The organism is Micromonospora sp. WMMC250, assembly GCF_027460215.1.
GTDB lineage: Bacteria > Actinomycetota > Actinomycetes > Mycobacteriales > Micromonosporaceae > Micromonospora > Micromonospora taraxaci.
Genome location: NZ_JAPZBJ010000002.1, coordinates 862528 through 1088346, shown reverse-complemented (window position 1 = coordinate 1088346; position 225819 = coordinate 862528). Strand labels below are relative to the sequence as shown.

Below are 225819 nucleotides of genomic sequence, written 5' to 3'. Positions count from 1 at the left end.
CCGCGATCTGAGCGGTCGGCAACTCAACTCGCGCGGAACGGGAGGTGCGGCATGGACGTGATCGACTACAGCGTGCCGGTGGAGGAACTGGTGTCGGCGGTGAAGGACGCGGTGAGGCAGGCCGGCATCTCCACTGTCGACGAGGGCCGGGACCTGCGCGTCGGCACGGTTCAGCTGATCTTGAGCGCGGTCGTCACCACGAAGCTCGGGGGTGGCGTGGACTTCCGGGTCCCGGTCATCGGCTGGAAGGTCAAGGTGGGTGGCAGCCGCTCCCGGCAGAAGACCCACACGATCGACATCACGCTCGTCGCCGAGGATCTCCAGGATCGGCACGAGCTACGCCACGGCTCTGTCGAGGCGACCCTCGTGGACGCGATCACCACGATCCGCGCGGTGGTCGCCGCCGCCGGCGGGGGTGACGACCCGCTGGTACTGAAGACCGGCACCGTGGAACTCGTCTTCGGCATCACCGACCAGGGCACGATCTCGGTCGGCGCGGAGGGTGAGTTGACCGACGAGGTCACCAACACCCTCCGGATCGAGCTGCTCGGGGCTTCCGCCGGGTAGCTCAGGCCGGCACCAGGACGGCCTCGCGCAGCAGTCGACGGGTGAGCGTGACCCGGTCGGCGTCGTCGGGCAGGCCGGGCAGGTCACCGACCCGGGTGGCCACTCCGCCGAGCAGGGCGCGGGCCGCCGGCTCGCACTCGGCGGGCAGGGTGATCGTCCTGTCGAACAGCCGCAACGCCACGGTGTCCGACCCGTGCGGCACCAACTGCCACCGCAGGCCCGGCCGCACCGTGACCCGGGTGTCCGCGTCCAGAGTGGCGAGCGCGTCGGCCTGGGCGAGTGGGCGGATCGGCGCCGGGCGGGAGGCCGGCCAGGCACGCTGTCGCAGCCGTGCGGTGACCGCGCCGGGGTCGGCGCGCAGCAGCCAGTCCCGCAGCGCCTCCACCGTCTCGGTCAGCTCCGGCTCGATGGCATCCGGGTCGGCGACGTCGGTGCCGAACGGCAGACTGGCCCGCAGCCGCTGGTCCTCGGAGGCCAGCGCGAGCAGCTCCTCCACCAACGCGTAGCGGGTGAGCGCGCGGATGCCCACGGTCAGGTGCAGCGAGCTGGCCTCCTGGGCCTGCGCGCTGTGCAGCCACCCCCGGGGCAGGTAGAGGGCGTCTCCGGGGGCGAGCACCACGTCCAGCGCGGCGGGCCCCTGCGCGGTGGCGCCGACCTCGTCGGCGCGTCCGCCCCAGGGCTGCTTCTCCAGCGGGTCGGGCAGCACCGGCGGGTGGATCCGCCAGTGTTTGCGACCGTCGACCTGGAGGACGAACACGTCGTGGGTGTCGTAGTGGGTGGCGAACCCCTGACTGCCCGCCGGAGTGAGGTAGGCGTTGACCTGGAGCGGCTGGTTGAGCGCGAGGCCCAGGTCGCGGGCGAAGTCGACGAGCGGCGGCCAGATCCGGTGCAGACCCTGCAATACCAGGGTGGCGCCGGAGGCGTACTGCTCCAGGACCCGCTCGTCGAGCACCTGGTCGCCGATCTCGGCACCCGCGCCGCCGCCGCCGGTCCAGCGCGCGGCCGCGACCAGCTGGCCGTCCTTGGCGACGCGCAGGAACGGGGTACGCAGACCGCGCCGGCTCAGCAGCTCGTCGGCGTCGGCGGGGCTGAGCAGGTCGGTGAAGCCGGCCGGGTCGGGCAACTCGGCGGCGCGGGACAGCAGCGGTGTGTGTCCCCAGTGTGCGGCGGCGAACTTGGCCGGTTCGACCGACACGCAGCGGGCCAGCGCCGCGGCGGCCCCGGCAGACGGAACCGCCGGACGGCCGTGGCCGTCCGGCGGGTCGAGGTGCGTCATGGTGTACGCCTACCGGGCGCTGCCGTCAGCGCCGCCGTCCTGTTGGCCCGGAGTCGCGCCGCCGTCGGCGGGGCCCTCCGCGCCACCGTCGGCGCCGCCGTCCTGCTGGCCCGGGGTGGCACCACCGTCGGCGGGGCCCTCCGCGCTGCCGTCCGCGCCACCGTCGTGCTGGCCCGGGGTGGCACCACCGTCGGCGGGGCCCTCCGCGCTGCCGTCCGCGCCACCGTCGTGCTGACCCGCGGTGGCACCACCGTCGGCCGGGCCCTCCGCGCCGCCGCCGCCCATGGTCTGCATGTCGTCATCGTTGAGTGCCATCGGTGCTCCCTCGGGTGTGCCGCCCCGCCATCCGCCGGGGTCCGTCGTACTGCGGGTGGTACCCCACGCGCGATCTTCTCTAACCCTCACCGTAGACGCCGAACCGGGGCGACACGGGCAGTTCGCGGGCGGCGGCGGAGAGTGCCAGGATGAGGCGGTGATCCTGGTGGGCACGTCCGGCTGGCAGTACCGCGACTGGCGGGGTCGTTTCTACCCGCAACGGCTACCGCAGCGGCTCTGGCTGGAGCACTTCGCTGCCGGCTTCGCCACTGTCGAGGTCAACAACGCCTTCTACCGGCTGCCGGAGCGGGACACGTTCGCGGCCTGGCGGGAACGGACGCCCGCGGACTTCTGCGTGGCGGTGAAGATGAGCCGCTACCTCACCCACATCAAACGACTGCGCGACCCGGCCGAGCCGGTGGCCCGGTTCCTCGGCCGAGCGACAGCCCTCGGTGACCGGCTCGGCCCGGTGCTGGTGCAACTGCCACCGAACCTGCGGGCGGACGTCGACGCGCTCGACGCCACCCTGCGGCTGTTTCCGGCGGAGGTCCGGGTCGCTGTCGAACCCCGCCACCCCTCCTGGTGGACCGACGCCACCCGGGCGGTGCTGGAACGGCGTCGGGCGGCATTGGTGTGGGCCGACCGGCTGGGACGCCCGGTCGCGCCCCGCTGGCGCACCACCGATTTCGGATACCTGCGGCTGCACGAGGGGCGGGCGCGGCCCTGGCCGCACTACGGTCGCGCCGCGCTCCGGTCCTGGGTGGGTCGGCTGACCGACGCCTTCGGCGCGGACGAGCCGGCGTACGTCTACTTCAACAACGATCCGGGCGGCGCGGCGGTCGTCGATGCCGTCGCGTTCGCCGCGCTGGCCCGCCGGGCCGGGCACCCGGTGTCGCGGGTGCCGTCTCCCGCGGCGGCTGCCGACGACGACTGAGCCCGCCCGACGGTCGTCGGGCGGGCTCGGGGACAGCACGCTGTCACGGCATCAGCAGGGCGAGGTCCTTGGGCATCGTTTCCTTCACGTCCTGCCATTCGCCCTGGGTGACGTGTCGCCGCAGGGTGTCGAGCACCACCTGCGTCACCCGCTCCGGGCCGCCCTCCGCGTCGTACGGGAAGCCCTGCCGGACCTCGTAGAGGAAGTCGTCCCGGTTGAGCTTGATCGGCACGTCGGACGGCACCCAACCGTCGAAGTAGATGCCCCGCACCAGGACCGGCAACTGCTGGGCGAACTCGACGCTCTCGTCGACCGGCAACCGGTCGCGCAGCAGGTGCAGCACCGTGCGCAGGGCGGCGTACGACTGGTTGCGCCGATCCTTCGGCCAGCCGTAGGCGTCCTCGATGTCCTTCAGAATGAGGTTCGTCTTGTCCAGCGAGGACTCGAACGCGGAGAGCATCTGGTCAGCCATCGGTCGACCCCCGTTCCGAGGTGTCCCACCGTCGGTCGTCGGCGCGCCGTGGCGGCCCCACCGGGCCGCGGCGGGCCCGCACCGGGCTGCCCTGCGGTGCGCGCCGGGTGTTGTCGGCAGTGCCGACCACGTGCAGGACGGCACCGCGCCGCCGATCCGTCACCACTCGAACCGTCATCCCCGTCACCTCCGTGTCGTCTGCGGCGTCGACCACCCTCGGGCGGTCGAGCCCACCGCGTCCAGACTGCCGGTGCGCCGGGTGAGCCGCCCTCACCCCGTTCGGGTGAGGTCAGGTCGCGTCGAGGAGCCCGGCGAGGGTCGTGGCGTTGGTCTGCGCGTAGTCGCGGTAGCAGTTGTTCATGAGGACGTGGGTCTGACCGGCCTCGTCGGCCAGCTCGCGCAGCTTCGGCGCCCAGTCGGCCAATTCCCGCTTGGAGTAGTGGTAGCCGAACTTCTCGTGGATGTCCTTGCTGGTCCACTTGTCGCTGTGGCCGTGGAAACGCATGACAGCGAGGTCCGCGGTGGCGGCCAGCACCGGCGGCAGCGACGAGCGGTGGCCCTGCGGCATGTCCACGCAGACGTACGGCAGCTGGTGCTCGCGCAGGAAGGTCAGGGTCTCGTCGGCGTTGTCGCCGTCGAACCAGGAGGCGTGCCGGAACTCGTAGACCGGTCGCAGCGGCGCGCAGCGCTTCGCCACCTCCAGCAGGTACTGCTTGTTGGCCCGCTTGATGGTGAACCAGGGCGGGAACTGGAACAGCAACGCGCCCAGTTTGCCCGCCTCGACGAGGGGGTCCAGCGCGGACAGGAAGCGCGTCCAGACCTCCTCGTACGACTGCGCGGGCAGGTCGTCGGGGTAGACGTTCTTCTTGTCGGTCTCCGGACGCAGGTCCTTGTAGAGGGCGCTGACCTTGGTGGGGTGCCCGGTCAGCAGGCTGAACGCCTTGACGTTGAAGGTGAAGCCGGCCGGGGTGCGGTCGGCCCACAGCCGCGCGGTCGCCTCGGCGGGCGGCGAGTAGTAGGTGGCATCCACTTCGACCAGCGGGAACTGCCGCGCGTAGTAGGCCAGCCGCTTCTCCGGGTTGTCAGCGGTCTGCGGATACCAGCCCGAGTCCAGGAGTGTGCGGTCGGTCCAGGACGCGGTGCCCACCAGGATGTCACCCATGGCTCAAGTCCATCGCGTCGCGGACCGACCGGCAACCGCTGGCGTCGCTCAGGCCGCCCGCCGTTCGCGGGTCTGCTTGCAGGTCACACACGTGGTGGCGGAGGGGAAGATCTCCAGCCGCTCGACCGGGATGGCCGCGGAGCAGCCCTCGCACCAGCCGTAGGTGCCCTCGGCGAGCCGGCCGAGCGCGTGCTCGTACTGCGCGCGGCGGTCCAGGATGGTGCGCAGCAGGGACTGCGCGGTGTCCCGCTCGGCCGTCTTGGTGCCGCTGTCGGCCTGGTCGTCGCCGGCGGTGTCGCCGACCTCCACCAGCCGCAGCACCTGGCTCTGGAGCACGGCCTGGTCGTACTCGGCGGTCAGCTCGTCGTACCGTGCCTGGAGTGAGTTCCGGATCTGGTCGATCTCCTTCTGGGAACGGTTCGTGTCGACCGTGTCGTGGACGAGCATCGCTGCCTGCCTTTCCTAAGCCTGTGGCTCACGGTGAACCGGGTGCCGGCGGCGTGGAGCCCCGGTCACGGTCGCATTCGGTACGCGGGCGATCACCCGCGCTCTGTGAGCCGGGCGAGTACCCGCCGGATCGGCGGGGCAAACCGACGATTTCTCGCGGTTGTCAGGCGTCGCCGGCGGGCTCCACGAGCGCGGGGTGGCGGGGGTCGTCGACGCGTACCACCACGTCGGCGAAGCTCGCTGGGACGACCTCCTCGGCGTACCTGTCGAACGCCGGCAGAGCCCACGCCTGGGCGGGTTCGGTGCGTCGTCGCAGCGCCGCCGGGGACACCTCCAGGTGGACGGTGACGTCGAACGGCAGCCCGCCACCGAGCAGCAGGGGACCGCTGACCAGGACGACGCCGCCGGGTGGCAGGTCGACGTAGCGGGCCCGGCTGGCCCGGTCGGTGTCGGCGTCCCAGAGCGACGGGAGCACCCGGCCGGTGCCACCCGGGCCGGCGGGGTCGAGGACCTCCCGACGCAGTCCGGCCTCGTCGACCCATGCCTCGTAGAAGGAGTCCGGGTTGGTGCGGCCCAGTTCGAAGCGCAGCGACGCGGGGCGGAGGAAGTCGCCGGCCCGGACGTGCAGCACCGGAACGCCCTGGGCGCGCAGCGGGTCGACGAGGGCGGCGGCCAGCTCGTCCGGACCGGCGGCGGAGGGGCCGTCGATCGCCACCCGCAGCCGGGCTGGTCCGGGGTCGGCGGTGGCGGCGCCTGCCGCGGCGTCGACCAGCCGGCCGGTCAGCTCGGTGACGAGCAGGTCGGGCGAGATCGGGCGGATGCGCACCGGACCATCCTGCCCCGCGTCGGGCAGGTCGGTGCGGCGGGTCAGCCGGTGCGGTCGATGGTGACCCGGGCGTCGTCGGCCAGCCGGTAGCCAACCCCGTAGACGGTGGTGACCAGGGGCACGTCCACACCGACCTTGCCGCGCAGTCGACGCACGTGCACGTCGACGGTACGCACGCCGGCGTGCTCGTAGCCCCAGACGGCGTTGAGCAGTTGCAGTCGGGTGAACACGCGGCGCGGATGGGCGACCAGGTGCAGCAGCAGGTCGAACTCCAGCCGGGTCAGTGGCAGCGGCTCGTCGTCGCGCAGCACCGAGCGGGACGAGGCGAGAATGTGCAGGGCCGGGATCGTCGGGCTGATCGCCCGAGTCGGCGACCGGTTGGCGGGCGTCTGCTCGGGGCGGCGTTCCGCCGGCACGGACCCGATGATCACGCCCTCGCCGCGTTCGAGCATCTCCCGGGCGGCCTCCAGCAGCCGACGCGCCGCCGGGGTCAGCGACTCCTCGCAGGCCAGCGGGATGGACAGCGTCACGGTGAGCACTGGCGTCGCGGTGTTCGCCGGGCGACGCTGACCGCCGGGCGGTCGACCGGGCACCGCGGGTTGCGACGTGTGCCATCCGGCGCGCGACGAGGCAGGGCTGACCGACATGGTCCTCCTTGGGCTGGTCCGGGTATCTCCCCACGGCCCGGGACGCCGCTTCATCGATGCTTCCCGGCACCCGGGCGAGGGTCAAGAGGCGGCTGCGTTGCATGAATGTGACAATTGACGAACACATCGGAGCCGGGTGCTCGCTCTGCGTACGAGCTTGATGATTACAGCAGAGTCGCCGAGATGCCCCGATACGGGGGTCCCCGCCCGGTTCACCGAGGTGGTCAGAGGCCGCCTGACCAGGGCCTACCGGGTGTGGTCCACGCTGATCCGGGCTTCGTCGGCGAGACGGTAGCCGACCCCGTAGACGGTGGTCACCACCTCCGACCCGGCGAGCTTGGCGCGCAGCCGGCGGACGTGCACGTCGACGGTCCGCGCCACCGCGTGCTCGTACCCCCAGACACTGGACAGCAGTTGCAGGCGGGTGAAGACCCGGCGTGGCCGCTCGGCCAGGAACAGCAGCAGCTCGTACTCGATGCGGGTCAGCGGGATGACCTGGTCGCCCTGGCGGACCATTCGCGAGCCGGCCAGGATGCGGACGTGTGGCGCGTCGGCGGACGGCTCGCCGACGGGGATCGGCGCCGGGCGCGGCCCGGGCGCGCGGTCCTCGACGGTACGCAGCTGACCCTCCCCCGACTCGGCCAGCTCGCCGAGGAGCTGGACCAACCGGGCCAGCCGTGGGTTCAGCGGCCCGGGGACGAGGTCGAGGGTGATGGTGAGGGTCGGGGCGGTGCGCGGACGGGGCGGGCGCGTCCCCGGGTGGCGACGCGTGGGGATGGCGACGACGGACATGATGCCTCCTCAAGTGGCGGTACGCCCGCCACGCCTGGTGCGGCGTGACGGTCAGCGGCGCGCCCACCCGGTGTTCACGGGCGACGCGAGTGCAGAGGTGTGCAGCGGGGTGGGGCCGAGAGCGGGCAGACCGGCGATCCGCCACGCGGCGAACCCACCGATCACGTCGGTGGCCCGGTGCAGGCCGACGTCCTGAAGGGCGGCGGCGGCCAGCGACGACGTGTAGCCCTCCTGGCAGAGGATCATCACCGGTACGTCGTAGTCGACGGCCTGGGGCAGTCGGGCCGCACAGCGGGGGTCGAAGCGCCACTCCAGAACGTTGCGCTCGACAGTGAGCGAGCCGGGCACCACGCCGTGCGCGGCCCGCTGCGCGGCGGGTCGGATGTCGACCAGCAGAGCGCCGGCCCGGTACGCCAGGTGCGCCCGTTCCGGGTCGAGCCGGTCCAGCCGGGCCCGCGCGGCGGCCAGGATCTCGTCGATGCCGCGGGAGCCCGCGGGCGGCACGGGTGCCGGACAGTACTCGGCGGTTACCTGCATTGTCGGTTCCTTCCGGTGACAGGGGGTTGGTCGTGACTCGCCGGACTCACCAGGACGTGCCGGCCTCGGCGACCTCGGCGATCCGCAGCCGGCCGTCCACGAGGTCGTAGCGGGTCATGCGCAGCAACGCGGGCCGGTAGACGTGCACGCTGACCGCCGGATCGGGGCCGTGGTTGGTCACCCGGTGCACGTGTCGGGGTCCGAAGTGGCGACCGCCGCCGGCGGTCAGCAGCCGCGGGCGTAGCCGACCGCCGCTGACGGTCTCCTCGGTGAGCACGCCGCTGACGACCCGGAACGCCCCGGAGGAGCCGCCGTGGTCGTGCAGGTCGGTGCCCTGCCCGGGCAGCCAGCTCAGGGCCCACACCTCGTGCTCGGCGCTGACGGCGAGGCGGGCGTACCAGCGTTCGGCGGGGTCGAAGCGCAGCGCGACCGGCCAGCCAGCCGGTTCGGCCCACCGGGCGGCGACGGTGAGCAGGTCGGACTCCGGACGGTGGTGCGTCATGGCGGTTCCTCGCGGGTCGTTCGGCGGGGTGCCCTCGTACTCTAGACGGCAAAGCCTATAGGTTTAGTAGGTAATTCCACACACTGGGACACCCGTCGGCTCCCCTGTCGGTCAGCGCACCACCGGCGGGTCCACCCGGTAGCCGGGCAACGAGGGCCAGCGCACCGTCAGCACCACCGACGCGCGCTCGGCGAACCAGGAGTGGTCCACCCCCCGGGCCCACACCACGTAGTCGCCGGGCACCGCCAGTCGTACCGTGCGGTCCGGCAACTCCACCCGGAAACAACCCTCGACGAGCACGAGCAGGGTCGTACGCCGCTCCCCCGTCGCCCACCGCGACCGCGCCTGACCGGGCGGGTGCACGCCCCACTTCACCTCGACGTCGGTGCTGTGCCGGATCTCCCCCGGCGGCACGAAGTGCCCGAGCAGCCAGCCGGCGTCGGTGGCACCGTCGACACCCGCGTTGCCCACGTACACCGTCTCAGCCATCGGACCCTCCCCCAGCTCGCCGGCCGAGCAACCTATCAGGACAGGCCGTAGCCTGAAGGGGTGACCGACGACCTCGACGCCGAGACGCTGGCGTTCGCCCACCGGATGTTCGACCTGGCCCGCGCCGGCTCCACCGAGGAGCTGGCCGCGCAGCTCGACGCCGGCCTGCCGGTCAACCTCACCAACGACAAGGGCGACACGCTGCTGATCCTGGCCGCGTACCACTCTCACCCGGACACCGTGGCCGCCCTGCTCACCCGCGGCGCCGACCACACCCGGGCCAACGACCGGGGCCAGACGGCGCTGGCCGCGGCGGTCTTCCGCAGCAGCACGGACGCCGTCCGCGCGCTCCTCGCCGCCGGAGCCGACCCCGCCCACGGCAACCCGTCCGCGATGGAGACCGCGCAGTTCTTCGACCTGCCGGAGATGACGGAGCTGCTGCGCGCCGGCTGACACCGAGCCCGACCGGCCGGTATACAGGGTCGGTGGAAGATCCTCTGCCCGAGCAGATGCGGGCCGCCGGCACGGCGCTGCTGGCCGCGCTCGACCCCGCCGCCCGCGCCGACGCCGTGCATCCGTTCGACGACGAGTCCGCCCGACGCTGGCTGGAGTACCGGCCCCGACCCCGACCGGGCGTCAGCCTCGCCGCGATGGACGTCGCCGGCCGCAAGGCCGCCCACCGGCTGCTGGCCACCGCGCTCAGCGCTTCGGCGTACGCGCAGGCGATGGCGATCATCGCGCTGGAGGAGGTGCTGGACCGCGCCGAGGACTGGCAGCGCGGCCGGCACAGCGCCGACTACTGGGTGGCCGTCTTCGGCGACCCGGCGCGCGACGACCGCTGGGCGTGGCGGTTCGAGGGGCACCACCTGTCGGTGACCATGACGGTGGTCGACGGTCAGGTCTCCCCCGCCCCGATCTTCTTCGGCGCCAACCCGGCGGCGGTCCGCTACGCCGGCCGTCCGGTCTCCCGCCCCCTCGGCGTCGAGGAGGACCTCGCCCTGGCGCTGCTCGACGCGCTGGGCCCCGCCGAACGGGCCGCCGCGGTCATCGCCGACGACGCGCCGGCGGACATCATCAGCGCCACCCGGGGCCAGGTCGACGCACCGCTGGAGCCACTCGGCGTACCGGCGGACCGGATGGGCCCGACCGGCCGGGCGCTGCTCCACCAGGTGGTCGCGCTCTACCTGGACCGGCTGCCGCCCGAGCTGGCGACCCGGGAGGCGGCCCGACTGGAGGCCGGCCCGCTGCACTTCGCCTGGGCCGGCCCCACCCGCGCCGGGCAGCGGCACTACTACCGGGTGCAGGGCGACGACCTGCTGATCGAGTACGACAACACCAGCCCGGACGGCAACCACGCGCACACCGTGCTGCGCCGTCCCGCCAGCGACTTCGGTGCCGACATCCTGGCCGGTCACCACCGAACCCACCACTAGCCGCCCCTCGCCGACGCCCTGGCCTGCCCTGCGCTCGCCCGCCCCGCCCCGCGCTCGCCGCGCCCTGAGCCGCCCTGGCGGTGATGATCGACTCCACATCGGCGATGTGGTGGCATCCTGCGGTCCAGACACCCCCACCTCGCCGAGATGGAGTCGATCAATCCACCCCGGTGGGCCTGGAGCCGGTCAGTGGCGGGTGGCCTCGATGAGGAAGCGCTCGGCGTGGGCCACGAAGGGGCCTTCGTCGACGATGCGGCCGTGCAGCTCACGCAGCCGGTCGCGGTAGCGGTCGACAGTGAAGCCGGGCACCGTCCAGATCACCTTGCGCAGGAACCAGACCACCGCGCCGATGTCGAAGAACTCCGCCCGCAGGGTCGCCCGGCGCAGGTCGACCACCCGCAGGCCAGCTGCCTCGGCGGCAGCTGCCGCGTGGTCGGGGTGCCGCGTGGCCGGCGGCGGCAGCGGACCGAGGATCGCCTCGCTCAACTCCCGCATGGTGCCCGCCCCGATCTGCTGGGACAGGAACGTCCCGCCCGGTCGCAGCACCCGCGCCGTCTGCTCCCAGTCGGTGCGTACCGGATGCCGGCTGACCACCAGGTCGAAGGCGGCGTCGCGGAAGGGCAGCGGCCCGTCCGGGTCGACGGCCACCACCGTCGCGCCCACTCTTCGCAGGGTCCGTCGGGCGACCACGACGTTGGGCGGCCAGCCCTCGGTGGCCGTCAGGAGCTTCGGTGGCCGTGGCACCTCGGCGAGCACCTCACCACCGCCGGTGTCCACGTCCAGTGCGGCGGTGGCGCGCGCCATCCGATCGGCGACCATGCGGGTGTACCCCCATGGTGGACGCTCCTCGGTGGCCCGCCCGGCCAGCCAGTCGAAGCCCCACCCGTCGACGGGGGCGGCAGCGGCCTCCGCGATCAGTTCCTCGGCGTCACGCTCGGCATCCATGGCGGCCAGCCTCGTGGTCGGTCACCCCGCAGACAACCCATTTGCGCTTCGCCGGCCGGTCTGTCGCGTCGGGACGGACGCGTCGCAGAGCCGCCGCTGGTCGATGCCCCTGGGCGGCGGCAGCTCTCAGCCGAGGCTGAGCTGGTGTTCCTCGAGGGCGGCTTGGAGGATGCCGAGCGCCTTGTCGCCCATGCCGTGCAGTCTGGCCAGGTCAGCTCGGGGGACGTCCGCGAGCTGACGCAATGTGGTGTAGCCGGCGCCGTGCAGGGCGCGGGTCGCGGGTGCACCGATCGTGGGAAGCGCGTCCAGGGCTGAGGTCATCCGTGATGGTAGACCGGCCAACCGCACCGGTGGCGTCCCGTTCACGCGCGCCGCCGAACCGGGCCGACGCCTGGCCGTGCGACAACCGGTAGCCGGGCCGGGTCAGCGGCTGGGCCACGGGCGACGGATCTCGCCCGTGGAGCCGGCGAGGGCCTCCAGACCGCCGGCCTCGGCCCGACCGCCGTCGAACTGGCGCATCAACCGCGCGCCCAGGTGCACACCGACCCCACCGATCGCCAGCGCGACGAGCTCGGTGGCCAGGATCGCGGCTGACGCCCCTCGTTGCGGGGACTGCGACCGGACCAGGCAGGTGAGCAGGAACATGCCGGCCATCGCGGCGTTCACCAGGTTGAAGGCGACGGCGGTACGGCGGGTGCGGTCCATCGGTGCGTCCCACAGGTCGACCATGCCCGCCACCGCGGTCAGCGCAGCGGCCACGAGGGCGGCGACACCCGTCCAGTAGCCCACCTCGCCCAGGAACGCCGGCCCACCGACGACGTCGGTGAGGTCGAAGACGGTGGCGCTGACGAACAGCCCGAGCGGGAACGTCACCAGCATCGGTTGGATCGGATGCCCCTGCACTCGCAGTCGGCTCTGCATCGGTCCTCCCCCGGGTCGGCGCACCTCACCTGACCAGAGTGCTACCCGAGCCCGCTCGCGGCGAAACGATCCCGCCCGACTCGCCGCTGACCGGACGAACGGACACCACAAGCCCTGATCAACTCGCGTTTCAGGAAACCGTGCCGTCGCCACGCCTCGGATGCCGCGCCGTCAGGGAACCCGAGTCGATCACGGAGGCGCAGCGGGAGCCGGGTGGGTGTCAGGCGTCGCGGGGACGGGAGACCGTGTGGACCAGCCGCTCGGCCACCTCGCGCAGCGGGATGTCCAACGACGTCGCGGCGGTACGCAGTACGTCGAGGGCCTCGGCCGGTGGGCACCCGCGCTGGGTCATGATCACGCCGACGGCCTGGCCCACCACCCCTTCGTGGAGCAGCGCGGCGTCCCGTTCACCGGCGACGGTGAGTTGCCGCTTGCGGTCGCGTACGGCGGCCAGCAGCAGCCCGGCGTGCTCGGCGAGCAGCATCGCGGTCAACTGGTGTTGCGGGGTCAGCAGGTCCGGCGAGGCGGCGTAGAGGTTGATCGCGCCGATCACCTGGTCGTCGATGTCCACCGGCGCGGAGATCACCCCGCGTACGCCGAGGTCACGGGCGCGCGCCGTCCAGCCCGGCCAGCGGGGCTCGGCGGTCAGGTCGGCGGCGAGGATCATCTCGCGGCGTTGGATGGCGCTCATCGCCGGCGAGTCCGGGCCGTGTCGCAGGTCGTCCAGCCCGGCCAGACGGTCGTCGGAGGCGGCCACGCCGGCCGGTTCGCCGGCGCGCAGGGCGGTGAAGCCGCACCAGCGCACTCCGGCCACGGCGTCCCGGGTGACCCGGACCAGCGCCAGCAGCGCCTCGTCGAAATCGGTCAGGGCGATCAGGCCTGCGGTCAGTTCCCGCAACAGCGCGGCGGTCTCCAGGACGCCGAGGGTCTGCACCACCGGCTCCCTCGTATCGATGTTCACCGCTTCGCAGCCTCCGTGCACGTCCGTGCCTGCCCGCCGGGCATCGTCACCTGTGTCATCGTCTGCTCTCTCCCGACTTGACCGACCAGCCCTACTACCCTCGCAAACCCTTGTCGAAACGACGCAAATCGGGGCCTCTCAGCACGCACGGTCGCGCGGCGAGAGGCCCCGGATGCCTACGTCAGCGGGAGGTGCCGCTGAGCCGCCGCCCGATCGACGCGATCAGCCGGTCCAGCTCGGAGCCGAACGGGTTGTCGTGCACCAGGTACGTCCAGGTGGCGGTGGGCCGGACCAGGGTGCCGTCGTCGGGCTGCCAATCCTCATCGAATTCGGTCTCGTTGAAGGTGGCGATGGTGCGGGCCTCGATCTCCGGGATCAGGTCGTTGAACGCCGGCACCGCGGCGCGGTGGAACTCGTCCAGCGGGTCGAGCCGGCCCAGCGCCCGCAGGTGTACGCCCTCGCGGACCTCGGACAGCTCGGCCAGGTGGTCGGCCCAGAGCCGGTCCAGGTGGTAGAGCGCGATCGACCGGGCGGCCCGGGCGAGCAGGTCCTCGTCCATCTCGCCGGCCTTCTCGGGCTCCTTCTCCAGGAGCATCACCGCGGCCACGTCGCTGGTCAGCAGCCGTTCCCGGCGGGCGGCGAGGGCCTTGCGCTGCTGCTCGATGACCACGCTGTAGCGCCAGGTGTTGCGGTGGATCTCGTGGTTGACGCCCTCGGCGACCCGCTGGGCGTGCTCCACCGCGTAGTCCACCTGCTCGTCGGTCACCAGGCCGTCGGCGTTCATCCGCGGCGACGCCGGCACCGAGTCGGCGGCGTGCCGGACGACCAGGTCGTCCTCCAGGCTGACGAAGAAGACGGAGCCGCCCGGGTCGCCCTGCCGGCCGGCCCGACCGCGCAGCTGGTCGTCGACCCGGCGGCTGTCGTGCCGGCCGCTGCCGATCACGTAGAGCCCGCCCAGTTCGGCGACCCGCTCCTGGTCGCTCTGGTCGCTGCCGCCGAGCCGGATGTCGACGCCCCGGCCGGCCATCTGGGTGGAGACTGTCACCGCGCCGAACGCGCCGGCCTCGGCGATGATCGCCGCTTCCTCGTCGTCGTTCTTCGCGTTCAGCACGACGCAGGGCACCCCGGCGGCGTTAAGGCCGGCGGCCAGCCCTTCGGACTCCTTGACGTCGAGGGTGCCGACCAGCACCGGCCGCCCCTTGGCGTGCGCGCGCTGGATCTCGTCGATCAGGGCGTCGTCCTTCTCGGCCCGGGTGGCGTAGATGCGGTCCGGCTCGTCCTCGCGGATGCAGGGGGTGTTCGGCGGGATCACCGCGACCTCGAGGTTGAAGAACTCCCGCAGCTGGTCGCCGACGTGCACCGCGGTGGCGGTCATCCCGCAGACCTTCGGGTAGAGCGCGATGTACGCCTGCATGGCGATGGTGCCCAGCACCTCGCCCTCGGCGGTGGCGTCCAGGCCCTCCTTGGCCTCGACAGCGGCCTGGAGGCCGTCCGGCCAGCGGCGGCGCTGGGCCACCCGGCCGCGCATCTCGTCGACCAGCTCGACGGTGCCGTCGCGGACGATGTAGTCCACGTCACGGTGCAGCAGGGCGTGCGCGTGCAGCGCAACGTTGACCGCGGAGAGCTGCTCGACGTGCTCCTCGTCGTACAGGTCGATGCCGAGTTTGGCCTCGATGGCGGCCAGGCCGGCGGAGGTGAAGGCAACGCTGCGGCCGTCCTCCGCGACCGTGTAGTGCTTGCCCTTGCGCAGGCCACGCACCTGGGCGGCGGCGGCGTGCACCGGGTCCTGCTCGCCCGGCACCGCGCCGGCCAGGACCATCGGCACCCGCGCCTCGTCGATCATGATCGAGTCGGCCTCGTCGACGATCGCGGTGGACAGCGCCGGCTGCACCCGGTCCTCCACGTCGGTGACCAACTGGTCGCGCAGGTAGTCGAACCCGGCCTCGCTGACCGAGACGTAGGTGACGTCGCAGGCGTACGCGTCGCGTCGCTCCTGCGGGGTGGACGCCTCGTTGACCCAGCCGACGGTGAGGCCGAGCAGGGTGTAGACCGGCTCCATCCACTGGGCGTCGCGGCGGGCCAGGTAGTCGTTGATGGTGAGCACGTGCACCGGGCCGTTGCCGAGCCGGACGTGCCCGTACGCGGCGATCGTGGCGGTGAGTGTCTTGCCCTCACCGGTGGCCATCTCGGCGACCTTGCCGGAGAGCAGCGACATCGCGCCGAGCAGCTGCACGTCGTACGGCCGCTGGTCGAGGCCCCGGCGGGCGGCCTCGCGGCCGACGGCGCAGATCTCCTCGTAGCCGGTGGCGGCGCCGGCGGCCTCGGTCAGCTCGGCGTCGTCGAGCGCGGCGAGCTCGTCCGCGCGTGCCTCGATAGCGGGCAGCAGTTTCTCCAGCGGAGCAAGATCCACGGTCGAGCCGGGGCGCTGGAGGAACCGCCGGAACTTGCTCTTGAACCGTTGCGACACACCCATGAGCGGCAACGGTACGCGATTCGGGGCGGTATGCGCGGCCCGGCCGCCGACAAGTTGGCGGATCAGACGGGCTCAGCCGACCAGTAGCTGGTGGGCGGCCAGCTCACGGTAGAGCGGGTCGGTCGCGGTCAGCTCGGCGTGGGTGCCGACGGCGACCACCCGACCGCCGTCGAGGACCACGATCTGGTCGGCGTCGACCACGGTGGCGAGCCGGTGCGCCACGATCAACAGCGTCCGGCGGACGGCCACCGCGTCGATGGCCCGGCGCAGCGCGGCCTCGTTGCGCGAGTCGAGGTTGCTGGTGGGCTCGTCGAGCAGCAGCACCGGCGGGCCGGCGAGCAGGGCACGGGCGATGGCCAACCGCTGCCGCTCACCACCGGAGAGCAGCACCCCACCCTCCCCCACCTGGACGTCCAGCCCTTCGGAGGTGCGGTGCGCCAGGTGCGCGAGGTTGACCTCGTCGAGAACCTCGCGAAGCCGGTCGTCGGTGGCGTCCGGCGTGGTGATCAGCAGGTTCTCCCGCAGCGTCCCGGCGAGCACGGGGGCTTCCTGCTCGACGTAGCCCAGCCGGGCCCGCAGCGCGTCGCGGGGCAGATCCCGAACGTCGGTGCCGTCGAGTCGGACCGCGCCGGCGCTCACCTCGTAGAAGCGTTCGACCAGCGCGAGCAGTGTCGACTTGCCGGCGCCGGAGGGGCCGACCAGCGCGGTACGGGTGCCGGTGGGCACCGTGAAGCTGACCTCGTGCAGCACCGGCTCGCCGCCCGGGTAGCCGAACCCCACCCGGTCGAACTCGATCATCGGTGCGGGCCGCCGCGGGCTGGTCGTCGCGACGGCGGGCGCCGGCCGGTCCGCCGCGCCCTCCGCGGGCACGGCGAGGATCTCCTCGATCCGCTGGAGGGCGCCCAGACCGGACTGCAACTGGGTGTACGCCCGCAGCACCTGACCCAGCGGCAGCGCCAGCAGGAACAGGTACATGACGAAGGCGACCAGGTCGCCGACGGAGATCGCCTCGGCGGCGACCCGCGCCCCGCCGATGCCGAGCACCAGCAGGAACGCGCCCTGCACGGTGATCGAGCCGATCGGGCCGACCACCGACTGCACCCGGGCCACCCGCAGCCCGGCCGTGTACGCCTCCCGCGCGCTGCCGGTGACGGTCTGCGTCTCCCGGGCCTCGGCGCGGCTGGCCCGGATGGTCCGGGCCGCCGAGATGGCCCGCTCCACCGCCGAGGTCATCTCCCCGATCCGCTCCTGGGCGGCACGGGCCAACGCCCGCACCCGGCGGACGAAGGTCAGCGCGAAGCCGAGCCCGAGCGCCACGCCGAGCAGTGTGATGCCGAAGAGCAGCGGGTCGAGCAGCACCATGGCGGTGCCGGCGCCGACCACCGTCACCGCCCCGGTGACCGTCTCGAACAGCCCGGAGGTGACGACCGCGCGCAGGAGTGTGGTGTCCGAGCCGACCCTCGACAGCAGGTCGCCGGTGCGTCGGCTGTCGTACTCGGCGATGGGTAGCCGCAGCAGGTGAGCGGCGAGCCGGCGGCGGGTGCCCAGCACCAACCCTTCGGCGGTGCGTTGCAGCAGGTAGTCGCGCAAACCACCGATCGCGGCGCCGAGCACGACGAGGACCACGAGGAGCGTCACCAGCGCGGAGACCGGGTGGGCGTCGCCGATCCGGTCGAGCACCGACCGGGTGAGCAGCGGCTGCGCCAGCGACGCCGCTGCGCCGAGCAGCGACAGCACACCCACCACGACCAGGGTGCCGCGGTGCTCACGCAGGTACGGCAGCAGCGCGGCCAGGCCGACCGGCCGGTCCTTCGAGGTGCTGACCGGCCGGTCCTTCGGGGTGCTCATGCCGGGAACGGTAGTCCGCCGCGTCACCCACCCGGGCGGGGTCCGGGCCGACAAGGGTCTCCGGGGGGTCTGGCACCCGCCCGGGGTGCGCTCAGGCGGACAGCACCACCTGGAGTTCCTGTCGTCGACGGTCGGCCAGGTCGGTGAGCAGTGTGGGTGCCTCGTCGAACGGCACCACCGCGGAGACGAGGTGCTTGCGGACCGTGTCCCCGTACGCGCGGAGCAGGTCGACGGTCTCGGCGGAGAGCCGTTCACGGTCCCAGGTGGGGGCGAGCCCGCGTGGCACCCGGCCGATCTGCGCGCAGCGCAGCGAGAGGCCGTTGTGGTGGAACTCCTCGCCGAGCCGGACGGCGTCCGCGCCGTCCTGGTAGAAGGCCAGGTCGATCACGGTGCCCTGGGGGCGCAGCAGCCGCAGGGCGAGCTGCAACGCCCAGGCCTGCCCGCGGCACTGGAACACCACGTCGGCGCCCCGGTCCCCGGCGGTGTGCGCCCAGCGGGTCTTGAGCACGACCGCCGGGTCGTCCGCCTCCGGGTCGAGGGTGTCCAGGCCGAGCGCCTCGGCGGCGTGGCGGCGGTGCGGGGTGGGGTCGAGCACCACCACCGAGGCGGCGCCGTGGCGCTTGGCGAACAGCGCCGTCAGCAGCGCCACCACACCGGCGCCGACCACGGCGACGCGCCGGCCGCGTACCCCGTCACCGAGCGTGCGGACGTCGGCGCCGTGCAGGTCGGCGGCCGCGTGCAGGAGGCCGTTGGCGCAGATCGGGCCCATGTGCGCGACGTAGACGCCGAGCAGCGGGTCCAGGTCCTCGGGCAGGGGCACGAACCGTTCGGCGACCGGGTCGGCCAGCCAGCCGGTCCGGTGCCCGTAGGTCATGGCGCCGACAGTGCCCACCGCGACGGCGGGCGTCTCGCTCTCCACCACGCGACCGACCTGCATGTAGCCCAGCCGGGTCACCGGGTACGGGGTGCTCGCCGCGCCCGGCTGGAACAGGCCCAGGTCGGCGTTCCAGGTGACGTTCAGGTAGGGGTTCGTGCCCTTGACGTAGCTCAGCTCGGTGCCGGCGGAGACGCCACTGAAGAGCGTCTCTACCCGGAACGTGCCGGGACGCAGCGGGGCGGCGTCCTGCTCGACCAGCTCGACCCGGCCGGGACCGGTGACCACCACGACCCGGTCACGCATCGACTGTCACCCCCGTGCGCAGCGCCGCCGGGGCGGTCGGGGTGGCGAGTCGTACGGTCGTGCCGGTGCGGGCCGAGTCGGCCACCGCGAGGGCCAGTCGCTGGGTCGCGAGGGCCTCGGCGTACGGGACGCGCACGTCGTCGCCGACGCCCCGGACGGCGTCGACGAAGGTGCGGTCCACCGCCACCCGGGCGGCCTCCGGGTCGGCGGGCACGTGTCGTTCGCCGTCGGCGTCGCGGATCGACAGGCCGTCCTCGGCGAGGGCCAGAGCCAGCCCGTCGGCGAGGATCTCCAGCCCGGCGCGGTGCTTCCAGCCGAGCACACAGGCCGCGCTGAGGGTGCCGACCGCCCCGTCGGCGAAGCGCAGCACGGCCGTCGTCACCGAGTCGATGTCGGCGCCGTCGACCGGCGGCGGGGTGCCGTTGCCGTACGCGGTGACCTCGGTCACCTCGCCGGCCAGCACCCGGACCAGGTCCAGCACGTGGGCGGCCTGCTCGACCACCGGGCCGCCGGAACGGTCCCGCCGCGACCACCAGGCCACCGGGGGCACCTTGTCCAGCCAGGTGCCGCTGACCATCCTGACGGGACGGTCAGCGAGCAGGTCGCGGGCCTGGTCGAGCACGGTCAGGTACCGCCAGTGGTGGCCGACGGCGGTGCGCAACCCCCGGCGCGCGACCAGGTCGGCGATCCGTTCGGCGGTGCCCAGGTCGACCGCTACGGGTTTCTCCACGAACATCGGCACCCCGGCCTCGACCAGCGCCTCCTCGGCGGGGCCGTGCGCGAACGGGGGCACGCAGACGTACACCGCGTCGGGGTTGGTGGCCAGCAGCTCGGCGATGTCGGCGCAGACCCGCGTGCCGTGCCGTGTGGCCAGCGCGGACGCCGCCTCCGGCGCGACGTCGGTGACCCCGACCAGTTCGACGTCGTCGAAGCCGGACAGCACGCGCGCGTGACGTTGTGCCACCCCGCCGGCTCCGACCAGACCCACCCGGCACTGACGCATTCGTCACCCCTTCGAAGGACTTTCATGTGCGATGGGAGCAGTCCCCCGGGGTGTGCGCAATCAAACGTTCATGCCCCGGGAACGCACTGGCGTCACCTCTGTGATCAAGCTGTTGCCAAGGAAGCGGTTAACGCGTGGCAGGGAATGGGAACAACCAATTTCGGTTTTCCACGCACGAATGGAGGGGTGCCCGTGCGGGATGCGACATCGAGCGTTTCACCGGTGGTGGAGGCGTGGGCCACGTACCGGACGACGACGACGGCCGACTGGCCGACGCGTCGGCTGATGCGGGCCAAGGGCGAGACCCGGGTCAGCGTGGTGCTGCCGGCGCGCAACGAGGAGGCCACCGTCGGCGCGATCGTGTCGACCATCCGAGAGCACCTGATGGATCGGGTCGCCCTGGTCGACGAGCTGATCGTGGTGGATTCGCGCTCGACCGACCGCACGGCGCAGGTGGCTCGGGCCGCCGGCGCGGAGGTGGTCAGTCAGGACGCGATGACCCGGGGGCTGCCCCGGCTCACCGGCAAGGGCGACGCCCTGTGGGCCGGACTGGCCGCCGCCGAGGGGGACGTGGTGGCGTTCATCGACGCCGACCTGCGGGAGTTCCGGCCGCACTTCGTGACCGGGCTGCTCGGTCCGCTGCTGACCGACTCCTCGGTGGACTTCGTGAAGGGGTTCTACCACCGGCCGTTGGTCGGCGCCGCCAGCGTCGAACAGGACGGTGGAGGCCGGGTGACCGAGCTGATGGCCCGGCCGCTGCTCAACCTGTTCTGGCCCGAGTTGGCCGGTTTCGTGCAGCCCCTCGCGGGTGAGTACGCGGGCCGCCGGGACGTGTTGGCCCGGGTGCCGTTCGTGTCCGGGTACGGCGTGGAGACGGCCATGATGATCGACCTGCTCGACCTGGTCGGCCTGGACGCGATGGCGCAGGTCGACCTCGGCGAGCGCAAGCACCGGCACCAGGACACGGCGGCGCTGGGCCGGATGTCCGCGCAGATCATGCTGACCGCCTGGTCCCGGTTGCAGCGGCGCGGCTGGGCGACCCCCGGGTTGACGCCGGAGTCGTTGCTGACCCAGTTCCGTCGCGGCGGCTCGGACACCCTGCCCAACCTGGACCGCGAGATCGTGGTCACCGACGTGTCCATCGAGGAACGCCCACCACTGGCCGAGTTGCGCCACCGGGTGCCACGCCGACGGGTCGCCGCCGCGTGAACGCGAGGAGTGAGCCGGTCCTGCGAGCCCCGCAGTCGCGAACCAACTACTCAGTGAACGCGAGAGAGGGACGAGCCGGATGAGCCTCACCGTGCTGATGAACGCCGGGCCGTGGCTGTCCGTGCCACCGCCCGGCTACGGCGGCATCGAGAACGTGATCGCCACGCTCGTGCCGGAGCTGCGCCGACTCGGCGTACGGGTGGTGCTCGCCTCGGTGGGCAGCAGCACCCTTCCGGTCGACGAGCGGGTGTCGGTGTTCGCCGACGGGCAGTTCGCGTCGTTGCAGCGGCCGTACAACCAGGTTTGTGGTGTCGCCCAGGCGCACCTGGCCGGCGTGGTCCGCGAGCTGCACTCCCGCGATGACATCGACCTGGTGCACGACCACGTGGAGGCGGTCGGTCTGGCCACGCTCGCCGCGATGGGACCGGCCGGCCCGCCGACCCTGCACACCCTGCACTGGGACCTGGCCAAGCACCCGGCGCTCTACGGCAGCCTGGACGGCGGCGACCGGGTCCGGGTCAACGGGGTCTCCGCGTCGCAGCTGGCCCGGGCACCGCTGGCGCTGCGGGAACACTCGGTGGGGCACGTGCACCTGTCCACCCCGCTCGCCGTCGACGCCGACCGTCGACCCCGACCGGAGAAGGGCGAGCACCTGCTCATCCTGGGCCGGATCAACCCGGGCAAGGGTCAGGACGTGGGTGCCCGACTGGCCCACCGGGTCGGGTTTCCGCTGGTGCTGGCCGGTCCCGTGGGTCCGTACCACCGACCGGCCGATCTGGCCGCGGCCGGCGACGAGGCCCGGCAGAACCCGGACGTGCGGTTCTTCCTCGACGAGGTGGCCCCGCACGTCGACGGTGACCTGGTTCGCTGGGTGGGCACGGTGGCCGGCCAGGAGCGCGACGACCTGCTCGCCAGCGCCCGAGCGTCGTTGTTCCCGCTGCGGTGGGAGGAGCCCGGCGGCACGGCGGTGGTCGAGTCGCTCGCCCTGGGTACGCCGGTGGTGGCGACCTCCCGGGGCTGTCTTCCGGAGTTGATCGAGCACGGCCGCACCGGGCTGCTCACCGCCGAGGAGGAGGAGTTGGGCGATCTCGTGCTCGCTGGCGACCTGCTCGACCCGGACGAGTGCCGGCGGGTGGCCGCGCAGCGGTTCACCCCGGCGGTGATGGCCCAACGCTACGTGGAGCTGTACGAGCGGGTCCGCGACCTGTCCCGCGCGCCGAGGCTGCTGCCGGCCTGACGGTCGGCGGCGTTTGCCGACGGCGGCAACGGGTAGCCGGCAGCGCTCGTACCCGCCGTCGCAGCGAGGAGCCGGGGAATGGTCGGACCGATGGCCCACTCCCGGGCCCGACCCAACCCGGCCGACGGCAAGGCGCCGGTCCGGCGTGCCGCGTCGACGGTGGGGGTGCTGTTCCTGCTGATCGGCGTCCTCGGCTTCGTACCCGGGATCACCAGTGGGACGCACGACCTGCGCTTCGCCGGCCACGGCTCGGGCGCGTACCTGTTCGGGGTCTTCCAGGTGTCGGTGCTGCACAACCTCGTGCACCTGGCGTTCGGGGTGGCGGGGCTGCTGCTGGCACGGACGGTCGCCGGGGCCCGGACGTACCTGATCGGCGGCGGTGCCGTCTATCTGGTGCTCTGGCTCTACGGTCTGGCGGTGGACCGCGACACCGGGGCGAACGTGCTGCCGGTGAACGACGCCGACGGTTGGCTTCACCTGGGCCTCGGCGTCGGCATGATCGCGTTGGGCGTCCTGACCGGCCGACCCCGCCCGTGACCTGCGTCATCGCGGCCGGTCAGCGGCCCCGCTCCGCCGGTGGTCCGGTTTGACGGCGGGCGGCCACGGGTAGTGGGGAGCTCCCGACCCAGCAGCGAATCGAGGGCACCGATGTCGAGCCGGATCACCTGCGAGGTGCGCACCACGGCACCGGTGGCGGTCGTCCGACTCGCTGGTGCGCTGCATCTCGGCACCATGCGCTCGGTGCACCGGGCGCTCAGCGACGCGCTCGTCGACCAGCCGGAGGCGCTGGTGGTCGACATGGCCGAGGTGAGCGTGGAGGACCGCCTCGCGCTGTCCGTCTTCGCCGCTACCGCGCGCCGCGCCGAGGAGTGGCCGGCTGTGCCGGTGGTGCTCTGCGCCCCGTCGCCGGTCGCCGCGCGCTGGCTGGCCGAGTCGACCACCTGCCGCGTGGTCCCGGTGACCGCGGACTGCGCGGAGGCCACCCGGGTGGCGAGCGCCACGCTGCGGATGCGGGCCCGGTTGGAGCCGGTGGCCGAGGCGTGCCGGCGGGCGCGGGAGCTGGTCACCGACGCGTGCGCCCGGTGGAACCTGCCCGAGGCGGCCGGACCGGCCGCGTTGGTGCTCAGCGAGCTGGTCGGCAACGTGGTACGCCACGCCGGCACCCCGATGCAGGTGACGGTGACCCTGCGCCGACCGTACCTGCACCTGGCGGTGGTGGACGGCAGCTGCGCGCAAGCCCAGCCGGGCGGGACGGACCTGCACGCCGAGGGTGGCCGGGGGCTGATGCTGGTCCGGGAACTGGCCCAGCGTTGGGGCAGCGTGCCGGCCGGTCAGGGCAAGGCTGTCTGGGCGATGCTGCCGGCAACCTGAGTGTTCGGGTGCTTGCGCCCGGTACCAGCGATCTGACCGAATTTACCGCTCTGGCCTGGTTACATGGTGCAAGGGTCGGGTAGGCACGCCCGTCCTTTCTGCCGTCACGACGGGGTGAGCAGCCATGCCCAAGCGGGTAACCACGGAACCCGGTCGCGACCGCGGCCCGGCGATCCTGGCACCGGCCCGGTTCGGGGGGTTCCCGGGAGCGGTACGAGCACCGATCCCCGGCAACTCGTTGATCAAGTTCCTGGCCACGACCGACCACAAACAGATCGGCCTGCTGTACCTGCTGACCTCCTTCGGGTTCTTCGTGGTAGCCGGGTTGCAGGCGATGGTGATGCGCGCGGAGCTGGCCCGACCGGGGATGCAGTTCCTCTCCTCCGAGCAGTACAACCAGCTGTTCACCTCGCACGGCGCGGTGATGCTGCTGCTGTTCGCCACACCTGCGGCGTTCGGGTTCGCCAACTTCATCGTCCCGATCCAGATCGGCGCGCCGGACGTGTCGTTCCCCCGTCTCAACGCGCTCGCCTACTGGCTGTACCTGTTCGGCGGGCTCATGGTCATCGGCGGGTTCATCACCCCGGGGGGTTCGGCGGACTTCGGCTGGACCGCGTACAGCCCGCTCAGCGATGTGGACCACAGCCCCGGCGTGGGCGCGAACATGTGGGTGCTCGGCCTGGTCGTCTCCGGCCTGGGCACCATCCTCGGCGCGGTCAACCTGATCACCACGATCCTCACCCTGCGCGCACCCGGGATGACCATGTTCCGGATGCCGATCTTCACCTGGAACATGCTGTTCACCAGCGTTCTGGTGATTCTCGTCTTCCCGCTGCTGGCCGCCGCGCTGCTGGCGCTGTCGGCCGACCGGTTGCTCAACGCCCACGTGTACGACCCGGCGACCGGCGGGCCGATGCTCTGGCAACACCTGTTCTGGTTCTTCGGCCACCCCGAGGTGTACATCATCGCGTTGCCGTTCTTCGGCATCATCACCGAGATCATCCCGGTCTTCGCCCGCAAGCCGCTCTTCGGCTACACCGGGATCGTGCTGGCCACCGTCGCGATCACCGTGCTGTCCATGACGGTGTGGGCGCACCACATGTTCGCCACCGGCCAGGTGCTGCTGCCGTTCTTCAGCATCCTCAGCTATCTGATCGCGGTGCCGACCGGCGTGAAGTTCTTCAACTGGATCGGCACCATGTGGAAAGGCCAGCTCACCTTCGAGACGCCGATGCTGTTCGCCATCGGCTTCCTGGTCACCTTCCTGCTCGGCGGCCTCACCGGGGTTCTGCTGGCCAGCCCGCCGGCCGACTGGCACACCCACGACAGCTACTTCGTGGTGGCGCACTTCCACTACGTGGTGTTCGGCACCGTGGTCTTCGCCCTGTTCGGCGGCTACTACTTCTGGTGGCCGAAGATGACCGGGCGACTGCTCGACGAGCGACTCGGCAAGGCGCACTTCTGGACGATGTTCATCGGCTTCCACGGCACCTTCCTGGTGCACCACTGGCTGGGCAGCGAGGGCATGCCGCGCCGCTACGCCGACTACCTGCCCACCGACGGCTTCACCACGCTGAACACGATCTCCAGCATCTTCGCCTTCATCCTCGGACTGTCCACCCTGTTCTTCATCTACAACGCCTGGAAGTCCTGGCGGTACGGGGCGGTGGTGACCGTGGACGACCCGTGGGGCTTCGGCAACTCGTTGGAGTGGGCCACCAGTTGCCCTCCCCCGCTGCGTAACTTCGACCGGATGCCGCGGATCCGGTCCGAGCGTCCCGCGTTCGACCTGAAGTACGGCCCGCTCGTCGCCGACCTGGGCCGGGATCTCCCCCAGCGCACCACGAAGCCGCCGCAGCAGTTCGCCGAGGAGTTGCGGTTGGAGCACCACGCCCCGGAGTCGCCGGCCGCCGAGGGCGCGCACGGCGCCCGCGAGGCCGCCGAGTTCCAGCCGGCGCCGCGCTCCGGCGCGCGGCCCGTGGACGTGCCGGAACCCGAGGGGATACGGCGTCCGAGCTTTGAGCAGAGCGACGCGCCCGAGGACAGCGAGGACGCGCCCAAGCCGCACGAGCGCTGGCGTCACCCGCACGGTGACGACAACCCCGAGAAGCGCTGATCGGCGTACGCCGAGAGGGCCGACACCCGGCGGGTGTCGGCCCTCGTCGTCCGTGTTTCCGACCGCGGCGCTCCGGTCGAGGGTTGACCGGCTCGATCCCTGCGGCGGCTCAGTCCCGGGCGGGGGCCAGGCCGGCGGCGGTGAGCGAGCGGCGTACCGCGGGCTGGACCCGGGTGAGCCGCAGCGGCACCCCGGTCCGCTCCGCCGCGTCCCGTCCGGCCATCAGGGCGGCGATCCCACCGGCATCGAACCCACCCGCGCCGACCAGGTCGACGACCACCTCGCTGGGCTGGCCGGTGACGGCCTCCAGCATGGCCCGGCGCAGTTGGTCCGCGCCGTCGCGGTCGATCTCGCCGCCGACCTCGACCACCACCCGGTCGCCGTTCTGCTTGACCGAGATCCGGGTCTTGCCCGGGTCGGGTTCGGCCGCGCCGTTCTGCCAGGGCGGCGGCGCGTCGGCGAGCATCGCCTGACGCAGCCAGGTGAGCGCTCGCGACAGCAACCGGGACACGTGCATCTGCGAGATACCGAACCGGGCGGCGATCTCCGCCTGGGTCTGGTTGCCGTAGAACCGCATGGCCAGGATGCGCCGCTCCCGCCAGGGCAGTCGGTGCAGCAGACCGCTGACAGTGACCCGGTCGTCGACCGACTCCAGCGCGTTGTCCGATTCGCCGACCAGGTCACCGAACTCCGCCGAGCTCTCCCCGCCCACCGGGGCGTTGAGCGAGGCCGGGCTGTAGCCGGCCGCCGACTCCAGCGCGGCGAGGATCTCCTCCTCCGGGGTCTCCAGTCGGGCCGACAGTTCGGCCACCGACGGGGCCCGGGACAGCTCGCTGGTCAGCGCGGCCGTCGCCTGTCCCACCTCGAGGATCAGGTCCCGCAGCCGGCGGGGCACGTGCACGCCCCAGGTGCGGTCCCGGAAATGCCGTTTGATCTCGCCCACGATGGTGATCGCGGCGTACGCGGTGAAGGACCCTCGTTCCGGGTCATACCGGTCGACGGCGTTGACCAGCCCCAGCCGGGCCACCTGCTCCAGGTCCTCCAGGGGCTCCCCACGACCCCGGTACCGGCGGGCCAGCCGCCCGGCGAAGGGCAACGCGAAGCGCACCAGGTCGTCGCGGGCCTCCCCTCGACGCTCCGGCGGCAGCCCTTCGATCCGGGCCGCGTACGCCAGTGCCGCCGCGTCGAGGTCCTCCAGACCCCGATCGGTGGGTGGTGGTGTGGTCGTGGTCGTACTCGTCTGTCCGAACATCCGCGCCTCCCTCAGGAAGGTCCCCCGCCCGGATCGGGAAACCGGTCGTGCGCGTGGTCGAGCCACGCACCGGGCCGGAAAAGTGGGTCAGTGACTGGGATGCCAGCGGGCGACAACGCGTCCACGCAGCGCAATCAGGCCGTCGCAGCCAGCGATGTTCCCGCTCCGTAGGTACTCAATCACGGGACCCCGGGTTCGCGAGGATGTTTCGGCGTGCTCCGTCTCAGGAGACCAACAACCCCTGGTGGCCGCCGCTGTCGCTGAGCACGGCGAGGGCCTCGTCGGCCCGCAGCGGGGGCGGGACGGGGAGGTCGTACGGCTGGGCACGCAGGACCTCGGTGGCCCGACGGGTGGGCACGGACGTCACCGGGTAGCCGCGCGCGGTGGTCCGGTCCAACGCCCGGCGCCGCTGCCCGAACCCGGCCACGGCCAGCCACTGCGGCAGGCCGGCCAGGGCGGGTGAACGCATCCCGGGAGGTTCGGGCAGCACGTCCACCGAGCTGAACGCCTCGCTGCCGGCCAGCCACCACTCGGCCTCGTCGACGTTGCGGCGGGTGGCGTTCTCGCACCAGTACGGCACCAGCCCCGCCCGCATCACCTGCCACGGGTCGAGCAGACGCCCGCACTCCACCACCAACCGGTTTCCGGTCTTCCCGGCGGAGCGCAGCCACCGCCGGTACAGGTCGGCGACGGCGGCGCTCAGCACCGCCGGGCGGGGCACCAGCATCCAGCGCAGTGGGTGCTGGTGCCGCGTCGACCAGTCCCGCGCGGCCAGCTCGAAGCCCTCGTCGACGCCGTGCTCGGCGGTACCGGACGAAACGGTCACCTCCGGCGGCGCCCACCGGGTCGCGTCGCCGCCGACCGAGCGCAGCACCTGCCGCAGCGCGTGGCTGTCCGGGTGGAAGTCCACCGGGTCGAGCCCGCTGGCCGGGCAGCCGACCTGGAAGCTGTGCCCCGGACCGATTTCCCGGACCGGCCAGGTTCGCGCGTCGCGGACCAGCAGCACGGGGGCGCCGGGGAGTAGCCGGTCGGCCAGGAACCGCGTGTACGCGGCCGGCAGCGCCCTCCACGAGGCGGCCAGCGCGACGGTGGCCCCGGTCAGCGGGCCCCGGCTGGCCGGGCAGTGCACCTGCCGCAGGTGCAGGTCGGCGTTGCCGGCGAGCAGCCGGGTGGCCAGTGCCGCACCGTGGTCCAGTGCGTCCGCCGGGCGGTCCACCGCGCCGTCGGACCAGTGCACGGTCATCTCGAAGCTGGCCGGCAGCCAGGGCACGCCGAGAGCCACCGCCAGGTGCGCCAGGCCACCGTGCGGAGAGCCGATCAGCACCCCGGGGTAGCGCTGGCGGGGGTACTGGTCGACGAACCAGCGCGCGACCCGGGCCGCGTCCACCTCGTCGACCTGGGCGACGGTGAGCGCGACCCGTCCGGCGGCCCGGGTGACCGCGGCTCGGCGTACCGGTTCCGGAGCCCCGGGAAAGCGCGACGTGGGCCCGGTGTGCCCGAGGTCGGCGCAGTCCGCTCCGCGCAGCGCGCGGGCGGTGGCGGCGACCAGCACCCGGGCCGCGCTGCCCGCGGCCACGACCCGGTCCCCGGCCAGACCGGCGCCATCGGCCGTGAGCCCCTTGTGCACCTTGTGCACCGGCCCCACCTTGCCTCGTTCGCTCACCACGCGGCCCGGCTTCCCGTCCCGATGGGGTTCAAACGGGGCATCACCCACCCGGCGGCACATTCCGCTGGTCAGAGGGGTGCGCCGGTCATCAATGGCGTTCGGTCGCTCGGGTTTCGGTGAGGCCAGGGCGGGCACTTCCGGGTCCATGGGCACCGACGACACCAGCGAGCCAGCCGCCGCCACGATCACCCCGTACGAGGACGGACCGTTGCTGGTCCGGGGTGACTTCGCGTTGGTCACCCCGGACGGCGAGCGGATCGACGCGCGCCGGGGCACTGTGGCCCTGTGCCGGTGCGGCAAGTCGGCGCTCAAGCCGTTCTGCGACGGCACCCACAAGGCGATCCGGTTCCGGGCGGGCACCACCCGAGAAGGCTGACGACCCGACGACGCCCCATCACGCTCCGCAAGCGCACTCCGGCAACCCCGACCGGCACGCCGCCACCCTCTTCTCTGCGCCCGCCCTGTTCAGCGCAGGCTCGCCGCCAGGACCCATCCCCCACCCTCGCCGCCTTTGCTCTGCACCCACCCAGGCACCAGGCACGGTCCGTAACCGTCGCCTCGGTGGGTGCAGAGCAAAGGACGAAGCAAGGGCCCTCCATGTGAGGGCGGCGGCGATACCCCCATCGGCTTACAAGCTCGGACAGCACGCGGCAGCCACGGCCAGCGCGCGGCACCACGGACAGCACGCGGCAGCCACGGCCAGCGCGCGGCACCACGGACAGCGCGCGGCACCACGGACAGCGGGCCGGTCAGACGAGCGCGGTGGGGGCCGGCGGGGCGACCACGGCCGGTGAGGCCACCGGGGTCGACGCGACGAGGGGGACGGTCGGCGGCAGGGCCGGCGGAGCAGGTGGCCGCAGGGAGCTGCGACCGGCAGCCCAACTGTCCAGCAGGTGCGCGGCGAACAACCGGTCCAGCGCGAGCCCGGCCGCCGCGCCGAACAGCACGTCGGGGGCGAGGGCCGGCTCCACGGCGACCAGGCCACCGCACATGTCGTGGGCGGCGATCTGCTCGTGCACCGCGTCGGCCTCGACGTGCTCGTCGTAGAAGCGGGTGGCCACCTCGTCGAAGCCCAGCCGGCGCAGCCCGTTGCCGTAGCGACGGTTCGGCAACGAGGAGGTCATCTCGAACGCGGCAAGGTGCCCCAGCAGCGCGCCGCGCAGTCGCCGGTGCAGCCCGAACAGCGACATCAGGTTGTTGGTCGCCAGGGTCACCGCCGGTACGGCGTCCAGGTGGGCGGCGTACCCGACGTCCAATCCCAGCCGGTCCAGGGTGCGCCGGAACAGCTCGGCGTGCATCCGGTCCAGCCGGCCGTTGCCGTACTCGTCGGTCTGGATCTCCACGAGCGCGGCCTTGGCCGGCCCGCCCAGTCGGGGCAGCGCCCAACTGTGCGGGTCCGCCTCGCGCAGGTGGTACAGCGACCGGTGAACGACGAACTCGCGGAACTGGGCGAGGTCGGCGCGTCGCTGGAGGTTGGCGGCCAGCGACGGTCCGTCGTCGGCCGCGACCACCTCGGCCAGGCCGGCGGCCACCCCGGCGGCGGGCACCACCGGCGTGCCGACCAGCTGGCGCAGCGCCGCCTCGAAGAGCCGTTCGCAGTGGACGCGCAGGGCGAGCAGGGTCGGCTGCCACTCCCACGACTCGTCGACCCCGGACCAGCCCCGGTAGTGCAGCTCGTAGCAGAGGAACAGGGTCAGCTGAAGGTCCTCGTCGGTGATCGGGTCCGCCGGGTCGAGGTCGATGCCGAGACCGGTCGGCAAATCGTGCGGCGGACGCCGCAGGGCCTCGACCACCGCCGCGGAGAGCGGGCCGCGCGGCCGCGGAAGGGTCGCGGGACCGTAGCGGCGGTCAGCGGGCTCGGACATGGAACCTCCAGCGTCGTCGGGCCGCTTCTGATGCCCTGGCCAGGAGCGACTAAACGAAGTCCTCGGCGTTCGCGGTGACCTCCACCTGCTCCCGGACCTTCCGGGCGGGAGCGCCGTCGGCGTACAGACCCCGCAGGTCGGCGAACGCCGGCTCCGGCGGCGCCAACGACACCGCCGGGTCGACGACCGCTTCCAGTACGCAGGGACGGTCCGCCGCGAGGGCCTCGTCCCACGCGGCGCCGACCAGCTCCGGCCGGTCCACCCGCACCCCGTGCAGCCCGAGCAGTCGGGCCCAACCGGCGTATGGGACGTCGGGGCGGCGGCGGGTCGGGTCGGACGACGGCGCCAGCCCACCGCCCATGCCGCTCTGGTCCCGGTTGTTGAGCACCAGCACCACCAGGCGAGGGTCCCGCCACTGCTGCCAGTGGTGGGAGACGGTGATCAGCTCGGCGAGCCCGTTGAGCTGCATCGCCCCGTCGCCGACCAGCGCGACGACCGGTTGGTCGGGGGCGGCGAGCTTGGCGGCCACCGCGTACGGCAGGGCGCAGCCCATCGAGCCGAGCGTGCCGCACAGTTGGGCGTTCACCCCCGGTGGCAGGGTGAGGTGTCGGGCGTACCAGTAGAGGACCGAGCCGACGTCGACGGCGACGGCGCCGGTGCCCGGCATCCGGGCGGACAGCTCCTGGAGGACGAGTTGCGGGTTGACCGGGTCGGCGGGCGCGGCGACCCGCTCGGCGGCGACGTCACGCCACCGGTCCACCGAGGCCTCCACTGTGGTGCGCCACCGCTGCTCGGGTTGGCCGCGCAGTCGGGTCAGCAGCGCCCGCAGGGTTTCGGCGGCGTCACCGACGAGCGGGACGTCGGCCGGGTAGCGCGCGCCGATCCGACGACCGTCGATGTCGATCTGCACGGTGCGGGCCTGTTCCGGCATCGGGAAGTAGTCGGTCCACGGGTCGTTGGTGCCGACCATCAGCAGCGTGTCGCAGCCGCCCATCAGTTCGGCCGCTGCCGGGGTGCCGACCTCGCCGAGGACACCGGTGTGGAACGGCAGCCGCTCGTCGAGCACCGGCTTGCCCAGCAGTGAGGTGGCCACGCCGGCGCCGAGCCGGTCGGCCACCTCGATGATCTCGGGGGCCGCGTCGCGGCCGCCCTGGCCGACCAGGATCGCCACTCGCTGGCCGCCGCTGAGCAGTTGGGCGGCGGCGTCGAGGTCCACGTCGTGCGGCAGCACCCGGGCCAGCGGCTCACCCGGGGTCGCCGAGACCACCCCGACGGCGGACGGCTGCAGGTCGGGCACCACGGCCTCCTGTAACTGCCGAGGCAGCACCACACAGGTCGGGCTGCGGGTCGCCGCCGCCGTACGGAACGCCTGGTCCAGCAGCGCCGCCACGTCCTGCGGGCTGCGGCCGTACCGGACGAACTGGTTGCACACGTCCCCGAAGAGCCGGCTCAACCCGATCTCCTGGTGCGCGCCGCCGAGTGGCCCCGAAATGTCCTCCCCGACGATCGCGACCACCGGTTTGCTGTCCAGCTTGGCGTCGTAGAGACCGTTGAGCAGTTGGACGGCGCTGGGCCCCTGCGTGGCGAGGCAGACCCCGATGCCGCCGGTGAACTTGGCGTGCCCGGTGGCCATGAACGAGGCAGTCTCCTCGTGTCGCGCCGGAATGAACGCCGGTTCGCCGCCGGTGCTCTCCAACGCCTCGACCAACGGGGCGATCGCCGCCCCCGGGTAGCCGAAGGCGCGGGGTACCCGCCAGGCCAGGAGCCGTTCCACCACCACATCCGCGACGCGGCGCTCAGCCATTGCCGCGCCCCGGTGTGCTGGGGTCGACGTAGCGCAGCACCGCGCCGACACCGTCGGTCAGCTCGGGCGCCTCGTCCGGGCCGAGCACGGTCAGCGCCGCGTCGGTGCCGACGAGCGCCCGGACCAGCGCCGCGTCGGCGCGTACCCGTTGCGGGTCGTCCACCGACATGGCGGCGAGCTGGCCCGGGTCGACGGCGATCTCGGTGGGTTCCGCGCCGATCCACAGCTCGCCGTTGGCCGACGGGTCGTCCACGATGATCATCGTGTCCACCTGGTTGCGTTGCAGGGCCGAGACGACCGCGTCGAGGCCGCCGCCGACGTCCTCCTGCACACCGAACTTGTCCAGCGTCGCGGCGATCCGCTGGTCGGCGACCTCCGCGATGGTCTGCACGGTCAGGTCGTCCAGCAGCGTCTGGTCGGCGCCGCCGGCCCGGGATCCGGCGTCGGTACGGACCACGAGGTCCTGCCAACGCTCCGGCATCTGCGCGGCGATCATGCCGGTGGCACGGACGTCACCGGCGACGACCACGACGTCCGCGCCGACCCGGTCGGCCAGGTCCGCGGTCGCGGCGGTGACGTCGCCGGCGTTCTGGTGCCAGGCCTCCATGGCCGCCCGCTGATAGCGCGACTGGGACCAGCCGCCCGGCTTCGTCCGCCGTAGCGGGAACTCGTCCCGACCGGCGACGTGCGCCCGCCGGGGAACCCCGCCGGCGCTGACCGCCATGGCGTCGGCGCCCATCCGGTCGGCGATCACCCGCACCCAGGCCACCTGTTCGCCGCGCTGGGCGAGCAGCGGCATGACGTGTGGCAGCGGCGCGAAACTGGCCAGGTCGCGCACTGGCGGCGCGGACAGGTACTCGGAGAGCACCACCCGACCGTGACTGGCGAAGACCGCGAGGCCGTAGTCCCCGACCATCGGGTCGTGCCCACGGATCACCCGGTCCAGCGCGGCGATGCTCGCCTCGTCGGCACCCTGGTCGGTGAGTTGACTCTGCAAGGCGCGCCAGCGCAGGTCCAACGCGGGATGGGCGTCCTCCGTGTCAGCGGAGGCGTCCAGGTACACCGAGCACCACGGCCCGGGACGGTCGTAGAGCGGGCGCAGGAAGGACAGCTGCATGCTCGACCCCTTTCCAGCTCGGCCCCCCGCTTACCCCTGTCGCCCGGGATGTCACCTCGCTGCCGTGAGCCCGTGACCAGGTTTCATTCACGTCGTTCAACCGAGGACGTCGATACGATCTGTGAACACAAGCGGACTCTCGGTGGTGGAAATGGACAGCGGACTCGATACCCGACGCATCGTGCACCCGACGGAGCGAATCGTCACGGGGCGGCTGATCCGCCTGATGGACGGCTACACCCGCGAGGTACGCATCGGGCAGCCGGTGCTGGTGGCGGTGCTGGCGGCGGCGGCGATCGCCAGCCTGCCCGCCCTGCTGCTGCGCTCGCTCTTCTCGTTCGGCGGTGGCGGCGCCCGTCGCCGCTGGAAGCAGCTGAAGCAGGGCCCGGAATATCTGGTCACCCCGGTGCGACTGCGCAACACCGCCGGTCAGCTCTGCGAGGTGGAGCTGCACGGTCACCTGCCGCAGAGCGCGTTACACCCGGCGGACCAGGTGCAACTCACGCTGCGTCCGCAACGGGACCCGGAGCTGCCGCCCCGGATCGAGCGGATCGTCAACCTCACCACCGGGCAACTGCTGACCCCGCGTACCGCGACGCTCTGGTCGCACCTCGGGCCGCCGTTGCTGTTGCAGGCGTTCCTGGGTGGGCTGTTGCTGGCCGGCGTCGTGGCCTGTTCCGCGCTGACCTGACCGTCTAGGGCCCGGATCAGACCTGACGGATCAGTCCGGTCAGCCGACCGGCGCGGGTTCGCGGGCGGGCTGGCGGTCGACGCCGAGCATGCCCCGGCGGCGGGCCCAGCGCTCGAAGATCAGAGTGGCGAACGGCGGGACCGCACTGGCGAGGGCCACCGCCGTGGCCAGGAGACTCCACCGGTGCAGCCGGGCCACGGCGAGCACCAGCAGGACGTACGCGACGAACAGGCCGCCGTGGATCGGCCCGAAGATCTTGACGCCCAGCTCGTTCTCCGGCGGGCCGTACTTGACCAGCATGCCGACCAGCAGAGCCAGCCAGGAGCAGGCCTCGGCGATCGCCGCCGCGACGAACAACCCGGTCACCTTCTCGCGCATCCGCACGCCACCACCTCTCGGAGCCGCAATGCTATCGGGGCGTGCTGACTGGGCTAGCAAGGCGTGCTGCTGGGTAGGAGAAGACCATCGGGTCTTCCCCCGCCCGCCGATGACGTGCGAGGTTAGGGGTGGCCAGCGGTGACAGGGTGGTGACCATGGGCGAGGACGTCGGCGTACGAACCTTCAGTCGAGAAGATCGGGCCCGCTATCGCGACAAGGTCCGCCGCTGTCTGGACGTCTTCGCGGAGATGCTGCGCGAGTCGCGCTTCGACGTCGACCGGCCGATGACCGGCGTGGAGATCGAGCTGAACCTCGTCGACGAGTCGTCGAACCCGGCGATGCGCAACGCCGACGTGTTGGCGGCCATCGCCGACCCGAGCTTCCAGACCGAGCTGGGCCAGTTCAACGTGGAGATCAACGTGCCGCCGCGCCGGCTGACCGGCGCCGGCACCGCCGACTTCGAGGAGTACGTGCGGGCCAGCCTCAACGCCGCCGAGGTGAAGGCGCGGACGATCGGCGCGCACATGGTCATGATCGGCATCCTGCCGACGTTGCGCCCCGAGCACCTGACCGCCGAGACGCTCTCGGCCAACCCTCGTTACAAGCTGCTCAACGAGCAGATCTTCGCGGCTCGTGGCGAGGATCTGCCGATCGCCATCAGCGGCGTGGAACGGTTGGCGGTCACCGCCGACACGATCACCCCGGAGGCGGCCTGCACCAGCACCCAGTTCCACCTTCAGGTCAGCCCGCCCCAGTTCGCCGACTACTGGAACGCCGCCCAGGCGGTCGCCGGCATCCAGGTCGCGGTCGGCGCGAACTCGCCGCTGTTCTTCGGCCGGGAGCTGTGGCGCGAGACCCGCATCCCGCTGTTCCAGCAGGCCACCGACACCCGGTCGGAAGAGATCAAAGCCCAGGGGGTACGCCCCAGAGTCTGGTTCGGTGAACGCTGGATCACCAGCGTGTTCGACCTGTTCGAGGAGAACGTGCGGTATTTCCCGGCGTTGTTGCCGGTCTGCGACCCGGAGGATCCGGCGCAGGCCCTGGCGGCGGGTGAGGTGCCCAACCTCAACGAGTTGCGCCTGCACAACGGCACCGTCTACCGGTGGAACCGCCCGGTGTACGACGTGTCGCGCGGCCGGCCGCACCTGCGGGTGGAGAACCGGGTGCTGCCGGCGGGCCCGACGGTGTTGGACACCATCGCCAACGGCGCGTTCTACTTCGGTCTGGTCCGGGCCCTGGCCGAGTCGGACCGACCACTGTGGTCGCAGATGTCGTTCAGCGCCGCCGAGGAGAACTTCACCAACTGCGCCCGGCACGGCATCGACGCGCAGGTGTTCTGGCCCGGCCTCGGTTACCTTCCGGTGAGCGAGCTGGTGCTGCGCCGGTTGCTGCCGCTGGCGCATCACGGGCTGGACCGGTGGGGGCTCGACCCGGCGGAGCGTGACCGGCTGCTCGGCATCGTCGAGCAGCGCTGCCTGACCGGCCGCAACGGCGCGAGCTGGCAGGTGGAGACGCTGCACCGCCTGGAGTCCGCCGACCACCTGGACCGGCCGGAGGCGTTGCGTGAGGTGGTCCGTCACTACGTGGACCTGATGCACAGCAACCGCCCGGTACACGAGTGGCCTATCCCGTGATCCGGTGACACCTTCGGCGCCAACCCGGCCAGGGTGCGGGTCGATCAGTCATCGGCCTCCGTGGAGGGTCCCCGATCCGCCACATCCCGGGGCCCGACCTCGATCGCCGGGTGGGCGGGGCCGCCGTGGCGCCGCACGGCCCTCTGCTCGGTCACGACCATCACGATGGCCACGAGGGCGAGGGCAATCACCATGACGAGGGCAGGCAACAGCGTGGCCAGCGGCGCCATCAGGAGACAGGTACCACCAGCCCCCATCCGTCGCCAGGCGATCTTCCGGTGGATGCGCCAGTAGGCGTAGGCGAAGGTGAACAGGAACAGCGCGCAGCCGCCGAAGAGGAGCATCGCCTCACGGGGAGCCAGCGGCTCCAACGGTGCGGGGACCATGTCGGCCAGTCCGACGGCGATGGTGATGATCCCGAAGCTGAACAACAGGTGGCTGTACACAAGGATGGCGCGGCGCAACCCCGGCTGGTCCGGGGTCTCCTCCAAGGCCCGCCGGAAGTCGGACAGGCCGTAGCCGAAGTAGGCGAACCACAGGACGCTGACGAGGGCGTAGGCGGCCGTGATGGCGGCCAGTCGGGCAACGGTCAGTGGGGCGTCGACGGCCACCGCACCGACCTGGATCACCGACTCGCCGAACACCAGGATGATCAGTAGGCCGTAGCGATGGGTGTAGTGCGCCGGTTGCGCTCGGCCCTGGGCGACGACCCGGTTCGCCAACCAGGGGCTCAGCAGGTCGACGCCGGCGGCGGCGGCCCAGAGGACGAGCCGGCTGTTGCCTTCGTTGAGCGCACCCGCCACGAGCAGCGGTCCGGTGATGACGAAGGAGCTGTAGGGGCCGACGAGGACGGCTCGCCCGAACGGGACACCGCGTAGGGCCAGCCCGGCCAGCAGCACTCGGCCGGCGAGGTAGGCGGTGACGAACAGCGCGCCGTTGTGGTGGTACGCCTCCGGGATCGTCAGGGCCATCAGCAGACCGCTGAGCCCCAGCGTGAGGATGCCGGCGCGGTCCACGATCGAGTTGACGTCGCGCTGGTTGGTGTAGAGCGTGACGCCTCCCCAGGCCCAGTAGACCGGGACGAAGAGGATGAACGTACGGCCGACGCCGGCCCACGTGTGGTCCTCGTGCAGCAATTGGGAGAACTGGGTGAGGGCAAACACGAAGGCGAGGTCGAAGAACAGCTCCTCCCAGGTCACCCCCTTGCCCTTCGGCGCGGCCGGCATCGGCGACCGTCACCCGCCGGGTGCGGGGCGGCCAGGTGAGAGCCAGGCTGCCGGCCCCGCGAGCTTCGTCACTGGCCTGCCTCCGACCGTCCCCAACGCCTCGACAAGGCGAGGTTAGCCGCGGCGCTGGTGCTGGGGAGGCGGAATGCGGGGAGGCGGTGCGCCAGCACTGCCCGACGGCCCGGTAGGCCTCGACAGCCGCGGGCCCCCGGAAATCGATGCTTGTCGTACTGTGGTGCACCAGCGGACATCGACGTCGATGAGGGGACCGTCTGTGCACACACCCGGAATCAATCACGCCTCAGCGCCGTCATCCGCGGACCGCGCCCTCTCCCGGCGGCATCTGCTGGGTGTCGGGGCGGCGGCTGCCGGCGGCGCGTTGCTGGTCGGCACGGCCACGGCGGCGCAGGCCGCGCCGGGCGGTCCCAAGCGGGTGCTGCGCGCGCCGGTGCTGGTTCCCGGTGACCGGGTGCGAGTCGTCTCGCCCGGCCGGACCCCCGATCCGACGCTGATGGGTCGCGGCATCGAAATCCTGCGCAGTTGGGGCTTGGAGGTCGAGCTGGGCGAGCATGTCTACGCGAGGTACGGCTACCTGGCCGGCACCGACGCGCAGCGGCTGGCCGACCTGAACGCCGCGCTCAACGACCCGGGTGTACGAGCGGTCTTCGCCGCCCGGGGCGGTTACGGCACCCAACGCATCGTGGACCAGATCGACGTCGCCGGTCTACGCCGGGATCCTCGGGTGGTCGTCGGCTTCAGCGACATCACCAGCGTCCAGGGCAAGCTCTGGCGCGAGGCCGGCCTCGTCACCTTCTACGGCCCGATGGTCAACTGGAACGACGCCCGCACCGGCCCCGAGTCGGCGGAGGCGTTGCGCCGGGCGGTGATGACCACCGCACCCGTCACGATCACCAGGGACCCGGCCGAGACGGCCGCCCCCGTGCTGGTGCCGGGTCGAGCGTCAGGCCCCTTGCTGGGCGGCTGTCTGACGTTGCTGTCCACCTCGTTCGGCGCCGGGGACGTCCCGACGTTCGACGGCGCGATCCTGTTCTTCGAGGACGTGGACGAGGCGCCGTACAGCATCGACCGGATGCTGACCGAGTTGCGCCGGCTGGGTGCGCTGTCCCGGGTCGCCGGGGTCGCCGTCGGTCAGATCACCAACAGCGTCGGCGGTGCGGGCGAGTGGGACGCGGCGTCGGTGCTCAAGGACCGCCTCTACGACCTGGGTGTGCCGGTCCTGGGCGGGCTGCGGCTGGGGCACGGCAACGGGCAGCTCACCGTGCCGCTCGGCGCGCGGGCCACGATCGACGCCGAGGCGGGGACCCTGACCGTGGAGGCCGGGGTCCGCGCCCGCTGACGGCGTGGCCCGCGTGACCGCGCGGGTCGCGACGCCTCGGTGCTCAGCCGCGCGGGGTGGGCACGCCGAAGAGATCGGTGATGCCGCCGGGCAGTTGGGCGAGCAGGTCGTTGCGCTCGTCGTCGTTGAGTGCCTCGGCGACGGTACGAAGCACCGCCTGGGCGTGTTCGCGTACCTGGTCCGCGTTCTGGACCTGTTCGCGGTCACCGACGTGCTTCAGGAAGTCGCCGACGTCCCACCGGCGGCCCTGCGGGTTGCGGGTGACGGACCCGTTGAGCCGCTCCGGCAGTTGCGCCGCCAGGTTGTCGGCCTCCTGGCCGGCGAGCCGTTCCCCGAGCACCGACAGGACGGCCTGCACGGACCGGACAGCCTCGTTCTCCCCGAGACCGGCGCGCTGCCGGACCGTGGCGATCATCTGCTCGTACTCCATGACGCGCTCCCTCCCCTCGAACGCCGACCGGCCGGCCAGCGGGCGAAAAGGGCGAGTTCCCCGGGGCCCGGGGCACAAACGGGGTCCCCAACGACCCGGACGCTGCGTCACATAACGGGTGGGGCCTGGGCGAGCGCCGCGGGCGGCGGGTCGTCGCGCAGTCGGCTGTAGAGGTAGCCGTCGCGCCACTGACCGGCCCGGAACTCGCAGGCCCGGATGACGCCTTCGAGCTGGAAGCCGGCCTTTTCCAGCGACCGCTGCTCGGCCACGTTCTCCGGGTGGGTGCCGGCCTGGATGCGCTGGGCCGGGCTGTGCTGGAAGAGGTAGTCGCAGAGAAGCGCCTGCGCCCGCCAGCCGATGCCCCGACCCCGCCACTGTGGCAGCAGGACGATGCCGATCTCCCAGTACGACGCCCGCCCGGCGTACCGCCCGGCGGTGTAGCTGACGATGCCGACGGCGGCCCGTTCCTGTTCGACCTCCACGACGAGCCGTCCGTCGTCCTCGCCGAGGTAGCCGTCCGCGGCGAACCGCCTGGCCGGCGCGCCGGCGTCGCGGAAGCCGGCCCAGTCCAGGCCAATCAGGCCCGGCTCGCTGCAGAACCGCCGGAACATCCCCAGGTCGGCCTCGGTAACCGGCCGCAGCCCGACGGTGGGGTCGACCGAGACCGGCAACGCCATGCCACCACTGTCCATGGCGACACGCTAGCCGCCGCGCAGCGGAGGACTCGCCCGGAGTGCGCGGCGGGCTGGGCGACCGACGGTGGTGGTCGGCCCCGCCGGCTGGCCGCCCGGTCAGACCTTGAGCAGCACCTTCGTGCAGTCGTCCTGCTTCTTCTGGAAGATCTTGTAGCCCTTCGGGGCGTCGCGCAGCGGCATCCGGTGGCTGACGATGAAGCTCGGGTCGATCTCGCCGCGCTGGATGCGTTCCAGTAGCGGCCGGGTGTAGCGCTGGACGTGGCACTGACCGGTCCGCATGATCAGGGACCGGTTCATGAACGCGCCCATCGGGAACTTGTCGACGAAACCGCCGTACGCGCCGACGACCGACACCACCCCGCCCGAGCGGCAGGCCAGGATCGCCTGACGCAGGGCGAAGGGCCGTTCCGTCTCGACGCGCGCGGCCTGCTTCGCCCGGTCGTACGCGTACATCGCGGCGTTGCCGTGGTGTCCTTCCAGACCGACGGCGTCGATGCACGCGTCGGGCCCCCGACCGGCGGTCATCTCGTTGAGGGTGTCCAACACGTCGGACTCCTCGTAGTTGATGGTTTCGGCGTCGATGTGCTCCTCGGCCAGCCGCAGCCGGTACGGGTAGCGGTCGATGATGATCACCCGCTCCGCGCCGAGCAGCCGGGCGCTGGCCGCGGCGAACAGCCCGACCGGTCCGGCGCCCCAGACCGCGACGACCTGACCGGGTTTGATGTCGCACATCTCGGCGCCCATGTAACCGGTCGGGAACACGTCGGCGAGCATGACCGCCTGGTCGTCGGTGACCTCGTCGGGCACCTTGAGCGGGCCGACGTCGGCGAACGGCACCCGGGCGTACTCGGCCTGACCGCCGGCGTAGCCGCCGAGCAGGTGGGAGTAGCCGAAGATACCGGCGGGCGAATGCCCCATGATCTTCTCGGCGATGCCGGCGTTGGGGTTGGAGTTCTCGCACACCGAGTAGAGGCCGCGCTGACAGGACGAGCAGTGCCCGCAGGCGATCGGGAAGGGCACCACCACCCGGTCGCCCGGCTTGAGGTTGCGGACCTGCGGGCCCACCTCGACCACCTCGCCCATGAACTCGTGACCGAGGATGTCGCCCTTTCTCATGGCGGGGATGTAGCCGTGGTAGAGGTGCAGGTCGGAGCCGCAGATCGCGGTGGTGGTGATCCGCACTATCGCGTCCCGGGCGTTCATGATCGTGGGGTCGGGTACGTCGATCACCTTGACGCTGTCGGTGCCCATCCAGGCGGTGGCCTTCATTCTCGGTCCCTCTCGAAAGCGTGGGCGGATCAACGGCGGGACGCCGCGCGGCGGATCAGCGGCGGGACGCCGGCAGCGGCTGGGCGGGGCGCTGTGCGGCCTGTTGGCGTACGGAGATGCCGTTGGGGCTGCTCTCGGAGCGCACCACCTCGCCGGTCTCCAGCACCTGCTTGAACCGGCGCAGGTCGTCACGGACCTGCTGCTCGGGTTCCTCGCCGAAGAGCTTCGCCACCATTCGGCCGAGCGCTCCGGCGGGTGGCGCGTAGCGCAGCTCGACCCGGACCTCGGTGCCCCGGTCACCGGGCGCGGGCACGAATCGCACCCGACCGGCGTTGGGCACGCCGGTACCCGGCAACGATCGCCAGGTGATCGACTTGTTCGGCTGGTCGTCGATGATCTCGGCGTCCCACTCGACGTGTCGACCGGCCGGGCCTCGAGCGACCCAGTGCGAGCGGCGCAGGTCGTCGGCGCGTACCGACTCGAGGTGCGCCATGAACCGGGGCAGGTTCTCCACGTCGCGCCAGAACCGGTACGCCTCGGCGGGCGAGCGGTTGACCGTCACGGCGATCTCCATCCGGATCACCCGGGCGCGAGCCCGGCGGGCCCGGCCGATGCGCACGGCGGAGAGCACGTCGACGGCGGTGATGCCGGCGACCGCGACTGTGGTCAGCGCGACCCGGCGGCGACGCTCGCCGTACCGGGCGGCGAGGGCACGCCCGAGCACCGTCAGGTCCATGGCGTCGCCGGCCACCCGGCTCCACGCCCAGCCGGCGGGGCGACGGCCGCTGATCAGGCCGGCGGCGCTGCCCAGCTCGCGCAGGCCGATCGCCGGGAGCACGGCCCGCGCGGCCGGAGAGTCGTCCACCCCGGTCAGTCGCGCGAGCGGGCCGGGCGCGACCAGGGCGCCCACGCCCAGGGCCAGGCTCAGCAGGCCGAGCGCGCTCGGCAGCGTCGCCGGCACCGGCCCGTCCAACTCCGGCAGGAGCACAGTCTCGACACGGCTCATGTCCGTTTCCTCCGGTGCACGTCACCACCGGTCCGCCGCGGAGCGCGGTGGACCTGCCCCGTGACGCTATGCGGTACTCGCTACCCGTGCGCCCGATTCGGGCACAAGGCCCCGTGCGCACGGTCCCGCACAGATTGCCGACCTTCCAACCGTCGGCATGGTGACATTGACCGATTTGGATCAGCTACGGACCGTTAGCGTCGGCTCACCCCGTCACACCGTCGGAAGGAACCACGCCCATGAGCCGAGCACTCCTGCGCCACCTGACCGCCACCGCCGCCGTCGCACTGCTCGTCCTGGAGGCCGCCGCGCCGGCTGCCGCCCGTACCCCCGGGTCTGGATCGCCCGCCCCCGGCCAGGTCCGCACTGTGGTGCGTGACGCGGCCACCGGCGCGCCGGTCCCCCGGGCCTGCGCCGCGCTCGTCCCGGTGGACGCCGCCACCCTCGCCGCGGTCACCATCGGAGAGGACCAACTCGGCCGGTACGGGGGCTGCTCCGACGAGCAGGGTGTCCTGGTGACCGGCGACGTGGCCCCGGGAAGGTACCGACTTCTGGTGCGCCCCTACGACGCGACGGTCCACGGCGTGCAGTGGGTGGGCCGACACGGCGGGACCGGTCAGCGCGAACGGGCGCAGGTGGTCCACGTCCGGGCCGGCGCGGTGACCATCGCCCCGGCCGTCCGGCTCGACCCGCCGGGCACCGTCGTCGGCGTGGTGACCGATGCCGCGAGCGGCGCACCGGTTCCCTACGCGTTGGTGATGGTGGTGCCGTACGTGCCGCACCCGAAGTACGGCGACCACGGTCCCATGACCGACGAGGACGGCCGTTACACGATCACCGGCCTCGGGCCGTACCAGTGGCCGGTGCAGTTCGCCGCGAACGGGTTCGCGACCGTGTGGTCCGGTGGGGTGGGCACCCGGGAGCAGGCGCGGACGGTGCGGGTCCGCGCCCAGCAGACGGCGACCCTGGACCAGGCGCTGCCGGCCGGGACACCGCTGGGCGGGGCGGTACGTGTCGACGAACTGGCCACCTACGCGCAGGTGCTCGCGTTCGACGCGGTGACCGGCGACCTGGCCGGCGTGGCGGACGTGGGCGACAGTTACGCCCTGCGCCTGCTCCCCGGTCAACGGGTCAAACTGCGCTGCGACTGTTCGTACGCCCAGCCGGTGTGGCACCGCGACGCCGCCGGCTTCGACGCCGCGACAGCGGTGCGGGTCCGTCGTGCGCCGAGCGTCGTGGACTTCGACCTGGGGTGAACCGGCGGCCTACAGCACCCACCGGATCACGGTGACCAGACCGAGCACGGTCAGTGCCACCAGGACCACGCCGACCACCGCGGCGACCAGGCAGCCCAGCTCGTCGATCCACGAGCTGGGCTCGCCCGGTCGCGGCCCGACGTTCGGCTAAAATGATCAGCGGTGTGCCGGGAAGACTGGTCGGCGGTTCCGTCAGCGACCCCTCCGGAGGCTCCCGATGACCCCGCCGCCTGCCCCCCACGAGCCGCAGCTCCTTTCGCGCGGCAGTTGGCCCGAGGTACGCCGGATCGGCGACATCCTCCGCACCGAGACGGTCGGTGGGGTGCTGCTGCTGGTTGCCGCGCTGCTCGCGCTGGCCTGGGCGAACTCGCCCTGGTCCGGGGCGTACCAGTCACTGGGTGACCTGACGATCGGTCCCGAGGCGCTGCACCTGGATCTCACCCTGGGTCAGTGGGCCGCCGACGGCCTCCTGGCGATCTTCTTCTTCGTCGCCGGGCTGGAGCTCAAGCGTGAGTTCGTCGCCGGTGACCTGCGGGAGCCGCGACGCGCCGTCCTACCCGTCGCCGCCGCAGTCGGCGGAATGGCGGTGCCAGCGCTGATCTACGTCGGGTTCAACCTGTGGTCGGGCGACGGGGCGTTGACGGGTTGGGCGATCCCCACCGCCACCGACATCGCGTTCGCCCTCGCCGTACTGGGGGTGATCAACACCAACCTGCCGGCGGCGATGCGGACATTCCTGCTGACCCTCGCGGTGGTGGACGACCTGCTGGCGATCGTGATCATCGCGGTGTTCTACACGAGCTCCCTGCACTTCGGCCCGCTGCTGCTCGCGCTGATTCCGTTGGTCCTGTTCGGGTTGCTGGTGCAGCGGCGGGTCCGGTCGTGGTGGCTGCTGCTGCCACTGGCCGTGACGACCTGGGCACTCGTGCACGCCTCGGGCGTGCACGCCACCGTCGCCGGGGTCCTGCTCGCCTTCACGGTGCCGGTGATCCGCCGTACGCCCGGGCCGGGCCGAGGCCTGGCGGAGCATTTCGAGCACCGGATCCGGCCACTGTCCGCCGGCGTGGCGGTGCCGGTGTTCGCGTTCTTCGCCGCCGGAGTGTCGATCGCCGGCGCGAGCGGCCTCGGCGCGACGCTCACCGACTCGGTCACTCTCGGCATCACGGTCGGTCTGGTGGCGGGCAAGGCGGCCGGGGTTCTCGGCGCCACCTGGCTCGTGCAGCGGTTCACGCGGGCCCGGCTCGCGGAAGGGCTCGCCTGGTGGGACATCGTCGGGTTGTCCCTGCTGGCCGGGATCGGCTTCACCGTGTCCCTGCTGATCGGCGAGCTGGCGTTCGGTGCCGGCACCGAACGGGACGACCACTCCAAGATCGGCGTGCTGCTCGGGTCGCTGGTGTCGGCGCTGCTGGCCACCATCGTCCTGCGGGCCCGCAACCGCCACTACGAGGGCGTGTGCGCCGTGGAGGAGCGCGACACCGACGCCGACGGCGTACCGGACGTCTACGAGGGTTCGGCGAACAAGCCCGGGCCTGCCTGATCCGGAGTCATGGGACGGAAACTTCCCGCCCGGGTGACCGAGGAGTACGCTCAGTTCCGGTGTGCCGGGAAGTCTGGTCGGCGTCGTATTCGTCGTCGACCCAGGGGGTTTCCCGTGGCTGTTCCCGCGATCCGCACCGCCGGTCTGACCAAACGCTACGGTCCGGTGTGCGCACTGGACGCACTCGACCTGACGGTGCCGGCCGGTGAGGTCTTCGGCTTCCTCGGGCCGAACGGCGCCGGTAAGTCCACCACGATCCGAATGCTGCTCGGGTTGGCTCGGCCCACCTCCGGACGGGCATGGATCTTCGACGCCGACGCGGCCGACGTGGCGACGGCACACCGCTCGATCGCGTACGTCCCCGCCGATGTCACGCTCTGGCCGGCGCTGACCGGCGCCGAGGCGTTGGAGTTGTTGGGTCGGCTCGGCCCGGGCGTGGACCGCGTCTACCGCGACGAGCTGGTGAACCGGTTCGCGTTGGACCTGTCCAAGCCGGGTCGGGCGTACTCGACCGGGAACCGGCAGAAGGTCGCGCTGGTGGCGGCGTTCGCCACCCGCGCGCCGCTGCTCGTGCTCGACGAGCCGACCAGCGGATTGGACCCGCTGATGGAACGGGAGTTCCAGGTCGCCGTCGCGCAGGCCCGCGAACGCGGGCAGACGGTGTTCCTGAGCTCCCATCAGCTGGCCGAGGTGGAGGCGGTGTGCGACCAGGTGGCGATCCTGCGCGGGGGCCACCTCGTCGAGGTCGCCGGGGTCGCTGAACTGCGGCGGCTGCACCGCAGCCAGGTGGAGGTGAGCTTCGCCGACGTCGCGCCGGACCTGAGTGGGGTGGCCGGCGTCGAGACGGTGGAGCAGGTCGGTCCCGCCCGGCTGCGCTTCACCCTCACCGGCCCGCCAGCACCGGCATTGCGAGCACTGTCCGCAGTGGAGGTGACCGCGCTGCGGATTCACGAGCCGACCCTGGAGGAAATCTTCCTCGACTACTACCAGCAGCCGTCCCGGTGACCGCCATCGTCACCCGCCCGGAGCGGGTCCCGACGGTTCCGTCCGCCCGCGTCATCGGTTCGACAGTGACCCGACTGGCCCTGCGGCAGGTACGCCGGGGTGCGCTGATCGTCGTCGCGCTGGTCGCCGGGATGTCCGCGATGGTGGCGGCCACCTACGCCAGTACCGTCGGTGACGCGCTGGACGCCGCCGCGCTGGCCGCCCTGGCCGAGAACCCCGCAATCCGCACCCTGTTCGGTCAGCCGGTCGCCCTCGACGACGCGGGTGGGTTCACGGTGTGGCGCACCGGCACGGTCCTGTCGGTCCTCGTCGGGACGTGGGGGTTGCTGGCGGCGACCCGGGTCACCCGGGGCGAGGAGGACGCCGGCCGGTGGGCCCTCGTGGCCGCTGGCCGACTCCCGGTCACCGCGATCGTGGCCCGGCATGTCGCCGTCCTGACCGGCGCGGTGCTGACGGCGGGCGTCGCGGCGGGCGCCGCCCTGCTCGCCGTCGGCACGTCACCGGACGGTGCCGTGCTGCACGGCGTCGGCCTGGCCCTGGTCGGGGTGCACTTCGTCGCCGCCGGCGCACTGCTGGCGCAGGTCTTCGCGTCCCGTGCCGCGGCCAGTGGTGCCGCGACGGCACTGCTCGGCGGTGGCCTGCTGCTCCGGATGGTCGGCGATGGCGTCGACGCGCTCGGCTGGCTGCGCTGGCTGTCACCGTTCGGGTTGGTCGCGCTGTCGCAGCCGTACGCGGCGAACCGGGTCCTGCCGTTGGTCGTGCTGGCAGCGTTCGCCCTCATTCTGCTCGTCGCGGCCGTGTTGGCCGCTCGGCCACGAGATCTCGGCGGCGGCTGGCTGGCCACCTCGGCGGGCCGTGGACCCCGTCTGGGCCTACTCGGCTCGGTGAGCGGCTTCGCCGCCCGTCGGCTGGCGCGTCCGCTCGCCGGCTGGGCGGCCGGGGTGGCTGCCTATTACCTGCTCATCGGCGTGCTCACGATGTCGATGACCGAATTCCTGGCGGAGAACGCCCGCTTCGCGGATCTTGCCGCGCAGGCCGGTTTCGTCGGGCTGGGTTCGGTCGACGGGTACGTAGCCGCGATGGTGACGCTTCTCGCGATCCCGGCAGGCGTCTTCGCCGCGGTCCGGTTGGCCACCTTCGCCGCGGACGAGGCCGCCGGCCGGCTCACCTTGTTACATGCCCAGCCGTTGACGCGTACCCGCTTGCTGCTGGCCGAACTGGTCGTCACCGGATGTGGCACGACGGCGCTGCTCGTCGCGGCCGGCCTTGCCACCTGGGCCGGAGCGTCGACCGTCGACGCGCCCCTCGGGCTCCTCCCCGCTCTGGCCGGCACGCTGAACGTGCTGCCCGTCGCCCTGCTGAGCCTCGGCGCGGCGACGTTCGCAGTGGGCTGGCTGCCACGCGCGGCAGCTCTCGTCGGCGCTCTGCCGGCGGCGGGCGGGTTCCTGTTACAGGTCGTCGCCGACAGCACCGGCGCACCGGGTTGGGTCGGCCAGCTGTCCCCGTTCGCGCACCTCGCCCCGGTCCCTGATGCGGCACCCGGCTGGACCGCCGGCGCCCTCATGGTGATCATCGCGGGTGCGCTCGCCGCGCTGGGACTGTTCGGCTACCAGCGGCGCGACCTCCAGGGATAGATCCGGCACCGGCCGACATATTCTGACCGACCACCGGAACCTTCTTCCCGGCCCGTTGGTGGGAGTGGTGGAGAGGGGAGGTGACGGTGTCCGACGGCGATCTGATCTCCGAGCTGTACGCCAGTTGTTTCCGGCGCCTGGTGGTCCAGCTGTACGCGGTGACCGGTGACCTCAGCGAGGCGCAGGAGGCGGTCCAGGAGGCGTTCCTGCTCGCGATCAGCTCGAGCGGGCACCGAACCCGACCACGTCCTCGTCACCACGGACGCGACCTCCTGGAGCCGCTTCGCACTGAAACCCTGACCCGAGGAGTTAACAGCTGCCCACACCGGGTAGGCACCCGGGCTTTGCCAGCGGCCGGGGAGGTGGGATGACGGCGACCAGCGCCTTTTTCGACCGGTTGACAGTCGCCGGCCAGGACCCGCGTTTCAGCAAGGTGTGTGGGAGCGTGCGCTTCGACATCCGGGACGGGGACCGCCTCGACCAGTGGCTCCTCGACATCGACCACGGCCGGATGCGGGTCACGAGGAGCGGCGCGCCGGCCACCACCGTGATCATGGTTTCGGCGCAGGTCGCGGACGCGATGGCCCGTGGCGAGGTGAACGGGCTGGCGGCGATCACCCGGGGCGAGATCCTGGTCGACGGTGACCTCGGCCTGGCATTGCGGATCGGGCGCCTGTTCCCGCGGGAGCCGGAGCCGCCGGAGCACGCCACCCGAAACGACGGCCCGGACGGCGGCCGGTGACCGATGCAGGACATCCAGGGCACGGTGGCGTGCATCGACGGGAACACCTTCATGGTGTCCGACGCCAGTGGGGACGTGGAGTCCTCCCCCGCCGCTCCGGTCGGGCTGTTCGCCGCCGACACCCGCTTCCTGTCCCGCTGGATGCTCTTCGTCAACGGCGAGTGCATGACCGCGCTGTCGGTGGACGACAGCCAGTACTACGAGGTCACGTTCTTCGTGGTGCCGGGGGCGGCGGTGGACTACGTGCAGGCCGACCTGTCCGCCATCCGGCGCAGACGGATCGGCCCGGACCTCACGGAGTCGTTGACGATCTTCAACTACGGCGAGCGGGAGATGGAACTCGACATCCGCCTGGAGGTGGCCGCCGACTTCGCCGACATCTTCGAGATCAAGTTCGACGTCAGCGACAAGGCCGGCACGTACTACACCGAGGTCGGGCCGAACGATCTGCGCCTGGGATACCGGCGGTCCACATACCACCGTGAGGTGGTGGTCACCGCCACCGAACCCGCCGAGTACGACAGCGACGGCCTCCGGTTCACGGTCCAGCTCGGCCCCGGAGAGCAGTGGTCGACGCGTCTGCAGGCGGCGATGCGGGCGCTGCGCCCGGACGGGGTCGACCTGCGCTCGGCCCTGCGGGCGCAGCGCCCGGACGAGACCACCCTGCCGGCCAGTCTGCGGGCCTGGGTCGCGGCGGCCCCGACGTTGGACACCGACAGCGTCGCGCTCCAACAGGTGTACACCCGCAGCCTGGTGGACCTGGCCGCGCTGCGCTTCGCTCCGCTGTCGTTGGGCGGCGCGACAGTGCCGGCGGCCGGGCTGCCCTGGTTCATGACCCTGTTCGGCCGTGACAGCCTGCTGACCTGCTTGCAGACCCTGGCCGTGACACCGTCGCTGGCCCCGCCGACGCTGCGGATCCTGGCGTCGCTTCAGGGCGCCCGGCGCGACGACGTGCTGGAGGAGGATCCGGGCCGGATCCTGCACGAGCTGCGCTACGGGGAGTCGGCGGCGTTCGAGGAGCAGCCGCACTCCCCCTACTACGGCACCGTGGACGCGTCGCCGCTGTTCGTGGTGCTGCTCGACGAGTACGAGCGGTGGAGCGGCGACACCGCTCTGGCGCTGGAGCTGGAGCAGGAGGCTCGCGCCGCCCTGAACTGGATCGACAGCTACGCGGACCTGACCTCCACCGGCTACATCTGGTACGAGCGGCGCAACCGTGCCACCGGCCTGGACAACCAGTGCTGGAAGGACTCCTGGGACAGCATCTCCTACGCCGACGGGCGGCTGCCGGGCTTCCCGAGGGCCACCTGCGAAACCCAGGGGTACGCCTACGACGCCAAGATCCGGGGTGCGCGGCTGGCGCGTACCGTCTGGGGCGACCCGGCCTTCGCCGATCGGCTGGAGCAGGAGGCGGCGGCCCTGTACGACCGCTTCAACCGGGACTTCTGGATGGAGGACCGCGGCTTCTACGCCCTCGCGCTGGATCATGACGGCACTCCCGTCGACAGTCTGTCCTCCAACATCGGGCATCTCCTGTGGAGCGGCATCGTGCCGCCGGAGAGGGCACCGAGGATCGTCGAGCACCTGATGGGCCCTGCGCTCTTCTCCGGTTGGGGGGTGCGGACCTTCGCCGAGGGGCAGCGCCGGTACAACCCGCTCGGCTACCACAACGGCACGGTCTGGCCGTTCGACAACTCGTTCATCGCCTGGGGTCTGCGCCGGTACGGCTTCACCAGCGAGGCGGGGCGCATCGCCGAGAGCATCCTCTCCGCGGCCACCTACTTCCAGGGGCGGCTGCCCGAGGCGTTCGGCGGGTTCGACCGCGCCACCACCCGGTACCCGGTCCGGTACCCCACCGCCGGCAGCCCCCAGGCGTGGTCCAGCGGGGCGTGCATGCTGCTCATCCGCACCATGCTCGGCCTCAACCCGCACGAGGACCACCTGGCCGTGGACCCCGCGCTGCCGCACGCCTTCGGTCGGATGGCGCTGCTGGACATCCCCGGCCGTTGGGGCAAGGCCGACGCCTTCGCCCGCCACCGCCCCGATCATCCCCCGTCGTAGCGACGACAGCGGGCCGGCGCCGTCCGTCAGCCGTCGCCGTCGCGCAGCCCGAGGACGTACGTCGCCGTCATGGCGACGACCCGGTCCTGGTCCCGGGTCAGCTCGGCGAGGGCGCGGGAGGCGGCCGGACCGGGGATGTCCGCGAGCGCCTGGGTCAGCCGCCGACGCGCCGACTGTCGCACCGACTCGTGCGCGAGGCGGTCGACGAGCGTGCTCGTGATCCGCTCCGCCAGCGCGCTGTCGCTCGCCAACGCGCTCAACGCGTCGGCGGCGTCGACGTCGTGGGCCTCCTGCACGACCATGTCGACGAGTGTCGCAACGGCGTCGGGCACGCCCCGCGCGCCGAGCGCCAGAGCCGCGTGCTGGCGGACCACGATGTCGGCGTGGGTGAGGGCGTCGCGCAGCAGGTCGGTCGCCGCGCCGTCCGGGATCTCGACGACCGTCTCGACGGCCCGTCTGCGTACCGGTGCGTCCGGCGACCGGAGCCCTTCCGCCAGCAGGGCCAGCCCGCTGTCGCCGGACTGCGCCAGCGCCCAGCGCAGGGCACCGGCGACGTTCGGGTCGGTCTCGCCGAGCACCGCCTCGACCAGGGCCTCCACCGGAACCTTCTCCGCCGAGTGCAGGGCGGCACGCTGACGCCGACCGGCGCTCTCCGAACCCAACCCGCGCAGTAGGGCGACAGTCTCCAGGACGTCCGCCCAGTCGGCCGGGTCCGCCGCACCGATCCGGCGCAGCCGGTTCAACAACTCCATCTCGCCCGCGATGCGGTCCAGCGTCTGGCGGATCAGGTCGTCGACGAGGGCCGAGGGAGCGAACCCGGGGTCGTCGAGCGCCCGGCGGACGTCGCGCAGCGACAGCCCCAACGTCCGCAGGCTCTCGACCTGGAAGATCAGCCGGATGTCCGCGGCGGTGTACTCGCGGTAGCCGGTGCTGGTCCGACCTGTCGGTCGGACCAGCCCGAGCGAGTCGTAGTGCCGGAGCATGCGCGCGCTCACCCCGGACCGCCGTGCCACCTCGCCGATCAGCACCCGGTCACCCGCTCGCCGCCGCCGGGCCGAGCGCCACCACACGGATGGCCTCGTCGGTCGCGTACTCGAAACCGGCGTCCGGGTCCTCCCACAGCCGCTGGGTGGCGGTCGCGTGCGCGCGTACCCGAGGGTCGGGATCGGCCGCCGCGGCCCGCAGGATCGGGGTGATCACCTCGCCGAGCGCGATCAGCGCTCGGCTCAAGCTCAACCGTGTCTCCCGGTTGCCCCGCCCCAACTGCGTCGACAGCACTGCGGCCAACTCGGCCGTCGCACCGTCGGGCACCACTGCGACCGCCGCCCGCCAGGCGCTGCGGGCCACCTCGTCGTCGGCGTCGGTGAGCAGCGCCGGCGTGATCGCCGGCCACGCCCTCCGGTCACCGATCTTGGACAGCGTGTGCAGCGCCTGGCTGCGGGCCTGCGCGCGCTCCGAGCCGAGTTCGCCGAGCAGCCTGGGGACTGTCTGCGCCGCCGGGTGGCGGGTCAGGGCCCAGCTGAGCATTTCGCGTACGGAGAAGTCGGGCTCGACCGCGCACCGCGCGACGAGCGGGTCGACGCCTCGTGGGTCCGGGGTCGTGCCGACGGCCAGGGCCGCGCGCAGCCGCACCGACGCGTCGGTGTGTTTCAGCCCCTGGAGAGCCCTCGTGGTGTTCGTGTCCTGTTGCGGACCGGTCATCGAACTCACCTCCTCGAACCCCAGTGCAGACCTTGTCACTGTGTCAAGGTCAAGCGACCCTCGCCTGCGCCTTTCCGCAGTGCGGGGCCGATACGGCGTGCCACACTCCGAGGTGTCCTCGATGGCCTGCACGTCCGGCTGCGGGCGGGCGGGTCGCCGCCCAGGTGCGGAAGGGGCGAGGATGCCACCAACCTGGCTGCTGGCCCTGTCCTGGGCCGCGCTCGCGGCGGGGTTCGTCAGCTTCGCGATCGTGGTCGCCGACACCTACCTGCGCGGGCACCGTCAGCCGGTGCGGGTCATGGAGATCGTCTGGCCGGTGACCGTCCTCTACATCGGCCCGGCGGCCGTCCGGCTCTACTGGAACTGGGGCAGGGCCGAGGTCCTCGCCCGACGACGGCACGGCGACCAGGTCCGCCGGCCCCGGCGTGGACTCGTCGTCACGCAGGTGTCCCGTTGCGGCACGCACTGTGCGCTGGGCTTCGTCGTCGCCGAGGTGGCCCTGTTCACCCTCAGGGTCGACCCGGCCCAGGAGACGCTGTGGGTCGACTACGTCGGCGACTACCTGGCGGCCGTGACGATCGCTGTCCTCTTCCGGTACGTCGGGGGACCCGGTCGCGGAGTCACCAAGATCTGGCGTGCCCTGTCAAGCGTGGTGACTGTCGAGCTGGTGACCATCACCGCGTTCGAGCTGGCGCTGTTCGCGTGGTTGACGCTCGCGCACCACGTCGTCTTCCCCGAACCGCCGCTGCGACCGGACAGCCCGGTCTTCTGGTTCGCCGGCCAGCTGGGGCTGATCGCCGGCTTCGTCGCGGCGTGGCCGGTCGCCTCCTGGCAGCTCGACCGGGGTGCCGGTCGAGCGCAGTAGCCGGCCGGTCAGCGCGGCAGCCGGGTCCGGCGGTAGTAGGACCATCCGGCCAGTGGCAACGCGACAGTCCAGGCCAGCAGCAGCGGAAGACCGACCAGCACGCCCGTCGGGGTGAAGATGTCCGCGGAACTGGTGTCCGACAGGTCGGCCGCGAACTGCCACGGCAGGGTCACCGAGTAGCCGATCATCAGGGCGGATCCCAGCACCGTCGGCGTGAGGGGAAGCCACCGGGGCACCCGGTGTCCCCGTAGCCACGGCACCCACCGGGGGAAGGTCACCCCCCAGTCGCTGATGAGACCGAGCGCCAGGACTCCGCCGAGCCCGGCGAGGACGCACAGCAGGCTCAGGTAGAACGCGCCGGCCGGCAGGCCCAGGAAACCGTCGACCGGGTGGTCACCGACGCCCGGCCCGCGACCGTGGTACCACTCCTCGAACGGCTCGGGATTGGCGAACAGCGGGATGCCGAGGATCCACGGGATGTGCAACGGGATGAACCCCAGCACGGGGGCGATCCACGCCACGTGACCCGCTCGACGCGCCCAGGGCGGCGGTGGTGGCGTACACGGGTCCTCGACTGTCCCGGTCGGCGCTGGTGGTGTTCGGGTCACTGTGATCACTCCGTCTCGGTGGTGAACGTCGGCGGAGACGACGTTGCCGCAACGGCAGGACGAGCGGATCCCCGCGCCGAGGGATCCGCCTCCCCGGGACCGGGGACCTCAGCCCGGCCGAGGGCGTGGGACCACTGTGATCTATCGATCACCGCGCATTCCACCCTTGTGGACGGCGGCCTGGTAGGAAGGAGCGAGTTGGCCTCACCTCAAGGGAGTTGACCGTGGCGCGTTCGCACCTGACCCGCCGTTCGCTGCTGACCGCCGGTGGCGCCGCCGCCGCCGTCGCGCTCGGCGCCGCCGCCGCCAGCCCGTCGGCAGCCGCTGCCACGCCGGCCGAGAACCCGGTCGACACTCCGGCCGAGGCGCTGCGTCGACTGCGGGCCGGAAACCGGCGCTTCACCTCCGGGCACGGCCGGCACCCGCACCAGGGTCTGGCGGACCTGCACCGTCTCGCCGCCGGGCAACACCCGTTCGCCGTCACCGTCGGCTGCGCGGACTCCCGGGTGGCCCCCGAGGTCCTCTTCGACCAGGGACTGGGCGACCTGTTCGACAACCGGGTGGCCGGCAACATCGTCGACGACCTGCTGTTGGGCAGCATCGAGTTCGCCGTGGAGGAGTTCGGCAGCCTGCTGATCGTCGTCCTCGGCCACGAGCGCTGCGGCGCGATCACCGCCACCATCGACGCCATCCACAGCGGCGGCACCGCGCCCGGGCACATCGGCACGATCGTGGACGCCCTGCGCCCGGTCGTCGAGCCGGTCCTCGACCAGCCCGGAGACCCGGTGGAGAACGGGGTCCGCGCCAACATCGTCGCGCAGGTGGCGGCGCTCAACGCCCGCAGCTCGATCATCTCGGAGAAGGTGCACCAGGGCGCGTTGCGCGTCGTGGGTGCCCGCTACGACCTGGACAACGGGCGGGTTTCGCTGGTGGCCTGACGAGGGCCGCCGACTAGGGTTCAGTCATGGTCGATCGGCGCCAGGTGTTGCACTTCCGCGTCCACGCCCAGCAGCTCGCCCGGGTCGCGGGCACGCTCGCCGACACCGCCGTGCTGGACATCGGGGTGCAGAACACCGGTCCGGACGGTGCCCGGTGGGCGTTGGCGGTGCGCGGGGTCGACGTGACCGCGTTGTCCGACACGGAGGTGGTCCTGCTGTGGACCGTGCGGGGCGCCCCACACCTCTACCGTCGGGCCGACGTCGGCACGGTGGCGGCCGCTGTCGCACCCTTCACCGACGCCGACGCGGGCAAGCGCATCTACGACGCGTCCCGACCCCTGAAAGCCGCTGGCATCGGCAACCTCGCGGCCCTCGACGAGGTGGCCGCCCGCATGCGGGCCGTCGTCACCAGGCCGACGGTCAAGGGGGACGTGTCCGGCCGCCTGGCCACGATGCTGCCCGAGCCGTACCTGCGGTCCTGCCGGCCGTGCGGCGCCACCCACCTCTACGAGATGCCGTTCCGGCTCGCCGCCGTGCGGGCCGGACTGGAACTCCAGCTCGACACGTCACCTCCGATCCTGCGGCGCATCGCCGGCTTCCGGAGAGCACCCGCTCCGGGCGACCGTTTCGACCTCATCCGCGCATACCTTCGCCTGCTCGGCCCGGCCACCCCGAAACACGTGGCCGACTATCTCGACGCCCCGGTCAAGGACGTGAAGGCGCTCTGGCCCAGGGACATGGTCGAGGTGACGGTCGACGGTGAGGTGCGCTCACTGCTGGCCGCCGACGTACCGGCGCTGGAGTCGGCCGACGGCACGGGCACCCGCCTCCTCGGCCCGTACGACCTGTTCCTGCAGGCGAAGGACCGGGCGACACTGGTGCCGGACGCCGCCCACGCCAAGGAGCTGTGGCCCGTGCTGGGTCGCCCCGGCGCCGTCCTGGTCGACGCTGAGCTGGTGGGCACCTGGCGCCCGCGCACGTCCGGCAGGATGCTCACGGTCACCGTGCATCCCTGGCAGCGGCTGTCGGGCGCGACGCGCGACGCCATCACCACCCAGGCCGCACACCTCGCCGCGCACCGGGCCGTCTCCCTGGCCGGCGTCGACTTCGGCGGCTAGCGCCGGGCTGCACTCACTCCACCGTCCAGGCGATGGCGGGAGGCGGCACCCGGGCACAGAGCGGCCAGCCGGCGGCGTCGGTCAGCCCGACCCGGCCGACGAGCACCCCGCCGCCCTCGTGTGCGGCGCGCAGCAGCTCGGTCGGGACGTCGGTGAACATCAGCTTCGCTCGTCGGAACATCGCAAAGTCGTCCTCGGTCACCGCGCCCCAGCTGAGGTACAGAAATCGTGCGCCGGGGCGGCCGTGCACCCACGGGCCGCCGACGTCGAGCATCCCGTCGACCTCGCGGCTGGACACCTCGAGGTGCCAGGTGGCGTCGGGGGCGTCGGCCGGCACCAGATCGACCACCTCGGCCTTGCGTTGGACGCCGACGTGCACGTTGCCCCGCCGCAGCGCGTCGGCCTCCGCACCGGTACGGCGACCGGGCAGGTCGGTGCCGTCGATCCGGATCCGCATGCTGGCGATTCTCGTTCCTCGACCGGTGCGGGCGCGCCGGTCGGTGGTGGCGGTGTCGGCCTGACGAGGCCGGCCGAGGTGCGCGGCGGTCGGGCGGGTCACCGCACCGCCCGAGCGGGCACAAAGTAAAAGGCAAGGAGATAACTCTCCCTGCCACTTCTAACGTATATCGCACCTGGGGGCTTGCGGCAAGACCCCGGTCCTGGCGCAGAATCTGCGGCCGGACCAGCATCAGGACGCAACGGGGGGCACGACGTGGGTGTGTTGTCGATGGACGAGGGCCGCAGCGACCTCGCACCGCTGGTGGATCTCCGGGAGGTTGACGAGACGCAGGTGGCGGTCGTCGGTGGCAAGGCCGCGCACCTGGGCGTGCTGTCGCGCATCGACGGGGTCCACGTGCCGGCCGGGTTCTGCGTGACGACGACCGCCTTCCGGCGGGTCATGGCGCAGACCCCGTCGGTCGACGAGCTGCTCGACCAGCTCGCACGCCTCGGCCCGGACGACCGGGAGGCGGTCGGCGCGCTCAGCGCGGAGATCCGCCGGAGCATCGAGGAGACCCCGATCCCGGGCGACCTGGCGGCCGCGATCACCGGCACGCTCGCGGGGTTCGGCGAGGAGGCGGCCTACGCCGTCCGGTCCAGCGCGACGGCGGAGGACTCCCCCACGGCCTCCTTCGCCGGCCAGCAGGACACCTACCTGAACGTGGTGGGGCCGGAGGAGATCCTGCGGCACGTCAGCCGGTGCTGGGCGTCGCTGTTCACCGAGCGGGCCGTCGTCTACCGGCTGCGCAACGGTGTCGACCACCGTGCGGTGCAGATGGCTGTCGTCGTACAGCAGATGGTTCTTCCGGACGCGGCCGGCGTCCTGTTCACCGCCGACCCGGTCTCGGGCGACCGGAGGGTCGCGACGGTGGACGCCAGCTTCGGCCTCGGCGAGGCACTGGTGTCCGGCCTGGTGAACCCGGACGTCTTCACGGTGCGCGACGGTGAGGTCGTCACCAGGGCGGTGGCCGCCAAACAGCGTGCCGTCGTCGCCGTGTCGGGCGGCGGTACGCGGGAGGTGGCGATCGACCCGCAGCGGCAGGAGCAGCCGGCGTTGACCGAGGCGCAGGTCGTGCGGCTGGTGCGGCTCGGGCGACGGGTCGAGGCCCACTTCGGCCGTCCGCAGGACATCGAATGGTGCCTGGTCGACGACGGCTTCCTGATCGTGCAGAGCCGGCCGATCACCACGCTGTTCCCCGTACCCCCGGCCGGTGACCAGGAGAACCACGTCTACCTCTCGGTCGGTCACCAGCAGATGATGACCGACGCCATGAGGCCGCTGGGCCTGTCCATGTGGCAGTTGACGGCCATGGCGCCGATGCTGGAGGCGGGCGGCCGGTTGTTCGTCGACGCCATCCGGCTGCTGGCCTCGCCGGGCCGGGCCGGGTTCCTGGAGATGGTCGGGAAGTCCGACCCGCTGATGAGGGACGCGTTGCAGACGCTCCTCGACCGTCCGGGCTTCGTTCCGACGACGCCCCTGGGCGAGGGTGGTCCCGCCAGGCTGCCGACCGGCGGCGCGTCGATCGAAACCGACCCGGCCATCGTGACCGAGCTGATCGAGCGCAACGAGGCGTCCCTCGCCGCCCTGCGGCGGGACATCGCGACGGTGCGCGGTACGGCGCTGTTCGACTTCCTGCTGGAGGCCTTCGAGGAACACAAGCGGATCCTCGCCGAGCCGCTGAACATGCAGGCGATCATGGCCGGCATGGAGGCCACCTGGTGGCTCAACGACCGGCTGTACGAGTGGCTGGACGAAAAGAACGCCGCGGACACCCTCACCCTGTCCGCCCCCGGCAACATCACCTCGGAGATGGGCCTGGCGTTGCTGGACGTCGCCGACCAGATCCGTCCGCATCCGGAGGTGGTGGCGTTCCTGCGCGGCGTCGAGGACGACGGCTTCCTCGACGAGCTGCCGAAACTCCCGGGCGGGGCCACCGCGCGCGACGCGATCGAGGCGTACCTCGACCGGTACGGCATGCGCTGCGTCGGGGAGATCGACATCACCAGGCCACGGTGGAGCGAACGCCCCAGCACACTCGTGCCGGTGATCCTCGACAACGTCCGGCTCTTCGAGCCGGGTGCCGCCAGGAGGCGCTTCGAGCAGGGGCAGCAGCAGGCGCGTGAGAAGGCGCAGGAGGTGCTGACGCGCCTGCGGGCGCTGCCGGACGGGGAGCGGAAGGCCGACGAGACCGAGCGGATGATCGACCGGGTGCGGACCTTCGTCGGCTATCGGGAGTACCCGAAGTACGGCATCGTCAGCCGCTACTTCGTCTACAAGCAGGCCCTGCTCGACGAGGCCGAACGCCTCGTGCGGGCCGGCGTCCTCACCGAGCGGGAGGATGTCTTCTACCTCACGTTCCAGGAGTTCCACGAGGTCGTGCGCTCGCACCAGTTGGACGACGACCTGATCCGGCAGCGCCGTGACGCCTTCCGGTCGTACCAGGCGCTGACGCCTCCCCGGGTGATGACCTCGGACGGCGAGGTCCTCACCGGGGCCTACCGCCGTGACGACGTGCCGGCCGGCGCTCTGATCGGTGTGCCGGTGTCAGCCGGGACTGTCGAAGGACGCGCCCGCGTCATCCTGGACATGGCCCAGGCCGATCTCGAAGCGGGTGACATCCTCGTGACGGCGCACACGGACCCCAGCTGGACGCCCCTGTTCGTCGGCATCGCCGGCCTGGTGACGGAGGTCGGCGGATTGATGACGCACGGCGCGGTGATCGCCCGGGAGTACGGCCTGCCGGCTGTCGTCAGCGTCCTCGACGCCACCCGGCTGATCCGCGACGGGCAGCGGATCCGCGTGCACGGCAGCGACGGGTACGTCGAGATCCTGCCCTGACCGACGGATGCCGCCACCGGTCAGGAGGCGACCGGGGTTCGTCGTCGGGACCGCGCGCCACGCGGCGGCTCACCGAGCTTCTCCTCGCCCCGTTCACGCACCGCCCAGGCAGGCCAGCACCGGGGCGGATTCGTGCGCTACCGTCAGCGGGTGATTCCGGTGGAGGCCGTCGCGGCGTCGTACGCCCGGTGGGCCACGCCCGCTCTGCCGCTGTACGGCAACGATCACGAACGGTCCGACTTCGCTCCCTGACCTGTGCTGGCAGTTGCCCGCTGGTCTCTTGATTCCTTCCATCGCATCGGGAGCGATGTCTCGTGTCCTCAACCGGTATCCGGGTAGTCCTCCGTGCCCCGCAGGTGCCCTGGGTTCTGCTCGCCGCCCAGGTGGGTCGGCTGCCGTCGGCCTCCGGGCCGCTCGCCCTCCTGCTGTTCGCGCGGGAGTCGTTCAGCCTGGTCGCGGCCGGCCTGCTCGTCGCCGCGTACACCGCCGGGATGGCGGTGGGTACGCCGCTGCTCGCCCGGGCGGTGGACCGCTGGCGTCAGCCGCCCGTGCTGTGCCTGTCGGCGGTCCTGTCCGGCGTCGGGTTCGGCTTCGTGGCCACCGGCGTGTTCGGTGCGACCGGCGCCGCTGTCGGTGCCGCCGTCGCCGGGCTCGGCACTCCCCCGCTGGAGGCGTGTCTGCGCTCGCTGTGGCCGGACCTGCTACCTCCGACGGCGGTGCCGGCCGCGTACGCGTTGGACGTCGCCGTACAGGAAGTGATCTTCGTGGTGGGCCCGCTGAGCACGCTGCTCGCGGTGGCGCTCGGGGGGCCGGTCGCGGGGTTGGGCGTGGCCGCGCTGCTGCAACTCGCCGGGACCATCGCGTTCGTGCGGGCTCCCGCCGTCCGCGCCTGGCGCGGTGTTCCGGCGGCGCGGCACTGGGCCGGCCCGCTGCGGGTGCATCGGCTCACGGTGCTGCTGGTGGGGGTGGCCGGCGGGGGGACGGCGGTCGGGGGCATCGCGGTGGCGGTCACCGCTTACGCGGAAGCAGCCGGAAACCGGCACCTGGCCGGCTGGTTGCTCGCCGCCCAGGCAACCGGCGCCCTGGTCGGCGGCCTCTTCTACACCCGGGCACGGCCCGGTGGGGCGCGACGTCTGCCGCTGCTCACCGCCGGACTGACCGTCGGCTTCGTGCCGCTGCTGCTGACCCCGCCACCGGCCCTGATGGCGGTGTTGCTGGCGATCAGCGGCCTCGCCCTACCGCCGGCGCTGACCGCCATCTTCCTCAAGGTGGACGAGCTGGCGGTGCCCGGCACCGTCGCCGAGGCGTTCGCCTGGGTCGCCACCGCGTTCACCGTCGGCAGCGCCGCCGGCTCGGCGCTCACCGGTCTGGTGGTGGCGAACGGCGTCCGCCACGGCCTGGCGCTCGCCCCCGTCGCGGCATTGCTCAGCACCCTCATCATGGTTGCCGTCGCCCGAAAAGCCGACCGCCCCGAATTCGCTGCCGCCGAACGCAACGGATGAGCGGAATGGTTCGACGCTCGCACATTACCGTTTTTGGCGGTCGACAGAATCACACTGGATTGCATCCGTCGGCCTGCCACTCGCCAGTGGCGCCGGCAAGCACATGTCCAGCTTATGGCCTTGCCAAGCGGTCCGAAGCGGCAGCGCGCTTAAAGAAGATCTAAGGAACGGGCACCCGAAAAACTGTTATTCGCCGCCGGCAGGCCGGCCACCTGGGCACATCCAGAATGGGCTCCTTAATTCTTCGCCCACGAGTTGATGCGAATCCCCAGCCCGCCCATAATTCTTCTCGACATCAGCTGTGCCGTCGACCCAAAGGAAGAATTGGTAATGCGGACTCCCCCCGCGCATGTCGCACCGCCGGACCGGGCGCGCAAGCGCCGTCGTATCACCCGCCTCACGCTGGCCGGCGCGGTCGCCGCCGCGTTGACCGCGAGCGGCATCTACATCGCCGGCGCCCAGGCCGAGGAGGTCTCCGTCCCGGGCCGGGTCCAGGCGGAGGCCTTCGCGGCGCAGTCCGGCGCGCAGACCGAGAGCACCGGCGACGCCGACGGCGGCCGCAACGTCGGCTGGCTGGCCAACGGCGACTGGCTGCGGTACGACGGCGTGTCGATCACCGGCGCCGACCTGACCGCCCGGGTGTCCTCGCACAACTCCGCCGGCGGCACCGTCGAACTGCGCCTCGGCGCGCAGGACGGCACGGTGCTGGCCAGTTTCCCGATCGCCCAGACCGGCGGTTGGCAGAAGTGGACGACAGTCGCCGCGAAGGCGTCGAGCGTGCCCGCCGGCCCGCAGACCGTCTTCGCCGTGCTGAAGAGCACCTCGACGTCGGACTTCGTCAACCTGAACTGGTTCACGTTCGGCCCGGCGGTCGGCGCGTCGCCCAGCGCCTCGACCACGCCGAGCACGCCGTCGAGCGCCTCGGCCACCCCGAGCGCCACCCCGTCGTCGTCCGCCTCCACGTCGGTGCCGCCGAGCGCGCCGGCCGGCGGCTGGGTGCCCGTCGACCAGGCCCGGTGGGACAGGGAACTGGCCGCGTTCAACGCGATCACACCGAAGGCGGTGACGCCGGGCACCACCCGGGTCCCCGAGTTCCACACCGACTGCGAGGTCGCCAACTCCGCGCCGGACGACCCGATCGTCGTGCCCGGCCTGCCCGGCGCCTCCCACATGCACACGTTCTTCGGCACGAAGATCGACGCCTTCACCACGACGGACAAGCTGCTCTCCGAGACGACCAACTGCAACGCCCCGGGTGACAACAGCGCCTACTGGGTCCCGGAGCTGCGCAAGGACGGCAAGGCCGTGCCGATCAAGAGCTTCCGCGTCTACTACGGCTCACGGGTCAAGGACCCGTCGACCGTCAAGCCGTTCCCGCCGGGCCTGCGGGTCGTCGAGGGTGACGCGAAGAGGCAGGTGGACACCCCGAAGAACGCCGGTAGCAACCAGTTCTGGTGTGCTGGCAGCGCCGAGATCGGCCGCAGCGCCGACGGCAACTGGCCGGTCTGCGCCCCCGGCGGCAACCTGATCTTCCAGCTCGTGTTCAAGGACTGCTGGGACGGCAAGAACATCGACTCGCCCGACCACAAGTCACACATGGGCGACCCGGTGAACGGGGTCTGCACCGGCAAGTACCCGGTGGCCGTGCCGGATCTGTCCTTCATGGTGAACTACCAGTCGCTGGGCGGTGACGGTCTCAGCCTCTCCTCCGGCAAGCCGTCGTCCATGCACGGTGACTTCATGAACGCCTGGGAGCCTGCCCGCCTCGGCGCTCTGGTGAAGTCCTGCCTCAACCAGAACGCCAAGTGCGGCACCGAGGTGACCTTCGCCGGCGGCTGACCGACCCTGGACAGAGACGGCCCTCGCACTCCGGTGCGGGGGCCGTCTGTCTGTGGGAGGGGGTCCTAGAGTGGCCGGTGTGTGGATCAAGAGCGGTGCCGTGACGACCACGCTGACCCTGCTGGCGACCCTCGCCGTCGGCTGCACGTCAGCCACTTCCCCGCCGATCCCCACCAACGCCGACCTGACGAGAGCCTGGTGCGGCTCCTCCGGCGACCGCATCGACCTGCGCCAGGACGGGTCGTCGCGGGTCGAGCCGATGTCCGACACCTATCTCTCGCACCTCCTTCGCGACCTCCGCCACACGTGGACCGACCAGTTCATCTGGCGTACCTACTTCGACGGTCGCAAGCCCACGTCCACCGACGGCACGTGGCTGCTCAGCGAACACGAGAACGAAGGCGACCGGAAAGCTGACGCTCGTTGGTGGGTGCGGCTCGACTTCGGGGAACGCGCGTCCACGGATCGGCACGAGGAGGAGGCCCCCGATCCGTACGAGTTCGGCGACGCGTTGCTCGTCAGCCACGACGGCAACGGCTTCGAACTGTTCGCCCTCGACGGGCGGCCCGACGAAGACTGGTCGAGCCGGTTCACGCCCTGCGCCGACTGATCGGCGGACACCACCGTCCGGGCGAGTCGACGACATGTCCACGCTCCGGCACCGGTCTAGTCTCTGGGTCGAGACAACGACCTCGTGAGGAGTAGTGCATGGGCCTCGTCCACATCGAGCTGTTCGCGACTCTCGACCTCGTCGGGCAGGCGCCCGGTGGTCCCGAGGAGGACCCGGCGGGGTTCCCGTTCGGCGGCTGGCAGGCGCCGCTGCTGGACGAGGTCGCCGGAGCGCAGGTCGCGGCCGCGTACGAGGGCACCGACGCTCTCCTGCTCGGCCGGCGCACGTACGACATCTTCGCCGCGTACTGGCCGCACCAGGAGGGCAGCCAGGACGACGACATCGCCACGCTCTTCAACAGCGTCCCGAAGTACGTGGCCTCCCGGGGCACGCCCGACCTCTCGTGGGCCGGGTCCACACAGCTCGGCCCGGACCTGGTCGGCGCGGTGCGCGAGATCCGCGACCGGCACGAGCACGTGAAGGTCGTCGGGAGCCTGAACCTGGTGCAGACCCTTCTGCGCGAGAAGCTCTTCGACCGGCTGGACCTGTGGGTGCACCCGATCGTGCTCGGCGTCGGCAAGAAGGTGTTCGACGGTGGCGAGGTGCCCTCGAACCTCACGCTCCTCGAACCGCCGGTGGCCAGCGCGAAGGGCACCGTCTACCTGCGGTACGGGCTGGCCGACGGCACGCCCGCCACTGGCGACATGGCGGCCTCCGATCGCGGGGCCCGGCACGACGACTGACGTCGCACCGCTGCCCCATCGCCGAGATCGGCGCGACATCAGGGTTGTTGGTGTCTCCCGCATGACGGCGGCAGCAACATCCGCGACGTTGCTCGAGTCTCCATGCCGCCGACCAGCACGAACGTCCGTTGCCGGGCAGACCAAGGACGGCAAGCCGACGCGACCGCTGCCCTAGCGGGCGACCTCGTCGGGGACGGACCGCGGGTGCCGGAGCGCGCTCAGCAGGGCCGTCACGACGGCAGCCACGAGCAGGATCCGTACCACGTTGAACAGCACCGTGTCGCCTGTGGAGTGGGGCGGGAAGAGGTCTTTCACGAGCCAGCCACCGCCCAGCCCGAGGCCCAGGCAGACGTACATAACGGCCCGCAGGCGCGGGAGGGGCTGTGGGCGGCCGAAGATCCGGGGTGCCTGCGTGCCGCCACGGCTGCGGAAGAGCAGCACGGCGGCCATGGCGAGGCTGGCCGCGAGGCATGCGACGGCCAGAACCACGTCCACGGATTCCATGGGCGACAGGCTATCCGACGGACGCCCGCGCAGCAGGTGCGCGTCGGACGGCCGGATGAGAACCGCACCGCGGGCACCGGCGGGTTGCCAGGGCGTCGCCCGCTCGTCGCCTGCACGTCGCCGAGATCCGCACAACATCAGGGATGTTGGTGTCTCCCGCCCCCCGGAGACAGCAACATCCCGGACGTTGCGCGGACCTTGGGCGCGCGGGTGTTAGGAGAGCGCCCCGCCGACCAGCGCGAAACTCACCAGGATCGCGGCCGCCAGTGGTACGGCCACCGCGACGACGAGTGCCCGCCGACGGTGTGACCCGCCGGTCAGCACGACGATCAGCAGGCCCAGGGCGAGGTCGATGGCGACGTTCCACCACGCGCCGGAGGAGTAGTCGGGGTCGGTCGCCTTGCCGGCGAACCGAACCGCCTCCTCGAAGAACACCGCTGCCGGCAGCGCCGCGCCGACGATCTGCTGCCAGCCCGTGCCGCGCGCCCACGTTCCGGCGGTGCCGAACACCACACCGGCGAGTACCCCGAAGAACATCCAGACCAGCGACGACGGCGCCCAGAGCACCGCGAGGTCGTCGCCTTGCAGGAGTGCGGCCGCGAGGTAGTAGCTGGGTACCGCGACGACGAGCAGGACGGTGGCGCCGAGCGCGGCGCGAAGCCACCCGGACCGCACCCGGTATCCGAAGAAGAACGCGGCGACCGCCCAGGTGGCGGTGGAGTTGCCGAGTTCGGCGACGGGGAACGGCAGCCACTTGATCCAGCAGAAGTCGAGGACGCCGAGGAGGAAGCCGCCCACCACGGAGGCGAGCGCCACCGTCCGATCACCAGGTCGCATGATCACGGAGCATACCGAGTATGCGGCCGTCACCCCGCGGCCCCCGCCCCAAAAAGTCGAGGGCTGGGGTAAGCCCGTCAACCCGCCCGGGCGCGGAGGCTTCGCGTCAGGGTGGGGATCATGACCGCCGCTGGTACGAGGTGCAGCGCGAGCAGGGTGACGGTGGTGGCGATGTTCGCCCCGGCGAGCAGGGGCGGGATGAGCGAGATCGCGGTCAGCGTCACCGCTGTCCAGAGGAACCGCTCGGCGGGGCGGGCGCTCCACCGCAGCAGGGCGACGGCGATGACGGTGCCGACGACCGAGAAGAAGCCGGTCACCACGGCGAACCCGCCCAGCGGGATCCTCTCCCCGCCGTCGGGGATCGCGAAGTCGACGCCGGCGGCCTGGGCGAGCGCGGCGGCGGCTGTGGTGGCCACCATCGCCCCGAGGGTCGCGACGAGGCCGGTGCCGGCGAGTCCGAGGATTCGGCGGCTGGTCCGAGTGGATGCCGGGGCTGCGTTCGTGCTGGTCATGTCAGTGCTCCATCGGTTCGGTGGGGGCAGACAGCGGGACTACTCCGTGCCGTCGGCCGGCAGCCGCTCCGGCAGCCCGAGCCTCCGAAACTGGTCGGCGTGGAAGGTGGTGATCTCGGTGATCGCCCCGCCGGTGACGCGCAGGACGTCGAGCGTCAGCGGCAGGTACGCGTTCTCCCGCTCCCGCCAGTGGTAGAAGGCGACGGCGGGCTGCCGGTTGACGGAGGTGGGGACGCCGCGCAGGCCGGTCATGCGGTCGAAGCCGTCCTCGATCCAGTCGCTCACCACCGCGTCACGGCCGATGTGCAGGCCCGGCGTGGGCGGCATCGAGCAGCGCACGTCGTCGCGCAACATGGTGGTGAGTCGGCCGATGTCCGTGGCGACGCTGGCCTCGGTGAAGCGGCGTACCACCTCACGGGTTTCGGCGTTCTCGTCGCCGCCGGTCCAGTCCTGCCGTTCGGCGGGCAGGTGCTCGCGCATGCCGGTGCGGGCCCGTTGCAGCGCGCTGTTCACCGAGTTGACGGAGTCGCCGAGCAGTTCCGCGACGTCCTTCGCCGGCCAGCCGAGCACGTCGCGCAGGATCAGCGCGGCCCGTGGGCGCGGTGCGAGGTGCTGGACGGCGACCACGTACGCCAGCTCGATCGTCTCCCGCGCGACGGCGACGGCCTCCGGTTCGTCGGCGTCGCCGGCCGGCAGTTCGTCGAGCAGCCGGTCCGGGTAGGGCTGCAACCAGCGAGCCTCGCCGCCGGTCGCCGGCTCCGGGCGGCGCTTGGCGAGGAAGTCGAGGCAGGCGTTGGTGGCGATCCGGTACAGCCAGGCCCGGAACGTCGAGCGCCCTTCGAAGGTCTCCCGCCGCCGCCAGGCCCGGAGGAACGTCTCCTGCACGGTGTCCTCGGCGTCTTCGTACGACCCGAGCATCCGGTAGCAGTGCACGTGCAGCTCCCGCCGGTGCCGCTGCGCCAGCCCGGTGAACTCCGGCTCGTCGACCTCGGCGAGGTCCCTCACATTCGCACTCATCACGTCATCCTTCCGCCTCGTCATGTCCTGTCGTAGGTATGACGGGCCCGGGTCGGAAAACTCATCACCGGGCTCGGCAAACGGGGTTCGTCAGCACAACACCCTTTCGGCCTCGGCAGGACCTCTCCGGGTCGCGCCGCGAACTGGACACGGTCACGCCGCGGCGGCTGCGCGACCTACCGGGAACCGCACGCCGGTCAGGTCTTCCGAGACGGCCCAGAGGCGTTGCTGCACGGTCAGGTCGTAGGACTCAGGGCTGGACGTGACCAGCTTCGGGTAGCCGCGCACCTCACCCAGGCCGTCGGGGCCGTAGTACTGCCCGCCGAGGACGGACGGGTCGGTGGCGGCCCGCAGGGTGGGCAGCGCGCCCGCCGTCGCGCTCTGGGTGAGCACCGGCGCGAGCCAGGTGACCGGTCGGCGGACGGCCGCCGGGGCGTTGCGGACCAGTTCGGTGTTGGAGATGCCGGGGTGTGCGGCCACCGCGACGGTGGTGCCGTGCGCGGCGAGCCGGCGCTGCAACTCGTAGGTGAACATCAGGTTGGCGAGCTTCGACTGGCCGTAGGCGGAGACCCGACCGTAGGAACGTTCCCACTGCAGGTCGTCGAAGTGGATGGCGGCGCGGATGCGGTGACCCGTGCTGCTGACCGTGACCACCCGCGAGCCGGGCACCGGCAGCAGCAGGCCGAGCAGCAGGCCGGTGAGCGCGAAGTGGCCCAGGTGGTTGGTGCCGAACTGCATCTCGAAGCCGTCGCGGGTGGTCTGCTTCGGGGTGTACATCACACCGGCGTTGTTGATCAGCAGGTCGATCCGCGAATGCGCGGCGTGCAGGCCGGTCGCGGCGGCGCGCACCGATTCCAGCGAGGTCAGATCCAGCTCCTGTACGGAGACGTCTCCGCCGATCCGGGCGGCGGCCAGCTTGCCCTTCGCCGTGTCGCGTACGGCCAGCACGACCGACGCTCCGCGCTCGGCGAGCCGCCGGGCGGTCTCGAAGCCCAGCCCGGTGTTGGCACCGGTGATCACGGCCACCCGGCCGTCCTGGCGCGGAATCTGCTGCTCGGTCCACTTCATCTCAGGTCCTCCCCTATGTACCGCCGGTAACTTATTCTCGGAACGGTAATGTACCGCCGGTACGCTGTCAAGAGACCGGCGGTACCTAAGCTAGGGTTGGTGTCATGACGTTCCAGCGGGCGCGCAGCGAGGAGCAGCGTGCGGTGCGGCGCCAGGCGATCCTGGAGACGACCTCGGCGATGCTCGACGAGATGCCGGTGGCCGCGGTGACCCTCAACGAGCTGAGCCGGCGCGTCGGCCTGGCCAAGACGGCGGTGCTGCGCTACTTCGAGTCCCGCGAGGCGGTGCTGCTCGACCTCCTGGACGACCGGACGACGACCTGGCTGACCACACTGGGGCAGGAGCTGGCCCAGGGTGTCGACCCGGACCGGTCCGCGCTGGAGCGGGCGGAGCAGACGGCCGACGTGCTCAGCCTGTCGCTCTCCGCCCAGACGGTGCTCTGCGATCTCTACGGTGCGCAGGGCGGGGTGCTGGAACACAACGTCTCGGTCGAGGTTGCCCGCCGCCACAAGCGGGCCGCGATGGCCAACCTCGCGGTGATGGCCGACCTCGTCCGGCGACACCTGCCCGAGGTCGGCGACCAGGCCGAGTTGTTCTGCCTCCAGGTCCTGCTCATCAGCGGCTCGTTGTCCGCCTACAACACGCCGCCACCCAGCCTGCTCGCCGTCTACGAGTCCGAGCCGGCGCTCGCGGTCTTCCACATCGACCTGCGGGCCGCCCTGCGCATCGCGATCATCACGTCGCTCGTGGGCATCCTGCCGCGCTCCTGAGTCCGACGCGTACGTCCCTGCGGCTCGCTCCCGGCCGCGAGGTCGACTCGGGGCCGCGGTTCGTTCCCCAGCGGCCGAGGTCGACTCGAGGCTGCCGTTCGTTCCTCACCGGCCGAGATCGACTCGGGTTCCGTGAAGCCGGCCTGTCCGAGGAGTCGGGACACCCCGCCTCCCGTGAAAGCGAGTGGATCACACCCTGAACACCGGCAACCATGAGCACGTTCTTAAGAAAATTAAGGTCTCCCTCTTGGAAGTTCAATATTGTTGAGCTACAACTTTAGGTATGACAGAGCAGGCGATGGACTGGCAGGAACTGACCAGCCTGACGCGGGGCCAGCCGTTCGTCGTCGAGCGGGTGCGCCTGGCGAGCAACGGCGTCGCGATCGAGGGCGAGTTCGAGCTACCGCAACTGGCTCAGCTCAACGTCGAGGACCAGGTCTTCGTGACGGCGTTCGTGCGCTGCCACGGATCGATCAAGGAGATGGAACGCATCTTCGGGGTGAGCTACCCGACGATCAAGTCACGACTCAACCGGATCACGCAGATGCTCGATTTCGTCGAGACCGACCCGGCACCGTCGCGGGCCGACATCATCGACCGGCTGCGCCGCGGTGAGATCACCGCGCAGCAGGCGTTGGCCGAGCTGGACGGCCGATCGTGATGCCGCAGCTGGTGACCGTCAAGGTCCGCCGCCCGGACCATCGGCCCCTCCGCTTCTGGGTCCCGGTGCTCCCCGTGGCGCTCGTACTCCTGCCGGTCGTGATCCTGGTCGTGCTCGCGGCGATCGTGGCCTGCCTCGTGTTCCGCATCCGTGTGATGCGGGCGCTCGGTGCCGGTTGGCGCGTCGTCTCCGCGTTGCCCGGCGCCCGCTTCGACATCGAGCAGGGCCGCCTGGCCGTGCTCGTGGCCATCCGATAGGAGAGGTTCGCATGACCGAACAACGCAAGGACATCCTCGACATGCTGGCCGCCGGCAAGATCACCGCAGAGGAGGCGGAGCAGCTCATCGCCGCCCTCGAACGGGACCAGGCACCGGTGGTGGCAGGTCACGACGCCCGACCGAAGGGCAAGGTGAAGTACCTGCGGGTGGTGGTGGACGCCACCGACAACGGCGAGCCGTCGCGGGTCAACGTGCGGGTGCCACTGCAACTGCTGCGGGCCGGCGTACGGCTGGCGGCGCTGGTCCCGCCGCAGGCCCTGGTCAAGGCCAACGCCTCACTCAGCGACTCGGGCGTGCCGATCGACCTGACGCAGCTCAAGCCGGAGCAGTTGGAGGCGCTGGTGGAGCACCTCGACGACGTGACAGTGGAGGTGGACTCCCCCGATGCCACGGTGCGGGTCTTCTGCGAGTAGGCGCCGTCCGACGGGACGGCCCCTCGGAAGGGTGCTGGAACACCCTCCCGAGGCTGCGCCCGCCGCAGCAGAGCACAGGTGAACTGCCAACCTGAAGTCTAGCCACTCACCGGCACACCAGCGGAGGGACCACTCGGACGGGTGGTCCCTCCGCTGCGTCCCGCCGAACGGCTCGCATGTCGGCAATCCGTCGTTGTCGGGGCGTCGGGCCACTCCGTAGCGTCGCGGCTACGTATCGATGCCCAGCGGAAGGACCCCTCGTGTCCGAACTCGTCGCTCCGCAGCTCGTCGTGAACAGCAGGATGATCTACTTCGGTTGGCTGCCGGCCGACCCCGACGCGGTGGCCGCACTGGTGCCGGACGGGCTCACGCCGGCACCGAACCGCCAGGTCTTCATGAACCAGTACGTCGTCGACGACGCCGGGCAGACCTCCGGCTTCGGCGCGTACTCCCTGACGTACATCGGACCGGATCTTTCCGGGGTCGAAGCCCCCGACGGTGTCACGCCCGGTCGTTGGTGGACCCATTACTTCAATTCAAGCCCGGTCGTCCGGGCCTACGCCACGGCCCGGGGCGTGCCGGCAACCCCGGGAAACACCACCATCGAGGTACGCGGACATCGACTGATCGCCACCACCGAGGCGGACGGCGTACCCGTGATCAGGACGACGGCCCGCGTCGGGCGCACCGGCGACGCCGTCAACCAGGGCCAGTTGCGGTACCTCACCCGGCTGGACGGCAGGCTGCACAGCGGCAACTACCCGTTCGTGGCCCAGCCGGTCGACCCGTTCGACGTCGAGTCGTTGGAGTTCCTCGAACCCGACCACCCCGTGTACGCGCTGCGTCCGGCCGATCCGCTGACCATTGTCTGGGGTTTCTACTCGCCGCGCGCGTCGTTCGCCTACCCGGGCGGCGAGTCGGTGCTCGACTGAAAGACGCCCCGGTCAGGGGTTGATCAGTTTCCATTCGCCTTCGGAGACGACGTCGACATTGCCATCGACCACGGCGATGGCGGTGTCGTCGTCGATGGCGTACGTCGGCACCGGGATCCCGGACGCCCACCTCTGGATGTCGGGCAACGTGGTGTCCCCCATGTCCGGATGGTTGAGGTGGGGGTACAGCGTGAAGTCCACCAGCCCCAACGCCCGGTCGGCGTCCTTCGCCATGTCGCTGCCGTCCGGGACGAACCCGAGATCGAATTCGGCGTCGCAGTTGTACGGGGTGACCGCGATGCTCCCGGCGCTGACCCCCACGTAGACCGTGTCGGTCAACGAGGGCAGAAGGTCGGCCAGGCCCGACTGGCGCATCCAGTAGGTCAGGTACAGCACGTCGCCGCCCCAGACGAGGACGGCGTCGGCCTCCCGGACCGCCGGGACCCAGTTCTCCTCCCGGATCGTCGGCAGTGCGGTGAGCTCCAACAACCCCAGGGACTTCCAACCCAGCTGGGTCAGCGGGATGTCGGCCCGACCGTGAACCGCCTTCCACGCCCTCTCCGCCCCACCGGGAAAGGGGTGGACGGCGGTGGGGATGAACAGGGCCGTGGACTCGGCGATCGGCTTGCCCAGCAGGTCGACGAGCGCGTCGGCGATGCTCGGGTTGCTGATGCCCCCCGAGGTGAGAAGGAACTTCATGCCGATCCGCCCTCCTGAAGCTAATCTACAAGCGTCGATGCTGACCGAGGAAAGGGCCCCGGATCGTGACCATCGGAAACCGAACCCTCCCACGAATCCTCTCGGCCCTGCTGGCCGTCGTGCTCGCCACCGGCCTGTCCGCGGTCGGTGCCGGGCCGGCGACGGCCGGGCAGACCGGCCTGCGGGCTGCCGACCCGAGCGTGATCCGCGTCGGTGCCACCTACATCTCGGTCCAGTCGCTCAACGGCGGGGTCGCCGTGCGGCAGGCATCGTCACCCGACGCGCTGGCCGCCGCGCCCGCACGTCAGGTGTGGACGGACAGCCGCAACCTCGGTGAGGTCTGGGCCCCGGAGATCGTCACCGACGGCGGCCGGTACTACATCTACTTCTCGGCCGGGCGCGGCGCCGCCCACCGCATGTACGTGATCCACTCGGCGTCGCCGGCCAGCGGCTACACGGCCGAGCGGCAGCTCGCCCTGCCCGACGGCAAGTGGGCGATCGACGGCAGCCTGTTCACCTTCAACGGGCAGCGGTGGTTCGTCTGGTCGGGCTGGGCCGGCGACACCAACATCGAACAGAACATCTACCTCAGCCGCATGAGCGACCCGCTCACCCCGACCGGCAGCCGGTTCGTCATCTCCCAACCACGGGAGAGCTGGGAGCGCGTCGTCGGCAACCCATACATCAACGAGTCTCCCGAGGCGATCAGGGACCCCAACGGGCAGCTCCACATCGTCTACTCCGCCAACGGCAGCTGGAGCGACCAGTACTGCCTGGCCGACCTGCGACTGCGCGCCGGCGGTGACCCGACGTACGTGTGGGACTGGTACAAATCCAACGGTTGCCTGTTCGGCTCGAACCGGGCCACCATGATGGTCGGCTGGGATCCCACTCTGCACGTCAACGGGCCCGGCCACCACAGCTTCGTGCTGCTCAACGGTGACATCGCCACGAGCCCGCCCGCCGGGCCGAGGTTCCCGTTGATGTTCCACGCCGTGCCCAAGGGCACCGCGTACTCCTGGGCGAACCGGTACTGGTACACCGGCACCTTCTGCTGGTGGGGCAACACCACCTACCGCCGCGCCAACGTGCCCGGCCCGACGACCGACACCGGGTTCAGCCTGAAGTTCTTCGAGTGATCCCGCGTCGACCACGCCCGCCGGAGACCTCGGCGGTGTGTGGCGTCCTTCCGTTCGTCAGCCGCCGCAGCGCCCACTCCGCCGGCCCGTACCGGTGATGGCGTAGCCACCACGCGCTGACCGCGAGCTGCGCCGCGAAGATCAGCAACGCCAGCCCGGTCGTCCCCACCGGCGACACGCTCCCGGCCAGGCCGAGCCCGATCCCGCTGAAGATGAGCAGTCCCAACAGCGATTGCCCCAGATAGTTGGTGAGCGCGATCCGCCCCGCCGGCGCCAGGGCTGACCGCACGAACCCGAACCGCGGGCTGTGCATCATCCGCAGCAGCGTGGCCACGTACGCGGCCGTCAGCAGCGGCGCGGTCGCCGCGCTCACACCCACGGCCAGTGACGCTCCGTTGCCGCCGCCCAGCGCGTACACCACGCCGCCCGCGACACCCACCGGGAAGCCGATCCACTGGATCCGCCGCAGCACCGGCTCGTGGCCGCTGACGCCGGCGAGGAGCCGCCGTCGGCCGGCAACCATGCCGAGCAGGAACATCGCCAGCGCCGTCGGGCCCTGGAACGTCGCGGACTGGAGCACCATCAAGGGGAGCCCGCAGAGGTGGTGGCCGATGACGTCGCCCCACCCGCCGAGCATCGCGGCGGTCGCGTTCTCGGCGTTGGCCAGCGCCTCGGCTCGGGTCGGCAGGAACGCGGAGGAGTCCACGAAGAGCCCGCTGGCCAGCAGGCTCAGCAGCACGATCCCGTAGAGCACGCCGGCGACGCGCAGCGCCGTCCGGTCGCGGACCCGGCGCATCGCGAGCAGGACCAGGCAGACCACCGCGTACGTCATCAGGATGTCGCCGCCGTACAGAAGCGCGGTGTGCAGGGCACCGAGGATGAACAGGCCGGCGATCCGGCGCAGCATCCGCGGCCCGAACGCCGCGCCCGCGCGCCCAGCCGCCTCCATCTGCAGGGTGAAGCTGTAACCGAACAGGAACGAGAAGAGGATGTAGAACTTCATGTCGACGAACACCGCGGACAGGAACCGGGCCGCGTCGTCGAGGGCCGACGAGAACGCCGGGTCCGTGATCAGGTTGCCCGGGTAACCGGAGGCCATGAAGGTGATGTTCACGACGAAGATCCCGAGCAGCGCGAAGCCCCGCAGCGCGTCGAGGTCGTGGAGGCGCTGCCCGGCGCTCGACCGGCTCGCCGTGGCGCCGATCGCGCCCGCTGACACGTCCATATGCTTCTTCTCCCCCGGTCCGGCCCGGCGACAGCTTTAATGTACAGGAGATACTATCCATGGGACACAATGCGCCGTCAATGGCCGATGACGTGCCCGCCGACCTGGCGCGGCTCTGGCGACTGCCGACGTCCACACGCCGCGGCCGGCCCGCCGAACTCGACGTCGAGCGCGTCGTCGGCGCCGCGGTGGACCTGGCGGACCACGAAGGGCTGGACGGGGTGACCCTGCAGAAGGTCGCGCAGACTCTCGGCTTCACCAAGATGTCGCTCTATCGGCACGTGGGCTCGAAGGAGGAACTCCTCGAACTGATGACCGACCACGCCACCGGGTCCGCCCCCCGGCTGGACGCGGACAACTGGCGTGACGGCGTGCATCGCTGGGCGGCGGCGATCCGCGCCCGGTACGCCGAACACCCGTGGCTCGTGGAGGTTCCAATCGCCGGCCCACCCCGAGGGCCGAATGCCATCGGCTGGATGGACGCGTTCCTGCGGGTCCTGCACGACACCGGCCTGGATCCGAGGACGAAGGGAGGCGTACTCGTCGTCGTCAGCGGTTACGTGCGCAACGCGATCCTGCAGGGCCGGCAGATGGCCGAGGGCCGCAGCGGCACCGGGCTCAGCCAGGCCGACGTCGAGCAGAACTACGGCCGCGCCCTCGCCGCGCTCGTCCGCCCGGAGCGCTTCCCCGAGGCCGCGCCGCTGTTCGCGGCGGGCGCGTTCGAGAGCGAGCCAGGCGAGGACCCGGCGGACCAGGACTTCACCTTCGGCCTGAACCTGATCCTCGACGGTGTCGGGGCCGCCATCGCGCGGCGCACGTCCTGAACCGCAGCACCCTCCGTGGCAGCCGTCCCGCGGCCCGCCGCAGAGAGCGATATAGTGCGGCGAACGCTCGTGCTGGCCGTTGTCACGGCTCGGACCGTCAGATCAGCCGGAGCTGACGGTCCTTCGGGCGACGGGGCTCGGCAGTCGATGACGCCGTCACCGCCGGATGACACGAGTGTCAGCTGGGCGGGGGCGGGCATTCCAGGACCGCTATCGAGTTCCCGGCGAACAGCCCCAGGTGCGGGTGCCCGGCGAAGATCTGGACGGCCTCGTCGTGCGAGCCCGCTTCGACGATGGTGTAGCCGGTCAGCGAGTCGGTGACGTCCTCGACACCCTGCGCGGTGACCAGTTTCTTCGCGTTCAGCGGAGCGCCCGGGTCGACGATGGCCTTCTCGTTGGCCTGCGCCCACGACGCCCAGGCGTTGATGAACTCCGTCTGCTGCTGTTCGGTGAGGTCGGCCTTGCCGGCCTCGTCGGCCGCACCGTGGAAAAGCGCGAGGAATCTGCCCATCGCCGCATCGTATCGGGCGGCATCCCGGCGGCTGGTGCGGCGAACGGGGGACCGTCAGGCCGCGCCGAGGCCGTTCATGAAGGTGGCTACGACGAGGTCGGCGGCTTGCGGTGGCGTCAGGGTGGGGAACTGGTGGGCGGCGGCGTCGACGAGTTGGTCGAGGACCGTTCGCGCCCAGGTCATGTCCACGTCGCCGCGGAGGTATCCCTCGTCTCTTGATCGGCGGATGAAGGCGTCGACTCGGGCGCTCTGCTCCTGACGGCGCATGCTGGCGGCAGGGTCGTTCTGCATCATGCGGCGAGTGTCGAGAGGCCATTCGCGGCTGACGGGGACGATTCCCTCCACGTAGCGGTGCAGGGCGACGGGCACGGGGGCCTCGGTCAGGCGGGCCTCGTCGAGGACGTTCTCGGCGGAGTCGAGCTTGGCCTCGAAGACGGCACTGAGCAGGGCTTCGCGGTTCGCGAAGCGGCGGTGCAGGGTAGTGCGGTCCACTCCGGCGGCAGCGGCGACGGCTGACATGGAGGTGCCGGGGTCCTCGGCCAGAAGTCGAGCTCCGGCGCGGAGGACGGCATCTAGATTACGGGCGGCATCGGCTCTCATGGTGCTGCGATCATACTCGACTGTTTCAACTAACCGGCAATCTTCCGCGTGTGAGTCGCGGAACAGAATTTTTCCGCCTCAACCTTGTTGCATTTAGCGGCCGTAACTCTACGGTTGTGTTGCTGCCCGCTTCGGGTGGCGAGGGATGACAAGCGGAGGATACGTACGATGACAAGGACTTGGCTGATCACCGGTGGCTCGCAGGGACTGGGCAAGGCACTGGTGCTCGCAGCGCTGGAGGCAGGCGACCGAGTAGTGGCGACGTCCCGCAAGCCGGAAGCGCTGGCTTCCCTGGTGGCAGAGCACCCCGAGCGTCTCGCGGCCGTCGCGCTCGACGTCACCTCCCCGGCGCAGGCCCGAGAGGTGGTCGCCGCGGCGGTGCAGCGGTTCGGCTCCATCGACCTGGTGGTCAACAACGCGGGCTACGCCACCAGCGGCTCGATCGAGGACTTCCCCGAGGAGGAATTCCGCGCGCAGGTCGAGGCGAACCTGTACGGCGTGGTCAATGTGACGAGGGCGGTCCTACCCGTGATGCGCGGGCAGCGATCCGGGCATATCGTGCAGATCTCCTCGATCGGCGGCCGCGCAGGCGGCACCCCCGGCCTGGGTGCCTACCAGACGGCGAAGTTTGCGGTAGAGGGCTTCTCCGAGGTCCTCGCCAACGAAGTGGCCCCCTTGGGCATCAAGGTCACCATCGTCGAGCCGGGCGGTATCCGCACCGGCTGGGCCGCCGGGGCCGCCGAACCCTCCGGCCCCATCACGCCTGACTACGCGCAGACGGTTGGCGCGTGGCTGGATCGATTCGCACAGTATGCCGGGAACGAGCCCGGCGACCCGGACCGCATGGCCCGCGCCATCGTCGACACCGTGGACGCCGCGGAGCCTCCGCGCCGGCTGTTGCTCGGCAGCGACGCGCTAGGGATCGCGATCAGCTCCGAGGAGGGCCGTATTGCGGAAGCCAACTCGTGGGCCGAGGTGAGCCGGTCCACGGATTACCCTGCCGCCTGACCGACACCGTGGCGCCTCGGAACGTGCGGAAGACGCGGCGTGGCGCGAACTCAGCGTCTCCACCGACCGCGACGGACTCGGCGACTCTGCCGAGTCCGTCGCGCGGATGGTCCGCCCGGCCGCGCGCCGACATCCACTCTGCCCGCATACCTCCACCCCTTCTCATCTCAAGGAATAGAACGTGACTGTGCGCGACAAGCTCTACATCGGTGGTTCCTGGGTGACCCCCAGCGCGCCGGAGCTGATGCTCGACATCCTGTCCCCGCACGACCAGTCGGTGCTCGGCCGCGTGGCGCAGGCCGCACCAGCCGACATCGACAAGGCTGTCGCCGCCGCGCGTGAGGCGTTCGACCACGGTCCGTGGCCGCGCACCTCGCCGAAGGAGCGCCAAGACATCGTGCGTCGTTACGACGCGCTGCGTGCCGCCCGGGCGGACGAGATCGCCGCGGCGATCTCCAGGGAGAACGGCTCGGCAGGCTGGTTCACCAAGATCGGTCAACCCTTCCTGACCCGTCAGACCAACGCCTACCTCCAGGCGGCCGAGGAGTTCGGCTGGGAGGAAATCGTCGCGCCGTCCGACCCTTCGGTGGCCTTCGACACCATCGTCCGGCGCGAGGCAATCGGTGTGGTCGCCGCGGTCATTCCGTGGAACTCCCCGTTCTCCGCCGCCACCGCGAAGCTGATCCCGGCTCTGCTGGCGGGCAACACCGTTGTGCTCAAGGTTTCCCCGGAGAACTCGCTGAGCATGATGCTGCTGGCGGACCTCTGGCACGAGGCCGGGCTGCCCGAAGGCGTCCTCAGTGTGCTCCCGGCGGACCGGGAAACCAGCGAGCACCTCGTCTCGCACGCCGACGTCGACAAGATCTCCTTCACCGGCTCGACCCGCGCCGGCCGGCGGATCGCGGCAATCGCCGGGGAGCAACTCAAGCGCGTCGGTCTGGAACTGGGCGGCAAGTCCGCCGCACTGATCCTGGACGACGCGGACCTGGCCGCCGCGATGCAGGGCCTGCGGTTCGGATCGCTGGGCAACAACGGCGAGGCATGCATCCTGCAGACCCGCATCCTGGCTCCACGCAGCCGTTACGAGGAGGTTGTCACCGCCGTGAAAGACATGGTCGAGTCGCTGAAGGTCGGCGACCCCGCCGCATCCGACACCTTCATCGGCCCCATGATCCGCCGCGACCAGCAGCAGCGTGTCATCGACTACATCACCATCGGCATCGAGGACGGCGCGCGTCTGGTGACCGGCGGCCCGCAGATCCCCGCCGGCCTGGAGAAGGGCAACTACGTCACCCCGACCGTGTTCGCCGACGTCGACAACGGCATGCGCATCGCGCAGGAGGAGATCTTCGGCCCGGTCCTGGTCGTCATCGCCTACGACGACGATGACGACGCCGTGCGGATCGCCAACGACTCCGAGTACGGCCTGTCCGGCGGAATCTGGTCCGCGGACGTTGCCCGCGCCCTGGCCGTCGCCCGCCGGCTGCGCACGGGCACCGTCACGCTGAACGGCTCGCCGATCAGCTTCGACGGACCCTTCGGTGGCTACAAGGCCAGCGGTCTCGGCCGCGAGTACGGCAAGGTCGGCCTGACCGGCTACGTCGAGCACAAGTCGATCACCCGCACCCGGTGATCGTGAGATCTTCGATGGGAAGAAGCCGCGCTCCGAGCACGGGTTGCCCGCCGCTGCCACCATCGGTCCGGTGAACGTTCGTCGCCTGGCGGCCATCGACATGCACGGCAGCCGGGGAACCATCCGCCGACGGCGGATCATCCTGGCCGAGTTCCTCGTCGGCGTGGTGCTGATGGTGGCGTGGGGCGGTTGGCTGCTGACGACGTCGGACGGCTTCGGCACCCGGGCGTTCGGCCTGTGGTTGGTCGGCGCGGGTCTCAACTACGCGCCACTGTCGGTGTACGCGCTCGCACTGATGCGGCCCGGCGCCCTCGACGCCGAGCTGGCTGGGGTCGACATCGACGGTGAACTGCGCCGGTACACAGTGCTTCAGCTCTGGGTCTTCGTACCGCTGTCGCTGGTGACCTTCGCCGTCCGCGACGCCCTGGCCCGGCGTAGGGCCGGATGACGGCCGACTGAGCGGGATCGGCTCGTCAGCTCTTGGCCTTGCTGCGACGGGTGCGCCGACGAGGGGTTTCGTCGCCGCCGGCAAGGCGGGTGAAGGTCAGCATGTTCGCCAGCGCCACGGCGATGATCGCGAGGCCGACCTGGATCGCGAGCACGATCCAGTCCCAGCGCAGCACCCACACCTTCACACCGGCGTCGTCGTCGACATGGAGTGCCCTGGCGACCACTGTGCCCAGCACCGCCGAGCCGACGCCGAGCACGAACGTGGCGAAGACGCCGATCCGTTGCCTCCCCGGCAGGATGAGTCGCCCGAGCAGGCCGACGAGGGCGCCGATGAGCACCGCGCCGAGATAACCGGTTACCAGCATTGCTGTCTCTCCCCTCCAGCAGTGCCGACATACATGCCCGAAACTCACGTTCCCGGAAACCCCGCCCCGATCAGGGGCCACGGTGATGTCACCCGGACCCACTAATCTGGCGGAGCTTTCGCACCCGACCGAAGGACGCAGCATGGCCCGCCCCTACCAGCCCGGCCCGAAGCAGTTCGTCTTCGCCACCGGTGACGGCGACGACCACCGCGTCACGGTCGGCGACCCGCAGGAGGCGTACGTGGCGTTCTCCGCGTTCTTCCGAGGTCGGGAGGCTGACACGTACACGATCGCCGACGCACCGGCGCAGCAGCGCCTGGTGCTCATGCCGCGCCGGGGGGTCATCTCCCGGATCACCGAGGCGGGCCACCAGCGGTCGGAGCACCTCCTGGTCGACAGGGCCAACCGCTACCTGCCGAGTGCGATGCTGTTCTTCGAGAACGGGTACGCCGGCCTCGACCACTTCGGCCAGTGGTTCTCCGACCTCGCCGATCTCGACGCGTCACCGGAGACCCGGGGTGCCGCCCGCGCCGCCACGTTCACGACGGAGGCCGCGGCCATCGACGAAGTGGGCCGGATCTGGGCGGATTCCGGCTACGTCGACCCGACCGACCAGTACTACATCTTCTTCGATTCGAAGGACGTCGACGACGACCGGGCCGACCGCGCCGAACTGCTCCAGTTGATCGAGTTCCTCGGCCTCGAACGGGTCGACGCCCCGGCTGGTGCCGCCGGGGGTGAGGTCTGGGTGCGCTCCGACCCACGCCTCGACGCCCAATGCGAACAGTGGGCGTGACGAGGTGAGGGACGTCGTCTTCACGCGTCGCAGCGGCTGGATCCCGACGGTCATCCACGAGGCGGGCGAGCTGAAGCTGAAGCTCGGCGCCGGGGCCGACGCCAACCACGACCCTCGCGAGTTCACGGTCCCGATCTCCGAAGCCCACCTCGCGGTGATCCGGGAGGACCTGGCCAGACATCTCCTGCTGTGGAGTGCTGTCCTTCCGCTGTGCGAGGCCGCCGGCACCGAGGGCCGGCTCGACGAGACCGCCGCCGTCGCGCTCCTGGACCCGGTCCTGCTCGCCCCGCCCGCTGACGTGGACGCGCTCTTCCGGCGCATCCCGTGGCACCAGAGCCGGCTCGTCGCACACGGCGCCGACATCCGCCTCCTGGAGCGTGGGGAGGTCTACGACGCGATGCGCACGGCGACCGCGACGGCGAACGAGAAGCGTGCCCAGGGGTATCACGCGGACCGCCGTCGCGCCGAGCGCGGGATGGTCCTCGGGCCACTCGACGCGGCGATCCTGCGGTACACGGGCCAGTATCTGCACGGCGCGACGATTCCGAGGCGGAACCCCGACGCCGTCGACACCGCGCTGCTCCCCCAGGTCATGCGCGTGATCGCCACCGCCGAGCAGGCGTGCGCCGGCATGCGGATCAACCTCGACCCGCGCCGGGGAAACCGGGCCACTGACAAACGCGACTGGGAACGGATGACGGCGGCGGTCGACGCGGCCGTGCGCCGCGCGTACCCCGAGCTTGTCGATGACGCGGTGCGGACGGTGAGCTTCCTGATGTGCGCGGAGGCCGCGGCCCGCGCCAAGAGCACGCCGCCGGAAGAGGACGACCTCGGTGTGGGTGCGACGAAGACGGCCCTGACCTTCACCGACGACAAGGGCGGCGAGAAGACGTGGCTGCGAGACGGCCCGCGCGGTGCCTCCGCCGAGTTCTGGGAGTTCGTCGCCGAGCGCTCCGCCGGGGACAACGAGGTGTTCACCATCGAGGACGAGGAGATGGGCGAGGGGATCCAGCTGCACTTCTACGCGGACTCCGTCGCCCGGATCACGACGGTGCGGCCGGGGGAAGACGGGTCGGATCCGGAGTACCAGGTCGAGTACGGCCTGGTCGACGGGATCAGCGGGTACCGGCAGCTGGTGAGCGCGTTCGTGCGCGGCGGCTGCGCCGCACTCGACCAGCACGGGCCCTGGATGTCCGACGTCGCCGAGTTCGAACGCGCGCGTCGTCCGAGCAAAGCCCGATAGTCCCAGCCCTTTCCGAGCTGCGTCGTGACTAACTCGGGCGGAGGCGGCCGTCAGCGGGTGAGGCTCACCAGCGTAGCCAGCCGCGCCACGCCAGCCGGCGCCGGCTGCGCGCGGGCGACATCGACGATGACGGTACGCGCCAACGGCTGGCACCGATTCTCAGCAGGCACGGCATCCTCCGCGTCGACGATTCTGTACGGCGCAGCGCAGAACACCGACCTAGACACCCGCTCCCGAGTCGGCGCGTGGTCCAGGTTCGATCGGGTGGTCGGGTCGGCAGCCGCGCGTGGCGCGGAGCATCGAAGCGATCTGGGGGCAGAGCGTGCTCGATGATCTAAGCGCAGTGACTCAACAAGCCGATACCCTGTCTCGGATCTTGACGACCTCGCGCCCGGTAGGCGAAAGGACGCAGTAGACGAACCTACTTATTCAAGATCTGTAGGCACCAGCCCCGAGGACGGCGACACGATCCTCCTACATCACCTTCAAGCCAAGATGCGGGACGTTGGCGTAGCCTACTGATCCTTGTTGAGCCTCGGCGGCGCGGCCCGCCTGATCTGTTGCCTCGCATTCGATAACGAGCCCTTCGCAGCATGACAGCACGCATGCCGCATCGCTACAATGTCCTGCGGTCAGATTTGATCATCTAGGTTCGAGATCTTCTGGTGAGCCGAGCGGGATCCGAGGTCAGCCATGTCCAGCAACAAGGGAAGCGCCGCGAGAGTTTTCTTCTCTTACTCCCGTCAGCAATCGGAGATCGTCCACTCTGTGGCCAGGGAACTAGGCCGTCCGTTCGCTGCGATCGACACATACGAATTCAAGGCCGCAGACGATCTAGTCGCAGCAATGGAAGCCGCAGTCGCAGATGCCTCGGTCTTTGCCTTCTTTGCCAGCAAGGAATCCATGTCTTCCGCATGGGTCAATTTCGAAAGTCGAGAAGCGCGATACCACACTGCACTCGGACGCATCAAGAAGGTTATCGTTGTCGTCCTCGATGACCGCATTCGAGAGACAGATTTTCCCGAGTGGATGCTGCGCTACAAGTTCGTTAGGTCGAAGTCTCCAAAACCGATTGCGCGCGCGATTCGTGGTTTAGTGGACGAGCTGGTGGAGGCACAGCAGAGCCGATTCTTTGTTGGCCGCGGCAAGGAAGCAGCAGCATTGCAGGCAGCCCTCGTGCATCCCGAATCGGCGATGCCGGCGTCGCTTGTCACACTGACTGGCCTCCCAGGGATCGGACGCAAGACGCTCCTAACCCGCGTCGTTCGAGATTCAATCGGAATCGACCGAATAATCAAAATTGACGTCGAAGATGGCGATTCAATCCAAGACCTTACAACAAAACTAGCCGACCTCGTTGAAGTCGTCGCCAATCCGAGCGATTCACTGAAAGTCGTCAAAGAAATACAAGCACTTAACGAAGGATCTGCCGTCCAACGTTTCGCGCGCTACGCAAAAGATGTGGCCACCGCAAGAGAAATGGTCGTGTTGTATGACAGTGGCGGGCTAATTGACGGAGCGGGAGCAGTTCGTCGGGTCGTACGGGATATTCTGCTAGAACTGGGCAAAGATTCAAGCGTTCTTGTTGCCATAGTAAGCAACAGAAGGCCTCTTTGGAGACTTACCCCAGAACTTGAAGGCAATGCGATTGTGCGTGTCGAACCTTTACCCACGCTCGACATGCGCCAGTTGATCGCATTGCAGGCCCGGGCTCGCGGCATCACCTTAACCAGCTATCAGCTCAATCTAATGGCTGAGCAAGCCCGTGGTTATCCCCCCGCGGCAAACATTCTTACGCAGATGGCAGAGGCATACGGAGCGGAACTTGCCTCCAGGCCGATGGGCAGAACGTCGACGTACAGTCCTCGACCACTCGGTAGATATCTTCGAACACTAACTCATGACTCAGTCGAGCGCTCCATCCTTCAGGTTCTCTCAGGCAATAGTCCACTTCCAATACAGCTAATAGAGCAGGTACTCAAGGGGCCAGTGGAAGCTATTCGCGCAGGAATAGTCAAACTTATCGACACCTCTCTAGTCATCCCAGACGGTACGACCGGCTGGTATCGCATCGCCGATCCCGTTGTCGAGTTCGTAGAGCGCGAATATCACGGCTGCACTCGAGAGCAGTATCAGGACGTGGCCGAGGCACTAAAGAGTTTCCTGGAGAACGACGAAGAAGAGCGATCTTATTTTGAGTTGGAGCGAGTTCGTTTTCGGGCATTACTGACGAGCGGGCAGCGACATGGCGGAACCGAGGCCATGTCCCTCTTTGCAGACTGGGTACGGCTAGCTGCCAGTTTCTATCATCGACGAAATTACGAACGATCACTCGAGATCGCTCAAGCTGCTTTAGAATCGAGACCCAGCGAACCTGGACCCTTGTACTGGGCCATACGCTCACAGGTTCGCCTAGGCGACTTCGATGGCGCCCTCTCGGGGTTAGAAGGGCTTGTCAAACTTGGCCGAGGACGGGATGCGAACTTCCTCAGAGGCTTCTTGGAGCGACATCGAGGTCGCCACAAGGAGGCGACGCGATTTTACGAACGCGCGTTGACCGATGGCTATGGTGGCTTGGCTATTCACCGCGACCTAGCTGAATGCTATTTGCACCTTGAACGCCTCGACAAAGCGCTTTATCACGTGGAGATTGCGCGGTCGCTACAAGCAGAAAACCGCTTCATTATCGATCTTCAGATCAAGATTCTCTGTCGCGAAAAGAAGGAAGTTGAAGCACGCGATCTCCTAGCTCAGCTCGAAGCCGTGGATGATCAATCGTTTGCAGCTCACCGCCGATCTCGAGTCGCATACGAGTTCGGAAACTACGACGAGGCTTACCAGGCGGCTCGACGAGCCGCAACCTCAGCCGAACGGCCAGCGTTTGAGGTCTTGGCAAATTTGGCGCTTTGCGAGGTGATAACAAACAGATTGGAAGACGCCCAGCAAACGTTGGACCAATTACGTCAGCTTTATCGAGCTCAACGGAAAGACGTCCAGACTGGCATTCGGGTTCAGCTACTGATAGCTCAACGCGATTACGAATCTGCGCTCGTGGCCTGTTCAAGCTTCGAGGATAGCGAGCGGCCACAACACCTTTGGCTGCAGTTCCAAGCAATCGAAGGCATCTTGAAACACGCCCCGCTGAACTCAGCCAAGCGATCCGAATATGAGACTCGAGTTCGAAATCTAGGTCAGCTGCTGACAAAGCGATTCGGACGATTGGATTGGGATATTGATCCTGAATGAAAGCAAGTCTCGCGTCCGCGATAGCGGGTTCGCCTACACGGCGCAATGTTACGAGTCACCACCTCCGGGGTAACTTTTGTCGTGACCATGGAGGTTTACTACGCTGAGCGACCTTGCCACCCCACTCAGGTAGGACGGCTCTTCTCAAACTGGACTACAGCCGCAAGGCCAACACTGCGCATCGCGGCTTCCAGTTTCATGGGTGATCTCAGCGCGGCGCTGACGAAGGCTACGCCGCACCCGGATGGGCTGACGGCGGCGGCCTGTCCGTCACGACAGCCGTCGCGGCTGTGCATCCGTCGAACCTTCCGACAGCGTCGGCATTACCGCGACTTGACTGGGCGGATCCTTATCGCGCCTCGCTCAGTCCTCGTCCTGCCACCTGCGCACATCCGTCTGGTCGTGATAGGGCATGCGGTCCGGCGTGGTGATGAACTCCATCGTCGTGCCCCAGGGCGTACGGCAGTAGCAGACCCTGTTTCCCGGACCTTGTTCAGTTGTGTAGGGAATAGGGCGAGGCTCCGTGAGGGGGGTGCCTCCGGCCCTTTTCAAGCGCTCGACCGACGCGTCGATGTCGTCGGTGTAGAGGCCGAAGTGCGTGATGCCGAAGTCGCTCGGTCGGACCGGCTCGGCTTGTTGGGGGCCGTGCATTTCGAAAAGCTCGAAGTCGGGCCCGGTGCCGATCTTGACCATCGCCTGTGCGCGCACGACCGTTCCGGGGTGAGCACCGACGGCCCGCTCGAATTCGGGTCCCTGCCGAGGCGGATCCTGCGGTCCGAAGGACTGATAGATCACCTGGGCACCGAAGGCTTCCACGAAGAACGTCTTCGCGGCTTCGATGTCGGGCACCGTGATGCCGATGTGGTTGACGCCGCGAATGACAGGTGCGCTCATGACAGCTTTCCCTTCTTGATGAGCCGATCGGCGCGGTCGCAGGTGTCACGTGGCCTGAAGGAAATCGATCAGAGCTGCTGCGACGTCATCCGGCCGTTCCTCCGCGAGGTAGTGGCTGGACCGCGCGATCGGGCCGCCCGTCACGTTGCCGGCGAACTCCTTCAGCATCGGCACCATCTGCGCACCGAAGCGCTGGTCCCCGCCGAGACCCAGCACCGGAATCTCCAGCGGCTTCTTCTTGTACTCGAGCGCGGCAGCATGGTCGGCGGCGAGGGTCCGATACCACTCCAGACCACCGCGGGTGCGCCCCGGAAGCGCCATCGCTTTCGCGTAGATGTCGATGTCCGCCGGATCGAAGCTGCTGTGGTCGTAGAACCGCTCAGCTATGAAGGTCGACACGTAGTCGTACTCGCGGCCGTGGATCAGGCGCTCGGGTAGGTCCCGGTTCGTGTGGAAGCTGAAGTGCCAGAGTTTCCCGGTCGCCGCCTCCCAACCGGTCCAGCCGGGAAGCGGAACGTCGAGGACGGCCAGGTGGGTGACAGCCTGCCCATAGATGGCGGCCTGCGGCAGGGCGACCATCCCGCCGATGTCGTGTCCGCACACGGCGTAGCGCTCATGCCCAAGGGCAACCATGACCTCGTGCGCGTCGCCCGCCATCGTCGCCTTGTCATAGCCGTCGAGGGGGCAGTCGGAGAAGCCCGCGCCGCGCATGTCGATGGCCACCACGCTGAAACGCTCAGCCAGCAGCGGCATCACACGGTGCCAACCCCACCACGTTTCCGGCCACCCGTGCAGCAGGAGGACCGGCGGGCCGGAGCCTCCCGTGACAGCGTTGATCTTGATGCCATTCGCCGACACCAACTGCTGGGTGAACCCCGTCAACGCTGCGATCATGATCGCTTTCCCGTCAGATGGTGACGTTCGAAGAAGCTCGCGGCCAACGCTCAGGGGTGTCGCGCCAGGCGTCGATATCGCTGCTGTCGCCACCACGAACCGTCACATCGGCCATGATTGAGCGGTTCTCAGGCGTCTCAGATCAAGCTACCGCGACCAGGCAGGTCCCGGGCAGGTAACTGGTCAGGTCCCGACTGAGTCTCACCGGGTGAGGCCGACCAGCGCCGCCAGTCGCGCCACACCGGCCGGCGCCGGCTGCGCGCGGGCGACATCCGCGATGACGGTACGCGCCGACGCCCGCCACCGAACCTCAGCGGGCGCGGCATTGTCCGCGTCCACCAGGGCGCGCGCCGCCCCGCGCACGTCACCCAGATGCACGTACGCCCGCGCGACGTCGACCAGGTACGCACCCCGATGCTCAGCCGGCAACCGCCGCCACCCCTCCCGCCGCACGACGCTTGAGTGCCTCCGTAACGCCTCGACGGCGTCACCCCGTTGTGCCGCAATGAGAACCCGGGCCAGCTCGACGGCGACCGGCCCGAAGCTGGTGCGCTGTGCGTCGTCGTACCCCCGAAGGTTGGCGGCGACGCCCGCAGCCCGGTCGGTCAGCTCGTCGGCGCGGCGATGCTCGCCGCAGCCGGCGGCAGCAAGCGCGGCCTGCACCAGCAACGTCCCACCCACCGCCCTCCCCCGGTGATCGCCCTGCCCCTCACCTCCACTCCCGCCTTCGCCCTCGCTCCCACCCTCGTGATCAAGACGTTTGCGGCAGGTTTGATCTCCAAAAGCGCCGCAAACCTCTTGATCACCGGAGTGGGCCGACGATGGCAGGACGCGGTTGGCGGCGGGGAGCAGCGCGGCCAGGGCCAGGCGGTCGCGGCCCTGCGCGCGCAGCGCCTGACCCACCGAGATGGTCGCGGTCGCCGCGAGCAGCCTGTCGTCTCCGGCGGCGGCCATCGCCCGGTCGGCGGCCAGCCAGGCCAGGTCGGCCTCGCCGAGCTTGACCAGCACAGACGAGGTGATCCGGTACGCCTGCACCAGCACCTCTGCTCTCTGCGCGGCCCGAGCGGCGTCGAGCAGACCCGGCACCACCCGGACCAACTGCCCGTAGTGCGCGTGCTGGTAGGTCAACCAGGCATGCCCGACCTGTCGCCTCAGCTCGTCCGTCTGCGGTGGAGCCTGCGGGATCTCGTAGCGGGCGAGCGCGGCCCGGATGTCGTCCACCCCGTCCGGAGTGCCAGCCGGAGTGCTCCGCGGCTGACCGAGCAGCACCTCCGGCTCCACCCGCAGGACGTGGGCCAGTTCCTGGATCACCGAGTACCGGTCCAGGGTGCGGGCACCCCGCTCGATCTTGTCCACCCAGCTCTTCGACCTGCGCAGCCGGTCGGCGAGCATCTGCTGGGTCATCTGCCGCCGCACCCGCCAGCTCGCGACGCGGCGGCCGATAGGGATGTCATCGCTGGTCACGCCGCCACCGCCGGTCCGGGACCGCGCGGGTCGTGTCGTCAACGGGTACGCGCTCCGCCTCGGCCTGAGCGAGAAGGCGCTGCTTGGCAGCCTCCCGCTCGGCCGCCTCTGACAGCTCACTCCAGCTCGTCGGCTGGTCGCCCTGCATCTCTCCACCTCCGTCGACCATGGCGCGACACTCAGCCTCAGCCGCCACCCAGGAACCTCCCTGCAACCAGGCAAGCGGGCTGCCGACTGACACGCCAGATTGCGAGCGATGCGCTCGATTGCTCAGGTCAGGAGGTGGCTTGCGCGAGGTTGCGCAGGTCCCCATCGGACGGCAGAAACTCATAGGCTCATCACTGTTGGTAGTTGGGTGATAGCTGGAGGCGGAACATGGCGAGACCGGTAACAAATGCGGCGTTCGATAGGCTGCTGACTGCCGCCGGTTACGGGAACGCCCATGCCGCATTTGCACGGCAGCTCAATCTCGCCGGCCGAGAGCAGGGTGCCTGGCGGTACGACGCCGCCAGCGTCTATTGGTGGCTACGCGGTCGCCGGCCTGGCGAGCACGTCCAGGCGGCGATGGCCAAAACACTCGCCCGCAAACTCGGGCGTACCGTCTCTGCATCGGAGCTGGGATTCGGCGTTCCCGACGACACCGGAACATGCGCCTACCCCGCTTCCGTCGATGCGGCGATAGATGCCACCGAGCAGATCTGGGTGACGCTCGCCAAGCACCTCGACCGGCAGGTGAACGGAACCTTCGACAGAGGCAAAGCCCTACAGGCGGGGCTCGGCTGGCGATACGACCTGCCCGACGAGACGGTCAGCCGACACGGCTGCCAACAAGTGACCTCCACGGATGTCCAATCGCTTTACACGCTGGCCGATCGCTTCACCGACCTCGACCGGCGTCATGGCAGCGGCTCCCCGCACACCCGTGCCGTCATGGCCGACCTTCTCGTTCGTCAGGTCGGTCCGATGTTGCGGGGCACCTACACCGACGCAGTAGGGCGCGACCTCATGCGCGCGGCCGCAACGCTCGCCGGCCAACTCGCCTTCATGTCCTACGACGCCGGCGAACATTCGATGGCGCAACATCATGTGACCCTCGGTCTGCGGCTCGCGAAGGCCGCTGACGATCGCCTCTACGGCGCTCATCTGCTGGCGAACCTTGCCACTCAGGCAGTGTTCCTGGGCAACGCTCGGGAGGCTGCTCGGCTCGTGGAGGCTGCCATTGACGGGGCCGGCCGTGCACCTGCCGCTGTCCTAACACGGTTACACGCCACCGCCGCTACTGCCTACGGACAGGCCGGCGAGCGACGTGCCTGCCAACTCTCGCTGGACAAGGCGGAGCGTGCTCTTGATCGGATGGACGCAGAGCCGGGCCCACGTTGGGTCGGCTACTTCACGCCGGCTCACCTCGCCGGAGCCGCGCTGAAATGTCTAGGTGACCTGCACCTGTACCCGCAGGCCCTGCGATATGCAGCCGACGCGCTGGTCCTCGGCAGCCAGAACCCCCGAACCAGGGCCCTGCACACGAGCCTTGTCGCTTTGACTCATGCCCGCGCTGGTGACACCGATGCGGCAAGTAACTGGAGCCGTAAGCTGATGGAGGATGTTTCGGGCGTCCAATCGGTGCGCCTTCGCCAGCGCCTCCGCGAACTCACGACCACGCTCCGCCCACACCAGTCATCGCCCGAGGTCAACGAGGTTATGGATGCACTCGCGCCGGGGCCAGCAGCCATCTAGCACGCGAGAGAGCGCCCACGCGTGTCCGCTAGCGTCACTAAGGTGACCTGGACGGAACCCGCCACCTGGTACGCCAACCTGGCTTCCTTCTATGCTGCTGCTGCGGCTTTCATCACTGACCCCAGTGGCAACGTCCTCCTCGTCAAACCCACGTATCGCGACCATTGGGCCTTCCCCGGTGGTTACGTGGACGAGGACGAGTTCCCGCATGAGGCCTGCACCCGCGAGATTCGAGAAGAGTTAGGCGTCGCGCTGACTGTGGGCGATCTTCTCGTAGTCGACTGGGCTCCGCCCACTGGACAGCGTCCCCGCGCGATCGTCAGTTTCACGTTCGACTGCGGGTCCGTCGCCACCCTCGACGGCTTCAACCTGCCGGACGGAGAGTTGGATGACGTCGCCTTCTTTTCGCACCGCGAGTCTGAGCACCGCCTCCCCGGCAACGTCGCCAACCGAGTTGGTGCGGCAGTGCGCGCCCGTGGGCGGCGCGCTCCGATGTACCTTGCAGGCGGCCTGACCTTTCCGGCCCGCTAATGAAAGAGGCGGAAGAAACAGCACCGCCAACGGAGCCGACGGCGGCGGAATCCTAGACTCGTCCGGCCTCTGCCTGAGCCAGCTCCGACTCGGCCATCGCCCTAACTTGATCTTTAACCTGTGCGGCGTGGTCGAGGATTCGTCGATTTCTTCTTGCTGGACTTCTGGCTCGTGGTGTCGCTGCTGGTGACGGTGTGGACGTCGTGGCGGCGGGTGGGTTGGCGGTTGGGTCGTCCGGGTGGCCGTCCAGGGCCTGGCCGGGTGGGTTTCGGTGCACCGGCGGGACAGGCAGTCGTCGGGCGCAGGTGACGAAATCCGCGGCGAACGCGGGCCGGGGTGAGCCGTTCGGGTCGGGCTGGTCGTTCCCACGGGTGGCGTAGGTCGGCGGCGAGGGGCCGGGCCAGCCGGAGTTGAGTGTGGGCAGTGATGATCAGCCAGGTCCATCTGTCGGCCGCGTGCGGGTCGCGCAGTTTCGGCACGGTCCAGCCGAGGGTCTGCTTGAACAGCCGGAATGTCAATCCCCTGGAATCGTGGAGGGCTCCGTTATGCGGCCTGGGCCTCCAGGGCGCGGGTCTCTGATCGCTCGTAGTCGATGGGTGAGCGCCAGTCGCAGACGGAGTGCCGGCGGCGCCGGTTGTAGAAGTCGGTGATCCAGGTGGCGATCTTCAGGCGGGCCTCGGTACGGGTGCGGAAGTGACGGCGGTGCACGTACTCGACCTTGATGGTGGAGAAGGTGGCCTCGGCGACGGCGTTGTCGAAGCACGACCCGACCCGGCCCATCGACTGGCGTACCCTCCACCGGTTGCAGGCTCGGGCGAAGTCGGCCGAGCAGTATTCGCTGCCCCTGTCGCTGTGGAAGATCACCCCTTCGGCGTTGCCGCCGCGGGTGACGGCGGCCATGTTCAGCGCGGCGACGACCAGCCCGGCGTCGTGGTGGGCGCCCATGGCGTAGCCGAGGATGCGACGGGAGTACAGGTCGATGACGGTGGCCAGGTAGAGCTTGCCCTCGTCGGTGCGGATCTCGGTCATGTCGCCGCACCAGGCGACATCCGGTGCCGGTGCGGTGAACACCCGCTTGACCAGGTCCGGTGCGGCCGGACGCTTACCTTGGCGGGTCAGGCCGCGCCGGCGGCGCTTGACCCGGGCGGTTAAGCCCAGCTCGGCCATGAGCTGCGCGATCGTGTTGTCCGATACCTGCCAGCCGGACTCGCGCAGCTCGATGCCGATACGCGGGCTGCCGTAGGTGCCGCCCGAGTCGTCGAACACCTTCTGGACCGCGGCTGCCAGCCGGGCACGCCGATCATCGCGGGGCGTTGGCGGCCGGTCACGCCACTTGTAGAACCACGACTCGGACACCCCCAACGCCCGGCAGGCGATCGCGTGCGGCACGGAATGCTCGGTCCTCTGGGAAGCGATGAACCCGGCCACGCTCACCGGCCCGTCGCCTCCTTGACCCACAGGACCACGGATCGCTTGAGGACATCACGCTCCATCGCCAGCTCGGCGTTCTCCCGCCGCAACCGCGCCAGCTCCGCCCGCTCGTCCTCAGCCAACTGCCCGGCAGCGGCCTCACCGCGCGCCTCGCGGTCCCTCTTCACCCAGTTCGCCAGGGTCCCACTGTTAATCCCCAGGTCACGAGCGACCTGCGCGATCGACTTACCCGTCTCCCGCACGATGCGCACCGCGCCCGCCCGGAACTCCGGATCGAACTGGCGTCTCGTCTCAGCCATGAACCTCTATCCCTCAAGCTCTGGCCTCCACGCTACGAGGGGAAGGGCAGAACGTGTGTTCGATGTCGAAGCGACGCAGGAACGCCTGCCACAACAGGTTCACCATTTCGGTGTCCGGGTCAGCGGCCGGGTCGGCACCGGCGGACCACCACAGCCACACAGGTTTCGCGGTCGCGCCGGAGGGGAGCCGTTGCACGTCGAGACGCACGACAGTGCCTTCCAGGATGGGCAGTTCGGGGCAGTCGGCCCAGGCAGCGCGGCGGGTAAGGCGTGGGTGCAACCGGTGCCAGGCACGCGCGGTCGCCGTGCCGTAGAGCCGGGTCTCGGTCACGGTGGTGACATCCGGGGTGTCCCAGCTGGCCGGGTCACCGAAGATGAACTCGGTGCCGTGTCGTGGTGGCCGGCCGCACTTGGGGCCGGGCACCCACGGCCGCGGGGCGCGACGCAGGACCCGGTCCGAGCGCATCCGGGCCAGGATCCGGACCGGTAGGTCTCGTAGCAGCCAGGCGAGACGGGCCGCGTCGTAGCCGGCATCCATGACCACCCAGATCGCCAGGTCACTGGGCCGCCAGTGCCCGGCGGCGATGAGGCGACCCACGACGTCACGCACCTGCCCAGCGGTAGCCGCAGCCAGGTCCGCACCCGGGACGAGACGAATGGCGTCCAGCGGGGCCGTCCACGAACTACGCCCAGTCTCCAGGGCGACCAGGAACGAGTACGGCCATCCCGGCACCCCGATGTGCTGGTCTTTGCCACGGCCGTAGGTGTGACACAGGATCCGCTCCGGCACAGTGTGCGCCTCCGGCCGCAGCCAGCAGGTGACATCCACGGCCAAAACGATCCGCCCATCGGCGGCCCGTGGGACCGGCATCGAGGCCACCACCGTCCGCAACCGCTGCACATCGATGCGACCAGCGCCAAGAGCGTCGTACAACGCGCCGTGACCTCGGCGATGCTCCGCCACCAGAGACAACGCCGGCAGCGACCGCACCGGCCCGTCCGCACACAACACCGCGTCAGCCAACTCGAACAACGCATCAGCTCGGGCATTCAGACAACGATGCAGTTCCGTACGGAACGTCGCGAGGTCCCCAACCGCACTCTCACGCATGGCGTCATGCACACTGATCATCCCGCAGCCCTTGATCCCGATCTTCTTCCCTCGACAAGAAGAATGATCAATCAAGGGCTGCGGCCATGATCAGCCAGGGTCGATACAAACCAACCCCAGGTTAAAGATCAAGTTAGCTCACCCTCACGGTGGGAAGGCACCTTGCCGCCTAGCGTCGCAGAGTTTGACGATACCGACGTTGTCGTAGCGTCCTGGCAAAATGCGGGCGTGAACGACGCGTTGACGGTACTCAGGCAAAAGTTCGAGTGGGTGGACGGAAGCTTCTTGGTGAGGCTGCGGAGCGAGCCTTTCTGGGACCAGCTTACGTTCAGATGGCTGGAGCAGGGCGATGCAGATGGCCTGCGAACTGTACGCGGGCCAGCACGACTTGCCGCGCTGGCTGGCTGAGGGGTTCTACAAGGTTTCGCACTTTGTGGCAGGGGGGACCTTGCACCTCAACTTTCGTCGACCGCAGCCGGTGCAACGGCTGGCAGCGCTCGTTGTAGCCGTCGATGAACGCGCAGATCCCGTCGGTTAGGTCGGCCACGCCGGTGAAGCTGCCACGGCGGATCGCCTGCCAGCTGATGATCCCAAAGGAGGTCTCCACGATGTTCATCAAGGACCGCTGGTCGGGGCTAAGTGCTTGGCAGGCCGGGCCCGACGTTGAAACGGTGTGAGTGGTGTAGTCGTCGGCCACCACAACACCAGCCAAGCCCGTTTCAGATGAGCGATCGGCAAGTAGACGAGCGTTATTTCCGCAGACTAGCAGCGCCACCGGGGGTGACGGGCTATGGGATTGGGACTGATGGCTCCTTGAGGACGAGAGTTCTCATGTGGTGAAGGACGGCCTGCATAGGATGAATAAAAAGCTCCCGAAAACTGCCGGACTCAGCGTAGGGTCCTACGAACTCGGCGAGTGCCGGGAAAGCAGATATCGCAACCTCCGCATCATCGCGGACAGTCGGCATCAATGATTCATACTCAGCTATTAAAGATCTTACGTAACCTTCGACCGACTTAAGACTTCGAACGATTCCGACTTCAGTGGGAAAGACCTCGCCATCGGCTTGGACGAGATGATTGAATCCCTCCAGCCACAGTTGGGCATCGAGAATCAGCTGCATGAACTCGTCATACTTCCCGATCATTACACGAATGTCGGGTTCGCCGAAAGGGCGGGTCAAAGCATGGGCGCGGAGCATCCTCCTAGACCTCTTGACCACATGATACTGCTCGATCAGCTCCCGCAAGTACTGCTGACGCGTCTCGCGAATGACCAGGGTACGCTCCTCCTCACGCTGGGCTTGCAGCAGCCGAAGGTCGGCGTCACGGTTCGTGGCCTGATAGATCAGCGAGACGGCCCCGCCCAGCACGACGACAAGTACAAACTGGAGAAGTGTTTTGTAGGTCTCAGGCCCAAGGGATCGACTGACGGCCTCACCGCGGGCGACGAGCGCAGCGGCCAGCGTCAAGCCGATGACGCTGCAGGCCACAGTAGAGCGGGTCAGCCGTAGTCGGGTGCCAGCCTGCTCGGTTCTTTGATCAAATGGCCACGAGCGGAACGTAGGACGGACCCAGCGCGACGTAGATCGAACGATGTGGACCCTGAAACGCGAAGATCGAATGAGACTCAGTAGCCTTACCCCCGAGCTTCAGCCAGATAAGCACCTCGCCAGATCGATGCTACAGCGCAGGGGACAACATGGCGATGCCCGCGACCGAGGACGGCCCGACGTTTGACACGAGGGCGGCAGACGCTGTGCGTGCCTGGTCCTCGCGCACCGGCGCTACGCTCATTCCCCTCGCCGAACTCAGCGGCGGGACCGACGCTCGGGTGTACATCGCGGCACTCGATCGGCCGTCCGACGGCTATCACGAAGTGATCGCCAAGCGTTGCTTTCCCCGCAAGGACGGACAGTTCGAATCCGAACGCCTCGTGAAGGCGCGGAGTTCGAATCGTGATTTTGCGGCCGAGCACATCGCCGAACTAGCCGCGGACCCTCTGGCCGTCGGCGACGGTGGCACCCTACTGCTCCAACGGATCGCTGGAGACGCCGAGGTAGGTGAAGGGTATCCGGAGGTACAAACTCTGGCCAACGCGCTCAGTGATCCGTCAGATTGGCAGCGCTGGCCGGGAAACATCGAAGCCCTCGCCGGATCGCTGCTCGGCGCATGGAACCGGGACGTTGAGCGGCCCACCCCTATTGACGCGAAGACCCTGATTCGCTCGATCCTGGGAGACTATCGTCTCGGGCCAGACGGCCCGATAGTAGCTATGGTGCGGGACCAGCAACCCGAGGCCCTGAACCTGGCGCAGGAATGGCTGTCGGTCGAAGGCGAACGAGCTCCCCAGGCGAACCCGTGGGCGCTGTGCTCGGCGGCATCACAATTCGGAGCCGCGACGGTTCTGCAGAATTGGGCCGGACGAATCCACGGTGATCCTCATCCGGGGAATATCATGGTTCCCGTAAACCCGGGACTGCGTGGCAAATTTTGGCTGATAGATCTGAGTCGCTTCCGCGACGATCATCCCCTACCCCTTGATCAGACCTATCTTTGCCTTACCATCCTTGCCGATCGCCTCAAGAATGCCGACGCCGACGAGCAAGCGGAGCTGGTAGATCTTTTGGTTGATCCGGATGCTGCTCCTCGGGTGTTGGCACCGGATGTGACGGAAATCGTCTCGGCATTCCGGAGGGCAGCCCGGCATCGCTTCCGGGGGCGCGGTATCAGTGGGGCATGGGAGAACCTCAACCGGTTAACGCTCTGCGTGAACGGCCTCATTCTTGCGTCGCGCACATCGACGCCGGCGTACCTGCGGAAGTGGTACTGGCGCCTGGCGTGTCGCGCCGCCGGTGAGCTGATGGCAGGTTCCGGCCGAGGTCGATTTCCTTTCCCTCGGACATCCTTGGCATATCCAATTCAAGAGCATGAAGAGCGTTCCAGCCGCTCGAATCTTAACGTGACGCCCATTGAGCCGCCCCGGCCGACACCGACCCGACCTTTCCGCTCACAGAGGTCGATCGTGGCGGCCGCGACGGCGATCGTCTGCTTATCCATTGTCGGGATCGGCGGGCTGACCTATGGTCTTCAGTCTGGGGGCAAACCCGGTGGTTTCGAGCTGAAGGTCGACGCTAACGTCGATTCGCTCGTGATCAACGAGCGGTATGCGAAGCCCGGTGGATTCTACGTCACCGACCTCCGGCCCGCAGACGTTCCTGATCCCCCCGACCGGATCAACTCGTGCCTGAATCGCTACCTCTGGGCCCACAGTCCTGCCATTGGTGGCGTGGATGCCGATACGACCCTCGCTCGCATTTCCATAAAGGCGCAGTCGAAGGAACTGTGGGTCACCGATGCGTCTGTACACCGGGACAGCGGTTTCCTGCAACCGATGCGCGGGACCCTTCTCGGCTGTCCGGGAAAAGGAGGCAACCGACCTCCTCACATCATTGATGTCGATCTCGACTCAGGAGGTATTGCCTTCTTTCCAGAAGAGTCGACTGAACCCGCCACCATGAATGTCCAAATAGCGCCCGGCGGGACCGAGACATTCCTGATGAGCGCACACGTCGCCCAGGCTCACCTCACCTGGCGCCTGACACTCACAATTAAGGACGGCAGCGAGGAAATACTGGTGACGATTGGACCGGACGGTTACGTCATCGGAACCGGCAACGAACACCCCGAGCAGAGGAAATTCGAGACTACCGCCGGTTTCGACTCGACCATGTATCAGTTCCTGGACGGCGATTGGCGGCCCATCCAATGAATCGGATCTCGACCCTGGCTCTGGCACTGACGGCGGCTACGCTACTGATTAACGGATGCAGCGCACGCGGCGAACCCTCGGCACAGGATTCCGTCGCCGCTCCAACCCCGTCCGTCGTTCCATGGGGCACAGCGCAACCGGGCCTCGTCACCCCGGCCTGCCGTCTGGTGACAAAGGCTGATGTCGAACGCGCCGGGGCCGTCTGGGGCGAGCCGAATGGTAATGTCAGCACTCAGATTGAGATGAATGGCATCCGTGTACAGGACGATCGTTGCGTCATCGGCTCGCAGGTCCAGGTAGAGATCCTCGATGTACCGACAGAGAAGGATGCGAAAACCTTATTCGATTCGATCGTCCAAAGCGCTAACGAGGGTGTGGCACCGTTGGCCACCCCGGAATTCGTACCGAACCTCGGTGACCAAGCCAGGCAACTTCCCGGCTGGATGTTTGTCCGCGAAGGCACGAAGGTACTGACGGTAAGTATTACCTACGATCCACCTGCGGGTTTCGCTCCGGCGGACAATATAATGAACCTCTCCCGTGCCGCAGTCGAAAGGCTGCGATGAGCTCGTAGCCGTGGCTGCTGCACATGCCGCAATTCGGTTGCTTCCCGCTTCATGTGACTCGACATCAACGTTATAGCGCCACGATCGCCGCAGTCTCCGCAGGCAGCTCGATCCGGTCCCGCATAACAGTCACGCCCTCCCCCGTAGCCAACAGCACCCGCCGCGCCACACCAGGCAGCGACACCCCCTGCCCCCGCCCAGCGAAGTTCGCCACGACAAGCGTGTCCCCCCGCCGCATCAGCAGGAACTGGTCCCCGTGCTGCACGGACACCGCGCTCATCCGTGGATCCGACAGGTCCGGCACCGACCGCCGCAGCCCGATCAACCGCTGGTAGAACGACAGCATCGAGGCATGCTCAGGCTTGTCCAGCTCAGCCCAGTCCAACCGGGACCGAGTGAACGTCTCCGGGTCCTGCGGGTCGGGCACGTCCCCTTCCGGCCACCCGTGCGACGCGAACTCCCGCCGCCGCCCGGTCCGCACCGCAGAGGCCAACTCCGGCTCCGGGTGCGACGTGAAGAACTGCCACGGCGTAGAGGCCGCCCACTCCTCCCCCATGAACAACATGGGAGTGAACGGCGCGGTCAGCAGCAGCACAGCCCCCACCCGCACCAACGCAGGCGACAGCGAGGCCGAGATCCGATCCCCGGTAGCCCGGTTCCCGATCTGATCATGGTTCTGGAGGTACGCGACCAGCCGATGACCGGGCACCCGCGAGTCGAGGGGCCGCCCGTGGTGGCGGTTGCGGAAGCTCGACCAGGTCCCGACGTGGAAGAACCCGCCCGTCAGCACGTCCGACAGCGTCTCCAGCGAGCCGAAGTCCCCGTAGTAGCCCTGCCGCTCCCCCGTCAGCAACGTGTGCAGCGCGTGGTGGGCGTCGTCGTTCCATTGGGCGTGCAGCCCGAACCCGCCAGCCTCCCGAGGGGTGATCAGCCGGGGGTCGTTGAGGTCGGACTCGGCGATCAGCGACAGCGGGCGGCCCAGGTGCGTCGACAGGGATTCAACAGAAACCGCCAGCTCTTCGAGCAGAGGCACAGCCCGCGAATCCGGCAGCGCGTGTACGGCGTCCAGGCGCAGCCCGTCGACGTGGTAGTCGCGCAGCCACATGAGCACGCTGTCGATGATGTAGCGGCGTACCTCGTCGGAGTGCGGGCCGTCCAGGTTGATCGAGCGGCCCCAACTGTTGCTCTGCTCGGCCAGGTAGGGCCCGAACCGCGGCGCGTAGGCCCCGGAGGGCCCGAAATGGTTGTAGACAACGTCGAGGATCACCCCCAACCCCTTGGCGTGGGCGGCGTCGACGAACCGTTTCAGGCCGTCGGGGCCGCCGTAGGGCTCGTGCGGGGCATACCAGCAGACGCCGTCGTACCCCCAGTTGTGTTCGCCGTTGAAGGCGTTGACCGGGAGCAGCTCGATCAGGTCGACACCGAGGTTCACCAGGTGGTCGAGGCGGTCGATGGCCGCGTCGAAGGTGCCCTCCGGGGTGAAGGTGCCGATGTGCAGCTCGTAGAGGATGCTGCCGGGCAGCTGCCGGCCCGTCCAGGAGGAATCACTCCACTGGAACGCAAGATGGTCGTAGCGGCGGCTCGGCCCGTGCACACCCGCAGGCTGCCACGGGGAACGGGGGTCGGGCAGCGGTGTTTCGTCGTCGTTCAGCAGAAAGGAGTAGTCGGGGCCGGCGTCGGGAACGTCGACCCGCCACCAGCCGTCGGCGGCGGCGTTCATCTCGTGGTCGGTGTTGCCGGCCAGGCGCAGTCGCACCCGGGTGGCGTCCGGCGCCCAGACGGAGAATTCGGTCATGAAGCGGCCTCCTCGGCGGCGGTGAGAGGAGCCAGGAGAGCGACGGGATAGTCGGCCAGAAGATTGTCCAGCGGAGTCTCCCCGCCACTGTAGACCCGCCCGGTGAACAGGTCCTTCACTTCGTGAACAGGAAGCGACAGTGCTGTGTCACACCAGCCGCCGGCACGGGCCAGGCCCAGCGGCAGGCGGGTCGCCACGGTGATCGCACCACCCCGGTCGAACGCCACCACGTGACGGCTCACCGGCCCGTGCGCGGCCACCGGCCGGTAGGTGGTGAACAGCTCCGGGTGCGCCCGCCGCAACCGCAGCGTCCGCGACACGACGAGCAGCTTCGCCGCTCCGTCGGTGTCGACCGGGGGACGCCAGCCGCCGTCGAGGCGTGCCAGCATCTCTCGGCGTACGTCGAAGTCGACCGGCCGGCGGTTGTCCGGGTCGACCAGGGAGTTGTCCCACAGCTCGGTGCCCTGGTAGGTGTCCGGTACCCCGGGCATGGTGAGTTGGATCAGCTTCTGCCCCAGTGAGTTGCACCAGCCGGCCGGGGTGATGGCGGCGGCGAGTTCGGTCAGCTCGTCGTGCAGGCTCGGGTCGTCGTACATTCGGTCGACCACGTCGTGCAGCGCCTGCTCGAAGGCCGGGTCCGGGTCCGCCCAACTGGTCGAGGCCGCGGCCTCCCGGGCGGCCTTCTCGACGTACGCGTGCAGCCGCTCCCGCTCGATCGGCCACGCGCCGACGGCGGTCTGCCAGAGCAGGTGGGCGAACGCCGGGTCGGGCAGCGGAGCGTACTCCATCCAGGTTTTGACCTGCTCCGCCCAACGGCCCGGCAGCTCGCTGAGCACGGCGAGGCGGGCGCGGATGTCCTCGCTGCGTTTGGTGTCATGGGTGGAGAGGGTGGTCATGCTCGCCGGCCAGCGGACCTGCTGGGCGGTGGCGAAGCGGTGGAACTCCGCCGGTGGCACCCCGAAGCGGGTGGGGTTGTCGCCGACCTCGTTGAGCGCCACGAACCGGGTCCACCGGTAGAACGCGGTGTCCTCCACGCCCTTGGCCATCACCGCGCCGGTGAGCTGCGGGAACCGTTGGCCCAGCTCGTCCTCGGGATCGCGCAGGCGGCGGGTGACCGCGTCCAGGGCGCGGGCCAGGTCGGGGCGGCGGCGGCCGGCCTCGGAGCGGGCGGCGGCGAGGTGCCGGGCACCGTCGGGCGGGTAGCCCCGGTAGACGTCGAACGCGGCGGCCAGCTCGGCGAGCGCCGCGCGGGCCTGCTCGGTGGGCACCTCGGGGGCGAGGGCCGCCAACCGGGTCAGCTCGGCGGCGAGCAACTGGGTGGCGGCGGCCATCTTGGTGGAGTGGGTCAGGTCCTCCCAGGAGATCTGCTTGCCGTTGAGGTGGGTGTCCAGCACGGTGAAGTCACCCTCGGCGTCGATGTCGATGAAGAGCCCACCGACCATGGCCAGGGCGTCGTAGCCGGTGGTGCCGTCCACCGGCCAGTCCGGCAGCTCCTCGCCGTACTCCAGGATCTTCTCCACCACGAGCCAGGCGTCCGGTGCGGCCTCCCGCAACCGGGCCAGGTAGCCGGCCGGGTCGCGCAGGCCGTCCGGGTGGTCGACGCGGATGCCGTCGACCTCACCGTCGGCGGCCCAGCGCAGGATCAGCTCGTGGGTGGCGGCGAACACCGCCGGGTCCTCCACGCGCAGACCGGCCAGGGTCGTGATGGCGAAGAACCGGCGGTACGTCAGCTCGGCGTCACCCCGACGCCACGACACCAGCTCGTAGTGCTGCCGGTCGTGCACCGCGCGGGCGTCGCCGTCGCCGGTGCCGTCGGCCACCGGGAAGCGGTGCTCGTGGTAGCGCAGCTCCCCGTCGACCAGCTTGAGGTCGTCCAGGGCGGCCGGGTCGTCGGCCAGGACCGGCAGCAGCAGCCGGCCCCGGTCCCAGTCGATGTCGAACCAGTCGGCGTACGACGAGTCGCGCCCCCGGCGCAGCACGTCCCACCAGGCCGGGTTGGCCGGCGCGACGGCGATCCCGGCGTGGTTGGGCACGATGTCGACGACCAGGCCGAGCTGCTTGTCCCGCAGGGCGCGCAGCAGCCGCTGCCGGGCGGCCTCCCCGCCCAGCTCCGGGTTGACCTCCCGGTGGTCCACCACGTCGTAACCGTGCTGGGAGCCGGGCGTCGCGGTCAGCAGCGGGGCCGTGTAGAGGTGGCTGACACCGAGGTCGGCGAGGTAGTCGAGGATCGCGGCGGTCGCGTCCAGGTCGAAGCCGGGGCGGACCTGGATGCGGTAGGTGGCCTTCGGAGGGGTGGCCGGCATGTCAGATCGTCCTCTCCAACACAACGAGGGAGCGGTCCGGCACCCGGATGGTGCCGCCCGCGCTGATCACCGTCGCGTCGTCGGGCTCGGGGTCAGCGGTGCTGATCACCCGTTCCCACTTCTGGCCGTACTCGCTGCCGGGCAGTGTGAAGTCCAACGGCGCGTCGTGGGCGTTGAAGCAGAGCAGGAACGACGCGTCGTGGTGCTTCTGGCCGTATTGGCCGCGCTCCCGGATGCCCTCGCCGTTGACGAACAGGGCCACCGAACGGCCGAAGTCGTTGCCCCAGTCTTCCCCGGTCATCTCCCGACCGTCCGGGGTGTGCCAGGCCAGGTCGGGCAGCGGCTCGTCGGTGCCGCGCCCGCCGACCGGCAGGCCGGTGAAGAAGCGGCGGCGGCGGAACACCTGGTGCCGTTTGCGGAAGTCGGTGAGCGTCCGCACGAACTCCAACAGTTGCTCGTCGACGTTGTCCCAGTCGACCCAGGACAACTCGCTGTCCTGGCAGTAGACGTTGTTGTTGCCGTGCTGGGTGCGGCCCAGCTCGTCGCCGTGGCCGATCATCGGCACGCCCTGCGACAGCATCAGGGTGGCCAGGAAGTTGCGCCGCTGCTTGGCGCGCAGGGCCAGGACCGCCTCGTCGTCGGTGTCGCCCTCGACGCCGCAGTTCCAGGACCGGTTGTGGCTCTCGCCGTCCCGGTTGTCCTCGCCGTTGGCCTCGTTGTGCTTGTCGTTGTACGACACCAGGTCGTTGAGGGTGAACCCGTCGTGCACGGTCACGAAGTTGATGCTGTGGAACGGTCGGCGGCCGTCGTCCTGGTAGAGGTCGGCCGAGCCGGAGATCCGCGACGCGAACTCGGCCAGGGTGGCCGGCTCACCACGCCAGAAGTCCCGCACGGTGTCCCGGTACTTTCCGTTCCACTCCGTCCACAGCGGCGGGAAGTTACCCACCTGGTAGCCGCCCGGACCGACGTCCCACGGCTCGGCGATCAGCTTCACCCGGCTGACCACCGGGTCCTGCTGCACCACCTCGAAGAACGTGGACAGCCGGTCCACCTCGTAGAACTCCCGGGCCAGGGTGGCCGCCAGGTCGAAGCGGAAACCGTCGACGTGCATCTCGGTCACCCAGTACCGCAACGAATCCATGATCAGTTGCAGGGAGTGCGGGCTGCGCACGTTGAGGCTGTTGCCGGTGCCCGTGTAGTCGACGAAGTAGCGCCGGTCCTCCTCGCTGAGCCGGTAGTAGCTCGGGGCGTCCACGCCCTTGAAGCTCAACGACGGCCCGAGGTGGTTGCCCTCGGCGGTGTGGTTGTAGACCACGTCGAGGATGACCTCGATGCCCGCCGCGTGCAGCGCCTTGACCATGCCCCGGAACTCCTGCACCTGCTGACCGGTCCGGCCCAGCGCGGAGTAGCCGTGATGTGGGGCGAAGAAGCCGATCGTGTTGTAGCCCCAGTAGTTGCGCAGCCCCAGATCGTCGAGCCGGTGGTCGTGCACGAACTGGTGCACCGGCATCAGCTCGATCGCCGTCACCCCGAGCCGGGTCAGATAGTCGATCATCGGCGGGGAGGCGATGCCCGCGTACGTGCCACGCAGCTCCTCCGGGATGTCCGGGTGCCGCATCGTCAACCCGCGCACGTGGGCCTCGTAGATCACCGAGTGGTGGTAGGGCGTGCGCGGCGGCTTGTCGTTGCCCCAGTCGAAGTACGGGTTCACCACCACCGACTTCGGCATGAACGGCGCCGAGTCGGTCTCGTTCATCCGCTCCGGCTCGTTCAACTCGTAGTCGTAGACCGCCGGGTCCCACTGGATGTCACCGTCGATGGCCTTCGCGTACGGGTCGATCAGCAGCTTGTGCGGGTTGCAGCGCAACCCGTTCGCCTGGTCGTACGGGCCGTGCACCCGGTAGCCGTAGCGCTGCCCCGGCTCGATGCCCGGCAGGTACGCGTGCCACACGTACGCGTCCACCTCGCGCAGCTCCACACGGCGCTCCGCGCCGGTGTCCCACTCGTCGAAGAGGCACAGCTCGATCCGCTCGGCGACCTCGGAGAAGATGGCGAAGTTGGTGCCCATCCCGTCGTAGGTGGCGCCCAACGGGTACCGCTCGCCCGGCCAGACCTGCATGTCGCTCCCTTGCCCATGGTGAGGTGCGCACCGGCCGAGGCTGCCCGCGCGCACGCAGGTAGTGCCCCCGGCCCGGGCGCGCCAATCCATCCTTTCAGGCAGTGCCCGAAAACCACCCGTCTGATGTGCGGTAAACCCTCAGGTGTTGTCCGTCACGATGGCCGTTTTCGAGGTGCGTTCTTGGGCCGGATGGACTTTCCTTGATCGGGGACAAGCGTCCGCGCGCGTGCCCGCCAGGCCCTCGGCCGCCCTTTTCCGCACTCACTCCGCCGCCACTGACGCCGGCGCGTACCACCATGCATGGACGGAGATTGATGTGACGACCCTGCGGGTCGATGAGCAGCTCGCTGCCACCAAGGACCGGGCCCACCGGCCCACCGTGACCTCCCGGCCCCAGCTCCCCGCGCAGCCCGGCCTTACCGCGCAGCCCGGCACGCCCGTGCCGGCGCAGTCCGGCCCCGGGGTGCCCCCGCAGACCCGCCGCATCCTCATGCTGTCCTGGGAGTACCCGCCGGTGCTCGTCGGCGGCCTCGGCCGCCACGTGCACGCCCTGTCGGTGGCCCTGGCCGCCGCCGGCCACGAGGTCACCGTCGTCACCCGCCACTGCGAGGGCGCACCCCTGGAGGAGTACGCCGACGGCGTGCGCATCCTGCGCGCCCCCGAGGACCCGGTCACCTTCCCCCTTGCCACCAGCAGCCTGCTGGCGTGGACCATGGCGTTCAACCACACCCTCACCCGCACCGCCCTGCGCGCCACCCAGGCCGGCTCGTACGACGTCATCCACGCCCACGACTGGCTCGTCGCGCACACCGCGATGACGTTGCGCGACCACCTGGACATCCCGCTGGTCAGCACCATCCACGCCACCGAGGCCGGCCGGCACCAGGGCTGGCTGCCGGAGGAGATGAACCGCACCATCCACGGCGTCGAACAGTGGCTCAGCAGCGAGTCCAACCGGGTGATCGTCTGCTCCGGGTACATGCGCGACGAGGTGAACGCGCTGTTCGGCGTACCGGCCGGACGGGTCGACGTGGTCGCCAACGGCGTCGAGCCGCACCGCTGGCGGGTGCCCTCGCGCGCGGTCGCCGCCGCCCGGGCCCGCTTCGCCGGCAACGGCCCGCTGGTCACCTTCGCCGGTCGCCTCGTCTACGAGAAGGGCGTCCAGCACCTCATCGCCGCACTCCCCCGACTGCGTGAGCGCCACCCCGGGCTGCGTGCCGTGATCGCCGGCGACGGCCCGTACCGCGCCGAACTGGAGGCCGAGGTGCACCGCCGTGGTCTGGGCGGCCTGGTCACCATGCCCGGGTTCCTCGGCGGCACCGACCTGCCGGCGCTGATGGCCGCGTCCGACTGCTTCGCCGTGCCGAGCATCTACGAACCGTTCGGCATGGTGGCCCTCGAAGGCGCCGCCGCCGGCGCGCCCCTGGCCGTCGCCGCCACCGGCGGCCTCGCCGAAATCGTCGAGCCGGGCGTCACCGGGATGACCTTCCGCCCGCACGACCCGGACGGGCTCGCCAACGCCGTCGACGCGCTCCTGTCCGACCCGGACCGGGCCCGCGTCATGGCCCGCCGCGCCCGTCGGATGGTCCACGACCAGTACGGCTGGTCCGCGATCGCCCAGCGCACCGCCGCCAGCTACGCCGCCGCCATCCACTCCGACGCCGCGTTCACCGCCGAGCGGGCCGAGCGGCGGATGTCCCAGGGTCGTGCGCTACCGGCGCTGCCCGACGGCAACCTGCTGGCCGCCGCCGGCCTGCGCTGACCCCGGGGGTCGCGCTGGCCTCGAGGTCGCGCTGGCCTCGAGGTCGCGCTGGACCCCTTGATCAACTCGCGTTCCTTGAAGTCGGGGTGTCCTTGCGTTTGGGACACCCCGACTTCCGGCAAACCGAGTCGATCACGCGACCCCGACGCAGCGCTCGACGCGCACCCCGACCCAGGGCTTGATCGACTCCATATCGCCGAGCTGGCGGTTACATCACGTCGGGATGCCGCTACATCGGCGAAATGGAGACGATCAAGGCCCGCCGGTCCTGGCCCGCGGACCCACAGTCCCCGGCGGGCGGTCCCCAGTCCGTCAGCCCAGTCCGGGTCTACCGGTCCAGACTCCGATCCGCGATTCCGCCGACCGGTGACGCGCTCGACAGCCGGTTCGTGCCGCCCGGCCCGTCCGGTTCCGCGCCGCGTCTCGCCGCACGGCGGGGACCGGTCGGGGCTGCCAGAATGTGCGGATGTCTCGCCCTGTCGACGCCCTGGATTCCGCGTTCCCGGTTGCCGCTTCCATCGCTCTGGACCTGATCCGACGCCCCGAGGTGTCCGAGCAGTGGTCGCGCCCGAGTGTGCTGCCGCACCTGTCCATCGGCGGTTTGGCGTGCCACCTGGGACGTCAGGCGATCCGGGCGGCGGAGCTGCTGCCGACGCCAAGCGACCTGCCGGTGTTGGAGTCGGCCGACAACCACTACGAGCGGGCCGCCTGGGTCAGCGAGGGAACCCCGGACGAAGCCTCGGTCGCCGCGAGCAACGACGAAGCCGACGCGGCCCGAGGCCCCGCCGATCTGCACGCCCGGTCCGCCGCCGGGTTGGAGGAGGCGGGGAACCTGCTGGCACGCGGCGCGGCCCGGGACGTCGTACCCATTCCGTGGCAGGGCTGGGCCCTGCGGCGCGGTGACTTCCTGCTGACCCGCCAGTTGGAGGTCGTGGTCCACTCCGACGACCTCGCGGTGAGCATCGGCGTACCCACGCCGGAGTTCCCTGCGGAGGTCTTCGACCCGGTCCGCGACCTGCTGGTGCGGCTGGCCGTTCGCCGCCGTGGCCAGTCCGCGTTGATCAGCGCGTTGAGCCGCAGCGAACGGGCGCAGGACATCTCCGCCTTCTGACACCCGCCGGGAGCGCAAGTCGCGCTTGATCGACTCGGTTTCCGTGAAGGCACGGTATCTCAGCGCCACCGATGCCCCGACTTCCAGGAAGCCGAGTCGATCAAGCCCACCTGACCGGGCTGAGGGCCGCCACGCGGCGACCGACGAAAGGCGACAGGCGACAGCCCGACGCGACCAACGACAGGGACAGACCGACGCGGCCGACGGAAGGCGACAGGCCGTCGACCCGAGCGGGTCGACGGCCTGCGGTGGTACGGCGAGCTGTGGTGCTACGAGCGATGGGGGTCAGCGCTCGTTGAAGGGGACGTAGTCCCGCTCGGCGGCACCGACGTAGACCTGCCGCGGACGGCCGATCTTGGTCTCCGGATCGCTGATCATCTCGCGCCACTGCGCGATCCAGCCGGGGAGCCGGCCGAGCGCGAAGAGGACCGTGAACATCTTGGTCGGGAAGCCCATCGCCTTGTAGATCAGGCCGGTGTAGAAGTCCACGTTCGGGTAGAGCCGACGGGAGACGAAGAAGTCGTCGGCGAGCGCGATCTCCTCCAGCTCCATGGCGATGTCCAGCAGCGGGTCCGGCTTGGCCATGCGGCCCAGCACGTCCTGCGCGGCCTTCTTGACGATCGCCGCGCGCGGGTCGTAGTTCTTGTAGACCCGGTGGCCGAAGCCCATCAGCTTGACGCCGTCCTCCTTGTCCTTGACCTTGCGGACGAAGGACCGGACGTCGTCGTCGCCGGCGTGGATCTGCTGGAGCATCTCCAGCACCGCCTGGTTCGCGCCGCCGTGCAGCGGGCCGAACAGCGCGTTCACGCCGGCCGAGACCGAGGCGAACAGGTTGGCGTTGCTGGAGCCGACCAGGCGGACGGTCGACGTGGAGCAGTTCTGCTCGTGGTCGGCGTGCAGGACGAAGAGCATGTCCAGCACCTTCGACATCACCGGGTCGACCTCGTACGGCTCCGCCGGCACGCCGAACGTCATCCGCAGGAGGTTGTCCACGTACCCGAGGGAGTTGTCCGGGTACAGCAGGGGCTGCCCGATGGACTTCTTGTACGCGTACGAGGCGATGGTGGGGACCTTCGCCATCAGCCGGACCGTGGAGATCTCCACGTGCTCGGAGTCGAACGGGTCCAGGCTGTCCTGGTAGAAGGTGGACAGGGCGCTCACCGCGGACGACAGCACCGCCATCGGGTGGGCGTCCCGGGGGAAGCCGTCGAAGAAGCGACGCATCTCCTCGTGCAGCAGGGAGTGCCGCCGAATCCACTCGGTGAACTCGGTCAGCTGCTGCTCGGTCGGCAGCTCACCGTAGATGAGCAGGTACGAGACCTCCAGGAAGGAGGACTTCTCGGCCAACTGCTCGATCGGGTATCCCCGGTAACGCAGGATCCCCGCGTCGCCGTCGATGTAGGTGATCGCGGATGAGGCAGCCGCGGTGTTGACGAAACCGGGGTCGTACGTGGTCATCCCGGTTTCCTTCAGCAGCTTGCTCACCCCGATACCGGCGGGGCCCTCGACCGCGGGATGTACCGGCATCGACAGCTGCCCACCGGGGTGATCGAGCTTGACTTCCGTCATGTGGTTCCTCGCTTCGCCGGCAGATCTACGTTGAATTGCCTTCGCTTCTACCGTAATTGCGGCTCGGTGGACAACGCCCGCCGTGGTTCTGCGGTGAGGCATGCGTCACCCGATTCCCGACCGGGCCGCCGGGAAACCCGGCATCCCGCCAGCCGGGACCCGGCCGAAAACCGGCCGGGACGCCGGCCGGGACCGGGCCAGACCGCCAGTCTGGAGCAGGGCCGGGACGCCGGCCGCACCGTACCGGAGCCCAGGTCACGACAGGGTGAGGCGTCGCAGCGTACCGTCCGGCGTGACCTGGAGGACGTCGAGCTGGTTGGCGCCGGCGCGGAACAGCGTGTCGTCGGTGAGCAGCGCGGCGAACCGACGGCCGCCGGGGTCGGCGGGCACCGCCGGGACGACGGCCCCGATCCGGCCGTTGACGGCCACCGCCAACAGCGTGCCGTCCGGGATCTGGTCCGGGACGTCGCCCCAGACGAGCGCCGGGAGGGTTCCGGTGTCCGGGTCCATGGCGGTGAACGCGGCCAGGTCGGCCACCCGGGCGTTGCCGGCGGCCGGGCCGGCGCGCACCTGCGTACCGATCAGGGGGTGCGGGGTCGGCAGCGGTGGCGGGCTGGGCACTCCGCCGGGGAAGGTGGTCGGAACGCCTGGGCGGTCGTAGAAGTGCTTCGTGCCGTCGGTGCGCGGGGCCTGCCGGGCGGAACGGCCGTCGACGCGCCAGGGCAGCCGGATGTTGGCCTCGTCGGCGACGGTCGGCAGCAGGTCGACGTGCTCCCAGTTGCGGTCGTCCACCCGGCCGGCCTGCTGCCGGGGTTCCTTGACGAACATCGGCACCCAGGCGACCTCGCCGGCGGCGGCCTTGATCGCGTCCATGCCCCGGCCCTGAGCGCCAGGGCGGAAGCTGACGCCGTGGTCGGCGGTCACCACGAGCAGGGACTGATCGTAGAGGCCGCTGGCGCGCAGCGTCCGCAGGGTCTCGCCGATCAGCCGGTCGGTGTAGCCGAGTTGGGCGAGGTGGCGTTGCCGGGCCAGGTCGACCCATCCGGCGCCGTCGTTGGGAAGGTCCTCGGGGGCGTCGTAGCGGGCACCGGACGGCAGGTACGCCCACGGCGAGTGCGGCATCAGCAGGTGCAGGAAGTGCAGCGTGGGCCGGGGCGCGGGTTTCAGCCCGGCCAGGAAGCTGGTGAACCGGGCCGGCTGGTTGTCGTCCAGGCTGTCCCAACGGAACTTCGGGTCGGCCGGCACCGGTTCGGCGGCGTCCAGGCCGGCCTCGACGCGGGTCTGCTCCCGGTAGGAGTCCTCCGGGTCGACGGTGCTCTCGGTGGGCCCGGCGATCCGGCCGAGGAGCTTGCCGGTCTCCCGGGCCAGCACGCCGAGCCCCTGTTCCGGGGTGACCGGTTGCTCGCACCGGCTGGGCGGGCAGAGGCGGGTGATGCTCTCCTCGGCGCGGATGTCGTAGAGGCCGCCGAAGGCGGTGAAGATGTTGTCCGGGTACTGCGAGTAGTGCGGGGCGACCGGCTTCGCCGGGTAGCGGCCGGTGAGCATCGCGGGCAGCGCGTTGGGTGTCCATCCGCTGACGCCGGTGGCGTTGCGGTACCAGGTGGACGCTCCGGCCAGCTCCGCGAAGTGCGGGAACCGCGTCGCGTCGATCGTCTGGTCGGCGCCGAGCAGGCTGACCAGTGGCAGCTCGTCGAGGATCAGCATCACCACCGGCGGGTGCACGCCCCCGCCCTGCGCGGTGCCGGCCGCGCCGCCGTCGCCGCGCGGCAGGACCACCGCGGAGGTGGGCGAGGCGAACAGGAACAGCGCCACGAAGGCGACCGGCCCGGCGGCGGCCAGCCGCAGGACCAGGCGCGGCGCCCGCCACCGCCGGTGCGCGACAGCGCCGCCGGCTCCGCCCAGCAGGGCCACCACCAGCAGGGGTACGCCCCGAAGCGGCGTCACGTGTCGGCCCACCTGAACGGCGAGGGCGGCGATCAGCAGCCCGACGAGCCCGGTGTGGGTGACGGCGCGGACGGTCCGGCCGGCCAGTCGGCTGAGCGCGCCGAGCAGCGCCATCCCGGTCGTGGGCAGCACCGCCACCAGGGCGACCAGCAGCAGGATCTGGGCCGGGTCGGCGCGGTGGAAGAGGAAGAAGTCGGGGCTGCGGCCGAGCACGTCCAGCAGCGGTTGGGTGATGACCAGCCCGACCAGCGCGGTCACCTCCAGCAGCCGGCCCAACTCACCGCGCCAGCCCTGGTCCCACCGCACTACTGCTGTCGACGGGGTGGCGGCGGACGGTTCAGCCACCGATCACCGTTCGGTAGAGCGTGCGCGTGCCCGACGGCAGTTCCAGCCGCTCGGTGATCCGGCCCCGGGCGGCGAGCAGCGTCTCGAAGGTGTCGCGTCGGTAGTCCGGGAAGATTCCGGCGGGTTTGTTGGCCAACAGCCGGGTGGCCATCGGGTCCTCGGGGTGGACGAACTCGACCACCACGCTGCCGCCCGGCGCGGTCAGCCCGGCCAGCCAGTCGACGACCTCCGGCAGCGGCACGTTGCGCCCGATCGCCAGGTGGTGCACGACGGCCAGGGCGAGCACCACGTCGGCGGACGCCCGGTCGGCGAAGCCGGCCCGTTCGACGCCCCGCCAACCGCCGCCCGGTGACGGGTCGGCGAGGTCCAGCACCAGCGGCAGGATCCGGCGCTGCCCCTCGGAGCGCAGCTTGCGGTACAGCTCGTCGACCACCGCAGGGTCCTGTTCGACGGCGACCACGTAGTCGGCGTGCCCGGCCGCCAACCGGGAGTACCGGCCGTCGTTGGCGCCGAGGTCGAGCACCAGGCGGGGGCGTGCGCCGCCGGCCACGGAGGTGACCACGAACTGTTCCTTCGCGACGCGGTCGCGGGCCGAGTAGCCGCAGGTGACCTGGTAGTCCGACCAGTGGCTGCCGGCGGGGCGGTGATCCAGTTTGCGGACCAGTTTCTCGATGCCTCGTACGGTGGCCAGCAGCAACTCCCGGGAGAAGCCGGCGGCCCGCAGTTGGTCGCGTACCTCGGTGGTGCTGGCGGCGGCGTTGCGGTGCTGCATGGCCCCGTGCAGGTGCAGGTGGGTCAGCACGCCGGGGCGCAGCCGGCGGGTTCCGCCGAAGAGTGGTCGCAGCTCGTCGGCCTCGATGCCGTCGACGCGGGCGCGCAGCCACGGCTGGAAGTCGACGCCCAGGTGGGCGGTGAGCATCAGCGGGTAGAGCACGGTCTGGCAGAACTGCCGGTAGCCGGCCCACGGTTCGCCGTCGCGCACCGGTTCGAAGGAGCCGATGTCGATGAAGACCGGATCGGCGCCGCGCCACTGCAGGTTGTACGCCGAGCCGTCCTTGGTGGTGAAGCCCTCGCCGAGCGCGGCCCGCAGGATCTCCAGGTGCAGCAGCGCGGCGTCGCGCAGCATGCTGAACGACCACTCGTACGGGTGGGAGACGAACGGGATGCGCTCGTGGCGCAGCACGGCGGCCCACGGGCTGCCGGTCGCGGCGGGTACGAGGGTGGGCGGGGCGTCCTCGGTGGCGCAGACCTTGCGCGCGGCGACGAGCGCCGGGAAGAACGTGCTGCCGTTGAGCGCCCGCCAGTGCGCGGCGGCCTGGGGGTCCAGTCCGCGCAGCACCTCGTCGCCGACGTGGAAGACCCGGTTGGCTGGGTCGCGGAAGGAGGCCGGTTCGGGCCGTGCCTCGGTGGGTGAGATCGCCATCGTCGGGTTGGCCCGCTCAGCGCTGGTCGGTGGGTTGCCGGCGGAACCGGTCGACCAGCCGTCGCCAGTAGAGTTTCGCGGCGACCGCTGCGCCGGCCACCCCGCCGACGACCGCCTGCACGATCAGGCTGCCGGATCCCGCGTCCAGGTAGGCCAGATGTTCCACCGATCGCTCCTTGCGCTCGCCGTCTCGACACCGGCGTCCCGAGCATGCAGCGGTGAGGCTTTTGACCCAGAAAGCCGGACTTGTCCTTCACCGTACGCTGATCGCCATCCGCGTCGCGGGCACATTGCCGGACTCCCAGCCTCACCACAGGATGTGATTCACACGCTCCGGTCCGCCCACGCGTGCAGGGCGTCGCAATCGCCGGCAGCGTCTAGGTTCAGGGCCGCCTCGATCAACGCGAGGTGGGTGAAGGCCTGCGGGTAGTTGCCCAGCGCGGTGCCGGCCGCGTCGACCTGCTCGGCGTACAGGCCGAGGGGTCCCGCGTACCCGCACAGGTGGTCGAACAGGTCCGCCGCCTCGTCGCGCCGCCCCGCCAGCACCAACGCTGAGACCAACTCGAAGGAGCAGAGCAGGAACGCGCCCTCCTCGCCGGGCAGGCCGTCGTCGATCGCGTACCGCCGGATCAGCGCCGGTGCGACGGCGAGGTCCCGCCGGACGCGGTCGATGGTGGCGACCACCCGAGGGTCGTCCCCGGGGAGGAACCCGACCAGGGGTATCCGCAACAGCGAGGCGTCGAGCCGTGTCGAGTCGTACGCCAGCACGAAGCTGTCGATGCTGGTGTCGTAACCGCGCGCGATCACCTCGGCGTGGACGGCATCGCGGTTGGTGCGCCACCTGTCGACGGGCGCGTCGTCGTCGCCGAGCAGCTCGGCGAGGCGGATGCCCCGGTCGAGGCAGACCCAGGCCATCACCTTCGAGTTGACGTAGTGCCGGCGCGGTCCCCGGATCTCCCAGATGCCGTGGTCGGGTTCCCGCCACCGGGCGGCCATGGTGTCGACGTGCCGGCGCAGCACCCGCCACTGCGCACCCGTCAACTCGCCGGTCAGCTGCTGGTACGACAGCGCGGCGTCGAGCACGTGCCCGTACGTGTCGAACTGCACCTGGTGGGCGGCCTCGTTGCCGACGCGCACCGGGCGGGAGCCGGCGTACCCGTCGAGGTGGTCGAGGACCCTCTCCTCACCGGTCGTCCCGTGGATCCCGACGAGCGGGGGCAGGTCGGCGCCGGCACCGGCGCAGGTCGTCAACAGGAAACGCAGGTAGCGACGGCCCTCCTCGGCGTGGCCCAGCCGGAACAGGGCGAGCAGCAGCAGAGCGGCGTCGCGGTGCCAGGTGAAGCGGTAGTCCCAGTTGCGGACCCCGCCGATCTCCTCGGGCAGCGAGGCGGTGGGCGCGGCGAGCAACGCACCGGTCTCGTCGAAGGACAGGCCCCGCAGCACGGTGGCGCTGTGCCGCACCTGCGCGCTGCCGTGGCCGGTGTAGTCCGCGCGGTCGGACCACTCGCGCCAGGTCCGGCAGCTCTGCGCCAACAGGTCGGCGGAGTCGACCGCCTCGACCGGGCCTGCGCCGTAGTCGAGCAGCACGTCGACCGTCTGCCCCTCGTGCAGCACCGCCTCGGCCCGCAACATCGCGCCGTCCACGCGGAACGGCAGCGTCGAGCGGAGCCCCAGCCCGGCGTCGGCCGCCACCCACCGGTCACCGTCGCGGTGCCACCCGACAGCGTGAGTGCCGTAGCCGGGCCGGGGTGTCACCTCGGCGCGTACCCGCACCAAACCCCGGAGCACGGTGAGGCGGCGCACCAGCAGCATCCCCGCGCGGAACGGCTGGGCGGCGTCACCCGCGCGGACCGCCAGGAAGTCCTGACCGACAGCGCTCCCCCCCGGCCGCGCGGTGCACGGTCTCCAGCACCAGCGTGCCCGGCAGGTAGCGGCGGGCCCGCTCGGCACTGCCCTCGACCGCGAGCGTGAACGCGCCACCCACGCGCCGGTCCAGCAGGCGTGCGAAGACCGCGTCACCCTCGAAGTGCGGCACGCAGAACCAGTCGACGGTGCCGTCCGCGCCGACGAGCGCCCCGGTGTGGGTGTCGGAGAGGAACGCGTACGAGTCGATCGGCGGGGTGATCGAGCCGGGAACCGGCACGCGGCGCGCTTACCCGGGGCAGGACGCCGGAAACAGCAGTCGGCGACTACCGGTCGCGCCGCCGGGTAGTCCCCCGCATGCGACGGTTCGTCAACTGGTCCGGCAGCCTCTCGTTCACCCCGAGGAAGCACGCCGAGCCGGCCGACGAGGACGCGGTACGGGACCTGGTCGTCCGCGCGCGGGAGGCCGGCCGGACGATCCGCCCGGTCGGGTCCGGTCACTCGTCCAGCCCGTTGGCGCGTACCGACGACATCCTGCTCAGCGTGGACCGGCTCGCCGGTGTCATCGACGAGGACCACGACCGGGCCCGGGTGTGGGCGGGCACCAAGCTCAAGACCCTCGGCGAGGGGTTGTACGACGCCGGGCTGGCCATGGACAACCTCGGCGACGTCGACTACCAGTCGATCGCCGGGGCGACGGCCACCGGCACGCACGGCACCGGCCTCGGCTTCGGCAACCTGTGCACCCAGGTGACCGGCGTCCGCCTCGTCACCGGCACCGGCGACGTGCTGGACATCTCGGCCGACGACAACGCCGACCTCTTTCCGGCCGCCCGCCTGTCGCTCGGTGCACTGGGCGTGGTCACCCAGGTCACCCTGGACGTGCAGCCCCGCTACGAGCTGCGCCGTCGCGCGTGGTGCGCGCACGTCGAGTGGACCCTCGACCACCTGGCCGAGTTGCAGCACACCAACCGCAACATGGACTTCTACTGGTACCCGCGCAGCGACCAGACCCAGATCCGCACCCTGAACCGTGTCGATGGTGGGCCCGACGCGCGGGTGTGGGCCGCGCCGCGGGTGCCGGACTCCGGCCCGTGGGGAGCGCCCCACGAGATCCGGTCCGGGCCGATCCACCGCACCATCCCCCAGGAACGGGAGCTACGGTTCGAGGAGATCGAGTACATGCTGCCGTCGGAGGCGTTCCCCGCCTGCTTCGCCGAGGTCCGAGCCCGGATCATGCGACGGCACCGCAAGGTCGCCGGCTGGCGGGTGCTGGTGCGCAGCATCGCCGCCGACGACATCTGGCTGAGCAACGCGTACGGGCGGCCCACCACCACTATCGCCTGCCTGCAGAACACCTCGCTGCCCTACGAGGACTACTTCCGGGACATGGAGACGGTGTTCCGCCAGTACGGGGGCCGACCGCACTGGGGCAAGAAGCACTGGCTGACCGCCGGCGACCTGCGGCCCCTCTATCCCCGCTGGGACGACTTCCAGGCGGCCCGCCGCCGGCTCGACCCGGACGGTGTGTTCCTCAGCCCGGACCTCGCCCGACTGCTGGAGGAGACCTGATGCCCGACGTCGGCGCCTGCCTCTGGGTCGTGCCGGGCGGGCACATCCCGTTCCCCAGCAACGGCCCGGAGCCGGAGTTCACCGGCTTCGACCAACTCTGCGTCCTGAACACCACCGACCGGCGCGCCGACGTCGAGCTGCACATCTACTACGAGGACGCCGAACCCGTCGGCCCGTACGCCCTGCCCGTGGACGCCCGCCGGGTACGCCACGTCCGGCTCAACGACCTGATCGACCCGGAGGCGGTACGGCTGGACCGACCGTACGGCGCCCTGCTGCGGTCCCCGGTGCCCGTGGTGGTGCAGTTCCTGCGCCAGGACACCCGCCTGCCGGGGGTGGTGGCGCTGGCCGCGACCATGGCGTACCCGGCCTGACAGGTTCGCGCCCGGTCGCGTCGGGTAACCGCGACCATGACGACGACGGCCAGGTCGCCTGAAGGGCTGCGTGCCCGGCTCGTCGACGCCGGCCGGGGCGGCTACCGGCGGTTGCAGACGTACCTCATCGTGGCGTTGCAGGCCGGGCTGGCCGCCGCCCTGGCCTGGGTGGTGGCCAGCGAGGTCCTCGGAAACCCGGAACCGACCTTCGCGCCGGCCGCCGCCGTCGCCGTCATCGCGGCGTCCCTCGGGCGACGCGCCCACCGCGCGCTGGAGCTGGTCGCCGGGGTGGTGCTCGGCATCGGCGCGGGCGACCTGCTGATCGGCCTCTTCGGCACCGGGCCGTGGCAGACCGGCGTGATCGTCTTCCTGGCGATCGCGATCGCGGTGCTGGTACGCGGCACCGGGGCGCTGATGACCCAGGCTGGCGGTACGGCGGTGCTGATCGCCACCCTCACCCCGACCGCGCCCGACCTGGAGTGGCCGCGCACGATCAACGCACTGGTGGGCGGGGCGGCCGGCCTGCTGGTGATGCTCGTGCTCCTGCCGATCAACCCGCTGCGGACGGTACGCCGGGCCGCCGAACCCGCCCTGGACCTGTTCGCCCGGGAGATGACCGCGTCGGCGCAGGCCCTCGCGGAGGCGGACAGCGGGCGCGCGCAGGCGACGCTGGAGCGGATGCGCGCCGCCGACCCGGCCCTCAAACGGCTCACCGAGGTGGCGAACGCCGCCGACGAGGTGGTCCGGTTCTCACCGGTGCGGTGGCGTCGACGACGGGCGATCGCCGCGTACCGCGGCGGGGTGACCCACATGCAGCGGGCCTTCCGCAACAGCCGTGGGCTGGTCCGCCGGATCGGCACCACGTTGCGCGACGAGGAGCCGGTGCCGGCCGGCCTGCCGGCGGCGGTGGAGCACCTGGGCGAGGCGGTCCGGCTGCTGAACCGGGAGTTCCTCGCCGCCCAGGAGCCCGTGCAGGCCCGCGCGCGGGTGCTGCGGGCGGTCCGGGAGGCGGGTGGTGCGTGCCGGCAGGGCCTGGGCTTCTCCGGGACGATCGTGGTGTCCCAGCTCCGCACCGCCGCCAACGACCTGTTGCGGGCCACCGGCGTGCCCCGCGACGAGGCACGCCGGTTGGTCCGTGAGGCCGCTGCCGACTGACCGCCGCCTCAGCCGCGCCGATGGTGCATGCCGAGGCGCAGCAGCACGAAGCGCAGCACGGTCGCGGCCAGGTTCGCGACCACCAGCACGGCCAGCTCCACCGGCCGGGCCGGCACGGCGTGGACCGCGTGCAGGACGGCCAACGAGCCACTGGTCAGCGCCAGACCGAGCGCGAAAGCCAGCAGACCCTGCACGTGATGCCGCCCCACGTGCCGACGCCCCGTGATGCCGAATGTCAGCCGGCGGTTCGCGGCCGTGTTCCCCACGGCGGTCACCAGCAGCGCCAGCAGGTTGGCCTGTTGCGCGCCGAGGGCTCCCCGGGTGGCCACGAACAGCACCAGGTACGCGAGGGTGCTGGCCACCCCGACCGCCGCGAACCGGACCAACTGCCGGGGCAACCCGACGGGCACCTGAGTCGCCGGGCCGGTCAGCGACGCACGGTCGGGTGACACGGCCAGCGACGCACGGTCGGGTGACACGGTCAGCGACTCCCGGCCGGACGGCACGGTCAGCGGCCCGCGGCCCCACTGGGCGCGCAGGGCGGTCAACGGCAGCGCGCCGGTCAGCAACGCCCGACCCAGTCGGCCCACCCCCCGCAGGTCGGCTAGGGCCGTGGCGACGATGTCCACGCGGCTGTCCGGGTCGTCCACCCAGTCCACCGGCACCTCGTGGATGCGCAGACCGGCCCGCTGGGCGAGGACCAGCAACTCGGTGTCGAAGAACCAGCCGGTGTCGCGCACCAACGGGAGCAGCTCACCGGCCACGTCGGCGCGGATCGCCTTGAACCCGCACTGCGCGTCGGAGAACCGCGCCGCCAACGCGCCCCGCAGCAACAGGTTGTAGGCCCGGGAGATGACCTCCCGCTTGGCACCGCGTACCACCCGGGAGGTACGCGCCAGGCGGGTGCCGATCGCCAGGTCGGAGTGGCCGGAGATGAGCGGCGCGACGAGCGGCAGCAGCGCCGCCAGATCGGTGGAGAGGTCCACGTCCATGTACGCCAGCACCGGCGCGGACGAGGCGGACCAGGCCGCCGACAGGGCCCTTCCCCGCCCCTTGGCCTCCAGGTGCAGCACGTCGACGCCGGGCAGTTCGGTGGCGAGGCGGTCAGCCAGCGCCGGGGTGTCGTCGACGCTGGCGTTGTCCGCGATGGTGATCCGGAACGGGTACGGGAAGTGCTCGGTCAGGTGGGCGTGCAGCCGTCGTACGCACGGGCCGAGGTCGGTCTCCTCGTTGTAGACCGGGATCACCACGTCCAGCACCGCGCCGGCGGCGGCGGGTCGGGTCTGGACGGCGGCCCGCTGTGCGTTGAGCGCGGTCACGACGCCTCCGTGCCGGTGCTCAGGTCGTAGACGGTGACGCCGTCGACGGTCTGCGCCGTGAAGGTCTCCGCGACCCAGGCGGCGATCTCCTGGGAGGCGGAACTGCCACCGTTGGCCCGGAAGCCGCCACCATCGACGAAGTAGTGGATCTTTCTATCGGCGACGTAGCCCTGGAACTGGGCGAGCGTCGGCGACGGATCGCTGCCGTTGAACCCGCCGACCGGCATCACCGGATCTCCGGTGGCGAGCTGGTAGCCGGAGGCGTTGTTGGAGCCGATGGTGGCGGCCACCCAGGTGTAGTCGGCGCTGTCGCGCTTCAGCAACTCGCGCAGCGCGGCGCTGGGCTCGCGGGCGTCGAGCAGACCGCCCATCCCCCCACCGCCGGGACGTCCCTGCCCACCGGCCGTCTGTCGACCACCACCGGGTGCGGTGGGCGTCTGACCGCCGTCACGGCCTCCGCCCGGGAACTGCCCCCTGCCCGGGAACTGACCGCCGCCCGGGAACTGGCCGTTGGCCGGAAGCTCCATCCCGCCCGGCGGTCGCCCGCCCGGGAAACCGCCGCGCCCGAAACCGCCGGCCACGAACGGGCCGGCGCTGGGGATCGAACCGGTGTGCGGCGTCGACGCGGTCTGCACCGCGTACGCCGCCGGGCCCGCGAGGGCCGCCGCGATGCCCAGACCCAGCACCACCGGCACCGACCGGCGGGGAAGCCGGGTCACCAGCAGGAGCAGCGCCGCGCCGACCAGACCGGCGACGAGCACGACGCCCCGCAGCCACGGGTACCAGTCGGGGCTGCGCCCGAGCAGCGCCCACGCCCACCAGACGGTGACTGCGAGAGTGCCGGCGAGCGTCGCCGTGGCCGCCCATGGACGCCACCGCTGCCGTCGCGAACCTGCGACACCGTCGGTGGACGCCGGCACCGGATCAGCCGCCGGGTTCCCGGCGACAGCCGGAGCCACGGCCGGTCGCCGCTCCTGCCAGAGCAGCGTGCCACCGATGCCGACCAACGCACCGATCGCCGGGGCGAGCGCCACCGTGTAGTAGGCGTGGAAGATCCCGGACATGAAGCTGAAGATCAGACCGGTGACCAGCAGCCAGCCGCCCCAGAGCAGCAGCCCGGCCCGGGTCCGGTCGGTACGGGCCGCCCGGCCGGCCACCAGCAGCCCGGCGACCAGCAGGATCACGGCGGCCGGCAGCAGCCAGGAGACCTGACCACCGACCTCGCCACCGAACATGCGCAGGACGCCGGTCTGGCCCGAGAACGGACCGCCGCCTCCCGGGCGCCCGCCTCCGCCGCCGACGCTTCCCACCTCGTCGCCGGTGATCCGGCCGAGGCCGTTGTAGCCGAGAGTGAGTTCCAGGATGCTGTTCCCCTGCGACCCTCCGATGTACGGGCGGGCGCCGGCCGGGACCAGCTCGACGAGCGCCACCCACCAGCCGGCGGAGACCAGCACCGCCAGACCGGCCAGCAGCAACTGCCGGACCCGTCGCCACAGCCCGGTCGGCGCGGCCAGCAGGTAGACACCGGCGAAGACCGGCACCACCAGGAACGCCTGGAGCATCTTGGTGAGGAAGCCGAAGCCGACCAGCACACCGACCAGCACGATCCACCTGGTGCTCGCCGACTCCACCGCCCGGACGGTGGCGTACGCCCCGGCGACCAGCAGCAGGACCAGCAACGCGTCGGGGTTGTTGAACCGGAACATGAGCGTCGCCACCGGGGTGGCCGCGAGGACCGCGCCGGCGATCAGACCGGCGGCCGGCCCGTACCAGCGCTTCACCGTGGCGTAGAGCACGCCGACCGAGGCGACGCCGCAGAGCGCCTGCGGGACGAGCATCGCCCAGCTGTTCAACCCGAAGATTCGTACGGACAGGGCCATCAGCCACAGGGACGCGGGGGTCTTGTCGACGGTGATGGAGTTGGCGGCGTCCGACGAGCCGTAGAGGAACGCCTTCCCGCTGACCGAGCCGGCCTGCACGGCGGCGGCGTAGAAGGAGTTCGCCCAGCCGGACGCGCCCAGACCCCACAGGTAGAGCACAGCGGTGGCGAGCAGCAGGCCAGCCAGCGCGGGCCGGGCCCAGGCCGGCGAGCGACGCGGCGGCGGGTGCTCGTCGGGGCGCGTGGTCGTCGACGGCTCCGGCTCGGCGGGTGTCGTCGGCAGGGTCTCGGTTCTGTCCATGCGGTCAGCCTCGGCGGCGGGGCTGGCGGGACGCCGTGCGCCGACTATGTGTCAGCTGTGGGGTTCGGCAGCCGCACCGTGATCACCGTCCGACCCGGGCGGCTGTCGACACCCACCGTTCCCCGGTGGGCCTCCACCACGGCCGCCACGATCGCCAGGCCGAGGCCGGTGCTGCCGTGCTCCCGGGAGCGGGAGCTGTCGCCGCGCGCGAATCGTTCGAACATCTCCGGTTGCAGCTCCGCCGGCACCCCGGGCCCGTCGTCGGCGACGGTGAGCACGGCGTTGTCGTCCGCGACGGCCAGGGTGGTGGTGACCGTGCTGCCGGGTGGAGTGTGCACCCGGGCGTTGGCCAGCAGGTTCGCGACCACCTGGTGCAGCCGGGCAGAGTCACCGGGCACCCGGATCGCCACCTCGGGCAGGCTGAGCTGCCAGCGGTGGTCAGGGCCGGCGACGTGCGCGTCGCTGACCGCGTCCACCACCAGCGCGGTCAGGTCCACCGGGTCCGCCGCGAGCGGCCGACCGGCGTCGAGCCGGGCCAGCAGCAACAGGTCGTCGACGAGCCTGGTCATCCGGGTACTCTCCGACTCGACCCGACGCAACGCGTGCGCCACGTCGGGGGGAACCTCGTCCCGACCGCGCCGGGCCACCTCGGCGTAGCCGCGGATCGCGGCGAGGGGAGTCCGCAACTCGTGGCTGGCGTCGGCGACGAACTGGCGTACCCGGGTCTCGCTGGCCTGCCGGGCGGAGAGCGCGTCGGCGACGTGGCCCAGCATCCGGTTCAACGCCGCGCCGACCTGTCCGACCTCGGTGCGGGCGTCGGTGTCCGCCTCCGGGACCCGGACGGCGAGCGCCACCTCGCCACGGTCCAGCGGCAGCTCGGTGACCCGGGTGGCGGTGGCGGCCACCCGGTGGAGCGGGCGCAGCGTGGCCCGGACGATCAGTGCGCCGGCCGCACCGGCGACCAGCAGCCCGACGGCGGCCACCGCGGCCTGCGCGGCCACCATCCACCAGACGGTCTCCTGCACCCCGGACAGCGGTATCGCGACGACGCGTACCCGGCCGTCCCAGTACTGCCGGGCCACGGCCCGGTAGTCGCCGCGCGGCCCGAGGTCGACGGTGCGTGGTTCGGCGTCCACCGGCAGGCCCGCCAGCGCGGCGACATCCCCGACCGGGACGGCCTGTTCGTCGGGGAACGGCTCGCCGCTGGACGGACTGTCGGTCAGGGTCCGGGCGCTCGTCACCCGCCCGTCGGTGATCACAGCGACCACCGTGCCCGACGGCGACCCGGGTGGCACGCCGGGTCCGCTGCCCGGGAACGCGGGCCGCCCCGGACGGTCACCGCGCATTCCCGCCGACGGCGCCAACTGGGCGTCGAGACGGTCGATCAGGAAGTGCCGCAGCGCGACCGTGGTGAGGCCGCCGATCGCGACGCCGACCACCGCCAGCAGCGCGAGCAGGGCGAACACCAGTCGGGTACGCAGGGAGCGGCCGGCCAGCCACCGTCGGGCGGCACGCAACGGTCGGCGGTCACTCCGCGGGTTTGAGGACATAGCCCGCACCGCGCAGCGTGTGGATCATCGGTTCGCGGCCGGCGTCGATCTTCTTTCGCAGGTACGAGATGTACAGCTCCACCACGTTGGCCTGGCCGCCGAAGTCGTAGTTCCACACCCGGTCGAGGATCTGCGCCTTGCTGAGCACCCGACGCGGATTGCGCATCAGGTAGCGCAGCAGCTCGAACTCGGTGGCGGTGAGCGTGACCAACTGGCCCGCTCGGCGGACCTCGTGGCTGTCCTCGTCGAGGCTGAGGTCGCCGACGGTCAGCACGGCGTCCTCCCGGGCGGCGACCGCGAACCCGGAGCGGCGCAGCAGCGCGCGCAGCCGGGCGATCACCTCCTCCAGGCTGAACGGTTTGGTGACGTAGTCGTCCCCGCCCACTGTCAACCCGGCGATGCGTTCCTCGACGGCGTCGCGGGCGGTCAGGAAGAGCACCGGCACGGTCGGCGCGTACTCGCGCAGTCGACGCAGCACCTGGAAGCCGTCCAGGTCGGGCAACATCACGTCGAGCACCACAGCGTCCGGCTGGAACTGCCGGGCGGCACTCAACGCCGCCATCCCGTTGCCGGCGCTGCGGACCTGCCAGCCCTCGTAGCGCAGCGCCATCGACAGCAGGTCGGTGAGCGTGGGTTCGTCGTCGACCACCAGCACCCGGACGGGTTCGCCGTCGGGGCGGCGCAGCTCGATCCGGCTCGGTGCGGCCTGCCCGTTCATGACCATGCCGCCCATCGTGGCCGCAACGCCTGTGCCACGCCCCTGCGGAGCCTGTGTGCCGGCTGTGCGGCCGGGCCGACGGGACTCCGGCGTCGCCACCGGTCAGCCCCGCCTCGTGGTCACTCGGACACCCCGTACGCGTCGGTGCGCACGAAGCGCATGCTCCAACCGCCGGTGCCGTCCGGGCGGTCGCGTTCGTACAGGTGGTCGGGGCCGGGCTGCACCGGGCCGGTGCCGTCCGGATGCCGCATGATCCAACGCTGCGGTGGGGCGCCGTCCGACCCGGCCGGCAGCAGCCGGACCAGTCCGTCCGCGGGCCCGCCGACGAAGCGTACGGTGACCTCGCTCATCGCGGCGCCTCTCAAGGTGACCGTGCCGGCACAGTGGGTGACACCGGCTCTGGCTCGCAAGCTACCGCACCGGCCGCCGCGCCGCAGCGACGTGCGCAGGCCGGCCTGCGCCGGTTTGGCCAGCGCCACCGCGCCGGTTTGCCCAGCGCGACCCGCGCCGGTTTGCCCAGGTCGGCGCTCGGGTACCGCGACGTGAGCACCCGTAAGTCGGCGGGGCGTGAACGAGGAGTGGCCGATGCGCACGCTGGACGGGCGGTACCAGCTCGAGCAGCGCATCGGCATGGGCGGCATGTCCGAGGTGTGGCGGGCACACGACCAGGTGCTGGACCGGCCGGTCGCGGTGAAGCTCATCCTGCCCGGTCCACACGAGCAGGACAGCCCGGTGGAACGGATCCGCACGGAGGCCCGGTCCGCCGCCCGCCTCGTGCACCCGAACGTGGCGAGCGTGCACGACTTCGGCACGTCCTCCACACTGCCCGGTCGCCCGGTGCCGTACATCGTGATGGAACTGGCCGAGGGTGAGACGCTCGCCGCGCACCTGCGGGCCGGGCCGCTGGACTGGCGGATCTCGGTGCGGGTCTGCGCGGAGGTCGCCGCCGCACTGGCCGCCGCACACGCGGAAGGCATCGTCCACCGCGACGTCAAACCGGCGAACGTCATGCTCACCCCGGCCGGAGTGAAGGTCCTCGACTTCGGCATCGCCGTCCCCGCCGGCACCCCGGACCCGCTACCCGACGGGATCGTGGTCGGCACCCCGGCGTACCTCGCCCCCGAGCAGCTGGACGGGGAGCCCGCCACCCCGGCCGCCGACATGTACGCCCTCGGTGTGCTGCTCTACTACAGCCTCACCGCCCGCCTGCCGTACCACGCGGTCACCGCTGGCGACCTGCTCGGCGTACGCCGCCGACAGCCGCCGGAGCGGCTACCCGCGATCGACGGGCTGCCGCCCGAGGTGGCCGACCTGTGCCACTCCTGCCTCGCCGACGAGCCCGAGCGGCGCCCGACCAGCATGATGGCGGCACTGCTGCTGGCCGAGGCAGTGGACGCCCGGGTGTACGTGCCGATGACGATCCCCACCGCCCGGCGGTCTGCCCCACCCTCAGCGTGGACCGAACGGGCCGCGACGGAGGTCACCGAGGCGGTGGCGGTCTTCGACGAGCAGCGCTGAGACCGTCGGTTCGGCGTTTCGTGGCGCTGCGGCCGGGTAGCCCGGCGGTGAGCGACGGGAGAAACGCGATGCCGGATCAGAGTTCCTGGCTGCGTGAGGCCGCAGCGACCGCCGAGGGCGGTCACGTACGTACCGACGACGGCGGGCTCTCCACCGCGCTGGCCTCGCCGCTGGCGGCGCACTGCACGGGCCTGAGACCAGAGCAGCTGCTGGCCGCCGCCTTCGCCTCCTGCCTGCACCACGCGGCGGTGGAGGCGGCCGGTGAGATCACCGACGAGGCGCACACCGTCCAGGTGCGGGCGGAGGCGAAGCTGGGGCGCGACGACGACGGCCGGTACCGGGCCGACGTACACGCGCAGATCAGCTCGGCGGGCCTGACTCGGGAGCAACTGGCCGACCTGGTCGAGTACGCCGACCGGCTGTGGCCGTTCTCCAGCAGCGACGCCAGCCGTCACCGGCTGACCGTCACGCCCGCCGAGAACGGCCGACACTGACCCGACGGCCCGCCGGCTCCACCTCGCCGCGCCCCGCACTGATCGCCGCGCGCCCCGCACTGGTCGCGCGCCCCACACGCGCCGCGCACCCCACACACGCCCCGCCGCCCCACACTCGCCGCGGCCCGCCGTGCGCACGTCATGATCCACTCCACATCGGCGAAGTCGGGGTATCCGGGCGGCTCGGACACCCCCACTTCGGGGAACCGGAGTGGATCAAGCGGATTCGGGCCGCCGGAACGCCCGGCCCGGCCCGGAGGGCGCAGGGCGCGATCAGGAGACACGGCCCGGCGGGCCGGCCGATCGGCCGTTCGGGGGAACCGCGCCTGACCGTTCGACGGACCGTCACACAGGACGAGATTGGCGGCTCAAGCGGCGGGCGCGGCGACCGCAATCACGCCCCGAATCGGAAATGACCGTCTCGCCTGGTGTGCGGGGTTGCTCCGCTCCGCTGACGTTTTGCGCCATCACGTCCCCCCGATCGGGGCAAAGTGTGGCGCATGCCACCGTACCGGCGGACGATATCGAGCAATTGGGTCTTTAGCCTCGTCAGGTGCATCCCGACGACCCCTCCGACCAGAAGCTGACCGACGCGCGCCCGACTACCCCGTCGGACGACGCCGTATCAACCGAACGGACGATCGGCCGTCACCGCGCCTCCGAGCCGCCCCGTCGCAGCCTGCTGGGCTCGACCCCGGTCCGGGTGGCGCTGGCCACCGGTGTGACCTGCTGTCTCAGCCTCGTCGCGGTAGCCACCGCCCGAGGCAGCAGCGACGACACCTCCCGCGCCGTGGAGCCACTCGCCGAGGCGGTGGCCGACCGTGCGGCGATCGCCGACGAGCGCGCCTCCCGATCGCTGGACCGCGACCTCGCCCCCGCGCGGATCCTGCCCAGCCCGACGGCGAAGCCCACGCCCAGCCCCACCGTCGCGCGCAAGGCGCCCAAGAAGCCGGTCAAGCCGCGCCGGCCCCGACCGGTCGCCGGCCTCGACCAGGCGCAGATGGACAACGCGAAGATCATCGTTGACGTCGGCCTGGACATGAAGATGCCCCGCCGCGCCCTGGTGGTGGCACTGTCCACCGCCATGCAGGAGAGCAACCTCTACAACCTGGCCAGCGACGTCCTGCCGGAGTCGGCCACCTACCCCAACCAGGGCAGCGGGTCCGACCACGACTCGGTCGGGCTGTTCCAGCAGCGCCCGAGCAGCGGCTGGGGCACGGTGGCCGAGTTGATGCGCCCCTCGTACGCCGCGCGGGCCTTCTACACGGCCCTCAACGAGGTCCCCGGCTGGCAGGACATGAGCGTCACGTACGCCGCCCAGTCGGTGCAGATCTCCGCCTACCCCGACGCGTACGCCCAGCACGAGGAGCGGGCGACGATCGTCGCGTCGGCGCTCACCGCCTGAGCCGGCCACCCACGTCGCGGCCGGCCCGGGTCAGCGGCGACCGGAGGGCGGTTCCGCGCTCGTGTCCAGCCCGCCGACTCCCACCCGACTCCCGGGTACGCCCGCAGCCGCGGTCGGCGTGTCGGCGGGCACCTGGTCGACGGTGAGCTGGCCCAGGATCTCGTCGACCCGGGCCTCACGCCGCCGGCGGAGGTACAGCGCCGCCTCGAAGTCGCGGCGGGCCTGCACCGCCTCCGCGTACGCCTGCTCCCGTACCTGCCGGGCCTCCTCGCGGGCCTCGTCCAGCTCGACGCGGGCGCGGGCCAGGAGGTCGGCGGCCTCGCGCCGCGTCGCGTCACCGGCGTGCCGCCGGCCGGTGGTGTCGCCCAGGTCGAGCCGTCGGAGCAGCCCGCCGAGCCAGGCGGCCTCCTCGCGGATCTCGTCCCACTCACGGCCCGCCCCGGCCGCGCCCTGGGCCCGCGCGGCGAGCCGGGCCAACCGGATGCCCAGCTCGTCCAGGCAGGAATCCACCTGCCGCTGGTCGTAACCGGTCTCAACGACGGAGAACCTCATACTGTCGCCCCCCAGGCAGCTGCTGTTACTTCCCCACCTGGATCCTCGGCCCAGACCACGACGGCCGAGGGGGTTCGGGAAAAATGTTCAGCATGCGTGCGCGGGAGTCGCGCGTCAGACGCGCTTGGGCAGCACGACCACCCGGCCGAAGAACTCGTCGATGCGGCGCACCACGTCGTTGAAGTCGTCCAGGTCGATCGGCTTGGTGACGTACGCGTTGGCCTGCAACGTGTAACTGCCCACGATGTCGGTGTCGGCGTTGGAGGTGGTCAGCACGACGATCGGGATGGTCCGCAGGTCCTCGTCCTGCTTGACCGCGCCGAGCACCTGCCGACCGTCCATCCGCGGCATGTTGAGGTCGAGCAGGATCACGTCCGGCCGGCGGGCCTCCTGGTGCCGGCCCTCGGCGCGGAGGAACTCCATCGCCTCCTCGCCGTCGCTGACCACGTCGATGACCTTGTCGACGTCGGAATCCGCCAACGCCTCCTCGATCATGAGCACGTCACCCGGGTCGTCGTCGACCACGAGGATGCGTACCGGCTGCGGGCTGTCTGCGCCCATCACTACCTGCTTCGGGTCGGCGGGACGGGACCTGACGGTCACCGCGTTGGCGGGGAAATCTAGCCCATCACGAGGCGGCCTGCGACGCCGGGTCGAGCGACTCCGGGTCGTGGCGCAACACGTCGGCGAGCCCGGTCACCCGCAGCACCCGCTCGACCCGCCCGTTGGCGCCGGTGAGCCGGAGCCACCCTCCGTCGGCGGCGGCCTGGTTGTCGCCCCGGACGAAGACCGCCATGCCGGTGGAGTCGCAGAACGTGAGGTCGGTGAGGTCGAGCAGCAGCCGCGTCTCGCCGGCGGCGGCGAGCTCCTCGATCGCTGTGGTCAACTGGGGGGCCGTGCTCAGGTCCAGCTCGCCGGTGAGCCGCAAACGGGCGGCGCCCCCGCCGTCGCGCTCGACGCGGCTGACACTGAACGTCACCGTGCTCCCCCTTGCTCCACCCATGGTGGGACGTTTGCAGTGCGGCAAGTATACGCAGAGCTGACTCGTCCGCCGGAGGGCGTGGTGATCGACCCGGAGCGGCCGTCGAGGGCCTCGTCAGCGGTTGGCGACGGGCAGCGCGGCGCGCCCGAGGGCCAGCACACGCGCCGCTCGGGGGAAGTCACGCAACGCGACACCGAAGTGGTCGAAGGGCAGGGCCACCGCCTCCACGGGCACCCCACGACTGACCAGGATCTCCACCAGCCACTGGACGAACTCGGTGAACAACGAGGAGTCGTCGACGTAGACCGCCGCGGCCAGGAAGTCCACGATGTGACCCAGGTCGCTCACTGTCGAGTCGAGCTGGGTGGCGCTGTAGGAGCGCGCCGCCGGCACCCGCTCCAGCAGGTCGGCCAACGCGCCGTCGATCAGCTCACCCCGACGCCGCACCAGGCTCGCGTACTCGTCGTCGGCCAGGTGCGCCAACCGCGCCGGGGGCACCGCGCGCAGCGCCCCCTCGTCGGAGATGAGGTCGGCCGCCGCGGGGGCGTCCGGCGCCCAGGCCACGCCGAGGCGACGCGCCCACCGGCCGTCCGTGCCGAACCCACGCCCACCGACCACCACGGGTACGTCTGAGCGGCGGCAGGCCTCGATCATCCGGTGGGCGTACGGCAGTCGCATCGGCAGCGCGCACGCCAACGCGACAGCGTGCGCGTCGTAGCGGTGCAGGTACGACACGAGGTGTGCCGCCGGCACGCTGGCACCCAGGAAGGTCACCTGCCAACCGCGCAACCGCAGCACCTCGGCCACCAGCCGGGGCGGCAGCGCGTGCCACTCGCCGTCCATGCAGGCCACCACCACCCGTCCGCCGGTCGGGCGGGGGTTGACGTGCGCGACCACCGCCGCCACCACCTGCTCGCTGATGTGCGTGGCGGCGTGCTCCTGCGCGACGCTCCACTCGTTGCGCGCCCACCGCTCACCCACCTCGGCCTGGGCGGGCGCGACCAGGTCCAGCAGCACCCGCTCGGCCGGTACGCCGGCGTCGAGCAGGCCGATCGCCAGGTCGATCGCGCCGTACTCGTCGGCGTCGGCGAGGCAGTCCAGGTAGCCGGCGAAGGCACCGGCCGGGTCGGCGGCCGTCGTGGCGGCGGTCACGCGTCGGTCTCCCCCTGCTGGGCGATGTCGATCAGCTCGGGCACCGAGTGCAGGTGCCGCGACCCACGCCCGCCCAGGGCGGTCGCCCGCAGCGCCAGCACCGCGATGTCGTCGTGGTCGCCGTGCCCCAACCAGTCGCAGGTGACCTGCTCCACCCGCTCGGCGAGGGCCGGCGCGGGCATCCGTTGACAGCCGGTCACGGCGGCGACGAGCCGTTCCGTGCCGAACTGCTCGTCGCCGCGTCGGCCGCCACGGGCCTCGGTCACGCCGTCGCTGTAGAGCAGGCAGGTCTCCCCCGGCGCCAGTCGTACGGTCACCTCACCGACGCGCGGGTCGGGCACCACCCCGATCAGCATGCCGCGCAGCGGCACCGACTCCACCTCGCCGGAGGTCCGCAGCACCAGCGGCGGCAGGTGCCCGCCGCCGGCCATGGTGAGGGTGAGACCTCCGTCGCGTTGCGGGCGGGCCACGCCGAGCACGATCGTGGCGAAGCGGCCCTGGCCGTGCGCCTGGGTGGTCTCCAACAACGCGTCGTTGAGCAGCCGCAGCAACCGCCCGGGGTGCGACTCCAGCCGGTGCAACGCCTGAAGGCACTGCCGCAACTGGCCGGTGAAGACGGCCGCCTCGACGCCCTTGCCGGACACGTCGCCGAGGAAGAACACCGAGCCGCCGTCGGCGAGCCGGTGCGAGCCGTAGAAGTCGCCGCCGATGCGCAGCCCCGCCTGCGCGGGCCGGTACGCGGTGCCCCACTGCACGCCCGCGGCCTCGGCTGGCTCGACCGGCAGCAGACTGGCCTGGAGGGTGTCGGCGACCTCCGCCTGGTCGCGGTAGAGCAGCGCGGTGGTCAACGCCGCGCCGGCGCGGGCCGCGAACGCGCGGATCAGGTCCACGTCGGCCTCGTCGTACCAGCGGGTCGCACGGCGGGCCACCAGCAGCACACCGACCGGAGCGTCCCGGCCGGGCAACGGAACGACCCGGGCGGCGCTCTCGGTGCCGGCGAGGGCGGGCAGCCAACCGGCGTCGACCGCCTGCTCGACCAGCCAGTCCACCGCGTGCGGCTCGACCCCGGTCAGCCCGTCGGCGATGGCGGCCGGCAGGTCACCGCCGGCCAGCGTCCCGCTGTCCACCGTCGGGGCCTCGTCGTCGGTGCGCGAGGCCCGCCACCAGCGGGCCCGACCGCCACGGGGGGCGAGCACCAGCACGGCCACCTCGGCCAGGGTCGGTACGGCGAGACGGACGACCGCCGCGGCGGCCCGGTCGGGGTGCAGCGGATTGCCGAGCTTGTCGCCGACGACGGCCAGGAACGTCGAACGCGCCCGTTCGGCGAGTAACGCGTCGGCGCCGCTGACGCGGTCGGTGACGTCCTCGACGTACCAGCAGCAGCGGGCTCCGGAGAGGGGCACCTGGCGGGCGCTGAGCCGGCGCCCGCGATGGGTGAAGTCGCCCTCGGCCATCTCGGGCACACCGGCGGCGTCGAGCGTCTCGCCGGACCTGACCTCGGGTAACAGGCGTTCCGCCACCGGGCTGACGTGCCGCACGACGCCGTCGGCGTCGCAGACGATGAGACCCTCGCGGAAATGCTCGACGACCTCGAACCAGTCGGCGGCGGCGAGGTCGCGGTCCGCGGCGAGCGGCGGCAGCGCAGCGGCGGACCGGGGCAGCAGGCCGGCCGACCACGCCGGGGACCGTGTCGTACTCGGCGTGGGAAGCCGTCCGTCGCCCGGGTCTACGTCCCTGACGTCGGAAGCAGTCACCAGCTGAGCCTCACTCCTTGTCGTCCGCCCGTGCCCGCGCCGGAGACCGGCGCATTGTCGAAACCCTTCAGGCCACCCTACGCCGGTCGGCGGATAGTGGCACCTCGGCGTATTCGGGGCGAACGGTCGCGCTCGCTTTGCGTTTCGCCGCCCGGCTGGGAAAATGGCGGGATGTCCGACCAGCTGTTGACCATCGAGGCAACCCGGCTCGACGCCGGGCACGTCCGACTTCGGCTGACCGGCGACCTCGACTTCGACACCGCCCCCGCGTTGACCGCCGCGGCGGCCGACCTGCACGGTGACGAGGTGCTGATCGACCTGAGCGGCGTCAGCATCTGCGACTCCTCCGGGCTCAGCGCGCTGCTGGTGGTGCAGCGCAACGCTCGGGTGATGCAGCTGACCGGGGTCAGCCCGCAGTTGCAACGAATGCTGGACCGCACCGGCCTGGCCGAGTTGCTGGCCGTCGACCACGGCGACCTCCGCGCCACCGGCTGATCGTCGGCCGCCCCGGAAGGCCGGGGTGGCCCCCGACCCTGGGACCTGGGGTCGGGGGCCGGAGGAATGTCTAGGGTGCCGTCATCGGCTGGAGTCGGGGGCCGCTCTCACGCAGCTCGCCGGTCGGGGGCGGTTCGACGTCCTCGGGCTCTCCCGAATCGGGCGTCTGGTACAGATAGCGGACGAACTGCCCACCCGCCTCGTTGTCGTCCGCGCCGGGCCACTGACCGATGCAGTCCATGCCCACCACCTCCCGGCCGGTCCCGTCGGCCTCCTCCAGCAGCGCCCACAGGCTCACCGGGTAACACCTGGTGGCCTCGGGCGTGACCTGCCAGCGCGCGTACCAGCCGGGTCGGGCGGGGACGATCTCGACGATCTGCTTCATGACGACCTTCCTTCCGCGTACCTCGGAAGAACGTTGGTCCTGAGGTGATCGTGCGGGCCGTGCGGGTGAGCACCCCTCACCCCCGCCGGATGAAGCGTCGACGAAGACCCCGCCGACCCGGCCGGCAGTCCCCGTTTCCTTCTCTTCGACGGCGGGAAGGCGACTGGCGCAGCCACGATCCCCAGCGGAAGGGGTGCCACGATGCGCAAGCAGATGGAAGGCGACAACCAGAGGCGTCGGGCGTTGGCCCGGCAGGCTCGCGAACAGAGTCGCCAGCCCAGCGAGATCGGCGCCAGCCTGAGCGCCTCCAAGCAACTCACGAGCCTCGAGGCGGGCAAGCGAGCCGGCCCACCGCCGGCCGGACCTCACAAACCGGACAGTACGCGTGGCGGCCCGGCCCCGCCGCAACTCGGCAGCGCCGACAATCCGCGGCCGCAGCCGTCCCCGCCGAGCGGCGCGGCCGGCGTGAGCACCATGGGCTACCACGACCTGGTCGACGAGGTCCGACGTCGGGCCGGGGTCGACTTCAAGACCGCCAAGGTGGGCACCGAGGCGACGGTTCTGGTCCTCGCCTTCGCCCTGGAGACCGCCGAGCGGCAGCGGCTGCTCGCGGCGGTGCCGGCGTCGCTGCACGACGTGCTGCCCGTCGACGGCATCGAACGGCACCAGGATCTGCCCGGCTTCCTGGCCGAGGTGGGTCGGATCAGCGGCAACACCCCGGAGCAGGCCCGATACCAGGCGGAGGCGACGATGGCCGCGCTCGCCGAGCAGGACGGCGACCTGGTCGAGTCGTTGCACGTACCCGACGGGTTGCGCGACCTGCTCAATCCGACGGAGGCCGGCGGCGGTCTGGTCGGCGCGTCCACCACCACACCTACCCTGGACGCCGACGAGATCGACGCGGCGTTGGACGACCTGCCCTACTGGTCCGGCGACAGTGAGGGCTTCTACCGGGTCGTCGCGCTGCCGCCGGACAACCTGGACCGGGTGCTGGCCCGCCTCGACCGGCTGCGGCAGGACACCGGCCGCGGCCCGAGCATCGGGCGTCCCGGCGACACCGCCGCGGTGCTGACCGTACGCACCAGTCAGGCCAGCGGCGTGACCGCGCTCGACGTGGACCTCGCCCACCAGATCGATGACGCGATCGACGAGGTGGGGGCCGGGATGGCCGGCGGCTGACCGGCCACCGTGACCCGGGCGGGCCGGCGGGCGGGGGGACACCCCGCTGCGCCGGCCCGTCGGCCGTGCCGGGCCACCGCCGGTCCGGACCGCCGCCTCGGCTAGCGTGCCGGTCATGAACCGAGCCGACCGGCTGGAACTGGTCGTCGACCCGGTCCGGCGGACCGGGCGGACACTGCTGTCCGCCGGCGTCGAACAGTCGTACGTGGACGTCGAGGACCCCCGACACCTGCACTTCGACTACGTGCGACGGATCGCCTCGGCGGTGCGGGTGGCCGCCCCGGCCGGCGCCCCGTTGCACGTGCTGCACCTGGGCGGCGGCGCGTTGACGCTGCCCCGCTGGCTGGCCGCCACCCGGCCCGGCTCCCCGCAGCGTGTCGTCGAACGGGACCCGGCGGTGGTCGAGCTGGTCGCCCGTGAGTTGCCGCCGCTGCCGCCCGAGGTGCGGGTGGAGGTCGCCGATGCCCGGGACGCCCTCGCCGCCACCCCGGACGGCCGGTACGACGTGGTGGTGGCCGACATCTACCGGGCCGCCCAGATGCCCCGGCACGTCCGCACCGTCGAGTTCGCCGCCGAGGTGGCCCGTGTTCTCCGCCCGGACGGGACGTACCTGCTCAACGTGACGGACCTGCCGCCGCTGGTCGCCACCCGGGCGCAGGTCGCGACGGTGCGGGCGGTCTTCGCCGACGTGTGCGTCGTCGGTGACCGGCGGATGCTGCGCGGCCGGCGGTACGGCAACCTGGTGCTGGCGGCTACGTCACGCCCCGGCGGCCTGCCGGTCGGCCGGCTGGCGGTGGCGGCCCTGCGCGACCCGGTGCCCGGTGGGCTGCTGCACGCCGCCGCGCTCGACACGTTCGTGGCCGGCGCCCGTCCCGTCACCGACGCTGACGACACCTTCGGCCACTGATCAGCACTGCGTCCGCAATGCCGGGTTTCCGACGGCCCGCGTGGGGAAGGCGCGGCGGATGAGCAACGCCGACGATCGGGCGACCGCCCGCCGGACCCTGATCGTGATCGGTCTGGTGCTGGCGAGCGCGTTCGCGCTGGCGTTCGTGTACGCGACCCGCCGGGTGCTGACCTGGGCCGTGGTCGCCGCGTTCTTCGCCGTGGCGCTCAAACCGCTCGTCGACCGGCTGCAACACCGCCTCGTCCGGCGCCGGTCGGTGGCCACGCTGCTGGTGTTCCTCGTCGCGTTCGTGCTGCTGGCGATCCTGGCCGCGCTCATCCTGGTGCCACTGTTCGACGAGGTGGGCCGGTTCGCCGACCGGGCCCCCGGACTCTTGCACGAGGCCCGCGCCGGCCAGGGACCGCTGGGGCGCCTGCTGGAACGCAGCGGGGCGCGACGCTACGTCGACGAACACTCCGACCAACTGCGCGACCTCGGAACCCGGCTGCGCCAACCCGCTGTGGGCGTGCTGCGGGGCGTGGTCGAGACGGTCGCCGGGCTGGTCACGGTCATCGTGCTGGCGTACCTCATGGTCTTGGAGGCCCCGCGGATCACCCGCGGTCTGCTCGCGGCGGCCGGGGACGGTCGGGGCGAACGACTGCGCCGGGTCGGCCGGGAGGTGTCGCGGACCGTCACCGGCTACCTCACCGGCAACCTGCTCATCAGCGTGATCTGCGGGTTGCTGACCTACCTGGTGCTGGTCCTCACCGGGGTGCCGTTCGCGGCCGTGATCGCCCTGCTGGTGGCGGTGGCCGACCTGATACCGCTGGTCGGCGCGACGCTCGGCGCGGTGATCGCGGCCGGGGCAGGGTTCCTGCACTCCCCCACCGCCGGGGTGGTGGTGCTGGTCTTCTTCGTGGTCTACCAGCAGGTGGAGAACCACCTGCTGCAACCGTTCATCCTGTCCCGGGCGGTGCGGCTCAACCCGCTGACCGTGCTGGTCAGCGTGCTGCTCGCGGCGGAACTGGCCGGCCTGCTCGGCGCGCTGCTGGCCATCCCCGCCGCCGGCATCGTCCAGACCCTGCTGCGGGAGTACGGGCCGCGTCGACCCCGGCCCGACCCCGCCCCGCCGGACGGTGCCCGGTCAGCGGGCCCGGCTGGCGACCTCCGGTGAGGTGCTCTCCAACGGCACCGCGTTGGCCGGCACCAGGCCCAGTTGCACCGCCGACCGGGTCAACGCGGCGTCCAGGGCCCAGTCCGCGCTCACCCGTGTCCGGTTTCCCGGCATCGCCATCAGGTGGTACGCCCGGGTGACCACCTTCGCCGGCAGCCCACCCAGGTTGACGTGCAACGGGTTCGCCGCCGCGTCCTTGCCGCCCAGGTCGACCACCCAGCCCAGGTCGTGATGCTTGTACGGCTTGCGCCGGCCGAAACCGTACGACGCGGCGATGTTGTGCGCCGCGCGCTTGCCCTGCCGCTGCGCGTGCTGCGCGGTCATCCCGCACACCTTCCCCGGGTTGAGCAGGTCGGGCACCGCCGCGGCGTCACCGATGGCGTACACCTCCGGGTAGCCGGGCACGTTGAGGTACTCGTCGGTCACCAACCGGCCCCGGTCGGTGCGCAACCCCAGCTCGTTGACGAACGGGTCGGGTCGCACCCCCACACACCACACGAGGGTGCAGGTCGGCACGTACTCGCCGTCGGTGAGCTTCACCCCGTCGCAGGTCGCCTCGGCCACCGACGTGCCCATCCGGACGTCCACACCCCGCCGGTTGAGCACCCGGTGCGAGGTGTCCGACATCCGCTTGTCCAGCTCCGGCAGCACCCGGGACGCGACGTCGAGCAGCATCCAGCGCGGGCGGACGGTGAGCCGGGGCCGCTGGGCGTGCAACGCGTCGGTGAACAACTGCCCGTGCGCGGCGACTTCGGTGCCGGTGTAACCCGCCCCGACCACCACGAACGTGGCCCGCGCCTGCTGCTCGGCCGGGTCCTCGGCCTGCTCGGCCAACTCGATCTGCCGGACGATGTGGTCGTGCAGGTAGACGGCCTCGGGCAGGCCACGGAAGCCGTGCGCGTACTCGGTCACGCCGGGGATGGGCAGCAACTTGTTGACACTGCCCACGGCGAGCACCAACCGGTCGTACGCCAGCCGGTTCTTGTCCCCCTCCGCCTGGGTGAAGCCGACCCAGCGGTTCTGAAGGTCGACGTGGTCCGCCTCGCCGATCACCACCCGGACGTTCTTGAGCGTCCCGGTCAACGGCACCGCGATCCGTCTGGGCTCGACCACCCCGGCGGCCACCTCGGGCAGCAACGGCAAATAGAGGAAGTAGTCGGTGGAGTTCAGCACCACGATCTCGGCCCGGTCCCGGGCGATCCGGCTCAACGTCTTCGCCGCGTGGTAACCGGCGAACCCGGCCCCCACGATCACCACACGAGGTTTCGTCATTGCGGGCCGTTTCCCGTCGAAGCCCGCGACAAACGTCCAGGCCGCGCCGCCGTGGCTCGGCGGGTGGGGCAGGCGGCAGTCAGGCGGCGGGTTGCGCGGTGATCGCCCACCGTTCGTGATCGCGCCAGGCGCCGTCGATGAACAGGTAGTCCGGGGAGAAACCCTCCAGCCGGAAACCGAGCTTGCGGGCCACCCGCCGGGACGGCTCGTTGCCCGGCTGGATGTTCGCCTCCAGGCGGTGCAACCCGACAGTGGTGAACGCGTGGTCGATCACCAGGGAGACGCCCGCCGAGGCGTGGCCGGTCCCGCTGTACGGCAGGAAAGCCGCGTACCCCAGGTAGCCGCCCCGCAGCGCGCCCAGCACGATGCCGCTGATGTTCACGTAGCCGGCGATCGCACCACTGGCCCGGTCACAGATCAGGTAGCCCGCGCTGTCGCGGCGGCGGATCCGGCGAAGGTAGAGGTCGTACTCCTCGGGGGTGCCCGGCGCGGCCAACCACGGGTGGTGCAGGTCCCGGCTGCGCCGCACGGCGGCGACGAACTCGTCGACGTCGGCGGGCCGGGGCCGGCGGATCGCGGCGGGACCGCCGGTACGCAGGTATCTCACGGCCGATCACTCTGACCGACCGGGGCGGCCGTTGTCCAACCGACCGGGGGGATGCCCTCGGAGGAAGCCGAGGACAGGTCGGGTCACCCGAGTAATCAGCGAGCCCGTCGTCGACAGTCGATGCGACGATCAACCGATGGACGACGATCTCACTGTTGCCCTGGCAGGCGTTCGGGACGTCTTCGCCAGATACCCGCGCCGGGCGGTGCTCGACGGCTGCCCGCACTGCAGGGGCGACGTGCTGGTCGACGAGCACGACCTGTTCTCACTGACCATCAGCCTCGGCAACACCGTCGGCAGCCGCGACGACGTGAAGAGCCTGCTCCCGGTGTTCCTCGAGTCGCTGGTCGTGTCCGAGGACCTGTTTCCCGGCATCATCCTGGGCAAGCTCCCGCGCGAGGAGTGGCGCACCTGGCCGCAGGACGAGCAGGCGGCCATCGACGCGTACCTCGACGCGGTGTGGCGTTCGCTCCTCGCCCACCACCCGGCGCGACTGGGGGCCTTCGAGGACGCGGCGACGTTCCTCGACGCGGCCCGCGCGGCCGGCGAGCGCGCCGAACGATTCCTCGACGTCTGGGACGCCACGCCCACCGCGTCGGCAGACCGTCACCTCGCCGAGATGGTCAGCAGGCTCGACGTCGTGAAGGCGAAGCCGAACCTCCTGGGCGACTGGTTACGCCGCGAAGCGGTACGCGACCGCCTGCACCGCGCGTTCGAACGGGACCACGACTCGGCCTGGGCCGACGACCTCGCCCGGGCCTACGACCTCCTCCGCCGCTGAGGAACGTGTCCCTCGGCGGCTTGACCACCCGCGCACGGCCGCGCCGTGAACCACGGCGTCAACCACGGGGTGAGCGCGACGAGACCCACGGCAAGCACGCTGATCACGGCCTGCCCGATGCGGCCCGGGGTGACACCGGGCGCCGGGTCGAGCACGTAGTTGGCGTACCAGTTCGCTGCCGCGTCCGTCACCAGCACCGTGCAGCCCAGCGCCAGCCCTTCCACCCGCCGAGCGGCCAACAGCAGCGCCGCCACCGGGTCCCACAGCGTCAAGGACGCGAAGTAGAACGCCAACCAACCGGGCAGGGCGAGCTGCGGCCCGAACCGGGGCATGAGTAGTTGGACCACGTGCACCACGCCCCCGTACACGAAGACCAGCGCGGCGGCCGCCACCACCCGTCGGACTGCGGGTGGCGCCGAAGCCCACCGACCACCGTTCATCCGGCCATCGTGGCTCAGCCGGGCAACACCCGACTCGTCAGAGCGGGCCGGAGACCGGCTGCTGCATCGGCATGGGGACCTGGAGGAAGGTCGTGCCGCGCATGTCCAGCCACGCCCGGTCCGGCCCACGCACCAGTCGCATCATCACCGCTTCGCAGGACGGGCAGCGCGCGACCAGCCCCGGGGCGTGCGAGTAGACGTGCAGGCTGGCCATCGAGCCGGTCATCCCGCAGTTCTCACAGCGACCCACCGCGCTGCTCAGGTCCACCGTCAACAACTCGCGCATCGGGCCGTCGAGCATGTTGCCGTCCACGTATGACATCTCGGTCATGGGATCTCCTCCACAGGGCGTGAGTCAGCCGGTGGGGCCGAAGCGTTCGGTCTTGACCCGCCGCGACGGATGCCCGAGCCCCACCATCAGGTCGGCGACGGTCTCCACGAACGCGGTCGGGCCGCACACGTAGGTGAGCGGTTGCAGGTCCGGCGGCCAACCGTGGGTGTTGACGTCGGCCAGCCCGATGCGATGCGGCTCGCCGCGCCAACCCTCGGGCGCCTCGCGGGTGTAGACGTACGCGACGTCCAGGCCGAAGTCGTCGCGGACCCGGCGGCGCAGCTCGTCGGCGTAGATCACGTCGCCGGGGGTGCGCACCGAGTAGATCAGCCGGAACGCCGCCTTGTTGCCGGCGGCGCGGCGGGCCCGGATCATCGCCATCAGCGGCACGATGCCGGAGCCGCCGGCAACGAGCTGCACCGGCGCGGTCTCCTCCGGCCGCCAGATGAACCACCCACCGAGCGGTCCGCGGACCTCCACCGGGTCGCCGTCGCCGAAGACATCGATGAGGTACGGGGACACTTCGCCGTCAGGCACGCGCTGGACGGTCACCTCGATGCGCGGGCCGCCCGGGCCGTCCACGACCGGCCCGGCGATCGAGTACGACCGGGCAGCCTGGTAGCCGTCCGGGGCGGTGAGGCGCAGGTCGACGTGCTGGCCGGGCAGGTGACCCGGCCAGTCCGGCACCTCCAGCACCAGGGTCTGCGCGGTACGGGTCTCCACCCGGCGCTCCACCAGCCGAGCGACCTGCCAGCGGTTGGCCGTCCGGGGCGGGCTGCTCGTCGCCACGGCGCGCTCAGTCACCCTGGTACCGCTGTTCGCGCCACGGGTCACCGTAGTCGTGGTAGCCGGCGGTCTCCCAGAACCCCGGCTCGTCCATCGTCTTGAGCCGGATCCCGCGCACCCACTTGGCGGACTTCCAGAAGTACAGGTGCGGCACGAGCAACCGCGCCGGGCCGCCGTGCTCGGCGGCGAGCGGAGCGCCCTCGAAGGTGTGCGCCACCCACGCCCGGCCGCCGCGCAGGTCGTCCAGCGGCAGGTTCGTGCTGTAGCCGCCGTAGGAGTGCGCGAGGGCGAAGTGCGCGCCCGTGTCGACGTCGGCGAGCAGCGTGTCCAGGGAGACGCCCTGCCAGTTGGTGCCGAGCTTCGACCAGCGGGTGACGCAGTGGATGTCCACGTGCGGCGTCTCCTGCGGCAGGGCCATCAGCTCCTGCCACGACCAGCGGTGTTCGCTGCCGTTCTCAGCGGAGATGACGAACTCCCACGTGTCCAGGGAGACCCGGGGCGTCGGGCCGGCCGAGAGCACCGGAAAGTCCTCGGTCAGGTACTGACCGGGCGGCAGGGCCGGCTCCTGTGTGCGGGGCCGACCCTGAAAACCCGGTGACACGATTCCCATTGCACAGTCGTACCACCCTCGCCGGTGGGGGCGGAGGCTTTCCCGCGTACCCCCTCGTCGCCCGGCGCGGCGCGGTCAGTGCCGCTCGGCGACGACCTTGCGGTCCTCGGGGAGGTCGCCGCCCCGGGTGGCGCGCAGGCTGGTCACGGTGACCACCACCAGCACACCGATGATCACGCCGAGCGAGGCCAGGGTGGGGATCTGCGGCACGCCGTCCCAGATGCCGTGCGCCCAGTGCAGACCCAGCTTGAGACCGATGAACGCCAGGATGATGGCCAGACCGTAGCTGAGGTGCACCAGCCGGCTCAGCGCCGCGTGCAGGACGAAGTAGAGCGCCCGCAGGCCGAGCAGGGCGAACGCGTTGGTGGCGAACACCAGGTACGGGTCCTCGGTGATGCCGTAGACCGCCGGCACCGAGTCGACAGCGAACACGATGTCGGTGGCCAGCACCGCGACCACCACCAGGGCGAAGGGGGTCAGTGCCCGCTTCGCGCCCTGCCGGACGGTCATCCTGGTGCCGTGGTAGTCGTCGACCACCGGCATGATCTTGCGCAGCAGCCTCACCGAGCGCATCTTGTTGATGTCGACTTCCTGCTGGTGCCCGGACATGGCGTCACGCAGCAGCTTCACCGCCGTGGCGATGAGGATGATCGCGAAGAGCAGGAAGGCGAAGTCGAGGGTCTGCAACGCGGCCGCGCCGAGGGCGATGAAGACGGCCCGCAGCACCAACGCGCCGGCGATGCCGTAGAGCAGCACCCGCTGGGCCAGCACCGCCGGCACCGCGAACGCGGCCAGCAGCAGCATGAAGACGAAGAGGTTGTCGACCGAGAGCGACTTCTCCACCAGGTAACCGGTGAGGTACTCCACGCCCTGCTGGGAGCCGTAGCGGGACCAGATCCAGGCGCCGAACGCCAGCGGCAGGGCGATGTAGAACGCCGACCAGCCGATGGCCTCCCGCATGGACACCTCGTGCGGGCGTCGGGTGACCAGGAAGTCCAGCACCAGTAGCAGGACCACGCCGAGGAACGTGACCGCCCACAGCGTGGGCGTGCCGACCGACGACAGGTCACTGGCGGCGGACAGGTACGACACTTCGCTCATTGGGGTCTCCTCGAACACCGTCATGTTCGAGGTCTCCTTCACCCATCACCGTGATGGGCAACCACCCGAGGCGCGCCGGGCGCGCCGTACTGACCGGAATGGTTCGTGGGAAGTACTCCCCTCGCACGACAAGGTTAGGCCAGGCCGAATCGCCACGCCAAGCGGGACATCGATGGTTGCCCTGGTAAACAGCTGTGTGCAGCCGGGAAGGCCGCACCGTCAGGCGCGACGGAGCGTCACGCCCGGCGCCAGCGCCTGCTCGACCAGACCCCGGTAGTCACGCGGCAACTGGGTCACCACGTCGTCGAACTCCCCACCGGTGATCGCCTCGCGCAGGGTGGCGAAGACCGCCCGGACGGCGTCGGCGGCCGCGGATTCCTCCACACCGGCACGTAACGCCACCCGGGCGACGAACTCGGCCGCACCGAACCGGTCGGCCTGCTCGGTGCTCGGGCTCGGCTTGAGCACCAGCTGCAACGGCTGCGGCAGTTGGACGGCCAGGTCCAGGACCTCACCGCCGGTCAACCGCTCGGCGAACGTCTCCAACACCGCCCGGGTCAGCTCCACCGCCCGCTCGGACGACGTCGCGGTGCGCTGGGAAACCTGGTCGATGAAGGTGTCGTAGTTCATCGCGTACTCCCTCTGGGCTCGCGTGGGCGTCTGCGACTACCCGCGGCGGCCCAGCGGAAACGGCGGGGTTTCCTCCGCCCGGCGGGCGTGACCGGCCGGCGGGCGGGTAACCGCCGCCGGTCGTCACCACACCGATGCCCGAGGGAGCCCCTGCCATGGCGAGCTACGCCGAGGTCCTGCAGTACCTGTCGAGCCTGGACTACCCGGCCGAGAAGGCCGACGTGGTCCGTGAGGCCGAGCGGGAGGGCGCCCCGCCGGACGTGCTGAAGGCGCTACGCGCGCTGCCGCCGGTGGACTACGCCAACGGCACCGAGGTCGCCCGGTCGGCCGGCATCGAGGCGGCACCCGAGGTGGGCTCCGCCCAGCGGGCCGAGCAGGCCCGGGACAAGAAGCACAACCGGGTCTCGCAGCACCTGCGCGGCATCTGACCCCGCGGTGACGTCGACCGCCCGGACCCGGACTCGTCACCGGTGACCCACACCAGCCCGTCCCGGCCCGTGGAGGTGCGTTTCCCCGCCGCACGGCAGCTCGCCGTGGTGGCGGTGGTCGGCGTCGTCGCCGGCGGCCTCTTCGCGCTGCTGCTGCCACCGGCCCTCGCCGCGCTCGCCGGGTGGGATGTGGGCGCCCTGAGCTGGCTCGTGCTGGTGTGGCTCAAACTCTGGCCGATGGACGCCGAACGGACCGCCCAGTTGGCCGTGCACGAGGACCCGAACCGGGCGGTCCGCGACGCGCTCCTGCTGGTCGCCTGCCTGGCCAGCCTGCTGGCCGTGGGGTTGGTCGTGGCCAGCGCCCAGAGCGCGCCCCCCGGCCTGACCCGCGAGGTGCACAGCGGGCTGGGCGTGCTGAGCGTGGTGCTCTCCTGGTTCGTGGTGCACACCGTGTTCGCCGCCCGGTACGCCCGGATCTACTACACCGGCCCGGACGGCGGGGTGAACTTCAACCAGCCCGAGCCGCCCTGCTACGCCGACTTCGCGTACGTCGCGTTCACCATCGGGGCGACGTTCCAGGTGTCCGACACCAACCTGACCAGCAACGAGATGCGTCGTACGGTGCTGCGGCACTCGATGGTGTCGTACCTGTTCGGGGCGTTCATCATCGCCGTGACAGTGAACCTGCTGGCGGGCCTGGCGCGCTGAGTCGCGTTCCTCGCGTTCAGCATCGTTTGCCGCGGTGCGGCCTGCTGAGCGGCGGTGCGGCCTGCTGAGCGGCCATGGCGGCCCCGGGGACGACACGGGGCGAGGGGCGAACGATCGCCGGGACAGGCGGGCGCCCCCTGGTCACGAACCGCGACCTGGGGCGCCACGCAAACCTGCCCAGGCGGTGAACCGCACCCGAACCGGGTGCCGTCACCAGGCGGTGGATGGCCGCTCGAACCGAGCGGTCAGCACTGCCGGGTCCAACCATACGACAGAACATCCTCCGTTCGGTCAGTATTTGGCGAAGTGTGGGCCACGGCACGTCATGATCGGCCGCTCACCTCCGCGTACCGGTGCTCGAGGTCGACCCGCGCCAGCGCCCCCACCAGCCAGGCGAGCTGCTCCGACTCCCCGCTGGCCAGGCCGGCCAGATCGTCCGCCGACCTGCCCAGCCCGAGCCGACGAGCCGCCGCCAACGCACGCCGGTCGGCCACCGGGGCCACCTCCCGCCACAGCGCCTGCGCCTCGCGGAGGAACAGGTCGACGACCTGCCCGTCGACACCGGGAAGCTCGGCGAGGAGCTCCCGCTCCCGAGCCGGATCGTGGTGCGCCAAGGCCCGCAACCGGCGCAGATCGCCCCGGTACCGCTCGACCACTGTGCGAGCCAGGTCGCCCAGCACGGCCGAGAGGGCGTCCACATCGCCTCGCTGACCGCTGGCACGCAAGACCCGCACGCGGTCCTCGTGCAACGAACGGGCCAACCCTGCCGCGCTGTCCCAGCCCTCGTCGCGCAACGCCCGGGCACCGTCCAACGCCCGACGGAAGTCACCCCGACGGGCCAGCAGCACCGCCAGATAGAGCACCTGGAACAGGCTCGCCGGGTTGTTGGTCACCCGAAAGCCGTACTGCTCGGCGAAGCCCCGCCCGGTGCCGGCGAGCCGGCGCGCCAAGCGCTTCCGGTCCGCCATCGGGGTGATCAGAGTGGTCGGCATGCCGGCGACTACCCGCGCGACCGACTGTCACACGCGGGGCGCACGCGGGTGCGGTCACTGGGCTGTCCGCCCGGCCGACCCGTCAGCCCAGCCCGTCCCGTCAGCCCAGCTCCGCCGGCCCGACAGCTCGGCCGGCCCGTCGGCTGTGTAGGCCCGACAGCTCGGCCGGCCCGTCGGCTGTGTAGGCCCGACAGCTCGGCCGGCCCGTCGGCTGTGTAGGCCCGACAGCTCGGCCGGCCCGTCGGCTGTGTAGGCCCGACAGCTCGGCCGGCCCGTTCGCCGCGCAGGCCCGTCAGCCGTGCAGGCCGCCGGTGCGGTCGCGGGCCTTGAGGCGGGTGGTGGGCAGGGCGGGCGCCGGCAGCGGCGGCGCCGCATCATCGGCGACCACACCGAAGCGCGCGTCCCCCGCCATCCAGTCCTCCCGGGCGGCGACGATCTCCTCGTGCGACCGGCCGACGAAGTTCCACCACATCACCAGCGGCTCCTCGAACGGCGTACCGCCCAGCAACAGCAACCGGGCCCCCGACCCTCCCCGCACGGTCAGCTCGCTGCGGCCCGTACCCAGGTAGAGCAACGCCCCCGGCTCGAACCCCACCCCGGCGGCCTCCGCCGAACCGGACATCGCCAGCACGGCGTACTCGAACTCGGGCCGCAACGACAACGTCGTCGGCGCCTCACCGCCCAGCTCCAGCTGCACCCCCACCAACGGGGTGTGCACCACCGCCGGCGACCGCTGCCCGCCGAACTCGCCGACCAGCACCGTGACGTCCACCTCGCCGTCGCGCCAGCGCGGCAGGTCGGCGTGGTGGGCGAAGTCCGCCGCGCCGGCGCGCGCCGAGTCCGGCAACGCCACCCACAGCTGTACGCCGTGCATCACCGGTGGGTGGACGGCCGGCGACCGCTCGGAGTGGGCGATGCCGTTCCCGGAGGTCATCACGTTCAACTGGCCGGGCCGGATCGGCTGCACGTTGCCGAGGCTGTCCCGGTGCAGGATCTCGCCTTCCAGGAGCCAGGTCACCGTCTGCAAACCGGTGTGCGGGTGCGGTGGCACCTCCATGCCGGGCCGCTGCGCCACATCGTCCGGGCCGAAGTGGTCGACGAAACACCACGCGCCGACCATGCGGCGGGGACGCTGCGGCAACAGCCGCCGCACAGTGGTGTACCGCCCCAACGGCACGTCGTGGCCGGGCAACAGCACACTGCCGGGATCAACGTCGGCCACCCCAGGTGGTCGGGTCTGCGCCAGCATCGACTCGGTACGCTCCACCGCCCGACTGTACGCTCACGCCCACCCACGGCCGCAGCGCTTCGGTTCGGCGACTGCTCGGCTCACCGGCCGCGGTCTTCGGCCGTGCCGGCTGCTGGACCGGCTCGCGGTGGTCGTCGGCTGCTCGGGTCTACCGGCTGCTGTCGTCCGCCGCCCGGTTGACCGGCCGCGGTCTACGGCCGCTCGGTTATCGGCCGCCGGCGGACACCGTCACCCGGTTCGCTCCAGCGACCAGGTCCACGTAGAGCCGTTCGGTCACACGGTCCCAACCCGGTGTACCGAGGACAGCACCCGCGCCCACCCCATCCCAGCGGTCGGGGCCCAGCGTGACTGAACCGGCGCCCGCTCCCACGCGAACCCGCACCGGCGTCTCCCCTGCCAGCCGGATGTCGAGCTGACTGGTTCCACCGATGAGTCGTACCGTCAGGATGGTGGCGCCGTCCGGGCTGCCAGCACCGGACGCGCCGCCGGTGCGGTCCCCGGCGACCGGTGGCAGGAGGATCTCGGTGTGGGCCGACCCGCCGACGAGTTCCACGCCCAGCAACCGGCTCCGGGTCAGGTCCAGGACCTGACGGCTCACCCCGCCGACGAGGTGCAGACGCCAGGCGACCCGCTCGTTGAGGAGAACCCGGACGGCCCGAGGGCCACGCCCCCCGGACTTCGCGAGTTCGAGTCGGACGGTCTCCCCCGAGACGGTCGGTCGACCCACCACTGACGAGTCCGCCGGGCTGCTGATCCGGTACAGGTCGCTGCCCAGTTCGGCCACCCGCAGGTCGAACGAGGACACCCCGTCCGCGAGCACGAAGGTGCCTTTCTGCCGACCCGCCAGTGGCGCCGTGAGCAGCCGGTCGTCGGTAGCCGTCCCACCGGGTCGACCATCAGCCGCGTCCGGGTCGGCGACGCCCCCCGCGCGACCAACGCCGTCGGGCCGGGTGCCGTCCGGGCGGGTGCCGTCCGGGCGGGTGCCGTCCGGTCCACCGGCGTGGGTCGTGCCGAGTCGCCCGGGGGCTGCGATGACCACCGCCACCGCGGCCGCACCCAGCAGCAGCACGAAAGCCGCGGCAGCCGCAAGCAGGCGGGATCCTGTGGACCACCGCAGCGGTACGTCGTCACCGGCGGGTTCCGGCGGCGCCTCCGGTTCACGGTTCGTGCCGTACCCCACAGCGGTCATGCCTCTGTCCCTCCGCCGGTCCCCGACCTGAGGTACGTACCCGCCAGCCGATCGGATCACTCCGCGCCACCAGCGCCACCCCACCACGTCGCCGACCGCGAGATCTTGGACAGTTTCCGTTCACGCGACGGAACGACAACTGTCCAAGATCTCGGAGTGCATGTGCCGCCACGGCGCCTGAGTGGCGGTGGCGGTGCTCGGTGGTGGCGGCGGTGCCGTGGCGGTGCGCGGTGCTGTGGCGGCGGCGGTGCCGTGCGCGGCGGTGCGCGGTGCGCGGCGGTGCGGTGGCGGCGGTGCGGTGGCGGCGGTGCGGTGGCGCCCGGCGGCGGATACGCCGCTGGCCGGCACCCCGTTCTGGGGGTGCCGGCCAGCGGTCGGTGCGTGGTGGGGTCAGCTGTTCCAGTGCTGGGCGACCAGGTCGGTGGCCTGCTGCTCCCACTGGGCGTACGCGTCCGGGTAAGCGGAGACCTGCACGGTCTGCGCGGCATCCGTCAGGGGCATGTCCTGCCACCCGTCGACCTGCTTCAGGCCCTTCAGGAACGCGGTGGTCGAGTAGGCCGGGTCGGTGATCTGCTCCGGCGTGCCCCAACCACTGGACGGGCGCTGCTGGAACAGACCCAGCGAGTCATGGTCGTTGGCGTCACCGAGGTGACCCAGGTTCTCCAACTTCGACTCCTGCAGACTCGTCGCGATCGAGATCACCGCGGCCCGCTCCGGCAGACCGGCCTTCTTCGTCGCGGCGATGATCGCCTTCACGTTCGCGGTCTGCTCACCGTTGAGGGTGATGTGCGACTGCTCGCCCTGCGGCTTCGGCGCAGCCTGCGCGGCGGCGGCAACAGGCTTGGCGTCCACGGTCGGAGTGGCGGCGTGGGCGGCGACCGGACCGGCGAACACACCACCGGCGAACGCCAGACCAGCAACAGACAGCACACTCTTACGCATAATCGTGTTCATGGGGGAAGCTCCTTCGGGGGTAAGGACACCCGCCCAGGGGGCGCGGGTGAGAGCACCTCGTCCGGCGCTGCAACAAAAGTCTTGAGGGGATCATCGGCGGCCTGCGAGCAGAGGGTTCGCGGCGCCGGGTCCGTGTGTAACGACCCGGGGGGCGGGGTCATTCCCGGGGGGCGACACCCTGTGAAGCGGGGAACCGGTCGGGCCGGGGTCCAGGTGTAACGACCCGGGGCCGGGGGTCATTCCCGGGGGCGGACCACCGCGCCGACAGGCCGTGGTCCTGCGATCGTCAGGGTGTGCAACGACCCCGACCCGGCCATCATTCCGACCGCCACGTGCCCCCGACCACACACCCATACCACCCAAACGGAACAAACAACCTGTCAAACCCTGACCCCAGGCGCCAAACCGCCCACGTCGCCGGGGCAGACCACCCCAGCCCGCGCATGATCCACACGACTTCGCCGATGTCGCGGTATCCGTGAGGGCTTGATACCGCGACTTCGCCGAAACGGAGTCGATCATCCCCGTTCGGGAGGTTCGGGCGGCATTGCGCTGGCGAGGGTCGAGGTTTGGCGGCCAAACGGCCAAAGGGCCAGACGCCCCAAGCGGCCCAGGCGGGCGCCGCGGCCGAACGAACAGGCTAGCCAAGCAGCCCAAACCGGCCGCACCGCCCAAACCGGCCGAGCGACTAAGGCGGCCGAGCGGCCAAGGCGGCCAAGGCGGCCGAGCGAGCTCAGCGTGGGACGAAGGCGACGGGTGGCGGGCTCGTTCAGGTGGCGAGGCGGGAGCGGACTTTCGCGGCGCAGGCGGCCAGGACTGTCTGGGCGTCCAGCCCCAGGCTCTCGATGGCCACCAACGCGGTGAAGGCGACGTCGGCCAGCTCGGCGGCGACGTCCTCGCGGGTGTGGGTGACGCCCTTGCGCGGGTTCTGCCCGAGCAGGCCGATCCAGGCGGCGGACGCCTCCCCCGCCTCCTCGGTCAGCTTCAGGATGCGGCAGGTCAGTTCGGTCTGCCCGGTGCCGTTCGCGTTGTCCAACCAGCTCCGCGACGCGCGGGCCGCCTCCCAGATCGACTCGTCCACGGCGACAAGTCAACCCGACAGGTCTGCCTGCTCAGGCAGCCGGGTACCGGTGACGGGCACCTCACCGATCAGCATGCCGGCTGACCCGGACGGACGGCGGTCCGCATTCCGCACGCACGGGCGGCCGGGTCGACGCGCGCATGTGCTCACCGCACGCGCAGGCTGACCCGCACTGACGGCGCACGGACGGGCCTGATCAGCCGGACAGTCGGGCTTGACCGGCCGATCAGCGCAGCCATTGACACTGGTCGACGGCGGTCCTAGGTTCAGGGCGCTACCGGCCGGTAGGCAACCGTCCCGCCTGGTCGCCCCCGGGCGACGTCCGTCCGATGGGGAGCATCGATGCTGTCCGCACCCGTTCGTACACTCCGCAGGCTGCTCGCCGCCACCGCGACGCTGACTCTGGCGGTCGGGCTGGCCGGTGCCGCGCCGGCCACCGCCACCGGCCGCGACCCGAGGGGCGGGGAGCCGCTACCCGGGTACACCATCGAGAATCCGCCGTTGACGCCGCTGGTCGTGGGCGGCAAGCCGACGACGGTACGCCAGGGCGTGCACCGCCACGCCGGGTACATCATCGAGGTTCCCGCCCGGTGGAACGGTGACCTGGTGTTGTGGGCGCACGGCTATCGCGGTCAGGGCACGGTGCTCTCGCCGGAGCCGCCGGGCTTCGGGCTGCGCGAGCGACTTCTAAAGCAGGGGTACGCCTGGGCGTCGTCCTCGTACGACAGGAACGGCTTCGACATCCGTTCGGGGGTGCTGGGCACGAAGGATCTCGCCGACCACTTCGGACGGACGGTTCGTCGGCCGCAGCACACGTACGTCGCCGGGGTGTCGATGGGCGGGTACGTCATCGGTCGTTCGCTGGAGCAGTACCGCGGCTTCTACGACGGGGCGCTGCCGATGTGCGGGGTGCTCGGCGACCAGACGTTGCTCGACTTCTACCTGGACTACAACCTGGTCGCGCAGACCCTCGCCGGGGTGCCGGCGTACCCGACGCCGGCCGACTACCTGACGAACGCCGTACCCCGAATCCAGGTGGCGCTCGGTCTGGCCGGGCTGACCCCCACCGGGCCGGACACCACCACGGACCGGGGTAAGCAGTTGCGGGCCATCACGGTGAACCGTTCGGGCGGGCCGCGTCCGGGTGCGGACGCGGCGTTCGCGGTCTGGAAGGACTTCCTCTTCTCGATCAGCGTGCCCACCGGGAGTGGCAACTCCCCCGCCCAGCGGCCCGGTCAGCTCTCCACCAACCTGCTCACCCGGTACGCCCCGAACAGCCCGGTCGACGTCAACGCCACGGTGCGGAGGGTCGCGCCGGAGAACCCGGTGCAGCGGCTCCTGCCGACCCTGACGGAGGTGCCGCGGATCGCCGGTCGGCCCACCGCGCCGGTGCTCAGCCTGCACGGCCTCGGTGACCTGTTCGTGCCGTTCAGCATGGAGCAGGCGTATGCCACGGACGTGGCGCGGCACGGTCGCAGCAAGCTGGTGGTCCAACGGGCCATCCGGGCCACGCAGCACTGCGAGTTCACCCCGGCCGAGGCCGGCGCCGCCTGGGACGACCTGGTGTCCTGGGTACGCACCGGCAACCGCCCGGCCGGCGACACCGTGACCGATCCGGCGGTGGTGGCGCGGCCCGACTACGGCTGCCGGTTCAGCGACCGGGAGGCGTACGCCGCCGGCGTCGGCACCCGCCGCCTCTATCCGGCTTGCTGAGACACGACGACGCCGGCCGGTCCCCGCGTGGGGACCGGCCGGCGTGTGTGTGGGTGTCACCAGAGCTGCTGGACGATGTCCGCCGCCTGCTCCTCCCACTGCGCGTACGCGTACGGGAACGCGGAGACCTGGACGGTCTGCGCGGCGGTGGTCAGCGGCAGGTCCTGCCAGCCGCCCACGTTCTTGAGTGCGCTGAAGAACGCGGTGGCGGAGTACTCCGGGTCGGTGATCTGGTCGGGCGTGCCCCAACCGGACGACGGGCGCTGCTGGAACAGGCCCTGCGAGTCGTGGTCGTTGTACGCGCCCAGGTGGCCGAGGTTGTAGAGCTTCGACTCCTGAAGCGAGGTGGCCACGCCGATCACCGCGCCCCGGTCACCGACGCCGGTCTTCTTGGCGGCGTCGACGATGTGCCGGGCGTTGGCGAGCTGCGCGTCGTCGAGCGGGATGCGCGACTGGGCGCCCTCGATGCCGTGCGGGATCAGCTGGGCTCGGCTGGGCTTGCCGGCCGGCGGCTTGCCGGTGGCGGAGCCGGTGGTCAGGCCCGACTCGACGGGCTGGTCGTCCTGCTGGGCCGAGGTGGCGGCCTTGCCGGTGGCGAGGTCGATGGCGGCGACGGCGCCCTGGTGAGGTCCGGTGGTGACCGGAGCGGCGACTGCGGTCGGCGCGAGGGCCAGGCCGCCGAGGGCAGCCACACCCGCGACGCTCAGCGCGGTCTTGCGGTACGAGTCCTTAGCGATGGCGGGGAGCCATCGAGTGAAGTCGACCTTCACGATGGTTGCCCTTTCGATCGTGCGGAGCGCTCCGGGGTGAACACTCCTCGGGAGATGACCGCGGAAAAGGGTTTGGGCTCCGGCGGTACGGGGGACACAACCCGGTTCACGTGTCGGTCATTCCGGAAATGGCCTCACGTCGGCTGGCTGCGGTCACGGTCACGGCGCAGAACCGGACAGACGCGGCTCGGTGGCCGCATCACCCGACGATGGTGACGCAGAGCGACTTCAGCGGTCGCAGGCAGAATTTCGTCGACAGCCTTTGCTCTGCACCGCAATACGCACCAGTCACCGCTCGTGACGGCGGTGCGGAACGCCTCTGGTGGGCGGAAATGGCTCGTCGGCAGCTCAGCGTCCGTGGTGCCGATCTGGGTGCAGAGCAAAGGAGGAATTCACCGTGGTGGGGAGGCGGGCGGCGGCGGTTTTGTCGCTACCGTGAGTGAATGACGGGCCCAACACTGTGGGTGAGGTTGGCGTGCGACTCGCCGTAGCGGACGAGGACATGCCAGAGCTGCTTGAGGTGCTGGAGGGTTTCCGCGACCGGACCTCGGTCGGTCCACCGGGAATCGCCGGCCCTCGGAAGTCGGCGTCGACCCGGTCGACGGCCGGCGCGAAGCCCGGGTGCCACAGCAGCGGGAAACCGCGCCGTCTGCGCCGGGGTGAGAGCCGCGCCCCGGGAACTGCCGGACTCAGTTGTCGCTGTCACGTCCGGGCTCCGCATCCCGCGTCCCCGCCCGCACGTCCGTCGCGAGCAGCTCCTGGAAGACGGTGATGTGCAGGCCTGCGGGGGCGTCGAGGCGGGAGTTCAGAGAATCCCACGGAGTACGCGTCGGCGGCGCGACCTCACTCGCCCCGGCGGCGACCAGCCGGGAGGTGGTCGCCTCGGCGTCGTCCACCTCGAAGGCCACCCGCATCCGGGGGGCGACCTGCCGTCCCACCTCGACCTCGTCGATCATGCGTTTCTGGGCCGGGTTCGCGAGTTCGAGGGTGGCGCGGCCGGCATCCAGGATCATCACCCGGGCGTCGCCGTCGCTGACGAACTCCGCCTCCTCGGGCAGGCCGAGCGCGTCCCGGAAGAACGCGACGGCGGCCTCGTAGTCTTCGGCCTCCACCACGAGGCGCAGCTGACGGACGACAGGTGCGGGGGGTTCGGTGGCCATGCGCGCGATCCTAACGCCGTAGGCTCGCACCGTCGGGAAGGGAGCGTCATGGCCGGGAAACCGCACGACGAGACGTACCTCCTGCGCCCGGTGGGCCGGGTCGCCTCGCCGCTGACGGACGTGGCGGACGCTCCGCGGCAGGGTGACGAGGGCGCCCCGACCGCCTGGTTGGTCTTCGACGCGCAGGTCGGCCCGGCTGTGCGCGACCTGCGGGAAGGCGCGGAGCTGCTGGTGCTGACCTGGTTGGACCGCGCCCGGCGCGACGTGCTGGTGGTGCACCCGCGCGGCGACCAGAGCCGGCCGGAGACCGGGGTGTTCAGCACCCGGTCCCCGCACCGGCCCAATCCGATCGGACTGCACCGGGTGCGGGTCCTGGGCGTGGACGGGCTGCGCATCGAGGTGGCCGACCTGGAGGCCCTCGACGGCACCCCGATCCTGGACGTCAAGCCGGTGCTGGGGGCGGCCGACGAGCGCTGAGCCGCGCACCCGCACGCGTGCTCAGTGGCCGCGCGCCAACCACTCCTCAAGGTGCGGGGCCTCCGCGCCGATGGTGGTGTCGTCACCGTGGCCCGTGTGCACGACCGTCTCCGCCGGCAGGGTGAGCAGGCGGGTACGGATCGACCTGACGATGGTGTCGAAGTCGCTGTACGAGCGACCGGTCGCACCCGGCCCCCCGGCGAACAGCGTGTCCCCCGTGAAGACCACGCCCAGGTCCGGGGCGTGGAAGCTGCACGCGCCGGGGCTGTGCCCGGGGGTGTGCAGCACCCGCAGCGTCGTGCCGCCCACCTCGATGCTCTGCCCGTCGTGCAGTTCGCCGTGCGGCGGCAGGTGCGGGTGGACCATGTCCCACAACACCCGGTCGGCTGCGTGCAGCAACACCGGCGCGCCGGTGGCCTCGGCCAGCTCGGGCGCCACCCGGACGTGGTCGTCGTGGGCGTGGGTGGCCAGGATCGCGCGGACCTGCCGGTCACCCACCAGGGCGAGGATCGCGGCCACGTCGTGCGGGGCGTCCAGGACGACGCACTCGTTGTCGTCACCGATCACCCAGACGTTGTTGTCCACGTCGAACGTCTGGCCGTCCAACGAGAACGTGCCGGCGGTGACGGCGCGGTCGATGCGGGCCGTCATCAGAACACCACTACCGAGCGCAGCACGTCGCCGTGGTGCATCCGCTCGAACGCGTTCTCGACCTGGTCGAGCGTGATCTCCTCGGTGACGAACGCGTCGAGGTCGAGCCGGCCCTGCAGGTACAGCTCGGTGAGCATGGGGAAGTCCCGGCTGGGCAGACAGTCGCCGTACCAGCTCGACTTGAGGGCGCCGCCGCGTCCGAACACGTCCAGCAGGGGCAGTTCGATCTGCATCTGCGGGGTCGGTACGCCGACCAGCACCACCGTGCCGGCCAGGTCGCGGGCGTAGAACGCCTGCTTCCAGGTCTCCGGTCGACCCACCGCGTCGATCACCACGTCGGCGCCGAAGCCGCCGGTGGCGGCACGGATCGCCTCGACCGGGTCGGTCTCCGAGGCGTTCACGGTGTGGGTGGCGCCGAACTGGCGGGCCCAGTCGAGCTTGCGGCTGTCGGTGTCCACCGCGACGATCGTGGTCGCGCCGGCCAGGACGGCACCGGCGACCGCCGCGTCGCCGACACCGCCGCAGCCGATCACCGCGACCGAGTCGCCCCGGGTGACGTTGCCGGTGTTCATCGCCGCGCCCAGCCCCGCCATCACCCCGCAGCCGAGCAGACCCACGGCAGCCGGTCGGGCGGCCGGGTCCACCTTGGTGCACTGCCCGGCGTGCACCAGGGTCTTCTCGGCGAACGCGCCGATGCCCAGCGCCGGGGCGAGTTCGGTGCCGTCGGTGAGCGTCATCCGCTGCTTCGCGTTGTGGGTGTTGAAGCAGTACCAGGGGCGGCCTCGGCGGCAGGCGCGGCAGTCGCCGCAGACCGCACGCCAGTTGAGGACCACGAAGTCGCCCGGAGCGACGTCGGTGACGCCCTCGCCGACCTGCTCCACGATGCCCGCCGCCTCGTGGCCCAGCAGGAACGGGTAGTCGTCGTTGATGCCACCCTCGCGGTAGTGCAGGTCGGTGTGGCAGACACCGCAGGACTGGATCCGGACGACGGCCTCACCGGGGCCGGGATCGGGCACCACGATGGTGGTGACCTCGACCGGCGCGCCCTTGCTGCGGGAGATGACTCCCCGGACTTGCTGGCTCACTTCGCCTCCTGCTGGTGGTCTGCGGCAGGACCGGACGCCGAGCGGGGGGCGGGGGTGCCACGGGCTCGGCGCTGGGCCCTCGGCGAACCTACCGCGACCACCACGGCCAGCCCAGCCCGCCCGGCGGTTATCGCGGGCGGTCCGGGGTACGCGGGCCGCATTCGACCACGGCCAACGGGAGTGACCATGAAACTCGCACACCTGCCGCTACGGGTCAGCATCGGTGCGTACTTCCTCAACTCGGGTCTGCAGAAACGGAACCTGGAGGGCGCCGCCGCGGAGAGCATGCACGGGATGGCGGTGACGGCCGTGCCGCAACTGGGTCAGTTCGAGCCGGCGCGCTTCGCGAAGCTGCTGGCGTACTCGGAGGTCGCCCTCGGGGCCGCGCTGATCGCGCCGTTCGTCCCGGCGCCCCTGGTCGGGCTGGGTCTGACCGCGTTCGGCGCGGGCCTGGTGCAGCTGTACCTGAAGACGCCGGGGTTGCGGGAACCCGGCAGCATCCGCCCGACCCAGCAGGGTGCGGGGTTGGCCAAGGACGTCTGGCTGGTCGGCGCGGGGCTGACCCTGGTGCTGGAAGGTCTGACCCACGGTCGTCGGCGACGCTCCTGATCCCCGTTGAGGAGCGCAGTTGACCGACTCCCGCCCGGTACGGCCGTTCTACCGGCCGATGCGGCCCCATCGCCGCAACGAGCCGCACCGCGCGGCCACGCCGCTGGAACTCTTCTTCGACCTGTGCTTCGTGGTGGCCGTGGCGCAGGCCGCCGGCAACCTGCACCACGACGTCTCCGACGGTCACGTCGGCCACGGGCTGACCAGCTACCTGATGGTCTTCTTCGCGATCTGGTGGTCGTGGATGAACTTCACCTGGTTCGCCTCGGCGTACGACACCGACGACGACGTCTACCGGATCACCACGCTGGTGCAGATCGCCGGGGCGCTGATCATCGCTTCCGGGGTGACCCGGGCGTTCACCGACGGCGATTTCAGCGTCATCACCTACGGGTACGTGGTGGTGCGGCTGGCCGCTGTCGTGCACTGGACCCGAGCCGCCGTCGGCGACCTCGCGCACCGGGCGGCGGCGCGCCGCTACGCGATCGGCGTGACGGTCGTACAACTCGGGTGGCTGCTGCGTCTGTCGCTGCCCGACGAGTGGGGCCTCGCGTCGTTCGTGCTGCTGGCGCTGGCCGACCTTGCGGTGCCGGCGGTGGCCGAACGCCCCGGCATGACCCCGTGGCACCCGGCGCACATCACCGAGCGGTACGGGCTGTTCACCCTGATCGTGCTCGGTGAGGCGGTGGCTGCCGTCTCGTTGGCGATCCAGGACGGACTCAACGCCGGCGAACACGATCTGTGGTCGCTCGCGGCGGCGGGCGCGGTCATCGTGTTCGCGCTCTGGTGGCTCTACTTCGACCGACCGAACGAGGCGCCGGACCGGATGCCGTACTCCCTCATCTGGGGCTACGGCCACTACCTGGTCTTCGCGGCGATCGCGGCGATCGGGGCCGGGCTGGGCGCGGCGGTGGACGTCGACCGGGACCTCGCGCACATCTCCGAGACCACCGCCGGGTACGCGGTGGGCATCCCCGTCGCGGTCTTCCTGCTCACGATCTGGGTGCTGCACGTACGCCGGCAGCAGCACGGCGTGGTGGTCGTCTCCTTCCCGGTCGTCGCGCTGCTGGCGTTGCTCGCGCCGCTCGGCCCGGCACCGGTGTACGTCCTCGCGGCCCTGCTCGTCGCCCTGGTGACGGTGACCGTGCTGCTGCGGAGCCGGGACGTCGGGCCCAGCGCGACGGTGGCCAAACCGGCCTAGCCGCGTCGACGATCACGCCACGTCGCGGGCCGAATCGACAGCGGCGTCGGCGGCGGGGCGTTGCGCCGGCACACCGGTGGCGGGCGGCGTCGGGCGGACGACGCCCCGGTTCAGGCCGGTGGCCAGGAGCCGGTTGTACGAGGCCGGCAGCGCCCGGGCCAGCAGGTCAGGCAGCTTCGCCGACCAGCCGATCAGCACCCGGCCCCGACGCCGCTCGACGCCCCGCAGGATCACCTCGGCGGCCCGCTCCGGCGCGATGGTGAGCAGCTTCTCGAACTGCGCCCGGCCGGCCGCGTACTCCTCTTGGGAGACGCCGCTGCCGATGCGGGCGTTCTCGGTGATGCGGGTGCGGATCCCGCCCGGGTGCACCGACGTCACCCCGATGCCGTCGTCGACCAGTTCGTGGCGCAGCGCCTCGCTGAGGCCGCGCACGGCGAACTTGCTCGCCGAGTACGCGGCCTGCCCGGCCGGCGCGATCAGCCCGAACAGGCTGGAGATGTTGACCAGGTGCGCGCCGCGGTCCGCCTTCAGGGTGGGCAGCAACGCGTGGGTCAGCTGCGCCACGGCCCGGAAGTTGACGTCGATCACCCAGCTGAACTCGTCGAACGTCACCTGGTCGAACCGGCCCCCGAGGCCGACGCCGGCGTTGTTCACCAGCAGGCGTACGCGCGGGTGCCGCTGGCCGATTTCCGCGGCCACCTGGGCGGTGGCCGTCGCGTCGGCGAGATCCACCACGTACGTGCGCACCTGACGGTCCGGGTGCGCCACGCGGATCGCTGTGACGACGGTGTCCAGCCGCTGCGCGTCGCGGTCCAGCAGCACCAGGTCGCTGCCCCGGCGGGCCAGCGCGTGCGCCAACGCGGCACCGATGCCGCTGGCCGCTCCGGTGACCACGGCCGTGGCCCCGGCGAACTCGAACCTCTGCACGGGGTGCTCCTCTCCTGGCGGTCAGCGACGCTCCGACGACATGGGACGTCGGGTGTCGGTGGGCGCGTCGGTCTCGCCGGCCCGGGAGAACCGCACACCCTCGTCGGTGAGCCTGCCGTGGCGCATCAGCAGCACGTCGCGGGGGTAGTTCTGGTGCAGCCGCCACGGCGCTTTCGCACCCTGTCGGGGTAGCGTGTCGACGGCCCGCAGCACGTAGCCGGAGCGCAGGTCGATCAGCGGCACCCGCCCGTCGTCGGGCGGCGGGAGCGGCGTGACGACCTGCTGGCCGGTGCGGTCCAGGTGCCGCAGCAGACGGCAGACGTACCCGGCGACGAGGTCGGCCTTGAGCGTCCACGACGCGTTGGTGTAGCCGAGGGTCAGCGCGAAGTTCGGCACCCCGGACAGCATCATGCCCTTGTACGCGACGGTGCTGGCGAGGTCGACGTCGACGCCGTCCACGCGCAGCGTCAGGCCACCGACGGCGAGCAGGTTGAGCCCGGTAGCGGTGACCACGATGTCGGCGGGCAGCACGTCGCCGGAGGTCAGCCGGACACCGTCCCGGGTGAAGGTCTCGACGGTGTCGGTGACCACCGACGCCCGCCCCTGCCGCACGGCGGTGAACAGGTCACCGTCGGGCGCGACGCAGAGCCGCTGGTCCCACGGGTCGTAGCGGGGTGAGAAGTGCCTGTCGACGTCGTACCCGACCGGGAGCCGGCCCGTGGCGGCCCGGCGCAGCATCCGCCTCACCAGGCCGGGCGCACGCCGGCTGAGCTGGTAGGTGAGCGTGGACAGCAACACGTTCTTCCCGCGCACCACCGGATACGCGGCGCTCGCCGGCAGCCAGCGCCGCAGCGCGTCGGCCAGCCGGTCCCGCGAGGACAACGCCATGACGTACGTGGGTGAGCGTTGCAGCATCGTCACGTGCGCGGCCCGCTGCGCCATCGCCGGCACCACTGTCACCGCTGTGGCACCGCTGCCGATGACCACCACCCGCTTACCGTTGTGGTCGAGGTCGTCGGGCCAGTGCTGCGGGTGCACCAACCGCCCGGTGTACGCGTCGACGCCGGGCAGCGGTGGGGTGTAGCCCTCGTCGTAGCGGTAGTAGCCGGTGCAGGCGAACAGGAACGAGCAGGTCAGCATCACTGCCTCGGCGGTGTCGGCCCGCTGCGCGTACACCGTCCAGCGGGCGGTGGCGCTGTGCCACTCGGCGCGCAGCACGCGGTGCCGGAAGCGGATGTGCCGCTGCACGTCGTACTCCCGGGCGGTCTCGCGGACGTACTCCCGGATGGTCGCGCCGTCGGCGATGGCCTTCGGGGCGGTCCAGGGCTTGAACGCGTAGCCGAGGGTGAACATGTCCGAGTCCGAGCGGATGCCCGGGTAGCGGAAGAGGTCCCAGGTGCCGCCGACGGCGTCGCGTGCCTCCAGCACCGCGTACGTCTTGCCCGGGCAGCCCCGGGTCAGGTGGCAGGCCGCGCCGATGCCGGACAGACCGGCGCCGATGATCAGCACATCGACGTGGTCGGAGGCCATGACGTCCCTCCATCCAGGGCGGTGGACGGACCCTAACACCGCACCCGGACGGCCGGAACCTGCTAGTCGGACGCGCGCGTGAAGATCATGATCCAGTTGGTTTCCCAGGTCCGCTCACCGTCGACCGAGAACGCCTGCTCCCAGCGGGCGGTGGTCGCGCTGATGTCCGACCAGATGAACCGGCACCGCACCGGTCGCCCCTCGTGCTGGTCGTCGGCGTAGAAGTGGCCGACCCCGTCGACGAAACGGCCCACCATCGGCGGCTGTTCGAGCACCCCGCTGCCGCTGGTCATCCAGTAGATCGACCACTCCTGCCGGGCCGGATCGAAGATCCGGATCGTGGCGCCGGCGGAGCCCCTGGTCGGGAACGTGATCTCGTCGAAGTGGCCGCCGCCGGCGAAGAAGCCGTGCGCTACCGACACCCCGGGGAACTCCTCCCACTCGTCCGAGCCGACCAGCCGCTCGCGCAGCCGCCGGTTGACGACGTTCCAGGTGCCGGTGAAGAAGTCGAAGTCGCCCATCAGTGGCCTACCGGCCCTTCCGCTCGCGTGTCGCTCAGATAGTCGGTCACGTCGGGGCTCGCCGGCACCAGCATGTGTCGGACCCAGGCGGCCCGCTCGTGCTCCAGCACCGACAACTCCCACACGCAGCCCATCCCGGGCCGGCGCAGTGTGACGAAGTGTGTCGGGTCGTCGTCGGGGCAGTCCAGGGCCGGGTGCCCGGCAACCGCGACGCGGACCTCCACCGCGTTGTCGAACATCCAGGTGTACGCCAGCAGGTACGCGCCGGTGTCCGCGCCCCGGTGCAGCACCACCCACCCGGCGGCCGGGGTGCCGTCGTCCACGACGTCGGCCAGCAGCGCGGGCAGCAGGTCGTACGCCGCCTTCTCCACCTCCGGCTCGATACGCTGTTCCGGCTGGTCGATGTGGTAGCGCTTGAGCTGTCGACCGTCCACCGTGACGAGTCCCGGCGTGCTCAGATCCTTGTTCCGAAAGGCCATGTCGGGACAGTAGGATCACTCCCCTGACAGCTAGTGTCAGTGAAGTGCGGGCCAGTCGACTTCTCTCCGTCCTGATGCTGCTCCAGACACACGGTCGGCTCACCGCCGCGCAGCTCGCCGACCGGTTGGGCGTCTCCCCCCGCACCATCTACCGCGACGTGGAGTCGCTGCACGCCGCCGGCATCCCGCTGTACGGAGAGGCCGGGCACGCCGGCGGCTACCAACTGGTCGACGGCTGGCGGACCCGCCTGACCGGGCTGACCGCCGAGGAGGCCGACCGGCTGTTCCTGGCGGGTCTGCCCGGCCCGGCCGACGAGTTGGGCTACGGCGACGTGGTCGCAGCGCTGCAACTCAAGCTGCACGCCGCGCTCCCCGCGCCGCTGCGCGACCGGGCCACCCGACTCCAGCAACGCTTCCACCTCGACGCGCCCGGCTGGTACGCCGACGGTGACGCCTCACCGGAGTTGGCGCGTACGGCCGAGGCGGTCTGGCGGCAGCACCGCGTCGAGGTGCGCTACCGGAGCTGGAACGGTGAGGTGACCCGGGTGCTGGAGCCGTACGGCCTGGTGCTCAAGGGTGGCCGGTGGTACGTGGTGGCCGACCAGCCCGGCCGGGGCGCGCCGGCGACGTACCGGGTCAGCCAGATCCTCGCCCTGACTCCGCTCCCGCAGGAGTTCGACCGGCCCGCCGACTTCGACCTGCCGTCGTGGTGGCGGGCGCACGTGGTGCGGTTCCGGGCCCGGCTGCACCGCGACGAGGCCACCGTACGGCTCTCCCCCGGTGGTCGGGAACGGCTGCGGGAGATCGCCGGCGATCCGCTGGTGACAGCTGTGGATGCCAGCGCCGGGCCGCCGGACGCGCGCGGCTGGGTGACCGCGGTGCTGCCGATCGAGTCGCTCACCCATGCCCACGGTGAGCTGCTGCGCCTCGGCGCCGACGTCGAGGTGCTGGCCCCGGCGGCGTTGCGCGAGCGCCTGGCCGCCACGGCGGCCGGCCTCGCCGCGCTCTACTCCACCGGCTGAACCGGCCGACACCTCCACAATGGAGGTGCCCGAGGGCATCGATTGTCGGCACGGTGTGCCACCCTGGGTGCGGTCTCCCAGCGGTCACCGGAGGTGAGGGTCACGTTACGGCTACACGCACTGGTCGCCGTCCCCGGCACCGGGCCGGTGACCCTGGACGTCCCCGCCGGCACGCTCGCCGCCCTGGTCGCCCCGCCGCGGTTCGGCACCGCTGTCGCCCGGGTGCTGGTCGGCCTCGCCGCTCCGGTGACCGGTCGCATCCTGGTCGGTGACCGGGACGTCACCGCGCTGCCGCCGCCGCGCCGGCAGATCGGCTACGTGCCAGCCGGCGGCGCGCTCCTGCCGCAGCTCAACGTGCGCCGCAACATCGAGTACGGCCAGCGCAAACGCGAGCGTGTGCACGAGGTGGCCGACGACTGGACGACCACTGTCGTCGACCGTCTCGAGTTGGCGCTGTCGCTGACCCTGCTGCCGCACCAGATCTCCGCCGCGCAACGGTTCCGGGTGGCCCTGGCCCGGGCGGCGGCCTGCCTGCCCGAGGTGCTCGTGGTCGACCTGCCGGCGGGTTCGGCCGGCGACAGCCGCCTCGCCGACCTGATGCCCCGGCTCTCCCCACCCGAGGCCCCCGGGGTGGCGGTGCTGGTCTGTACCGCCGACCCGGCCACCCTGGCCGAGATCCCGGTGCGGCACGTGCTGGTCACCGAGCCGAGCGAGGCGACCCGATGAGACCGTCCGCCCGTCCGAGCCGTCGTGCCCTGCTGCGCGCCGCCGCCGCGGGCGTCGCCGCCATGGCCGCCGGCTGCTCGGGCGGAACCCGGTCGGTGCAGGTCGCGGTGGTCTGGAGCAGCAGCGAGCTGGACCGGTTCCGCCAGGTCGTCGGCGACTACCTCGGCGGTTCGGTGCAGGTGGTGAGCGCCGGCAACGACATCGACGCGTTCCTGCGGGCCCGACACCTCGCGGGCACCAGCCCGGACGTGGCGATCCTGCCCCGCCCCGGCCTGGTCACCGAGTACGCCCAGCGTGGCTGGCTGAGCCCGGTGCGTCCGTCCAGCGAGTACGCGGTGCCCGACGGGCTGGGCGACCTGCTGACCGCCGACGGCCGGCGCTACGGCGTGTGGGTCAAGGCGGCGCACAAGTCGCTGGTGTGGCACCTGCCGTCGATGCTGCCCGAGCAGCCGACCGACTGGGACGGGCTGGTCGAGCGCACCCGGCAGCTCGGCGCGAACGCCCGGCGTGCCGGTGGCCCGGCGCCGCTGGCCATCGGCGCCGCGGACGGTTGGGTGCTCACCGACTGGTTCGAGAACGTGCTGGCCGACGTGGCACCCGAGAGCTACGACGCTCTCGCCCGTCCGGACGCGGACTGGCAGGGCAGGCCGGTGCGTGACGCCCTGGACCGGCTGGCCGAGCTCTGGAGCATCGACGGCGCGTTCCTGGGCGGCGGCCGTCGTGCCCTGCTCACCCAGTACGAGGAGTCGGTGATCCAGGTGGTGTATTCCCGGCGTGCGGTGATGCTCTGCGGGGCGGACTTCACCGCCGACGTCGTCGGCCCGTTCCAGCGCGGTCCGGAAGCACCCACCACGTTCCCGTTCCCGGGCACCCGGCCCGGAGGCGGCCCGTTGATCGTGGGCGGGGACGCGGCGGTGGCGTTCGCCGACTCCCAGGGTGGGGTGGAGCTGGTCCAGTGGCTCACCAGGGCCGACTCGTTCCGGCCGTGGTTGCGCGCCGGCGGCTACCTGTCGCCCAACACCAACGTGCCGATCACCAGCTACACCGACGAGGTAGGCCGGAAGCTCGCCCGGGAGATGCAGGCGCCCGGCACGCTGCGCTTCGACCTCTCCGACCAGTTGCCGGGCGCGTTCACCGGCTCGGACGGCGTCGGCATCTGGCGCATCATGCAGAGCTTCTTCGCCGACGTCACCGACGGTGTCGGCGCCGACGAGGCGATCCGCCGCGCCACCGGTCAGCTCGCCCTGGCGGCCCGCAACGCGGGCGGCGGCCGATGAGCCAGCCGCGGGTCCTCGGCGAGCTGGCCGTTCTCGACGACGTCGGGCCGCCCCGGCGGGGCCGTGCCTATCCGGCGGCGGGAGCGACCTCGGCGCTGTTGCTGCCGGCCGCCGTGCTGCTCGGTGGGCTCGTGCTGTGGCCGGTGCTCCGGACCATGCACGCCAGCGTCACCACCGACGGCCGCTGGGTCGGCGCGGAGCATTTCCGCACGGCGCTCGCCGCCCCGGGCACCGGCGCGGTGGTCGGCCGGACGGTGCTGTGGGCGCTGCTGGTGCCGGCGGTGGTGACCGCGCTGGGCTACCTGCTCGCCGCCGCGTCCCGCCGCTCCGAGGAGGGCGGCCTGGTCCGCCTGATCCTCCTGGTGCCGGTGGCGTTGCCGCTGGTCGTCACCGGAGTCACCTTCCGGCTGATGTACGACCCCGACCCGAGCCGAGGGCTGGCCACCCTGGTCGCCGCCCGCCTGACCGGCCGCTCGGCCGAGGACGCGCCGCAGTTGCTCGGGCCGGGGCTGGTCACCGTGGCGTTGATGTCGGCGTTCGTCTGGGCCTGGGTGGGCCTGGCCGTGCTGGTGTTCCGATCCGCGCTGGACACGGTGCCGCCGAGTCTCGCCGACGCGGTCCGCGCCTACGGCGGGCGGCGTCGGCACGTCCTGTGGGACGCCCAGTGGCGGCCCCTGCTGCTGCGCACCACGGCCGTGGTCTTCGCGCTGGTGGCGGTCGGCACCAGCCGCACGTTCGACCTGATCCTGGTGATGACCCCCGGTTCGGTCCGGGACGAGGCGTCGGTGCTCGCGCTACGGATCTGGCAGACCTCGGGGGGCACCACCACCGGCGACGGCGCCGCGCTCGGCGTGGTGTGGCTGGTGGCGGTCGTCGGCGGGATCATGGTGGCCGCTCTCTTCGTCCGACAGGCCTGGCCCCCGCCGCGCGCCGAGGCGGCCCCGCAGCCGGGTCCGGTCGCCCCGCCCCGGCGGGTCATCCGGCTGCTCGCGGTCGGCGCGGCGGTGGCGTGGCTGGTGCCGCTGGTGGTGCTGGTCGCCACCTCGGCACACGGCAGGGTCGACGCCGCGGCGCGTGGCTGGTGGTCGACGGCGCCCGACGGCGAGTCCTACCGGAATCTGGTCACCGGCACCGAGTTGTGGCGCACGTTGGGCTTCACGTTGCTCCTGGCCACCGCGGTGACCGCCACGGTGCTGGTGGTCGCGCTGTTGGCCGCGTACCCGCTGGCCTGGTTGACCGGGCCGGCCGCGCAGGCCACCGGGCTGTTGCTGCTGGCCGCCAGCGTCGTGCCGATCCAGGTGATCGCCGGCCCGGTCAACGAGGTGCTCGGCCTGGTGCTGTCCTCCGGCACCTCCCAGGGCCTGGCCCTGGTGCACACCGCGTTGGGTGTGCCGTTCGCCGTGCTGGTGCTGCGCAACGCGTTCGCCGACCTGCCCGTCGAGCAGGTGCGCGACGCCCGGCTGGGCGGCCGTCGGTGGTGGCACACCCTGCGCCGGCTGGCCCGCCACAACCTGTCGGCGGTGGTGGCGGTGTCCGTGCTGGAGTTCGTACAGGTCTGGAACGACCTGGTGGTGGGCCGGCTGTTCAGCGGGTCGGGGGCGTCGCCGCTCGGGCCGTTCCTGGCCGAGCAGACACGCAGCTTCGTGAGCAACAGCGGCGCGCTCGCCGCCAGTTCGGTGCTCGCCTCGGTGCTGCCGGTGGTGCTCGTGGTGGTGTCGCGGCGGCACCTGGTCGCCGGGCTCGTCTCCGGGGGTGTCCGCTGAGCAGGCCGGGCGGTGGTCGCCGCAGTCCGCGCTGGCCGGCGCTGATCGCGATCGGCGGGGTGGTCAGCGGCGTCCTGGCCAACGTGGTCAGCAACCTCGCCAGCAACCTGCTCTCCGAGTTGGCGGCCAGTGTGCTCGGGCCGACGAGCATCGCGCTCGCCGTCGGCGGCATCATCGGCTTCGTCGTGTACGAGGTCCGTCGCCGCCGGGCCGACCGGGACGTCGACCCCGAACCGACGGACGTGCTCACCACGCCGGCCGCCGGCGCGCCGAACCTGCCCTACACGGCCGAGTTCACCGGTCGTGGCGAGCACGTCGAGGCGGTGGTCGAGCTGCTCTCCCGGGAACACGCGGTGGCGGTGCTGGGCCGGCGGGCGGTGGGCACCTCCGCGTGCGCCGTCCAGGCCGCGAACCTGTGCCGGGACGACTTCCCGGACGGGCAGTACTACCTCGACCTGCGCCGCCACGGCCGACCCCGCTCGGCCCAACAGGTGCTCACCGCGCTGGCCCGGATCCTCGGCACCGCCCCGCCGACCTCCGGCCGACCGGACGCGCTCGTCACCGCCGCCGACGCGGTGCGCGGCCAGCTCGACGGCCGCCGGATCCTGCTGGTGCTGGACAACGTCGACCGGCCCGACCAGGTCCGGCCCCTCCTCCCGCCCACCGCGCGCACCTGCCGGCTGCTGCTCGCCGGCGGCCCGGCGCTGATGGGGCTCAAGGGCGTGGTCGCACACTGGATCGCCGAGCCGGGCACCTCCGAGGCGGTCGAGTTGTTCGCCACCGCGGGCGGGGCCGCGCCCGCCGCCCGGGTCCGCCGTGCCGATCCGCGCACCGACCCGGCGGTACGCGACATCGTCGACCTGTGCGGCCGACAGCCCCGCACCGTCCGCGCGCTCGGTTATCGCACCGCCCAGCACGGCTGGCGACACGCCGACCTGCTGGACGCGCTGCGCCGCGCGGTGCAGACGCCACCACACCAGCGGCTCACCGTGTCGCCGGCCGCACGTCTGATCACCGAACGGGACACCGCGTACCGGTCGTTGAGCCGCGAGGCGCGACGGTTGTACCGGGTGATGTCGCTGATCCCCGCCCCGGTCGACCGGCCCACCATCGCCGCGCTGGCCGGCCGGCACCCCGAGCGGGTGACCGCGCTGCTCGACCAGTTGGCCGCCGCGGCGTTCGTGGTCGGCGCGCCCGGCGACCGGTACGAGATCCGCCCGCTGCTCGCCGACAGCGCCCGACTGCACCTGCGCGACGCCCATCCGGTGCGGGCCCGGGTCGCCGCGCAGGCCCGGTTGACCCGGCACCTGGCCCGCCGGGCCGAACGGCACGCCGCCAACCTGGCGGTGCTCGGCGCGCCACCGGACCGGGAGTGGTCACTGCCGCTGGACGACGACCCGTACGGCTGGTTCGACCTGCACCAGGAGCTGCTGCTGGCGGTGGTCCGGGTGCCGTCCGGCGCGGCCGAGACACTGCCCCGACGGGTACGCCGGTGGTGGTTCCGGCTGGCCGTGGCGCTCTGCGGGTGGCTGGCGTACGCCGAACGGCTCGACGAGTGGGAGCAGGTCTGCCGCACCGTGCTGGCCACCCCGACCGCCGACGACCAACCAGAGATCGCCGGGTGGGCGCACAACGAACTGGGTGTGCTGCGTCGGCGTCGGCACGATCCGCACGGGGCGGCGGCCGCGCTCACCCTCGCGGTGAACGAGCGCGGACGCGGGGGCACCGCCCAGGCCCGGATGAACCTCGGCCTGGCCCTGCTGGATCTGGGGCAGTTGGACGACGCGGTGGAGCACCTGGAGATGTCCCGCAGGCACCGCTCCGGGGCGGACCGGGCCGGGCACGCCCTCACCGACCTGGGTCTCGGCGCGGCGCAGCTGGCCCGGGGTGAGTTGGACAGCGCACACCACCACCTGGTGCGGGCGGCGAACACCTTCCGGTCGGTGGGCGACGCCCGGGGGTACGCGGCGGCGTTGACCAACCTGGTGCTGGTGCACGCGGGTCTCGGCGAGCACCTGGACGCCGCGCAGGCGTGGCGGGCGGCGCTGCGCGAGTACGAGTCGGTCAACGACCCGACGAGCCGGGCGACGGCCCTGCTCAACGCCGGGGCGACGCTGCTGACCAGCACGCCGGGGCAGGCGCGGGTGGCGTACGACCTGCTGGCCGAGAGCCGGCGGCTGCGCGAGGAGACGCAGCCCACGGCGGGGCTGGCGCGCACCCTGCTCTACCTGGGTGACGCCTGCGCGGCGCTCGGCGAGCACGCCGACGCGCGGCGGCACTGGGCGGACGCTGCGTCGGTCGCCGAGGAGGTCGCCGACGGGCAGGCGCTGGCCGCCGCCGACGCCCGACTGGAGGACGACGCCGCGGATCGCGTGACGTAGGTCGCTCGGCTTGGCCGGTGGCACGCCTCTGGGAGACTCTGTGATCGTGGACGCGCTCGCGGTACGGGGACTCAGTCGCAACTTCGGCAACCTGGTGGTGCTCGACGACGTGAGTTTCACACTCCCGGCGGGTCGGATCGCTGTGGTGCTGGGCCCGAACGGCAGCGGCAAGACGACACTGTTGCGCTGTGTGGTCGGCGCGGACCGGCCGGACGCGGGCGAGGTGCTGGTGCAGGGCCGACGGGCCGACGAGACCGACCCGCAGGTGCGGGCGTTGATGGCCGCCGCCCTGGACGACATCGACTTCTTCCCCGACCTGTCCGTGGTCGAGCACCTGGAGTTGGTCGCGTACGCGCACGGTGGCGACGCCGAGCCGGTCGAGGAGGTCCTCGCCGAGCTGGGCCTGGAGGCGGCCCGCGACCAGTTGCCGGTGACGCTGTCCAGCGGGCAACGCCGCCGCCTGGCGCTCGCCTCGTGTTTCGTCCGCCCCCGTCGGGTGCTGATCCTGGACGAGCCCGAGCAGCGGCTGGACGTCCGTGGGCGGCAGTGGCTCACCGAGCGCCTGCTGCGCGAACGCGAGGCGGGCACGGCCGTGCTGCTGGCCTCGCACGACCCGGAGCTGATCGACGCGGTGGTCGACGAGCGCATCGAGATCGGCCGGTGACCGCCCCGACGGCCACGATCGCCGACGCGCCGACCGGCGTGCCCACCGCGCGACAGCTGCGGACGCACCTGCGCAGGGCGCGCAGCCGGCACCACGATCATTCCCTCGGCGACGTGCTGGGCGACGCGTACGTGATCGTCCTGTTCACTGGCATGTACGGGTGGTTCGCGGTCAGCGCCAGCCGTGACCTGCTGGACTCCCCCAGTGTGGGGCAGGCCGAGCCGGGCGTGCGCTGGTGGTTGGCGGTCGCGGCGCTACTGGCCGGCGCCGGCCTCGCCTGGCGGGGTCTGCGCGCGCTCGGGCCGCTGCTGGTCACCCCGGCCACGCAGAGCTGGGCGACCAGCGCGCCGGTCGACCGGCGGGCCTGGCTGGCGCCGCGCTTCGTCCTGCTGCTGATCGGCGCGGCGGCCAGCACCGCGGCCCTCGGTGTGGCCGTCGCCGCGCTTGGCGGTGTCAGCGATCCGGGCGCCCTGGGCTGGGCGGCCGCGGCCGGCGCGGCGTGGGGTGCGGCGGCGCTGGCGGTCAGCGTCGTCGCCCAGAGCAGCCGGGCCGGTCGACGGTGGCCGACACTGGTCGGTGCGGTCCCGCTGGTCGCGGCCGCCGTGATCACCGGCGCGGTGGTGCTCGTCGGTGGCCTGGGCGACGCTCTGCCCCGACCGGCGACGACGCCCACCGTCGCGCTGTTCGCCGTGGCGGTGCCGCTCGTAGGCCTGGGCACGGTCCTCGCGGTACGCGCGCTGCCCCGCGTCGACCGGGCCACGCTGACCACCGGCGCCCAGTTCGCCAACGCCGCCTCCACGGCCATGATCCTGCTGGATCCGAGTCTGCTCGCCGGGCTGGTGGAGAGCCGGCGGTGGCGTCGGGTCGGCAAGGTCCGCAGCAGCCGGTTCCGGCCCGGCCCGGGCTGGTGGGCGCTGCTCCAGGCCGACGTACGACGACTGCGCCGCCATCCGAGCGCGGTGCTGATCTGGGCTGCGCTGATCGGGGTGCAGTACGCTGCCGCGCTCGCCATGCCCGGATTGGCCGGGGCCGCTCAGGTGGTGTTCGCGTACCTCGCCGTCGACCGGCTGACCGGTGGTCTGCGGTCGATCAGCCGCTCACCCGGGCTGCGTCGGGCGCTCGGGGGCAGCGACAACCTGCTGCGCGGCATCCACGTGGTGGTGCCGGCGGTCGGCGCGGCTCTGTGGTGGTTGCTGACGGTGCCGACCGTCGACCCGGGGCCGGCGTGGCTCGCGCCGACGCTGGCGCTCGGGGTGGTGGCCGCCGCGTTCCGGGCCGGCACCCGCCCACCGATCAACTACGGCGGCGCGACTGTCAACACCCCGTTCGGGATGGTCCCTGTCGACCTGCTGCGCCAGGGGTCACGGGGGCCGGCGCTGCTGGCCGTACTCGTCCTGGTCCAGCTGTTCCTGGGCTGACCGGCCAGCACCCTCGACCGGCCAGCCCGGGCGATCAGCCGTCGAGGCGGCGGACCATGTTCATGATGGTCTCCACCTGCGCGCCGCCCTTGATCGGGAAGTTGGTCGCGCCGAGGTAGCCCCACCAGTCCCAGCAGCCGTTCGGGTTGCCGAGGCTGGTGCCCGCCTGCGGGTAGAGGACGATCAGGTTGTTGGTGTCGGCGTACTGGTTGAGGTTGGCCCGGTCGACGAAGGCCGTGCCCACCGCGCCGGATCCCTGCGCGCAGCCGTGCAGGGCGACCAGCAGCCGGCACGACTGGCCGGCCACGCAGGCCGACGGGACGTAGGCGTAGCCGTTGGCGTCCATGCTCAACCCGTTGGCCCAGCCGTTGACGGCGAAGGTGTTCTGGTCGAACCGGACGAGCGTGCCGCCGAGCGCGCCGGTGTTCGGTGCGTTCACCCCGCCGAGGAGTTTGCGCAGCAGCGCGTTCTGCGGATCGGTGCCGCAGTCGTTGAGGAAGGGCGAGGCGGTCGCCGTGCAGCCGAGCGTGCCGTACGGGGTGACCCAGGAGTGACCGGCGGCGGAGCCGCTGTCGTACTGCACGCTGGCCCCGAAGTGCTGGTAGTAGCGGGCGAGGTCGTCGGTGACGGACTTCTTGACGGTGGTGTCGTTGATGCCGTGGAACACGTACACCGGATCGCCGGACAGGTTGCCGACCGGGTCGACCCAGCCGTACGACGCCCATGTGCGGGTGTAGGCCTGCAGGGCCGTGAGATTCGTCGGGTACGCGTTGTCACCGCAGCCGTAGAGCGCCTGCGCGACGGTGTTCTGGGAGCAGTAGTACGGCCCGGCGGCGAACACGGCCGCGCCACGGATGCGGGACGAGTAGGCGACGTGCAGTTGCGTGGCCATGTAGCCACCGGATGAGACACCGGCGACGTAGACGCCGGAGACGTTGTAGGTGCCCAACGACCCGGCGACCGGGGTCTTGGTGGGCGGGGTGGCGGCCTGGGCGGGGGTCGCGGTGGTCAGAGCCAGCAGAAGGACGGCGGCGAGGGTGGTGGCGATCTTCCGCGGTGTGGACATGGGCGCTCCTCGGCAGCGCCGACCGGGGCGTCGACGCGCGCCGAAGCTACCGTGACATAGACCACATCAGATATGAGGGCGGTCGACACGTTCGCCGCCACCGGTGTGGTCCCTCAGGCGGTGTCGCCGGGGGCGAGGTGGCGGTAGCCGGGGATCGTCTCGCCGAACCAGCCAGCGACGCTGGCCAGGCCACGCTCGTTGAGCTGCGCGTCGTGGATCGGGTAGGCCGCGGCGGCACCGACGGCGGCAGCGAACCGGATCGCCTCGTCGAGGCGCAGCCACGACCCCTGGGCCGGGACGAGCACTGTGCGGACCGGCTCGTCCGGCACGTGCAAAGAGTCACCGGGATGGTAGAGCCCGTCACCGACCAGGTAGCCCAGGTTGGGGCAGTCCGGCTGTCCCTCGTGGATCGCCGCGTGCCGGCCGCCGTGGGCACTGACCTCGATGCCGGCCGCCGTGAAGCGTTGCCCCGCGCGGACCCGGGTCACCGGTAGCGGAGCGAGGTCGGGCAGTCGGGCACCCTCCGGGGCGTACACGGGGACGCCCAAACCGGCGAGGCGCAGCACGTCGACGTGGTCGGTGTGCTCATGGGTGACCAGGACGGCGTCCGCGCCGACCAGGGCACGTGGCTCGCTCCACGTCCCCGGGTCGATCACCAACACCCCGCCGTCGTGCTCGACCCGGACGCAGGCATGGGTGAACCGCGTGATCCGCATCCGGCGACGGTACGCCGCCGGCGCGCGAATGGTGGGCCGCCGCCGAGCGGGCTCTGGTCACAGCGGTTCGACCGCCGCCGTACGCAGGATGTAGACGAACTGGGCGGCGAACGCGACGAGCGCCGCCACCACCCCGGCCGGGATCGCCAGCACGTGCGCGAGCCCGGCCAGCCCGGCCAGCAGGGCGATCCCGAGGCCGAGCAGCACCGCGTTCACGGCACCGACCAGGGCGGCAGTGGTGAGCAGGAACTCCCACCACCCACGCTTGATGCCGACCAGCTTCCAGGCTGAGCGCATCGTGCCCTCGTCGGTGACCGCATCGCTGAAGAAGTCGTGCTCGCTGGCGAACCGGTGGTGGTAGTAGGCGCGGATGCGTTGGATCCGCCGCAGGTCCAACGCGTTCTCGACGGTGGTCTCGACCAGCCGCAGGAAGGTCAGCAACCCGACGACGAGCAGGGTCGGGAGCACCGCGCCGAGGTACGGCTGGAGCAGCGTCTCGTTGGTGGCCACGAAACCGAGCCCGATCAGGGCTGCCGACAGGACGGACAGGAAGATCGTGGCCCGGCCGGTGGCCTCGGCGATAGTGCCGGCGCGGGCGCTCTCCAATGCGTAGTGCTCGGTGGTCAACGCGCTGAGCAACGCCTGCTCGCGTTCACTGTCGTCCACCGCGCCTACCCTCCGTGGTCGCATCACCCCGTTACCGTCACCCTATGAGGGGTGGAGTCGGTCCGGGCGACGAAACCGTCGCCCCCGAACGGGACAGCGGCCGGCGAAGCCGGCACGTATCGTCCGCGTTTCGGATCGGTGGGCGGCGGCCGGGCCGGCCGACGGCGGAAGGGGATCGGATGCCGGGGTGGGCTGGTCGAGGTGGCCGGCAGCGGCGCGCCTTCGGCGTCGGTGGGGCGCTGCTCGGGATCGCCGTGGTGATGCTGCTGGCCGCCTGGCGCAGCACGGGTTTCCTCAGCGACCTGTTGCTCAACCTCGGGGCCAGCGTGGTGCTCGCGGCCATCTCGTACGTCATCTTCGACCCGCTGTTCGAGGAGGCCCGCAAGGCCCGGGTGCAGGAGCACCTGAGCTTCGACCAGCAGGCCTTCGTGACGCGGCTACACCGCTCCGGACGCCGGGTCCGCATCCTCGACACCTGGACCATCCTGCTGGAGCAACGGCACCGCGAGGAGACCCTGACCGCGATCCGGGCGGCGCTCGCCAACGGCGCGCAGGTGCAGTTGCTCCTGCTCGACCCGGACTGCACCGCCGCCCAGCAGCGCTCCGAGGAGTTGGAGCGGCAGCGGGTGGACGTACCGCGGCAGATCCGCACCAACCTGCGTCACCTCGCCGCCTTCGCCGACGCCCTCGACGGCCGTCTGCGGCACCGCCTACAGGTCCGGCTCTACGACGCCTCGCCGTCGATCCAGCTCTACCAGTGGGACGGGCGGGCGTTGATCTCGTTCTTCCCGATCGGGAAGTTGTCGTTCAACGTTCCTCAACTGGAAGTCGACATGGACAGCCCGTGGGGCGGGTTCGTGCACGCCCGGTTCGAGGAGCTGTGGGAGCACGACCAGGCCACCCTGGACCTGGAACGGTACTGGTCGGTAACGGTCACCCTGCGCCACGACGACTCGGACGTGGTGGAGGTCCGCGTGCCGTACGTGACGGTGGACGGGCAGCACTTCGTCGACTGCCGTGGCTTCCGGGTGACCGGGCCGCTGACCGTGCGAGCCGTGTTGCCACCCCGCGCACCCGGGGCGGCGCCCGCCGTGTTCGCGCTGGCAGAGCCGGCCGACGGTGACCACACGCCGGCCGAGGTCGTGAAACGCTACTTCGACCAGAAGTACGGCCACGACGGCGGCGGCCGGGCTGTCTATCGGCTGGTGCCGCCGCCGGGCGCCTCCCGTGCCCCGGAACCCCGTTCCGCGGCGGCCGGGGACAACCACGGACGGTGACCCCCGACGGTCCGGGTCGGTTCAGTGCGCGGAACAATGGGGGCCTCGCCCGCGCCAGGAGGAGGTCAGCGTGTCACACAGCCCCGCACCGCCACCGCAGTCGGCGCAGTTGCGCGCGGACTGCGGGCGCTGCTTCGGGCTGTGCTGCGTGGTGCCCGCCTTCTCCGCGTCGGCGGACTTCGCCATCGACAAGCCGGCCGGTCAACCCTGCCCCAACCTGGGCACGGACCACAGGTGCGGCATCCACACCGAGCTGCGGCAACGCGGCTTTCCCGGCTGCACGGTGTTCGACTGCTTCGGCGCCGGGCAGCAGGTCGCGCAGGTCACCTTCGGCGCGCGGGACTGGCGGGAGGCACCGGAGACGTTGCCGGCCATGGCGGAGGCGTTCGCCGTGCTGCGACCGCTGCACGAACTGCTCTGGTATCTCGACGCGGCGGTGGCGCTGCACCCGCCGGCCGACCTGCGCGACGAGCTGGAGCACGCCCGTGCCGAGACCGCCGTACTCACGGCAGGTGACGTGGCGCAGCTGCGCGCGGTGGACGTCGCCGCGCACCGGGCCCGGGTCAACCCTCTGCTGTCGCGGGCCAGTGACGTGGCCCGCTCCCCCGGCGGCGTCGACCACCGGGGAGCGCACCTGCTCGGCGTCGACCTGCGCCGGGTCGACCTGCGCCGGGCCAACCTGCGCGGGGCACTGCTGATCGGTGCCGACCTCCGCGACGTCGACCTGGGTCTCGCCGATGTCACCGGGGCGGACCTGCGCGGGGCCGACCTGCGCGGGGCGGATCTGCGCCGCACCCTGTTCCTGCACCAGGCGCAACTGGACGCCGCCCGGGGTGACGCGCGGACCGGCCTGCCGGCGACGCTCACCCGGCCGGCGCACTGGACGGCGCTGCCGCTCACCCCGGTCCGCCAACCGTCGCGGGCCGGCGTCCCCGCCCGGCGCGGACGGCGACGCTGAACCTCCGTCGGCCGACGCCGCCGATGCCGCTGAACAGCGCGAACCACGCGCCCGGCCCCCGCGTGACGACGCCCCCACACCCCAAGGTTTCGGCCGGGACGACGCCGGGTAGCCAGCGCCGACGCTGACCGGTATCGACGGGGGGGCACGGCGTGGGTTTCCGAAAGCGCGACGGTGAGCTGCCGGGCGACCCGCAGCACAGCGAGGACGAGGCCGGCCAGGTGCCGCTGGTGCAGGTCGAGGCGGACACCGAGGTGCCGGCGCCGGCCGACACCGACGTGCGCCCGGACATCGTGACCGAGGACAACAGCTCGGGCATGACCGGTGGCTCGTCCGGCAGCAGCGGTGGCGGGTCCAGCATGCCCGGGCACCCGGACGCGACCCGCTGACAGTCAGCGGCTGGCGAGCGCGGCCCGCGCCTCGGTCATGCCCTTGTTGGCCAGCCCGTCGGCCCGCTCGTTCTCCGGGTGACCGTTGTGCCCCTTCACCCACAGCCAGGTGACCTGGTGTCGCTCGCAGGCCGCCTCCAGCCGCTGCCACAGGTCGGCGTTCTTGACCGGCTGCTTGGCGGCGGTCTGCCAACCGTTGCGCTTCCACGACGCCAGCCAACTGGTGATGCCGTTGCGCACGTAGGTGCTGTCGGTGTGCAGCTCCACGGTGACCGGCCGGTTCAGGCTCTCCAACGCCTGGATGGCCGCCATCAGCTCCATCCGGTTGTTGGTGGTCGGCGTGGCCTCGCCGCCGCACAACTCCCGCTCGTGGTCGCCGTAGCGCAGCAGGGCGCCCCAACCGCCCGGCCCGGGGTTGCCACTGCACGCCCCGTCGGTCCAGATCTGCACGCCCCTGCCGGCCGCCGCGTCCACCATGCCCGGCAACCTACCGCGCGGTGACGTCGTCCTCGCTGTCCGGGGGCCTGGGCGCGCCGGGACGTCCTGCCCCACCTCCAGGGCTGGACGTCCTGCCCCACCTCCAGGGCTGGACGTCCTGCCCCACCTGCGGGGCTGGACGTCCTGCCCCACCTGCGGGGCAGCTCGACAGGCCCCGGCACAGGCGACGCCGATGGGCCCGGCGAAGACCTATCCGCCGCTGGGCTCCGCGCCGACCACGGCGGGCGGGACGGCCGGCGCGGGTCGGGTGGGCCGCAGCCGATCGCGGACGCGGTGCGCCGCGTCGCCGGCGGTGGCGGCGATCATCGGGAGCAGCCGGGTGGAGTTCATGATGGCGACCTCCTCGGCCGGGGTGGTCACCCCGTCGAGGAAGCGCAGCACCCGCTCGGCGGGGTTGCGGTCGAAGAGCCGGTCGAAGAAGTCCGGGCCACCGACCCCGCCCCGGTCGAGCGCCCGCAACGCCACCGCGTCCATCCAGCGGTGTCGGCGGGGGTACGCGGCCTGGGGCACCGGCGGTCGCCCCGCCGCGAGGGCGCGCGCCACCTGGTCGGCCTGGCGGTACATGGCGGAAAAGGTGAAGCCGGTGGAGGGGCGGGTCGCGCCGCCGGCCGTACCGAGTCGGACCACCCGGGGCGAGGGCCGGGCCGGAAACGGCGCGTCGGTCATCGGGATCACGCCGTTCTCCACCTCGCGTATCCGCAGTCCGGCAGGGTCCAGCCCGAGCAGGTCCCGGTAGCCGACCAGCGCCGCGTCGTACCCGGCGTCGGTGAGCAGGTCGGGTGAGAACTCGGTGTACTCGACCAGGGCGAAGCGGTCGCTCACCGGCAGCACGTAACCGAAGGAGACGCCCCGGGGCGGCTGCGGGGTGCGGAAGTCCATCAGCACCGCCCGCGCCGGGTCGAAGACGGGACGGTCGGCCTCCAGCCACCAGCCGCGGAAGTGCTGCAACCAGGTGGTCCGCCCGGCGCGCGCCGGTGGGCGGGGCCGCGAGTCGAGCACCCATCCGGCCCGCACGGTCTGCCCGTCGCCGGTGCGCACCCGCACCCGCGTGCCGTCGTCGGTCACCGTGTCGGCGGGCGCGACGATCCGGGTGGCGTCGAGCCGGCGCTCGGCCGCGGCAGCCCGGTCGTAGACCGGGCCGGAGCGGAGCATGGCGTACCGCAGCGGGGTCAGGTCCAGGACGCGGCGTCGCGCCGCGGTCGCCACCTCGACCTGTTGCCAGCTCGCGCTGAGCAGCGGGTCGAGGTCGGTGCCCGGGTGGCCCCAGAACGCCCAGGTGCGGTCCTGACCACGCCGGCGGACCGGATCGACGACGGCGATGCGCAGGTCGTGGACGCCGTGCCGGTCCAGCGCGGCGAGCAGCAAGGACGCCGCGCCGCCGCCGCCGAGCAGCGCGAGGTCGACGTCCAACGGCGCGGATTCGGTCACCCGCCCCACGCTGCCACATCGGTGCGCGGCCGTTCACGCCGCTCCGGCCGGCGGCGCGGTGCGACGCTTGACGAGCAACCATTCGGTTGCCTATCTTGATTGGCAACCAGACGGTTGCCTGTTAGGGGGAGGGTCGGTGGACGAGGCGTTCCGGGCACTGGCCGACCCCAGCCGACGTCAGCTTCTCGACCGGCTCAACGCGCGCAACGGCCAGACCCTGCGGGAGCTCTGCGACGGGCTGGCGACGACCCGGCAGGCCGTCAGCAAACACCTCTCGGTGCTGGAGGCGGCCAACCTCGTCACGAGCGTGCGGCGGGGTCGGGAGAAGGTGCACTACCTCAACGCCGCCCCGATCAACGCCATCGCCGACCGGTGGCTCAGCCGCTACGACCGTGAGCGCGCCTCCGCCCTCGCCGACCTGACCACCGCATTGGAGCGACAAACCGTGGATAGCCCGACCTTCGCCTACACGACGTATGTCACCACCACTCCACAGCGACTGTGGGCCGCCCTCGTCGAACCGGCGTTCACCCGTCGCTACTGGGGTGGGATCGCCCTCGTGTCGGACTGGCAGGTCGGATCACCCGTGCTGTGGCAGGACGCGCCCGACGACGAGCCCCGCGATCTCGGCCAGCGGGTGCTGGCCGCGGAGCCGTACCGCCGCCTCTCCTACAGCTGGCACGGCTTCCAACCCGAGCACGCCGAGCACTTCGGGTGGTCCGCCGAGCAGCTGGCCGCCCGACTCGGCGAGCGTCGGTCGACGGTGACGTTCGAGATCGAGCCGCACGGCCCGGCGGCCGTCCGGCTGACCGTGATCCACGACGACTTCTCCCCCGACAGCGAGATGCACCGGGCGATCAGCGGCCAACTCGACGGCAGTGGAGGCTGGCCGGAGCTGCTGGCCAGCCTCAAGACGCTCCTCGAAACCGGCGAGCCGATGCCCGAGCCGACCCCGGCCGGCTGACCGGACGCCCAGCCGGCGTATTTCTGTAGATACCTCGCCATCGACCCAGCCACGACAGCCCGCAGCTCTCCCCGCCTTCGGGTGGACACGTGACGGCAACGAGGAATTCTCATTTTCACCTGATCGTGGGCCCAACCCACCTAGTGTTGGGCACACCGGTGCTAGTCACGGAGTTGGCCACCCGAACGACGTCCCACGCAGTCAGCGGACGAAAAGTGAGGGAAGACGCGTATGAAGGTCTCAACAGCACTCTGCTCGGCGGCGCTCGGCGTGGGCCTCGGCACACTCCTGCTGCCAGGCGCCGCACTGGCCGACACCACGGTGTCACCGGCCACCACCCCGGTCGGAGGGACCGTCGTGCTCACCGCGACGACCTGCAACCCGAAGTCGGGTGACGCCCTGTTCCGGGTCACCGGCCCCAACCGCGACCAGAACGTCAGGTCCACGACGGCCGCCGCCGGCGGTGGGCTGAGCGCCGAACTCTTCACCGCCGGGTTCACCCTGGGCACGTACACGGTGGCCGCGACCTGCGGCGACGGCAGTTCGGCAGGCAGCGCGACGTTCACCGTCACCCCGATCGGCGGCGCTCCCGCCGGCTCCGGCGGCGACAGCCGCGACAACGGCGCTCTGGCCGCCGGAGGCACGCTGCTCGGCACCGCCCTGGCCGGCGCGGTGATCCTGGTCCGCCGGCGTCGCCCGGTGTCCACCGTCGCCTGATCGGCGGCTGTTCCATCCCTGAGGACGGGTGCCCGCGCCGGCGACACCGGCGCGGGCACCCCGACGATCCCAACGGAGGTGCCCACGTGTGGTGGCGGCGGACCCTACCGGCGGCGGTCGCCCTGCTCGCCGTGAGCGGGCTGGGGCTGATCACGGTCGGCCTCACCGCCGACCCGGCGACACCACCACACCCGCCCGCCGACGCGCCACGACGCACCGAGCCGGCACCGGACCTGGTGCCACTCCCGCGCGCCGCGCCGGTCCTGGTGCAGATCAGCGCCATCGGCGTACGCGCGGAGGTCGTCCCCGTCGGGGCCGACGCGGCCGGGGTGCTGGAGGTGCCGCCACTGGACCGGCCCACCCTCGCCGGCTGGTACCGGCACGGGGTGAGCCCCGGTGAGACGGGCAACGCCGTCCTGGTCGGACACGTCGACTCACCGGCCGGCCCGGCGGTCTTCTTCGACCTCGGGCGGCTGCGCGCCGGGGAGCAGATCCAGGTCACCCGCGCCGACACGCAGGTCGCCACGTTCACAGTGGACGACGTGCGGGCGTACCCCAAGGAGCACTTCCCGACCACGCTCGTCTACGGCCCGGCGGACGCCGCCGCGCTGCGCCTGATCACCTGCGGCGGTCGGTTCGACGCCGCGACCGGCAACTACGTCGACAACGTCGTCGTCTTCGCCACCCGCACCTCCTGAGCCGCGCCCCGCTGTCGTACGCCGGACCGTGCTCGGCACAATGCGGTGGCACCATCCCTGATCGAGGCGGTGCGCCGGCGACGGGGGGACACACGGTGGATCAGCGAACGACACGGGACCGGGCCGGTCGAGGCGTACGCGCCCTGGCCCGTCGACTGCTCGGCCGGGTCGAGAGCGACGTCCCGAGCCCTCGCCGGTCCAACCCGGACGCGGTGGTCGACTGCGCCGTCTACGTCAACGGTCGACGCCAGCCCGGCCGACCGCACTACGCCGACGCGTACGCCCGCGTCCAGCACAGCCGTGACTCCTTCGTCTGGTTGGGGTTGCACGAACCGGGTGTGGCAGTCCTCGCCGCGGTCGGCCGCACCTTCGGCCTGGACGAGCTGACCGTCGAACAGGCCCTCGCCGACGGGCACCGACCCACTGTGCAGCGCCACGGGCCGGTCACGCTGCTGGTGCTGCGCACCGCCGGGTACGTGGAACACGACGAGCTGACCGACACCTCCGAGGTGATCGACACCGGAGACGTGATGGTGCTGCTCGGGGACCGGTTCGCCATCACCGTGCGGCACGGCGCCGCCGGGGCGCTCCGCAGCGTCCGCGCCGGCATCGAGAGTCGCCCCGCCCTGCTGGCCGCCGGCCCGTGGGCGGTGGCGTACGCGGTCTGCGCCCGAATGGTCGACTCCTACCTGGAGGTGGCCGGGCATGTCGAGCGGGACCTGGAACGGGTCGAGGAGGCGGTGTTCGCCCGCGACCGTAGCGCCGACATCCAGCACATCTACCAGCTCAAACGGGAGGTGGTCGAGTTCAAGCGGGCGGTCCTGCCGTTGCAGGCGCCCCTGCGTACGCTGCTCGACCCCGACGGCGCGCCCCGCGCCCTGCACCGCTGGTTCGTCGACGTGGACGGTCGGTTGGGCCGGGCGGTGGATCGGGTTGCCGCCTACGACGACCTGCTCACCTCGATCGTGCAGTCACGGCTGGCGCAGCTCGCCGTGGAGCAGAACAACGACATGCGCAAGATCGCGGCGTGGGCGGCCATCGCGGCCACCCAGACCGGCATCGCCGGCATCTACGGCATGAACTTCGACCACATGCCCGAGTTGGCCTGGCGCTACGGGTACGCCGGCGCCCTCGCTCTGATGGCGGCCGCCGCCCTGGCCCTGTACCGCCTGTTCCGTCGCTCCGGCTGGCTGTGAGGCCGCTCGTTCAGCGGTGCGTCGAGAGGAAGGCGCGGATCTTCTCTCGGGGGTTGTCGGTCAACTCCGGGCCGTGGGTGAAGGCGGCGAGGTCGTACTCCAACTCGCCGAACACGTGGGCGGTCTGCTGGGTCATCTGGAAGTTGCTGCACAGCACCTTCGGCGAGTAGCGGACGCCGAGAATGTTGAACAGCGCGTCCCCGGTGACCAGCAGTCGGGTCGGTTCGTGCAGCAACGACACGTGACCCGGCGAGTGCCCGGGGGTGTGCACCACCCGCAGGCCACCGCCGACGTCGAGCACGTCGCCGTCGGCCAGTGGCTGCGCCACCCGCACCGCCGGAAACCGGCCGCTGTTGAGCCGGGCGAAGAGCCGACCGCCGGTCACCGTCGGGTCGCTGACCGGCGCGCGGCCCTCCTCGGCGTACGGAACGTCGCCGACGTGCGCCGCCACCGGGGCACCCGTACGCCGCGACATCTCCGCCGCGCCACCCGCGTGGTCGGGGTGTGCGTGGGTGAGCACGATCCGAGTGACGTCGGCGGGCACCTTGCCGATCGCCGCCAGCCCGCGCACGATCCGGGCCGGCGCCTTGGCCAACCCGCAGTCGACGAGCGTGACGCTGCCGTCGTCGTCGACGAACGCGTACGAGTTGACGGCTGAGCTGCCCACGGTGGGGATGCGCCAGACGTTCGGGGCGAGCGGCACGGCGGGCGATCGCGTCATGCCGCGAGTCTAGGGACGGTCGTCAACCGGCCCGGGTCACCGTCGGGCGGTGCGGACGGTACGGCAGGATGTCGAGGTGGGTAAGGCACGCCGGCGGGCGAACACGACGACGGGACGGGCCTGCCCGTGCGGCTCCGGGCAGGCGTACGCGGACTGCTGCGCTCCGGCGCACGGCGGCGACAAGCCAGCGTCGACGGCCGAGGCGTTGATGCGCTCCCGGTTCAGCGCCTTCGCCCTCGGCGACACCGGTTACCTGCTGCGCAGCTGGCACTCGTCAACCCGGCCCGACTCCCTCGAGCTGGACCCGGGGCAGCGGTGGACCCGACTGGAGATCGTCGGCACCGAGCGGGGCGGCCTTCTCGACACCGCCGGCACCGTGACCTTCCACGCGCACTACCGCAACGCCGGGCAGCCCGGCACGATGACCGAGCACAGCCGGTTCGTGCGCGAGGACGGCCGCTGGGTCTACCTCGACGGTGACCAGCCCTGACGGCTGTTCGGGCGTAGGATGACGTCGGCGCAGTCCTGCGCCGCACCTCCCTCCCGGCGCTCACGCCGCCGGCAACGCGGAGGCAAAGGGGGCCTGGAGCCCTCGGGACGTGGTGCCACATGCCCCACTCCGGCGGGGTCGGCGGGAGCGTGAGTCCCGGTGACCGTGCCGTTGACCGGGAGCATGTGATGACCACCCAGCGATCGTTCAAGGCCCGCGTCCGGGCCCGGATGGAGAAGACCGGCGAGAGCTACACCAGCGCCCGCCGGCACCTGATCAATCGGGCCGCCGAGCCGGCCTCCACCGCCGCATCCCCTCCAGCACCTACCGAGCCGAACGCCACGGCTGCCGCCGCGCAGACCGAGCGGATCGCCGACGACCTGATCCGCGCCCGGACCGGCCGCGGCTGGGACGAGTGGTTCACCCTCCTCGACGCCGCGTCCGCCACCGAGTGGACGCACACCCGGATCGCCCGTCACCTGGTCACCGAACACGAGGTGCCGGGCTGGTGGGCACAGACCATCACCGTCGGGTACGAGCAGGCACGCGGGCTGCGCGCACCGGGTCAACGACGCGGCGGTGGCTTCGAGGCCGGCGCGAGCCGGACGGTGGCCGTGCCGGCGGTGCGACTGTTCGAGGCGTTCGCCGACGAGACCGCACGCGCCCGCTGGCTGCCCGACGTCGAGGTACGTGTCCGTACCGCCACCGCGCCGCGCAGTTTCCGGGCCGACTGGGCCGGCGGCCCCACCAGGATCGTCGTCGGCATCGACGCCGTCGGCGAGTCGAAGGCCCGGGTCAACGTCCTGCACGAGAAGCTGACCGGAGCCGGGCAGGCCGCAGAGCTGAAGGCCTACTGGCGGGACCGGCTCGCCGCGTTGAAGGTGTTGCTCGAGACGGACGGAGACCACCGATGAGCATGACCTTCATCAACCTGCCGGTGCGCGACCTGACCGCCGCCATCGAGTTCTACCGGGCTATCGGCTTCACCAGCGACCAGGCCGAGCCGGACGGCGACAGCACGGTGCTCACGATCTCCGACACCACCCGGTTGGTGCTGCACCTCCGTTCGGGCTTCGAGGCGTACACCGGGGTCGCCACGACGGACACGGCGACCAGCCGGGAGGTCATCGTCGGGCTGTCCGCGTCAAGCCGAGGGCAGGTCGACGAACTGGTCGACCGGGCGGCGGTCGCCGGCGGGGAGTCACTCGGGCCGGGGATGGCCAACGGGCCGATGTACATGCGCGGCTTCCGGGACCTCGACGGCCACCAGTGGTCGTTCCTCCACATGGCCGGCTGACCGTGCCGCCCGGCGGCGGGTCACCAGCACCAGCGCCACCACGAGGTACGCCCCGGCGGCCAGCGCGAACGCCACCGCGTTACCGGCCGCCGTGGCGAGGAGGCCGTAGCCGGCGTACGTCGCGATGATCAACACGTCGGTGGCCATCCCGGCCAGGGAGGTCACTGTCGCGCGGCTGGTGCCGGTGATCCGGGCCTGGAGCCGCGCGTCGGCCAGCACGGTGGCCAACTGCGCGGCGCCGAAGGCCACCGCGAGCAGCACGAACCCCGCTGGGTGCCGGAGCAGGGCACCTCCGGCCAGCGCGACGCCGACCAGCCCCAGCAGCGCGGCGTAGCCTCGGCTGCCCAGCCGCTCCCCCGCCGGGGCGAGCAGTCCGCCGACCGTCACCCCAACCCAGAGCAGCAGGAGCAGCAACGGCACGGCCTGCGCCCCGACCCCGGTCTCCAGGGCGAGCAGCGGGGTGTACTCGTCCAGGGCACCCCAGTCGGCGGCCACCACGGCCACCAGCAGCACTGCGGCCCGGACCGGCGGGCGGCTGCGGACCTGGGCCACCCCGGCCCGCAACGTCTCCCACCACCCCAGGTCGTCATCGTCGTCGTCCCGGTCGGCGGCATCGTCCGGCCCGGCAGCCTCGTTCGCGACGGGTGCTGGGCGGTGCTCCGGGAACCGGGCGGCGATCGCCGCCGCGAGCAGACAGGCGAGCACGCTGGCGGCACCCACCACCGGGTAGCCGCCGACGGCAAGCACCGGGCCGGCGAGCACCCCGGAGAGCACCACTCCCAGCACGCCGGCTGTCCGGGAGCGTCCGAGCACCCGGGCGTACCTGTCGACAGCGCCGAGCCGGTCCAGCTCGGTCCAGACCAGCGCCTCCAGCGCGCCGGAGACGAGCGCTCCTCCCGCTCCCCAGAGCAGGAACCCGAGAGCGAACGCCGGGTACGACGGCACCAGCACCCAGAGCGCGAACCCGGCGGCGCTCACCAGCGGGGCGAGGCACAACAGCAGTCGGCGGGACACCACGTCGGCCCACGCGCCGGACGGCACCTCGAACAGGATGCCGGCGGCCGACCAGATGACGAAGAGCGACGAGATCTGCCCGACGGACAGCCCGGTGTCGGCGAAGAACACCACGTACAGCGGGTAGAGCAGGACAAGGTCGCTGAGGAACGCGTACCCGTAGAGGGTGGCCGTCAGCCGGCGGACCGCTGGCTCGGGCACGCGCGAGGCGATGTGAATCATGGGGCCTTCCCGTGGGAGTGGAGACGGACACCGGATGTGCGGTGCCCGCGGTGGCCCACGGGATCGGCCTACGCGGCGGGATCAATGTCGCCAGGTCATGCCCGGATGCTAGCCGCGCCCCGTCCTGCTCGCCAGCGCTTTCGGCGTGCCGGACGACGTGCGGCGGGGTGGGATCCCGAAGGATCCCACCCCGCCGGTGACGTGCGTGTCAGCGCCGGTTCGGGTCGACCGGCGGAAGGACTGTCGTCGTCTCGCTGTCGTCGCTGGTACGCGGGCCGGGCACCGCGCCGCCGGCACTCACCACCTGGGTCGTGTCGGCGTCACCACCACTCACGACCTGGGTCGCGTCCGCGTCGGCCGGTCGGGTGACCACCTGGGTGGCCTCCGGGTCGGACGGTCGCGTCACCGTCTGCGTGGCCTCCGGGTCGGACGGTCGGGTCACCACCTGCGTGGCCTCCGCGTCGTTGCTGACGAAGGACGGCCGCGCCGGCGCGGCGTCCGGCGTGGCGGAGGCCGCCGCCGCGCGGGCCAGTTCGGCCTCGGCGTCGCGACGACCGGCCCGGTAGGCGCGGGCGTGCTCGGCGATCAGCTGCGACTCCTGCTCGGCACGGGTCAGCCACCCCTCCCACCGGCTCTGCATAGGACGGATGAGACCACCGCCGACCCCGACGACGAGGATGCCGCCGATCGTGGCCAGCACGGCGATCAGCACGGGAGTGGTGACCGCGGTGGCCACACCGATCTGGTTCAGCGCGGCGATGACGCCCAGGCCGAGGATGAACACCGAGGCGGTGGTGGCCAGCACCCGGCCGTACGACAGGCCGCCGAGCGCGCCGCTGATGATGTCCTTCACCGCGCTGGCGATGGCGGCGGACACCACGACGATGACGATCGCGACGAAGGCGCGGGGCAGCCACGCGATCACCGCGCCGAGCAGGTCGGAGATCGGGTTGGGCCCCCAGATGCCGAAGGCGAGCTGAAGGGTGAACAGCAGCAGGGCGTAGTAGACGAGCTTCGCGACGATGTCGCTGGCGTCGTACCGGGAGCGACTCAACGCGCGGCGGACGCCGCCGCGTTCGACGGCGCGGTCGAAGCCCACCCGCTCCAGGACCTTCTCCACGATCTTCAGCGCGGCCTTGGCGATCAGCCATCCGGCCACCAGGATCGCCAGGAAGGCGACGGCCTTGGGCAGGAAGAGCATCACCGAGCGCAGGGCGTCACCCACCGCGTCGCTGACGTTGTCACTCATGTGGTCATTCCTCTACGGGGCAGCCGGGACAGTCGGTCCCGACCTACCCCCACCCGCCCGTGGAGAAACGCCGGCCTGGTTGGACGGGGTCTAGCGCGCGGACGAGCCTTGGCAATATTCTCCGGAGTGCGTGCGGCCACTGGAGCTACTTTTCATCCCCCGCCGTCGGCCGCAGGAGGAGATGTCATGCACGTCGACCATTCCGAACTGGATCGCCGGACGCTGCTGCGGGCCGGTCTCGGCGCCGCCACTGTCGCCGTCGTCGGGAGCGAACTCGCCTTCCCCGCCTCGGCGCAGGCCGCCCCCGGCACCGACCTGGACTGGATCATCAGCTGCGACGAGTGGGCCGCGCGCCCCCCGAAGGACCCGCTGTCGGTCAGCGCCATCGCCACCAACAAGATCATCGTGCATCACATGGCGTTCCCGAACGTCACCGACTACTCCCGCGAGCAGGCGGTCAAGCTGGCCCACGACTGCCAGGACCTGCACATGGACGGCAACGGTTGGTCGGACACCGGCCAGCACTTCACGGTGAGCCGGGGCGGCCACGTGCTGGAGGGACGCCGGGGCAGCCTGGAGCGTCTGGAAGCCGGCGACCGGCAGATGATCTCCGCGCACTGCCCGGGCGAGAACGGCCGCGCCATCGGCATCGAGAACGAGGGCACCTACGTCACCGAGACACCGCCGAAGGCCCTGACCGACGCCCTGGTCAAGCTCTGCGTCGCGATCTGCCGACAGTACGGGCTGCACGCGTACGACATCTTCGGCCACTGGGACTTCCGCACCACCGAGTGCCCGGGCGCCGCCTTCTACCGGCAGTTCCCGGACCTGCGCCGGCGGGTACACGCCGCCCTCGGCACCAAGCTGGGCGACGTTCCGGCGCGCCGCTGGCCGGACCTGTGGCGCTTCGTGAACTCCCCCTCGGTCCGGGTCGTGCAGCACCTGCTCGCGCACCGGGGCTACGCGGTGGCGGTCAGCGGCACCTTCGACGCCGCGACAGTGGCGGCAGTGCAGGACTGGCAGGCGCGCAACGGCATCCCGGTGGACGTGGACGCCACCCTCACCCCGCCGACCTGGGAGACGCTGGCACCGGAGCTGGACCAGCACGCCACCGGCGCGCCCGTCACGGCCGTCCAGGAAATGCTCGCCACCAAGGGGTACGCGGTCACCGTCACCGGCGCGTACGACCACGCCACCCGGGCCGCCGTGCAGGACCTCCAGGCGCTGCACGGCCTGCCCCGCAACGGCAAGGTCAGCACGAGCACATGGTGCACGATCGTCGGCGGCTCGGTCCGCCAGTCGTACCGGCACCGTTGAGCCCGAGGCGGCGGTGCGGGTCCGACCCGCGCCGCCGCCGGCCCGGCCACCAGCGCCAACGCGCCGCCGGACGGTTTGAGCCGACGTGCGGACGGAGAAAGTGCCGGACATGACATGGGCCCGTCGAGCCGTACCCGCTGCTGCCGCCGCCGTCGCGGCCCTCGCCGCGCGGGATCTGATCCAGCGCGACCACGCGTTGCTGCGCAACTTCCCGGTGCTCGGACGCGCCCGCTACCTGTTGGAGGCGATCGGGCCGGAGCTTCGGCAGTACATCGTGGCCGGCAACAACGAGGAGCGGCCGTTCACCCGCGACCAGCGCCGCTGGGTGTACGCGTCGGCGAAGCAGCAGAACAACTACTTCGGCTTCGGCACCGACAACGACATCGAGTACACCCCCGGCTATCCGATCATCAAGCACCGCACGTTCGGCCGGGCCGTTCCGCCGTCCACACCGACCGCCGGGCACGACGTACGGCTACCCTGCGCGAAGGTGCTCGGCGCCGCCCGGGGCCGGGCCCACGCGTTCCGCCCGGAGTCGGTGGTCAACATCTCCGGGATGAGCTTCGGCTCGCTCTCCGGCAACGCCATCGCCGCGCTGAACAAGGGGGCGGCGCTCGCCGGCTGCTTCCAGAACACCGGCGAGGGCGGGCTGTCGCCGTACCACCGCAACGGCGGTGACCTGGTCTTCCAACTCGGCACGGCGTACTTCGGCTGCCGCGACGAGCAGGGCCGGTTCAGTCTCGACCGCCTCAGGGACCTGGTTGCCGGCGCACCGGTGAAGGCCTTGGAGATCAAGCTGAGCCAGGGCGCGAAGCCGAGCCTCGGCGGGCTGCTGCCCGGCGCCAAGGTCTCCGCCGAGATCGCCGCCACCCGCGGCATCCCGGCCGGGCGGGACTGCGTGAGCCCGTCCCGGCACGCCGAGTTCTCCGACTGCGACAGCCTCCTCGACTGGGTCGAGCTGTTGGCAGCCGAGACGGGCCTGCCGGTCGGTATCAAGTCGGCGGTCGGCGACCTTGGCTTCTGGGAGGAGTTGGCCACGCTGATGCGCGACACCGGCCGCGGCGTGGACTTCGTGACGATCGACGGCGGCGAGGGCGGCACCGGCGCCGCGCCACTGATCTTCACCGACTCGGTGTCACTCCCGTTCCAGCAGGGCTTCACCCGGGTGTACAAGATCTTCGCCGAGCACGACCTGCACGAACAGGTGGTCTTCGTCGGCGGCGGCAAGCTCGGCCTGCCGGACAACGCCATCGTCGCCTTCGCGCTCGGCTGCGACATGGTCAACGTCGGCCGGGAGGCGATGCTCTCCATCGGCTGCATCCAGGCGCAGAAGTGCCACACCGACACCTGTCCCACCGGCGTCGCCACCCAGAACGCGTGGCTGGCCCGGGGCCTGGACCCGGCGCTGAAGTCGGTGCGGGCGGCCAACTACCTGCGAACGTTGCGCCGCGACCTGACCAGGGTCGCCGAGGCCTGCGGCGTCGAACACCCCGGCCTGATCGACACGGACGCCGTGGAGATCCTGGACGGCCGCACCGGCTCCACCCCCCTGCACGAGGTGTACGGCTACCAGCGGCACTGGGGTCTGCCGTCGGCAGCCGACCAGGCGGAGATCGTGCGACTGATGACGCCGGAGGCACCGCAGGGCGGCAGCGCCCCACCCTCGGCCACCGCCGTGGGCTGAGCCGGGCGGGCGCCTGCCCTGAGCATCCCGGGGCCGTGTCCCTGACGAGCGTCATGCCTGCCGGACTGCGACCTTGCAGCCCACTGTCACCGCTGTCGGGTGCGGCATGGAAACCGCGGCGTCGGTGCGCGGCGTTCGGCACACGAGGGTAAACACGTGGAGACGTCGGCGGGACCACCCGTATCGTGGCGCGATGCTGATCAGACGCGAGACACCCGCCGACGTCGACGCCATCCGGGCGGTACACGCCGCCGCGTTCGCCAAAGACGACGGCGACGGCGTTCCGGTGGAGGCGACACTGGTCGACGCGCTTCGTGCCGACGACGGCTGGCTGCCCGCGTACTCCCTGGTGGCTGTTGATTCGGACGGCCAGGTGGTGGGTCACGTGGTGGCCACCCGCGGCCAGGTGGGTGGCGAGCCGGTGGGGTTGGGCCTCGGGCCGCTCGGCGTGCTGCCCGACTGGCAGCGGCGCGGCGTCGGGAGCGCGCTGATGCACGCGGTGCTCGGCGCGGCCGACGCGCGGGACGAGCCGCTCGTGGTGCTCCTCGGGCATCCCGACTACTACCCGCGCTTCGGGTTCGGGCCCGCCGTCGACCTGGGCGTCACCCCGCCGCAGCCCTGGGGGCCGCAGTACTTCATGGCCCGCCCGATGGCGGCGTGGCGCGACTCGATCCGGGGTGAGTTCCGCTACGCGCGCCCGTTCGACGACCTGTGACCACACCTGTGACCGCACCACGCATCCGCCGACGGCGTGCCGCCGACCTCGACGGGTGCGTGGCGGCGCTCGCCGAGGTCCACCGGGTCGACAGGTATCCCCTGAACTGGCCCGCCGACCCGCGCCGCTGGCTGGGTGAGCCGCGCCCGGACCACGCCTGGGTCGCCGTCGCCGACACGGTGATTGTCGGGCACGTCGCGGTGCAGCGGGTGGTGCCCGGACCGGCGGGCGCGCCAACGGCCCGGCCGACGGCCGAGGTGGCACGTCTGTTCGTAGCGCCGAGCGCCAGAGGGTCGGCGCTGGGGAGTGCGCTGCTGGACCGGGTTCGCCGGTGGGCGAACGCGCGTGGGACCGACCTGGTGCTGGAGGTGACGTCGGACAACGCGGCGGCGGCAGCGCTCTACGAGCGCACCGGATGGCGGTGCACCGGGAGCAGCACCGCACCGTGGACCGCACCCGACGGCGGCGCGGTGTCGCTGCGTCACTACACGCTGTCCTGCGCCGCAGGCCCGGCCATCACCGTGAGCCGACGGGCGAGCAGGGCCGCGGCCTCGCGCAACTCAGGAGGCTCCACCACCTCGACCTCGTAACTCAGACGGGCGAGGTGCGCGGCGAGCCAGTCCAGGCGCTCCCCGCCGACGACCAGCACGCACCATCCGTCGCGGTCTTCCTCGACCCGCCCCACCTGGGGCGGCACCACCTCCCGCACCTGGTCGACAGTCGCGCGCACACGTGCTCGGGCGAGATACCGGTAAGACGCCTCGGTCACGGCCCGCTGCACGAAGGCGACCGGGTCCGGGTGCTCGCGCGCCCGGAAACGCCAGGTCGTCGCGAACGCGGCAGCCATCCGGTCCAGGCGGAACGTCCGCCAGTCATCGCGGTCCACGTCCCAGGCCATCAGGTACCAGCGACGACCTGTCGTGACCATCCGGACCGGCTCGACCGTCCGCTCGTGCTGCCCACCGTTGCGTGCCTCGTAGGTGAATCGCACCCGCACCGCGTCGCGGCAGGCCCGGGCCAGCGTCACCAGCACCTCCGCGTCGATCTCGGCCACCGGACCCATGAGCGTCTCCGTGGAGCCGTGCACCGCCCGTACCTCGGCGCGCAACCGGGCCGGCATGACCTGGTCGAGCTTCGTGAGGGCCCGCAGGGCCGCCTCGCCCGCGCCGGCGATCGTGCCGCCCGAAGCGAGGCGCAGCGAGACCGCCGTCGCGATCGCCTCCTCGTCGTCGAGGAGCAGGGGCGGCAGGCGGGTGCCCGCACCGAGCTGGTAGCCACCACCGACCCCCGGCGCCGCGTGCACGGGATAGCCGAGCGCACGCAGTCGCTGCACGTCACGGCGCACGCAACGGTCGGTGACACCGAGGTCGGCGGCGAGGTCCGCGGCCGTCCACGATGGCCGCCGCTGAAGCAGCGCCAGCAACCGCAACACCCGCTCGGTCGTCGCCTCGACGGTCACACGCCGATCGTTACACAGAATGCGGAACACTTCTGTCCGCTATCAACGAGAGGCTGGACCCATGACCGACCAGGATCACGAGACAGGGAGCTGACATGGCCCGCGACATGCAGATCACCATCGACTGCGCCGACCCCGCCGCGTTGGCGGCGTTCTGGGCCGAGGCCCTCGGCTACCAGATGCAGGGCCCGCCCGGGAACTTCGCGTCCTGGGAGCAGGCGCTCGACGCGATGGGGGTGCCGCCGGAGCGCCGCAACGACGCGTCGGCGGTGGTCGACCCCGAAGGCTCGCGACCGCGCCTGTTCTTCCAACGCGTCCCCGAGCCCAAGCAGGTCAAGAATCGCGTACACATCGACGTGCGGGCCGCACCCGGGCTGGAGGGTGACGAGCGGATGGCGGCCCTGGAGAAGGAGGCCGAACGGCTCGCCGCGCACGGCGCCACGCGGCTCAGCCGCCACGAGCCCGCTCCCCCGCTGGGTGCCGGTCACCTCGTCATGGCCGACCCGGAGGGCAACGAGTTCTGCCTCGACTGACGCCACGTTCGCCCAGGTCACTGCCGCGACGACCGGATGCCATGCGAACATGTGTACGTGTCGCCCGCTGCCAGCATCCTGCACGCCGACCTGGACGCCTTCTACGCGTCGGTCGAGCAGCGCGACGATCCACGCCTGCGCGGCCGGCCGGTGATCGTCGGCGGGGGCGTGGTCCTCGCGGCCAGCTACGAGGCGAAGGCTCGGGGCGTCCGCAGCGCGATGGGCGGCCAGCAGGCACGCCGGCTGTGTCCGGACGCGATCGTGGTGCCGCCGCGGATGTCGGCGTACACGGCGGCGAGCCGCGCGGTCTTCGAGGTCTTCCGGCAGACCACTCCGCTGGTCGAGGGGCTCTCCATCGACGAGGCGTTCCTCGACGTGGGTGGCCTGCGGCGGCTGGTCGGGCCACCGGCCGACATCGCCGCGCGGCTGCGTCGGGAGGTTCGGGACCGGGTCGGCCTTCCGATCACGGTGGGTGTGGCCCGCACGAAGTTCCTGGCGAAGGTGGCCAGCGGGGTGGCGAAACCCGACGGCCTGCTGGTGGTCGCACCGGACGCCGAGACGGCTTTCCTGCACCCCCTTCCGGTCGAACGGTTGTGGGGCGTCGGCCCGGTCACCTCCGCGAAGCTGCGGGAGCACCGGATCCGTACCGTCGGCGACGTGGCCCGGCTCGGTGAGGCCGCGCTGGTGTCGCTGCTCGGGTCCGGTGCCGGCCGGCACCTGCACGCCCTGGCACACAACCGTGACCCGCGCGCGGTGCAGGTCGGTCACCGACGCGGCTCGATGGGCGCCCAACACGCGCTGAGCCGTACCCCGCACGCACCGGCGGAACTGGACGCCATCCTCGCCGGTCTGGTCGACCGGGTCACCCGGCGGATGCGCGCGGCCGGCCGCTCCGGTCGCACCGTGGTGCTGCGGCTGCGCTTCGGCGACTACAGCCGGGCGACCCGCTCGCACACCATCGGCAAGGCGACAGCGGACACGACGCCGCTGCTCGCCGCCGCGCGCGCGTTGCTGCGGGCGGCGCAGCCGGAGATCGACAGTCGTGGTGTCACGCTGATCGGTGTGTCGGTGGGCAACCTGGACGACAGTCCGGTGCAGCCGGAGTTGCCGTTCCACAGCGACCCGGGCGCGGAGTTGGACGCCGCTGTCGACGCGGTCCGCGACCGGTTCGGCTCGACGGCGCTCACCCGTGCCGTCCTGCTCGGCCGGGAGCCGGGTGTCGAGATGCCGCTGCTGCCGGATTGACCGATCTGCGTGCGGTGTCCACGCGCGGAGTTGCGACAGGAGACACATCACAGCAGGTCGGCGGTTTAGCCGGCGGCCGACGGGTGACCCTTGAGGGGTACAGCCTGACAAGGGGGGACCCACCATGTCCGACGACACCAGCAACCGAGCGAGCCGCGGCGCCGAGCGCCCGCACGACGTGACCGACCCGCTGCTCTGGCAACTGGCGATCGACGTGTTGAGCGCCCACGAGCCGGACGACGAGGGTCAGTGCCGCAATCTCCAGTGCGCCGGGCAGGCCTGGCCCTGCGCTGCCCGTCAGGGTGCCGAACATTCGCTGCGTCTGTCCCGCAGCGGGTCTGACTCCGTCGACGGGACCGTCGACGGCGGGACCGATCTGGCATCGGCCTCTCGCTGGGGTCGCAATGCCGGCCCGGTCGCGTCTCGTCGAGCGCCGAAGGCGTCCGCCTCGGCGGCGTGACTCGAACCCGACCCGCCACTCGGGCTGACCAGCACCGCACACACGAACGCTCGGCCGGTGACCCGGCCGAGCGTTCGTGTGCCATCGGTCAGAGGCTGAGCTTCTGACCCGGGAAGATCAGACCGGGGTCAGCCCCGATCAGCTTCCGGTTGTGCTCGTACAGCGCCTGCCAGCCGCCGGACACCCGATGGGCGTCGGCGATCTCCGACAGGGTGTCGCCCGGCTGGACCAGGTACGCCTGGCCGCCCGCCGGCGACGCGGTGCGCTCATGGTTGCGGGTCGCCGGCTGCTCGCCGCGCGACGGCCGCTCGGTGGGCTTCGCCGTGGACTTGGTCGGCTTCCCAGTGGACTTGGTCGGCTTCGCGGTCGACTTCGTGGCGGAGCCGCCCGACGAGCCGCCCTTCTTGCCGCAGGTCGGCCAGGCACCGATGCCCTGCCCGGCGAGCACCTTCTCGGCGATGGCGATCTGCTCGCCACGGCTGGCCAGGTCGGCGCGGGCGGCGTACTTCTTGCCGCCGTAACCGGCCCAGGTGCTCTGCGAGAACTGCAGGCCACCGAAGTAGCCGTTGCCGGTATTGATCTTCCAGTTACCGCCGGACTCACACGCGGCGATCGCGTCCCAGTTGACTCCGGCCTGCGCCGGGGCGGCCGGGCCGAAGAGGGCGACAGCGCCGGTGACCGCGCCGACAGCCAGGGGTGCCGACGGCGAGGCGGCGGGTGGTGACCCGTCGATGACGGGGCGTGTGAACAGACGTCATGTGAGCTTCCTCCACGCCGGCGAGGTGAGCTGTCGGGTTCGGGCCGAGGAGCCCGGCCGCACAGTGGCGGCTTCACCCCGAGGTGACATGCACCGAGGAACGTGTGGGTCCCCCGCTCCTGCCCGGGTGACTGGGTTCCGACGGCCGGGGGCAGGATTTGGCGTTGCCGGCCGTGGTGTCCGCAGTGGCGAACCCGACCGACGTTAGGCACGGTCGGTGACGATCGCCCAACCCCTGTGAAGTTCTTCACCGGGGTACGCGGGGCGCCGTCCGCAGCGGTTGCGGCCGGCCGGACACTGTGCAGAGAGCACTGTGGACCGGTTTCGATCAGGCTCGTGACGCAGCCAGATCACGGTGTGTCGCCGAGCGACTCGACGTGTCCGTTGGTGATCGGCTGCTCGACGTCGTACACCGAACCGGCCGGCGGGGCCCCTGGTCGGGTGGCCCGCCGGCCGGGTGTCGACCGTCTACAGGGTGCGCGCCAGCCGGTCGGCGAGCGTCCGGGTGAAGCGGGCCGGGTCGGTCAGCTCACCGCCCTCGGCGAGCACCGCCAGGCCGTAGAGCAGCTCCGCGGTCTCGGTCAGGGCCGCCTGGTCGCTCCCCTGCTCGTGGGCCTTGCGCAGCCCGGAGACCAGCGGGTGCCCGGGGTTGATCTCCAGGATCCGCTTGGTCGGGGGCACCTCGTGCCCCATGGCCCGGTACATCTTCTCCAGGGTCGGCGTGAGGTCGTGGGCATCGCCGACGACGCAGGCCGGTGAGGTGGTCAGCCGCGACGACAGCCGGACCTCCCGGACGCTGTCGGTCAGCGTGGTGCCGAGCCAGTCGAGCAGGCCGGCGAACTCCTGCCGCTGCTGCTCGCGCTCGGCCTCGGCCTGCTGCTTCTCCTCGTCGGTGTCCAGGTCGATCTCGCCCTTGGCGATCGAGCGCAGCGTCTTGCCGTCGTACGCGCCGACCCGCTCGACCCACACCTCGTCGACCTGGTCGGTGAGCAGCAGCACCTCGTGACCCTTGGCGCGGAAGGCCTCCAGGTGCGGCGAGTTCTCGATGGCGGCCCGGGACTCGCCGGTGGCGTACCAGATGTCGGTCTGGCCGTCCTTCATCCGCGAGACGTAACCGGCCAGGTCGGTGGGCTCGGTCGCGTCGTGGGTGGAGGCGACGGAGAGGATGTCCAGCAGGGTGTCGCGGTTGTCGGTGTCGTCGATCAGCCCTTCCTTGACCACCGCGCCGAACTCGGTCCAGAAGGTGCGGTAGCGCTCGGCGTGGTTGGCCTTCAGGTCCTTGACCGTGGCGAGGATCTTCTTGACCAGGCGGCGACGGACGATCTGGATCTGCCGGTCCTGCTGGAGGATCTCGCGGGAGATGTTCAGCGACAGGTCGTGCGCGTCGACCACACCCTTGACGAAGCGCAGGTAGGTCGGGACGAGCGCCTCGCAGTCGTCCATGATGAAGACACGCTTGACGTAGAGCTGCACACCTCGGCGGCCCTGCGGGGAGAACAGGTCCAGTGGGGCGTGGCTGGGCAGGAAGAGCAGCGCCTCGTACTCGAAGGTGCCCTCGCCCTTCATGTGCACGACCTCGAGCGGGTCGGCCCAGTCGTGGCTGACGTGCTTGTAGAACTCGTTGTACTCGGCGGCGTCGACCTCGTCGCGGGGCCGCGCCCAGAGCGCCTTCATCGAGTTGAGGGTCTGCACCTCGCTGGTGGCGGCCTCGCCGTCGGCGCCGGGGCGTTCGACTGTCATCCGGATCGGCCAGGCGATGAAGTCGGAGTATCGCTTGACGATGTCGCGGACGGTCCACTCGGCGGTGTAGTCGTGCAGGTTGTCCTCGGTGTCGGCCGGCTTGAGGTGCAGGGTCACCGTGGTGCCCTGCGGGGCCTCGTCCACCGCCTCGATCGAGTACGTGCCCTCGCCGGTGGACTCCCAGCGGGTGCCGCCGGTCTCGCCGGCCTTGCGGGTGACCAGGGTGACCCGGTCGGCGACCATGAACGCGGCGTAGAAGCCGACGCCGAACTGGCCGATCAGGTCCTGCGAGGCGCGCGCGTCGGCGGATTCCCGCAGGTGGCGCAGCAGCTCGGCGGTGCCCGACTTGGCGATGGTGCCGATCAACTGGACGACCTCGTCGCGGGTCATCCCGATGCCGTTGTCCCGCACGCTGAGGGTGCGGGCGTCCTTGTCGACCTCGAGCGTCACGTGCAGGTCGTCGGTGTCGGCGACGAGGTCCTTGTCGACGAGAGTGGCCAGCCGCAGCTTGTCCAGCGCGTCGGAGGCGTTCGAGATGAGCTCCCGCAGGAAGACGTCCTTGTTCGAATAGATCGAATGGACCACCAACTGGAGGAGCTGACGCGCCTCGGCCTGGAACTCCAACGTTTCGGCCTGGTTGCTCACACCGTCTCCCATCTCGGCTCGTGCGGGGTTTCGCGGAAAGGATACGAGTCGTCACGGGCCGGGGTGCCGCCGCGTCCGGGTCGCATTCCCGATTGAGGGGGTCGTCGGTGTGACATGGCTGACTTTGGTTAACAGAAGTCAGGTGGGATAGCGTGACCGCCATGAAGATCTCTGGAAGCACCGCCCTCGTCACCGGCGCCAACCGCGGCCTCGGCCGCCACCTGGCCGCCGAACTCCTCGCCAGGGGCGCCACCGTCTACGCCGGCGCGCGCAACCCGGACACCGTGGACCTCCCCGGCGTGACGCCGGTGCGCCTGGACATCACCGACCCCGCCTCGGTGGCCGCCGCCGCCGAGCGTGCCGGCGGCGTGAACCTGCTGGTCAACAACGCGGGCATCGACACCCGCACCGACCTCCTCGACGGCGACCTGGACCTCGTCCGGCTGGAGCTGGAGACCCACTACATCGGCACCCTGTCCACGGTGCGGGCGTTCGCGCCGGTCATCGCCGGCAACGGCGGCGGAACGATCCTCAACGTGCTCTCCGTGCTGTCCTGGGTGAACTACCCGATGCACGCCGCCTACGGTGCCGCGAAGTCCGCCGAGTGGGCGATGACCAACGCGCTGCGCCTCCAGCTCGCCGAGCGGGGCGTCCGGGTCGCCGGCCTGCACGTCGGCTACCTGGACACCGACATGGCCGCCGACATCACCGGCCCGAAGTCCGACCCGGCGGCGGTCGCCCGGCTCACCGTCGACGGCATCGAGGCCGACGCGTACGAGATCCTCGCCGACGACGTCAGCCGGCGGGTGCAGGCCGGGTTCCCCGGCGGCGTGGCGGCGCTCTACCCCCAGCTCCCCTGACCCATGACGCGACGGGCCGCCGCCGGCATTGCACCGGCGGCGGCCCACCCGCACGAAGTACGCGGTCAGCTCGCCTGCAACGCCACGTCGTCGAGCACGAAGCTGGTCTGCAACGACGAGTCCTCGGTGCCGGTGAACTTCAGGGTCACCGTCTGACCGGCGAACCCGGCCACGTTGAAGCTGCGCTGGGTGTAGCCGGCGGCCGCGTTCAGATTCGAGTACGTCGCCAGCGTGGTGGAGCCCACCTGCACGGTGAGCCGGTCGTACGCCGTGGAGCCGGTGGTCTCGGCGGTGTCGATGTGCAGCCAGAACGACAGCGTGTAGCTGGCACAGCCGGCCGGCACCGTCACCGACTGCGACAGGCTCTCGGTGCTGGAGCTGCCGTTGCCGCCCAGCCACGCCTTGTACGACCCGGTCCTCGCCGGCTGGCTGCTGGAACTGGTGATCACGCCGGAGGACGCGGTCCACGGGGTGCTGCCGCTCTCGAAGCCGCCGTTCCCGACCACCTGACCGCCGGTGCAGGTCGGGGTGCCGCCGCCCACGGCGAGCTGCCACAACGCGTACGCGACGCCGTCGGCCGCCCGGTTCAGCACGGTGGCGCTGACGTTGGCGGTGGTGTCGCAGGACCGGTGATAGCAGGGGTCGTACGCGGCGTTGGCGGTGCCGCCCCACTTGGCCGCCTGGGCGCTGGTCTTGCGGGCGCTGGCACCGGCGGCGTAGCCGGAGGTGGGGATGCCGGCCTGCTGGAAGTAGTAGTCGTCGGAGCGGCCCTGACCCTCCACGTTCTCCTCGGGTTGCAGACCCAACGAGTCCCAGTACGCCTTCAGCGGCGCCGCCGTGGTCGAGGTGACCCGGTTGATGAAGTAGCCGCCGTTGACCGAGCCGACCATGTCGAAGTTGTAGTAACCCTTGATGTAGCCGCGTTGCGTGGAGGTGAGCGAGTTGACGTAGAAGCGGGAGCCGTTGAGGCCCTGCTCCTCGTCGGTCCACCAGGCGAACCTGACCTTCTTCGTCATGGTGGGGTTCTGCGCGGCCAGGACCAGCGCGTTCTCCAGCAGGGTCGCCGAGCCGGTGGCGTTGTCGTTGATGCCGGGGCCGGCGGAGACGCCGTCCAGGTGCGCGCCGAGCATGACCACCTGGTCGGTCGGGCCGCCCCGCCACTCCGCGATCAGGTTGTTCGACGGGTACCGGCAGCTGGAGCAGTACTGCTCGCTGACGGTGTAGCCGGCGGACTGCAGCCGGCTCTTGACGTAGGCGAGCGAGGCCGTGTAGCCGGCCGAGCCGGCCCGCCGGTTACCACCGTTGTTGGTGGCGATGCTGTTGAACTGGGTGAGGTGGGCCTGGACATTGGTGACCGAAATGTCCGGTGCGGCCATCGCGGCGACGGTGGCGGCGATCGGCCGGGCCATCGTCGTCACGGTCGTGGGTGACGCGACCACCGGCTGTGCGGCCAGCGCCACCGTCATCCCGGCGAACACGGCGAGCGCGACTCCCGCGCTCAGCGTTCTGCCTCTCATGGGGGCTCCTCGGGGAGTTGAAGGGATACCCGAGACACTTACAGATGTCGATGCAATGAGCATCGGTCGTTCGTCCCGAACCACCGACGGTTCGACGGTGGGTACCGGCGTCGGCACAGGTGAGTAGAGGTGCCAGGATGGGTAGGTAACACCAGCAGGGGTCGTCGGGCCCGGAACGGGGGCTTGCGATGGGGCCGAGTCGAGCGTGACACGACCCAGCATTGACCTGTTCAGCGGCGGTGGCGACACCGGTCGGCTGATGGCCGGGCTGGACTGGACCCGTACGCCGCTCGGCCCGGTCGAGGGGTGGCCGCAGAGCCTGCGGGTCGCGGTCCGGCTGGTCCTGTCCTCCCGTTACCCCATGCTGCTGCTCTGGGGCGAGGAGTTCTCCCAGCTCTACAACGACGCGTACTCCACGCTGATCGGCGACAAGCACCCCGCCGCGCTCGGCGACGACGTGCGGGTGACCCTGGCCGAGGGCTGGGACGTGCTCGCCCCGCTGATCCAGCAGGCCATGACGACGGGGGTGGCCAGCTGGGTTCCGGCCCTGCGGCTGCTGCTGGAGCGGGCCGGCTACCGCGAGGAGGCGTACTTCAACGTCTCGCACGCCCCGGCCCGGGACGACGACGGCCGTACCGTCGGCGTGTTCACCGTGTGCAGCGAAGTCACCGAGCAGGTGGTCGGCGAACGCCGGCTGCGGCTGCTGCGCGACCTGTCCGTCCTCGGAGACGGTCGCACCGTCGACGTGGACGCGACAGGCGCCCGGTTGATCGAGACGATCGGCGGTCACCCGCTGGACGTCCCGTTCGCCGCCATCTACCTGCGCGACGGCGCGTCCCTGCGGAGCCTCGCCCGCACCAGCGGTGTCCAGGGCACGCTGCCGGACACCGTCGACCTGGCCGACGCGGGCCCGGTCGCCCACGCCTGGGGGCTGCCGGACGCCGCCGAGGGTCGTCCGGCCCAGGTCTCCGACGTCGCCGACCGGATGACACTGCCCGCCGGCGCGTGGGACGACCCCGTCCACACCGCGCTGGCGCTGCCACTGCCCTCCGGCGACGAGGACCAACCGCTCGGTGTCCTGCTGGCCGGGGTCAGCCCGAGCCGACGGCTCGACGAGGCGTACCGGTCCTTCCACCAACTCCTGGCACAACAGGCGTCCCTGGCGTTGCGCAACGCCCAGGAGTACGAGGAGGAGCGGCGCCGGATCGAGGCGTTGGCCGAACTGGATCGGGTGAAGACGGACTTCTTCGCCAACGTCAGCCACGAATTCCGTACCCCGTTGACACTCATGCTCGGCCCGCTGGCCGACGCCCTCACCGACGCCACCGCGCCCCTGGCGGCCGTGCAGCGGGAGCGGGTGGAGACCGCGTGGCGCAACGCCACCCGACTGCTGACGCTCGTCAACAGCCTGCTCACCTTCTCCAGCCTGGAAGCCGGTCGCGCGCGCAGCGATGCCCGGACGGTCGACCTGTCCGCGCTCACCGCGGAGCTCGCCGGCGTGTTCCGGGCCGCCGTCGAACGGGCCGGACTGATCCTGGAGGTGGCCTGCCCTCCGCTGCCACGGCCGGTCACGATCGACCCCGTCAACTGGGAACGCATCGTCACCAACCTGCTGTCCAACGCTTTGAAGTACACGTTCATCGGCCGGATCCGGGTCAGCCTGGACGCCGACGACGAGGAGGTACGCCTCACCGTCGCGGACACCGGCATCGGCATCGCCGAGCAGGACCTGCCGAAACTCTTCGAACGCTTCCACCGGGTGCGGGGCACCCGCTCGCGCAGCCACGAGGGCACCGGCATCGGTCTGGCCCTGGTGAACGAGCTGGCCCGACTGGAGGGCGGCGAGGTGCGGGTGACCAGCCGGGTGGGCGCCGGCAGCACCTTCACCGTGGTCCTGCCCTGGTCGGCGACACGCCGCAGCGCGGTGGCCGACCCGCTGGTGGAACGTCGGGGTGACGCGGCCCGCGCCGCCGTGCAGGAGGCGGCCGGCTGGCTCGCCGAGGCGAGCGACAACCCGACCGAACCGGAGCACACCTCCGGGCCGGCCGCGGACGAGCTGGCCGGCGCGCGGATCCTGGTCGCCGACGACAACACCGACATGCGGGCGTACCTCAGCCGGTTGCTGACCGGGCAGGGCTGGCGGGTGCGGGCCGTCACCGACGGCCGGCAGGCCCTCGACGAGGTCCACCGCGAACGGCCCGACCTGGTCCTCACCGACGTGATGATGCCGGTGCTGGACGGTTTCGACCTGCTGCGCCGGCTCCGCGCGGACCCTGCGACCCGGGCGCTGCCGGTGCTGGTGCTGTCCGCCCGTGCCGGCGGTGAGGCCAGCGTGGAGGGCCTCGGCCTGGGCGCCGACGACTACCTCGTGAAACCGTTCGCCGCGACCGAACTGATCGCCCGGATCCGCGCCGCCATCCGCCGGGCGCGCGACCGTCACGACCCGGCCGGCACGCGGACGGGCGACACCCCACCGGCACGCCCCGGCGCTGTCGCGGCGGCCACGGAACCGACGGCCGAGGACGGAGAAACGCGGGTCGGCGTCGTCGCCACCGGCAGGTCGGACTGCGGCGCGCCCGCGCGCGATGCCGTGGCCGGCCGCGACGTCCTGGACACCAGCTGGACGTACCCCTCCGCGCCCACCTCCGCGGCGCTGATGCGTGGAGATGTCCGACGGACGCTGCGCGACCTCGCTGTCGACCCGGACGTGCTGGAGGACCTCCTGCTGGCCGCGTCCGAGGCGGTGAACAACGCCGTCGAGCACGCACAGCGGCCCAGCCGCCCGGAGGTACGGGTACGGGTCCAGGTGGGTGACGGTCTGGTCCGGATCTCGGTGCGGGACTTCGGCACCTGGCGGGACCGGCGACCGGCGATGGACCGGGGCCGCGGCGCGCTGCTGATGAACGCCTACGGCGACGTACGGCTGGTCTCCACCACCGAGGGGACGACGGTGACGATCGAACGCCGGCTGGACGACCCGGCCTGAGTGGCCGGCCCGGGGTCACCAGCCGTCGGCGTCAGAGCTGACCACCGGCGGCGTCGCGGGCGATGATGCCGTCGAGCCGCTCCCCCGGGGTCAGCACCGTCGGATCGAACCAGAAGATCACCACCTGCTTGTCGACACTCCACCGGGCAAGACGTGCATCGACCTGCCGCCCGTCCACGGTGCCGATGACGCGGTGGGCGGGGCCGACGAAGTAACCGAAGGTGGGCACCGGCGTGGTCGACGAGAGCTCGTCGTAGCCGATCTGGTGGAACCCGGGGCGACGGTCAGCCCCCTCCACGTCGTTGACCAGGATGTCCGTGGTCAGCATGCCGTCCGGGAGGCGGCGACCGGCGGCCAGCCCGATGGTCACCTTCGGTACGCCGGGCACGGACACCCGGACGACGTAGTACACCCGCTGCTCGGTGCCGTACCGCACCTTGCTGTCGATCACCTGGCCCAGCGGTTTCGGGGACGGCACGTCGCCGCCCGGCGGCGGAGAGGTGGGCTCCGTCGACCTCGCCAGCGTCGGCGGAGAACCGGACGGTGTCGGGGCGACGGCCACCGGCGGTGGGCGATCGGCCGTCGGCGGAGCACCGGTCCGGGTGTCGACCGCCACCACGACGACGACGGCCAACCCGGCGGCGAGCGTCGCCGCCCCGGCTCCGGCAACCCGCCGACGGGTACGCAACCGTCGCCCTTCGCGCATCACGGCGGCCAGGTCGAGGACGGTGTCGGGGCGCTCGGTCGCCCGCATGGCGTCGCGGAGCTGCTCCAGCTCGCTCATCGGCGCGCCTCCTCGTCGGCGTGCCGCGGCGCCGCGGCGCGTAGTTTCTGCAGGGCCCGTGAGCTGGTGCTCTTGACCGTGCCCACGGATACGGCGAGTTCCCGGGCCACCTGCGCCTCCGGTAGGTCGAAGTAGTAGCGCAGCACGACGATGGCCCGCTCCCGAGGGCTGAGCGCGCGGAGGATGCTGATCAACCAGCGCCGGGTGGTGACCTCGTCGGCCACGTCTGCGCGCCGTTGCTCCGGCACCTCGTCGGTCGCGTACTCGCGCATCGGCCGGCGCCACCCGTCCACCAGGTGGTTGACCAGGGTGCGGCGGGCGTACCCGTAGGCGTCGTCGTCGTGGACCCGCGACCAGGACGCGTACGTGCGGGCGAGGGCGGTCTGCGCGGCGTCCTCGGCCAGGTGGTGATCGCCGGTCATCAGGAACGCGGCGTGAACGAGCCGCGCCGACGCCGCCCGCGCGAACTCGACGAACTCCGCGTCGCCCCGCGCCACCGTGAACCTCCCCCGTGCCACACCGCTATGGACGGGTCAGGTCGGCGAAAGGTTGAGCGGTGGGTCACATCAACTTTTCGCCACGGTCACCCGTCTTCTCCTCCGCGCCGCCGCCGAAGGCTGCGCGAGGGGAGAGACATGTCGACGAAGGTTACCCACCGATGGCGTTCCGCCTCGGCGACGCTGCTACTGGCGGTGGCGCTGCTCACCGGATGCGGACTGCCAGCCGACGGGCGGCCCGCGAACGATCCCGTCGCCGCCGGGCCGTCGCCCGACGGGCCCCTCGCGCCGGTCGCCGCCGGCGGACCGACCGGGGTCGTCGACGTGGTTCCCAGTTCGGTGCCTGTCGTCCCGATCAGCTATCCCGCCTCCGGCGGGAACCGGTGGGTGACGGCGCCCGCGGAGGCGGGACCGGCGCGGACCGGCCGTGGCACGTTGATGCGGTACCGCGTCGCCGTGGAACGCGACATCCGGGGCCTGCCGGTGGAGGACATCGCCACAGTGATCACCAAGACCCTGAACGACCCACGCGGCTGGACGGCCGGCGGGGCCTGGCGACTGCGCCGGGTGGGTGCCGACGATCCGACCGACTTCACCATCTACCTGGCCACTCCCGGCACCCGTGACACTCTCTGCCAGGACCAGCCGGAGGGCTACACCTCGTGCCGCAACGGTGGTCGGGTGGTGCTCAACGTGGCGCGGTGGGTCAAGGGGGTGCCCGGGTACGGGGCGAGTCTCGCCACCTACCGGGAGTACATGGTCAACCACGAGGTGGGGCACAAACTCGGGTTCGGTCACGAGCGGTGCCCCGGGCGGGGCCGACCCGCGCCGGTGATGCAGCAACAGACGCTGGGTCTGCACGGCTGCACCGCTAACGCCTGGCCGTACCCGCAGGGCAAGGTCCGCTACAGCGGGCCCGTCGGGGCGTACGACGACCGGATCCCGCGTCGCGAGGGCGCGTACTCCGCGCACTGATCCTGGTCGACCGGGGACGGCGCCTCAGGTGCGGCGGCCACGTTCCCGTTCCATGCGCTCATCCAGCCTGCCCAACTCGTAGACGGCGTTGAGGCTGGTCGGCAGGCGGCTGACATTGTCCGGCGCGGGTTCGGGATCAGGAGTGGGAGCGGGGGCCGGCACCGCGGAGGGGCCCGGAGCGCGGCGACGCAGGAACAGCAGGGCCAGCACCACCAGGACGCCCAGGAGGAGCAGGTAGGACACGGGCGGCCACCTGTCGCGGGCGGAGTCGGCCGGCGGCGCGGCGACCGGAGCGGGGGTGTCCGCGTCGCGCGCGGGCACCCCGGCCTCGCGGCTGCCGGTGCTCCCGCCGCCACCGGGACGGGCGGGTGCGACGACGGGTGCCGCCGGAGGTCGGGCACCAGCCGACGACACGACGGTCGGGCTGGTGGCGGCGGGTGCCGCGGAGCTGGGCCGGGAGGTGGCGGCCGGTGGGCCGGGCGTGGACGGCGGGGCCGGGGTGACACTCGGCGGGCGGTCGCCCTCCAGCAGGTCGTCGACGATCCGGCCGACACCGCCGAGGAGTTCGCCGACCGGCCCCGGGGTGGCCGACGGCGACGGTGTGGGCGCGAGAGCGAGGGTCAGCACGAGGGCGACGACGGCAGGCACGACGGCCACCTCCGGTGTGTCGATGTGCCAGGCACCGTACCGCAGTGTGGGATCGGGTGGGTGACCCTGCCACGCCGGAGGCGGGGACGTGTTGCGCCCCCGCCTCCGGCGTCTTTGATGGTCAGACCGGCAGGCCGCCGACCTGGGTCGAGATCCACGATCGGATCGGGGGCAGGTCGACGTAGATGGACGGGCCGGTGGCGCAGGTGGAGTTGTTGTTGCCGGCCCGGCTGGTCGCGCCGATCAGGTTCCACACCCCGTTGACGCGGCGTACCTGCGGACCACCGGAGTCGCCGTAGCAGGCGCCGGAGTTGCCGTTGGTGTTGTTGGTGCAGATCTCGTACGGGCCGTTGATGCCGGAGCACCGGCTGTCGGCCACGATGGACGTGTCCAGCTCGTTGGCGACCGTCGGAGCGGAGCCGCAGCCACGAGGTGCGCAGGTCTGGCCCCAACCGATGATCCGGGTGGCCGTGCCGACCGCGCCGGACGTGCTCGGGATCGGGGCCGGGGCGTACGTGACGGAGCTGGCCAGTTGCAGCAGCTTCACGTCGACGCTCGGGTGGTTGACCGCGCGGGTCACCCGCACCACGGTGCCGCCGCTGGTGCGGTTGATGCTGCCCACCCGTACCGAGGACGGCGTCGAGCAGTGCTTGGCGGTGACCGCCCAGTTGCCCTTGATCAGGGTGCCGGTGCAGCCGGAGACGTACACCATGAAGGGGTAGTTCTCCGAGGCCGGACGGCCGCCGACCACCAGCGGCTGGACGTCGGAGGAGGTGCCGTCCCAGGTGTACGTGGTGGTGCCGGCCGGCGCGGCCAGGCTGCCGGCGAACAGCGAGTTCACCCGGCTCGCCTCGGCCGAGCTGGGGTTCGCGTTGCGGCAGGACACCGGGGCGCTGCTGCCGGACATCAGGTCGGAGCAGAGGCCGGTACGCCGGTCCGGAAGGCCCAGGATGTGACCGAGTTCGTGGGCGGCGATGCGGTTGCGGTCGTAGCCCTGGTTGACGGCCGTGCGCCCCATCCAGATCCGCCCCGAGCCGAGGCCGGTCGGCTGCGCCCGGGGCCAGCCGTCGTCGACGTAGATGGTGATGCTGGCCGGGGTGCCGGCCAGCAGCCGGACGTTGCTGACCCGGCTGTTCCAGATCTGTGCGGCCTGGTCGAAGTTGGTGCGGAACTCGCCGGTCCGGCTCGCGTCGTAGTAGACGGTGCGGACGGCGGCTGCCGGCGCGCCGGCGGTGAGCTGCACCCCGGCTGCCGCCAGGGTCGCCGCGAGCATGGCCAGCGCCACACGTCGCAGTTGTCGTCGGAACATCACGCACTCCCCTGCGGTCGGCCGGCGACCAACGGCCGCCGGTCATTGAGATGTGTCGATGCTAGGCCGTGCGGGGTCGGCGACTGTCATAGCGGAAGCGTCATACCGGCGCGGGCGACGGCTGTTACCCAGCGGTTACACCGCAGCGAAGCGCCCGTGCCGAGGCGGGACGACGGTGGCGACAGAGGGCCACCGGCAGCGTCGCCGCGACGTGGCCCCGAGGATCGAACGGAGGGACCACGATGAGGATCACCAGCGCACTGACCGCGGTGGCGGTCGTCCTCGCCGGACTGGTCGCCGGCGTGGGCAGCAGCAGCGCGGCGGGCAGCAGCAGCGCGGCGGCCTACTGCGGGATCACCTGGGGCAGCGCGGAGAAGTCGGCCGGCACGCTGAGCGACGCCCCGTTGACCGAGGTACGCACCGGCCGGCACGACTGCTACGACCGGGTCGTGTTCGAGTTCGCCGGGCCGGTCGACGGTTACGCCATCGGCTACGGCGAGACCTGGACCGAGGGCGAGGGGTTGGCGTTGTCGCCGTACACCGCCGGGGGCGCCCTGCTGCGGGTCTCGCTGCGGGCCCCGGCGTACGACGACGCGCACCAGGGCACCGTGCCCTACGCGGTCGGTGAGCACGTCGCGAACCTGCTGCGCTACCCGACGGTGCGGGACGTCGTCTTCGGCGGCAGCTTCGAGGGCTACAGCACCTTCGCGGTGGGTGTTCGGGCGCGGTTGCCGTTCCGCGTGCTCGTGCTCACCGGGCCGGGCACGCACAGCCGGATCGTGCTCGACGTCGCGCACCAGTGGTGACCTGCTGACGCGGTGACGTCCGCGGACAGCGCGGACGCCACCACAGATGGTCCAGGGCGCTGCAGCGCCCTGGCCAGCAGATATTCAGTCACGCGTGGTGCAATACGCCTGCGCGTCCAGGATCGGGTACGCGACCGACCAGGGTCTTGCCTCACCGGAGGCCGCCGGTGAACCTTAATCCACGGACACCGATCTGGTCGTCCGGACGCGGCACGGCTGGGAGGAGCGCGGTGCACCCGTTGCGGGCAGGTCGTCAGCGGGGAGTCTGCTGCGTGGTGGCCGCCGCCGGTTACGGCAAGACCACCGCGCTGCGCCGCTGGTTTCCCCCCGCCGGTGCCCGCTGGTGCCGAGGTGACGAGGGACCCGTACGCCAACTCGTCGCCGACGCCGTCGCGGCCGGCGACCGCGTGGTCGTGGTCGACGACCTGCCGCCGACCTCGGCGGAGCAGCTGCACCTCCTGCTACAGGAGGTCGGGCGGTGGGCGGACGATGTCACGGTCGTCCTCGCCTCGCGGTGGCCGATGCCGGTGCCGGCCACCCGCCTGCTCGGCAGCGGTCTCTGGACCGAGCTGGGCCCCGCCGACCTGGCGCTCTCTCCGGACGACGTCGCCGACCTGCTCGCCGAGGAGTACGGCCTCTCCACTCCCGACCTCGCCGACCGGGTGTACGCGGCGACCGGCGGCTGGCCGGCGCTCGTCCATCTGTCCGCCGAGACCCTGCGGCTGGGCGGGGTGCCGACCGGGCCGCTCGCCCCGATCCTCAGCGAGCCCGGCGGGCCGGTCGCGCGGTACGTCACCGACGAGGTGCTCGCCGCGCTGCCGGCGGACGCGAGCCGGCTGCTCCGCCAGGTCGGTGCGCTGACGCCGGTGAACGTGGGGCTGTGCCGTGCCCTCGGCCACCGCGGCGCCGCGCGGATCGTCGACGAGCTGCGTCGCACCGGTCTGCTGACCCGACCGGCCTGGGCGGCGGCCGGTCCGGGCGCGCCGATGCCGGAGGAGCACCTCGTGCCGATCGTCGTCGAGACCGCCCGGCACGGGCACCGGGCGCCGACCGCCGACCGGGTCCGCAACACGGCCGCCGCCGCGGCAGCGTGGTACGACGAGCACGGACCCCCGGTCGCCGCCGCCCGCGAGTACCTGCGCGCCGGAGACCACGCGACGGGCGCCCGGGTGCTCGACGCGCACGGCGATCGGATGATCGCGGCGGGTCGCTCTGCCACGGTGATCGAACTGGTCCGCATGGTGCCGGACCGGCACCGCAGCCGGCGGCTGCGCCTCCTGCTCGGCGACGCGTTGCGCACCCTCGGCGACCTGGGCGCGGCCACCCGCGAGTACGACGCCGTCGCCGAGGAGGCCTGGGACGCCGGCCTGGCCTGGCGGATGGGCCGGATCCACTACCAGCGAGGTGACGCCCGGGCGGCCCTGGCGACCCTCGGCCGGCCACTCGCCCGGCCCGCCCCGCCCGCCGATCGGGCGCTACTGCTCGCCTGGACCGCACACGCGCACCTGCTGGCCGGCGACACCGAGACCGCCACCGACCACGCGCGGCAGGCGCTGGCTGCCGCGACCAGCGCCGGGCAGGACGACGTACTGGCCACCACCCACCTCAGCGTCGCCCTGTGCCTCAGTGTCGCCGGCGACAGCGCGGGCAGCGAGGAGCACTTCGCCCTGGCACTGCCGATCGCGGAGCGCACCGGTGACGTCCTGCTGCTCGCCCGGATCCACACCAACCGTACGCACCAGTTCCTGCGAACCGGCCGCTTCGCCGAGGCGCTGACGATGGCCGAGCGATCGGCCCGGTATGCCGCACTGGCCGGGGCGCCCAGTCTGCGCGCCATCGCCACCAGCAACGAGGCGGAAGCGCTGGCGATGCTCGGCCGGTACGACGAGGCGGTGCAGCGGTACCAGGCGGCGCTGGCGTTCTACCAGCAGAAAGGCTCCCGCCGGTTCATCCACGCGCTACTCGGACTGGGTGAGCTGTACCGCCGGCGGGGCTGGCGCGAGCAGGCGCGCGCCGCCTACGAGGAGACGATCCGGGTCACCGAGGAGACCGGCAACGCGCACGTCCTGGTGGCCGCGCTCGCCGGGCTGGCGCTGGTACGACTCGACGACGATGTGCCGGCGGCGGCGCAGTACGCCGACCGGGCTGCCCGGGGCGTCGCGGACGAGATCGTCGTGCCCGCACTGCTGGCCCAGGGCTGGGTGGCGCTCCGGACGGCCGCGCCCGACCGGGCCACCACGCTCGCCGCCGACGCGGCCCGCATCGCGCGCGTTCAGGGCGACCTGGCCGGGTTGGCCGACGCGCTCGAACTGCGGGCCGCCGCCGAGCAGGACCTCGGGCGGGCCCGCGCGGCGCTGCGCGAGGCGTGCGTGATCTGGACTCGGGCCGGTGCGGCGGTCGAGGCGGCCAGGCTGCTGGTCGTCCTCGGGCGGTTGCCCGGGGCAGACATCGACGATCGACTGGCCGGCCTTCTCGCGGGCGAGCAGGTCGCTCTCGCCGGCGCCCTGGTGGATCGGACGGCGAGCAGTTCCGGCGGCTGGGCGCCCGGCACCGGCCCGATCTACCAGCGGGTCGTGATCCGGGCCCTCGGCCGGTTCGAGGTGCACCTCGACGGCCACCCGGTGCCGGCTTCGCAGTGGCAGTCCCGCAAGGCACGTGACCTGGTACGGATCCTCGTCGCCCGGCGCGGCCGCCCGGTGCCGCGAGGCGAGCTGTGCGAACTGCTCTGGCCGGACGACGACCCGGATCGCACCGGGCACCGGCTGTCGGTCCTGCTCTCGATCGTCCGCGGGGTGTTCGACCCGACGAAGACGTTCGCCCCCGACCACTTCCTGGTCGCCGATCACGCCTGCATCGCGCTCGACGTCAGCCGGTTGCGGGTGGACGTCGAGGAGTTCCTCGCGCACGTCGCGCACGCGCGTCGCCTGGTGGAGCGGGGGGCGCTGGCGGAGGGGCGGACGGTACTGCTGGCCGCCGACCGGCTGTACCGCGCCGACGCGTTCGAGGACGAGCCGTACGCCGACTGGTCCGGCCCGCTGCGCGAGGAGGCGCGCGCGGCGTACCTCGGCCTGCTGCGCATGCTGGCCCAGGTCAGCCGAGCCACGGCGGGTCCGGCGGCTGCGGTGACGTACCTGTTGCGGCTGCTGGAACGGGATCCGTACGACCAGCCGGCGCACCGGGCGTTGGTGCGCACGCTGTCCGCCGGCGGTCAGCACGGCGAGGCACGCCGGGCCCTCGCCCGGTACCGCGAGGCGATGTCCGCCATCGGAGTGCACCCGCCGGACGAGATCATCCTCGCGCCCGGTCGTCCGGGTCGGCAGCAACCGCAGGCCGTCGATCACCGGGGCACGCCGGCCGCCGCCAACGGCCGGAGGGATCCGGCCCCCGACCGTGGGCGTTGACGGCGGGGCCGCTGCCGGCGGCGGGAGACCGCGCCCCCGACCGGGTTCGTCGGCGTGCGACCGGCGGCCGGTCAGTGGAAGACGGCCGACTCCAGGGCGGACACGGTGAGCGAGCCTTCACCGTCCCCCTCGGCATCGTCCCGGGCGGCGACCGCTCCCGGTAGCTGACTCGCCCGGACGGCCTCGGCGCCCGCCTGGCGGAGGGTCGCGCTGGGGAGAAGCGCGCTGAGGAAGAAGTGACCCGCGCCCGTCACGCGCGCGCCGACCCCGTACACGTGGGCGTTCGGGCCGGCATCGGCGGTGACGACCGTCTTGGGCCACGTGCCGTCGTGCCCGCTGGTGGCCTCGACGCGGACGCCGGGCGGCCCGGTCGGTTGAGTGGGCTCCTTGCAGACGCCGACGGCCGTGAGACTCGCCGGCTCGGCGGTACCGCCGGCGTGCACCCGCACCGTCCGCAGTCCGGGGCCGAAGGCGACCTCGTCGACGTACGTCTGGTCCGCCGGCCCTTGGAGGCGGAAGCCGGTGCCGACCAACAGTGTGCCGCCCGGGCAGCTCACCTCCGCCGTCGACGCCGATCCGACGGTGGCCGTCGCCCGCACCGGTGGGCTCGTCGACGAGCCGCAGGTGGCGTAGGCCACCACCGACCATGCGCTCGCGTGCCCCGTCCGGGCTGTCGCGGTGACGGTCACCGACGTCAGCTCCGGGTCAGGCTCCATCGCGGTCAGCACCACACCGCCGTTTCCGTTCACGATCCGAGCGCCCGCCGCGAAGACGGAGAGCGCCCCCGGGCAGGTCGCGGTGACGACCTTGGTCACGCTTCCGTCGCTGTCGCTGGCCTCCGCGACCCGTACCGGTGCGAAACCTCCCGCGTGGGCGGGCCGGTCCGGTGTGGCCGCCCCTGCTGTCGTACCCAACGCGACGGCGACGGCGCCCGCCGCCGTCCGTCGTGCGATGTCCACCGTGCGCATGTCGCTCCCTCGCTCTCGCCGGTCCACTCTGGCCGGGCATCACCATGGTCCGGGCGGACCTCAGGGTGGCGTCACGGTGCGCCCGCGCCGAGTCGCCACCCGGAGCGGATCGTGACGCGACTCTGAGGCCCCTGCCGAGACTCGATGTCGGACGCCGCGCAGTGGTCGCGGCGCGATCGAGGAGGAAGACATGCGGATCAGCAGAACGGCGACCCGGCTCCTGGCGGTGCCCCTGGTGGCGTGCGCACTCGGGCTGGTCGGGGCGAGCCCGGCGCAGGCTGCGGTGCAGCGGACCGACCGGTTCTCCATCACCGAGCGGCACTTCGACTTCGGCGACGGCGACCTGGGCAACGTCTCCGGGGATCCCAAGGCCGACGGTCGGCTGGAGTGGGATCTCGTCAACGGCACCTGGGAGCCTCGGCTGCTCGGGCGCATCTACATCAACAACGCGTCCGGCGAGTGCGTCCGGGTCCAGATGGTCGTCACCTACCAGAACGGCGTGGTGGTGCCCTACACCGACACCGCGTCGGAATTCTGCGCCCCGAACGGGAGGACCTGGTACAACGACGTCGACTTCACCCCGGTCAGCTCGGCCTACGTCGCGAACGTCGTCGTCAGGCTGCAGAGCGCACCGGCGGGCGGGTGGTCCTTCGCGACCGAGGGAGCGTCGGCGCCGTACTTCGCGCCGTGGTGGCTGCCCTAGGCGTGTCCGATTCATCGGATGACCCGGTAGTCAGCGACAAGGCATCGATGAGGGGCCCCTGCACCGGCGACGCCGTCGAGCAGGGGCTCCCCTGCCGTCCGACCGGCGGGAGCCGGCCGAGCAGCCCGGCGTCAGGCCTGGCCGGATGCCCCCGCGGTTGCTTCGTCGGTCAGGTGCCAGACCTCGCGCATCGGAGCCCACCAGTCCCCCGAGCCGGGCTCGGCGATCGACTCCTGACACGGGTCGGTCAGCTTCCACCACTCCTGCGTCTGCGGGTCGGCGGCGATGAACCGCAGGTCGGCCTCGTAGTCGTCACCGACGTACTCGTAGTAGCCGAAGAGCAGGTCGCCGTGCAGGAAGATGGTGTAATTGCGGAAGTTGGCCTCGCGCAGCGTCTGCTCGACGCTCGGCCAGACCTCGGCATGCAGCCGCAGGTAGGTTTCCCGCTGGTCCGGGCGGAGTCGGATCACGCAGCCATGACGTTGCACGTCGTGCCCTTTCGTGTGAGCTGGTCGAGGGGTGCCGAAATCATCTGACCGTAGCGGTTGGACGGTGCTTCGTAGACGGGCTGCCTGGTCTCTGGGATCAGCCGTTTCGGCAGGCTGCGCAGCGTGGCGACGGGTTTACCCTCAGGTGATGGAGGGCCGCGTGCTGGTGGTCGAGGACGACGCCTCCATCCGGGAGGTCACCGTCCTCGGGCTGCGCCGCGCCGGCTTCCGGGTCGAGAGCGCCGTCGACGGACGGCAGGCCCTGGCGGCCTGGCGGGCCCGCCCCGTGGACCTGATCGTGCTCGACATCATGCTGCCCGTTCTGGACGGCCTCGAGGTCTGCCGGGAGATCCGGCGGACCAGTCAGGTGCCGATCCTCATGGTGACCGCGCGCACCGACACCATCGACGTGGTGGTCGGGTTGGAGTGTGGTGCCGACGACTACCTCCGTAAGCCCTTCGACCTGCCCGAGCTGGTGGCCCGGGTCCGGTCGGTGCTGCGTCGGGTGAGCGCGCCGGTCCCGTCGACGCTCATCGAGGTCGGCGACCTGGAGATCGACCCCGGCGGCTTCGTGGTCCGCCGGCACGGCCGGGAGGTGGCGTTGACCACCACCGAGTTCCGCCTGTTGCTGGAGCTGGCCCGTCGACCCGGCCAGGTCTTCACCCGGGATCTGCTGCTGCACCTGGTCTGGAACCACGACTTCCTGGGTGACTCCCGGCTCGTCGACGTGGCAGTGCAACGGCTACGCGCCAAGGTCGAGGAGGACCCGGCGCGGCCACGGCTGGTCCAGACCGTGCGCGGCGCCGGCTACAAGTTGTCGACGGGTTGACGGGAGGGACGGCGATGGCCGGACGCGCGGTGCCCCCGGGCCGCCTGCGGCGCCGGCTGACCGTCGCGTTCATCCTGGTCGCCGGCGTCTCGGCCGGGCTGCTCGCCGGCGGGACCGGGCTGTTGCTGCGGCAGTCCTGGTGGGACGCGTCGCTGCGGGAGGCCGCCGCCGACGCCCGCTACCAACTCGTCCTCGCCGGGCAGTTCCTCCCCCTGACCGACCAGCGCAGCGCCGACCTGCTCACCAGCTTCGAGGCCAGTGGCCGGCACGTCGTGCTCGTCGACGGCCCGGCCCGCGCCTCGCACCCCGCGTACGCCCCGGAGCTGGGCACCGGGCTACGGGCCACGGTCGCGGGCGGGCAGCTCGGCTACCAGCGCTCCGCCCCGGCGCAGCGTCCCCGGCTGCTCGTGGTCGGTGGGCGCATCCCGGGCTCGACCGCCGAGTTGTACGTCCTCACCGTGGAGGACGACGTCGCCAGCGACCTGGGTCAACTGCGTACCGCCCTGGTGGCGGGCTGGGTGCTCGTGGTGCTGCTCGCCGCCGGGGTCGGTCACGCGCTGGCGCGACGCACGTTGGAGCCGGTGGGCCGGGCCAGCCGGGCCGCCCGAGCGCTCACCGAGGGCCTGCTCGCCACCCGCCTGCCGGTACGCGGGCGCGACGAGTTCAGCGTCTGGGCGGCGACGTTCAACGAGATGGCCGAGGCACTGGAGTCGAAGATCGGGGCACTGTCGGCCGCGCAGTCCCGCGAGCGGCGGTTCACCGCCGACGTCGCGCACGAGCTGCGTACCCCGGTGACGTCGTTGGTGGCGGCGGCGTCGCTGCTGCGTGAGCACCTCGACCAGTTGCCCGACGACGCCCGGCCGGCCGCGCGGCTGTTGGTCGACGACGTGGTCCGGCTGCGCCGGCTGGTCGAGGACCTGATGGAGATCTCCCGACTGGACGCCGGTCGGGAGCAGCTGGAGGTCGGGCCGGTCGACGCGTCGGCGCTGCTGCACGGGATCGTGGCCGCGCGCGGTTGGTCGGATCGGGTGCTGGTCGGCGGCGACGTCGTCACCCTGCGCACCGACCGGCGTCGGCTGGAACGGGTGCTGGCCAACCTGGTCGCCAACGCCGTCGAGCACGGCGGCGGGGAGATCCGGGCCACCGTCGTCGGGGTGGGCCCGCTGGTCGTCTTCGAGGTCACCGACCAGGGGCCGGGCATCCCGGCGGAGCACCTGTCCCTGGTGTTCGACCGTTTCCACCAGGTCGACAGGTCCCGCTCGGCGCCGGGCAGCGGGCTCGGGTTGGCCATCGCGCGCGAGCACGCCGCGCTGCTCGGTGGGGTGCTGACCGTCCGCAGTGGACCCCACGCCGGTGCCTCTTTCCGGCTGGAACTGCCGGCGGACGGTGCGGCATGAGCCCGCGCGGTGTCGCCGGGGCGACGCTCGTCGCCGCGCTGCTCGTCGGCGGGTGTGGCAGCCCGCGCTCCGGAGCGCTCGGCCCGGCGCCCACGGCAGCGCCGACCGGCGCGGCGCCGGTGGTCGTCACGCCGTCCGGCGCCGCGGCCTCCGAGCGCCCCGAGCCGACCCCGCCGACGGATCCACCGAAGCCGTCCTCGACCAGCCCGTCGTCGCCGACGAGCAGTCCTGCCGGGGGCACCGTGACAGTGGAGTTGTGGTTCGTCCGCGCCGGGCTGCTCGTACCGACCAGGCGGTCCCGGCCAGCCACCGTGGCCACGTCCCGGCTGGCGCTGACCGAGCTGGCCCGGGGCCCGACGCCGGCCGAGGCCGCCGGTGGGCTGCGCACCCTCGTCCCGGCCGACGTCGAGGTCACCCGGATCACCGACGGCACGGCGACCCTGCGCGCCCCGTCCGGCGACAGTGCGGAGCGGCGACTCCGCGAGGCCCAGGTGGTGTGGACACTCACCCAGTTCCCCACCGTGCGCCGGGTCCGCCTCGACGGGGCAGCCCCGGTCGGGCGGGCGGACTACGCGGACCTGCTGCCGCCGATAGTGGTCACCGGGCCGACCGCCGGCGAACGTGTCACCACGCCACTCGTCGTCACCGGGACCGCCGACGTGTTCGAGGCCACGGTGAGCGTCCGGGTGCTGGACTCCGCCGGCCGGGAGGTGGCCACCGGGTTCGGCACGGCCAGCTGCGGCAGCGGCTGTCGGGGCGGTTACCGGGTGCTGGTCGGCTGGCGCACGGCCCGGGAGCAGAAGGGCACGATCGAGGTGTACGAGGTGTCCGCGCGCGACGGTTCACGGATCAACACGACGAGTGTGCCGGTGCTCCTCGCACCGGGCGGTTGACCGCGCTCGTTCATCCGCCGGCCTCCCCGTGGAAACGCAATCGTTCTGCGGCCAGCATGCGACGCAACTCACGAAAGCCTGCACGTACGGGCGACCGCGAACTAGTGTCAGTACGACATCGTTTCGCGGGGGTCTTCGGGGATGCTGGATGGTCAGCAGGTGGGTACGAGCGCCGGGGTACCGGCGGCTCGTGTTCCGCGGTGCACCGACACCGACCTGTTCGCCGTGGTCATCGCCCTGCTGCGCGAGGTCGGCTACGACCGGTTGACGATCGACGCTGTCGCCGCTCGCGCCCACGTCAGCAAGGCCACCATCTACCGCCGCTGGGACGGCAAGGCCGAACTGGTCGTCGCCGCCCTGCGCGACCGGCAGGTGGGTGTGCACAACCCGCCCGACACCGGCTCGCTGCGCGGCGACCTGATCGAGCTGCTGCGGGCCACTGTCGCGATCTGCGCGGCCGACTGCGACCTCATGCAGGCGTTGACCTTCGCCATGCGGACCAACCCCGAGCTGGAACGTCTGGTGCGCCACCAGGTGCTGCCGGCCGGGCGGGTGGCCAGCACCGCCATCCTGGTCCGCGCCGCCGCCCGGGGGGAGATCCCGCCGGAGGCCGGCGAACGGGAGTTGTTCCACGATCTGGCGCCCGCGCTCACCATGTCCCGCATCGTCGCGCACGGCCTACCCGCCGACGACGCGTTCCTCACCCAGGTCGTCGACCAGGTGCTGATCCCGGTACTCCGCTACCAGCACGACCGCCCGTCCCAGGCCTGATTCACCGACATCTCGTAACACGGAAGGCTTCACCATGCCCGGAACCACCTCGACCGCCCCCGGCGCGCCCGGCGCCGGGACGTCGACAGGCACGCCGCACCCGCGGCGTTGGATCGCGTTGGCGGTGATCGCGGTCTCGCAGCTGATGGTCGTCCTGGACGCCACCATCGTGAACATCGCGCTGCCGCAGGCCCAGGTCGACCTCGGCATCAGCGACGCGAACCGGCAGTGGGTCGTCACCGCCTACACGTTGGCGTTCGGCGGTCTGCTGCTGCTCGGCGGCCGGATCGCCGACTACTGGGGGCGCAAGCGCACCTTCCTGGTCGGTATGACCGGTTTCGCGCTCGCCTCCGCGCTGGGCGGCCTCGCCACCACGGGCGGCATGCTCTTCGCCGCCCGCGCACTGCAGGGCGCGTTCGGCGCACTGCTCGCCCCGGCCGCGCTGGCACTGCTCACCGTCCTGTTCACCGAGGCCACCGAGCGGGCCAAGGCCTTCGCGGTGTACGGCGCGATCGCCGGCGGTGGGTCGGCGGTCGGTCTGCTGCTCGGTGGGGTGCTCACCGAGTACGCCGACTGGCGCTGGTGCCTGCTGGTCAACATCCCGGTCGCCGCTATCGCCATCGCCTTCGCGCTCCCGCTGGTGCCGGAGAGCCGGGCGCACGGCAACACGCGCTACGACGTACCCGGCGCGATCGTGGTCACCGCCGGCCTGGTCTCCCTGGTCTACGGCTTCACCAAGGCCGCCGAGGACGGCTGGGACGCCACCGCGACCCTCGGTTTCATCGCCGCGGGTGTGGCGCTGCTCGCCGCCTTCGTGGTCATCGAGATGCGCTCCAGCCACCCGCTGCTGCCGCTGCGGATCATCCTCGACCGCAACCGCGGCGGGGCGTTCCTCACCTCCACGCTGATCGGTGCCGGCCTGTTCGGGGCGTTCCTCTTCCTGACCTTCTACTTCCAGGTGGTGCTGCAGTACAAGCCGCTCGAAGCCGGTCTGGCGTCGCTGCCGGTCACCGCGGGTGTGCTGATCGCCGCCGGTGGCGCGAGCCAGCTGATGCCGCGACTGGGTGCCAAGCCCCTGATGGTCGCCGGCTCGGCGCTCGCCGCCGTGGGCATGGTGGTGCTGACCCAGATCGACGTGAACACGTCGTTCCTCACCCACCTGCTGCCCGCCCAGGTCATCCTGGGCCTGGGGCTGGGCTTCACCTTCGTCCCGCTGTCCAGCCTGGCCCTGGTCGGGGTGCCGGAGCACGACGCCGGCGCGGCCAGCGCGACGCTCAACGCCACCCAGCAGATCGGTGGTTCGCTGGGCACCGCGCTGCTCAACACCCTCTACACCAGCGCTGTCGCCACCTACCTCGTCGGACGGGCCCCGAACCCGGTCAACCAGGTCGAGGCGCTGGTGCAGGGCTACAGCGTGGCGTTCGCCTGGGGCGCGGTGCTGATCGTGCTCGCCGGCCTGGCCACTGTGTTCCTGGTGAAGGTGCGCAAGGAGGACATCCCGACCGGCACCACAGTGCACATGGGCTGAGCTGACCGACACGGCCGTCGGCCGGACCGCCCCGAGCGTGGGACGGACCGGCCGACGGCCGCTTCCGGTAACGTCCCGACCATCGTCGAAAGTCCGTTTGAGGAGATCCATGTCCACCCCAGCTGACCAGATCATCACGGCTCTGCGCGCGGGCCACGAGGAGCTCGCCGCGCTCGTACGGGACCTCAAGGAAGACGACCTGCTCCGCCCGTCGGGAGCCAGCGAATGGCAGGTTTCCCAGGTGCTGAGTCACCTGGGCAGCGGCGCCGAGATCAACCTGGCGGCGCTGGACGCCGCCCGCACCGGCGCGCCCGCCCCGGACGGGGACTTCAACCGTGGCGTCTGGGCCCGCTGGGACGCGATGTCCCCGGCCGAGCACGCCGCCGGGTTCCTTGCCGCCAACGAGCGGCTGGTCGAGGCGTACGAGGCGTTGGACGCCGAGACCCGCGCCACGCTGCGGATCGACCTCGGCTTCCTCCCGGAGCCTGTCGACGTGGCCACCGCTGGCCGGTTCCGGCTCAGCGAGTTCGCCCTGCACCAGTGGGACGCCGAGGTCGCGTTCAACACCTTCGCGGCGGTGACGCCGGAGGCGGTGGCGCTGCTGCTCGACCAGATCGGCGGCATGCTGTCCTGGACCAGCCGACCGCAGGAGCTGGCCGGGCGGGAGGCGACACTGCTGGTCCGGCTGCACGCGCCCGAGCGGACGTTCGGGCTGCGGCTGGGCGAGACGGTCGAGATCGTCGACGCGCCGGAGCGTCCCGACGGTGAGCTGGTGGCCCCGGCCGAGGCGTGGCTGCGGCTGGCCACCGGGCGGCTGGGCGCCCAGCACACCCCCGAAGGGGTGGAGGTGGTCGGCGCGGTGACCCTCGACGACCTGCGCCGGGTCTTCGTCGGCTTCTGACGCTGTGCCGCGCGGGCCGGTGACCCGGCCCGCGCGACCCCTCAACCCTTCACGCAGACCACCTGCTTGAGGTGGGCGACCACCTCGACCAGGTCCTCCTGCTGGGCCATCACCTCGGTGATGTCCTTGTACGCGCCGGGGATCTCGTCGACCACCCCGGCGTCCTTGCGGCACTCCACCCCGGCGGTCTGCGCGGCCAGGTCGTCGGTGCTGAACGTGCGCTTGGCCTGCGCCCGCGACATCCGCCGCCCGGCACCGTGCGACGCCGAGCAGTACGCGTCCGTGTTGCCCCGGCCGCGAACGATGTACGACCCGGTGCCCATCGACCCGGGGATGATGCCCAGGTCGCCCCGGCCGGCCCGGATCGCGCCCTTGCGGGTGACCAGCACGTCCACCCCGTCGTAGCTCTCCTCGGAAACGTAGTTGTGGTGGCAGGAGATCGGCTCGTCGTAGCCGACCTGCGGGAAGTGCTCCCGCACCACACCGCAGAGCAGGGCGAGCATGACGGCCCGGTTGCGCCGCGCGTACTCCTGCGCCCACCACAGGTCCCGCCGGTACGCGTCCATCTCCGGCGTGCCCGCGAGGAACACCGCCAGGTCCCGGTCGGGCAGGTCGGCGTTGTGCGGCAGGCCCCGGGCCACAGCCATGTGCCGCTCGGCCAGTTCCTTGCCGATGTTGCGGGACCCGGAGTGCAGCATCAGCCAGACCCGGCCCGCGTCGGGCCCACCCTGCTCCAGGCAGACCTCGATGAAGTGGTTGCCCCCACCGAGGGTGCCGAGCTGCCGCCGCGCCCGCGTCTCCAGCTGCGCCACCCGCCGGTCCAGGTCGGCGAACCGGCCCCAGAAGTCGTCCCAGCCGGCCTGCTCCAGGCCACGGACCCGACGGGTGTCGACCGAGTCCTGCCGCTGGGCGAAGCCCACCGGGATGGTGGCCTCGATCGCGGACCGGAGCGCGGCCAGGTCGTCCGGCAGGTCGGCGGCGGTCAGCGAGGTACGTACCGCCGACATCCCGCAGCCGATGTCGACGCCGACCGCGGCCGGCGAGACGGCCTGCCGCATGGCGATGACCGAGCCGACCGTGGCGCCCTTGCCGAAGTGCACGTCGGGCATGACGGCGACACCCTGCACCCAGGGCAGCGCGCCGATGTTGCGCAGCTGCTTGGCGGCCTGCGCCTCGATGGCGTACGGGTCGGTCCAGACCCGGACCGGAGCCCGGGTGCCGGCGAGAGGAGTAAATCCCATGATGGTCTCCTTCGGTGGTGCGGGTGACCGATATCGATCAGAAAAGGCTGTCGGTGGCCGGGCAGCGACGTGCGCATACGAGAAGGCCGCCCGGTCCCGGTGGGGAGGGGCGGCCGGCGGACGCGTGAGCGTCGTCGTCAGGCGCGCCACCCCGGCCCGGTGCCCCGCAAGGGGTTACAGGCAGTGGTCGTGGGTGTGGTGAGCGGATAACCGTCGGCAGGAAGCGGACGCCGGGCGGCATCGGTGCGGACGCGTCGCGACACGGCGTACTCCCCTCGTGGTTGCTCTCGACCTTGCACCGAGGACAGTAGAAGGGCGGCGGCGCGTCCGCAATGGATATCCAGGTCGGCGCGGCGCGGCCTGTTCCGGCGACCCTGTCGCCCGCAGGTCCTGTCGAGCTGCCCCATAAATGGGGCAGCTCGACAGGAGCACAACACAGCGGGCCGAGGCCGATGGACCGACGGCAACGGGCCGGCGGCAACGGGCCGGCGGCAACGGGCCGGCGGCTCAACGACAGGCCGGGTCAGGTGTCGTAGCAGCCGTCCCAGGGCGGGTCGAACCCGAGGTCGTCGGGGAGGAACTCGGCGTGGTCCGCGCCGTCGTACTCGTGGGACCAGTCGACCAGCCCGAAGACGTGCCCGTCGACCTCGACCTGGAACAGTGCGATGGCGATGTCGGCGAAGTGCCGGCCGGGCAGCGCGTCCAGCCACTCGTTGAGGCGGGCCTCGGCCCGGTCGATGGAGGCGTCCTCGGTCTCGCTGGTGCCGGCGAACCAGATGTCCGAGTCGGTGTGCGCGCCGTCGGCGTCGAACCGGTGCAGCACCGCGTACCAGCGCTTGTGGCGGTACCAGTCGTCTTCGGCTCCGGCACCGTCCGTGAGGGTGGCGGTGACGGAGCCGAAGAACTGACCCTTGTCGTAGTGGCCGATGGTGCTGGTGCGGTAGTCGGGCTCGTGCGCGATCGGCACCAGGTCGGGAATCGCCATGGCCGCGAGGCTACAGCGGAGTTATGACATGGCCACCAGGCGGAACGACTGCGCGGCGGTGCCGTTGCAGGTGTACTGGATGAGCTGGACGCTGTCCGCTGCGGACGCCCCCGGCACGTCCAGGCACTTGCCGCTGCTGCGGTTGACCAGGCGGTAGTAGCCGTTGCCCTCGGACTCGGCCCGCCACTGCTGGTTGTTGCCGCCGCTGTAGCTCCAGAGCTGGATCGGCGCCGAGTCGGCCGTCGACCGGTCGGTCACGTCGAGCACCTGCGCGCTGTTGTTGCGATTGTTGACCCGCAGGAACCCGCCGCTGGTCGGCACGAACTGGTACTGCTGGGCGGCGCTGTTGTTGCAGGTGTACTGCTGGATGGCGGTGCCGTTCGCGCTGGCGGCGGCCCGGGCGTCCACGCACTTGCCGTTGCCCCGGTTGACCACCGTGTGCCAGGCGGTCGGCGAGATGCCGTCGGACGGCGGGGGCGTCGTCGGGGGCGTGCTGCTGACGCCGGCGAGCCAGTGCAGGCCGTCGATCAGCAGTTGGTTCTGCTGCGGGCTGTCGAAGGTGGACGACAGCCCGGTGTTGGTGTTGTAGTTCATCGCGTTGTGGCCGAAGTTCGCGTACAGCATCTTGTACTGCCGGTTGCTCCACACGAGCGGGTAGTAGCCGCCGTACCAGGACTGGTTGGGGTCGGTGCCGACCGGGAAGCTGGACGGGTCGACCGAGGCGAGGATGTCGATGTTGGGGTTCTGCCGCAGGTCGTTGCTCCAGGAGTACCACTCGCTGATCGACGACTGGAACGTCGCCGGCAGGTTGCGGGTCGCGGCGTGGGTGCGGTTGTCGGCGCGCATCGTGACCCGGGTCGGCCCCCAGGTGTTCGTCTGGAACGAGCCGGTGCCGAGGAAGGTGTTGTAGTACCAGCTCCAGCTCGACGGGTTGGTGGTGAACGCGCTGACGTGGAAGCCCAGCCATCCCCCGCCGTTCTGCACGTACTGCTGGAACGCGGCCCGCTGGGCGGCGGGCGGCGCGTCGTCCAGGAACATGATGACCTTGTACTGGGCCAGGTTGGAGGTGTTCAGCAGGCTCCAGTTGTTGGTGGCCTCCCAGGAGAAGCCGTGCTGGGCGGCGGCCTGTGGGAACCAGGTCCGGGCGTCCTTGACGAAGTCGATGTGCGCGGCGTCCCAGGTGCCGTTGTAGAAGGCCAGGACCTTGAACGTCGGCGCGGCCTGCGCGCTTCGCGACGCGCTGAGCGCGACACCGGCCGTCATCGCGACGACCAGGGCGACGAACAACGACAAGAGTCTTCTGGTACGGGTGGAGAGGTCTGCGATCACCTGATCGTCCCTTCGGTGAAGACGCGCGCCGCCGCGTCGAGGTACATCTGTTCACATTGTTTACAGATAGACGAAAGGTTATTCGTTCGACCTGATCGCGTCAATCACCGATCGCCCGAACGGGTGGGATTCCTGCGGCAGCGGGTACCCCGGGCCGGTGACCAGCCCGGACGCCGTCGACGTCGACCAGCCGCTCGCCGTGGACGTACCCGCCGCGCCGCACGACGCCAGTGGCGAGCGGGTGCCGACCCGCGATCTGGCCGGCCTCGCGCCGCCGGCCAGGCCCGCGCGCCGCTGGACCCCGAGCCGGGTGGTGGCCACCCCCGCCGCGCTGGAACACCCCCACGGGCAACGGATCGTCGAACGGGTGCGGGCCCTGGGCATCGAGGTAGAACACCTCACATCCAACCGGCTCACCGGGGTACGCGGAGCTACCGACCGGGAGACGTACGCGCGGGCCAAGGCGACCATGGCGATCGTGGTGAGCCCACCCTCGCGGCGCACCCTGCAACCGATCGCGCCCAGCGCCGACTGGCGCGTCGACCTGGCCGAGGGCTGCCCCGCACACTGCCAGTACTGCTACCTGGCGGGCTCCCTGTCCGGCCCACCCGTCACCCGGGTGTACGCGGACCTCGACGACATCCTGGCCGGGCTCGCACCGTACGCCGGGCGGGGAACGGTGACCAGCCGCAACGTGCGGCGCGCCGACGAGGGCACCACCTTCGAGGCGTCGTGCTACACCGACCCACTCGCGTTGGAGCACCTGACCGGCAGTTGGCGGCGGGCGGTGCGGCACTTCGCCGACTGGGACGCGCCGGTGCAGTTGCGCTGGACCACCAAGTACGCCGACGTGGGCACCTTCGTCGGGCTGCCGCACGCCGGTCGCACCCGGGTCCGGTTCAGCGTCAACTGCGCCCCGGTCGGTGAACGGTTCGAGGGTGGCACCGCCCGGGTGCCGGACCGCCTGGCCGCGCTGCGCCGACTCGCGCTGGACGGCTACCCGGTGGGGCTGACCATCGCGCCGATCATCGCGCTGCCCGACTGGCGGGAGGCCTACCGCGGGTTGATCGACCAGGTTCGCGCGGCGGTCGACGGGGTGCCGGAGCTGGACCTGACCGCCGAGCTGATCACCCATCGGTTCACCCCCGGCAGCAAGGAGGTGCTGCTCGGGTGGTACCCGCGTACCCGCCTGGAGATGGACGAGGAGGCCCGCAGCCGCAAGCACGGCAGGTTCGGCGCGGTGAAGTACGTCTACCCGCGCGACACGATGGCCGAGCTGCGTGACTGGTTCACCGCCGAACTGACCGCCCGGGTCCCCGCCTGCCGGATCCTCTACTGGACCTGAGCCGCCCTCACCTCGATCGAGAAGGGCGGCCGGCCCGGGGTGTCGTCGAGTGGTCAGCTACGGGTGGACCACTGCTGGTTCGGTTGTCCGTTGCAGGACCACAGGATGAGTTTGGTGCCGTTGGCGGTGGCGGCGCCGTTGGCGTCGAGGCAGAGTCCGGACTGGACGCCGGTGATGGTGCCGTTGGCGTTGAGGTTCCATTGTTGGTTGGTGCCGCCGTGGCAGTCCCAAATGATCACCTGGGTGCCGTTGGTGGCGCCTTGGCCGTTGGCGTCGAGGCACTTGTTGCCGTACACCTGGATCTGCTTGCCGGCCGTGTAGGTCCAGCGTTGCGCGGTGCTGTTGCTGATGCAGTCCCACAGTTGCACCTGGGTGCCGTTGGTGGTGGTGCCGTTCGGCACGTCGACGCAGCGCCCGGACTGGGCGCCGACGACCTGGACGTTCTGCTGGGGGTTGCCACCTCCGGCCGGGGCGTACCCGGCGGCGTTGATGTTGGCCTGGACGGCGTTCTCGGTAGCCGCCGACGGGTAGCCGGAGGTCAGGACGCCCTCGAAGAAGGTGCCACGGCCGGTGATGCTGTTGTCGCCACCGATGCCGAGCAGGATGGCGCCCTCCTTCTTCATCGGGTGGTAGCCGCTGGGGCGTGGCCCGTCGAAGTAGGTGGTGAGGCTGCCCGACTGCGCGTTGCCACCGCGGATCGCCCAGTGGTTCGGCTCGCCCTTGACCATGGCCGTGACGAAGCGGTGGTTGATCGAGGCGATGTTGTTGTAACCCGCGTTCACCCCGGAGAACAGCCCCCACTCCAGGTCAGCCATGATCCACGGACCGGCCCCCGCGCCGTAGCCCCACTGCTTGTTGGCGCCGAAGTAGACGGTTTCCATGATCGCGCGCTCGTCGGCGAGGTTGTTGGTCTGGGCGTTGCCATAGTCGAAGCAGCACCACTGGTTGTAGTGGGTGCCGTCGACGACCGCGTAGATGCCCTCGGGTTGGTCGCCGGTGGCGACGCCGTTGGTGTTGTTGTTGCGGTAGCCGGTGCCGGGGGCGATGTAGACGCCGTACGCCTTCTGGCCGCCGACGGTGACCGGCGCGGCCTTCGCGTCGGCGAGGTTGTCCCACCCGCCGGGGGCGGGGCCGACGAAGTGACCGGGTGGTGCCTGGGTGAGGCGGTTGTTGCGGCCGGACTGGTCGTAGATGACGGTGATGACACAGGTGGTGTTGGCGCAGAAGGAGTCCTGGGTGGCGGCGTTGGCGTAGCCTCCGGCGCTCAGCACGCCGACATCGCGGGTGGTGCTGTCCGACGATCGCCGGACCTGGTAGAGCGGCCCGTCGTACGCGCCGTACAGCGCCCGGGTGGTGCTGTGCGCGGCCACGCACGGCGTACCACCCGAGGCGTAGATGTCGCACGGGCCGGTGGTGGCGGCGCGCGCCGGTGGCGGGTCGGAGACCACGTAGCCACCGGCGCCGACGGCGACGAGCAACGGGATTCCTGCGGCGGCCAGGAAGCGGCTGAGTCTTGTTCTCTTCACGTTCGTCGAATCCTTTCGAACGGCTGGTGGGCGTGGCGCGCGCCGGTGGCGGCAATACTGGCCCATCAGAACGCCGAGCGAGAAGGTCATGTGGCTGCGGTATCCAGGCCAGCCCCGGAGCGAGCACCGTCGATCATCTGGTCGGGTTGGGCGAATCGATTCGACGGAACCCACAGTGGATAGACATCATACGTCTATCGTTATGAATCGAGAAGTGTCACTGTTGAGGCCCGGTGGACGCGGCCTCGACGCACCTCACTACACGCCCACGGCGCCGTCGATGCCCTCCCGGAGGAAGTCCGCGTGACCGTTGTGCCGGGCGTACTCGTGGATCAGGTGCAGCATCACCAGCCGCAGCGACACGGTCTCGCCGGAGCGGACGTTGTGACCGGTCACGTCCAGCGACGGCGCGGCGCGCTCGATCCGACGAGCATGCTCGACCTCACGCTCCCAGGCGGCGAACGCCTCCGCCCTGGTGGCCGAGCTGGCGTCGTACGCCTGCTGGAAGTCGCCGACCTCCGACCAGACCAACGGAACGTCCTCGCCGTCGATGACCCGTCGGAACCAGGCACGTTCCACCTCCGCCATGTGCCGCACCAGGGCGAGCAGGGAGAGCGTGGAGGGCGGCATGGACCGCCGGCGCAGTTCCTCGTCGGACAGGCCCTCGCACTTGAGAGCCAGCGTCGCGCGGTGGAAGTCGAGGAACGCGCGCAGCGTCTCCCGCTCGTCGCCGGTGACCGGGGGGCCGATTCGTTCGGTGGTCATTGCGACGATCATTCCGGACGCCCCCGGCAGCGGCGCTGCTGGGTCAGGCTTCAGCCGACCGACGAGCGGGCGACCGGCGCGGCGAAGAACGTGTCCGGGTACGGCTCGTCGCGCAGGCTGTAGTGCCACCACTCGCGGTCGTAGTTGACGAACCCGGCGTCGGTCATCAGCCGCTGCAACAACCGCCGGTTGTCGCGGGGCGTGCCGGTGACGCGGGCGTCGGCGGTGTGCGCCCGGGAGTCGAAACAGTCGAAGCCCGTACCCATGTCGATGCTGCTGTCGGCGAAACGCTGCCCGTGTGGCGCGGTGCAGGCGACCAGCGGCTGCCCGACCCGGTACGGGGGCTGGCCGGCGGGTGGCTCGTCGACGAGGGTCAGATCCATGGTGCTGCCTCGGCTGTGGGCGGTGGGCGCCCCGATGTAGCCGTCGGCGAAGAGCCGGTTCTTGGCCACGTCCGGGTAGAACTCGGCCTTGGTCTGCTGGTCGTCGGGGCGCTTCGCCCAGGCCACGAAGTCGTCCACCGCCGGCTGCGGGCGATAGCAGTCGTACACCTTGAGGCTGTGTCCGCCGGCCAGCGCGGCGTCCTGCACACGCCGCAGCGCCTCCGCGGCCTGCCGGGTGAGCAGGCACAGCGGCTCGCGGTAGCCGGTGATCGGACGGCCGACGAAGTTGTGCGGTGTGGCGTAGCGGATGTCGGCGTGGATGCGCGGGTCGAGGTCGGTCAGCACGACGAAGCCGGGCAGCCGCTCGACAGGGCTCGGTGACGGGGTGGGGTGTACCGGCGGCGGCTGCGACGCGGCCGACGACGCCGGCGCGGGCCGGGGCTCCGGCCGTGAACAGCCGCCGAGCAGCGCGACGACCGCGAGCACGACGGCGACCCGGGTACGCACCAGTCCTGTCTATCAGCCCCACTCGGGCCGCCGCAGACGGTGACCATGATCCACTCGCTGCCTTGAGGCCTCGGACGAGGCCGGCCGAGGCCATCCGCCCAATGGGCTTCCGGAACTTTTCCGCAAGTATGGTCGGGTCCTCAGCCGACCTGGCGTGTCGTGAACCCCTACCGGTGAGGCAAGATGACGCGTGGAACGGGCACGCCGTTCCGGGACACACGGCGGACGGCACCTGGTGGTCGGTCCTCCGGTTCGGTGAAGGAGACGCGGGTGGGCGCGGACGACGGACGCAGGGTGACCATCACCGCGATCGCACGGGAGGCCGGGGTCTCGGTGCCGACGGTGTCACGAGTGCTCAACGGTCGCTCCGATGTGGCTCCCGGCACCCGGGAGCGGGTCGAGGAGTTGTTGCGTCACCACGGCTACCGGCGTCGCACCAGTCGCAGCGTTCGCCGCGCCGGCCTGGTCGACCTGGTCTTCAACGACCTGGACAGCCCCTGGGCGGTGGAAATCATCCGTGGCGTGGAGGATGTCGGGCACGGCGCGGGCCTCGGCACCGTGGTCTCCGCGATCCACCGGCAGCCCACCGCCGCCCGGCAGTGGCTGCAGAACCTCCGCACCCGGGCCACCGACGGTGTCATCTTCGTGACCTCGCACCTGAGCCCGCCGCTGCACGCGCAGCTGCGCCGGCTCAACGTGCCGGTGGTGGTCGTCGACCCGGCCGGCGTTCCGGCGATGGACGTGCCGACCATCGGGGCGACCAACTGGGCCGGTGGGCTCGCCGCCACCGAACACCTGCTGTCCATCGGGCACCGACGCATCGGCTTCGTGGCCGGCCCGACGCACCTGCTGTGCAGCCGCGCGCGACTCGACGGTTACCGGGCCGGGCTGGAGGCCGCCGGAGTTCCGGTGGACGACGCGTTGATCTACCCGGGTGACTTCTACCACGCCTCCGGGTTCTCCGGCGCCACGGCGCTGCTGGACCTCCCCAACCCGCCGACCGCCATCTTCGCCGCCAGCGACCAGATGGCCTTCGGGGTCCACGAGGCCATTCGACGCCGAGGGCTGCGCGTGCCCGACGACGTCAGCGTCGTCGGCTTCGACGACCTGCCGGAGGCCCGCTGGGCGTCACCGCCGCTGACCACGGTGCGTCAGCCGTTGGTCGAGATGGGACGGTTGGCGGCACGAACGGTGCTGCGCCTGTCCCAGGGCGAGGGCATCGACTCGCCACGTGTCGAACTCGCGACCGAACTGGTCGTGCGGGACAGCACCGCCGCCCCGCCGACCGGGTCACCCGACCCGTCGTGACGGCCGGAACTGCGCCGGAGACCGGTTGGAGCGCTTCCGATCCGGTTCCGGTAATTACGGCGACCGGTCGGCGACCCGGCCGAGACGGCCGGGCGCGGTGAGCGACAACGGGTCGCCCACCGCGCCGTACGGTCAGTGGTGGTGGTGCGCGCGGACGGCCTTGCGGATCGTCACCGGCAGCGCGGGCGCGCCGTCGACAGGCGCGGGATCCTCCGCGGTCGGGGCCACTCCCCCGGCGGCGATCCGGTCCAGGGTGGCCAGCCCGGCGGCGTCGACCTCACCGAAGATCGTGTAGTTGGGGCGCAGCGCCGAGTTGGCGTACACCAGGAAGAACTGGCTGCCGTTGGTGTCCGGCCCGGCGTTGGCCATCGCGAGGACGCCCCGGGCGTACACCCGGCGTTCCCCGGTCGGGTCGGTGGGCGCCGGCGGCAGGTCGGTGGGCAGCTCGTCGCGGTACCGGT

Annotated in this window: 220 protein-coding genes, 6 pseudogenes and 1 riboswitch (2 of these 227 cut by a window edge); of the genes and pseudogenes, 102 read left to right on the top strand and 124 right to left on the bottom strand. The window is 71.4% G+C overall.

The window, feature by feature from the left end; genetic code table 11:
* Together O3438_RS04450 and O3438_RS04445 are read left to right on the top strand one after the other, a co-directional pair.
* Positions 1 to 11, top strand: the final stretch of a protein-coding gene (locus O3438_RS04450; RefSeq protein WP_269678713.1) for a CHAT domain-containing protein. It extends 2551 nt beyond the left edge of the window; 11 of the gene's 2562 nt are visible here — the last part of the coding sequence; its start codon lies beyond the left edge, outside the window; its stop codon occupies positions 9 to 11.
* A gap of 40 nt (positions 12 to 51) precedes the next feature.
* On the top strand, positions 52 to 567 hold the full coding sequence (locus O3438_RS04445; protein ID WP_269678712.1) for a trypco2 family protein: 516 nt from the start codon (positions 52 to 54) through the stop codon (positions 565 to 567).
* Between the two features lies 1 nt (position 568).
* On the opposite strand, the gene O3438_RS04440 is transcribed toward O3438_RS04445, so the two are convergent.
* Together O3438_RS04440 and O3438_RS04435 are read right to left on the bottom strand one after the other, a co-directional pair.
* Positions 569 to 1843, bottom strand: a complete 1275-nt coding sequence (locus O3438_RS04440; RefSeq protein ID WP_269678711.1) for a cupin domain-containing protein — start codon at positions 1841 to 1843, stop codon at positions 569 to 571.
* 9 nt (positions 1844 to 1852) lie between these two features.
* The gene (locus tag O3438_RS04435; protein WP_145782174.1) at positions 1853 to 2158 is read right to left on the bottom strand and encodes a hypothetical protein; all 306 of its coding nucleotides are present in this window, start codon (positions 2156 to 2158) and stop codon (positions 1853 to 1855) included.
* A gap of 157 nt (positions 2159 to 2315) precedes the next feature.
* On the opposite strand from O3438_RS04435, the gene O3438_RS04430 reads away from it, so the two are divergent.
* On the top strand, positions 2316 to 3092 hold the full coding sequence (locus O3438_RS04430) for a DUF72 domain-containing protein (RefSeq protein WP_269678710.1): 777 nt from the start codon (positions 2316 to 2318) through the stop codon (positions 3090 to 3092).
* Between the two features lie 43 nt (positions 3093 to 3135).
* Here O3438_RS04430 and O3438_RS04425 read toward each other — a convergent pair whose 3' ends face one another.
* The 10 genes from O3438_RS04425 to O3438_RS04380 form a co-directional block, all read right to left on the bottom strand.
* Positions 3136 to 3564, bottom strand: a complete 429-nt coding sequence (locus O3438_RS04425; protein ID WP_269678709.1) for a DUF2267 domain-containing protein — start codon at positions 3562 to 3564, stop codon at positions 3136 to 3138.
* Entirely contained in the window at positions 3557 to 3742 is a 186-nt protein-coding gene (locus tag O3438_RS04420; protein WP_088989737.1) for a hypothetical protein, read from the bottom strand. The genes O3438_RS04425 and O3438_RS04420 overlap by 8 nt, the downstream gene beginning before the upstream one ends.
* 111 nt (positions 3743 to 3853) lie before the next feature.
* Entirely contained in the window at positions 3854 to 4726 is an 873-nt protein-coding gene (locus O3438_RS04415) for a DUF72 domain-containing protein (RefSeq protein WP_269678708.1), read from the bottom strand.
* 48 nt (positions 4727 to 4774) lie between these two features.
* Complete coding sequence (locus tag O3438_RS04410) at positions 4775 to 5173, bottom strand: TraR/DksA family transcriptional regulator (protein ID WP_088989739.1); 399 nt, start codon at positions 5171 to 5173, stop codon at positions 4775 to 4777.
* Positions 5174 to 5336: 163 nt separating this feature from the next.
* Positions 5337 to 5999: a uridine kinase gene (locus O3438_RS04405; RefSeq protein WP_269678707.1), complete on the bottom strand. Its 663-nt coding sequence runs from the start codon at positions 5997 to 5999 to the stop codon at positions 5337 to 5339.
* Positions 6000 to 6040: 41 nt separating this feature from the next.
* Positions 6041 to 6646: a winged helix-turn-helix domain-containing protein gene (locus tag O3438_RS04400; RefSeq protein WP_269678706.1), complete on the bottom strand. Its 606-nt coding sequence runs from the start codon at positions 6644 to 6646 to the stop codon at positions 6041 to 6043.
* 246 nt (positions 6647 to 6892) lie between these two features.
* A complete protein-coding gene (locus O3438_RS04395; RefSeq protein ID WP_269678705.1) occupies positions 6893 to 7438 on the bottom strand; it encodes a winged helix-turn-helix domain-containing protein in 546 nt (181 codons plus the stop codon).
* A 51-nt stretch (positions 7439 to 7489) separates the two neighbouring features.
* On the bottom strand, positions 7490 to 7975 hold the full coding sequence (locus O3438_RS04390; RefSeq protein ID WP_269678704.1) for a rhodanese-like domain-containing protein: 486 nt from the start codon (positions 7973 to 7975) through the stop codon (positions 7490 to 7492).
* A gap of 46 nt (positions 7976 to 8021) precedes the next feature.
* A complete protein-coding gene (locus O3438_RS04385) occupies positions 8022 to 8477 on the bottom strand; it encodes a cysteine dioxygenase (protein ID WP_269678703.1) in 456 nt (151 codons plus the stop codon).
* Between the two features lie 111 nt (positions 8478 to 8588).
* Positions 8589 to 8966, bottom strand: a complete 378-nt coding sequence (locus tag O3438_RS04380) for a signal peptidase I (RefSeq protein WP_269678702.1) — start codon at positions 8964 to 8966, stop codon at positions 8589 to 8591.
* Positions 8967 to 9026: 60 nt separating this feature from the next.
* On the opposite strand from O3438_RS04380, the gene O3438_RS04375 reads away from it, so the two are divergent.
* On the top strand, positions 9027 to 9419 hold the full coding sequence (locus tag O3438_RS04375; RefSeq protein ID WP_145782224.1) for an ankyrin repeat domain-containing protein: 393 nt from the start codon (positions 9027 to 9029) through the stop codon (positions 9417 to 9419).
* 32 nt (positions 9420 to 9451) lie between these two features.
* A complete protein-coding gene (locus O3438_RS04370) occupies positions 9452 to 10399 on the top strand; it encodes a DUF3500 domain-containing protein (protein ID WP_269678701.1) in 948 nt (315 codons plus the stop codon).
* Between the two features lie 186 nt (positions 10400 to 10585).
* On the opposite strand, the gene O3438_RS04365 is transcribed toward O3438_RS04370, so the two are convergent.
* The 8 genes from O3438_RS04365 to O3438_RS04330 form a co-directional block, all read right to left on the bottom strand.
* A complete protein-coding gene (locus O3438_RS04365; RefSeq protein ID WP_269678700.1) occupies positions 10586 to 11344 on the bottom strand; it encodes a methyltransferase domain-containing protein in 759 nt (252 codons plus the stop codon).
* A 126-nt stretch (positions 11345 to 11470) separates the two neighbouring features.
* Positions 11471 to 11665 carry a helix-hairpin-helix domain-containing protein gene (locus O3438_RS04360; protein ID WP_269678699.1) on the bottom strand — a complete coding sequence of 65 codons (195 nt, stop codon included), beginning with the start codon at positions 11663 to 11665 and terminating at the stop codon, positions 11471 to 11473.
* Positions 11666 to 11767: 102 nt separating this feature from the next.
* Positions 11768 to 12265, bottom strand: a complete 498-nt coding sequence (locus O3438_RS04355) for a DUF2231 domain-containing protein (RefSeq protein ID WP_269678698.1) — start codon at positions 12263 to 12265, stop codon at positions 11768 to 11770.
* 220 nt (positions 12266 to 12485) lie between these two features.
* Positions 12486 to 13226 carry a GAF and ANTAR domain-containing protein gene (locus O3438_RS04350; protein WP_269678697.1) on the bottom strand — a complete coding sequence of 247 codons (741 nt, stop codon included), beginning with the start codon at positions 13224 to 13226 and terminating at the stop codon, positions 12486 to 12488.
* Between the two features lie 181 nt (positions 13227 to 13407).
* The gene (secA2, locus tag O3438_RS04345) at positions 13408 to 15699 is read right to left on the bottom strand and encodes an accessory Sec system translocase SecA2 (protein WP_269678696.1); all 2292 of its coding nucleotides are present in this window, start codon (positions 15697 to 15699) and stop codon (positions 13408 to 13410) included.
* A 72-nt stretch (positions 15700 to 15771) separates the two neighbouring features.
* On the bottom strand, positions 15772 to 17547 hold the full coding sequence (locus O3438_RS04340) for an ABC transporter ATP-binding protein (protein ID WP_269678695.1): 1776 nt from the start codon (positions 17545 to 17547) through the stop codon (positions 15772 to 15774).
* A 91-nt stretch (positions 17548 to 17638) separates the two neighbouring features.
* Entirely contained in the window at positions 17639 to 18727 is a 1089-nt protein-coding gene (locus O3438_RS04335; protein WP_269678694.1) for a zinc-binding dehydrogenase, read from the bottom strand.
* Positions 18720 to 19730 carry a Gfo/Idh/MocA family protein gene (locus tag O3438_RS04330; RefSeq protein WP_269678693.1) on the bottom strand — a complete coding sequence of 337 codons (1011 nt, stop codon included), beginning with the start codon at positions 19728 to 19730 and terminating at the stop codon, positions 18720 to 18722. Before O3438_RS04330 ends, O3438_RS04335 begins: the two co-directional genes overlap by 8 nt.
* Before the next feature lie 144 nt (positions 19731 to 19874).
* On the opposite strand from O3438_RS04330, the gene O3438_RS04325 reads away from it, so the two are divergent.
* From O3438_RS04325 to ctaD, 5 genes are all read left to right on the top strand, one after another.
* On the top strand, positions 19875 to 20939 hold the full coding sequence (locus O3438_RS04325) for a glucosyl-3-phosphoglycerate synthase (protein WP_435795916.1): 1065 nt from the start codon (positions 19875 to 19877) through the stop codon (positions 20937 to 20939).
* A 79-nt stretch (positions 20940 to 21018) separates the two neighbouring features.
* Entirely contained in the window at positions 21019 to 22176 is a 1158-nt protein-coding gene (locus O3438_RS04320; RefSeq protein ID WP_269678691.1) for a glycosyltransferase, read from the top strand.
* 78 nt (positions 22177 to 22254) lie between these two features.
* Positions 22255 to 22713, top strand: a complete 459-nt coding sequence (locus O3438_RS04315; RefSeq protein ID WP_332367445.1) for a DUF4383 domain-containing protein — start codon at positions 22255 to 22257, stop codon at positions 22711 to 22713.
* 111 nt (positions 22714 to 22824) lie between these two features.
* Positions 22825 to 23547 (top strand): ATP-binding protein, encoded by a 723-nt coding sequence (locus O3438_RS04310; RefSeq protein ID WP_269678690.1) that lies wholly within the window; start codon positions 22825 to 22827, stop codon positions 23545 to 23547.
* A 124-nt stretch (positions 23548 to 23671) separates the two neighbouring features.
* The gene (ctaD, locus tag O3438_RS04305; protein WP_269678689.1) at positions 23672 to 25663 is read left to right on the top strand and encodes an aa3-type cytochrome oxidase subunit I; all 1992 of its coding nucleotides are present in this window, start codon (positions 23672 to 23674) and stop codon (positions 25661 to 25663) included.
* A 109-nt stretch (positions 25664 to 25772) separates the two neighbouring features.
* On the opposite strand, the gene O3438_RS04300 is transcribed toward ctaD, so the two are convergent.
* Positions 25773 to 26915 (bottom strand): SigB/SigF/SigG family RNA polymerase sigma factor, encoded by a 1143-nt coding sequence (locus O3438_RS04300; RefSeq protein ID WP_088989760.1) that lies wholly within the window; start codon positions 26913 to 26915, stop codon positions 25773 to 25775.
* A gap of 223 nt (positions 26916 to 27138) precedes the next feature.
* Entirely contained in the window at positions 27139 to 28581 is a 1443-nt protein-coding gene (locus tag O3438_RS04295) for a hypothetical protein (protein ID WP_269678688.1), read from the bottom strand.
* Positions 28582 to 28726: 145 nt separating this feature from the next.
* Between O3438_RS04295 and O3438_RS04290 the strand changes: the two genes are divergently transcribed.
* Positions 28727 to 28957, top strand: coding sequence for a CDGSH iron-sulfur domain-containing protein (locus tag O3438_RS04290; RefSeq protein ID WP_269678687.1), 231 nt, complete (start codon positions 28727 to 28729; stop codon positions 28955 to 28957).
* 373 nt (positions 28958 to 29330) lie between these two features.
* On the opposite strand, the gene O3438_RS04285 is transcribed toward O3438_RS04290, so the two are convergent.
* The 3 genes from O3438_RS04285 to O3438_RS04275 are packed head-to-tail and all read right to left on the bottom strand — an operon-like array spanning position 29331 to position 33367.
* Entirely contained in the window at positions 29331 to 30446 is a 1116-nt protein-coding gene (locus O3438_RS04285; protein ID WP_269678686.1) for an iron-containing redox enzyme family protein, read from the bottom strand.
* Positions 30447 to 30495: 49 nt separating this feature from the next.
* A complete protein-coding gene (locus O3438_RS04280; RefSeq protein ID WP_269678685.1) occupies positions 30496 to 32250 on the bottom strand; it encodes a thiamine pyrophosphate-binding protein in 1755 nt (584 codons plus the stop codon).
* Positions 32243 to 33367 (bottom strand): baeRF2 domain-containing protein, encoded by a 1125-nt coding sequence (locus tag O3438_RS04275; RefSeq protein WP_269678684.1) that lies wholly within the window; start codon positions 33365 to 33367, stop codon positions 32243 to 32245. Before O3438_RS04275 ends, O3438_RS04280 begins: the two co-directional genes overlap by 8 nt.
* Before the next feature lie 142 nt (positions 33368 to 33509).
* Here O3438_RS04275 and O3438_RS04270 point away from each other — a divergent pair, with 142 nt between their 5' ends.
* A complete protein-coding gene (locus O3438_RS04270) occupies positions 33510 to 34058 on the top strand; it encodes a hypothetical protein (protein WP_269683562.1) in 549 nt (182 codons plus the stop codon).
* Between the two features lie 39 nt (positions 34059 to 34097).
* Here the strand turns inward: O3438_RS04270 and O3438_RS04265 are convergent, their stop codons facing one another.
* Positions 34098 to 34436 (bottom strand): DUF3817 domain-containing protein, encoded by a 339-nt coding sequence (locus O3438_RS04265; RefSeq protein ID WP_269683561.1) that lies wholly within the window; start codon positions 34434 to 34436, stop codon positions 34098 to 34100.
* Positions 34437 to 34591: 155 nt separating this feature from the next.
* On the opposite strand from O3438_RS04265, the gene O3438_RS04260 reads away from it, so the two are divergent.
* Positions 34592 to 36070 carry a glutamate--cysteine ligase gene (locus tag O3438_RS04260; protein WP_269678683.1) on the top strand — a complete coding sequence of 493 codons (1479 nt, stop codon included), beginning with the start codon at positions 34592 to 34594 and terminating at the stop codon, positions 36068 to 36070.
* A gap of 44 nt (positions 36071 to 36114) precedes the next feature.
* Here the strand turns inward: O3438_RS04260 and O3438_RS04255 are convergent, their stop codons facing one another.
* The gene (locus tag O3438_RS04255; protein ID WP_269678682.1) at positions 36115 to 37296 is read right to left on the bottom strand and encodes a low temperature requirement protein A; all 1182 of its coding nucleotides are present in this window, start codon (positions 37294 to 37296) and stop codon (positions 36115 to 36117) included.
* Between the two features lie 382 nt (positions 37297 to 37678).
* Here O3438_RS04255 and O3438_RS04250 point away from each other — a divergent pair, with 382 nt between their 5' ends.
* Positions 37679 to 38653, top strand: a complete 975-nt coding sequence (locus O3438_RS04250; protein WP_442929703.1) for a S66 peptidase family protein — start codon at positions 37679 to 37681, stop codon at positions 38651 to 38653.
* 43 nt (positions 38654 to 38696) lie between these two features.
* On the opposite strand, the gene O3438_RS04245 is transcribed toward O3438_RS04250, so the two are convergent.
* The 4 genes from O3438_RS04245 to O3438_RS04230 form a co-directional block, all read right to left on the bottom strand.
* Positions 38697 to 39083 (bottom strand): DUF2267 domain-containing protein, encoded by a 387-nt coding sequence (locus O3438_RS04245; protein WP_269678681.1) that lies wholly within the window; start codon positions 39081 to 39083, stop codon positions 38697 to 38699.
* Between the two features lie 107 nt (positions 39084 to 39190).
* Positions 39191 to 39775, bottom strand: a complete 585-nt coding sequence (locus O3438_RS04240) for a GNAT family N-acetyltransferase (RefSeq protein ID WP_269678680.1) — start codon at positions 39773 to 39775, stop codon at positions 39191 to 39193.
* A 99-nt stretch (positions 39776 to 39874) separates the two neighbouring features.
* Positions 39875 to 41047 carry a zinc-dependent alcohol dehydrogenase gene (locus O3438_RS04235; protein WP_269678679.1) on the bottom strand — a complete coding sequence of 391 codons (1173 nt, stop codon included), beginning with the start codon at positions 41045 to 41047 and terminating at the stop codon, positions 39875 to 39877.
* 55 nt (positions 41048 to 41102) lie between these two features.
* Positions 41103 to 42053 carry an SRPBCC family protein gene (locus tag O3438_RS04230; protein WP_269678678.1) on the bottom strand — a complete coding sequence of 317 codons (951 nt, stop codon included), beginning with the start codon at positions 42051 to 42053 and terminating at the stop codon, positions 41103 to 41105.
* 239 nt (positions 42054 to 42292) lie between these two features.
* Between O3438_RS04230 and O3438_RS04225 the strand changes: the two genes are divergently transcribed.
* The 6 genes from O3438_RS04225 to O3438_RS04200 all read left to right on the top strand — a co-directional run bounded on the left by O3438_RS04225 (position 42293) and on the right by O3438_RS04200 (position 50288).
* The gene (locus O3438_RS04225; RefSeq protein ID WP_269678677.1) at positions 42293 to 43309 is read left to right on the top strand and encodes a carboxypeptidase-like regulatory domain-containing protein; all 1017 of its coding nucleotides are present in this window, start codon (positions 42293 to 42295) and stop codon (positions 43307 to 43309) included.
* A gap of 217 nt (positions 43310 to 43526) precedes the next feature.
* Positions 43527 to 44846, top strand: a complete 1320-nt coding sequence (gene nhaA, locus O3438_RS04220; protein ID WP_269678676.1) for a Na+/H+ antiporter NhaA — start codon at positions 43527 to 43529, stop codon at positions 44844 to 44846.
* A gap of 114 nt (positions 44847 to 44960) precedes the next feature.
* Positions 44961 to 45851: an ABC transporter ATP-binding protein gene (locus O3438_RS04215; RefSeq protein WP_269678675.1), complete on the top strand. Its 891-nt coding sequence runs from the start codon at positions 44961 to 44963 to the stop codon at positions 45849 to 45851.
* Positions 45848 to 47485 (top strand): ABC transporter permease, encoded by a 1638-nt coding sequence (locus O3438_RS04210; protein ID WP_269678674.1) that lies wholly within the window; start codon positions 45848 to 45850, stop codon positions 47483 to 47485. The genes O3438_RS04215 and O3438_RS04210 overlap by 4 nt, the downstream gene beginning before the upstream one ends.
* 367 nt (positions 47486 to 47852) lie before the next feature.
* Entirely contained in the window at positions 47853 to 48227 is a 375-nt protein-coding gene (locus tag O3438_RS04205) for an SCP2 sterol-binding domain-containing protein (RefSeq protein ID WP_269678673.1), read from the top strand.
* A gap of 3 nt (positions 48228 to 48230) precedes the next feature.
* Positions 48231 to 50288 (top strand): amylo-alpha-1,6-glucosidase, encoded by a 2058-nt coding sequence (locus O3438_RS04200; RefSeq protein WP_442929556.1) that lies wholly within the window; start codon positions 48231 to 48233, stop codon positions 50286 to 50288.
* Between the two features lie 26 nt (positions 50289 to 50314).
* Here O3438_RS04200 and O3438_RS04195 read toward each other — a convergent pair whose 3' ends face one another.
* Both O3438_RS04195 and O3438_RS04190 read right to left on the bottom strand, forming a co-directional pair.
* Positions 50315 to 51316 (bottom strand): HEAT repeat domain-containing protein, encoded by a 1002-nt coding sequence (locus tag O3438_RS04195; protein ID WP_269678672.1) that lies wholly within the window; start codon positions 51314 to 51316, stop codon positions 50315 to 50317.
* Between the two features lie 4 nt (positions 51317 to 51320).
* Positions 51321 to 51989, bottom strand: coding sequence for a HEAT repeat domain-containing protein (locus O3438_RS04190; protein ID WP_269678671.1), 669 nt, complete (start codon positions 51987 to 51989; stop codon positions 51321 to 51323).
* A 181-nt stretch (positions 51990 to 52170) separates the two neighbouring features.
* Between O3438_RS04190 and O3438_RS04185 the strand changes: the two genes are divergently transcribed.
* Positions 52171 to 52854 carry a DUF4396 domain-containing protein gene (locus tag O3438_RS04185; RefSeq protein WP_269678670.1) on the top strand — a complete coding sequence of 228 codons (684 nt, stop codon included), beginning with the start codon at positions 52171 to 52173 and terminating at the stop codon, positions 52852 to 52854.
* A gap of 8 nt (positions 52855 to 52862) precedes the next feature.
* On the opposite strand, the gene O3438_RS04180 is transcribed toward O3438_RS04185, so the two are convergent.
* Positions 52863 to 53357: a hypothetical protein gene (locus O3438_RS04180; RefSeq protein WP_269678669.1), complete on the bottom strand. Its 495-nt coding sequence runs from the start codon at positions 53355 to 53357 to the stop codon at positions 52863 to 52865.
* 329 nt (positions 53358 to 53686) lie between these two features.
* Between O3438_RS04180 and O3438_RS04175 the strand changes: the two genes are divergently transcribed.
* Both O3438_RS04175 and O3438_RS04170 read left to right on the top strand, forming a co-directional pair.
* Positions 53687 to 54400 (top strand): carbonic anhydrase, encoded by a 714-nt coding sequence (locus O3438_RS04175; RefSeq protein ID WP_269678668.1) that lies wholly within the window; start codon positions 53687 to 53689, stop codon positions 54398 to 54400.
* 26 nt (positions 54401 to 54426) lie between these two features.
* Complete coding sequence (locus O3438_RS04170) at positions 54427 to 55518, top strand: winged helix DNA-binding domain-containing protein (protein ID WP_269678667.1); 1092 nt, start codon at positions 54427 to 54429, stop codon at positions 55516 to 55518.
* A 13-nt stretch (positions 55519 to 55531) separates the two neighbouring features.
* Here the strand turns inward: O3438_RS04170 and O3438_RS04165 are convergent, their stop codons facing one another.
* Positions 55532 to 55975 carry a DUF5990 family protein gene (locus O3438_RS04165; RefSeq protein WP_269678666.1) on the bottom strand — a complete coding sequence of 148 codons (444 nt, stop codon included), beginning with the start codon at positions 55973 to 55975 and terminating at the stop codon, positions 55532 to 55534.
* 270 nt (positions 55976 to 56245) lie between these two features.
* Here O3438_RS04165 and rph point away from each other — a divergent pair, with 270 nt between their 5' ends.
* From rph to O3438_RS04140, 5 genes are all read left to right on the top strand, one after another.
* The gene (gene rph / locus O3438_RS04160) at positions 56246 to 58855 is read left to right on the top strand and encodes a rifamycin-inactivating phosphotransferase (RefSeq protein ID WP_269683558.1); all 2610 of its coding nucleotides are present in this window, start codon (positions 56246 to 56248) and stop codon (positions 58853 to 58855) included.
* A 314-nt stretch (positions 58856 to 59169) separates the two neighbouring features.
* Positions 59170 to 60357, top strand: a complete 1188-nt coding sequence (locus O3438_RS04155; RefSeq protein WP_269678665.1) for an MFS transporter — start codon at positions 59170 to 59172, stop codon at positions 60355 to 60357.
* Between the two features lie 330 nt (positions 60358 to 60687).
* Positions 60688 to 62196, top strand: a complete 1509-nt coding sequence (locus tag O3438_RS04150; RefSeq protein WP_269678664.1) for a DUF1996 domain-containing protein — start codon at positions 60688 to 60690, stop codon at positions 62194 to 62196.
* A gap of 79 nt (positions 62197 to 62275) precedes the next feature.
* Entirely contained in the window at positions 62276 to 62806 is a 531-nt protein-coding gene (locus O3438_RS04145; RefSeq protein ID WP_269678663.1) for a hypothetical protein, read from the top strand.
* A gap of 98 nt (positions 62807 to 62904) precedes the next feature.
* Complete coding sequence (locus O3438_RS04140) at positions 62905 to 63549, top strand: dihydrofolate reductase family protein (RefSeq protein WP_269678662.1); 645 nt, start codon at positions 62905 to 62907, stop codon at positions 63547 to 63549.
* Between the two features lie 171 nt (positions 63550 to 63720).
* Here O3438_RS04140 and O3438_RS04135 read toward each other — a convergent pair whose 3' ends face one another.
* From O3438_RS04135 to O3438_RS04115, 5 genes are all read right to left on the bottom strand, one after another.
* Complete coding sequence (locus tag O3438_RS04135; protein WP_269678661.1) at positions 63721 to 64053, bottom strand: hypothetical protein; 333 nt, start codon at positions 64051 to 64053, stop codon at positions 63721 to 63723.
* A gap of 213 nt (positions 64054 to 64266) precedes the next feature.
* A complete protein-coding gene (locus O3438_RS04130; RefSeq protein ID WP_269678660.1) occupies positions 64267 to 64890 on the bottom strand; it encodes a DUF6518 family protein in 624 nt (207 codons plus the stop codon).
* 77 nt (positions 64891 to 64967) lie between these two features.
* Complete coding sequence (locus O3438_RS04125) at positions 64968 to 65402, bottom strand: DUF6069 family protein (protein WP_269678659.1); 435 nt, start codon at positions 65400 to 65402, stop codon at positions 64968 to 64970.
* A 39-nt stretch (positions 65403 to 65441) separates the two neighbouring features.
* The gene (locus O3438_RS04120; protein WP_269678658.1) at positions 65442 to 66419 is read right to left on the bottom strand and encodes an RNA polymerase subunit sigma-70; all 978 of its coding nucleotides are present in this window, start codon (positions 66417 to 66419) and stop codon (positions 65442 to 65444) included.
* Positions 66420 to 66572: 153 nt separating this feature from the next.
* Positions 66573 to 67487, bottom strand: a complete 915-nt coding sequence (locus tag O3438_RS04115) for an SDR family NAD(P)-dependent oxidoreductase (RefSeq protein WP_269678657.1) — start codon at positions 67485 to 67487, stop codon at positions 66573 to 66575.
* Positions 67488 to 67591: 104 nt separating this feature from the next.
* Between O3438_RS04115 and O3438_RS04110 the strand changes: the two genes are divergently transcribed.
* The 5 genes from O3438_RS04110 to O3438_RS04090 all read left to right on the top strand — a co-directional run bounded on the left by O3438_RS04110 (position 67592) and on the right by O3438_RS04090 (position 70541).
* Positions 67592 to 68257 carry a TetR/AcrR family transcriptional regulator gene (locus tag O3438_RS04110; protein WP_269678656.1) on the top strand — a complete coding sequence of 222 codons (666 nt, stop codon included), beginning with the start codon at positions 67592 to 67594 and terminating at the stop codon, positions 68255 to 68257.
* 283 nt (positions 68258 to 68540) lie between these two features.
* Positions 68541 to 68918 (top strand): DUF2089 domain-containing protein, encoded by a 378-nt coding sequence (locus O3438_RS04105; protein ID WP_208745033.1) that lies wholly within the window; start codon positions 68541 to 68543, stop codon positions 68916 to 68918.
* Positions 68918 to 69175, top strand: a complete 258-nt coding sequence (locus O3438_RS04100; RefSeq protein WP_269678655.1) for a hypothetical protein — start codon at positions 68918 to 68920, stop codon at positions 69173 to 69175. Before O3438_RS04105 ends, O3438_RS04100 begins: the two co-directional genes overlap by 1 nt.
* An 11-nt stretch (positions 69176 to 69186) precedes the next feature.
* Positions 69187 to 69609 (top strand): SHOCT-like domain-containing protein, encoded by a 423-nt coding sequence (locus O3438_RS04095; protein ID WP_269678654.1) that lies wholly within the window; start codon positions 69187 to 69189, stop codon positions 69607 to 69609.
* A gap of 260 nt (positions 69610 to 69869) precedes the next feature.
* Positions 69870 to 70541 carry a hypothetical protein gene (locus O3438_RS04090; protein ID WP_269678653.1) on the top strand — a complete coding sequence of 224 codons (672 nt, stop codon included), beginning with the start codon at positions 69870 to 69872 and terminating at the stop codon, positions 70539 to 70541.
* 12 nt (positions 70542 to 70553) lie between these two features.
* Here the strand turns inward: O3438_RS04090 and O3438_RS04085 are convergent, their stop codons facing one another.
* Positions 70554 to 71240 (bottom strand): Type 1 glutamine amidotransferase-like domain-containing protein, encoded by a 687-nt coding sequence (locus O3438_RS04085; RefSeq protein ID WP_269678652.1) that lies wholly within the window; start codon positions 71238 to 71240, stop codon positions 70554 to 70556.
* Positions 71241 to 71305: 65 nt separating this feature from the next.
* On the opposite strand from O3438_RS04085, the gene O3438_RS04080 reads away from it, so the two are divergent.
* Positions 71306 to 72379, top strand: a complete 1074-nt coding sequence (locus O3438_RS04080) for a glycoside hydrolase family 43 protein (protein ID WP_269678651.1) — start codon at positions 71306 to 71308, stop codon at positions 72377 to 72379.
* On the opposite strand, the gene O3438_RS04075 is transcribed toward O3438_RS04080, so the two are convergent.
* Positions 72357 to 73604, bottom strand: coding sequence for a DUF418 domain-containing protein (locus O3438_RS04075; protein WP_269678650.1), 1248 nt, complete (start codon positions 73602 to 73604; stop codon positions 72357 to 72359). The two genes, O3438_RS04080 and O3438_RS04075, sit on opposite strands and share 23 nt — an antisense overlap.
* Before the next feature lie 80 nt (positions 73605 to 73684).
* Here O3438_RS04075 and O3438_RS04070 point away from each other — a divergent pair, with 80 nt between their 5' ends.
* On the top strand, positions 73685 to 74428 hold the full coding sequence (locus tag O3438_RS04070) for a TetR/AcrR family transcriptional regulator (RefSeq protein WP_269678649.1): 744 nt from the start codon (positions 73685 to 73687) through the stop codon (positions 74426 to 74428).
* Between the two features lie 178 nt (positions 74429 to 74606).
* Here the strand turns inward: O3438_RS04070 and O3438_RS04065 are convergent, their stop codons facing one another.
* Together O3438_RS04065 and O3438_RS04060 are read right to left on the bottom strand one after the other, a co-directional pair.
* Positions 74607 to 74939, bottom strand: a complete 333-nt coding sequence (locus O3438_RS04065) for a hypothetical protein (RefSeq protein ID WP_269678648.1) — start codon at positions 74937 to 74939, stop codon at positions 74607 to 74609.
* Between the two features lie 54 nt (positions 74940 to 74993).
* On the bottom strand, positions 74994 to 75539 hold the full coding sequence (locus O3438_RS04060) for a TetR/AcrR family transcriptional regulator (RefSeq protein WP_269678647.1): 546 nt from the start codon (positions 75537 to 75539) through the stop codon (positions 74994 to 74996).
* A 168-nt stretch (positions 75540 to 75707) separates the two neighbouring features.
* Between O3438_RS04060 and O3438_RS04055 the strand changes: the two genes are divergently transcribed.
* From O3438_RS04055 to O3438_RS04045, 3 genes are all read left to right on the top strand, one after another.
* On the top strand, positions 75708 to 76547 hold the full coding sequence (locus O3438_RS04055) for an oxidoreductase (RefSeq protein WP_269678646.1): 840 nt from the start codon (positions 75708 to 75710) through the stop codon (positions 76545 to 76547).
* A gap of 181 nt (positions 76548 to 76728) precedes the next feature.
* Positions 76729 to 78180, top strand: a complete 1452-nt coding sequence (locus tag O3438_RS04050; protein ID WP_269678645.1) for an aldehyde dehydrogenase — start codon at positions 76729 to 76731, stop codon at positions 78178 to 78180.
* Positions 78181 to 78250: 70 nt separating this feature from the next.
* Positions 78251 to 78628, top strand: a complete 378-nt coding sequence (locus tag O3438_RS04045; RefSeq protein ID WP_269678644.1) for a hypothetical protein — start codon at positions 78251 to 78253, stop codon at positions 78626 to 78628.
* A 25-nt stretch (positions 78629 to 78653) separates the two neighbouring features.
* Here the strand turns inward: O3438_RS04045 and O3438_RS04040 are convergent, their stop codons facing one another.
* The gene (locus tag O3438_RS04040; RefSeq protein ID WP_269678643.1) at positions 78654 to 78995 is read right to left on the bottom strand and encodes a GlsB/YeaQ/YmgE family stress response membrane protein; all 342 of its coding nucleotides are present in this window, start codon (positions 78993 to 78995) and stop codon (positions 78654 to 78656) included.
* 142 nt (positions 78996 to 79137) lie between these two features.
* On the opposite strand from O3438_RS04040, the gene O3438_RS04035 reads away from it, so the two are divergent.
* From O3438_RS04035 to O3438_RS04025, 3 genes are all read left to right on the top strand, one after another.
* Positions 79138 to 79791: a hypothetical protein gene (locus tag O3438_RS04035; RefSeq protein ID WP_269678642.1), complete on the top strand. Its 654-nt coding sequence runs from the start codon at positions 79138 to 79140 to the stop codon at positions 79789 to 79791.
* 4 nt (positions 79792 to 79795) lie between these two features.
* The gene (locus tag O3438_RS04030; RefSeq protein WP_269678641.1) at positions 79796 to 81034 is read left to right on the top strand and encodes a DUF6357 family protein; all 1239 of its coding nucleotides are present in this window, start codon (positions 79796 to 79798) and stop codon (positions 81032 to 81034) included.
* Between the two features lie 693 nt (positions 81035 to 81727).
* The gene (locus O3438_RS04025; protein ID WP_269678640.1) at positions 81728 to 84280 is read left to right on the top strand and encodes a toll/interleukin-1 receptor domain-containing protein; all 2553 of its coding nucleotides are present in this window, start codon (positions 81728 to 81730) and stop codon (positions 84278 to 84280) included.
* Positions 84281 to 84643: 363 nt separating this feature from the next.
* Here O3438_RS04025 and O3438_RS04020 read toward each other — a convergent pair whose 3' ends face one another.
* From O3438_RS04020 to O3438_RS04005, 4 genes are all read right to left on the bottom strand, one after another.
* Positions 84644 to 85174, bottom strand: coding sequence for a VOC family protein (locus O3438_RS04020; RefSeq protein WP_269678639.1), 531 nt, complete (start codon positions 85172 to 85174; stop codon positions 84644 to 84646).
* Between the two features lie 45 nt (positions 85175 to 85219).
* The gene (locus O3438_RS04015) at positions 85220 to 86068 is read right to left on the bottom strand and encodes an alpha/beta fold hydrolase (protein WP_269678638.1); all 849 of its coding nucleotides are present in this window, start codon (positions 86066 to 86068) and stop codon (positions 85220 to 85222) included.
* A 201-nt stretch (positions 86069 to 86269) separates the two neighbouring features.
* Entirely contained in the window at positions 86270 to 87532 is a 1263-nt protein-coding gene (locus O3438_RS04010; protein ID WP_269678637.1) for a helix-turn-helix domain-containing protein, read from the bottom strand.
* On the bottom strand, positions 87519 to 87680 hold the full coding sequence (locus O3438_RS04005) for a hypothetical protein (protein WP_269678636.1): 162 nt from the start codon (positions 87678 to 87680) through the stop codon (positions 87519 to 87521). The genes O3438_RS04010 and O3438_RS04005 overlap by 14 nt, the downstream gene beginning before the upstream one ends.
* Before the next feature lie 227 nt (positions 87681 to 87907).
* Between O3438_RS04005 and O3438_RS04000 the strand changes: the two genes are divergently transcribed.
* Together O3438_RS04000 and O3438_RS03995 are read left to right on the top strand one after the other, a co-directional pair.
* Positions 87908 to 89266 (top strand): hypothetical protein, encoded by a 1359-nt coding sequence (locus O3438_RS04000; protein WP_269678635.1) that lies wholly within the window; start codon positions 87908 to 87910, stop codon positions 89264 to 89266.
* Between the two features lie 42 nt (positions 89267 to 89308).
* The gene (locus tag O3438_RS03995) at positions 89309 to 89797 is read left to right on the top strand and encodes an NUDIX domain-containing protein (protein ID WP_269678634.1); all 489 of its coding nucleotides are present in this window, start codon (positions 89309 to 89311) and stop codon (positions 89795 to 89797) included.
* A gap of 113 nt (positions 89798 to 89910) precedes the next feature.
* Here the strand turns inward: O3438_RS03995 and O3438_RS34170 are convergent.
* The 6 genes and pseudogenes from O3438_RS34170 to O3438_RS03970 form a co-directional block, all read right to left on the bottom strand.
* Positions 89911 to 90312, bottom strand: a pseudogene (locus O3438_RS34170) (NF041680 family putative transposase); the annotation flags it as partial.
* A gap of 28 nt (positions 90313 to 90340) precedes the next feature.
* On the bottom strand, positions 90341 to 91225 hold the full coding sequence (locus O3438_RS03990) for an IS3 family transposase (RefSeq protein ID WP_269683557.1): 885 nt from the start codon (positions 91223 to 91225) through the stop codon (positions 90341 to 90343).
* Positions 91226 to 91227: 2 nt separating this feature from the next.
* On the bottom strand, positions 91228 to 91527 hold the full coding sequence (locus O3438_RS03985) for a transposase (protein ID WP_269678633.1): 300 nt from the start codon (positions 91525 to 91527) through the stop codon (positions 91228 to 91230).
* Between the two features lie 49 nt (positions 91528 to 91576).
* Positions 91577 to 92659 (bottom strand): annotated as a pseudogene (locus tag O3438_RS03980) (transposase); the annotation flags it as partial.
* Positions 92660 to 92966: 307 nt separating this feature from the next.
* Positions 92967 to 93335 (bottom strand): hypothetical protein, encoded by a 369-nt coding sequence (locus tag O3438_RS03975; protein WP_269678632.1) that lies wholly within the window; start codon positions 93333 to 93335, stop codon positions 92967 to 92969.
* A 91-nt stretch (positions 93336 to 93426) separates the two neighbouring features.
* Entirely contained in the window at positions 93427 to 94110 is a 684-nt protein-coding gene (locus tag O3438_RS03970) for a hypothetical protein (protein WP_269678631.1), read from the bottom strand.
* A gap of 230 nt (positions 94111 to 94340) precedes the next feature.
* On the opposite strand from O3438_RS03970, the gene O3438_RS03965 reads away from it, so the two are divergent.
* Both O3438_RS03965 and O3438_RS03960 read left to right on the top strand, forming a co-directional pair.
* A complete protein-coding gene (locus tag O3438_RS03965; protein WP_269678630.1) occupies positions 94341 to 96410 on the top strand; it encodes a hypothetical protein in 2070 nt (689 codons plus the stop codon).
* Between the two features lie 167 nt (positions 96411 to 96577).
* Positions 96578 to 96976 carry a hypothetical protein gene (locus O3438_RS03960; protein ID WP_269678629.1) on the top strand — a complete coding sequence of 133 codons (399 nt, stop codon included), beginning with the start codon at positions 96578 to 96580 and terminating at the stop codon, positions 96974 to 96976.
* Between the two features lie 70 nt (positions 96977 to 97046).
* Here the strand turns inward: O3438_RS03960 and treZ are convergent, their stop codons facing one another.
* Genes treZ through glgX form a run of 3 tightly spaced genes read right to left on the bottom strand, consistent with a single transcriptional unit; the run spans position 97047 to position 103193 of the window.
* Entirely contained in the window at positions 97047 to 98771 is a 1725-nt protein-coding gene (treZ, locus tag O3438_RS03955) for a malto-oligosyltrehalose trehalohydrolase (protein WP_269678628.1), read from the bottom strand.
* Positions 98768 to 101074, bottom strand: coding sequence for a malto-oligosyltrehalose synthase (gene treY / locus O3438_RS03950; RefSeq protein WP_269678627.1), 2307 nt, complete (start codon positions 101072 to 101074; stop codon positions 98768 to 98770). Before treY ends, treZ begins: the two co-directional genes overlap by 4 nt.
* A 1-nt stretch (position 101075) precedes the next feature.
* Positions 101076 to 103193: a glycogen debranching protein GlgX gene (gene glgX / locus O3438_RS03945; protein WP_269678626.1), complete on the bottom strand. Its 2118-nt coding sequence runs from the start codon at positions 103191 to 103193 to the stop codon at positions 101076 to 101078.
* Between the two features lie 316 nt (positions 103194 to 103509).
* Here glgX and O3438_RS03940 point away from each other — a divergent pair, with 316 nt between their 5' ends.
* Both O3438_RS03940 and O3438_RS03935 read left to right on the top strand, forming a co-directional pair.
* A complete protein-coding gene (locus O3438_RS03940) occupies positions 103510 to 104955 on the top strand; it encodes a glycosyltransferase family 4 protein (RefSeq protein WP_269678625.1) in 1446 nt (481 codons plus the stop codon).
* 466 nt (positions 104956 to 105421) lie between these two features.
* Complete coding sequence (locus tag O3438_RS03935) at positions 105422 to 106066, top strand: maleylpyruvate isomerase N-terminal domain-containing protein (protein ID WP_269678624.1); 645 nt, start codon at positions 105422 to 105424, stop codon at positions 106064 to 106066.
* 285 nt (positions 106067 to 106351) lie between these two features.
* Here the strand turns inward: O3438_RS03935 and O3438_RS03930 are convergent, their stop codons facing one another.
* The 6 genes from O3438_RS03930 to O3438_RS03905 form a co-directional block, all read right to left on the bottom strand.
* The gene (locus O3438_RS03930) at positions 106352 to 107635 is read right to left on the bottom strand and encodes a citrate synthase (RefSeq protein ID WP_145782519.1); all 1284 of its coding nucleotides are present in this window, start codon (positions 107633 to 107635) and stop codon (positions 106352 to 106354) included.
* 255 nt (positions 107636 to 107890) lie between these two features.
* Positions 107891 to 109924: a sulfatase-like hydrolase/transferase gene (locus O3438_RS03925; RefSeq protein WP_269678623.1), complete on the bottom strand. Its 2034-nt coding sequence runs from the start codon at positions 109922 to 109924 to the stop codon at positions 107891 to 107893.
* Positions 109917 to 111347: a class I SAM-dependent methyltransferase gene (locus O3438_RS03920; RefSeq protein ID WP_269678622.1), complete on the bottom strand. Its 1431-nt coding sequence runs from the start codon at positions 111345 to 111347 to the stop codon at positions 109917 to 109919. The genes O3438_RS03925 and O3438_RS03920 overlap by 8 nt, the downstream gene beginning before the upstream one ends.
* Positions 111348 to 111363: 16 nt before the next feature.
* On the bottom strand, positions 111364 to 111513 hold the full coding sequence (locus O3438_RS03915; protein ID WP_165947858.1) for a hypothetical protein: 150 nt from the start codon (positions 111511 to 111513) through the stop codon (positions 111364 to 111366).
* A 158-nt stretch (positions 111514 to 111671) separates the two neighbouring features.
* Entirely contained in the window at positions 111672 to 113150 is a 1479-nt protein-coding gene (locus O3438_RS03910; RefSeq protein WP_269678621.1) for a glycoside hydrolase family 15 protein, read from the bottom strand.
* A gap of 34 nt (positions 113151 to 113184) precedes the next feature.
* Positions 113185 to 113490: a trehalase-like domain-containing protein gene (locus O3438_RS03905; RefSeq protein ID WP_269678620.1), complete on the bottom strand. Its 306-nt coding sequence runs from the start codon at positions 113488 to 113490 to the stop codon at positions 113185 to 113187.
* A gap of 77 nt (positions 113491 to 113567) precedes the next feature.
* Between O3438_RS03905 and O3438_RS03900 the strand changes: the two genes are divergently transcribed.
* Genes O3438_RS03900 through O3438_RS03890 form a run of 3 tightly spaced genes read left to right on the top strand, consistent with a single transcriptional unit; the run spans position 113568 to position 116311 of the window.
* The gene (locus O3438_RS03900; RefSeq protein WP_269678619.1) at positions 113568 to 114782 is read left to right on the top strand and encodes a D-arabinono-1,4-lactone oxidase; all 1215 of its coding nucleotides are present in this window, start codon (positions 113568 to 113570) and stop codon (positions 114780 to 114782) included.
* Positions 114782 to 115156 carry a sensory rhodopsin transducer gene (locus O3438_RS03895; RefSeq protein WP_208745037.1) on the top strand — a complete coding sequence of 125 codons (375 nt, stop codon included), beginning with the start codon at positions 114782 to 114784 and terminating at the stop codon, positions 115154 to 115156. The genes O3438_RS03900 and O3438_RS03895 overlap by 1 nt, the downstream gene beginning before the upstream one ends.
* Positions 115157 to 115192: 36 nt before the next feature.
* On the top strand, positions 115193 to 116311 hold the full coding sequence (locus tag O3438_RS03890; RefSeq protein WP_269678618.1) for an FUSC family protein: 1119 nt from the start codon (positions 115193 to 115195) through the stop codon (positions 116309 to 116311).
* Between the two features lie 8 nt (positions 116312 to 116319).
* On the opposite strand, the gene O3438_RS03885 is transcribed toward O3438_RS03890, so the two are convergent.
* From O3438_RS03885 to O3438_RS03865, 5 genes are all read right to left on the bottom strand, one after another.
* Positions 116320 to 117630 carry a glycosyltransferase gene (locus tag O3438_RS03885; protein WP_269678617.1) on the bottom strand — a complete coding sequence of 437 codons (1311 nt, stop codon included), beginning with the start codon at positions 117628 to 117630 and terminating at the stop codon, positions 116320 to 116322.
* Entirely contained in the window at positions 117627 to 119810 is a 2184-nt protein-coding gene (locus O3438_RS03880) for a glycosyltransferase family 39 protein (protein ID WP_269678616.1), read from the bottom strand. Before O3438_RS03880 ends, O3438_RS03885 begins: the two co-directional genes overlap by 4 nt.
* 44 nt (positions 119811 to 119854) lie before the next feature.
* Positions 119855 to 121306, bottom strand: coding sequence for a sensor histidine kinase (locus tag O3438_RS03875; protein ID WP_442929702.1), 1452 nt, complete (start codon positions 121304 to 121306; stop codon positions 119855 to 119857).
* A 31-nt stretch (positions 121307 to 121337) separates the two neighbouring features.
* Positions 121338 to 122078 carry a response regulator transcription factor gene (locus tag O3438_RS03870; RefSeq protein WP_442929701.1) on the bottom strand — a complete coding sequence of 247 codons (741 nt, stop codon included), beginning with the start codon at positions 122076 to 122078 and terminating at the stop codon, positions 121338 to 121340.
* 119 nt (positions 122079 to 122197) lie between these two features.
* Positions 122198 to 122428, bottom strand: a complete 231-nt coding sequence (locus O3438_RS03865) for a hypothetical protein (RefSeq protein WP_088989807.1) — start codon at positions 122426 to 122428, stop codon at positions 122198 to 122200.
* Between the two features lie 235 nt (positions 122429 to 122663).
* On the opposite strand from O3438_RS03865, the gene O3438_RS03860 reads away from it, so the two are divergent.
* The 3 genes from O3438_RS03860 (at position 122664) to O3438_RS03850 (ending at position 125495) form a co-directional block, all read left to right on the top strand.
* The gene (locus O3438_RS03860; RefSeq protein ID WP_269678613.1) at positions 122664 to 123596 is read left to right on the top strand and encodes a serine/threonine-protein kinase; all 933 of its coding nucleotides are present in this window, start codon (positions 122664 to 122666) and stop codon (positions 123594 to 123596) included.
* Positions 123597 to 123664: 68 nt separating this feature from the next.
* The gene (locus tag O3438_RS03855) at positions 123665 to 124090 is read left to right on the top strand and encodes an OsmC family protein (RefSeq protein WP_269678612.1); all 426 of its coding nucleotides are present in this window, start codon (positions 123665 to 123667) and stop codon (positions 124088 to 124090) included.
* Between the two features lie 553 nt (positions 124091 to 124643).
* Positions 124644 to 125495 carry a hypothetical protein gene (locus O3438_RS03850; protein WP_269678611.1) on the top strand — a complete coding sequence of 284 codons (852 nt, stop codon included), beginning with the start codon at positions 124644 to 124646 and terminating at the stop codon, positions 125493 to 125495.
* Positions 125496 to 125525: 30 nt separating this feature from the next.
* Here the strand turns inward: O3438_RS03850 and O3438_RS03845 are convergent, their stop codons facing one another.
* The 5 genes from O3438_RS03845 to O3438_RS03825 form a co-directional block, all read right to left on the bottom strand.
* Positions 125526 to 126047: an ATPase gene (locus O3438_RS03845; protein ID WP_269678610.1), complete on the bottom strand. Its 522-nt coding sequence runs from the start codon at positions 126045 to 126047 to the stop codon at positions 125526 to 125528.
* Positions 126048 to 126161: 114 nt separating this feature from the next.
* A complete protein-coding gene (locus tag O3438_RS03840; protein WP_269678609.1) occupies positions 126162 to 126608 on the bottom strand; it encodes a response regulator in 447 nt (148 codons plus the stop codon).
* A gap of 67 nt (positions 126609 to 126675) precedes the next feature.
* Positions 126676 to 127026: an STAS domain-containing protein gene (locus O3438_RS03835; protein WP_269678608.1), complete on the bottom strand. Its 351-nt coding sequence runs from the start codon at positions 127024 to 127026 to the stop codon at positions 126676 to 126678.
* A gap of 117 nt (positions 127027 to 127143) precedes the next feature.
* Positions 127144 to 128181 (bottom strand): cobalamin B12-binding domain-containing protein, encoded by a 1038-nt coding sequence (locus O3438_RS03830; RefSeq protein WP_269678607.1) that lies wholly within the window; start codon positions 128179 to 128181, stop codon positions 127144 to 127146.
* Complete coding sequence (locus O3438_RS03825) at positions 128178 to 129935, bottom strand: PP2C family protein-serine/threonine phosphatase (RefSeq protein WP_269678606.1); 1758 nt, start codon at positions 129933 to 129935, stop codon at positions 128178 to 128180. The genes O3438_RS03830 and O3438_RS03825 overlap by 4 nt, the downstream gene beginning before the upstream one ends.
* 171 nt (positions 129936 to 130106) lie before the next feature.
* Here O3438_RS03825 and O3438_RS03820 point away from each other — a divergent pair, with 171 nt between their 5' ends.
* Complete coding sequence (locus O3438_RS03820; RefSeq protein ID WP_269678605.1) at positions 130107 to 130430, top strand: STAS domain-containing protein; 324 nt, start codon at positions 130107 to 130109, stop codon at positions 130428 to 130430.
* 70 nt (positions 130431 to 130500) lie between these two features.
* Here O3438_RS03820 and O3438_RS03815 read toward each other — a convergent pair whose 3' ends face one another.
* Positions 130501 to 130815 carry a hypothetical protein gene (locus O3438_RS03815; protein WP_145782547.1) on the bottom strand — a complete coding sequence of 105 codons (315 nt, stop codon included), beginning with the start codon at positions 130813 to 130815 and terminating at the stop codon, positions 130501 to 130503.
* A gap of 201 nt (positions 130816 to 131016) precedes the next feature.
* On the opposite strand from O3438_RS03815, the gene O3438_RS03810 reads away from it, so the two are divergent.
* The 3 genes from O3438_RS03810 to O3438_RS03800 all read left to right on the top strand — a co-directional run bounded on the left by O3438_RS03810 (position 131017) and on the right by O3438_RS03800 (position 134054).
* Entirely contained in the window at positions 131017 to 131994 is a 978-nt protein-coding gene (locus O3438_RS03810; protein WP_269678604.1) for a DUF2267 domain-containing protein, read from the top strand.
* Positions 131995 to 132109: 115 nt separating this feature from the next.
* Positions 132110 to 132901: a spermidine synthase gene (locus O3438_RS03805; protein WP_269678603.1), complete on the top strand. Its 792-nt coding sequence runs from the start codon at positions 132110 to 132112 to the stop codon at positions 132899 to 132901.
* A 58-nt stretch (positions 132902 to 132959) separates the two neighbouring features.
* Positions 132960 to 134054, top strand: coding sequence for an AI-2E family transporter (locus tag O3438_RS03800; RefSeq protein ID WP_269678602.1), 1095 nt, complete (start codon positions 132960 to 132962; stop codon positions 134052 to 134054).
* On the opposite strand, the gene O3438_RS03795 is transcribed toward O3438_RS03800, so the two are convergent.
* Together O3438_RS03795 and O3438_RS03790 are read right to left on the bottom strand one after the other, a co-directional pair.
* Positions 134025 to 135326 (bottom strand): NAD(P)/FAD-dependent oxidoreductase, encoded by a 1302-nt coding sequence (locus tag O3438_RS03795; RefSeq protein ID WP_269678601.1) that lies wholly within the window; start codon positions 135324 to 135326, stop codon positions 134025 to 134027. The genes O3438_RS03800 and O3438_RS03795 overlap by 30 nt on opposite strands.
* A 79-nt stretch (positions 135327 to 135405) precedes the next feature.
* Entirely contained in the window at positions 135406 to 135933 is a 528-nt protein-coding gene (locus O3438_RS03790) for a GNAT family N-acetyltransferase (protein WP_269678600.1), read from the bottom strand.
* A gap of 136 nt (positions 135934 to 136069) precedes the next feature.
* On the opposite strand from O3438_RS03790, the gene O3438_RS03785 reads away from it, so the two are divergent.
* Positions 136070 to 136714: a hypothetical protein gene (locus O3438_RS03785; RefSeq protein ID WP_269678599.1), complete on the top strand. Its 645-nt coding sequence runs from the start codon at positions 136070 to 136072 to the stop codon at positions 136712 to 136714.
* Here O3438_RS03785 and O3438_RS03780 read toward each other — a convergent pair.
* From O3438_RS03780 to O3438_RS03755, 6 genes are all read right to left on the bottom strand, one after another.
* Positions 136693 to 137154, bottom strand: coding sequence for a hypothetical protein (locus O3438_RS03780; protein WP_269678598.1), 462 nt, complete (start codon positions 137152 to 137154; stop codon positions 136693 to 136695). The genes O3438_RS03785 and O3438_RS03780 overlap by 22 nt on opposite strands.
* 37 nt (positions 137155 to 137191) lie before the next feature.
* A complete protein-coding gene (locus O3438_RS03775; RefSeq protein WP_269678597.1) occupies positions 137192 to 137485 on the bottom strand; it encodes a DUF6510 family protein in 294 nt (97 codons plus the stop codon).
* Between the two features lie 24 nt (positions 137486 to 137509).
* Positions 137510 to 138274 (bottom strand): ferredoxin reductase, encoded by a 765-nt coding sequence (locus tag O3438_RS03770; RefSeq protein WP_269683555.1) that lies wholly within the window; start codon positions 138272 to 138274, stop codon positions 137510 to 137512.
* 7 nt (positions 138275 to 138281) lie between these two features.
* The gene (locus O3438_RS03765) at positions 138282 to 138881 is read right to left on the bottom strand and encodes a sulfite oxidase-like oxidoreductase (RefSeq protein WP_269678596.1); all 600 of its coding nucleotides are present in this window, start codon (positions 138879 to 138881) and stop codon (positions 138282 to 138284) included.
* A 75-nt stretch (positions 138882 to 138956) separates the two neighbouring features.
* Positions 138957 to 139982 (bottom strand): TerC/Alx family metal homeostasis membrane protein, encoded by a 1026-nt coding sequence (locus O3438_RS03760; RefSeq protein ID WP_269678595.1) that lies wholly within the window; start codon positions 139980 to 139982, stop codon positions 138957 to 138959.
* 219 nt (positions 139983 to 140201) lie between these two features.
* Positions 140202 to 140612, bottom strand: a complete 411-nt coding sequence (locus O3438_RS03755) for a DUF2267 domain-containing protein (protein WP_269678594.1) — start codon at positions 140610 to 140612, stop codon at positions 140202 to 140204.
* Positions 140613 to 140767: 155 nt separating this feature from the next.
* On the opposite strand from O3438_RS03755, the gene O3438_RS03750 reads away from it, so the two are divergent.
* Positions 140768 to 141040, top strand: coding sequence for a DUF2795 domain-containing protein (locus O3438_RS03750; RefSeq protein ID WP_269678593.1), 273 nt, complete (start codon positions 140768 to 140770; stop codon positions 141038 to 141040).
* A 42-nt stretch (positions 141041 to 141082) separates the two neighbouring features.
* The gene (locus tag O3438_RS03745) at positions 141083 to 141748 is read left to right on the top strand and encodes a DUF1345 domain-containing protein (RefSeq protein ID WP_269678592.1); all 666 of its coding nucleotides are present in this window, start codon (positions 141083 to 141085) and stop codon (positions 141746 to 141748) included.
* A 323-nt stretch (positions 141749 to 142071) separates the two neighbouring features.
* On the opposite strand, the gene O3438_RS03740 is transcribed toward O3438_RS03745, so the two are convergent.
* From O3438_RS03740 to O3438_RS03720, 5 genes are all read right to left on the bottom strand, one after another.
* Entirely contained in the window at positions 142072 to 142740 is a 669-nt protein-coding gene (locus tag O3438_RS03740) for a hypothetical protein (RefSeq protein WP_269678591.1), read from the bottom strand.
* Positions 142741 to 143032: 292 nt separating this feature from the next.
* Positions 143033 to 144007: a pirin family protein gene (locus O3438_RS03735; protein WP_269678590.1), complete on the bottom strand. Its 975-nt coding sequence runs from the start codon at positions 144005 to 144007 to the stop codon at positions 143033 to 143035.
* A 187-nt stretch (positions 144008 to 144194) separates the two neighbouring features.
* Entirely contained in the window at positions 144195 to 145178 is a 984-nt protein-coding gene (locus tag O3438_RS03730) for a hypothetical protein (protein ID WP_269678589.1), read from the bottom strand.
* A gap of 390 nt (positions 145179 to 145568) precedes the next feature.
* Positions 145569 to 146132 carry a hypothetical protein gene (locus O3438_RS03725; protein WP_269678588.1) on the bottom strand — a complete coding sequence of 188 codons (564 nt, stop codon included), beginning with the start codon at positions 146130 to 146132 and terminating at the stop codon, positions 145569 to 145571.
* A 769-nt stretch (positions 146133 to 146901) separates the two neighbouring features.
* Positions 146902 to 147213 carry a MazG-like family protein gene (locus O3438_RS03720; RefSeq protein WP_269678587.1) on the bottom strand — a complete coding sequence of 104 codons (312 nt, stop codon included), beginning with the start codon at positions 147211 to 147213 and terminating at the stop codon, positions 146902 to 146904.
* Between the two features lie 342 nt (positions 147214 to 147555).
* On the opposite strand from O3438_RS03720, the gene O3438_RS03715 reads away from it, so the two are divergent.
* Positions 147556 to 148926, top strand: coding sequence for a hypothetical protein (locus O3438_RS03715; RefSeq protein WP_269678586.1), 1371 nt, complete (start codon positions 147556 to 147558; stop codon positions 148924 to 148926).
* 56 nt (positions 148927 to 148982) lie between these two features.
* Here the strand turns inward: O3438_RS03715 and O3438_RS34295 are convergent.
* The 4 genes and pseudogenes from O3438_RS34295 to O3438_RS03700 form a co-directional block, all read right to left on the bottom strand.
* Positions 148983 to 149423: pseudogene (locus O3438_RS34295) on the bottom strand (hypothetical protein); the annotation flags it as partial.
* Positions 149424 to 149503: 80 nt separating this feature from the next.
* Positions 149504 to 149696: pseudogene (locus tag O3438_RS34290) on the bottom strand (hypothetical protein); the annotation flags it as partial.
* A gap of 430 nt (positions 149697 to 150126) precedes the next feature.
* Positions 150127 to 150417 carry a DUF3626 domain-containing protein gene (locus O3438_RS03705; RefSeq protein WP_332367444.1) on the bottom strand — a complete coding sequence of 97 codons (291 nt, stop codon included), beginning with the start codon at positions 150415 to 150417 and terminating at the stop codon, positions 150127 to 150129.
* Complete coding sequence (locus O3438_RS03700; RefSeq protein WP_269678584.1) at positions 150386 to 150856, bottom strand: VOC family protein; 471 nt, start codon at positions 150854 to 150856, stop codon at positions 150386 to 150388. The genes O3438_RS03705 and O3438_RS03700 overlap by 32 nt, the downstream gene beginning before the upstream one ends.
* Before the next feature lie 48 nt (positions 150857 to 150904).
* Between O3438_RS03700 and tsaA the strand changes: the two genes are divergently transcribed.
* Positions 150905 to 151333, top strand: coding sequence for a tRNA (N6-threonylcarbamoyladenosine(37)-N6)-methyltransferase TrmO (gene tsaA, locus O3438_RS03695; protein WP_269678583.1), 429 nt, complete (start codon positions 150905 to 150907; stop codon positions 151331 to 151333).
* Between the two features lie 21 nt (positions 151334 to 151354).
* Here tsaA and O3438_RS03690 read toward each other — a convergent pair whose 3' ends face one another.
* The gene (locus O3438_RS03690; RefSeq protein ID WP_269678582.1) at positions 151355 to 151984 is read right to left on the bottom strand and encodes an MBL fold metallo-hydrolase; all 630 of its coding nucleotides are present in this window, start codon (positions 151982 to 151984) and stop codon (positions 151355 to 151357) included.
* On the bottom strand, positions 151984 to 153069 hold the full coding sequence (locus O3438_RS03685) for an S-(hydroxymethyl)mycothiol dehydrogenase (RefSeq protein ID WP_269678581.1): 1086 nt from the start codon (positions 153067 to 153069) through the stop codon (positions 151984 to 151986). Before O3438_RS03685 ends, O3438_RS03690 begins: the two co-directional genes overlap by 1 nt.
* Before the next feature lie 186 nt (positions 153070 to 153255).
* Between O3438_RS03685 and O3438_RS03680 the strand changes: the two genes are divergently transcribed.
* Positions 153256 to 153678, top strand: coding sequence for a hypothetical protein (locus tag O3438_RS03680; protein ID WP_269678580.1), 423 nt, complete (start codon positions 153256 to 153258; stop codon positions 153676 to 153678).
* Between the two features lie 19 nt (positions 153679 to 153697).
* Complete coding sequence (locus tag O3438_RS03675; protein WP_269678579.1) at positions 153698 to 154879, top strand: low temperature requirement protein A; 1182 nt, start codon at positions 153698 to 153700, stop codon at positions 154877 to 154879.
* Between the two features lie 12 nt (positions 154880 to 154891).
* Here O3438_RS03675 and O3438_RS03670 read toward each other — a convergent pair whose 3' ends face one another.
* From O3438_RS03670 to O3438_RS03655, 4 genes are all read right to left on the bottom strand, one after another.
* The gene (locus O3438_RS03670; protein ID WP_269678578.1) at positions 154892 to 155806 is read right to left on the bottom strand and encodes an SDR family NAD(P)-dependent oxidoreductase; all 915 of its coding nucleotides are present in this window, start codon (positions 155804 to 155806) and stop codon (positions 154892 to 154894) included.
* Between the two features lie 21 nt (positions 155807 to 155827).
* Entirely contained in the window at positions 155828 to 157336 is a 1509-nt protein-coding gene (locus O3438_RS03665) for a flavin-containing monooxygenase (RefSeq protein WP_269678577.1), read from the bottom strand.
* A gap of 62 nt (positions 157337 to 157398) precedes the next feature.
* Positions 157399 to 157857, bottom strand: a complete 459-nt coding sequence (locus O3438_RS03660) for a hypothetical protein (RefSeq protein WP_269678576.1) — start codon at positions 157855 to 157857, stop codon at positions 157399 to 157401.
* On the bottom strand, positions 157857 to 158336 hold the full coding sequence (locus tag O3438_RS03655; protein ID WP_269678575.1) for a hypothetical protein: 480 nt from the start codon (positions 158334 to 158336) through the stop codon (positions 157857 to 157859). Before O3438_RS03655 ends, O3438_RS03660 begins: the two co-directional genes overlap by 1 nt.
* Positions 158337 to 158380: 44 nt before the next feature.
* On the opposite strand from O3438_RS03655, the gene O3438_RS03650 reads away from it, so the two are divergent.
* From O3438_RS03650 to O3438_RS03620, 7 genes are all read left to right on the top strand, one after another.
* Positions 158381 to 159358, top strand: coding sequence for a helix-turn-helix transcriptional regulator (locus O3438_RS03650; RefSeq protein WP_269678574.1), 978 nt, complete (start codon positions 158381 to 158383; stop codon positions 159356 to 159358).
* 93 nt (positions 159359 to 159451) lie between these two features.
* Positions 159452 to 160084, top strand: a complete 633-nt coding sequence (locus tag O3438_RS03645; RefSeq protein WP_269678573.1) for an ATP-binding cassette domain-containing protein — start codon at positions 159452 to 159454, stop codon at positions 160082 to 160084.
* Complete coding sequence (locus O3438_RS03640) at positions 160081 to 161361, top strand: extracellular solute-binding protein (RefSeq protein WP_269678572.1); 1281 nt, start codon at positions 160081 to 160083, stop codon at positions 161359 to 161361. The genes O3438_RS03645 and O3438_RS03640 overlap by 4 nt, the downstream gene beginning before the upstream one ends.
* Complete coding sequence (locus O3438_RS03635) at positions 161358 to 163124, top strand: ABC transporter permease (RefSeq protein ID WP_269678571.1); 1767 nt, start codon at positions 161358 to 161360, stop codon at positions 163122 to 163124. The genes O3438_RS03640 and O3438_RS03635 overlap by 4 nt, the downstream gene beginning before the upstream one ends.
* A gap of 59 nt (positions 163125 to 163183) precedes the next feature.
* On the top strand, positions 163184 to 165505 hold the full coding sequence (locus tag O3438_RS03630; protein WP_269678570.1) for a tetratricopeptide repeat protein: 2322 nt from the start codon (positions 163184 to 163186) through the stop codon (positions 165503 to 165505).
* A gap of 40 nt (positions 165506 to 165545) precedes the next feature.
* Complete coding sequence (locus tag O3438_RS03625; RefSeq protein ID WP_088989846.1) at positions 165546 to 166169, top strand: ABC transporter ATP-binding protein; 624 nt, start codon at positions 165546 to 165548, stop codon at positions 166167 to 166169.
* The gene (locus O3438_RS03620) at positions 166166 to 167587 is read left to right on the top strand and encodes a DUF6297 family protein (protein WP_269678569.1); all 1422 of its coding nucleotides are present in this window, start codon (positions 166166 to 166168) and stop codon (positions 167585 to 167587) included. The genes O3438_RS03625 and O3438_RS03620 overlap by 4 nt, the downstream gene beginning before the upstream one ends.
* 34 nt (positions 167588 to 167621) lie before the next feature.
* On the opposite strand, the gene O3438_RS03615 is transcribed toward O3438_RS03620, so the two are convergent.
* The 3 genes from O3438_RS03615 to O3438_RS03605 all read right to left on the bottom strand — a co-directional run bounded on the left by O3438_RS03615 (position 167622) and on the right by O3438_RS03605 (position 170035).
* On the bottom strand, positions 167622 to 168653 hold the full coding sequence (locus O3438_RS03615) for an extracellular catalytic domain type 2 short-chain-length polyhydroxyalkanoate depolymerase (protein ID WP_269678568.1): 1032 nt from the start codon (positions 168651 to 168653) through the stop codon (positions 167622 to 167624).
* 113 nt (positions 168654 to 168766) lie between these two features.
* Positions 168767 to 169369 (bottom strand): MBL fold metallo-hydrolase, encoded by a 603-nt coding sequence (locus O3438_RS03610; RefSeq protein WP_145782614.1) that lies wholly within the window; start codon positions 169367 to 169369, stop codon positions 168767 to 168769.
* Positions 169370 to 169426: 57 nt separating this feature from the next.
* On the bottom strand, positions 169427 to 170035 hold the full coding sequence (locus O3438_RS03605; RefSeq protein WP_269678567.1) for a hypothetical protein: 609 nt from the start codon (positions 170033 to 170035) through the stop codon (positions 169427 to 169429).
* Positions 170036 to 170214: 179 nt separating this feature from the next.
* Between O3438_RS03605 and O3438_RS03600 the strand changes: the two genes are divergently transcribed.
* From O3438_RS03600 to O3438_RS03590, 3 genes are all read left to right on the top strand, one after another.
* Positions 170215 to 171312 (top strand): DUF5919 domain-containing protein, encoded by a 1098-nt coding sequence (locus O3438_RS03600; protein WP_269678566.1) that lies wholly within the window; start codon positions 170215 to 170217, stop codon positions 171310 to 171312.
* 70 nt (positions 171313 to 171382) lie between these two features.
* Positions 171383 to 172270, top strand: coding sequence for a pentapeptide repeat-containing protein (locus tag O3438_RS03595; protein WP_269678565.1), 888 nt, complete (start codon positions 171383 to 171385; stop codon positions 172268 to 172270).
* 152 nt (positions 172271 to 172422) lie between these two features.
* Positions 172423 to 172659, top strand: coding sequence for a preprotein translocase YidC (locus O3438_RS03590; RefSeq protein ID WP_088989852.1), 237 nt, complete (start codon positions 172423 to 172425; stop codon positions 172657 to 172659).
* Between the two features lie 3 nt (positions 172660 to 172662).
* Here O3438_RS03590 and rnhA read toward each other — a convergent pair whose 3' ends face one another.
* Positions 172663 to 173136 (bottom strand): ribonuclease HI, encoded by a 474-nt coding sequence (rnhA, locus tag O3438_RS03585; RefSeq protein WP_145782626.1) that lies wholly within the window; start codon positions 173134 to 173136, stop codon positions 172663 to 172665.
* A gap of 210 nt (positions 173137 to 173346) precedes the next feature.
* Entirely contained in the window at positions 173347 to 174585 is a 1239-nt protein-coding gene (locus O3438_RS03580) for a lycopene cyclase family protein (protein WP_269678564.1), read from the bottom strand.
* A gap of 136 nt (positions 174586 to 174721) precedes the next feature.
* Here O3438_RS03580 and O3438_RS03575 point away from each other — a divergent pair, with 136 nt between their 5' ends.
* From O3438_RS03575 to O3438_RS03560, 4 genes are all read left to right on the top strand, one after another.
* The gene (locus O3438_RS03575; RefSeq protein ID WP_269678563.1) at positions 174722 to 175549 is read left to right on the top strand and encodes an ArsR/SmtB family transcription factor; all 828 of its coding nucleotides are present in this window, start codon (positions 174722 to 174724) and stop codon (positions 175547 to 175549) included.
* 231 nt (positions 175550 to 175780) lie between these two features.
* Entirely contained in the window at positions 175781 to 176266 is a 486-nt protein-coding gene (locus tag O3438_RS03570) for a hypothetical protein (protein WP_145782633.1), read from the top strand.
* A gap of 86 nt (positions 176267 to 176352) precedes the next feature.
* The gene (locus O3438_RS03565; RefSeq protein WP_269678562.1) at positions 176353 to 176964 is read left to right on the top strand and encodes a class F sortase; all 612 of its coding nucleotides are present in this window, start codon (positions 176353 to 176355) and stop codon (positions 176962 to 176964) included.
* Positions 176965 to 177059: 95 nt separating this feature from the next.
* Positions 177060 to 178160, top strand: coding sequence for a magnesium and cobalt transport protein CorA (locus tag O3438_RS03560; protein WP_269678561.1), 1101 nt, complete (start codon positions 177060 to 177062; stop codon positions 178158 to 178160).
* Between the two features lie 10 nt (positions 178161 to 178170).
* Here the strand turns inward: O3438_RS03560 and O3438_RS03555 are convergent, their stop codons facing one another.
* Positions 178171 to 178881, bottom strand: a complete 711-nt coding sequence (locus O3438_RS03555; RefSeq protein ID WP_269678560.1) for an MBL fold metallo-hydrolase — start codon at positions 178879 to 178881, stop codon at positions 178171 to 178173.
* A gap of 76 nt (positions 178882 to 178957) precedes the next feature.
* On the opposite strand from O3438_RS03555, the gene O3438_RS03550 reads away from it, so the two are divergent.
* The 3 genes from O3438_RS03550 to O3438_RS03540 all read left to right on the top strand — a co-directional run bounded on the left by O3438_RS03550 (position 178958) and on the right by O3438_RS03540 (position 180668).
* Positions 178958 to 179371 (top strand): YchJ family protein, encoded by a 414-nt coding sequence (locus O3438_RS03550; RefSeq protein WP_269683554.1) that lies wholly within the window; start codon positions 178958 to 178960, stop codon positions 179369 to 179371.
* A 188-nt stretch (positions 179372 to 179559) separates the two neighbouring features.
* Complete coding sequence (locus O3438_RS03545) at positions 179560 to 180285, top strand: hypothetical protein (protein WP_269678559.1); 726 nt, start codon at positions 179560 to 179562, stop codon at positions 180283 to 180285.
* On the top strand, positions 180282 to 180668 hold the full coding sequence (locus O3438_RS03540; protein ID WP_269678558.1) for a VOC family protein: 387 nt from the start codon (positions 180282 to 180284) through the stop codon (positions 180666 to 180668). The genes O3438_RS03545 and O3438_RS03540 overlap by 4 nt, the downstream gene beginning before the upstream one ends.
* Here the strand turns inward: O3438_RS03540 and O3438_RS03535 are convergent.
* Both O3438_RS03535 and O3438_RS03530 read right to left on the bottom strand, forming a co-directional pair.
* A complete protein-coding gene (locus O3438_RS03535) occupies positions 180573 to 181904 on the bottom strand; it encodes an MFS transporter (RefSeq protein WP_269678557.1) in 1332 nt (443 codons plus the stop codon). The genes O3438_RS03540 and O3438_RS03535 overlap by 96 nt on opposite strands.
* A gap of 526 nt (positions 181905 to 182430) precedes the next feature.
* Positions 182431 to 183153: pseudogene (locus tag O3438_RS03530) on the bottom strand (mechanosensitive ion channel family protein); the annotation flags it as partial.
* A 186-nt stretch (positions 183154 to 183339) separates the two neighbouring features.
* Between O3438_RS03530 and O3438_RS03525 the strand changes: the two are divergent.
* The 4 genes from O3438_RS03525 (at position 183340) to O3438_RS03510 (ending at position 187459) form a co-directional block, all read left to right on the top strand.
* Positions 183340 to 184470, top strand: a complete 1131-nt coding sequence (locus tag O3438_RS03525; RefSeq protein ID WP_269678555.1) for a peptidoglycan recognition protein family protein — start codon at positions 183340 to 183342, stop codon at positions 184468 to 184470.
* 109 nt (positions 184471 to 184579) lie between these two features.
* Entirely contained in the window at positions 184580 to 186154 is a 1575-nt protein-coding gene (locus O3438_RS03520) for an FMN-binding glutamate synthase family protein (protein WP_269678554.1), read from the top strand.
* A 193-nt stretch (positions 186155 to 186347) separates the two neighbouring features.
* A complete protein-coding gene (locus tag O3438_RS03515; RefSeq protein ID WP_269678553.1) occupies positions 186348 to 186869 on the top strand; it encodes a GNAT family N-acetyltransferase in 522 nt (173 codons plus the stop codon).
* Positions 186866 to 187459 (top strand): GNAT family N-acetyltransferase, encoded by a 594-nt coding sequence (locus O3438_RS03510; protein ID WP_269678552.1) that lies wholly within the window; start codon positions 186866 to 186868, stop codon positions 187457 to 187459. Before O3438_RS03515 ends, O3438_RS03510 begins: the two co-directional genes overlap by 4 nt.
* Here O3438_RS03510 and O3438_RS03505 read toward each other — a convergent pair.
* On the bottom strand, positions 187354 to 188328 hold the full coding sequence (locus tag O3438_RS03505) for a helix-turn-helix transcriptional regulator (protein ID WP_269678551.1): 975 nt from the start codon (positions 188326 to 188328) through the stop codon (positions 187354 to 187356). The genes O3438_RS03510 and O3438_RS03505 overlap by 106 nt on opposite strands.
* Before the next feature lie 95 nt (positions 188329 to 188423).
* Between O3438_RS03505 and O3438_RS03500 the strand changes: the two genes are divergently transcribed.
* From O3438_RS03500 to O3438_RS03490, 3 genes are all read left to right on the top strand, one after another.
* Entirely contained in the window at positions 188424 to 188861 is a 438-nt protein-coding gene (locus O3438_RS03500) for a VOC family protein (RefSeq protein WP_269678550.1), read from the top strand.
* Positions 188862 to 188918: 57 nt separating this feature from the next.
* Positions 188919 to 190106, top strand: coding sequence for a DNA polymerase IV (gene dinB, locus O3438_RS03495; RefSeq protein ID WP_269678549.1), 1188 nt, complete (start codon positions 188919 to 188921; stop codon positions 190104 to 190106).
* A 124-nt stretch (positions 190107 to 190230) separates the two neighbouring features.
* On the top strand, positions 190231 to 190566 hold the full coding sequence (locus tag O3438_RS03490; RefSeq protein WP_269678548.1) for a hypothetical protein: 336 nt from the start codon (positions 190231 to 190233) through the stop codon (positions 190564 to 190566).
* 88 nt (positions 190567 to 190654) lie between these two features.
* Here O3438_RS03490 and O3438_RS03485 read toward each other — a convergent pair whose 3' ends face one another.
* The 3 genes and pseudogenes from O3438_RS03485 to htpG all read right to left on the bottom strand — a co-directional run bounded on the left by O3438_RS03485 (position 190655) and on the right by htpG (position 193720).
* Positions 190655 to 191014, bottom strand: coding sequence for a LysM peptidoglycan-binding domain-containing protein (locus O3438_RS03485; RefSeq protein ID WP_269678547.1), 360 nt, complete (start codon positions 191012 to 191014; stop codon positions 190655 to 190657).
* Positions 191015 to 191035: 21 nt separating this feature from the next.
* A pseudogene (locus O3438_RS03480) lies at positions 191036 to 191146 on the bottom strand (transglycosylase family protein); the annotation flags it as partial.
* A gap of 178 nt (positions 191147 to 191324) precedes the next feature.
* Positions 191325 to 191497: riboswitch (cyclic di-AMP (ydaO/yuaA leader) on the bottom strand.
* 294 nt (positions 191498 to 191791) lie between these two features.
* Entirely contained in the window at positions 191792 to 193720 is a 1929-nt protein-coding gene (gene htpG / locus O3438_RS03475) for a molecular chaperone HtpG (protein ID WP_269678546.1), read from the bottom strand.
* A gap of 149 nt (positions 193721 to 193869) precedes the next feature.
* On the opposite strand from htpG, the gene O3438_RS03470 reads away from it, so the two are divergent.
* A complete protein-coding gene (locus O3438_RS03470) occupies positions 193870 to 194568 on the top strand; it encodes an SDR family oxidoreductase (protein WP_269678545.1) in 699 nt (232 codons plus the stop codon).
* Positions 194569 to 194633: 65 nt separating this feature from the next.
* Here the strand turns inward: O3438_RS03470 and O3438_RS03465 are convergent, their stop codons facing one another.
* The gene (locus O3438_RS03465; RefSeq protein WP_269678544.1) at positions 194634 to 196085 is read right to left on the bottom strand and encodes a M28 family metallopeptidase; all 1452 of its coding nucleotides are present in this window, start codon (positions 196083 to 196085) and stop codon (positions 194634 to 194636) included.
* 205 nt (positions 196086 to 196290) lie between these two features.
* Here O3438_RS03465 and O3438_RS03460 point away from each other — a divergent pair, with 205 nt between their 5' ends.
* Complete coding sequence (locus tag O3438_RS03460) at positions 196291 to 199071, top strand: ATP-binding protein (RefSeq protein ID WP_269678543.1); 2781 nt, start codon at positions 196291 to 196293, stop codon at positions 199069 to 199071.
* A 31-nt stretch (positions 199072 to 199102) separates the two neighbouring features.
* On the opposite strand, the gene O3438_RS03455 is transcribed toward O3438_RS03460, so the two are convergent.
* The gene (locus tag O3438_RS03455; protein WP_269678542.1) at positions 199103 to 199855 is read right to left on the bottom strand and encodes a hypothetical protein; all 753 of its coding nucleotides are present in this window, start codon (positions 199853 to 199855) and stop codon (positions 199103 to 199105) included.
* A complete protein-coding gene (locus O3438_RS03450; protein ID WP_269678541.1) occupies positions 199852 to 200352 on the bottom strand; it encodes a SigE family RNA polymerase sigma factor in 501 nt (166 codons plus the stop codon). Before O3438_RS03450 ends, O3438_RS03455 begins: the two co-directional genes overlap by 4 nt.
* 138 nt (positions 200353 to 200490) lie before the next feature.
* On the opposite strand from O3438_RS03450, the gene O3438_RS03445 reads away from it, so the two are divergent.
* On the top strand, positions 200491 to 201327 hold the full coding sequence (locus O3438_RS03445; RefSeq protein ID WP_269678540.1) for a DUF3152 domain-containing protein: 837 nt from the start codon (positions 200491 to 200493) through the stop codon (positions 201325 to 201327).
* Positions 201328 to 201351: 24 nt separating this feature from the next.
* On the opposite strand, the gene O3438_RS03440 is transcribed toward O3438_RS03445, so the two are convergent.
* Both O3438_RS03440 and O3438_RS03435 read right to left on the bottom strand, forming a co-directional pair.
* On the bottom strand, positions 201352 to 201975 hold the full coding sequence (locus O3438_RS03440; protein WP_269678539.1) for a hypothetical protein: 624 nt from the start codon (positions 201973 to 201975) through the stop codon (positions 201352 to 201354).
* Positions 201976 to 202096: 121 nt separating this feature from the next.
* Positions 202097 to 203248 carry a snapalysin family zinc-dependent metalloprotease gene (locus O3438_RS03435; protein WP_442929700.1) on the bottom strand — a complete coding sequence of 384 codons (1152 nt, stop codon included), beginning with the start codon at positions 203246 to 203248 and terminating at the stop codon, positions 202097 to 202099.
* A 278-nt stretch (positions 203249 to 203526) separates the two neighbouring features.
* Here O3438_RS03435 and O3438_RS03430 point away from each other — a divergent pair, with 278 nt between their 5' ends.
* Both O3438_RS03430 and O3438_RS03425 read left to right on the top strand, forming a co-directional pair.
* Complete coding sequence (locus O3438_RS03430) at positions 203527 to 204090, top strand: AMIN-like domain-containing (lipo)protein (RefSeq protein WP_269678537.1); 564 nt, start codon at positions 203527 to 203529, stop codon at positions 204088 to 204090.
* 230 nt (positions 204091 to 204320) lie between these two features.
* On the top strand, positions 204321 to 207491 hold the full coding sequence (locus O3438_RS03425) for a BTAD domain-containing putative transcriptional regulator (RefSeq protein WP_269678536.1): 3171 nt from the start codon (positions 204321 to 204323) through the stop codon (positions 207489 to 207491).
* Between the two features lie 71 nt (positions 207492 to 207562).
* Here the strand turns inward: O3438_RS03425 and O3438_RS03420 are convergent, their stop codons facing one another.
* The gene (locus tag O3438_RS03420; RefSeq protein ID WP_269678535.1) at positions 207563 to 208459 is read right to left on the bottom strand and encodes a hypothetical protein; all 897 of its coding nucleotides are present in this window, start codon (positions 208457 to 208459) and stop codon (positions 207563 to 207565) included.
* A 190-nt stretch (positions 208460 to 208649) separates the two neighbouring features.
* Between O3438_RS03420 and O3438_RS03415 the strand changes: the two genes are divergently transcribed.
* Positions 208650 to 209162, top strand: a complete 513-nt coding sequence (locus O3438_RS03415; RefSeq protein WP_269678534.1) for a hypothetical protein — start codon at positions 208650 to 208652, stop codon at positions 209160 to 209162.
* Between the two features lie 131 nt (positions 209163 to 209293).
* On the opposite strand, the gene O3438_RS03410 is transcribed toward O3438_RS03415, so the two are convergent.
* Positions 209294 to 209632 carry an L-rhamnose mutarotase gene (locus O3438_RS03410; RefSeq protein ID WP_269678533.1) on the bottom strand — a complete coding sequence of 113 codons (339 nt, stop codon included), beginning with the start codon at positions 209630 to 209632 and terminating at the stop codon, positions 209294 to 209296.
* Between the two features lie 166 nt (positions 209633 to 209798).
* Here O3438_RS03410 and O3438_RS03405 point away from each other — a divergent pair, with 166 nt between their 5' ends.
* The 6 genes from O3438_RS03405 to O3438_RS03380 all read left to right on the top strand — a co-directional run bounded on the left by O3438_RS03405 (position 209799) and on the right by O3438_RS03380 (position 215969).
* A complete protein-coding gene (locus tag O3438_RS03405; protein ID WP_269678532.1) occupies positions 209799 to 210479 on the top strand; it encodes a response regulator transcription factor in 681 nt (226 codons plus the stop codon).
* Between the two features lie 14 nt (positions 210480 to 210493).
* Positions 210494 to 211876: a sensor histidine kinase gene (locus O3438_RS03400; RefSeq protein WP_269678531.1), complete on the top strand. Its 1383-nt coding sequence runs from the start codon at positions 210494 to 210496 to the stop codon at positions 211874 to 211876.
* Positions 211873 to 212769, top strand: coding sequence for a Gmad2 immunoglobulin-like domain-containing protein (locus O3438_RS03395; protein ID WP_269678530.1), 897 nt, complete (start codon positions 211873 to 211875; stop codon positions 212767 to 212769). The genes O3438_RS03400 and O3438_RS03395 overlap by 4 nt, the downstream gene beginning before the upstream one ends.
* 159 nt (positions 212770 to 212928) lie before the next feature.
* Positions 212929 to 213540: a TetR/AcrR family transcriptional regulator gene (locus O3438_RS03390; RefSeq protein WP_269678529.1), complete on the top strand. Its 612-nt coding sequence runs from the start codon at positions 212929 to 212931 to the stop codon at positions 213538 to 213540.
* A gap of 34 nt (positions 213541 to 213574) precedes the next feature.
* A complete protein-coding gene (locus tag O3438_RS03385; RefSeq protein WP_269678528.1) occupies positions 213575 to 215068 on the top strand; it encodes an MFS transporter in 1494 nt (497 codons plus the stop codon).
* A 109-nt stretch (positions 215069 to 215177) separates the two neighbouring features.
* Complete coding sequence (locus O3438_RS03380) at positions 215178 to 215969, top strand: maleylpyruvate isomerase family mycothiol-dependent enzyme (RefSeq protein ID WP_269678527.1); 792 nt, start codon at positions 215178 to 215180, stop codon at positions 215967 to 215969.
* A 41-nt stretch (positions 215970 to 216010) separates the two neighbouring features.
* On the opposite strand, the gene O3438_RS03375 is transcribed toward O3438_RS03380, so the two are convergent.
* From O3438_RS03375 to O3438_RS03365, 3 genes are all read right to left on the bottom strand, one after another.
* Positions 216011 to 217210: an RtcB family protein gene (locus tag O3438_RS03375; protein ID WP_269678526.1), complete on the bottom strand. Its 1200-nt coding sequence runs from the start codon at positions 217208 to 217210 to the stop codon at positions 216011 to 216013.
* Positions 217211 to 217733: 523 nt separating this feature from the next.
* The gene (locus tag O3438_RS03370; RefSeq protein WP_269678525.1) at positions 217734 to 218195 is read right to left on the bottom strand and encodes a hypothetical protein; all 462 of its coding nucleotides are present in this window, start codon (positions 218193 to 218195) and stop codon (positions 217734 to 217736) included.
* 21 nt (positions 218196 to 218216) lie between these two features.
* A complete protein-coding gene (locus O3438_RS03365; protein WP_269678524.1) occupies positions 218217 to 219524 on the bottom strand; it encodes a ThuA domain-containing protein in 1308 nt (435 codons plus the stop codon).
* Positions 219525 to 219681: 157 nt separating this feature from the next.
* Here O3438_RS03365 and O3438_RS03360 point away from each other — a divergent pair, with 157 nt between their 5' ends.
* Positions 219682 to 220869, top strand: coding sequence for a spore photoproduct lyase family protein (locus tag O3438_RS03360; RefSeq protein ID WP_269678523.1), 1188 nt, complete (start codon positions 219682 to 219684; stop codon positions 220867 to 220869).
* 53 nt (positions 220870 to 220922) lie between these two features.
* Here O3438_RS03360 and O3438_RS03355 read toward each other — a convergent pair whose 3' ends face one another.
* The 3 genes from O3438_RS03355 to O3438_RS03345 all read right to left on the bottom strand — a co-directional run bounded on the left by O3438_RS03355 (position 220923) and on the right by O3438_RS03345 (position 224050).
* A complete protein-coding gene (locus tag O3438_RS03355) occupies positions 220923 to 222395 on the bottom strand; it encodes an arabinofuranosidase catalytic domain-containing protein (protein WP_269678522.1) in 1473 nt (490 codons plus the stop codon).
* A 258-nt stretch (positions 222396 to 222653) separates the two neighbouring features.
* Positions 222654 to 223160 (bottom strand): DinB family protein, encoded by a 507-nt coding sequence (locus O3438_RS03350; RefSeq protein ID WP_269678521.1) that lies wholly within the window; start codon positions 223158 to 223160, stop codon positions 222654 to 222656.
* Between the two features lie 50 nt (positions 223161 to 223210).
* Positions 223211 to 224050: a M15 family metallopeptidase gene (locus O3438_RS03345; RefSeq protein ID WP_269678520.1), complete on the bottom strand. Its 840-nt coding sequence runs from the start codon at positions 224048 to 224050 to the stop codon at positions 223211 to 223213.
* A 270-nt stretch (positions 224051 to 224320) separates the two neighbouring features.
* Here O3438_RS03345 and O3438_RS03340 point away from each other — a divergent pair, with 270 nt between their 5' ends.
* On the top strand, positions 224321 to 225358 hold the full coding sequence (locus O3438_RS03340) for a LacI family DNA-binding transcriptional regulator (protein WP_269678519.1): 1038 nt from the start codon (positions 224321 to 224323) through the stop codon (positions 225356 to 225358).
* A 132-nt stretch (positions 225359 to 225490) separates the two neighbouring features.
* On the opposite strand, the gene O3438_RS03335 is transcribed toward O3438_RS03340, so the two are convergent.
* Positions 225491 to 225819, bottom strand: partial view of a peptidylprolyl isomerase gene (locus O3438_RS03335; RefSeq protein ID WP_269678518.1) — the 3' end only. Its footprint extends 523 nt past the window's final position; the window shows 329 of its 852 coding nt (coding positions 524–852); the start codon falls outside the window, past its right edge; it ends in the stop codon at positions 225491 to 225493.

Bases quoted from the DNA above. Each gene is read 5' to 3' on its own strand.
- O3438_RS04445 (WP_269678712.1), top strand. From the start codon at position 52: ATGGACGTGATCGACTACAGCGTGCCGGTGGAGGAACTGGTGTCGGCG.
- O3438_RS04440 (WP_269678711.1), bottom strand. From the start codon at position 1,843: ATGACGCACCTCGACCCGCCGGACGGCCACGGCCGTCCGGCGGTTCCG.
- O3438_RS04435 (WP_145782174.1), bottom strand. From the start codon at position 2,158: ATGGCACTCAACGATGACGACATGCAGACCATGGGCGGCGGCGGCGCG.
- O3438_RS04425 (WP_269678709.1), bottom strand. From the start codon at position 3,564: ATGGCTGACCAGATGCTCTCCGCGTTCGAGTCCTCGCTGGACAAGACG.
- O3438_RS04420 (WP_088989737.1), bottom strand. From the start codon at position 3,742: ATGACGGTTCGAGTGGTGACGGATCGGCGGCGCGGTGCCGTCCTGCAC.
- O3438_RS04415 (WP_269678708.1), bottom strand. From the start codon at position 4,726: ATGGGTGACATCCTGGTGGGCACCGCGTCCTGGACCGACCGCACACTC.
- O3438_RS04410 (WP_088989739.1), bottom strand. From the start codon at position 5,173: ATGCTCGTCCACGACACGGTCGACACGAACCGTTCCCAGAAGGAGATC.
- O3438_RS04400 (WP_269678706.1), bottom strand. From the start codon at position 6,646: ATGTCGGTCAGCCCTGCCTCGTCGCGCGCCGGATGGCACACGTCGCAA.
- O3438_RS04395 (WP_269678705.1), bottom strand. From the start codon at position 7,438: ATGTCCGTCGTCGCCATCCCCACGCGTCGCCACCCGGGGACGCGCCCG.
- O3438_RS04390 (WP_269678704.1), bottom strand. From the start codon at position 7,975: ATGCAGGTAACCGCCGAGTACTGTCCGGCACCCGTGCCGCCCGCGGGC.
- O3438_RS04385 (WP_269678703.1), bottom strand. From the start codon at position 8,477: ATGACGCACCACCGTCCGGAGTCCGACCTGCTCACCGTCGCCGCCCGG.
- O3438_RS04380 (WP_269678702.1), bottom strand. From the start codon at position 8,966: ATGGCTGAGACGGTGTACGTGGGCAACGCGGGTGTCGACGGTGCCACC.
- O3438_RS04365 (WP_269678700.1), bottom strand. From the start codon at position 11,344: ATGGATGCCGAGCGTGACGCCGAGGAACTGATCGCGGAGGCCGCTGCC.
- O3438_RS04360 (WP_269678699.1), bottom strand. From the start codon at position 11,665: ATGACCTCAGCCCTGGACGCGCTTCCCACGATCGGTGCACCCGCGACC.
- O3438_RS04355 (WP_269678698.1), bottom strand. From the start codon at position 12,265: ATGCAGAGCCGACTGCGAGTGCAGGGGCATCCGATCCAACCGATGCTG.
- secA2 (WP_269678696.1), bottom strand. From the start codon at position 15,699: ATGGGTGTGTCGCAACGGTTCAAGAGCAAGTTCCGGCGGTTCCTCCAG.
- O3438_RS04340 (WP_269678695.1), bottom strand. From the start codon at position 17,547: ATGAGCACCCCGAAGGACCGGCCGGTCAGCACCTCGAAGGACCGGCCG.
- O3438_RS04335 (WP_269678694.1), bottom strand. From the start codon at position 18,727: ATGCGTGACCGGGTCGTGGTGGTCACCGGTCCCGGCCGGGTCGAGCTG.
- O3438_RS04330 (WP_269678693.1), bottom strand. From the start codon at position 19,730: ATGCGTCAGTGCCGGGTGGGTCTGGTCGGAGCCGGCGGGGTGGCACAA.
- O3438_RS04325 (WP_435795916.1), top strand. From the start codon at position 19,875: ATGGGAACAACCAATTTCGGTTTTCCACGCACGAATGGAGGGGTGCCC.
- O3438_RS04320 (WP_269678691.1), top strand. From the start codon at position 21,019: ATGAGCCTCACCGTGCTGATGAACGCCGGGCCGTGGCTGTCCGTGCCA.
- O3438_RS04315 (WP_332367445.1), top strand. From the start codon at position 22,255: ATGGTCGGACCGATGGCCCACTCCCGGGCCCGACCCAACCCGGCCGAC.
- O3438_RS04310 (WP_269678690.1), top strand. From the start codon at position 22,825: ATGTCGAGCCGGATCACCTGCGAGGTGCGCACCACGGCACCGGTGGCG.
- ctaD (WP_269678689.1), top strand. From the start codon at position 23,672: ATGCCCAAGCGGGTAACCACGGAACCCGGTCGCGACCGCGGCCCGGCG.
- O3438_RS04300 (WP_088989760.1), bottom strand. From the start codon at position 26,915: ATGTTCGGACAGACGAGTACGACCACGACCACACCACCACCCACCGAT.
- O3438_RS04290 (WP_269678687.1), top strand. From the start codon at position 28,727: ATGGGCACCGACGACACCAGCGAGCCAGCCGCCGCCACGATCACCCCG.
- O3438_RS04285 (WP_269678686.1), bottom strand. From the start codon at position 30,446: ATGTCCGAGCCCGCTGACCGCCGCTACGGTCCCGCGACCCTTCCGCGG.
- O3438_RS04280 (WP_269678685.1), bottom strand. From the start codon at position 32,250: ATGGCTGAGCGCCGCGTCGCGGATGTGGTGGTGGAACGGCTCCTGGCC.
- O3438_RS04275 (WP_269678684.1), bottom strand. From the start codon at position 33,367: ATGCAGCTGTCCTTCCTGCGCCCGCTCTACGACCGTCCCGGGCCGTGG.
- O3438_RS04265 (WP_269683561.1), bottom strand. From the start codon at position 34,436: ATGCGCGAGAAGGTGACCGGGTTGTTCGTCGCGGCGGCGATCGCCGAG.
- O3438_RS04260 (WP_269678683.1), top strand. From the start codon at position 34,592: ATGGGCGAGGACGTCGGCGTACGAACCTTCAGTCGAGAAGATCGGGCC.
- O3438_RS04255 (WP_269678682.1), bottom strand. From the start codon at position 37,296: ATGCCGGCCGCGCCGAAGGGCAAGGGGGTGACCTGGGAGGAGCTGTTC.
- O3438_RS04245 (WP_269678681.1), bottom strand. From the start codon at position 39,083: ATGGAGTACGAGCAGATGATCGCCACGGTCCGGCAGCGCGCCGGTCTC.
- O3438_RS04240 (WP_269678680.1), bottom strand. From the start codon at position 39,775: ATGGACAGTGGTGGCATGGCGTTGCCGGTCTCGGTCGACCCCACCGTC.
- O3438_RS04235 (WP_269678679.1), bottom strand. From the start codon at position 41,047: ATGAAGGCCACCGCCTGGATGGGCACCGACAGCGTCAAGGTGATCGAC.
- O3438_RS04230 (WP_269678678.1), bottom strand. From the start codon at position 42,053: ATGAGCCGTGTCGAGACTGTGCTCCTGCCGGAGTTGGACGGGCCGGTG.
- O3438_RS04225 (WP_269678677.1), top strand. From the start codon at position 42,293: ATGAGCCGAGCACTCCTGCGCCACCTGACCGCCACCGCCGCCGTCGCA.
- nhaA (WP_269678676.1), top strand. From the start codon at position 43,527: ATGACCCCGCCGCCTGCCCCCCACGAGCCGCAGCTCCTTTCGCGCGGC.
- O3438_RS04205 (WP_269678673.1), top strand. From the start codon at position 47,853: ATGACGGCGACCAGCGCCTTTTTCGACCGGTTGACAGTCGCCGGCCAG.
- O3438_RS04200 (WP_442929556.1), top strand. From the start codon at position 48,231: ATGCAGGACATCCAGGGCACGGTGGCGTGCATCGACGGGAACACCTTC.
- O3438_RS04190 (WP_269678671.1), bottom strand. From the start codon at position 51,989: ATGACCGGTCCGCAACAGGACACGAACACCACGAGGGCTCTCCAGGGG.
- O3438_RS04185 (WP_269678670.1), top strand. From the start codon at position 52,171: ATGCCACCAACCTGGCTGCTGGCCCTGTCCTGGGCCGCGCTCGCGGCG.
- O3438_RS04170 (WP_269678667.1), top strand. From the start codon at position 54,427: ATGGTCGATCGGCGCCAGGTGTTGCACTTCCGCGTCCACGCCCAGCAG.
- O3438_RS04165 (WP_269678666.1), bottom strand. From the start codon at position 55,975: ATGCGGATCCGGATCGACGGCACCGACCTGCCCGGTCGCCGTACCGGT.
- rph (WP_269683558.1), top strand. From the start codon at position 56,246: ATGGACGAGGGCCGCAGCGACCTCGCACCGCTGGTGGATCTCCGGGAG.
- O3438_RS04150 (WP_269678664.1), top strand. From the start codon at position 60,688: ATGCGGACTCCCCCCGCGCATGTCGCACCGCCGGACCGGGCGCGCAAG.
- O3438_RS04140 (WP_269678662.1), top strand. From the start codon at position 62,905: ATGGGCCTCGTCCACATCGAGCTGTTCGCGACTCTCGACCTCGTCGGG.
- O3438_RS04135 (WP_269678661.1), bottom strand. From the start codon at position 64,053: ATGGAATCCGTGGACGTGGTTCTGGCCGTCGCATGCCTCGCGGCCAGC.
- O3438_RS04130 (WP_269678660.1), bottom strand. From the start codon at position 64,890: ATGCGACCTGGTGATCGGACGGTGGCGCTCGCCTCCGTGGTGGGCGGC.
- O3438_RS04125 (WP_269678659.1), bottom strand. From the start codon at position 65,402: ATGACCAGCACGAACGCAGCCCCGGCATCCACTCGGACCAGCCGCCGA.
- O3438_RS04120 (WP_269678658.1), bottom strand. From the start codon at position 66,419: ATGAGTGCGAATGTGAGGGACCTCGCCGAGGTCGACGAGCCGGAGTTC.
- O3438_RS04115 (WP_269678657.1), bottom strand. From the start codon at position 67,487: ATGAAGTGGACCGAGCAGCAGATTCCGCGCCAGGACGGCCGGGTGGCC.
- O3438_RS04110 (WP_269678656.1), top strand. From the start codon at position 67,592: ATGACGTTCCAGCGGGCGCGCAGCGAGGAGCAGCGTGCGGTGCGGCGC.
- O3438_RS04105 (WP_208745033.1), top strand. From the start codon at position 68,541: ATGACAGAGCAGGCGATGGACTGGCAGGAACTGACCAGCCTGACGCGG.
- O3438_RS04100 (WP_269678655.1), top strand. From the start codon at position 68,918: ATGCCGCAGCTGGTGACCGTCAAGGTCCGCCGCCCGGACCATCGGCCC.
- O3438_RS04095 (WP_269678654.1), top strand. From the start codon at position 69,187: ATGACCGAACAACGCAAGGACATCCTCGACATGCTGGCCGCCGGCAAG.
- O3438_RS04085 (WP_269678652.1), bottom strand. From the start codon at position 71,240: ATGAAGTTCCTTCTCACCTCGGGGGGCATCAGCAACCCGAGCATCGCC.
- O3438_RS04075 (WP_269678650.1), bottom strand. From the start codon at position 73,604: ATGGACGTGTCAGCGGGCGCGATCGGCGCCACGGCGAGCCGGTCGAGC.
- O3438_RS04070 (WP_269678649.1), top strand. From the start codon at position 73,685: ATGGCCGATGACGTGCCCGCCGACCTGGCGCGGCTCTGGCGACTGCCG.
- O3438_RS04065 (WP_269678648.1), bottom strand. From the start codon at position 74,939: ATGGGCAGATTCCTCGCGCTTTTCCACGGTGCGGCCGACGAGGCCGGC.
- O3438_RS04060 (WP_269678647.1), bottom strand. From the start codon at position 75,539: ATGAGAGCCGATGCCGCCCGTAATCTAGATGCCGTCCTCCGCGCCGGA.
- O3438_RS04055 (WP_269678646.1), top strand. From the start codon at position 75,708: ATGACAAGGACTTGGCTGATCACCGGTGGCTCGCAGGGACTGGGCAAG.
- O3438_RS04040 (WP_269678643.1), bottom strand. From the start codon at position 78,995: ATGCTGGTAACCGGTTATCTCGGCGCGGTGCTCATCGGCGCCCTCGTC.
- O3438_RS04035 (WP_269678642.1), top strand. From the start codon at position 79,138: ATGGCCCGCCCCTACCAGCCCGGCCCGAAGCAGTTCGTCTTCGCCACC.
- O3438_RS04025 (WP_269678640.1), top strand. From the start codon at position 81,728: ATGTCCAGCAACAAGGGAAGCGCCGCGAGAGTTTTCTTCTCTTACTCC.
- O3438_RS04020 (WP_269678639.1), bottom strand. From the start codon at position 85,174: ATGAGCGCACCTGTCATTCGCGGCGTCAACCACATCGGCATCACGGTG.
- O3438_RS04015 (WP_269678638.1), bottom strand. From the start codon at position 86,068: ATGATCGCAGCGTTGACGGGGTTCACCCAGCAGTTGGTGTCGGCGAAT.
- O3438_RS04005 (WP_269678636.1), bottom strand. From the start codon at position 87,680: ATGCAGGGCGACCAGCCGACGAGCTGGAGTGAGCTGTCAGAGGCGGCC.
- O3438_RS04000 (WP_269678635.1), top strand. From the start codon at position 87,908: ATGGCGAGACCGGTAACAAATGCGGCGTTCGATAGGCTGCTGACTGCC.
- O3438_RS03985 (WP_269678633.1), bottom strand. From the start codon at position 91,527: ATGGCTGAGACGAGACGCCAGTTCGATCCGGAGTTCCGGGCGGGCGCG.
- O3438_RS03965 (WP_269678630.1), top strand. From the start codon at position 94,341: ATGGCGATGCCCGCGACCGAGGACGGCCCGACGTTTGACACGAGGGCG.
- treZ (WP_269678628.1), bottom strand. From the start codon at position 98,771: ATGACCGAATTCTCCGTCTGGGCGCCGGACGCCACCCGGGTGCGACTG.
- treY (WP_269678627.1), bottom strand. From the start codon at position 101,074: ATGCCGGCCACCCCTCCGAAGGCCACCTACCGCATCCAGGTCCGCCCC.
- glgX (WP_269678626.1), bottom strand. From the start codon at position 103,193: ATGCAGGTCTGGCCGGGCGAGCGGTACCCGTTGGGCGCCACCTACGAC.
- O3438_RS03935 (WP_269678624.1), top strand. From the start codon at position 105,422: ATGTCTCGCCCTGTCGACGCCCTGGATTCCGCGTTCCCGGTTGCCGCT.
- O3438_RS03930 (WP_145782519.1), bottom strand. From the start codon at position 107,635: ATGACGGAAGTCAAGCTCGATCACCCCGGTGGGCAGCTGTCGATGCCG.
- O3438_RS03920 (WP_269678622.1), bottom strand. From the start codon at position 111,347: ATGGCGATCTCACCCACCGAGGCACGGCCCGAACCGGCCTCCTTCCGC.
- O3438_RS03900 (WP_269678619.1), top strand. From the start codon at position 113,568: ATGCGACGGTTCGTCAACTGGTCCGGCAGCCTCTCGTTCACCCCGAGG.
- O3438_RS03895 (WP_208745037.1), top strand. From the start codon at position 114,782: ATGCCCGACGTCGGCGCCTGCCTCTGGGTCGTGCCGGGCGGGCACATC.
- O3438_RS03890 (WP_269678618.1), top strand. From the start codon at position 115,193: ATGACGACGACGGCCAGGTCGCCTGAAGGGCTGCGTGCCCGGCTCGTC.
- O3438_RS03880 (WP_269678616.1), bottom strand. From the start codon at position 119,810: ATGGACAGAACCGAGACCCTGCCGACGACACCCGCCGAGCCGGAGCCG.
- O3438_RS03870 (WP_442929701.1), bottom strand. From the start codon at position 122,078: ATGAACGGGCAGGCCGCACCGAGCCGGATCGAGCTGCGCCGCCCCGAC.
- O3438_RS03865 (WP_088989807.1), bottom strand. From the start codon at position 122,428: ATGAGCGAGGTCACCGTACGCTTCGTCGGCGGGCCCGCGGACGGACTG.
- O3438_RS03860 (WP_269678613.1), top strand. From the start codon at position 122,664: ATGCGCACGCTGGACGGGCGGTACCAGCTCGAGCAGCGCATCGGCATG.
- O3438_RS03855 (WP_269678612.1), top strand. From the start codon at position 123,665: ATGCCGGATCAGAGTTCCTGGCTGCGTGAGGCCGCAGCGACCGCCGAG.
- O3438_RS03845 (WP_269678610.1), bottom strand. From the start codon at position 126,047: ATGAGGTTCTCCGTCGTTGAGACCGGTTACGACCAGCGGCAGGTGGAT.
- O3438_RS03840 (WP_269678609.1), bottom strand. From the start codon at position 126,608: ATGGGCGCAGACAGCCCGCAGCCGGTACGCATCCTCGTGGTCGACGAC.
- O3438_RS03820 (WP_269678605.1), top strand. From the start codon at position 130,107: ATGTCCGACCAGCTGTTGACCATCGAGGCAACCCGGCTCGACGCCGGG.
- O3438_RS03815 (WP_145782547.1), bottom strand. From the start codon at position 130,815: ATGAAGCAGATCGTCGAGATCGTCCCCGCCCGACCCGGCTGGTACGCG.
- O3438_RS03810 (WP_269678604.1), top strand. From the start codon at position 131,017: ATGCGCAAGCAGATGGAAGGCGACAACCAGAGGCGTCGGGCGTTGGCC.
- O3438_RS03805 (WP_269678603.1), top strand. From the start codon at position 132,110: ATGAACCGAGCCGACCGGCTGGAACTGGTCGTCGACCCGGTCCGGCGG.
- O3438_RS03800 (WP_269678602.1), top strand. From the start codon at position 132,960: ATGAGCAACGCCGACGATCGGGCGACCGCCCGCCGGACCCTGATCGTG.
- O3438_RS03795 (WP_269678601.1), bottom strand. From the start codon at position 135,326: ATGACGAAACCTCGTGTGGTGATCGTGGGGGCCGGGTTCGCCGGTTAC.
- O3438_RS03785 (WP_269678599.1), top strand. From the start codon at position 136,070: ATGGACGACGATCTCACTGTTGCCCTGGCAGGCGTTCGGGACGTCTTC.
- O3438_RS03780 (WP_269678598.1), bottom strand. From the start codon at position 137,154: ATGAACGGTGGTCGGTGGGCTTCGGCGCCACCCGCAGTCCGACGGGTG.
- O3438_RS03775 (WP_269678597.1), bottom strand. From the start codon at position 137,485: ATGACCGAGATGTCATACGTGGACGGCAACATGCTCGACGGCCCGATG.
- O3438_RS03765 (WP_269678596.1), bottom strand. From the start codon at position 138,881: ATGGGAATCGTGTCACCGGGTTTTCAGGGTCGGCCCCGCACACAGGAG.
- O3438_RS03760 (WP_269678595.1), bottom strand. From the start codon at position 139,982: ATGAGCGAAGTGTCGTACCTGTCCGCCGCCAGTGACCTGTCGTCGGTC.
- O3438_RS03755 (WP_269678594.1), bottom strand. From the start codon at position 140,612: ATGAACTACGACACCTTCATCGACCAGGTTTCCCAGCGCACCGCGACG.
- O3438_RS03750 (WP_269678593.1), top strand. From the start codon at position 140,768: ATGGCGAGCTACGCCGAGGTCCTGCAGTACCTGTCGAGCCTGGACTAC.
- O3438_RS03740 (WP_269678591.1), bottom strand. From the start codon at position 142,740: ATGCCGACCACTCTGATCACCCCGATGGCGGACCGGAAGCGCTTGGCG.
- O3438_RS03730 (WP_269678589.1), bottom strand. From the start codon at position 145,178: ATGACCGCTGTGGGGTACGGCACGAACCGTGAACCGGAGGCGCCGCCG.
- O3438_RS03725 (WP_269678588.1), bottom strand. From the start codon at position 146,132: ATGAACACGATTATGCGTAAGAGTGTGCTGTCTGTTGCTGGTCTGGCG.
- O3438_RS03715 (WP_269678586.1), top strand. From the start codon at position 147,556: ATGCTGTCCGCACCCGTTCGTACACTCCGCAGGCTGCTCGCCGCCACC.
- O3438_RS03705 (WP_332367444.1), bottom strand. From the start codon at position 150,417: ATGCGGAGCCCGGACGTGACAGCGACAACTGAGTCCGGCAGTTCCCGG.
- O3438_RS03700 (WP_269678584.1), bottom strand. From the start codon at position 150,856: ATGGCCACCGAACCCCCCGCACCTGTCGTCCGTCAGCTGCGCCTCGTG.
- tsaA (WP_269678583.1), top strand. From the start codon at position 150,905: ATGGCCGGGAAACCGCACGACGAGACGTACCTCCTGCGCCCGGTGGGC.
- O3438_RS03690 (WP_269678582.1), bottom strand. From the start codon at position 151,984: ATGACGGCCCGCATCGACCGCGCCGTCACCGCCGGCACGTTCTCGTTG.
- O3438_RS03680 (WP_269678580.1), top strand. From the start codon at position 153,256: ATGAAACTCGCACACCTGCCGCTACGGGTCAGCATCGGTGCGTACTTC.
- O3438_RS03665 (WP_269678577.1), bottom strand. From the start codon at position 157,336: ATGGCCTCCGACCACGTCGATGTGCTGATCATCGGCGCCGGTCTGTCC.
- O3438_RS03660 (WP_269678576.1), bottom strand. From the start codon at position 157,857: ATGGGCGACTTCGACTTCTTCACCGGCACCTGGAACGTCGTCAACCGG.
- O3438_RS03655 (WP_269678575.1), bottom strand. From the start codon at position 158,336: ATGGCCTTTCGGAACAAGGATCTGAGCACGCCGGGACTCGTCACGGTG.
- O3438_RS03640 (WP_269678572.1), top strand. From the start codon at position 160,081: ATGAGACCGTCCGCCCGTCCGAGCCGTCGTGCCCTGCTGCGCGCCGCC.
- O3438_RS03635 (WP_269678571.1), top strand. From the start codon at position 161,358: ATGAGCCAGCCGCGGGTCCTCGGCGAGCTGGCCGTTCTCGACGACGTC.
- O3438_RS03615 (WP_269678568.1), bottom strand. From the start codon at position 168,653: ATGTCCACACCGCGGAAGATCGCCACCACCCTCGCCGCCGTCCTTCTG.
- O3438_RS03610 (WP_145782614.1), bottom strand. From the start codon at position 169,369: ATGCGGATCACGCGGTTCACCCATGCCTGCGTCCGGGTCGAGCACGAC.
- O3438_RS03600 (WP_269678566.1), top strand. From the start codon at position 170,215: ATGCCGGGGTGGGCTGGTCGAGGTGGCCGGCAGCGGCGCGCCTTCGGC.
- rnhA (WP_145782626.1), bottom strand. From the start codon at position 173,136: ATGGTGGACGCGGCGGCCGGCAGGGGCGTGCAGATCTGGACCGACGGG.
- O3438_RS03570 (WP_145782633.1), top strand. From the start codon at position 175,781: ATGAAGGTCTCAACAGCACTCTGCTCGGCGGCGCTCGGCGTGGGCCTC.
- O3438_RS03555 (WP_269678560.1), bottom strand. From the start codon at position 178,881: ATGACGCGATCGCCCGCCGTGCCGCTCGCCCCGAACGTCTGGCGCATC.
- O3438_RS03545 (WP_269678559.1), top strand. From the start codon at position 179,560: ATGACCACCCAGCGATCGTTCAAGGCCCGCGTCCGGGCCCGGATGGAG.
- O3438_RS03540 (WP_269678558.1), top strand. From the start codon at position 180,282: ATGAGCATGACCTTCATCAACCTGCCGGTGCGCGACCTGACCGCCGCC.
- O3438_RS03535 (WP_269678557.1), bottom strand. From the start codon at position 181,904: ATGATTCACATCGCCTCGCGCGTGCCCGAGCCAGCGGTCCGCCGGCTG.
- O3438_RS03525 (WP_269678555.1), top strand. From the start codon at position 183,340: ATGCACGTCGACCATTCCGAACTGGATCGCCGGACGCTGCTGCGGGCC.
- O3438_RS03520 (WP_269678554.1), top strand. From the start codon at position 184,580: ATGACATGGGCCCGTCGAGCCGTACCCGCTGCTGCCGCCGCCGTCGCG.
- O3438_RS03515 (WP_269678553.1), top strand. From the start codon at position 186,348: ATGCTGATCAGACGCGAGACACCCGCCGACGTCGACGCCATCCGGGCG.
- O3438_RS03500 (WP_269678550.1), top strand. From the start codon at position 188,424: ATGGCCCGCGACATGCAGATCACCATCGACTGCGCCGACCCCGCCGCG.
- O3438_RS03490 (WP_269678548.1), top strand. From the start codon at position 190,231: ATGTCCGACGACACCAGCAACCGAGCGAGCCGCGGCGCCGAGCGCCCG.
- htpG (WP_269678546.1), bottom strand. From the start codon at position 193,720: ATGGGAGACGGTGTGAGCAACCAGGCCGAAACGTTGGAGTTCCAGGCC.
- O3438_RS03470 (WP_269678545.1), top strand. From the start codon at position 193,870: ATGAAGATCTCTGGAAGCACCGCCCTCGTCACCGGCGCCAACCGCGGC.
- O3438_RS03465 (WP_269678544.1), bottom strand. From the start codon at position 196,085: ATGAGAGGCAGAACGCTGAGCGCGGGAGTCGCGCTCGCCGTGTTCGCC.
- O3438_RS03455 (WP_269678542.1), bottom strand. From the start codon at position 199,855: ATGAGCGAGCTGGAGCAGCTCCGCGACGCCATGCGGGCGACCGAGCGC.
- O3438_RS03445 (WP_269678540.1), top strand. From the start codon at position 200,491: ATGTCGACGAAGGTTACCCACCGATGGCGTTCCGCCTCGGCGACGCTG.
- O3438_RS03435 (WP_442929700.1), bottom strand. From the start codon at position 203,248: ATGCTCGCGGCGACCCTGGCGGCAGCCGGGGTGCAGCTCACCGCCGGC.
- O3438_RS03430 (WP_269678537.1), top strand. From the start codon at position 203,527: ATGAGGATCACCAGCGCACTGACCGCGGTGGCGGTCGTCCTCGCCGGA.
- O3438_RS03420 (WP_269678535.1), bottom strand. From the start codon at position 208,459: ATGCGCACGGTGGACATCGCACGACGGACGGCGGCGGGCGCCGTCGCC.
- O3438_RS03415 (WP_269678534.1), top strand. From the start codon at position 208,650: ATGCGGATCAGCAGAACGGCGACCCGGCTCCTGGCGGTGCCCCTGGTG.
- O3438_RS03405 (WP_269678532.1), top strand. From the start codon at position 209,799: ATGGAGGGCCGCGTGCTGGTGGTCGAGGACGACGCCTCCATCCGGGAG.
- O3438_RS03400 (WP_269678531.1), top strand. From the start codon at position 210,494: ATGGCCGGACGCGCGGTGCCCCCGGGCCGCCTGCGGCGCCGGCTGACC.
- O3438_RS03395 (WP_269678530.1), top strand. From the start codon at position 211,873: ATGAGCCCGCGCGGTGTCGCCGGGGCGACGCTCGTCGCCGCGCTGCTC.
- O3438_RS03385 (WP_269678528.1), top strand. From the start codon at position 213,575: ATGCCCGGAACCACCTCGACCGCCCCCGGCGCGCCCGGCGCCGGGACG.
- O3438_RS03380 (WP_269678527.1), top strand. From the start codon at position 215,178: ATGTCCACCCCAGCTGACCAGATCATCACGGCTCTGCGCGCGGGCCAC.
- O3438_RS03375 (WP_269678526.1), bottom strand. From the start codon at position 217,210: ATGGGATTTACTCCTCTCGCCGGCACCCGGGCTCCGGTCCGGGTCTGG.
- O3438_RS03370 (WP_269678525.1), bottom strand. From the start codon at position 218,195: ATGGCGATTCCCGACCTGGTGCCGATCGCGCACGAGCCCGACTACCGC.
- O3438_RS03350 (WP_269678521.1), bottom strand. From the start codon at position 223,160: ATGACCACCGAACGAATCGGCCCCCCGGTCACCGGCGACGAGCGGGAG.